Here is a 218,596-nt window from a genome sequence, read left to right as displayed (position 1 = left end):
CGGTTCGGCGTGCTGGTCAAGGGCGGCGCCGCCCTCGAAGAGCTGGGCGCGGTCCGCACCGTCGCGCTCGACAAGACCGGCACCCTGACCCGCAACAGTCCCGCCGTCACCGAAATCGTGCCCGCCGAAGGCATTCCGGCCGACCGGGTGCTCGCCGTGGCCGCGGCGCTCGAAGCCCGCAGTGAACACCCCCTCGCCGCCGCCATTCTCGACGCCGTGCCCGATCCCCGGCCCGCTTGTGACGTGGTCACCGTGCCGGGCGCGGGACTCGAAGGCGTCGTCGACGGAGCACCGGCCCGGCTCGGCAAGCCGACCTGGATCGAGCCCGGCCCGCTGCGGCCGGAAGTGGCGCGGCTGCAGGAAACCGGCACCACCGTCGCGGTCATCGAGCACGCCGGGGCCGTGCTCGGCCTGATCGGCATCCGCGACGAGCTCCGCCCCGAAGCGGCCGACACCGTGCGCGCCCTGCACGAAATGGGCCTGCGCGTGGTCATGCTCACCGGCGACAACACCCGTACGGCGACCGCGCTGGCCGCGCAAGCCGGGCTCGACCCCGCCGACGTGCACGCCGAACTACGCCCCGAGGACAAGGCGCGCCTCGTCACCGAACTACGCGACCGCGGCCGGGTCGCCATGGTCGGCGACGGTGTCAACGACGCCCCCGCGCTGGCCACCGCCGACACCGGCATCGCCATGGGCGCGATGGGCACCGACGTCGCCATCGAAACCGCCGACGTCGCCCTGATGGGCACCGACCTGCGGCACCTGCCCCAGGCACTGGCCCACGCCCGCCGCGCCCGCACCATCATGCTGCAGAACATCGGCCTGTCCGCGGCAATCGTGCTCGCCCTCGTCCCGCTCGCCGCCGCCGGGGCACTCGGCCTGGCCACCGTGGTCTTCATCCACGAACTCGCCGAGGTCTTCGTCATCGCCAACGGCGTCCGCGCCGGACGGCTCCGCTCACTGTCCGGAATGGACCACCCGCACCTCAGGACCGCCCGTAGGTCAGCGGATCGACCGGCCGCCGGGCCCGCGGCAGCCCGCTGACCACCAGCCGGTACGACTCGGTCACCAGTTCCCTGACCAGCTCCCCGCCGACGGCCTTCCCGCCTGCCACGGTGATCCAGTGCCGCTTGTTCATGTGGTAGCCGGGGGTGATGTTCCGGTACTGCGCGCACAGGGCCCTGGCCTCCTCCGGATCGGACTTGAGGATCACCACCGGCCGCCCGGGAACTTCGGTCATCAGCAGGAAGACCTTGCCGCGCACCTTGAACACCTCCCAGTCGGGCCCGAACGGGTGCTCCAGCCCGGCACCCGGCAGTCCTTCGGCGTGGCCGGCCGCGGTCTTCAGCAACGTCTCCCCGTCCATGGCTCTCCACTCCCCGATCGATCCGGCGCGTCAAGTCGATCACACCGGCCGTCGCCGCGGCGAGCCCGACCGGGGAAACTGGGGGCGTGGAACGAGCGACGAGCCCCGGCGTGCTGGATCTCCTGCGCGCGGCGACCGGTGATCCCGCGCGGGTGCGCACCCGGCTCACCGACCGCCTGTCCTACGCCCACGACGCCTCGCACTTCGCGCTGACGCCTCGTGCGGTGGTCGTGGCGGGCAGCGCGGAAGAGGTCGGACGGCTGTTCGCCGCCGCCGGGGCGGCCGGGGTTCCGCTCGCTTTCCGCGGCGGCGGCACCAGCCTGTCCGGGCAGGGCGGCACGGCGGGCGTGCTCCTCGACACCCGCCGCCACTTCCGGGACATCGAGGTGCTCGACGACGGCGCCCGGGTCCGGGTCGGGCCCGGCGCGACGGTGCGGCAGGTGAACACCCGGCTCGCGCGGTTCGGCCGCAAGCTCGGGCCGGACCCGGCCAGCGAGTTCGCCTGCACCATCGGCGGGGTGGTGGCCAACAACTCCAGCGGAATGGCCTGCGGCACCTGGGCCAACAGCTACGCCACCCTCGATTCCCTCCAGCTCGTGCTGCCGTCGGGCACGGTGGTGGACACCGGCGCACCCGACGCCGACGACCGGCTGCGGGCCACCGAACCGGACCTGTACGCCGGTCTTTCCCGGCTGCGAGACCAGGTACGCGGTGAACCGAGCCTGCGCAGGCGCGTCGAGCAGCAGTTCTCGATGAAGAACACGATGGGCTACGGGCTCAACTCCCTGCTCGACCACACCCGGCCCGCGGACATCCTCGCCCACCTGACCGTGGGCAGTGAGGGAACGCTCGCGTTCATCGCCTCCGTGGTCCTGCGCACGGTGCCGCTGCACGGTCACGCCCGCACCGGGCTGCTCGTCTTCGACGACCTCGCCGCGGCGACCGGGGCCCTGCCGTCCCTGGTCGCCACCAGCCCGGCGACCATCGAACTGCTCGACGCGACCTCGCTGCGCGTCGGGCAGCGCGACGCCAAGGCCACCGCGGCCCTGCGTGGCCTGGCGGTCGATCGGCACGCGGCCCTGCTGATCGAATACCAGGCGGGCACGGCAGGCGAAGCCGACGAGCTGGCCGCCGCCGCGGGCGCCACGCTCGGGTCGCTGCCCACCACCGTTCCGGCGGCGCTGTCCGCGGACGCGGCCACCCGCGCCGGGCACTGGCACGTCCGCAAAGGTCTCTACGCCATGGTCGCCGGGGCCCGGCCCGAAGGCACGACCGCGCTGCTCGAGGACATCGTCGTCCCGGTGCCCGAACTCCTGCCCACCTGCGACGCGCTCACCGGGCTGTTCACCAAGCACGGCTACCACGACAGCGTGATCTTCGGCCACGCCAAGGACGGCAACATCCACTTCATGCTCACCGAGCGCCTCGGCGACGGCGCGCCGCTGGACCGGTTCGCCGCGTTCACCGACGACATGGCCGACCTCGTGCTCGGCCGCGGCGGCTCGCTCAAGGCCGAGCACGGCACCGGGCGCATGATGGCACCCTTCGTGCGCCGCCAGTACGGCGACGAACTGTACGAGGTGATGCGCGAGATCAAGCGGCTGTGCGATCCACGCGGGCTGCTCAACCCCGGCGTGCTCATCGACGACGACCCGGCCGCCCACCTCCGCGACCTCAAGACCGCGCCGCCGGTGGACGAGGAGGTCGACCGCTGCGTGGAATGCGGTTTCTGCGAACCGGTCTGCCCGAGCCGTGACCTCACCACCACGCCACGGCAGCGGATCGTGCTGCGGCGCGAACGCGAACGCGCACGCCTGGCCGGTGACACGGCCACCCTCGAAGCACTGGACGCCGAATACGAGTACGACGCGATCCAGACCTGCGCGGTCGACGGGATGTGCCAGACCGCGTGCCCGGTCACGATCAACACCGGTGACCTGATGAAGCGGCTGCGCGCCGAGCACGCCGGCCGGGTCGCGGCGACGGGATGGGCCGCCGCGGCACGGCATTGGGACGTCACGACCCGCGTCGCCGCGACCGCGCTCACCACCGCCGCCGGACTACCCGAACCACTCGTCGAGCGCGCGAACGGCTTGGCCCGCAAGGCAAGCAGCGCCGTCCCGCGGTGGTCGCCCGACCTGCCGCGTGGCGGAAAGCGGCGCGAGGACCTCACCGATCGGCCCGCTGACGCGGTGTTGTTCGCGTCCTGCACCGAAACCATGTTCGGCAGCACCGGCCCCGGCGCCGCACACGCCTTCCGGACGCTGTGCGACCGCGCGGGCGTCAGGCTGGCCACTCCGGACGGCGTGGCCGCCCTGTGCTGCGGCACCCCCTGGAAGTCGAAGGGCATGACCCGCGGCTACCAGGAGATGACGCGGCGCGTGCTGCCCGCGTTGTGGACGGCCACCGACGGCGGGCGGATCCCGGTGGTCGGCGACGCGTCCTCGTGCACCGAAGGACTGCGGACCATGCTCGCCGAAGCACCAGACCGCTTCGCCGCGATCCAGGTGCTCGACGCCGTGGACTTCGTGCGCACCAGCGTCCTGCCGCACCTCACGATCACCGCGCCCGCCACGGCCGTGGCCCTGCACCCGACGTGCTCGGCGACCCGCCTGGGCCTGACCGGCGCGCTCCAGGAACTGGCGGCCGCGGTCGCCACCACCGTCACCGTGCCCGACGAATGGGGATGCTGCGGCTTCGCCGGCGACCGCGGCCTGCTGCACCCCGAACTCACCGCGTCGGCCACCGCACGGCAAGCGGATGAACTCGCCGCCAAAGGCCCCTTCGACGCCTACGTCTCCTGCAACCGCACCTGCGAACTCGGCATGACCCGGGCCACCGGGCACACCTACGAGCACGTCCTCGAACTCGTCGAACGCGCCACCCGGGAACCTCAGGAATAGGTGTAGAAGCCGCGGCCGCTCTTGCGCCCCAGCAAGCCGGCGTCGACCATCCTGGCCAGCAGCGGCGGCGGCGCGTACAGCGGCTCCTTGAACTCCTCGTACAGCGACTCCGCGACGGCCTTCGTGGTGTCGAGACCGATCAGGTCGGCCAGCGCGAGCGGGCCCTGCGGATGCGCGGCGCCGCGCACCAGGCCCTCGTCGATGTCCTCGCGGCTGGCGAACCCCGATTCGAGCATGCGTACCGCGGCGAGGATGAACGGGATCAGCAGCGCGTTGACCACAAACCCGGCCCGGTCCTGGCATCGGATCGCCTGCTTGCCAAGGACTTCCTGGGCGAACGCACGCGCACGGTCCACAGTGGATTCCGCGGTGAGCAGGCTCGGCACCAGCTCGACCAGCGGCAGCACGGGCACCGGGTTGAAGAAGTGGATGCCGAGCACCTGGGCGGGCCTGCTGGTCACCGTGCCCAGCTTCATGATCGGGATGGACGACGTGTTGGAGGCCAGTACCGCGTCCGGTGCGGTGACGATCTTGTCGAGCTGGCCGAACAGCTCGGCCTTGACCTGCTCGTCCTCCACGATCGCCTCGATCACCAAAGTGCGGTCGGCCAGGTCGTCCAGGCTCTCGGTGATCCGGATCCGGTCCAGCACCTCGGCGGCGGAAGCGACCTTCCCCTTCCGCTCGGCACGGGCCAGCGACGCCTCGAGCCGACGGCGGCCCGCTTCAGCGGCGGCCGCGCTCGACTCGACCGCGACCACGTCCAGTCCCGCGCGGGCACACACCTCCGCGATCCCGGCCCCCATCTGCCCGCATCCGACGACCCCGACTCGCTCCACCTCTGCACCCTTCGTTGGAACCAGATACCGTGTTTACGGTACTCAGTACCGGCGAGTAGGAGCGGGCCCTATGACCGGCGCCACAGCCCTAAGCTGAGGGGTAGCCGCAGAAGGAGACCGATGCCCGCGAAACCGGCGAAGGAACGGCTGATCGACGCCGCGTTCGCGTTGTTCGAGGAACGCGGTTACGACGCCACCACGGTCGAGGACATCACCGAGCGCGCCGGGGTCGGGCGCACCACGTTCTTCCGCACCTTCCGGTCCAAAGAGGACGTGATCTTCCCCGACCACGACGTGCTGCTCGGCGCGATCGACGCCCGGCTGCGGGGATCGACGCACCAGACCGCGCTGGTCGCGGTCACCGAAGCGGCCGGGCTGGTGCTGCGCCACTACCTGGCCGAAGGCGAGCAGGCACTGGCGCGTTACCGGCTGACGCGCAGCGTGCCCGCGCTGCGGGACCGGGAGATCGCCGGAACCCAGCAGTACAAGCGGCTTTTCCGCGAGTTCCTGCACAACTGGCTGGGCGGCGGCGAGGACACCGCACTGCGCGCCGAACTGATGGCCGCCGCCGTAGTCACCGCGCACAACCACGTCCTGCGCCGCTGGCTCCGCGGCCTCACCGAACACCCCGACGCCGAATTCGACACCGCGATGGCCGAGGTGCTCGCCCTGTTCACCGCGGAACCACGTGACGCCGAGAATGGCAGCGTCGTCGTTTTCCAGACCACAAAGGACCTCAGCCGCGTCCTGCCCGAGTTGCGCCGCCTACTCGGCGAACCCCGAAGCTGACCCGCGGTTGCGGTCCTGCCAGGCGCGTTCCCACCGCCGGGTCAGGGCCGGGTAGACGACCAGGTGGCGGAACGGTGCGATGGCGGCCTGCCGAAGAGGCCGTTCGGCTTGACGAGCACGGTCATCCGCAGTTCGTGGTCGCCGTCGGGCCGGGGTGCCCAGCCGAGGTGCATCACCGTGTGCACCGTCTTGTTCGCCAGTTCGCGGGCGGCTTCCGTGCCGAGCTCGTACACCGGGGTCAGCGGCAGCTGCTCGCTGTCCGGGCCGCGCGGGGCGTCGCGGAGGTCGGCGGGCAGGCGGTCGCGCAGCGACGCGACCCGCGCACCGACCCCGGCCGACGGCTTGTCCCAGCCGAAGATGGCACCGAGTTTCCAGCGCACCGCGAACAGGAACCGGACCGGCGCGGGCTGGTTCGCGAGCCCGCCACGCTCCCGCATCGCGGCCAGCATCACCGGGAAGTCGCCCGGACCGGCGCCCGGCGTGCGGAACGCCCAGGTGTCCTCGACCTGGAAGTCGCCGGTGAACTCGTGGATGCGCCACGGCAGGCCGGTGTAGGCGGAGGTGCCGAGCCGGGTCATCGCGCGGCCTCCCATTCGGCCATCAGGGCGAGGAGTTCGGGCTGGGCCAGCGCGGTCATGCCGGGTTCGAGTTCGCGGTAGCGCCGGTAGAGGTTGACCACGATCCGCTCGGCGTCGAGCCACTCGGCGTACTCGGCCAGATCGACGACCTCGGCCGCCTCGCGGAAGGTCAGGCCCTTCGCGTGCGCGGCGTCGGCCTGCTCCACGACGTGGGTGAGGTAACCGCGCACCTCGCGAACGCCCTCGGCGTCGGTGACCGGCCCGTGGCCGGGCACGATCGTCGGGACGTCCAGCGCGAGCATGGTGTCGCACGCGGCGATCCAGTTCGCGATCGGCCCGTCCCACACGATCGGCGTGCAGCCGACGAACAGCAGGTCCCCGGCGAACAACACCCCGGCGTCCGGAATGTGCACGACCGAATCCGCGCTGGTGTGCGCGGGCCCCAGGTTCAGCACGCGCACCTCGCGCCCGCCGACGTCGAGGGTGAGTTCCCGGTCGAAGGTGACGTCCGGCAGGCGCAGCCGGATCCCGTCGAAGTCGAACGGGCCGAAGCGCTCACGCAGGAACGGGGTGAGCACCGGCCCGAGGTCGGCCACCCGCACCGCGGCCAGCATGTCCGGCGCGATCTCGGTGTGCATCTGGTGGGCGGTGTCCGCTGCGGCGACCACGCGCACGGTGTCGCCGAGCAGCTGGCTGCCGTGGGTGTGGTCGCCGTTGGCGTGGGTGAGCACCGCGTGGGTCAGCGGATGCCGGTCGGTCACCGGTTTCATCGCCGCCAGCATCTCGCCGGTCAGACGCAGGTCGAAGAGCGTGTCCACGAGCAGTGACGCGCCCGCGCCCGCGACCAGGCCCGCGTTGCTCCAGCCGTAACCCCCGTCGGGCAGCAGCCACGCCCACACGTCCGGGCCGATCTCGTGCAGGCCCTTGGTGTAAGGCACCCTCGGCGACCGCGCCGGGTTCACCCGCTTGCGGCGCGGCACGGCGTCGGGATTGTGCCGCGCGGGGATCGGGTGCGGATCGGGCGTGGCGACGACGGTCTGCCGCGTCTCCCCCAGCCCGTCCACCCGCAGCGACACCACGTCGCCCGGTTGCAGCCAGCCGCGGAACGAAGCCGGGTCGCCGGGTGAGAAGTGCTCGATCAGGCAGCAGGACGGCACCGTGCCGGAGCCGAACACCTCGCCCGGCAGCAGGTCGACCCCGCGCGACGCGTACGAGATCACCTCACCGAAGGTCCAGTCCATCGCATCGGTGCGGCCGCCGCCGACCCGCTCACCGTTGACCGTGGCCTCGACCTCGAGCGCGAGCCTGCCGTCGCGCCGGTACGGCTCCAGTTCGTCGGCGGTCACCAGGTACGGCCCGAGTGTGGTGGCGCTGTCTTTGCCCTTGGCCTGCCCGATGGCCAGCGGCGACTCGCGCAGTTGGAGGTCACGGGCCGACCAGTCGTTGTAGATCGTGTAGCCGACGATCGCCCGCTCCGCCTCGTCCGGCGTCAGGTCGCGGCCCCCGGTGCCGAGCACGGCGGCGATCTCCAGCTCGAAGTCCCACCAGCGGCTGCCCGGCGCCATCGGCACCGGCTCGTGCGGGCCGAGCGCCGTCGACGGGCAGGCGAAGTAGAACGCCGGGATCTCGTACCAGGCGTCGTTCAGCGTGCGGCCGGTGCCCATCACCTCCTGGCAGTTCCGCATGTGGTCGAGAAAGCACAGGCAGTCCCGGATCGCCGGCGGCCGCGGGATCGGCGCGCGCAGCGTCGCTCCGGCCAGTGGCACCACCTCGTCCGGTGACCGCAGCGCCCGCTCGCCCGCCTCACGCAGGCCGTCGGCGCCACGGCCGACGAGTTCGGCCAGCTCGGCGCCGCGTGCCAGCGCGTGAATGCTGCCGTTCTCCACCACGCCCACACGATCGCCCAGCTCAGAGCGGTAGGTGACCCACTTCATGGCTACTCCCTATGTTGGCCAACATAGGGAGTGTTGCATAGCCAGTGAACGGCTGGCCAGCCAGTAGTAGGCTCCGCTCGTGACGACTTCACGGGCGACCAGGCGAGCGGAAACCACCCAGGAGAGCCGCCGGCTGCTGGTCACGGCGGCCGCCGAGCTGTTCACCGAACGCGGTTACCGGCAGACGACCTTCGAGGACATCGCCACCAGGTCCGGGCTGAGCCGGGGCTCGATCCCGTGGCACTTCGGCAACAAGGAAGGCCTGCTGGCCGCGGTGGTCGAACACGTCGTCGCGCAGCTGCGCACCCAGACGGACGCGCGCTCCCTCGACGACGCGCTGCGGGCTCTCGTCACGTTCACCGGCAGTCCGTCGACCCAGCTCTTCGTCACCCTGATCGCCGAAGCCATGGAGCCGGGCTCGCCGCTGCGCAAGTGGTACGCCGACCTGCACGGAGCACTGCGCGACCAGGTGCGCTCGTGGATCGAAGGGGCCGAACTCGCCGACGGCGTGCGCGCGGAGGAACTGAGCGTGCTGCTTCTCGGCGCGGTCATGGGCATCCACCAGCAGTGGCGCATCGCCCCGGATTCCGTTGACCTCGACCGGACTTACCAGACCTTCGGCGTGCTGCTGCGCTCGGCGGGCCTTGACTGACCAACTCGGTAAGTCGTAACTTACGTAAGTGACCACTTACGTAGACGAGGCGTGGACCGCGCTCGGCGATCCGACCCGGCGCCAGCTCCTGCGACGCCTCGCCGAACGACCCCGTTCGGTCACCGAACTGGCCGCCGACCTGCCCATCAGCAGGCCGGCGGTGTCGCAGCACCTGCGGGTGCTCAAGCAGGCGCGCCTGGTGCTGGACCGCCCGGAAGGCACGCGGCGCATCTACGAGGTCGACCCGCGGGGCCTGGCGAAGCTGCGCGAGGAGCTGGACGGGTTCTGGGGCAAGGCACTGGAGAACTTCAAGCAACTGGCAGAAGAGGAGCAGCCATGACCACCACGTCCACCGAGACGTCCGTGCGGCGCGAGATCGAGGTCGGGGTCCCGGCCGAGCGCGCCTTCGCGGTGTTCACCGGGAAGTTCGACCGGATCAAGCCCCGCGAGCACAACCTGCTGGCGGTGCCGATCGCCGAGACGGTGTTCGAAACCCACGTCGGCGGCTCGGTTTACGACCGCGGCGAGGACGGGTCGGTGTGCCGCTGGGCGCGGGTGCTGGTTTTTGAGCCACCGCACCGGTTTGTCATCAGCTGGGACATCGATCCCCAGTGGCGGCTCGAAACCGATCCCGCGCGGTGCAGCGAAGTCGAGGTGCGCTTCATCGCCGAGGGACCGGACCGCACCCGGGTCGAGCTTGAGCACCGGCACCTGGACCGCCACGGCGCGGGCTGGGAACGCGGGCGCGACAGCGTCGGCTCCGAAGGTGGCTGGCCGCTTTACCTGCAGCGCTTCGCCGACGTGGCTTCGAACGCGTAAGCCGGGCCGCGGGCGCCGGGACGGTCCCGGCGCCCGCGGTGCGTCAGGCGGTTCCCAGGCCGTGCTCGGCCGCGATGCGGGCGATGTCGGCCGGGGTGCCGGTCATGATGGTGCGGGCGTGCTCGGTGACGAGTTCGGCGGGCCAGTCCCACCAGGCGGCGCGGCGCAGCGCGTCGATCTCGGCGTCGCCGAAGCGCTGCCGGATCACCTTCGCCGGGTTGCCGCCGACGATCGTGTAGGGCGGCACGTCCGCGGTGACCACCGCGCCGGTGGCGATGACGGCGCCGTCGCCGATGGTCACGCCCGGCATGACGGTGGAGCCGTAGCCGAACCACACGTCGTTGCCGACCACGGTGTCGCCCCGGCTGGGCATCGAGGTGACGACGTCCATCGTGCGCCAGCACATTGTGGTGCTCGAACCCGGTCGCCCCGCCGGGATCGTCGTAGTAGGTGTACTCCCCCACCACGATCGACGGCGAGTCGATCAGCGGCTTGAGGAACACCACCCGCTCATGGACGGGCAGTGGGGGGTGGCCCACCTCTCGCCCGAGTCCGCTGTGGACAGTCCCGAACCGGCGTCAGTGATTCACCGAGGCGTCCTGCTCGTCAAGCCAGGAGGCGAACTCCTGCCAGGATTCGGCGCAGGCGTGGGCCAGTTCCGCGACGATGTTCCGGCAGTGCTGGGGCACCGCGTCGAGCAGCTGCTTCCGTTCCTGCTCGCCGACGGCGTGCAGGCTGAGCAACCGGATCAAGGTGCGGCCGGTTTCCGAGAAGCGCAGCGACGGATCCTGTTTCAGTCGCAGCAGCAGCGACTCCTGCCCCTCACCCTTTTCGGCACACAGCTTCCTGGCCGCGGCGGCCACTTCGGGCTGCGCCCGGCCCGGCCGGTCATCGGACTCGGACAGCGCCTTCCGCCGCTGCCTCGGCGGCACCGGGTGCTCACCGCGGATCAGCCGTTCCCGGACGTCGCGCACGGTCGACAGCGAAATCCCCGCCTCCGTCGCGATCCGGCGCAGCGAAGCGGTGGGCTGCTCGCGCAGCAGCACGCTGGCTCGCAGCCTGCCGTCGGCGCAGTTGACCGGCCGCGCCCGGCCGTCGCGCCCGATGCGCACGCTCAACGCCGGGCCGTCACCACCGGCGCACCGGCGGATCATGCTCACCGTTTTTGCCGCCAGCCCGGTGGTGGTGGCGATCATCCGGTCCGACCACTGCGGGTGCGAGGCGATGATCCGCATGGCCGCGGCCCGCCGGTCGGCCAGCGACAAGGGCAGGCCGTGGGTGATGTTCGCCTTGACGCCGAGCACGAACGCGTCGGCCGCCGTGCCGTCGAAGAACCGCGCCAGGATCGTCTCGTCACCGCGGAGCGAAGCGGCGTGCACCCGGTGCATCCCGTCGATGACGCGCATGGTCGCCCGGTGGACCAGCACCGGCACCTGCATGGCCTCGCTCTCGGCGAGCACCTTGGCGTGTTCCCGGTTCTCCCCGTCCAGCCGCGGTGAATCGGAGGGTCTCAGCACCTCGATGGGCACCACGACCGGCTGGATTTCACAGCACCAGTCCTCCACCGAAGATACGGCCAGCAGATCGTCACGAAACAAATCCTCTCGCGCATTCCCTTGTGAATTGGACTCGATGCAGCGAGTCAACTCCAATACCCCCAGTCCGGCATCCCGCGAAATCGTTGAATCCGAAAGCAAACCTGGAACCAAACAGAACCACCCGGCTGCTGCCGGGCCGAATACCCGGTCAGCACGGCGGCGAGGGCAGGCATCATTCGCTCCCTCCCCAGCCGAGCCCGCTTACCCGAAAGTGTACACTTTTCCATGCAACTTTGGAACAGTGCGTAAGCCGACCTGGCCCTGGCTCGGGCTTGAGCGGTCGTCCGGGCGAAATTTCACGCCCTGGTCGGGCGGAGTTCACCTCAGCGGGTGGCCACCCGGTGTGCTCGGGCGACATGCTCGCCCACCCTCGCACGCCGCCGTCGCCACCACCGGGAATGCCCGCCGAACGCACACACGATCGACAGCCGCGCGTCCCTATCGTATTGTCACTCGCGCCCGATATTCGCCGACGGTAACGGTGCTTCCGCGCCGGGTTGTTCCGGCGTCTTTCCGCCAAACCCGGTAAATCAAGGGTTTTCCGGCCGACGGCCGCGCACCCGCCAGGAAACCGCGACCTCCGGCGCCGGCTCATCCCCGCGCACCAGCGCGCTCGCGGCACCCGCACGAAGGAGGACGCACTGTTGACCTCGGAAAAAATACGGTACGGCACCATCGTTTTGTTGTTCGTGACCCTGGTCGCCGACGGGTTCGACGCCGTCACCATGAGCATGGTGGTGCCCACGCTCAGCCGGGAGTGGCAGCTGCCGGCGGCGGCGTTCACCGCCCCGCTCGTGGCCACCAACATCGGCGTGGTCGTCGGCCTGGTCATCGCCAACTGGTTCTGCCAGCGGCTCCCCCGCCGCACGGTGATCTGCCTGGCGACCGCGGTGTTCACGCTGGGTACCCTGGCCACCGTGCTGGCCGAGGACATCACGGTGCTGACCGTGATCCGGGCGCTGACCGGGCTCGGTTTCGGCGTGGTGTTCCCGGCGGCCACGTCGCTGGCGGCGGACGTGGTACCGCCGCGGCGGCGCGAGACGGCGAGCGTGGTGGTCCCGCTCGGGCTGAGCTTCGGCAGCACGGTGGCCGGGCTCGTCGGCAGCCGGTTGCTGGCCCTGCTGGGCTGGACCTCGGTGTTCTGGCTCGCCGGGCTGTTCGGGCTCGTGCTGATCGCCGTGCTGTGGTGGCGCCTGCCCGAGGTCGCCAGGACCATCCCCGTCCCGGCGGCGGCGTCCGGCCCACGCGAAACCAAGCCATCGTCGGTGCGCGGCCTGTTCTCCCGCGGGCTCGGCGTGACCACCACGACGATGTGGGTGTTCTCGATCCTGGTTTTCGCCACCATGTACACGCTCGAATCCTGGCTGCCGACCTTCATGCTGGACTACGGGTTCACGCCGGAGCAGGCCCCGCTGGGCAGCGCGGTCAAGGGGTTCGGCGGGCTCATCGGCGGTGTGGTGCTGGTGGTGGGCACGATGTTGTTCGGTGCGGGCCGGATGATCGTCGCCTTTCTCGGCCTGGCTGCGGTGTGCCTCGCGGTCGCCGGCGCGCTCCCGGTCGGGACGACCGTCCTGCTGGCCCTCGTCGGCGGCATGGGCGCCGGGCTGATCGGTGGCTGCGTCGCGCAGGTCGGGGTCGCCGCGCAGGTGTACAACGGCGACCGGCGCACCACCGGGATCGGCTGGAACATGGGGATCGGCAGGCTCGGCTCGATCGCGGGTCCCGCCGCCTGCGGCGTGCTGCTCGCCGCCGGGCACGGCCCGCGCACGCTGTTCCTGCTGATGGCGGGCCTGATCGTGGTCGGTCTCGCGATGGCGTCGGTTTTTGTCCGCCGGGCGGGCACCACACCGGATGCCACGAGCACCGGCGCCGCCCCGGCCGGGATCTCCGGCTGAGCTTCCACCGGGCTGGTTGGCAGCCACGCTATGAATGTGGCTTTCATTGCGCCACACGCTGTGAAAGCCACATTCATAGCGCCCGGGGGTACCGGTGTTCAGGATCGCCGGAGCCGGATCGCCCGCACCGGGCAGTCGGCCGCCGCCTCCTCCACGTCCGCCTCGTCCAGCTCGACCGGACGGCCCGGCTGGACACGCGCGATGTAGGTCTTCGGATCGACTTCGAACACCTCGGGCGCGGCCACCACGCAGTTGCCGTACCCGTTGCAGACGTTCCGGTCGATTTCGATCGAGTAGGTCATGCCCGGCGCTCCCCTAGTCACTTCCGGTGGTTTCGAAACGCAGTGGCAGGCGGACCGGGCCGAGGTGGTGCCCGCCGTGCAACGGGCTCCAGGTGAGCTCACCCGCCAGCCGGACCGGCGGCTGCCCGCACAGGGTTTCCAGCAGCACGGTCAATTCGGCGCGGGCCAGGCTCGCGCCGAGGCACTGGTGGATGCCCCAGCCGAAGCCGAGGTGGCCGCGCATGTCGCGGTCCGGGTCGAAGGTGTCCGGCTCCGGGAACCGCGCGGCGTCGCGGTTCGCCGCCGCGTACGACAGGAGCACCGCGCTTCCTTCCGGGATCACCGCGTCGCCGACCCGGACCTCGCGGGTGGTCCGCCGCGCGAAGTTCTGCGCGGGGGTGCGCAGGCGCAGCATCTCCTCCACGTATCTGGGGGCGAGCTCCGGATCCGCGCGCAGCCGGTCCTGCCTCGCCTCGTCCTCCGCGAGCAGGAAGACCATGGTGCTCATCGAGTTCATCGTCGTCTCGTGCCCCGCCACCGCGAAGGCGGACAGCATCCGGCACTGCTCGTCCTCGCTCAGCGCACGCCCGTCGACGCGGGCGCCGAGCAACGAGGTGATGAAGTCCGGTGGCCGGTGCCTGCGGTGTTCGGCGAGTTCGTGCCGCATGAGCTCGAAGATCTCCCGCATCGCGTCCGCGTAGTCGACCTCGGCGACCTTCGCCCACATCTTCTCGGTGAGCACCCGGAATTCGGCGACCGTGTCGTCGGCGAAGCCCACCAGTTCGGCGAGCAACCGCAGCGGCAGGGGCAGGGCCACCGCACCGACGAAGTCCCCGCCGCCCGCGTCGCGGAACTCCCCGACCAGTTCCCCGATCAGCTCCCGCAGCCGCGGCCGCAACGCGCGCACCTTGTCCGGTGTCACCGCCTCGGTCATCAACTCCCGGTAGCTCGTGTGCAGCGGCGGGTCGAAGTTGATCGGGATCGACCCGCGCTCCACGGTGGTGGGCACCCGATGCCCCGACGCCGAGGAGTACGTGCCCGGGTCACGCAGGGCGGTCCGCACGTCGTCGAACCGGCTCAGCAACCAGAAACCGCCGTGGTGCGGTGAATGCGCAACCGGGCAGCGCGTGCGCAGCTCGGCGTAGGTGTCCCAGACACCGGGTTCGGTCAACGCCGGGTCGTAGGGATCGAACGAGCATTCCGCTGGCACAGGACCTCCTTCGTGAACACGGAGCGCACCCGCCGCCAGTGCCTCCCGCAGGACGGCCTTGCGCACCTTTCCGCTGGGATTGCGCGGTAACGCGGGAACGACCGCCACCGCGCGGGGGTGCTTGTATCCGGCGAGCCGGGGCGCACACCATTCGCGGATCTCCGCCAGGCCGGGCGATTCCTCGTCCGCGGCCCCGATGACGGCCAGCGGGACTTCACCCCACTTCGCGTCGGGGACACCGATCACGGCGGCCTCGGTGATCCGGGGATGCGCGGTGAGCACCCGTTCCACCTCGGCGGCGTAGATGTTCTCCCCGCCCGAGATGATCACGTCCTTCTTCCGGTCCACCAGATGGACGAACCCGTCCTCGTCCACCCGCACCAGATCCCCCGAATGGAACCAGCCGCCGCGGAACGCTTCGGCGGTCTCCGCGGGCTTGCGCCAGTACTCCCGCATCACCGTGGGACCGCGGTAGACGATCTCGCCCACCTCACCGGGTGGCACGTCGCGCAGTTCGCCGTCCACCACCCGGACCTCGACGTTGAGCATCGGGGTCCCGACCGAGCCCGGCTTCCGGAACACGTCCGCGCCGCTCAGCACCGTGGTCACCGGACTGCATTCGGTCTGCGCGAGCCCGGTGGTCAGCTCGGCGCCGGGAAAGGCGTCCGCCAGTGCGCGGGCCAGGCCGGGCGGGGACGGCGCGGCACCCCAGATGACCCGGCGCACCGCGGAAAGGTCGTACCCGGCCAGGTCCGGCAGCGCGCAGAGCTGCTGCCACTGGGTCGGCACCAGGAAGCACGACGTGACGTGTTCGCGGGCCATCAGTCCGGCCGTGGCGGCGGGATCGAACCGGCCGGACGGCGCCAGCACCACGGTTCCACCCCGGAGCAGGGTCGGCAGCAGGCCCGCCAGCGCGGCGATGTGGAACAGCGGGGTGGCCGCCAGCCAAACCGCGTCGTCCGCCGGCCTGCCGCCGAGCTGGGCGAGGTAGCTGAAGGTGTGCACCAGCAGGTTGCGATGGGTCAGCACGGCACCCTTGGGCCCCCCGGTGGTACCCGAGGTGTACATGATGAACGCCGGTTCTTGGTCGGGCACAACGTGTTCGGTGCACTCGGTGCCGGCCAGGGCCAGCGCCCGCTCGTACTGCTCCGGCTCGCCGCCGAACACGAGCAGGGGCACGTCCGCCACCGCGGCGGCGAGGGACGCGTGTGCCACCACGATCGTGGCGCCGCTGTCGGCCAGCAGGTAGCCGAGCTCGTCCGGGGTCAGCCGGAAGTTCAACGGCACGCAGATCGCGCCGAGCCGCGCGACGGCGAAGTAGGTCTCGAGCACTTCCAGCGAGTTCGGCGCGAGCACGGCGACCCGGCCGCCGGGCCGGACACCCCGCGCACGCAGGACGCTGGCCAGCCTGGTCACCCGCTCGTCCAGCTCCCGATAGGTCACCCTGCGGGTGCCGTCGACGCACGCGATGCGCTGCCCGGCCGTGCGCGCGTTCCGGGCGAGCTGGTCGCTGATGGTCAACCCGCCGCCGAGCGGGCCCACCGCGCTCATCGCGGCCGGGCGGGGTAACCGCCCACCGGTCGCCCCGCCCGCACCGCGGCCTTGTCGGGCAGGCCCGAAGCGAGCGTCGGCAGGGATTCGACAAATTCGACCGCCTTGGGCGCTCGGACTCGCCCCACCTGTTCGGCCGCGCGGGCCGTCAGCTCGGCACCGGTCACCCCGCTCGCCGGATCGGCCACCACCACGGCGGTCACCGCCTCTCCCCACTTGTCGTCCGGCACCCCGATGACCACCACCTCGCGTACCGCCGGGTGCGTGGCGAGCGCGGCCTCCACCGGTCGCGCGTAGACGTGGTAACCGCCGGACACGATCAGGTCCTTTTTCCGGTCGACCTGGTGGAGGAAGCCGCGTTCGTCCTCACGCACCACGTCACCCGTGGGCAGCCAGCCGTCCAGCCGGTCGCCGTTCCAGTACGACCGCGCGACGTGCGGGCCACGGACCAGGAGTTCGCCGTCGTCCGCCAGCCTCGTCCCGGCCAGGGACACCGGCCGCCCGAGCGAGGACAGGATGGCGTGGTCACCGGTGCGCAGGGCCATGGCGTGCTCGGCCTTGCGCAGCACGGTCACCTGGTTCGGCGCTTCGGCCAGACCGTGGAGGCCGGTGAGCACCGGGCCGAAGACCTCCATCGCCCGCAACAGCCGCGCCCGGCGCATCGGTGCCACCCCGTAGACCACTGTGGACAGTGACCGCAGACCCGCCGCGTTGCCACCGACGTGGTCCAGCAACAGGTTGAGCATGGTGGGCACCACCATCGTGGCGGTGATCCGCTCGGTTTCGACCGTGTGGGCGAACAGTTCCGGGTCGAACCGTTCCAGCAGCACGTTCGTGCCACCACGCAACCAGGTCGGCAGCACGAACACACCACCGGCGTGCGTGATCGGCGCGACGTGCGCGAACCGGTCGCACTCACCGAGCCCGGCGTCGAGGAGGTGCCCCAGCACCGCCCACAGGTAGGTGGCGTGCGTGTGCACCGCTCCCCTGGCGCGGCCCTCGGCGTCGGCGGTGTAGAAGATGCCGTACAGATCGTCCGGCCCGGTCTCGGGCCGTCCCGGCCCCGTCGCCTCCCGATCGGCCAGCCGCGCCAGGTGCTCGGCGTCGAGTGTGTGCTCCGCGGCCACCTGGCCGTCTTGGCCGGAGTCGTGCACCACCGCGCGCGCACCCGAATCCCGGATGCGGAACGCGTGGTCGCGCCGTCCACCGACGGGATCGAGCGGCACCACCGCCAACCCGGCCCAGAGCAGTCCGAAGTAGACATCGAGCAGGCGCGGGCCGTTGGCCATCAGCAGCGCGACCCGGTCACCGCGGCGCAACCCCAGCGACAGCAGCGCGCGCCCGGTCTGCCGGATGCGGGCGAGCTGGGCCCGGTAGGTGAGCCGCCGCTCCCCGCACACCACCGCGATCTGGCCGCCGTAGCGCAGCGCGCACCGTTCGACCAGCTCACCGGTGCTCGACGAGGGGATCATGCCGGCCTGGCTTCGATCAGGCTCAGGCCGACGTGCGCGGGCAGCGCGACCACGGAACCGATGGCCAGCCCGGCCGCTGCGGTCAGCCGGTCGAAGTCCGCCAGGGTGCGTTCCTGCCCGCCGACGAGCACCAGCATCTGCAGGTCCTTGATGTACGGGTTCAGCCCGGCCGGGTCCGGCCCCACCCGCTCGGGCAGCAGCACGTCGATGATCAGCAACCTGCCGTGCTCGCCCAGCGCCGCCCGGCAGCTGCGCAGGATCCGGACGGCGTGCTCGTCGTCCCAGTTGTGCAGCGTGCTTTTGATCAGGTACAGGTCCGAACCCGCTGGTACCGCGGTGAAGAAGTCGCCGGTGGTGATCACGCAGCGGTCACCGAGCCCGGCCGCCCGGACCCGATCGGCGGCTTGGGCCACGCCCTCGGCGGTGTCGAAGACGGTGCCGTGCAGGCCGGGGTTCCGCCGGAGGATCGCGGTGATCAGCGTGCCGTCGCCCCCGCCGATGTCGGTGACCGTGCGGAACGGCCCGAAGTCGTAGTGCTCGGCGATCGTCTCCGCGGTGGTCCGGCTCTCCTCGCTCATCGCCGCGGCGAACCGCGCGGACAGTTCCGGATGGTCCGCCAGGTGGTCGTACAGCGGCTGCCCGAAGTGCTCCTCGAACGCGGCGCGCCCGGTGTACAGGCTGCGCTCCAGGCTGGTCCACGGGCGCAGGGTCTCGGGCGCGGTGTGGAAGCGCGCGAAGTCGTACATCGACTCCGGGTGGTCCTGGCGCAGCAGCGCCCCGGCCTCGGTCAGGGTGAACTTGCCCGGTGCGCTCTCCGCGCACATGCCGAGGCTGGTCAGCGCCCGCAGCAGCCGGTGCAGCCGGTCCGGGGCGAGATCGTAGGACCGCGCGAGCACCTCGGCGTCGGCAACTCCGTCGCCGATGGCGTCGGCGAGGTCCATGCGCGCCATCAGGGCCACCACCTCGGTGGCACGCGAACCGAACAACCGCCGCATCAGCGTGCCCCGTGCCTTGGACAGGTCCGTCATCGCAACTCCTCCGATTCCGCCCGGCTCAGCCGAGTTCCAGGCTGCCGATGGCGTAGACGCGCTCCGCCCGGCCTTCCGGCACGGCCGCGGTGTACATGCGCACCACCCGGAACTCCTCGGTGAGCCCCCGTGCGGCGGCGAACCAGCCCTGTCGTTCGGGCACGAACAACGACACCTCCTCGTCCGGGCCGAGACCGGTCGTGAGCGCGGCGAACAGGGCTTCGCCGTCCTGTTCGGTGTCGGCCACCAGCGGGCCGATGCGCCAGCGCAGCGGGGCGGGGCGCAGCACGCCGTAGCCGGTGAGCACCCCGTCGGTCACCCGCAGGAAGGTGCGGTGTCCCTCGGCGGCCAGCCAGTGCGCCAGGAACGCCGGGCGACCGTCCGGAAAGGACAGTCGGTCGTAGTCGGTGACGGCGTCCAGCCAAGCTGGTTCGTAGGGCACCACGCCGGCCGCGGCGTCACCGGATGGCCGCGGCAGTCCCGTGTAGTGCACGGTGTCGTGCGCGCGGACCAGCCCGGACCGGGTGTAGTTGGTGACCTGGCCGGGCATCGCGTCGGAGGCGAGGATCCGGTCCCCGGCGTGCTTGCGGGCCACCCGGCAGGTCGCCCGCCCGTACCCCTGGGCCCGGAACCCGGGATCGACCAGGTAGTGGCCCCAGACCGCGTACCCGTCGTTGTGGTTGACCAGTGACACGGCCGCGACCGGGCGGTCGCCCAGGTACCCCAGGAAGAAGCCGTGCGGGTCGGTGGCGAGGAAGCAGGCGGCGTCGGAGAACCCGTGGTTCCAGCCTTCCCGGTTCGCCCACTCGGTCACCCGCGCCCATTCGGCCGGTGTGGCCACGCGAACGGTGAAGCCGGGCAGCGCGGTCGGGATCGAGCGCGGGGTTTCCGTGGTGCTCATGGTCTCGTGTGTCTCCTGTGTCATGGGGTGAGGGCCTCCTCGGCCAGCGCGGCACGCACCAGCTCCAGCACGTCCGTGCGGCTGACCTTGGCCGACGGGCTGCGGGGCAGCGCGTCGACCAGCAGGACGTGCCGGGGCAGTTCGTAGGGCAGCAGTTCGGCGCGGCACAGGTCGAGCAGTTCGGCCACGGCGGGCCGCGGCTGCCCCGGTTCGAGTTCCACCGCGGCCACCGGGACCGCGCCCAGCCGCACGTCCGGCAGCCCGGCCACCGCCGCCTCACGCACGGCGGGGTGCCGTTCCAGCGCGCGCCTGACCGCGTCCGGCCGCACCTTGAACCCGCCCCGGTTGATCGCGTCGTCGGCCCGGCCGACCACCCAGAGGAAGCCGTCCTCGTCGATCCGCGCCAGGTCGCTGGTGCGCACCCAGGCCCCCGCGCCGCGCGCGGACTGCGCGGTCCGGACCTCCAGCCTGCCGACCTGGCCGGCCGGCAGCACCGCACCGGCCTCGCCGGTCACCCGCAGCCGCACCCCGGGATAAGCCTGGCCGGAGCTGCCCGCCTTGCGATCCCACCACTTCTCGTGCAGCGCGTAGGTCCAGCCGGCCACCGCGCCGGCGAACTCGGTGGCGCCGTAGGTGGTCAGCACCCGGATGCCGTACCGCCGGTAGAAGCTGTCGGCCAGTTCGGCGGGCAGCACGGTGGAACCGGAGGTGATCAGCTTGAGCGAAGCCAGCCGCTCACGAGGGACGTCGTCGGCCAGGATGTCGCGCAACGCCGCGGGCACGAGGAAGGCGGCCCGCACCCGGTACCGCTCGACGGCTTCGACCCACGGCCACACCGAGAACCTGGTCATCAGCACCATCCGGCGGCCGGTGTGCAGTGCGCTGAGCACGCCCCACAGCCCGCCGATGTGCACCAGCGGTGCGGCGATCACCGAGACCGACGGCAGCAGGAGCGCCTCCGGCTCCGGGGCCTGCCCGGCGGACGCCAGCGCCTGGTCCAGTTGCCGGTAGCTCAGCGCGATGCGCTTGGGCGGGCCGGTGGTTCCGGAGGTGAACAGCTCGAACGCGACGCCGGGACCGCTGCCCGGCCGCACCAGGTCCGGCCCGCCGGACGACCGCACCGCGCCGTCCCGGCCCAGCTCCACCGCCCGCACCTCGGCCGTCGGCAGTCCCGCGGCGGCGAGGTGGTCCGATCCGCCGAGCACCGTCGAAACCCCGGCACCGGCGATGTCCGCGGCGAGCCGATCAGCGGGCTGCAACGGGTTGAGCACGACGGCGCACCGCCCGCCGGCCAGCAACGCGGCCAGCGCCGCCACGTGTTCGGGCCGGTTGTCCAGGATCAGCCCCACCCGGGCGCCGGGGCCGGTCCTGGCGGCCCGCAACGCCTCGTCCGCCGTCTGCGCGCAGGCACGCAGCCGGCCCCACGACCACCACACCCCGTGGTGCTCGATCGCTTCGGCGTCGTCCGGCGCCTCCCGCAGCAGCCGCTCGATCCGGTCCGCGATCCCCATGTCACTCTTCGCCGGGGGCGGCCTCGCCCCAGCCCCAGAGCTTGAGGGTTTCGCGCCGCCCCGGGGTCGCGCCCGGTTTCGAATTGGCCATGGCCCGCCTGGAGCCGAATTCCAGGTACGCCACGAACGCCGACCGGAACGGCGCGTCGTCGGGCAGGCCCACCTCGTCCGCGGTTTCCAGCATCAGCTCCACCCAGCGGGCGCGCTGCTCCGGCTGGATGTCGCGGCCGCGGTGCCGGGCCACCAGGCGCGGGTACCCGCCGAACCGCTCGGTGTAGTCGGCCGGTCCGCCGAACACCTCGCCGAGCATCAGCGCGACGTGTTCCGGGTGGTCGGGTTCCATGTGCGCGAACAGCGGAGCCAGCAGCTCGTCCTTGACCACCTTCTGGTAGAAGACCTCGGTCAGCCGGTGCCAGGCCTCGGCGCCGCCTGCCCATTCGTAGACGGTCGGACCCGTGTCCCCCATCTGAACTCCTTTCTGTGCGGTGTCCGGTCACAGGCCGAGGGAACTGCCGAGGAGTTCCTTCATCACTTCGGTGGTGCCGCCGTAGATCGTCTGCACCCGGCTGTTGGCCCATTCCCTGGCGATCGGGCTTTCGGACAGGTAGCCGTACCCGCCGTGCAGTTGCAGGCACCGGTCAGTCAGCCGGACCTGCAGCTCCGTGGTCCACCACTTGAGCTTGGCGGCGTCGGTGACGGTGAGCCTGCGGGCGTTGAACTCGGCCACGCAGTGGTTGAGGAACACCCTGGCCATGGTCACCTCGGTGTCCAAAGTGGCCAGCAGGAACTTGTTGTGCTGGAAGCTGCCGATGGGCTGGCCGAACGCCTTGCGCTCGCGGGCGTAACCGAGCGTCTCGGCCAGCACCTTCTCGGCCGTGGCCACCGCCACCGCGGAGATGCACAGCCGCTCCCTCGGCAGCCCGCCCATCAGGTACCCCATGCCGGCGTTCTCCCGGCCGAGGAGGTTGGTCACCGGCACCCGGCAGTCGTCGAAGAACAGTTCGCTGGTGTCGCTGGCCGGCCAGCCGACCTTCGCCAGCCGCCTGCCGCGCGAGAAGCCCGGCATGCCCCGCTCCACCACCAGCAGCGTCATCGCCTGCCCGCCGCGCGGCGTGCCGGTCTTGGCCGCCACGATGACCAGATCGGCGTTCTCGCCGTTGGTGATGAAGGTTTTCTGTCCATTGAGGACATAGTGGTCGCCGTCGCGGACGGCACGGGTGCGGATTCCGGCGAGATCGCTGCCCGCCTCCGGCTCGCTCAGCGCGATGGCGGCGATGAGCTTGCCGGCGCAGAGGCCGGGCAACCAGCGCGCCCGCTGCTCCGCGGTGGTGCGGGTGGCCAGGTAGGACGAGATCAGGTCGTTGTGCGCGACGAACCCCGGCGCGGTGATGCCCGCCCGGATGAGTTCTTCGATGAACACCATCGTGTACCGGAAATCGGCCTGCCCGCCGCCGCCGTGCTCGACCGGCGCGTCCAGGCCCAGCAGCCCGGCCTCGCCCGCCTTGGCCCACAACCCGGGCTCGATGATCCCGTCCCGTTCCCACCGCGCGTGGTGCGGCACCGCCTCGCGCTCGAGGAACTTCCCGCACAGCTCACGGAAATCCTCGTGTTCGGCCTCGTAGGGATTGATGTCCATGTCAGGAACCCGTTTCCTCGCCGACGATCGCGATGATGTCCTGCGGCGCCCGCATCGCCGCGAAATGACCACCCGGGAGTTCCACCCGGCGGCTGGTCGCGCTGGTGTGCTCCGCCCACAGCCACATCTGCTCCGGCGAGACGTACGGATCGTCCCTACCCACGACGAGCACCAGCGGGAAGTCCACGCGCAGCAGGAGGTCCTCCCGGAACTGCTGCCGCAGCACCAGGTCCTCCCGCAGCAACCGGACCAGGTAACCGGTCATCCCGCGGGAGGAAAGCAGTTCCGGCGCGGTACCACCGTCGGCCACGACCTTGTCGATCAGCGCGTCGTCGTCGAGTGAAGCCACTTCGTCGACGCGCGGCTGCAGCCGGGGCGGCAGCGCCGCCGAAAGCACCGCGCACACCGGGGGTTCGCCGAGCACGGCCGCCACCTGACCGGCCACGGCCAGCGCCAGCATCGCGCCGAAACTGTGCCCGAACAACGCGTAGCGCGGCGGTTTTCCCGTCTCGCCCGCGCGCGTGAGGTCGGTGGTCACGTGCTCGGCCAGCACCTTCACCAGTGACCGGTAGTCCTCGATCTTGCGTTCCCTCGCTCTCGTGCCGCGGCCGGGCAGGTCCAGGCCAGCCACCTGCCACGACGGCGGCGCCACGCGCTGCCACGGGCGGTAGACCGCCGAAGTCGAGCCGGCGTGCGGAACGCAGTACAGCCGCACCGGCTTCACCCCTCCATCCCGCTGGCGATCTTTTCGGCGAGCATGAGCGTGGTCAGGTTCGTCGGCGCGCTGGGCATGGTGGGGAACACCGAAGCGTCGACCACGCGGAGCCCGTCGATCCCGCGCACCCGGCAGTCCTGGTCCACCACCGCCATCGGATCCGTGTCCGGTCCCATCCGGGCGGAGCCGACCGCGTGCCAACCGGGGCTCATCACGTTCCGCACGGCCCCTCGCAGCAGCCGGTCGTCGGTGACGATCCGGTCGCTCCACAGCTGGACCTGCTCCAGGCTCTCCGCGAAAACCGGCGACCGCAGCACCCGCCAGGCCAGGCGAACCCCGTGGGCGAGCCGCTCGACGTCACCGTCCGCCGAACCGAACCCGAGGTGGATCACCGGTGGCGCGGCCGGATCGGCGCCGCCGGGGTACACGCAGCCACGTGCCCCCGGCCGCAGCAACATCACCGAGATGCCGACCACCATGGGCCAGTCCAGCCGATCGGCGAAGCCGGGAATGGCCGCGTTCGGCACGTTGTTCAGCAACCACACCTGCAGGTCCGCGCCGTCGTCGGCCACCCCGCTGGACACCCTGGCCGCCACCTGGCGCCACGGCACCCCAGTCCGGCACAGGCCGTCGACCGGCTTGGCCCAGATCACCACGGACGGGTGGTCGGCGAGGTTCTGGCCGACGCCAGGCAGGTCGGCCACCGGCTCGGCCCCGGCCGCGGCACACCGGTTCGCCGGGCCGATGCCGGAGCGCTGCAGAATCACCGGCGAACCGATCGCGCCGGCGGACAGCACGACCTCCGGGGCCCGCACGGTGGTGGTGCCGCCGCCCGGTTCGAGCACCTCGACGCCGACCGCGCGCCGGCCTGCCAGCACGACCCGGCTGCACCGCCTCCCGGTCCGCAGCTCGAATCCCGGGTACGTCCTGGCGTCGGCCAGGTAGGTCGCGGCGGTGTCCATGCGCTCACCACCGACGGCGTTGGCCGGTACCGCGCCCACACCGCATTCGGTGCCGTCATTGAGGTCGGGCACCTCGGGCAGCCCCATCCGCGTGCATTCCCGCCAGAACGCCAGCTCCAGCGAGTGCAGTTCGCCGCCCGACGGCCGGCGCACCGGGATCGGCCCGCGGTCGCCGTGTGACGGGCCGCCGGGGAAGTCCAGATCGGTTTCGGCCGTCCGGAAGAACGGCAGCACCCGGTCCCACGACCAGTCCGGGTTGCCCAGCTTGACCCAGTCGTCGAAATCCCGGGGCAACGCCCGCATGGCGACCACGCCGTTCACCGCCGACGAGCCGCCGACCACCTTGCCGAGCCGGTACGGGAAACGCTCCCACAGGGCCCTCCCGCTGCCCCGGCCACCGCCGGTGCGCAGGTTCGCCAGGTAGTCCCAGTTGAAGCCGTCCAGGATCAGCCGGGTGCCGTCGCGCAACGGGTTCGGCTCGCCGGGCGGCCGCTGGTCGGGACCGGCCTCCAGCAGGAGTACCCGGCGGCCGCGGGCCGCGGCCCTGGCCGCCACGACCGAGCCGGCCGAGCCGGCGCCGACCACGATCAGGTCGAAGTCCGGGGCGGTCATCGGCGCTGCCCGGCCAGCGACCGGATGGACTCGGCGAACTCCGCGATCGTCGCGTTGGTGAACAGGCCCTCGATCACCTCCTGCTCGGCGGCGGAGTCGATGGAGAACTCCGCGCGCAGCCGCCGGACGATCGCCACCGCGTGCAGCGAGTCGCCACCGACGTCGAAAAACCCGTCTCCCACCCCGATTTCGCCGTGCCCGAGCTGGTCGGACCAGATGCGCAGCAGCGCGGCCTCGACGGGGTCGCGCGGCGACTGGTGCTCGTCGGACTCGATCACGTCGAGCCACGGCTTCGGCAGGGCCGCGCGATCGATCTTCCCGTTGGCGGTCAGCGGCAGTGCTTCGATAGCCACGAAGTGGTGCGGCACCATGTAGCTGGGCAGGAGTTCGGCCAGCGCCGGGCGCAGCGTCGCGGCGTCGGCCGCGGTGGGGTCGTCGGTGATCAGGTAGGCGGCCAGCTGGCGTTGCCCCGCTGCCGAAACCGGGGCGTCCACCAGCGCCTGCCGCACCCCCGGCTGCTTGCCGAGCGCGGCTTCGATCTCGCCGAGTTCCACCCGGTACCCGTTGATCTTCACCTGGAAGTCGGTGCGGCCGAGGATTTCGATGTCCCCGCCGGGCAGGTACCGGCCGAGATCGCCGGTCCGGTACAGCCGCTCGCCGGTGCCGGGGTGCACGATGAAGCGCTCCGCGGTGCGCTCCGGATCGCCCCAGTACCCGATCGCCACGCCGGTGCCGCCGATGTAGATCTCGCCGGTGACCCACGCCGGGCACGGTTCGAGCCGTTCGTTGTAGACGTGCAGGGTCTGGTTGGCCAGCGGCTTGCCGTAGGGAATGCTGGTCCACTCCGGCCGCACCTCGCCGATCGGGTGGAACACCGACCAGATCGACGCTTCGGTGGCGCCGCCGAGGCTGATCACCGCCATTTCCGGGAAGTACCTCCGGATGTCGCCGGGCAGGCTGGTCGGGATCCAGTCCCCGGAGAGCAGGGCGAGCCGGACGCTGGCGCCGCTGCCGGGCGCCGCGCCGGCCAGCGAGTCGATCCACAGGCGCATCGGCGCGGGCACGCTGTTCCAGATGGTCACGCGGTACCGGTCGATCAGCTCGGTCCAGTAGCCGACGTCCTGGGCCCGGTCGGTGGTCGAGACCACCGCACCGCCGGCGCCGAGCACACCGAAGATGTCGTACACCGACAGGTCGAAGCCAGTCGGGGCGAGGGCGAGCACCCGGTCGGCGCCGGTGACCTCGAAGCGCTGGTTGATGTCCTGCACGGTGTTGGCCGCCGAGCGGTGCGAGATCATCACGCCCTTGGGCTCACCGGTCGAGCCGGAGGTGAAGATCAAGTAGGCCAGGTCGTCAACGTCCTGCCTGCTCTCCAGCGGTTCGGCGGACTGGCCGATGGTGGCGTCGTCGTGCGGGGTCACCACGTTCAGTTCCGGCGGCCAGCTCAGGTCCACGGCCAGGTCGGCCGTGGTGACCACGGTGTCAGCCTGGCAGCGGCCGAGCAGGTTCCACCGCCGCTGCTCGGGCAGGTCCGGGTCGATCGAGACGTAGGCGGCCCCGGCGTGCAGCACTCCGAGGAGCGCCGCGATCAGCTCCGCCCCCGGCCGCATCGACACCGCGACGACCGTGTTGGGTTGCGCCCCGCCGTTTTCCCGCAGCCTGCGGGCGAGCCGGTGCGCCGTGCCGGTCAGTTCCCGGTAGGTGGTCTCGACCCCGTCGGCGAACACGGCGACCGCGTCCGGCGTGCGGCGAGCCGCTTCGGCCACCAGCTCGTGCAGCAGGGCGGGTGGCAGGTCCGCGGCGGTGGCGTTGGCCAGCTGCTGCTCGGCCGCGTCCTTCGCGGGCAGCGGCACCACCGAGCCGGTCTCCTGCCACACCGATTCGTCGTCCACGATCCTGGTCAGCAGGGCGTGGTAGGCGTCGAACATCGCTTCCGGCAGACCGGGCGGGAACAACCCGTCCACCACGTTCCAGTTGACGACCAGCCCGCCGTCCTGCTCCAGGAGCTGGTTCTCCAGCCAGACCTGCGGGGTCTGGCTCCGCCCGTACACCGGTTCGCCGAAGGCGCGCAACGCGTCCGCCGTCGGTTCCGCGCCCACCGTGCTGGAGAACACCACGGGCACACCGGCGGCCCGGCCGTCGCGCTGCCGCCGGGTGAGCTCGCGCAGCACCCGGATTCCGCTGAACGACGAGTGCGGTGCGTCCGCTTCGAGCTGCCGGTGCACGGCGGCCACGCGCTGCTCGAAGGTCGCACCGTCCGATTCGGACACCGCGAACAGGCTGGGTGAGACGAAGTTCCCGAGCACCCGGTCCGCTCGCGGGTGCACCGGCAGCCGGTCGAGCAGGGTGCGCGTGATGGTGAAGTCCTGCCGCTTCGACCAGCCGCGCAGTACCTCGCGGTAGGCGGCCAGCAGGATGGCGTCCGGCGTGCACCCGCGGCGGGCGGCGGCGGAGCACAGCGTGGTCCAGCCGTCCTTGTCCAGCGTCTTCCGCAGGCGCGTGAATTCCGGTACGCCGAGTTGCTCCGGCGCGGTGGCCAGTGGCAGGTCCGGACCGGGTGGCAGTTCGTCGATCCGGGACAGCCAATAGCTTTCCCCGGAGGCCTCGGGATCCGCCAGGCTCACCTGCCTGGCCAGCACCTGGTCGCGGAACGAGGTTTCCAGCGGCGCCGGGGTGAAACCGGCGTCGTCGTAGTAACGCCGCCACTCGTCCAGCATCAGGAAGAGGCCGGGCAGGTCGGCGAAGAGCATGTCCATGCTCAGGTGCAGCCGGATCCGGTCCCCGGCCAGCACCGTGGCGCGGATCTCGAACAGTGGCCAGGCAGCCACCGGCCGCACCTGCGCCTCGAGTTCGGCGCGGACCCGGGCCAGTTCCGCGGACCGCTCGGCTTCCGGCAGGTCACGCAGGTCGAGCACGGCGATCTGGTAGGGCGGCACCTCGTCGAGAATCCGCTGCTCGTCGTCGGCGACCACCGCGCGGAGCATGTCGTGCCGGTCGATCACCTTGCGCAGCGCCCAGGACAGCCGGGGCAGGTCCAGTCCGGAGCTGTCGAATTCGAAGTAGGCGTGGCCGGCCACGCCGCCGAGTTCGAGGCCGCGGCGGCGGCCGATCAGGTAGGCGTGCTGGATGTCGGTGAGCGGGAACGGGTCCTGGCACCGCACCGCGCCGGTCTCCGGAACGGGTTCGAACTCCCCGCGGCTACTGAGCAAATTCATCAGTTCCGTGTACGGGTCCGCCATCTCCGCCTGCCACCTTCCTCCGACTGCGTCACAATTCGCTGAAGAGCAAAACCGGTCGAACGGCTCAGAAATGGCTCGACGGCCGCCGTCGGGGTTGATGACAGCAGCCGGGCTGATGACTGTCAAACAAGTGTCCATTGTGGCCAGAAAGGGAAAAGGCGCGCGCTGGAGATATTCGGGAACCCGGGCCAGGATGACGATATGATCGAAGATTCAGGCTATTCCGGGGCCCCGCGGGTACTCGTCGGCGCCACCGGTTCGATTGCGGTCACCAATCTGCCCGGCTATCTGGCCGAACTGCGCGGCCGGTTGGCGGAACGGCTGACGGTGCTCATGACGCACACCGCGGAGAAGTTCCTGCCGGCCACCACCGTGGCGATGCACGCCGACCAGTTGGTCAGCGGGGATTCACCGGCGGACTGGCCGGCGGCCAAGCCGTCGCGCCTGGTCGCGGAGCACGACATCCTGGTGGTTCTCCCGGCCACCGCGAACGTTCTCGCCGCGGCGGCGGCCGGAGCGGCGCCGAACCGGCTGAGCACCGTGATCCTGGCCGCCACCTTCCCGGTGGTCTACTTCCCGTCAATGGGCGCGGCCATGTGGGAGAAACCGGCCACGCGGCGCAACATCGCCACGATCCGCGCCGATGGTGGCCATGTCCCCGAACCGGTCTGGCACGACACCTACGACGTCGGACTGGGCCGGAACTCCCGCCACCCGACCATGCCGTCCCCCGCGGAAGTGGCCAAGATCGTCGGGGAAATCCTTTCGGCGAGCCGGGAAAACTGACCGGCCAGTACTATTTCCGGGCAGCGCAAAGCGCTCGGCACCGAACGCGGTGCCGAGCGCTTTTCCGTTCCGGATTCCGAGGGGTGCGCGACTGCGGACATTCATCAGTCGCGCACCCGGAACGGAATGCACTCACGTCTCGATCGGCTGTTCCTTGGCCTCCACGGCCTGCGGCTCGTCCGTTTGCGCCGGAGTGCGGTGCAGGCGGGCGTCGGTCAGGGCTGCGGCGAGGGAAACTACCGCGAGCGCGGCACCCACCCAGCCCACCGAGGCCAGGCCGAAGTTCGCCCCGATGGCCAGGCCGCCCAGTAGTGGCGCGAGGAAGATGCCCAGCTGGAACGCCGAGACGTTGGTCGCCCCGGCCAGGGTGGGTGCGCTCGCCGCGATCGTGTACACGCGGCCGATCACCGCCGGATTGACCAGGAATCCGGTCACGCCGAGCAGGAAGGTCAGCACAATGGCCGCCACCAGGTGGTCGGCGAGCAGGGCCAGCGCGACCGAAACCGAGATCATGCCCAAGATGCCCGCGGTCAGCACCCGGAACGGCGACCGGTCCGCCAGCCGCCCGCCGATGGTGAGGCCGACGAAAGCACCGATGCCGAACAGCGACAGCGCGGCCGGGATCCAGGCCACCGGCAGCCCGCTGGTTTCCGACAGCAGCGCGCCGAGATAACCGAACGACACCATGTAGGCCGCCGTGGTGGCGATGGTGGTGGTGTAGGCGACCCACAACCTCGGCTGCTTCATCACCCGCAGTTCGGCCCGCAACTCGGGCGGCGGCCCGTCGAGCGGCCCGCTCTGGCGCAGCGTCAGCCGGACGGCGACCGCGGTCGCGGCGGTGGCCACGGCGACGGCCCAGAACCCGGCACGCCACCCGCCGAGATCACTGATGACCGTGCCCGCCGGCCCGCCGACCACCATCGCCAGGCTGAGCCCGCTGACCACCACCGACAGTGCCCGCGCCGTGCGGTCCGGCGGCACCAGGCTGACCGCGGTGGTCATCGCCACCGCCCAGAAACCGGCGTACGCCAGCCCGCTGATCACCCGGGAAACCAGCACCAGCCAGTAGTCCCTGGCCAGCATGCCGAGCGCGATCGAGGCGACGAACAGCGCCTGGCTGGCCAGCAGCGTGGCACGGCGCGGCCAGCGCAGCGTCAGCACCGCCAGCGGCGGCGCCCCGACCAGCACCCCCACGGCGAACGCGGAAATCAGCACACCCGCCGACGGCAGCGAGACCCGCAGGTCGTCGGCCACCTTCGGCAGCACGCCCGAGATCAGGAACTCCGAGCTGCCCATGGCGAACAGGCTGAGACCGAGCACGTAGACAACGATCGGCAGGTCAGGCTTCTTGCGCGCCCGCTCGGCCTGTCCGGCCCGTGCAGACATCAGTGGTGCTCCCTTCGACTTGATCTCCCGGCCGATCCGAAGTTACACTGTTCCATGAAAATATGGAAGGTAGGTCGATGAGCCGAGCGAAAACCGAGCAGTTGCAGTCCGCCTTGTTCGAGGAGCTGGCCCGCGTGGCCAAGGCACTGGGCAACGGCAAGCGGCTGGCGATCATCGACCTGCTGGTGCAGCGGCCGCGCGGGGTGGTCGAGCTGGCCGAAGCGGCCAAGCTCAACGTCACCACCGCTTCGGCGCACCTGCAGATCCTCAAGCAGGTCGGGCTGGTCACGACCGTGCGCGACGGCACCACCGTGCGCCACCACATCGGCAGCATCGACGTCGCCGCGCTCTACAGCCAGCTGCTCACGGTCGCCGCCGCGCAGTCGGCGGGCGTGGACACCGCAGCACGGCGCGCGCTCGGCACGGATGACATCGAGGAGATCGACCGAGCGGAGTTGCTGCGCCGAGTCGAGGCGGGGCAGGCGATCGTGGTCGACGTGCGCCCCGAAGTGGAGTTCCGCGCGGGACACATCCCCGGCGCGGTCTCCATCCCGATGAGCGAGCTGCCCGATCGGCTCGACGAGCTTTCCGCCGAACGCGAGATCGTGGTCTACTGCCGCGGCGCGTACTGCGCCTTCTCCCACGACGCCGTCCGATTGCTGACCAGCAACGGCTACCGCGCCATGCGGCTCAACGACGGCATTCTCGAGTGGCGCGTGGCGGGCGAGCCGCTGTCCGTGGAGTCGTCACCGGGCTGATTTCCCTTCTCCCCCACCAGGTCCTCACCCCAAGGAGTGCGATGTCCAAGCTGCTGCCGAAACTCGCCCGCGCCGCGGTCACCGGGATCGGCGCCACCGCCGTCATGGACGCCGGTGGTGAGGTCGTCCGCCGCACCACCGGCGTGGAGCCGCTGGACTACCGCCTGCTGGGGCGGTGGATCGGCCACCTGCGGTCGGGAAAGGTGCGGCACGAGAACATCCGCGCCGCCGAACCGGTGCCGCACGAACGCGAACTCGGCTGGGCCGCCCACTACACCATCGGTACCGCCTTCGCCGCCGCGCTGGTCGCGGCCCACCCGACCTGGGTCCGGCGGCCGACCCTGCTGCCCGCCCTGCTGACCGGGGTGGCCACCACCGCGGCGCCGTGGTTCATCATGCAGCCGGCGTTCGGGCTCGGCGTCGCCGCGGCCAAAACCCCGGATCCCGCGCTGGTGCGCTGGCGGAGCCTGCGCACGCACGCGATCTACGGGTTCGGCATCTTCCTGGCCGGGACGGCCGTCGCCAAGCTGGTCCCGGTGCGCGGCCAGGGCTGAGCTTCCCGGCGCGGGTCAGCGGCGGAGACCGGCTGGTTTCCGGGCGGCGCGGTGGCGTACCGCGTCGAACGCGGTCACCGTGGCCAGGCCCGCCACCAGGATCAGGCAGCCGGCCACCGCGGACATCGACAGCTGTTCGCGGAGCACCAGAATGCCGAGTGCCGCGGCCAGCAAAGGTTCCGCGAGGCTCAGCGTCCCGGCGGTCGGTGCGCTCGTGCGGTGGAGGCCGTAGGCGAAGGCGGCGTAGGCGGCGGTGGTGCCCGCCAGTGCGGTCCAGGCGATCAGGCACAGCGAATTCGGTTCGGTGAGGTGGCCGGAGTGCAGCACGAGCAGCGGTGAAAGCGCGATTCCGGCGACGAGCAGGGTGCTGGTCGTCGCGGGCAGGACGGGGACGCCTGCCTGCAGAAAGCGCTTCGCCGCAACGGTGTAGACGCCGTAGCAACTGCCGGAGACCAGTGCCACCCCGACCCCGGTGAGGCTGACGTGCGCCGTGCCCCACGGGTTGAGCAGGACGGCGCAGCCGGCGACCGCGGCGAGCGTGCCGATCACCCAGCCCGCGGTGAACCGTTCGCGGGTCCACCACCGCGCGCAGAGTCCCGTGGTCATCGGCGCCACGCCGAGCGCGATGGCGGTGCCCAGCGCCGCGCCGAGCTGGTCGACCGCGTGCATGAAGGTGATCTGGTAGATCCCGGTGGCCAGCCCCGCCACCAGCACCCAGCCCAGCACACCGCGGCGCAGGACCTGGCGCCACGCCGCGGGCCGCGGGCAGAGCAGGGCCAGCACGAGCCCGCCGGCGAGCAGGCGCGCGACGCCGAGCGCGCCGGGGTCCGCGGCCGGGGCGGCGAGGACCTGGGCGGGGCCGACGGTGCCCCACAGGGCAGCCGCGACGAGGACCGCGAGCGGCCCGGTGGCCGGGTAGCGCGACCCGCCGGCGACGGGCGGTGCGGTGACTGCGGGGGCGGTCTCGCCGGGGGCGAAGCCGAAGGACGATCCGGTCATTCAAGCGTCCTAGGTTGCGTATCTTGTTCGGGTTCTGCGCTGGACTATATGCACAAACTCGACTCTGTTTCAGATATCCGTATTTAATACGGCTACACTGGGCACATGTCTGATCTGGACGAACTTGATACGGCGATCCTGCGGGAGTTGCAGCACGATGCACGACGCACCAATCGCGACGTGGCCGCCGCGGTCGGCGTCGCGCCGACGACCTCGCTGGACCGCATGCGCTCACTGCGCGAACGCGGGGTGATCACCGGCGCGCGCCTCGAACTGGACCTGGCCAAGATCGGGCGCCCGGTGCAGGCACTGGTCGCGGTCCGGGTGCGCCCGCCGACGCGGGCCAACATCGAGGGGTTCCGCGAATGGGCGGCCGGCCTGCCCGAGGTGCTCGGCGTGTTCGTCACCAGCGGCAGCGAGGACTTCCTGCTCCACGTCGCCGTGCCGGACAACGACCACCTCTACGCCTTCGTGATCGACCGGCTGACCGAGAAGCCCGAAGTCGCCGACGTGCGGACCTCGATCGTCTACGAGCACATCCGCTCCACCACGGTGCTGCCCGACCCTGCCGTCCATCGCACTTGAGATTGTAAAGTGGACGGATGAGCCGAAGCTACCGCCAGTACTGCGGCCTCGCCCGCGCGCTCGACGTGGTGGGCGACCGGTGGAACCTGCTCATCGTGCGCCAGCTGCTGATCGCGCCCGCCCGTTACCGCGAACTGCTCGACGGGCTGCCCGGCGTCGCCACCAACCTGCTTTCCGACCGGCTCCGCGACCTCGAAGCCGCGGGCGTGGTCGAACGGCGGCTGGCGGAGGACGGCAACGCCATCGTGTACGCGCTCACCCCGTGGGGCGCCGAGCTGCGGGAGCCGATCGAAGGCCTGGTCCGCTGGTCCACGCCGCTCATGGTGCGCGGTCCGGGTGACGACCGCTTCCGCACCGAATGGCTCGTCGTCGCCTTGCGGGCGCTGCTCACCGGCAAGGCGCGCAAGGCGGCGACGGTGGGCATCGAGGTCGACGGCCAGCTGCTCCAGGTGCGGACCACGCGCTCTGGCATCGAAATCGGCCCGCGGGACGACCGCGAACTCGACGCCGTCGTGCGCGCCGACGCCGCGATCGTGCTCGGGCTGGCAGCGGGTGCGCTCACGCTCGACGACGTCCCGGGCCTCGCCGACATCGAAGGCGACGAACCCGCCGTCCGGGCCCTCTTCGAAAGCCGTCGGCCCTAGGCACCCAGGCGGGCCGCGAGGCCGTCGAGCACGCAGTCCAGGCCGAACGCGAACTCTTCGTCGGGGTCGACTTCCTCGCCTTCGAGCACGCGGCGGGCCAGCATCGGGTGCTCACCCGCGGCGATGATTTCGCTGATGTACGGGCCGACGCTGCGCTGCCACTGCTCCTCGGTCAGCCCGCTGCGCTGCTCGGCCCGCCGCGCGGCCTGCTGACCGGCCACCGCGCCCAGCACGTAGGAACGCACGGCCCCGAGTGCCAGCCCGGCCAGGGTGATGTCGGGCGTGAGCGCGGCGGCGGCGCGCAACGCGGATTCGGATCGCCGCAACGCGTTGGGGCCGAGCGACGGCCTGCCCGCCATCTCACCGGCCAGCCACGGGTGCCGCAGCAAGGTCGCGCGCAGCGCGTGCGCGACCGCGGCGAGATCCACGCGCCAGTCGTGCGTCGGCTCGGGAAGCGGATCCTCGCCCTGCGCGGCGTCGATCATCAGGTCCACCAGCTCGTCGCGGTTGGCGATGTAGCGGTAGAGGCTGGCCGTCCCCGAACCGAGGTCGCCGGCGACCCGGCGCATCGACACCGCGCCAAGGCCTTCCGCGTCGGCGATGGCCAGTGCGGCGGCCACGTACTGCTCCACGCCCGGCGCGCGGCGGCGCGGTTCGGGGCGGGGCCGGGTCCACACCGACGCCGGAGCGGATTCGGTCATGGGCGCTTCCTTTCCTCGTTGACCGGCATCCTACCTTCTGGCTACGGTGTATCCATGACGGAAACAGTGTATCCAGAAGTGCTGGTGGTGGGCGGCGGCACCGTCGGCCTGCTCACCACGGCGCTGCTCACCCACCACGGCGTGCCCGCGGCGCTGGTCGAACGCCGGTCCGGGCCGTCGGTCCACCCGCGTGCCACCGGCATCGCGCCGCGCACCGTCGAAGTGCTCCGCGAACTCGGGCTCGACGACGCCGTCGACGCCGCCGCGGTCGACCTCCGTGGTGCCGCGGGCAAGGCGGTGGCGCGGACGGTCGTCGAGATGGGCGCGGGTGAGGTGAAGGCCGTGCCCATGGCGGAGCCGCCCGCCGGCGAACTGGACACGACGCCGTTCAGGCTGCGCGGTGTCTGCGCGCAGGACCGCGTCGACGCCGTGGTGGCGGCCGACCTGGCCAGGCGCGGCGTGGATCTGCGCTGGTCGACGCGGCTGACCGGCATCACGCAGGACGCGGACGGCGTGGACGTCGAACTGGACGGGCCCGGCGGCCGCTACTCGCTGCGCTGCGCCCACGTGGTCGCCGCGGACGGCACGCACAGCACCGTGCGAACCAAGCTCGGCGTGGGCACCTCCGGGGCGGGCGACCTGGGCAAGTCGATGATCAACATCCTGTTCCGCGCCGACCTCCGGCCCCACCTGCGGGGCAGGTCGTTCGGCATGTGCACGATCACCCATCCGGCGGCACGCGGCCTGCTGGCCACTGTGGACGGTCAGACGGACTGGGTCTTCCACGTCGAATGCGACCTCGACGGGGGCGAGCGCCCGGAGGACTTCACACCGGAGCGCTGCACCGCGGTCGTCCGGGCGGCGGTCGGCGATCCCGGGCTGGACGTCGAAATCCGCAGCGTGCTCCCGTGGCGGCCACGGAGCGTGCTGGCGGACCGCTTCGCCGTCGGCCGCGTGTTCCTCGTCGGCGACGCCGCGCACGCCATCTCACCGATGGGCGCGTTCGGCCTCAACACCGGGGTCGCCGACGCGCACAACCTGGCGTGGAAACTGGCCGCCGTGCACCACGGTGAAGCGGGTCCGGAACTGCTCGACACCTATGCGCAGGAACGCGAACCGGTCGCCGCGGCGACGATGGACCAGGCGATGCGCAGGCGAGCCGACCCGGCCTTGCACTGGGGACGCGGCCCCGAGGCCGACGCGGCGAGGGTGGCGGCTGGCGTGTGGGCGTCGCCGGTCGTGCACCTCGGGCAGCGTTACGACTCGGCCGCCATCGTCGATCCGCAGCCGGAACTGCCGTCCACAATGGACCTGGCGACGGTACTGGACGGTTCGCCCGGTTCGCGGGTGCCCCACGCCTGGGTCGATGGTGTGTCCACACTGGACCTTGTCGCGTCACGCTGGACCCTGCTGGCAGGTCCCGCGGGCGACTCGTGGCTGACCGCCGCGGCGGAGGTCGGCCTGCCCGCACACCGGGTCTCCGCCCCGTGGCTGCCCGACGAAGGCGCTCTGCTCGTGCGACCGGACGCCATCGTCGCCCTGCGCGCCACGAACCCGGTCCCGGACGCGGCGCGCTTCCTCACCGACGTCCTGGACCGGGTTCTGGCGAAGCCGGTCGCCGTGCCCTGACCAGGCGTCAGCCCGCGACGCGCCACAGCGGGATTCGCTGGAACGTCAGGGTTTCGTAGGACCCGGACACGCCGGTTTCGTAGAGCAGGCCGACCGTGAGGGGGTCCGCCTGCACCAGGTCCGAGTAGGCGGCGGGGCCGGTGGTCACGGTGAGTCCCGGGCGCCATTCGCGGCCGCCGTCGAGGCTGATCCGGAGTTGCATCAGCCGCCGCTTGGCGGGGTCGGCCGGGCCGGAGAACACCAGGACTCCCGGCACGGTCGTGCGCAGCACGCTGCCCTGGACCACCGGCCCGCTCAGGCTTTCCTCGACCTGGTAGGGCGCGGTGAGGGTCCGTCCGCCGTCCGCGCTGTACGCGCCCAGCCGGTGTTCCGGCGCGGAACCCTGGTTGCGGCTGGAAAAGTAGAGCCTGCCGTCCTGGAGTTCGGCCACGGTGGTCTCGTTGGGCGCGATCACCCCGTCGGTGCGGCCGTCGACAAAGCCGATGTGCCAGGTGTGCCCGTCGTCGTCGCTGTAGAGGTCGTGGCCGCCGTAGTACTTGTCCTCCGTGCCGACGTCCGGCGAGCCGGCGGGCGGGGAGCTGGAATGGTTGGCGGGCACCACGATCCGGCCCGCGTGCGGACCGTGCCGCAGCACGATAGCGTGCCCGGGACCGGTGGCGTACCAGCGCCAGCCGGGCTGCTTAGTGGCTGCGGTGATATCGGTGGCCTCGGTCCATGTCCGGCCGTTGTCCTTGCTGCGCTGGACAAATACCCGCCGGGTGTCCGCTTCGGACACCTTCCCGGCCATGATCTCGTCTTCGGACACCCGGCCGTTGCGCGTGGTGAGCAGCACCAGCTCGCCGCGGCGGGTCAGCACCGGGACGGGGTTGCCCGCGGTGGCGTTGCCGTTGGCGGACACCACGGCCAGCGGACCCCAGGTGCACCCGCCGTCGGCCGAGGTCCGCGACACCACCTCGATCGCGCCGGAGTCACCCGCCGATTCGCGGCGGCCTTCGGCGAAGGCGAGCAGGGAACCGGTGGCCGTGCGCACGATCGCCGGGATGCGGAAGGTGTGGTAACCCTCCGTGCCCGAAACGAACGGCACCGACGACGTGCACCCGGCGGCGGGCGCCGGGGCGGCCGAAGCCTGGGGCGCGAGCGGCAGGCACAGCGCCGCGGCGGTGAGCAGGGACGCGGCAAGTCTTGAACGCGGTCGCACCGGGTTCCGCCTCCTCGTTGAGGGACTCGGGAGAGATCCGACATGGGACGTCCCATGTCTGATGTCCGGTAACCTAGAGTCCGGCGCGACCGCCGTCAAGAGCACATCGGCGCCGGTCAGCGCGCCGGCGCGTGCGGGTATTCCGGTGCGCGGTGCTGGAAGGCCAGGATGGCGGGGTTCTGGACCGTGCCGTCCCGGATCTCCACCGCCCGCCGGACGGTTTCGCTGTCGTCCCAGGCCACGCGCCCGGACAGGACCGATCGCAGGTGCGGCAGCAGGGCCTGGCTGATCTCCCACGTCGCCGAGTTCCACAGGTAGGACGGGCTGTGGTCGACGGCGTAGTAGGTGAGGCGGTCGCCGACTCCGAAGGCGGGCTCGGTGAACGTCGTCGGCCGCGCCCAGCTGAAGCCCATGCCCTCGTCACAGGAGACGTCCACGATGAGGCTGCCGGGCGCGAACGCGGCGAGATCTTCCTCGATCAGGAAGGTCAGCGGCGCGCCGGTGTCCTGCAGCACGCAGTTGACGACCACGTCGTGCTCGGCGAGGAACCCCGCCAGCGGAACGCGGCCGCGCTCGGTGTGCGCGTGGCTCCGGCGGGGGTCACCGGGGTTGTTCGTGTCGTGGTCGAAATGCACCATCGTCGCGGAGTGGATCGGCGAGGCGACCGCGCTCAGTCCACGAGCCGTGAGGACCTCCACGTCGTGGATCCCGTGGGCGTTGAGCGCGGTCACCGAGCCGCGCGCCGTCGCGCCGAAGCCGATCACCACCGCCCGCAGGCGGCGGCCGTAGTCTCCGGTCGAGCCGATCAGCTGCAGGGCGTGCAGCACCGAGCAGTAACCGGCCAGTTCGTTGTTCTTGTGGAACACGTGCAGGCCGAACGAGCCGTCGCTCCGCCAGTGGTTCATCGCCTCGAAGGCGATCACGGTCAGCCGCCGGTCGATGGCCAGCTGGGTCAGCCCGGCATCCTGCACGCAGTGCGGCCAGCCCCACAGCACCTGGCCGGGCCGCAGTTCGGCGACGTCCTCCCGCAGCGGCTTGGCCAGCAGGACGACGTCGCACTCGGCGATGAGCTGGGCACGCGTCCGCATCCCGGCGACCGAGCCCGCGAGCCGCTCGTCGGGCACGCCGAAGGGTTCGCCGTAGCCGTGCTCGAGGTAGATGTTCTTCCGGAGATCGGCGTCGATCCGGTCGAGGTGGTGCGGGTGGATCGGCAAGCGCCGTTCGTTCTCTTTCCATGAACGCGCGATCACGCCAAGACTGAGCTGGTGCACCAGAGGGCCCCTTTGTTAGAACCCAGTCTAAGCACACCCCGGTCCGAGGGCGCCTCGCGCACCCGGGAATAGATTCGCGGACGGCCTGGTTGTAGCAGGTGGTCGTAGTTTTGTGTGTCACCGCTTTTCTCCTCCAGGGAACGGGCAGTCGCCTCGAGCACCGGCCGGGGCAGCCGCAGCGCGCGGGCCCGTACCAACCCTGTCAAGGAGCGAAAATGACTCAGGGAACTGTCAAGTGGTTCAACGCGGAGAAGGGCTTCGGCTTCATCGCCCGCGAGGACGGACCGGACGTGTTCGTGCACTACTCCGAGATCGAGGGCAGCGGCTTCCGCAGCCTCGAGGAGAACCAGCGCGTCGAGTTCGAGGTCGGCCAGGGCGCCAAGGGCCCGCAGGCCACCCGCGTCCAGGCCGTCTGAGCCTGACACCACCTTTCCGGCCGGGGCCGGCATCCACGGTAAGCACCGTGAGTGCCGGCCCCGGCTTTTTTTCGGCTGGGCGCCCGCCTCGGGTTTACCGGCCGCGCACCGCGGGGTAGCCGAAGGACGAAAGCAAGTTCGCTGTTCGTCAGGATCGGCTCATGACCACATCCAGCGTCTCCCCCGCCCAGTCCAGCGATTTCGCGGAGCTGTCCCGGCAGGTCAAGCACGTCGGGCTGCTCGAGCGCCGCTACGGGTACTACGCGGTTCGCATCACCGCCAACCTCCTGCTGTTCGCGGCGGGCGTGCTCGCGTTCGTGCTGCTCGGCGACTCCTGGTGGCAACTGCTCACCGCGGCGTTCTTCGCCGTGGTGCTCGTCCAGTTCGCGTTCGTCGGCCACGACGCGGGTCATCGCCAGATCTTCTGGTCACGGCGCACCAACGACGTGGTCGGGCGCGCGCACGGCGCCCTGACCGGGATCAGCTACCGCTGGTGGGTCGGCAAGCACAACCGGCACCACGCCAATCCGAACCACGAGGACGACGACCCCGACATCGACATTCCCGCGCTCGCGTTCAGCCAGGACCAGGCCCGCCGCAAGCGCGGGGTGTTCCGCTGGGTGGCCAAGCACCAGGCGGTCCTGTTCTTCCCGTTGCTGCTGACCGAAGCGGTGATGCTGCGCATCGCCAGCGTCCAGGCCGTGCTGCGTCGCGAGGTGGCTTCGGCCCGGTCGGAGGCGGTGCTGCTGGGCGCGCACATCGTCGGCTACCTGACCGCGGTGTTCCTGGTGCTGTCCCCGCTCAAGGCGGTGCTGTTCATCGCCGTGCACCAGGGCCTGATGGGCGTGTACCTCGGCTGCGCCTTCGCCCCCAACCACAAGGGCATGCCGATGCCGGCCCGCGGCGAGAAGCTGGACTTCCTGCGCAAGCAGGTGACCACCTCCCGCAACGTCGCCGGCGGCCGGTGGGTGGACTTCCTGCTCGGCGGCCTGAACCACCAGATCGAGCACCACCTGTTCCCCACCATGCCGCGCCCCAACCTGCGGCGCGCCCGTGCCATCGTGCGCGACTTCTGCGACCGGCACGGCATCGAATACGTCCAATGTGGACTCATCCGGTCCTACGCCTGGGTGCTGCACCACCTGCACGCGGTCGGCGCCCCGCTCCGGCAGCCCGCCGCCGGCGGTTAGCCCCGCTCGGGTGAACGGTATTTACAAAACCTTTCGCCGCCTCCCGTTCGCCGGTAACATGCGCGGCCGCTAATGCCACGGTCGGCCATCTCGCATTCTGGATGCTTTACCGGAGATTTACCCGCACTCCGGTTGGTTGATCATGGAGCTGGCCGTGGTCAGCGGGCAGCGTCGCCGGTCGAACTCGCTTTCCTGGCTTTCACGCAGTGTTAACTGTGGAGACGGGGCCGCATCCATTTCTCCTGTTAACATTGACCAACGGCCAGGAAATCGAGGCATTGTCACACCGAAAGGGGGCGAATGGTGCTGCGGGCGAACAGCTTACGGCTGCTGGTGCTGGCCGGGCTGCTGACCTTGCAGTTTCTGGTCCCCGCGCTCGCGCCGGGCACTCCGCCGGTCGCGCTCGGCGGAGCCGGGACGGTGGGCGGATTCAGCTCGGTGGCGCCCGCCGCCGAGCAGCCCGAGCCGGAGCAGGCGGTGTGCGACTCGCCCGATCCCGTCTCCCCCAACGGTCTTCCGCGCACCCGCGACCGGTACCGCGCCCCCGCCGACCTCGCGCCCCAGCCCGCCGCGCGGCCGCCGTCCACCCGCGCGCCGCTGGCCGAGTGCCCGCACACGGCGGTGCTCGCGGCCGCCCGGCCGCCGCACCTCGGTGCCTCGGCCGCCGATTCGGCCGCGGTGCTCCAGGTTTTCCGCCGCTGAACCGCCGCACCTGATCGCTCACCCCGCCACGTCCGCCAAAGGCGCCGATGTGGGGGCACGCCGCTGTGCCCGAACGAAGTTCCGTATCCAACACCGACGCGCCGTGAACTGGCGCGCCAGGAGGAATTCCCGAAAATGCAGTCGCTGATCGAACACGCCCGTTCCTTCCGGCAGTCGTGCCAGGACCAGGCCGAACAGTTCGCCCGGCTGGCCGATGGGCAGTCGCCGCAGGTTCTGTTCATCACCTGTTCCGATTCCCGGGTCGTCCCGGCCCTGATCACCGGTGCCCGGCCCGGTGAACTGTTCGAACTGCGCACCGCGGGCAACATCGTGCCGCCGTACGCCTCCGGCCACCCCAGCGGCGAGGTGGCCACCATCGAATACGCGGTGGACGTGCTCGGCGTCTCCGACATCGTGGTCTGCGGTCATTCGCACTGCGGTGCCGTCGGCGCACTGGTGCGCGGCGACGACCTGACCGCCGTGCCCGCCGTGCGCGACTGGCTCGCGCACGCCACGCCGCGCCCGGAGGGCGAGGGCGAGGACCCGGCCGTCGCCGCCGCGGTGCAGAACCACGTGCTGACCCAGGTGCTGCGGCTGCGCTCGTACCCGGGCATCGACCGGCGCCTGCGGGCGGAGCAGGTCCGGCTGCACGGCTGGTTCTACGAAGTGCACACCGGTTCCGTGCTGGCCCACGACCCCGACTCCGACACCTTCCAGGCGCTGTGAGGACCACTGTGGACCTTCGAACGAAATTCCCCCATCTGCGACAGGACTTCACCGCGTCACTGGTGGTGTTCCTGGTCGCCGTTCCGCTGTGCGTCGGCGTGGCCGTCGCCTCCGGGGTCCCGGCCGAACTGGGCCTGATCACCGGCATCGTCGGCGGCATCGTCACCGGTCTCATGCGCGGCAGCAGCCTGCAGGTGTCCGGTCCGGCCGCCGGGCTGACCGTGCTGGTCTTCGAGGCGGTCCGCCAGTTCGGCCTGCCCGCGCTCGGGGTGATCGTGCTGGCCGCCGGGCTGCTGCAGCTCGTCATGGGCGCGCTGAAACTGGGCCGCTGGTTCCGGGCCATCTCGGTTTCGGTGGTCGAAGGCATGCTGGCGGGCATCGGGCTGGTGCTGATCGCGGGCCAGCTCTACACGGCCGCCGGGCTGACCGCGCCGGCGTCCGGTCTCGGCAAGCTGGCCGGGCTGCCCGGGGCGGTGGCCGACGTGGCCGGGAACCCGACGGCGCTCGCCTCGATCGCGCTCGGCGCGGGCACCATCGCGGTGCTGGTGCTGTGGAAGCGGATGCCGAAGCGGGTCCAGGCCGTGCCGGGCCCGCTCGCCGCGGTCGGGCTGGCGTCCGTCGTTACGCTGGTGCTCGGCCTGCCGGTGGCCACGGTCGAGGTGCAGGGGCTGCTCGGCGCCATCCAGCCGCCCGGCCTGGACTCCTTCGGCGAGCTGGCGAACCTGAGCCTGCTCGGCACCGTGCTGGCGTTCGCGTTGATCGCCTCGGCCGAAAGCCTGTTCAGCGCGGCCGCCGTGGACCGGCTCCACGATGGACCCCGCACCGAGTACAACAAGGAGCTGGTGGCGCAGGGCGCGGGCAACACCGTCTGCGGGCTGCTGGGCGCGCTGCCGATGACCGCGGTCATCGTGCGCAGCTCCGCCAACGTGGCGGCGGGCGCGAAAACCAAGGCTTCCCGGGTTCTGCACGGGGTGTGGCTGCTGCTGTTCGCCGCGCTGCTGCCCGGCACGCTGGCGCTCATCCCGCTGCCCGCGCTCGCCGGCCTGCTCGTCCACGCGGGCTGGAAGCTGATCCCGCTGCGCTCGATCGTCACCCTGTGGCGCGAGCACCGGGGCGAGGCGCTGATCCTGGTGGTCACCGCGGTGGCGATCGTCGCGGTGAACATGTTCGAAGGCGTGCTGATCGGCCTGGCCCTGTCCGTCGCCAAAACCGCTTGGGAGGCCTCACATCTCAAGCTGGAGGTGGTCGACAAGGGCGCCGGTCCGGTCCAGGTGCACCTGTCGGGCAACGCGACCTTCCTGCGCCTGCCGAAGATCCTCGACGACCTGGAGGCGCTCCCGCGTGACCGCCCGATCGAGCTGGACCTGTCCGGCCTGCACCACCTCGACCACGCCTGCCGGACCGCGCTGGAGAACTGGGCGGACCGGCACAGCGCCGGACCCGAGCCGGTGAAGGTCACCGAGCCGACGGCGCTGACCGGCGCACCCGGCTGACCCGGCGACTTCGGGAACACGATCGAGGGCGATCCAACGCGGATCCGGCGGCCGGGCCAGCACGCTCGAGGTGGCCCGGCCACCGGCCCGCCGGGGAACTCAGCCGCGCGAACGCATCCACTGTGGACAAACTGGCTGACCCGCCTGGCGCACCACACACACCGCTGAGCGGCTAGCCGGGATTCAGCACCTCGTCGTCCGCGTGCGTGCCGAACTCGGCGACGCGCACCTCCGCGATGTGCTCGTACCGGTTGATCCGGTCGGTCCACTCCGCGTCGACGCCGAACGCGACCTGCGCGAAGCCCACCCGCGCGACGGCCTCGGCCAGGCCCGGATCACCGGGGGCCAGCAGCCGCACCGGCTCGTCGAGCGCCACGGTGTGCGGCGGCACGAAGTACTCGTCCGGCACGACGGTGCGCGCGTGGACGAGCGCGCCGACCGCGGCAACCGAGCCGGCGCCCAGCCGTGCGCCCTGCAGGACCGTCGCCGAGGTCGCCACGTAGACGCACCTGGCGACCTCGCAGCCCAGCAGCGTGGCATGCGGACCCACGAAGACGTGGTCGCCCACCAGCACCGGCTGGTCGCCAGCCACGGCGGACCCGCGCAGCACCGCGTTCTCGCAGATCACGGTCGCCTCCCCGACCTCGATCCGGGACCCCTCGGCGTCGAGCACCGCGCCGTACATCACCCGCGCCCTCGGCCCCACGCGGACATCACCGACGAGCGTGGCCGTCGGGGCGACATAGGCGGTGGGATGAACCCGCGGTTCACGCCCGCGGTGCCGGATGCGGATCCCCTGCGTTTCAGCGGTCATGACCGGATTGTCGGCCGATCACCGCGAGCACGCTGGCGGGTTTCCGACATCGCGTTCGCGAGCGCTACGAACCCGCCTGCCCTGGCGCGAGCCCGGCGAGCGCCCGCATCAGCGAACGGGACGGGTCGCCGATCTTCGCCGGATCGACGTCGGTGACCCGCTCGGCGATCCGGGCGCCGATCTCGGCGGTGTCCGCGCCCATTTCCGGACCGGCGAAGGCGGGCAGCTCGGCGAGCACCGACGCGGTGGCGGCTTCGAGCACCAGCGCGGCGTCGCGTTCACCCAGCCCCGCCAGGCACAACGCGGCCGACAACGCCGCGGCCGCCGGATTGGCCCACCCCTTGCCCGCGATGTCGGGTGCCGAGCCGTGCACCGGCTCGTACATGCTCGGCGCGCTGCCGGCCGGGTTGTAGTTGGCGCTGGCGGCCAGCCCGAGTCCACCTTGGACGGTGGCGCCGAGGTCGCTGATGATGTCGCCGAACAGGTTGTCGGTGACCACCACGTCGAACCGGCCCGGGTTCAGCGGCAGGTGCTGGCACATGGCGTCGGCGTGCACGTAGTCGTGCTCCACATCGGGGTAGCGCACCGCGACCTCGTCCACGATGTCCTGCCACAGCTGCCCGGCGTGGACGAGCACGTTCTTCTTGTGGCACAGGGTGAGCCGCTTGCGGCGGGCGGCGGCGAGCCGGAAGGCGAAGTCGACCGCCTCGGTGGTCGCGGGCACGGTGGTGACCGAGTTCTGGATCGCCACCGCACCAGGTGTGCCCGCGTGCGCGAGCCCGCCACCACCGGTGTACAGGCCTTCGGTGTTCTCGCGGATGATCACCAGGTCGCAGTTGTCCGCGTCCACCCCGGTCACCGGGCTGGTCAACCCCGGGTAGAGGCGGACGGGGCGGATGTTCACCGACTGCCGGAACGCCACGCGCAACGCGACGATCAGGCCCCGCTCCAGCACACCGGGCGTGACACGCGGGTCGCCGACCGCGCCGAGCAGGATCGCGTCGTGCTCGCGCAGCCGCGCGGTCGTCTCCTCGTCGACGACGACGCCGGTGCGCAGGTAGGCCTCGGCACCGAGGTCGAAGTCGGTGGTCTCGACGGCGAACCCGTACCGGTCCGCGGCCGCTCGCACCCCGGCCAGCGCGGCGGTGGTGACGTCGGGGCCGATACCGTCGCCGCCGATGACGGCCAGGTGGTGGGTACGCATGCGGGCGTTGCTCCCCTCGTGAAACCTGCTGGTTGGGAGCTCAAGCATGCCGCACGCCGAGCCCGCTGCCGGCGGGCACCCGGGTGTTCAGCGGGCGCAGCGCCCGGCTTTCGTCGAACCACCCGAAGGCGTCGTACCGGTCGCCCACCACGGTCGGCACGTAGTTGCCCCACCGCTCGCGTTCGGGGTGGTAGACCACACCGATCGCGCGGTGCGGCAGCTCGGTGGTGAGCAGGTCCGGCCGGTCCAGCCGCGGGAAGGTGAACAGCGCCTGGGCGGGCGCGCTCCGGTGCAGCACGTCCTCCAGCGAACCCGCGCGGGCCGGGGGCACCGGCAGCTCACGCATCGGCGCGCCCCACGATTCGCCCGCGACAACCGTGCCGCGATGGCTGCCGAAGCCGACCAGAACCACCTGATCGTGGCCGTACCGCTGCCGGGCCAGCTGCCCGAGATTGACCATGCCCGCGTCGGCCATGTCGGTCGCCCGCGCGTCGCCGACATGGGTGTTGTGCGCCCAGACCACGGCTTTCGCGCCCGGGCCGTAGTGCGCGAGCAGGCGGTCCAGCGTGTGGTCCATATGGTGGTCGCGAACGTTCCACGACGCGGCACCACCGCGGAGCATCGCCCGGTAGTAGCGTTCGGCGCCCGCGACGACCTCGGCGTTCTGCCACGCCTGGAACGCTTCACCGCCGTCGGCGGCAGCTCGTTCACGGAGTCGCACGAGCAGGTCGACGACCTCGTTCTCGCAGCCCTCCGGCACCAGCCGGGTGGACCGCGCGTACTCCCCCGGTTCCTCGCCGTACGGCTCGAAGCAGTGGTACGCGGCCAGCGCCGACGGCACCTCCGCCGGATCGTGTTCCCGCAGGTGAACCAGGATTTCGCGGAGGGACTCCCAGAGCGAGTACACGTCCAGCCCGTGGAACCCGGCACGCTCACGCTCGTCCCGCCCGGCGTTGTGGGCGGACAGCCACCGGCAGAAGTCGGTGACCTCCTCGTTCGCCCACATCCACGTCGGCCAGCGCTCGAAGGCCGCCAGCGCCTCGCGTGGCTCCTCGAGACTCCGCACGGCCCGGTCGACCCGCGCGCAGTCCGGCCAGTCGCCCTCGACGGCGACGAAGGAGAACCCCTTCTCCTCGATCAGCCGCCGGGTGAGCAGGGCACGCCACCGGTAGAACTCGTGGGTGCCGTGGCTGGCCTCCCCCAGCATGACCACCCTGGCCTCACCCACGCGGTCCAGCAGCACGTCGAAGTCCCCGGCGTCGGCTAGCGGCGCGGCCAGGGCGGTCACCTCGTCGCGATACATGCCCACGGCGTACCCGCCGCGCCCGTCGTCAATCAGGCAGGCTCAGGCCGTCGGGTCCTTGGCAGCCTGCAACTGCCCGGCCGGCAGCCGGTCGGCTCCCCAGCTGCGCTCGATGAAGCCGGTGATCCGGGCGAGGTCCTCGGCGGGCACCCGGTGCGGTTCGCCGTGTTCGAGCGGGTCGGTGTGGAAGATGTACAGCCGCGAGGCGAACTGGTCGAACGGCAGCGACGCCTCACCGAAGCGCTCGCCGTTGCCCGCGGTGGACACCACGACACCGTCGCCCCAGTCCTGGCCGCTGTCGTTGTTCGGGTTGTAGAAGTAGACCCGCATGACCTCCTGCGGGTCCGGGGCGACCCGCAGGATGGTGATCGCGTGCCAGCCGACGTAGCGGGCCGCGCTGTCGGTGACCGCGACCCCGGCCGGCTGCGGGTGGATCAGCGGCTGCCCGCCGTTGTAGGCCGGGTGGTAGCTGGCGTGGAACTGACGCAGGAACTCCTCCAGGTCGATCAGGTTCCCGGTCTCGACGTCGACGTTGATCCGGAACCCGCGCGCGGCCCACCAGCCGTGGAACTCGGGATTGACCCAGCGGTGCGGGTCGCCAGGACGGCCGACGCAGCGGCGGCCCATCTCGGCGTAGATCCGGTCCAGGTGCGGCACCACCAGCAGCGACACCGGGTCCAGGTCCATCGGCAGCGTGCTGGCCACCCCGGCGCCGCTGTCCTTCGACGAGATCGGCTGGCCCTCGAAGTGCATGATGATCTCGTCGTCGCGGGCCGCCCAGGCGACCATCTGCAGCAGGTAGTCCGGGTCGTTGTAGGCCCACATCGACAGCGCGCGGGCCGACTGGCAGGTCGGGTTGTCGCCCTGGCCGACACCGAGCGGCAGGCCCAGCATCGACAGCACGCCCGCGACCAGCCGCGCCTCCGGTGCGGGCTCGGCGCCGAACACCGTGGTCAGCCGCTCGCGCGCGGTGTCGGACAGCTCCAGCGCCAGCTGCCGCCACAACGCGGGCACCACCGGCGGCTCGTAGAGAATGCCGCGGTCGAGCAGCAGCGCCAGGCCGTAGACGCACTGCGCGGTCTGCGGGGACACGGCCACCTCGATCAGCCGGTGCACCAGGTCGCGGTAGCGCAGCAGGCAGTTCCGGCCGGTGTCGGACAGGCCGAGCGCCTCGCCGAGCAGGTAGTCGCTCTCGTGCAGCAGGAACCGCAGCAGCTCGGCGTGGTACGGCGAGACCAGGCCGGTGTCGTGCATCGCCCTGGCGAACCCGGTGGCCTCGTACTGCAGGCCGCCGGCGTCCATCGCCTCCAGCCGCGAGCGGAAGACCTCGACGCCGGGGTCCTCGCGGCAGGCCTCGGTGGTGCCGAACAGGCTGGTGATCAGGCGATCGACGCCCTGGCCGGACGACGCGCCGAGATCGATGTCCGGATCACCGCGGTAGGCCGCGATCCGGGTGATCAGCGCCTGCACCTGGTCCACCTGGATCGGGCGCTGGCGCAGGATCCGCCAGATCTCGTCGACCAGCTTGTCCAGCACGCTGTCGTAGCCGATCTCCTCGGCGAGGTGCCGGAACAGGTCCCTGATCAGCTGCGCGGTGCGGCCCTGCTGGGTGCGCTCGGCCTCGCTGGGCGGGGTGAACAGCAGTTCCAGGTTCATCGCCAGCACCTGCGACAGGAACGCGCGGGCGTCCTCAGCGGAGATCGACGGGTGCGCGTAGTCACCGCGGGCGACGGCGAGCGTGCGCAGTTCGCTGCACGCCTCCATCACCACGGTGTCGGCGTCCCCGCTGTGCAGGCCGGGCCCGACCAGCGCCGGGATGAGGATCTCCGGGCTGGCCCAGTCGGTGCCGGCGAACAGGCCGGCTTCCTCCAGCTCCCGCGCCCTGGCCTGCACCGCGGCGGCACCACCCGGCTGCAGCAGCACCCGCCGCAGCGCTTCCAGTACGCGCCGCAACTTCAGGTGCTTGCCGAAGTCGCGGGTCTCGGCCATGGCTCTGATGGCGTCGTCGAGTGAGGCCACGCGCTTGTCCAGCGTCGTGACCCCACCCGTGACGTCGGCGGTCGGTTTCAAAGGCTTCCTCGGGTCGGGGGCCCGCGGGCGCGGGCACCTCAGACGTAGAAGTCGAACTCTTCCTGTTGCTTCAGCAGTTCGCGCATCCGGTAGGAATCATCGCCGAAGAAGTACAGCAGGCCCCAGTGGGTACCGAACGCGGTCCGCTTGGTCACCGTTTCTTCCAGTGGCGCCGACAGGTCGTGCGACTCGTAGTAGTCGTGGTCCTCGGTCTCCGGCGGGATGCGCAGCTCGCTGACCACCCTGCGCCGAGGGTAGACCCCGAAGCAGCCGGCTACACCTGAAGCGCCGGTGACTTCTTCCGGGAAGAAGGCGTCGATCTCCTCTTCGGTGGTCTTCGGGTCGAAGGCGAGGGCGAGGCCCTGGTAGGCGTTGAAGCCGTAGGCGCGCTCGAGCAGTTCGAACACCTTGAAGCCCGGCGGGCGGTAGGCGACCTCGCCGAAGTACATCTCACCGTCGCTGGTGACGAAGTACTCCGGGTGCACGAAGCCGAATTCGATGTCGAAGGTCTTGATCAGCTTCTCGATCTGCGCGGTGATCTGCGGGCGGTATCGCTCCAGCTCGGGCGTGGCAGGCACGAACACCGAGTAACCCAGCGTGACGTACTCGGAGATGTTCAGGAACTTGATCTTCCCGTTGTGGATCCAGGCTTCGACGGCGAACTCCCAGCCGTCGAGGTGCGACTCCATCAGGACGGGGAACTCCTCGTCCGGGATGGTGTCGACCTCGTCGGGGGTGCGGATGACGCGGTGCCCGAGGCAGCCTGCCTTGTCGAAGGCCTTGAGGTGGATCGGGTCGTTCGGGTCACCGTCGAGCTTGAGCAGCGTCTGGTTGACGCGCTTGAGGAACCGGATCACGTCGTCGCGGTCGTGGGCCTCCTCGAAGATCCCGACCCGGATGCCGCCGAGCTGCGCGCGGCGCTTCATCAGCGACTTGTCGCGCAGCAGCATGGCCTGGCCGAACAGGCGCGGGTTGTCCAGCAGCACGGAGTTGATCGCGCCCGCCCACTCCACGGTCTCCTCGAACAGCGGGATCGCCACGTCCACGCCCTCTTGCTGCAGGGTCTCGGCGATCTCCATCGACCGGTCGTTGAGCCGCTCGAAATTCCATGGCAGATAAGGGATATCGTGTTCGACGCAATACTTTTCGGCCCAGTCCGGGGCCACGACGACGTACCGGCGGTCGAACCGGTCTAGCGCTTCGACGGCGTTGAGACTCCACCCGAGAAGCGCGACGTATCCCTTGTTCGGATCTTTGGTGGCCGGTGCGGACTGTGGCATGGACCGTTCCTCCGTTCGGCGCAGTCAGCTGCGGAGCAGCCTGGCCGCCCAACCGTACCCGGGATCACCCCGTCGAGTGCGGTGGAGAGTGATCAGGTGACGCTGCGTACACCTACTGACCGGGTTTTCGCTGGTCACCGCGACCGGCCAGGTTTGGCCGCCTGGCGACCTTCCCCGTGCACGCGCAACACAGCAGCGTGATCGCCGAAGCACAGCATCAACGGCCAAGGCAGGCACAGGCGAAGGGGCAAGGCAATGAGCAGGGTGAGCAGGATCACCGGACTCGCCGGTGGCGCGGCGCTCGCGGCGACCGCGGTGTTCGCGCCGGGGGTGGTGGCGCAGGAGGACGACCACGCCACCACCCAGGCGGCGCTGAACCAGTACCAGACCACCGTCGGCGGGCCCGGCGCGGCGGTGTACGCCGGGAACGCCGACGGCGCGTGGACGCTGACCGCGGGCACCGCGCAGTACGGCAAGCAGCGGCCGATCACCTCGGCGGACCACTTCCGGATCGGCAGCCAGACCAAAACCTACGCGGCCGCGCTGGTCCTCCAGCTCGTCGACGAGGGCCGCGTCGGGCTGGACACGCCGATCGGGCAGTACCTGCCCGGCGTGGTGACCGGCAACTACGACGGCAACGCCATCACCGTCCGGCACCTGCTGCAGCACACCAGCGGCCTGGCCAGGAATGGCAACGGCGCCCAGGCCGGACCGGACGGCACGTACCCGCTCGCCGAGTTGGTCCGCGCGACGATGGACGAACCGCCCGTCGGCGCGCCCGGGGAGAAGGTCGTCTACTCCAACTCCGGCTACCAGGTGATCGGCATGCTCATCGAGAAGATCACCGGCCAGTACGTCGGCGACGCGATCACCGAGCGCATCCTCACCCCGCTCGGCCTCCAGGAGACGAAGTTCCCGGCGGCGGGCGACCGCGCGCTGATGGAGCCGTTCGTGCACGGCTACACCGGTGGCCGGATCCCGCCGTTCTACCTGTGGATCGACCGGACCACCGCGCTCGAGCCGTCCGTCTACTCCAGCGCGGGTTCCATGGAGTCCACCTTGGCGGACTCGGCCACCTTCTTCCGCGCGCTGCTCGACGGCCAGGTCGTCTCGGAGGCCGCGCTCGCCGAAATGCGCCGGACCGTGCCCGGCGAACTCGGCGGCATGGGGCTCGGCGTCAACGAGATCCCGTTGTCGTGCGGGGGCACCTTCACGGCCAAGAACGGCGGCACCGAAAACGGGTACGTCTCCACCACCGCGGTCACCGACGACGGCCGCTTCGCCTCGGTGGTCACCAACACCTTCGGCACCGCGACGGCCCAGCAGTCCTTCCAGGTCCTCGACGCCGCTCTCTGCGAGTAGCCCCGGGTCCGGGCCGGCCGCCGGAAGCGGCCGGCCCGGGACGGCCAGGATTTCTTGTCCGCCGTTGTCAGCGCGGTGGCGGTCCGGTGTCAGCGCGGCCGGTGATCGTTGTCCCATGCACAACACAGCGGAAACGAGCAGCAAGGGCCGGGCCTTCCGGCGAGCGGGTGTGGTGGCGGCGCTGGTGGCCGGGCTGGTCGCGCCCGGGGTGGCGGCGGCCGAAAGCACCGAGGCCCAGCGGCCCGAGTTGCAGGCGGTCATGCAGCAGTTCATCGACACGGGCTTCACCGGCGTGCAGCTGCGGGTGAACGACGAGCGCGGCGAGTGGGCGGGCAGCGCCGGAGTGCGGAAGCTGGGCCAGGCCGCGAAACCGCCGACGAACGGGCTGTTCCGCATCGGCAGCGTCACCAAGACCATCACCGCGACCGTGGTGCTGCAACTGGTGGCCGACGGCAAAATCGGGCTGGACGACCCCGCGGCCGGCTACCTGCCGGAGTTCGGGCTGGACCGGCGGATCACCGTGCGAATGCTGCTGCAGCACACCAGCGGCGTGTTCAACCACACCGGCGACTACACCGCCGACGGGACGTACGAGCCGGGCGTGACCTGGTCGGGCCAGGACTGGGTGACCGACCGGTTCCGCTCCTACCGGCCGGAAGAACTGGTCCGCCTCGCGCTGGCCAAGCCGCTGCGGTTCGAGCCGGGCACGGCGTGGCGCTACTCGAACACGAACTACGTGCTGGCCAGGCTGCTGATCGAGCGGGCAACCGGCCATTCGTACGTCGAGGAGACACAGCGGCGAATCCTGCGCCCGCTCGGGTTGCGCGGCACCGTCATGCCGGGCACGTCGCCGGAAATCCCCGGCCCGCACGCCCACGGTTACTACCGGTACGAGGAAAACGGCGAGCCGAGGACGGTCGACGTGACCCGCCAGGACCCGTCGTGGATTTCCGCCGGTGGTGATCTGATCTCCACCACCAAGGACCTCCAGAAGTTCATTTCCGCGCTGCTGGGCGGCAGGCTCGTGCCGGCCCCGCTGCTGGCCGAAATGCGCACACCCGACCCGGCGATGGGCTACGGCCTCGGCCTGTTCGTTCAGGACGGCACCACAGAGTCCCCGTTCCCGCCGCCGAGCTGTGGCGCGCCCGTGGTCCACCACAACGGCAACGTGCAGGGCTACGCGACGGTGATGTACAGCTCGCCCGACGGCAGCCGGACGGTGACCGGCTCACTGACCTATGTGGACGATGCCGCGCAGTCCGTCGGCGGGGCGTTCCAAGCGGGCCTGCAGCGAGTCGTGGACGCGGTGTTCTGCTGACCGACCTGGACGAGGTGTCACGCCACCAGATGCGCGCCGAACCAGTTCGACGCCAGGCGGGACACCTCGTCCAGGGCACCGGGTTCTTCGAACAGGTGCGTCGCGCCCGGCACGATCTCCACCCGCGCGCCGAGCTGGGCGGCCGCCGCCTGGTTGAGGTCGAGCACCGGGAGGTCCAGACCACCGACGATCAACAGCGTCGGTGCCCGCACCTCGGCCAGCGCCCCACCGGCCAGATCCGGCCTGCCGCCCCGCGAGACCACCGCGCGCACGGCATCCAGCCGCGCCGCGGCGACCAGGGCGGCCGCCGCTCCGGTGCTCGCACCGAACAACCCGACCGGCAGGCCGCGCACGGCGTCGCGCTCGCCAACCTGCTCGACGGCGGCGGCCAGCCGCTCGGCCAGCACGGGAATGTCGAACCGCAGCTCACCGGTCCGCCGGTCGGCGCGTTCTTCGCGCTCGGTCAGCAGATCCAGCAGCAAAGTGGCGAACCCGTTGTCCTGCAACACTTCGGCCACGGCACGATTGCGGCGGCTGTGCCGGGAACTGCCCGAGCCGTGCGCGAAGACCACCACTCCACTGGCGCCTTCGGGCACCACCAGGTCCCCGGCCAGCTCCACCCCGGCGGGGCCGACGACCACCGACGCGGTCACGGCCTACTCCAGCGACCCGGTCGACCCGGCATCGACGAGTACGCGCAGGTCGTCGGGCAGCGACTCCCGCACGTTGTGCACCACCCCGCCGACGGTCGCTTCCCGCAGCACCTCAAAAACCACGCGGGAACGATAGGTGGCCTCCGGCTCGCCGGTGCGCGACCGCTGGGCCACCCGGTGGATGAATTCGTCACGGCCGAACGACTCGCCGGTGCCGGCACCGCCCAGGGTGACCGTCCGGCGCAGGTGCTCCGCGATCTCCTGCGGCAGCTGACCGGCGAGGTTCTCCGCGAGGTTTTCCGGGATGCGCTCGCCGAGCGTTTCGAGCGTCGCGCGGGTCGCGGCCTCCGCGTCACCACGGCTGGGCAGCTGGGCCCGGTTCTGGACCTGTCCGATGAACTGGTCGTGCTGCACGCCGGATCACTCCTTTCCCGTTTCGATCCCGCCGCGGGCTGTCGAAGGCGACTACCCGCCACCCGGAGCCGAAAACCCCGACGGTTGCTCAGGCATCCGTCGCGGCGTACCGGGCGGCGACGGTGCGGACGGCCTCGTCGACCACTTGATCGGCGCGTTCGGCGCTCACCTGCCAGTCCGGCACCAGGAGTGCGGGCCAGAAGACGTAGTTGGAGATCATGCCGAGGAACTGCGTGGCGGCGAGGTCGGCGTCCTCGATCCGCACCGTTCCGGCCTCGTGCTCGGCCAGGAGGTAGCTGCGCACGGACTCGTAGTAGGGCATTTTCCCTTGTGAGAACTGCGCATGGGCCAGTTCGGGAAAGCGCGGCAGTTCGGCGATGACGATCCGGAAGAGGTCGGTCATCTGCGGGCGGCTCAGCAACGCGGCGTACCGGCGGCCGATGGTGGTGAGGCCGTCGACGATGTTGCCCGCCGGCGGCGGATCGTCCTCCTCCGCGGTGGACCAGGACTCGGTGACGATGGCGTCGAAGAGGGCGGCCTTGCTCGGGAACTGCTTGAACAACGTGGCCCGGGAAACGCCGGAGCGCTCCCCGATCCGCGCCAGTGACGTCCGGTCGTAGCCCAGTTCGAGGAACAGTTCGGTCGCCGCCGTCACGATCAGCGCGCGCTTTTCCTTGGCGACACGCTGGTGGTACGCCGACAGGCCGTGGCTCATGGGCGGAGCATACGAGGTGAGTGGCTTGACTCACCACTGCGACCAGCCTAGGGTCAACGGCGTGGTGAGTCGATCGACTCACCACTGGCTCACTCCCCGAAGGAACCTCTGATGCCCCGCTTCGACAACCAGACCGTGCTCGTGACCGGCGGGACCGGCGGCCAGGGCTCGAGCCACGTGCGCGCCTTCCACGCGGAGGGGGCGAACGTGGTCATCGGCGGCATCGACGCCGGACGCGGCGCCGCTCTCGCCGACGAACTCGGGACTCGTGCTCGCTTCGCCCACCTCGACGTCAGGGACGAAAGCTCGTGGTCCGCCGCCGTGCTAGCCGCCGAGAACGCCTTCGGCGCGCTGAACGTGCTCGTCAACAACGCGGGCGTGCAGAACCCGCCCGCGACGATCGAAAACACCGATCAGGCCACGTGGTCGCGCATCCTCGACATCAACCTCACCGGGACCTTCCTCGGCATCAAGGCCGCCGCTCCCGCGCTGCGCCGGGCGGCGGGGGGAGCCATCGTCAACATCGCCTCGACCATGGCACTGGGCGGCACGGCGCACTACGGGCCGTACGTCGCCAGCAAGTGGGCCGTGCGAGGACTGACCCGGACGGCAGCGCTCGAACTCGGCCGCGACCGCATCCGCGTGAACACCATCCACCCCGGCGTGATCGCGACGCCCTTCATCCACGAACCAGCAGCCGGCGCCACCGCGGCGATCGCCGACTTCTACTCCCCCGAACCGTTCGCCATCCCGCGGCTCGGCGAACCGATCGACGTCACCCGGCTTCTGCTGTTCCTCACGTCAGCAGACGCGTCGTTCATCACGGGGTCGGAGTACGTCATCGACGGTGGGCTCCTGCTCGGTCCCGCCCTGCAGGCCCAGACCGCCTGATCACAACGCGGTCACGGTCGTGTGTGCCCCGCCGCGCCGCGGGGAACGCGGAGGGCGGAAAACCGGCAAAGGAGAGCAAAATGGGTGTTCCGGCAGGCGTGGCCCAGGGCGCGGTGCTGACCGGGTTCGACGGATCGGACGGCGCCCGCCGCGCGGTGGCGTGGGCCGCCGAAGAAGCCGTGCGGAGTCAGTGCGCGCTGCTGATCGTGCAGTGCTTCGAGTGGACGCCGCCGATCATGGACGGCTGGGCCGGCGTCGGCTACACCACCGATGTCGGCGGCGAACGCCTGCGACAGCAGGCCGAGCAGCAGCTCAACGAGATCGCGGAAAGCACCCGCCACGCGAATCCCGGGCTGGTCGTCGAAACCGCGCAGCTCGACGGCAGTGCCGGGACCGTGCTGCCCCAGACCGCCGAGGAACGGCACGCCGGGCTGATCGTGGTCGGCGCGTCCGGGCACGGCGCGCTGGCGCGGGCACTGCTCGGCTCCACCGCCGCCGAGCTGGTGCGGGCGGCCCGGCATCCGGTGATCGTGGTGCGCGGGGACGAGGTGGACGGTCCCGACGCGCCGGTGGTGGTGGGCGTGGACGGCTCGGCCCTCAGCGACCGCGCCGTCGAATTCGCCTTCGAGTTCGCCGCGCGGCACAACGCGCCACTGGTCGCCGCGCACGCCTGGTCGGACTGGCCGGTGGGGCTGCTGGCCACCGCGCCGATGGCCCCGATCGGGCGGGACCGCGAGGACGACGCGCTGCGGCAGGCCGTGCGGTCCCACGTCGACCAATACGCGACGCGGTTCCCCGATGTGCGCTACGAACTCGAGTTCTCTCGCGACACCCCGGCCCTGCTGCTGACCGACCTGGCCGCGCGGGCGCGGCTGCTGGTGGTCGGCAGCCACGGCCGCGGCCCGATCGCGAGCACCTTCCTCGGCTCGGTCAGCCACGCCGTGCTGTACCACGCCCCCTGCCCGGTCGCCGTGCTGCGCGGCGACTGAGGTCAGCCGGCGGCCGCTTCGGTGAGGGCCCGCCACACCATCTCGGCCGCCCGCCGGCCGTCCGCCCCGGCCCGCACCTGGCGACCGCCGGCGACGGGTTGCTCGGCCGGCGCCTGCCCGATGTGCTCGACCAGCGCGAGCGCCAGCTCCCGCAGCTTGACGTTGAATTCCTGGCTCGCCCGCCGCAGCACCGCCCACGCCTCGTCGGCGTCGCAGCGCCGCAGGGTCATGATCGCGCCCTTGGCCTGTTCGATGACCGCCCGCGACGCCAGCGCGTCCAGCATCAGCTCCGCGTCGTCGGCGTTGCGGTCGGCGACGTGGGCGATGGTGATCGCGCTGGCGACCAGCCGCTCGTGCCTGGCCAGCACGGCGAGCGTGCGCCGGTCGGCGGCGCGGTCCAGGTAGGCCGACAGCACCACCACCCCGCCGCCGTCCCACACCCCGGGCACCGCGCCCACCCCGCGCACCTTCGACACCGCGTCGAAGTGCCGGTCCGGTACCTGCTCGCGCACAGCCTCCAAGGTCAGGTGCGGCCAGCGCGGGTCGCCCCACAGATCCGCCGTGGCTATCGGCTCCTCCCCCGCCGCGACCAGCAGCGAAGGCCCCCACAGATGCCCGGTGGTGATCGGCGGCAGCACCTCGCCCACCCCGGTCGCCGCCAGCACGTGCAGCCGCCCGCCACCCCGCTTCGGCGCCGGGTGCGCGATGCTGATCGCCGTGCCCACCTCACCGGGCACGTCACGGCGCACCCCCGCCAGCACCCCGTCCAGCAGCACCGTCAACGGCGTCTCGGCGCCGTCCCCCGGCTCCATGAAAGCCATCCGTACCCCTCAACCCAGGCGGACCAGGCGACCGCGCGGCCACCCAGCATTCCACAGGAGCCGGTCGCCGCGCTGTGCTCGCGGATCGGCGGCGCCTTCATGTCAGTGGTTTCACATTCATCGGTGTGCTTTTCCTGAGTTCGTCCCTCGATCGGGTGGGCCGCGCGGGGAATTCCGCAAGCATGCGAAAGCACACCGGAACCGTGTTGATCAACCGGGTTTCCTGGTGGAACACCGCGCACCCCCCGCACTTGCGTCAAGGGACACATCGCCGATTTCCGGCACCGCCGCGGTTGCCGGTCAATCGGGTTCGTGTTCGGATGCCAGCCATCGGCCCATCACCAGCCAAAGCGGATACCGAAGGCAAAAAGGGAGTTCGAATTTCATGCGCAGGAAAATCGCCCTGACGGTAGCGGGCGCCGCGATGGTCGCCGGCCTGGCCGGCGCGTGCGGCTCGGAGGATTCGTCCGGCTCTTCCGGCGCGAACGACGCGGCTTCGCCCAGCGGAGCCGCCGCGCCTTCACCAGGCGCCGGTGACGCTCCGGCCCCGGCACCCGGTGAAGGCGACCCGGCACAGGCGCAGGGCGGCCCGGCCCAGCAGGTGACCACGGCGATCGAGCAGGCGCTGCAAAAGGCGCCGGTGACCTTCACCCCGGAGAATGCGGAACTGACCGCCGAAGCCAAGCAGTCGCTGGAACAGATCGCCAAGGCGATGCAGGGAAATGAGGTCAAGATCAAGGTCGCCACCCACGCGGGTTACCCCGATGCGGCGAAAGCGAAGGAACTGTCCGAAAAGCGCGCCGAGGCAATTACTTCGGCTTTCGAAGGATTCGGCGTGAGCAAGGACCGCGTGCAGGCCGAAGCCACCGGAAACGAGAAGGCGCAGGACGAGCAGGCGTTGCAGACGCAGATCAGCGTCGCCGGGTAGTGGCGACGACGGACAACCGCGCGGGTGGCCGATCGGCCACCCGCGCTTCGGCGTCTCCGGCCGTGCGCCGCTGCCACTACTTGGTCGGCCCGAGCGGTTACCCCAACTTCGGCGACGAGCTGATCGCGGCGACCTGGCTGCGCTACCTGGCGGTGGCCGATCCGGAGGCGGACGTCTGGCTCGACACGCACTCCCCCGGCCCGGCGCAGCTGCTGCTCGACGGCCTGCACCCCCGGCTGCGCTGCACGGACACCCTGTGGCGCCTGTGCGCGGAAGCGCCGTCGGCGGATCCGTGGGAGGTGGCCGACTGGGTGCAGTCCGCCGTGCACGACCCCGGCCGGGCGCCGCGCTGGGACGCGGGCATCGAGCTGCTCGGCCGGACCGACGTGGTGCACCTGATCGGCGGCGGTTACCTCAACGCGCTGTGGCCGCGGCACGTCGGGCTGATCGCGGGCGCCGCGGCCGCCGTCCGGCGCTCGGGTGGCCGCGCGGCGATGACCGGCCAGGGCCTGATGCCGTTCCCGCCGGGTGCCGCCGACCTGCTCCGCTCGCTCACCGACCGGTTCGCCGTGGTCGACGTGCGTGACGCGCCCTCGGCCGAACTGCTCGCCGGGGGCACCCGGCCCACCTGCGACGACGTTTTCCTCGACCCGCCGTCCCCGTCCGCCGGGCAGGCCCGCGAGTTCGTGCTGTGCGTGCAGTCCGACATCGGCGAGCTGCCGCCGTCCGCGCTGGCCGCCCAGGTGCTTGGCCTGCTCCGCGCGTGGGACGTCCGGCCCGCGCAACTGGCGGTGGTCGAAGGCATCCCGGGGGTGGACCGCACCATCCCGGCACTGCTGGAGCACGAACTGGACGGCGCCGAGTTCCACCCGTTCCGCGATGTCTGGCGACACGGCCTGCCGCTGGCGCCGGGGCAGACCTGGATCTCCAGCCGGTACCACACGCACCTGGTGGCGGCGGCCGCCGGCGCGACCGGCGTGGCGCTGAGCGTGTCGTCGCAGTACTACACGCCCAAGCACCGCAGCCTGCTCGACCTCGGCTCCGGCTGGACACTCGCCGACGCCGGAACCGGTGACATCCCGGAACGCCCGGGCGGAACGGGCTTCGCTCCGCAGGTCGTGCGGCAGTGCTTCGAAGCGAAGCGGTCGGTCGCGGAAGCGGTGTACGGGACACGGGTGCCCGAGGACCGGGGCGGCCGCCTGCTCCGCCGGTTCCGCCGCTGACCCGAGCGCAGCACGGAATACGCCGCGCGCAGGTCACCTTCCCGCAAAAGGCCAGGTCACCTTCACGCCCGACGGCCTCTGCCACCGCGCCGCCGGCATCCTCACCGGCAACCCGCCCGGGGTCGCCGCCACCACCGACGTGGTCTGAACCCCTCAGGGGTGCAGCGTGGGCCGGTAGACCAGTTCCTGGATGTGCCCGTCGAGCGTCCGGGTCTGGAGGAGTTCGAGGTCGAAATCGGCCGCACCGGCGAAGATCGGGGCCGCACCGGACTGACCGGTGAGCACCGGGAACACCGTGACCTGGACGCGGTCGACCAGGCCGGCGGCCATCAGCGTCCGGTTCAGGAACAGGCTGCCGTGCGAGCGCAGCGGCACGGCGGACTCCTCCTTGAGCCGGGCGACCACCTCGACGGGGTCACCACCGGCGACCGTCGCGTCCGGCCAGTCGAACGGGCCCTCCAGCGTGTTCGACACCACCGTGGCGGGCAGGTTGCGCAGCCGGGTCACCCACGGGTCGCGGGCCTCGTCGAACTCGCTGCCCTCGGCCAGCATCCGCATGTTCGCGCGGAAGGTGGTGGCCCCGAAGACCATGCGCTGCTCCTCGCTGTAGAGCGCCAGCCGGTGCGCCAGCAGCTCGGGCCCCTGCTTGCCCCAGTAGCCACCCCAGTCGCCGGTGGTGGAGCCGTAGCCGTCAAGGGTGGAAAAGACGTCGAAGGTGTAGGTCGCGGTCATCGTGTGCTCCTCGCGTGGGGTTGATTCGGTCCCTTCACCTCCACCACGAACGGGCCCGCCCGTATTCGACATCTCCGCGACTTCGTGCCACTCCCGCGTGTTTCCGCTGGTCACGCCGACCGGTCAGCAATGGCCGGGTGCTGCCCTCGTGGGAAATTCACCATTGCCTCCACCATCGGTGCCCCACTCGCGGAAGGGAGCACGATGGTGAACGACCGCCCACGGCGGCGTGTGGTGCAGTTCGGGGAGACCGGCCCGCCGGCCGAACCCACCAGCGCCGTGGAAGTGGTGGTGGACAGCGACCTCAGGGTGACCGACGTGGTGCTGCGCGCCGACTGGCGCGAGTCGGTGGGCTCCGGCGGGCTGGGCGAGGCCTTGCGCACGGCCGCGAACGACGCGCTGGCCGCCGGGCTCGTCGAGCAACCGGACCACCGCAAACCGGAAACCGTGACGCGGGAACTGTTCGCGTTGGTCGACCGCGACCTGGAACGGTACGAACGACAGGTACTCGACAGCATCCACAGCGCCCTCGCCGTGCCGGGCGAGCAGGGGGTCAACGGCAGGATCGAGGTCCGCATGTCGCCCGGCGAGGTCACCGAGGTGACCGTCGACCGGTGCTGGGCGGACAGCGCCCGGCACACCGAAATCCGCGCCGAAGCCCTCAGCGCTTTCCAGGCGGCGGCACGGCGGCTCGCGTCCGGTGGCCCGGGCACCATCGAGCTCCCGTCTTCACTGGCCCGGCTGCGGGAACTCGCCGGCGACCCGGCGGCGCTGCGCCGGCAGCTCGGCCTTTCCTGAACCACACCGGAAACGACCGGACCGCCGTGTTCCACGGGGACAAGTGGCCGCCCGCCACCACCGACTACGCGACGCTGTCGGGCGCGAGCGTCCGCGACGGCGACCAGAGCGAGTGGGAAGTGGCCTGAGTCACTTCAAGCCGTGCTGGTTGGCCAACTCCCGTTCTCCCGCTGTGGGTTTCTCACTAAGATCGTCCTGCCCGCCCACCTGCATGGAGGATCTCCGACGTGGCCAACCGTTTCGGTGTCCTCCTGCGCGACGCGCGGCGGCGGGCCGAACTGACCCAGGAGCAGCTGGCCGCGCGGTCCGGCGTCGGCGTGCGGACGATCCGGCGGCTGGAGAACGGCGGCGGCAACGATCCCCGCATCGGCACGGTGACGCTGCTCGCCGACGCGCTGGACGTCGGCCCGGACGAGCGGCGCAACCTGCTGGTCGCGGCCGGTGGCACCCCGCCGCCGCCCGAGCCCGCCGAGCCCGCGGAAGCCGCGCCCACCACGAACACCGCCCCCGCCCCGGCCGCGCCACCCGTGCCGGTGCCCAGCCGCCTGCCCGCCGTTCCGCCGGTGGTCTCGGCGGCGGCCGACGACCTGGCCAGGGTGATCACCGCCCAGCTGCGGCGCGAGGAGGAACTGCGCCGCGTGCACGACCCGTTCCCGTTGCCGGTGCGCTGGCGGCAGGCACCCGAGCACCTCGCCGACCACTGGGACAACGTCTGCCGTGTCCCGGCCGGGGTCACCGCCACCCCGCTGGACCTCTCCGGTGAGGTCGGCGACATGGCGGGCGTCTACCGGCGCGTGCCGTCGCGGCGGCTGGTGGTGCTGGGGCGCGCCGGCTCGGGCAAGACCGTGCTGACCCTGCGGTTCGTGCTCGACACGCTGGCCACGCGCACCCCCGGTGACGTGGTGCCGGTGATCTTCAGCATCGGTTCGTGGGATCCGACCACCACGCCGCTGCGCACCTGGCTGGTCGAAATGCTGCAACGCGACCACCCCGGGCTGGCCGCCGCCGCGCCCGGCGGCGCCACGCTCGCGGCCGTGCTGGTCGACACCGGCCGCATCATGCCCGTGCTCGACGGGTTCGACGAGATCGCCGAGGGCCTGCACCGCCCGGCGATGGAGACGCTCAACTCGCTGTCCATGCCGCTGCTGCTGACCAGCCGGTTCGACGAGTACGAGCGCGCGGTGACCATGGTCGACGTGCTCACCTCGGCCGCCGTGGTCGAGCTGACCGACCTCACCCCGGACGACCTCGCCGGGTACCTGCCGCGGACCGCCCGGCGGGTCTCCCCCGGCAGCGCGGCCACGGCGTGGGACCCGGTGCTCGACGCGTTGCGCGACGGCGAAACCGGTCCCGCCGCCCAGCTCGCCGAGGTGCTGAAGACCCCGCTGATGGTGGGGCTCGCGCGCACCGTCTACAGCGACCCGCGCGACCGCGACCCGGCGGACCTGCTCGACGCCGAACGCTTCCCCACCGCGCAGGCACTCGAAGAGCACCTGCTCGACACCTTCGTGCCCACCGTCTACCGCGGGCAGGCCGAGGACGGCACGCGCACCTGGGACGCCGGGCAGGTCCGCCACTGGCTGGGCTGCCTCGCCGACGACCTCGACCGCCGGGGCACCGGCGACCTCGAATGGTGGCGGCTGGGCACGTCGAACCTGCTCCGCCGGTCCCGCGTGCTGCTGGTGATGGCGTTCGCCTGGCTGGCCACCAGCCTGGTGGTCTGGCTGGTGTTCAACCCGATCAACACGCTGGTCTACGACTGGCCGCTGCGACCGTACGTGGTGCTGGTGGACGGGCTGGTCAGCGGCTCGGTGATCGGCATCCCGTGCGCGCTGCTGTACCTGCTGATGGTGATCCGCAAGGGCGGCATTCTCGAGCCGACCCGGGTCCGCGTGCGGTTGTTCGACCGGTCGGCGAGACAACCGGGGATTCGGCGCAAGATCGCCGGCCGGTTCGTCACCGGTACCGCCGTCGGCGTGCTGGCGGGGTGCACCTACGCGTTCGTGGTGACCTTCGTGCACGCGCTTTCCCCCGACCTGTCCATCGCCGACGACGCCGGGCTGCTCCTCCGCACCATCGCGCTCAACGCCGCGCTCTTCGGGCTGGCCTTCGGCCCGGCCTGCGGTGCGCTGCTGGCGCTGGTGGTGGTGCTGGAGGCACCCGCGAACCTGGACACCGCCACCAGCCCCGCCGACCTGCTGGCCGGAAACCGGGTGACCGCGCTGCGGCTGGCCGGGCTGCTCGGCCTGGCGCTCGCGCTCGCGATCGGCTTCGGCGGCTTTGTCATCACCAGCGTGCTGGACGGCTTGTCCGGCCCGGCACTGAGCATCACCTGGACGCCCAGGGCCGGGGTGCTGCTCGGGCTCACCGGGGGGCTCTCCGCCGGTTTCGCGTACCTGATCGGCTTCACCGCCTGGGGCCAGTGGCTGCTCTTCGCCCGGTTCCGCCTGCCGTTGCTCGGCAGGCTGCCGTGGGCGGTCGGCACCTTTCTCGACGACGCCTACCGGCGGGGTGTGCTGCGGCAGTCGGGGGCCGTCTTCCAGTTCCGGCACGCCCGGCTCCAGGAACACCTAGCGAAGACCCACCGCGCCGGTCAGTCCCGACACTGACGCGTTCTCCCTGGTCAGACCCACCGGCCAGGAATGGCCGCCCGATGCCCTTCCGCGCGAGGCCGCCCCGGCCGGAGGGTGAGCACACCGAGTTGGTGTGACTCGAAAGGGGATTCGGGTGGCGAGCGAGACGGCCGGGACAGGCCCGTCCAGCGTGTGGGATGTGTACTTCGGTCAGCCGGCGGCGCCGGCGGGCAGCGTGAACTGGGAGGCGTACAGCCACGAAGAGCTGTACCAGATGTTGTGGCAGGACGCGGACGTCGCCGACGTCAGCACGATCGCCGCGGAGTGGTCCGAGCACCGGACGGCGTTGACCAACCACGCCGAGGTGCTGCGTGAGCAGCGGGCCGCGCTGCTGGCGGGCTGGACGGGCTCGGGTGCCGAGGAGGCCGCGCGGCGGCTGGGCGCGCTCGCCGACCGGGTGGAGAAGCTGGCCGAGCTGGCGCTCGCGGGTGAGCAGGCGGCGGGGCAGGCCGCCGAGGCGCTGTCGCGGGCGCGGGCGATGATGCCGCCACCGCCGGGTGACCCGGCCGCGCCGATGACCGACGCGGTGACCAACTGGGCGGGCGTCACCGGCGCCCCGGCGCCGACCGGCGGAACGCCCGTGTGGGACCCGGCGAAGTTCGCCGGGTTCGGCGTACCGACACCCCCGGCGCCACCGCCACCACCTCCACCGCCAGCACCCTCGTCCGACACGGGCACCGCGTTCGGCGCCGTCGGCGGTGCCGGGTTCAGCTTCTACGTCGGCGCCGGGACCACCGACATGCAGAAGCAGCAGGCGGTCCGCGCGATGCAGAACTACGAATCCAGCCTGACCGACTCGAGCCGGATGATCGGCGAGGCGCAGAGCACGATCCCCGCGGCGGCCTCGATGCCGCCGAGCAGCAGCACCACGCAGGCGTCGGCCGCGGGCGCGACCACGAACGGCACGCCGTCGTGGCAGAGCCTGGTCGGCTCGGGGGACCCGGCGACCACGGCCAGGACCGGCAGCGTGGCCAAGGGCGTGGCGGCCGGTGCGGTGGCCGGGGTGGCCGGCGGCGGGCTGAACTACGCCAACCAGCTGGCCCAGGGCCTGCGCAGCGGCGCGATGGCCATGCAGAGCAGCCAGGCCGCGGCGGCGCGGATGGCGGCCGAGATGGCGGCGCGGTCGGGCGCGATGACCGGCATGGTGCCGCCCGGCGCCGGTGCGGGCCGCGGCTCGTCCGACGAGGAACACGAGAACCAGCTGCCGACCATCGACCACGGGCTGTTCCCGGCCGCCGAGCCGGGCAGCGAAGCGGTCATCGGCCTGCCGCCGGAGGAGTACCGATGAGCGACGGGCGCGGTATCGAACTCGATCTGGACCTGCTCGACGGCCGGATCTCCACGCTGACCGAGCTGGGCGACCTCACCAGCGACCTGGTGGCCACCGCGTGCCGCCTGGCCGAGCGGCTGCCGATGCTCGGCACCGCACCGCCCGCGGTGCACCTGGCGATGCGGTTGCGTGAAGCGGCGGGCAGTTCCGGCCTGGCCGGCGAGATCGAGGCCACCGTGCGGGAAGTGCGGGAGTACCAGGAGATGCTGGCCGAGGCCAAGGGCAAGTACCAGGACCACGACACCAGGTCCGCGGAGGACCTGAAGGCCGGTGCCGAGTCCGAAAGCGGCTCCGGCGGCTCGAACGGTTCCCCTGGCTCGAATGGTTCCGCCGACAAGCTCAGCCCGGCGGGCCGTGCGTCATGACCACCACCGAGACCTCCGTCCTGTTCGGACTCGTCGAGCTGGACCTGCTCCGCACCTACGCGGGCACCCGGTTCCCGTTCCCGCTGCGGGTGCCCTCGTTCGGCCGGATCGAGGGTGAGCGCCGCGAGCTGCTCGCCGCCGCCGGGGCGGCGCTGGCCGAACGCGGTCTCGCCTCGGCGGACGGGCCGTGCGGCCTCGCCGAGGACCTGGTCACCGCATTGCGCGAGCACCGGAAGTCGGTCGACCTGGTGGTGGTCAGCGGGCACGGCGACGCCGCCTCGGTGACCGGGGTGGTGGCCATGCTCACCGGCCACCGGGCGGTGGTGTGCAGCCAGTCGATCGGCGGCACCCCCGGCCCGGTCACCGTCACCGAGGTCCCGGACGACGCGCTGACCGGCGAACTCGCCCACTGGATCCCGAAGGCGGAGGCCGCGTCCGCCTTCCCGGTCACGCTGCCGCCCGGTGTGGTCGGTGACGCCCTGCGGTTGCTGGAAAACACCGCGGGCACGGCCGCACCGAAGAACCAGGTGCGCACCCTGGTCCGCGAACGCGGTGGTGACGAGGCCGCCGTGGACGCACTCGTCACCCTCCTGCCCGCGGTGACCGGCCGCGGGCAGCTCGGCGCCGTGCTGCGGGCGGCATCGGGCGCGGCGGACCGGCCGCTCGAACTGTCCTGGCTGGACAGTCCACAGGGGAGAGTCAGGGTGGACAGCGACGACCGCGGCTGGGTGAGCGTCAACCCGTTGCGGCACAGCGAACTGGTCCGGACACTGCGGGCCGCGGCAGCACAGTGATCACCACGAGAGAGCACAGCAAGGGGAACACCATGGAACCAGCACAATGGCTGGCGGACTACCGGGACCGCCTCGAACGCGCCGCGGAGGGCGCCCGGCAGGCCAGCGACAGCCTGCGGCAGGCCGGGGCGACCGCACGCTCGCCCCGGGGCGAGGTCACCGTCACGGTCAGCGCCGCGGGCGCGCTCGAAGGCGTGCAGCTCACGCCGATGGCCCGCAAGCTCGAAGCCGAAGCGCTCGCCGGGTTGATCGTCAGCACCGCGCGTGAAGCGCAGCGGCAGGCCGCCTCGCAGGTGGCCGAGGTGATGGCGGGATATCTCGGCGACAACGCCGCGCTCACCCAGATCACCCAGCACCTGCCCGCGGAGGTGGTCCGATGACCACGCCACAGTCGTCCGAGGTGGACCCGGAGCAGCTGCGCTCGCACGCGAGCAGGCTGGCCGCGCACGCCGACCAGCTGTCCTCGATCGGTGCCGGGCTGCCCGGCGAGCTGGGGGCCCAGTCGCTGGGCATGTTCGCGCAGTTCATCACCGCCGGGCTGGGCGCCGCGATGACCGAGACGATGGGCGCCTTCAGCCACGCGGCGTCCACATTGGACAAGGTCGGCGACGGCATGCGGGTGGCCGCCGACCGGTACGAGCACGGGGACGAAGGGCACGCCCAGCGCATCGCCGGGCTCGAGGAGGGCGGCCGATGAACGGCACCACGACCGCGGAGGCCCCGGCCTCCGCGCTGGAGATCAACACCGCGCTGGCGGACCTGCGGATCGCCGGGGAATCCGTCGGCAACAAGGAATGGCTGTCCGGCGACCTCGCCGGAGAGCCGCCCGTTTCGCTGAGCATGCTCGGCTCGACGGCCAGCCCGCTGTCCGCGCTGGCCAGCGCCGGTTGCGACTTCCTCACGCCGGTCATCTCGTTCCTCGAGGAACCGCTCGGCCAGCTGCGCGGTGAGCCGGACTCGGTGTCGGGTCCCGCCGGGCAGCACCAGCAGGCCGCGCAGGGCGCCACCACCGTCGCCGACGACTACGGCTCCACCGCGGCGAACGAGACCAGCGAATGGTCCGGTGAGGGCAAGCAGAACTACACCGAGACGGTCACCAAGCTGATCGACGGCATCAAGACCGTCGCCGAAGCGGCCGCCACCAACGCGAAGGCGATCACCGCCGCCGGTGAGGTGGTGGCCCAGGTGGTCGACATCGTCACACGGCTGATCACCGAGGCCGTCGGCAAGATCGTGCCGATCATGACCGAGGCGATCGCGGCGGCGCCCGCGACCTTCGGCGCGAGCATCGCGCAGGCGATCCCGCAGTGCGTGGCGATCGCCGTCGACTACGGCGGGCAGATCGCCGGGAAGCTGGCCGCCCTGCTGTCCAGCGGGGAGAACCTGGTGAAGCTCATCGAAGGCGCGGTCGGGGTGCTCGACGTGGCCAAGGAAGGGCTCAGCGTCATCGGCGACCTGGCAGGCGGCGCCTCCGGTGAGACCGGTGAGTCCTCGTCGGCCAGCGGGGACAAGTCCGAAAAGGACTCGGACGACTCGGGTTCCTCGAAGGAAGACCGCCCCGAAGAAACCGAAGAAACCGAGGAAACCGGGGAATCCGAAGAGACCGTGCGGAATCCGCTCGACGGCGAGTGGACCCGGGTCCGCGAGGAGCAGTCATGACCGGGCGAGGCAGGCGGCGCCTGTCCGCGGTGGTGGGTGCCGCCGTGCTCGCCGTCGCCGCGCTCACCCCGGCCGCGCACGCCCAAGAGCACGCCGCCACCCAGGAAGTGCTCAACCGGTACCAGCAGAAAGCCGGTCCCGGCGCGGCCGTGCACGCCGGGCAGGGCGCCGGGAGCTGGACGCTGTCCGCCGGGTCCGCCAGCGTCAGCGAGCAGCGCGCGATCAAGCCGGGCGACCACTTCCGCATCGGCAGCCAGACCAAGACCTTCACCGCGGCGGTGGTGCTCCAGCTCTTCGACGAAGGCCTCGTCGAACTGGACGCGCCGATCGAGAAGTACCTGCCCGGGGTGGTCACGGGCAACTACGACGGCAACGTGATCACCGTGCGGCAGCTGCTCGACCACACCGCCGGGCTGGTCCGCGACCCCGCGGGCGCGAAGGCCGAGCCGGACGGCCACTTCACCCTGGCCGCGCTGGTGCAGGCGGCGATGGACGACCCGCCGCAGGGCACGCCCGGCGGGCCGCACCTGTACTCCAACGCCGGTTACCTGGTGCTGGGCATGCTGGTCGAGAAGCTGACCGGGCAGTCCATCGGTGACGCGATCACCAGCCGGATCATCACCCCGCTCGGGCTCACCGGCACGTCGTTCCCGGCGCGCGGGCAGCGTGCGCTGGCTTCCCCGTTCGTGCCCGGCTACCAGGGCATCCGGGTGGGTGGCTTCTTCTTCTGGTACAACGCCACCACGCTGGTCGAGCTGTCCTCGTGGAGTTCGGCCGCGGCGATGGAGTCCACCATGGAGGATCTGGTGCGGTTCCAGCGCGCGCTGGCCGCCGGTGAGGTCGTCTCGGCCAAGGCGCTCGCCGAGATGCGCACCACCGTGCCGCTCGCGCCGGATCCGCCGATGGGGTACGGGCTCGGCCTGTTCTCCATGGGCCTCTCGTGTGGTGGCGAGGCCTGGGGCCACAACGGTGTGCTGCCCACGGGGCACGCGTCGATCACTATGGTCACCGACGACGGCCGGTTCGCCTCGGTGATGACCAACACCAACTTCGTCACGGCGGATCCGTCGTCGCTCGACGTGGTGGACACCGCCCTGTGTGAAGGAGAGTCGTGAGCATGCGACGTGGGAAGTCGGCGGTCCTCGGGGCCGCCATCGTGCTGGCCGGGGTGCTCGGCCTCACCGGCGCCGCTCCCGGCGCACAGGCGCAGACCGCGCCGCCGGTGTTCACCGACGGGCACGGGCTGACCGTGGTCAAGCAGCCGTGGTGGGTGGACGAGCACCAGCGCACCTTCAAGTTCGTGGTCAAATCCACCGAGGTGCCCCGGTACTCGGCGATGGCCGGGCAGGTCTCCGGTGAGCACGTGATCATGGTGACGCTGCCGGAGGGCTACGACACCAGCGGCGGCACGCGGTACCCGGTGCAGTACCACCTGCACGGTCACCCCGACTACCCGGACACCCGGCTGAACCAGCAGATGTTCGAGGAGTCCACCGCCGGTGGCGTGCCGCTGATCTCGGTGGCGCCCAACGGTTCCGGCCGCGGCTGGTACACCAACTGGGTCAACCCGCCCGCCGAGCTGGGGCCGCAGAACTGGGAGAACTTCCACCTCGGCCAGGTGGTCCCGTTCGTCGACGCGAACCTGCGCACGATCGCGTCCCGCGAGGGCAGGGCGATCTCCGGGCATTCGATGGGCGGCTTCGGCGCGATGCACTACGCGGAGCGCAGGCCGGAGCTGTTCGCCTACGCCGGTAGCTTCTCCGGCGGGCTCGACCTGCTGAACCAGGCGCAGCGGGCGGCCGTGGTGGCCACCACGCAGCTGCCCGGCAGCGGCACGCCGACGGTGGCGCCGGACGCCATCTTCGGGGTCCCGGTGTGGCCGCTGGACACGGTGTGGAACGCCGAAAGCCCGGCGCAGCACGTGCGGTCGCTGCGTGGCATGGGCGTGGCGCTGTACACCGGCAACGGCGGGAACCTGGCCGAAAACCCGGTGCAGGCCGTGACCGAAAGCGTGGCGCGTGACACCAACCTGGTAACGCGGGACAACCTGGCCGCCGCCGGGATCCCGCACACGTTCGTCGACTACGGCGACGGCAGCACCTGGGCCGAAGGCTGCAACGGCAAGCACGCGCAGCCCGCGTGCCTGAAGGCCGACATGAAGCACTTCACCGGGTTGCTGATGGCGGGCCTGGCCCATCCGTGACCGCCTGGCGGGCCGCGTTTGAAGCGCGGCCCGCCGGGTAGGCGCGTGGGGTAACCGAGGCAGGAGGGAGCAAGGACATGCCCGGTCGCGAAGACCTGCCCAGCACCTTGCGGCGATCCCCGCGCAAGGCCCAGGACACCTGGGTGAAGGCCCACGATTCCGCGCTGCGCACCTACGGCCCCGGCCGTCGCGCGCAGCAGACCGCGTTCTCCGCGCTGAAGCACGGCTTCGAAAAGGTCGGTGACCACTGGGAGCCGAAACAGGGGCGCGGCCCGTCCGACCCGCAGGCGGCGGGCGGCGCCGGGCAGCCCCCCCGGCCGACGCACGGCGGCGTGGACGCCAACGCCAGCAAAACCCATCTCTACGAACGCGCCCGCCAGCTAGGCATTCCCGGGCGGTCACGCATGTCCAAAGAGGACCTGGTGCACGCGCTCGAAAAGAGCAGCCGCCGCGAAACCGCGAAGGCGCGCGGCTGAGGCGGCCTAGCGAAGTCCACGGCCGAGGTGGACTCGGCCGTGGTGCTCGACGCGGTCGCCCAGCAGCGCCGCGACCGCGGCCTGCCCGCGACTCGAGCGATCACAAGCGGTCTCGATCGGTCACGAGCGGGCCAGCTCGGCCAGGTGCGGTGCCAGTTCCCCGGCGGCGAGATCCGGCCGCCCGCCCGGCCGCGCGACGGTGGCTCCCGAAGCGGCCACCGCCAGCGCGGCCGCCTTGTGCGGTCCGGCGCCGCGGGTGAGCGCGAAGGTGAGCGCGGCGACCATGGCGTCACCACCGCCCGTGGTGTCGACGGGCCGTCCGCCGGTCAGCGGCAGCACCACTTCCCCGTCGGGCCAGACGAACGCGTTGCCGTCCTGGCCCGCTTCGAGCACCACCAGCGAAGGGCCTTGGTCGAGCAGTTCACGTCCGGCACGCAGGGCCGCTTCGGCTGAATCCAGCTGGTAACCGGTCAGCAGCTCGCCTTCGCGCTGGTCGACGCGCAGCACGTCGGCCGACGCCAGCAGCGCCCTGGTGTTGTCGGCGGGTGCGCCATCGAGCACCACGCGCCCGTTGGCCATGCGCGCGGCGGCCAGCGCGGCGTCGGAGGGTTGCTGGAGCTGCACGACCACGGAGGAAGCCGCGGTCAGCGTGGGCGCGGCGGCCTGGATGTCGTCCTCGGTCAGCTTCTCGGGCAGGTGTTCCAGGTAGCGCCAGTGGCCGTCTTCGGTGAGCAGTTCGACGATCAGCCCGGTCTCGGCGCCGGGGCGGCGGACGACGCACCTGGTGTCGATGCCGTCGGCCTGCGCACGAGCGAGCACGTCGTCGGCGACGCGGTCGTCACCGACCACCCCGATCAAGCTCACCGCCGCACTCAGCTGCGCCAGCGCGACCGCGATGTTGGCGCCCTTGCCGCCCAGCATCTCCTGCCGCCGGCCGACTTCGGCGGAACCGTGTGGTGGTGGCAGTTCCGGGACGTGCAGCACCAGATCGCGGCCGACCTGCCCGGCTACCACCACTTCGGGAGCACGTTCGTCCACGTTCGCGCGGTTACCCATCGGCGCTTGCCGGAAACGGAGGTTTGCCAGCCGGCACACCGGGTACCGCGTGGTCATGACTTCTTCCGAGCCCGAAGAGCCCGATCGCACCACCGACCGGGAACTGAGCGGCGCCGATGAGCTGTCGCCGGAGGCCCAGCGGGAGCTGGCCAACCGCGAGGCACACCGAACCCGGGAGGAACCACCCGGCTGAAAACGGGAGGAACCACCCGGCCGGAAGACCGGAATGGCGCCGGCGGCCTCGCCCCGGGCGCCGAGCTGCCGTTCCCGCGCAGGGTGGCTCGTCAGGCAGGTGTCGCACGGACCAGCCTGACGAGCCACCCGCCCTTGCGTCACCACTCCGGTGTCACCGCTCTGGTGGTGGCTCCCCGAAGTCCTCGGCGGTGACGTCGTCGAGCTGGCTGCGGAAGTCCGCGACCTCCTGCTCCACCTCCGGCCCGGCCTCGTCCTCATCGACCAGGTCGAGTTCCACCGAAGCCACCCCGAGCACCGACTCGGGCACTTCGAGCGGCGCCCCCGCCCGGACGCCGATGGCCACCGCGTCGCTGGGCCGCGCCGAGACGTGCACCCCGTCGCTCAGCACCAGGTCGGCGAAGAACACGCCCGCCTCCAGCGCGGTCACCTCGACCCGCTGCACCCGGCCGCCGAAGGACTCGATCACCTGCCCGATCAGCTCGATCGTGTCCGGCCGCGGGTGCTCGACGCGCTGGCAGGCCGCGATCAGCGCGGTCGCCTCCGGCGCCCCGATCGACACGGCCAGCCACCGCCGCCTGCCCTCGATCTCCCGCAGCAGCATCACCGGTGCCTCGTCCGGCGGCAGCAGGGCCACCCCGTGCACCTTCACCTGAACCAACGCACTCCACCCGCTTCCTGCCAGACCGGCGGGCCGCTCCACGGCCCCGCTGGGCCCCGGTTACCCGCGTGACCGGGCGGGCAACCATCCGGCTTCGGTCCTAAGTGGACGAAGCTGGCCGGGTTCACGCAGCGTGCGGATCGCCAGCCAGCCCAGTGCGGGCAGCACGATCAGGGGCATGAGGGCCACCTGCAACGTGGTGTGATCGGCGAGCGTGCCGAGCGCGGGGCTGGCGAGGCCGCCGACGCTCACCGTCAGCCCGAGCGTGACCCCGCCCGCCGTGCCGACCCTGCCCGGCAGGTAGTCCTGCGCGAGCGTGATCTGCAGCGAAAACGGGACGTACAACCCCGCGGAAGTCAGCACGGTGAAGACGTAGAACAGCGGCCCCGGCACAAAAACCACGCCCGCGAGCGCGCCGATGGTGCCCAGGCACGACCACCGCACCACGGTGACGCGGTCCCAGCGGTCCGCCAGCCTGCTGCCCAGCAGCGTGCCCACCGCCCCGCCGAGGTAGAGCAGGAACAACGCCACGCTGCCCGCCCTCGCACCGCCGCCGGCCCGCTGCTGCGCGTACAGCGCGATGAACGTGCCCAGCCCGACAAAAACGATCGACCGGCAGACCACGGCCGCGGACAACCGCAGGAACGAGCGCCAGTCGTCGGTCCCGCCGCACGCCGCCGATTCACCGGTCCGCGCCGGGCGGTGCAGTGCGCGCAGCACGGGCAGGCACAGCACGCTGCCCACGAGCGCGGGCACCACCAGCAGCGGTGACCACCGCAGCCCGCCGATGCCCACCACCACGGCGACCAGAAGGGGCGCGACCGCAAAACCGAGGTTCCCGCCGAGCGAGAACCACCCCATCGCGGTGTGCCTGCCGGCGCTGGCGATCCGCGCCACCCTGGCGGCTTCCGGGTGGTACGCGGCCACGCCGATGCCCGACACCGCCACAAAAACCAGCGTCCACGCGTAGGAACCCAGTACCCCGCTGAGCGCCACGCCCAGCCCGCCGAGGAACGTGCTCACCGGCAGCAGCCACGGCATCGCCCACCGGTCGGTCAGCGCCCCGAACAGCGGCTGCGCCACCGAAGACAGCAGCGACGCCGCGAGCACGATGCCCGACGCCGCCGCGTACCCGTACGCGCGCTCGGCGACAAAAAACGGCACCAGCGCGGCCACCGAGCCCTGGTACACGTCCACGCAGGCGTGCCCGGCCGACAGCAGGATGATCGACTTGTTCCGCACCCGGTCATGCTCGCCGCCGGAGCCGGTGTCGCACTTCCGATAAAATGCCATTTTATGACGGAAATCCGCCACCTGCCCGGCGCGCCCACCCGGGTGCAGTCGCTGGCCGCGGGTGCCGGGATCAGCGCGCACCGGCACGACGAGCACCAGATCGTGTACGCGGCCCGCGGCGTGTTGGCGATCACCACCGACCGGGGTTCGTGGGTCGCCCCGGCCACCCGCGCCATCTGGGTGCCCGCCGGGACCGTGCACGCCCACCACGCACACGGCGAACTCGAACTCCACCTGGTCGGCCTGCCCGACAACCCGCTGGGCCTGACCGCGCCGAGCGTGCTGGACGTCGGGCCGCTGCTGCGGGAGCTGATCCTCGCCTACACCCGGCCGCCGCGTGAAGACACGCCGGAACGGCGTCGGCTGCGGGCCGTGCTGCTCGACCAGCTCCGCGCCTCACCCCAGCAGCCGGTGCACCTGCCCAGCCCCACCGATCCCCGGCTGCGCGAGGTGTGCGCGCTGCTGCGTGCCGACCCGGCCGACAACCGGACGCTGGCCACGCTCGGCACGCAGGTCGGCGCGTCGGAGCGCACGCTGACCCGGCTCTTCAAAGCCGATCTCGGCATGACCTTCCCGCAGTGGCGCACCCAGCTGCGGCTCTACCACGCGCTGGTGCTGCTGGCCGAGCACACGCCGGTGACCACCGTGGCGCACGCCTGCGGCTGGTCGTCCACCAGCGCGTTCATCGACGTCTTCCGCCGCGCCTTCGGCCACACGCCGGGCACGCACGGACGGTCTCAAGTGGACTCACGCCGCGCGTAGTGCGCCCGCGCCTTGGCCCGGTTGCCGCAGCGGGCCATCGAGCACCACTGCCGGTTGCGCCGCGGTGACGCGTCGAGAAAGCGCAGCCCGCACCGGTCCGACGCGCAGATCCGGACCAGCTCACCGGCCACCACCACGTCGATCGTGTCGGCGGCCAGCTCGCCGAGCACCGCGGCGACCGGGCCCGCCGCCGAGCGGCGCGCGCACCGCGGGCCGTCGGCGCCGATCCGCAGCTGCGGCACCGGCGCGGTCGTCGCGACGTCGTTGACCAGTCGCACGTCCGCGGGTCGTGTGCCGCCGCGGGTGAGCCTGTCGATGGCCTCGCGCAACCGCACCGCGAGCGCCAGCTGGTCGGCCGTGACACGCGGGCGGCGTTCCACGTGCCCGGCCGCCACCAGCCACTCCCCCAGCGCGGCCGGTGAGGTCAGCAGCTCACGCCCGCCGAGGTGCCGGTCACGGCGGGTGTTGACCAGGTCGAGGCAGGGCCGGCCACCGTCGAAGATCCAGTCCACCGCTTGATTCTAACCGGTTCATATGGTTAGAACGACAGCATGGAGTCGAAGATGGCCACGGTGAACGGGATTCGAGTGCACTACCGGCAGGCCGGGGACGGGCCACCGGTGGTGCTGCTGCACGGCTGGCCGCAGACCTCCTACTGCTGGCACAAGATCTTCGGGGCGCTGGCCGAGCACCACACCGTCATCGCACCCGACCTGCGTGGTTACGGGCTGACGGACAAGCCACGCACCGGCTTCGACAAGCGGACCATGGCCGCCGACATGGCGGAACTGGTGCGGCACCTGGGTTTCGAGCGGGTCAGCGTGGTCGGGCACGACCGCGGCGGCCGGGTGGCGCACCGCTGGGCGCTGGACCGCCCGGACGAGGTGGCCAGGCTCGCCGTGCTGGACATCATCCCGACCAGGGAGATGTGGCGGCGGATCGACGCGCGCACCGCGCGGGGTTACTGGCACTGGCTGTTCCACCTGCAGCCGGACCTGCCGGAACTGCTGGCGGGGCAGAACATCGCCGCCTACCTCGGCTACTTCTTCGAGCGCTGGACCTACCAGCGCCAGGGCCTCGACGCCGCCGGCGAGTACGTCCGAGCGTTCTCCGCGCCCGGCGCGCTGCGGGCCGGGTTCGACGACTACCGCGCGTCCTTCCCGGACGACGACGAGCACGACGAAGCCGACGCCGGACGCAAGCTGACCATGCCCGTGCTGGCGATGTGGGGCGAGGCCGGGCTGCTCGGCACGCTGCCCGCGCTGGAGATCTGGCGCGACTACGCCGAGGACGTGACGGGCGCCGGAATCGCCGAATGCGGGCACTTCCTGGCCGAGGAGCAGCCCGCCGTGGTCGCCGCGCGGTTGCTGGAGTTCCTGCGCTAGCACCCGGGTGGTATTACTATACCGCTCATGCTAGCGTGGCCGGTATAACTATACCGACACCTGACGTGAGGTTTTTGTGATCGAACTGAAGACGCCGGCGGAGATCCAGCGCATGCACGTGGCCGGGCGCTTCGTCGCCGAGGTGCTGTCCGAGGTGGGACGGCTCGCCGACGTGGGCGTCAACCTGCTGGAGCTGGAGCACCACGTGCGCGGCATGATCCGGCAGCGGGGCGCGGAGTCGTGTTACTGGGACTACGCGCCGTCGTTCGGCAAGGGCCCGTTCCGCAACGTCATCTGCCTGTCGGTCAACGACGCCGTGCTGCACGGCCTGCCCCACGACTACACCCTGCGCGACGGGGACGTGCTCACCGCGGACATCGCGGTCAGCATCGACGGCTGGGCGGCCGACTCGGCGCGCACGGTCATCGTCGGCACGGCGGCCGAGGAGGACCTGCGGCTCATCCGCGCCACCGAGGAAGCACTGGAAGCGGCGATCGAGGCGGCGCGCCCCGGCAACCGCCTCGGCGACATCTCGGCGGCGATCGGGGCGGTGGCGCAGGCCTATGGTTATCCGGTCAACACCGAGTTCGGCGGGCACGGCATCGGCCGCACCATGCACGAGGACCTGCACATCCCCAACAAGGGCAAGCCGGGCCGCGGCCTGAAACTGCGGCCGGGCCTGACACTCGCGCTCGAACCGTGGTTCGCGCGCACCACCGACAAGATCGTCTACGACCCCGACGGCTGGACCATCCGCTCGGCCGACGGCTCACGCACGGCCCACTCGGAGCACACCGTCGCCATCACCGAGGACGGCCCCCTGGTGCTCACCCGGCGCGCCCCCGAGCACACCGCCGCGAACGGCGCCGCCGGAACCCTGTCCACAAAGGACGCCTAACTCGCGCTTCCGCTCCGCGGCGTGTCACGAATGTGGCTTTCGAGACGTTTTTCGTCTCGAAAGCCACATTCGTGACATCGGCTGGGCACTGGCGGCGAGGGATCACTCCGGCCGGTTGGTGTCCGGGATTTCGATGCTGATCGGCTTGGCCTCGGACAGGAACAGCAGCGCCGCCTTGCGCAGGAACTCGTCGAACATCCAGTAGGCCTTGGGCGCCAAGGGCAACGGCAGCAGCCCTTCGCGAACCGCGATGAACGGCTCCCACGCCACGTCGAGCAGCGAGTCCCACAGCGGCTCGCGGTCGATGTTCAGCCAGTCCGCGATCTGGTCACCGAGCATGAACCGGGTGAACGCGCCGAGAATGGGCTTGCTGAGAATGCCGCCGTCGACCTCGGCGCCGAGGTTGAGCAGGATGTCGGCGAGGTCGATGCCCTCCGGCGTGGGGGCCAGTACCGGGTCGAGCACCTGCTTGGCCTGCGAGTTGGCTTCCGCCCACGACGCCGGGATGTATTCGTCCTTGATCCCGAGCATGTGCGCGCCCAGCTGCCACGAGTGCAGGAACGCGGTGGACTCCCCGGCCGGGATGGGCACCTTCCACGCGGTCATCTTCTGCATCACCGTGGTCGGCAGGCTGTGCCAGGTGACCATCATGTCGGCCTGGCTGATCGGGATGTCCTCGTCGGCCACGCCCGGCCAGTGCGGCGACTGCGGCAGCAGGTGCCGCACCGCCGCGTGCACCAGGCGGGTCTTCACGCAGGTCACGATCATCTCGCCGTCGGGCGCGTAGGCGTTGCGGGTGCCGATGTCGTAGCCGAGCTTGGCGGTCTTGGAGATGCGGTCCTTCATGTCCGCGCCGCCCTGCGAGTAGTAGACCGCGCGTGCTTCCTTCGGGATGACCGTGCTCATCATGCCGCTGGCCAGGCCGTACAACACGCCCAGGTACAGCCCGCGCTTCTCGTTGAACTCGTAGGCGGTGGCGAGCTTGCCGTGGTCGGCCCACGGGGGCAGCTGCCTGGCCTGCTCCATGAACTCACGCAGGTCCGCGGGCAGCCCGGCGGGCAGCGGCTGGCCGTTCTTGGTCCAGGTCCGCAGCAGCTGGTTGACCGCGGCCACGTCACCCCGGTCGAGCAGGTCCGCCACCAGCGGGTCGGCTTCGGGATCCCACACCCACCGCGGATCGGTGCCCGCGCCGGTGCCGGCCACCGAGCCCTTGGCCGACCACGTCCACGGCACCGCCTGCGCGGGGCTGGCCAGACTGAGCGCCCCGAGTGCGCCCAGCGCTCCGCCCGCCTTCAACACGCTGCGCCTGCTGTGCTTGTCCATGCCGTCGCTCCTCCGCGTCGAGGTCGCACACCATGCTGATACGATGAAACACGTTAAGAATCTGTGTATCATGAGACCACAGTGAGCAGGTCGGCACAAGACCCGGCGGGCAGGGGGCAGGCATGGAACCGGCGTTGTCGGGCTTGCTGTCGAGCGACTCGGAATCGGTGCTGGAGCGGGCATATCTCGACGCCGTCGAGCGCGTAGACGACACGGACGAAACCCGCGCCCGGATTCTCGACGCGGCCTACGCGCAGTTCGCCAGGACGGGCATCCAGCGGTCCACAATGGAGGATGTGGCCCGGCGGGCCGGCGTTTCCCGGATCACCGTCTACCGGCGGTTCGCGGGCAAGGACGTGCTCGTCGAGCACGTGGTGCGCCGCGAGTTCCGGCGCTACTTCGACCGGTTCCTCGCCGACATCGAACGGGCCGAGACCGTGGCCGACCGCGTGGTGCTCGGCTTTGTCAGCTCCCTGCGCGCCATCCGGGGCAATCCGCTGATCGGCGGGCTGATCGACGTCGAACCGGACCTGCTGGTGGCCTCGATGATCAGCGACGGCGGGCGGACGCTCGCCGTGGTGCGGCAGTTCGTGGCCGGTCAGCTGCGCCGCGAGCAGCACGCCGGTACCGTGCCCGCCGACCTGGACGTCGAGCTGGCGGCCGAGCTGATGGTCCGCGTCTCCGCCTCCTTCCTGGTGATCCCGAGCCACGTGGTCGACATCTCCGACGACGCGCAACTGGCCGAGGTGGCGCGGACGTTCCTGGTGCCGCTGCTGGAACCGGTCACATCCCGGCCGCCCCCGCCCTGATCGCGTCGCGGATGCGGGAGTAGGTGCCGCAGCGGCAGATGTTGCGCAGGCCGTCCAGATCGGCGTCGGTGACCTGCCTGCCTTCGGCCGCGACGCGGCGCACCAGCGCCACCGCCGCCATGATCTGCCCCGGCTGGCAGTAGCCGCACTGGGCCACGTCGTGGTCGAGCCACGCCCGCTGCATCGGGTGCAGTTCCTCGCCGACGGTGGCCGGAAGCCCTTCGATGGTGGTCACCTCGTCGTCGGGCCCGAGATCGCCGACCGGGATGGCACACGGGTTGACGGCCTGGCCGTTGACGTGGCTGGTGCAGGCCTTGCACACGTTGATGCCGCACCCGTACTTGGGGCCGGTGATGCCGAGGAGGTCGCGCAGCACCCACAACAGGCGGACGTTGCCATTGACATCGACGGTGACCTGCTCACCATTCACCCGGAAAGTGTGCTGGGGCAATCCAACCTCCTTGACTTGGTGATCTCGCCCAACGCAGGTGCGCCCGGTGAGGTCGCGCCGGTGTTTGGGGTGGTCGCGGCGACGGCCCCCGAGGCCGCGGCCGCGACCGCCCCAAACACCGGCTCAAAGGCGGCCTCACCACGTCTCGGCGGAGCCGAGACCGAAAACACTGTGCTGGGGCATCAGTTTCCTTTGCTCAGTCCGTCCACTGGAGACTCCGGAATTGGGGGCACGGTGGGTTTCGGCTCGAAGGAAAGCGTGCCGTGGTTGATCGGGAAGCTGGTCGGCATGGTGCCGGTGGCGCGGCCGTAGGCGCACGCGACCGCGGCCATCGAGGCGGCGACGCCGAGTTCCCCCGCACCGCCCGGCCGGTCCGAGTTGCTCGGCATGACGATGATCTCCAGCTCGGGCGGGGTGTTCCACTGCCGCGTGTAGAAGTAGTTGTCCCAGCTGGCTTCCAGGAAGTACCCGTCACGCAGGTGCAGGCTCGCGGTCAGCGCCAGCGCGATGCCATCCGATATGCCGCCCATCATCTGCGCCTCGAGCCCGCGCGGGTTCACCACCAGCCCGGCGTCCACGGCGAAGACCACCTTGGTCACCCGCGGCCCGCCCACGCCGTCGCGAATGGGCCGGTTGACCGTCTCCGGACGGCAGTCGATCTCCACCAGCGCGGCGCTGACCGACTTGTACTCCGCGTGGAACGCGATGCCCTGCGCGGTCCCGGCGGGCATCGCCCTCCCCCACCGGCCTGCCTCCGCGACCTTGTCCAGCACCGCCCGGGAACGGGCGTCCCGCAGGAACTCGCGGCGGAAACCACCCGGATCCTTGCCCATGCGCGCCGCCAGCCGGTCCACGATCAGCTCGCGGGCACACGTGACGTCCGGCGAATAGACGTTGCGCATGCTGCCGGTGTTGAACCCCTTGTCCGTCTCGGCCAGCAACCGCGTGCTGATCCCGAAGTCGTACGACATCACCTGGCTGAGCTGGAAGAACGTCTCGGAGAACCCGATGTCGCCCACCGGCAGCCGCGCGGCGGTGGCGGTGATGATCTCGCCGAGTCCGTGCCCCAGATCGGTGGCGACGCTGGTGTGCCGCTGGTGGTAGCTCAGCACCGTGTCACCCAGGTACGAGGCACGCACCCGGGAAATGGCCATCGGATGGGTGCGGCCCTGCCGCGAATCGTCGGCGCGGTGCCACATCAGCTTGACCGGCTTGCCGACCTTCCGCGACACCTCCGCCGCTTCGAGCGCGGCGTCGAAGAACAGCTTGCGCCCGAAGGAACCACCGCCCTCCACGACGTGCACGGTGACCGCGGACAGCGGCAGGCCGAGCTTCGCCGCGATGGTCTGCTGGGCCACGATCGGCGACTTCAGCGACGCCCAGATCTCCGCGCGCCCGGCCCGCACGTCGGCGACGGCGCAGTTGGGTTCCAGCGCGCTGTTGCCGCGGAAATGGAAGGTGAACCGGGCTTCCACCGTCGGCGCCGGGGTCGGCAGGCCGATCGGCAGCTCCGCGCGCTCCAGTTCCCGGAGCACCGACTCGTCGGATTTCCCTTCCGCCGTACCGGGTTTCCACGACACACGCAGCGCACGCACGCCGTCGATGCACTGCCCGAAGGTCTCGGCGCGCACCGCCACCCCGGTGGAGATCACCACCACGTCGGTGATCCCGGGCATGGCACGCACTTCGGCGAGGTTCGCCACCGACCCCACCTGGCCGTTGATGGTCGGCGGCCGGCACACCATGGCCGGTTTCGCGCCCGGCACGTCGAGGTCCATCGCGAACTTCTTGCGCCCGGTCACCGCGGCCAGCGCGTCGATCCGGTTGTGCGGCTTGCCGATCACCGTGAAGCTCTCGCGCGCCGCCAGCTCCACCGGCACCTGCTGGGTCCGGCTGCTCGCCGCTTTCCCCGACAGGGCACCGATCTCCACTCGCCTGCCGGATGGATGGGTGATCACTCCGCCGGTCATCGACAGCTCACCCACCGCCGAGCCGAATTCCCGCGCGGCCGCGACCAGCAGCCGCTGCCGTGCCAGCGCGGCGGCGACCCGGATCGGCGTGTAGGTCGCGATCGTGGTGTTCGACCCGCCGGTCAGCTGGTTGAACACCAGTTCCGGCCGCGCGTCGGCGAGCGAAACTCGCACCCGGTCCACCGGCACGGCCAGTTCCTCGGCGATCAGCATCGCCGTGGAGGTGGTGATGCCCTGCCCCACCTCCGCGCGCGGCAAGGCGAACGACACCGTGCCGTCCGGTTCGACCTCGACCGAGACCAGCGCCGCGGTCGGCAGTGCCGCCAGGGTCATCATGTCGTTGAGGTCGACCACGTCGGTGATCTCGGGCGACGGCAGCTGCGCGCCGGCCGGCCGTGCCACGCCGATTTCCGCGGCGGTCACCAGGGCCGGCGCGGCCAGCACGTAACCGAGGAACCGCCGCCGCCCGAGCCACCCGGCCGTCCCGCTGGTCTCCACCACCGCCTCAGCCGGGCCGGTTGCCGGTCGGGATGACGATCTTCGTTTCCTGTCCCTTGGTGAGGTAGAAGAGAATGTACTGCCGCAGCGCCTCGTCGACGGTCCACGCGATCTCGGGCACCAGCGGCAGCGGCACCAGCCCCTCGCGGAACTTCACCAGCACCGGCCACACGGTCCGGATCGTCTGCTCCCAGAACGGTTCACGCGGGATCTCGTCCCAGTCGGCCACCTGCTCGCCGACCAGGAACCGGGCCAGCGCGTTGCACAGCGGCCTGCTGATGCTGGCCGGGCTGGTCTGCTCGGCGAGCTGGCCCAGCAGGATGTCGGTCAGCTCGACGCCTTCGCGGGTGGGGCCCATGTTCGGCGGCAGCACCTGGTCGGACTGCGCGTTGGCGGCGGCCCAGTCGGCCGGGATGTACTCGTCGGAAATGCCCAGCATGTGCGCGGTGACCTGCCAGACGTGCAGGTAGGCGGCCTTGTCCGCGGCGCTCATCGGGATCTTCCACTCGATCAGCTTGCGCATCGCGTAGGTCGGCAGCGTGTGCCAGGTGACCAGCATGTCCTCCTGGCTGATCGGGATGTCCCCCGACCAGTGCGGTGACTGCGGCAGCAGGTGCCGCACGGCCGCGTGCACCAGCCGCGTCTTCACCGCGTTGACCATGCAGGTGCCGTCGGGCCGGTAGGCGTTCAGTGCGCCCACGGCGAAGCCGAGAATGCTCGTCTTCGCGACGCGGTCCTCCATGTCCGCGCCACCGGCCGAGTAGTAGACCGAGCGGGCTTCCTTGGGAATGGCGGTGCTGAGCATGCCGCCGCCGACCCCGTTGAGCAGGTTGAGGTACAGCCCGCGCGACTTGTTGAACTCGGCGGCCGTTTCCAGCTTCCCGCGGTCGGCCCACGACGGCAGCTGCCGCGCCTTTTCGATGAACGCCCGCAGGTCGGCGGGCAACCCGCCGGGCAACGGCTGGTCGTTGCGGTTCCAGTTCCACAGCAGGTTGTTGACCAGTTCCACCTCACCGCGTTCGAACAACGCGGCGACCACCGGATCGGCCTCCTCGTCCCACACCCACCGCGGATCCGCGCCCGCTCCGGCACCCGCCACCGATCCGCTGGGGGCCCACGTCCAGGCCCCCGCGGCCCGGGCGGGAACGGCCATGCCGAGCACCCCGAGCGCACCGAGGGCCCCACCCGACACCAGCATCCTGCGCCTGTTCAGCTCCGCCATCGCCTGACTCCTCCTTGAGCCCCCGACATCGGTGATATCCTGATACTTACCACGTAGCTGTGTATCATCACAAGGGCGTGGCCCGGGACCGATCCCCGCGATGACCGCTACCTTCCCGGCGTGGCCAAGGAAAACGTGAGCGACCTGATCGAACACCTCGAGTACTGGCGCACCGGCGAAGACGGCGGCGAAAGCCTGCGCGACGAGGCGATCGCCGCGCTGAAGGCACGCGGGCCGAAGGTGGTCCCCGTGCTCGTCAAGCGGCTCGAAGGCCTGCTCGGCACCCCGCCGGGCCACCGCCACGAACTCAAGGGCGGCCTCGTCGAGGCGCTGCACCGGCTCGGAGACCGGCGGGCCGGTCCGGTGCTCACCGCGTCCCTCGCCGACGACGCCTGCGCCTGGGGCGCTGCGCTGGCGCTCAAGGACATCCACCACCAGGGCGCGGTGCCCGCGCTGCTGGACGCGCTTGCGCGAGCCGTGCCGAACGGCTCGATGGTCGGCGACTACCTCGACACGCTGCGGAGCTACCAGGTTTCCCCGGCGAAGGTGGAAAACCGGTTCCACGCCGAGGTTTCCCCGCAGGGCCGGGCGAACCTGATGGAGGTGCTCGCCGGGCTGGCGGCCGACGGCGCCGTCGACGCTTCGACCTTCGCCCGGGCGGCCGGTGATCCGACACGGGAAGTGCGCTGGGCGGTGGCCGACGGGCTGCTGGCTTCGTGGCGCGGGCCCGATCCGGACGCCGAAGAGGCGTTGCTCCTGCTCGCGCTGGACGAGGAGGAATCGGTCAGCTGGCGGGCCGTGCGGGCGCTGGAAAAGATCAGGAACGGCCCCGATACCGGAGACGGGATCCTCCCCCACTACCTGCTGACCCCGTCCATCTACGCCTCCGCGATCAGGCAGGCCGCCACCAGGCAGGAAAGTGAACGCGCCCCGGCGCTCGTCGCCGGGCTCGAGCGCGTCGCCCGGACGCAACCCGTTGCCACCCAAGGCATCCGGGAGGTGATCACCCGCGTTCCGGAACCGCCCGTGGTCGAGTTGTACGTCGCGCTGGAGCTGCTTCCGCCCCTGAAAGCCAGGCTCACGCGGGACGATCCGATGGGGTTGCTGCGGCCGCTGCACACGTTGTCGTCACACGCCGACGCCGGTGTCGCCCGCCGCGCGAAAGCCGCCCTGCGCAGCGGCAACCTGCTGTTCAGCCAGATGGTGCGGGAGGACGGCGCGCTCGCCGAGGAGGCCACCGGGATCTTCGAGGCGGTCGCGGGCGCGAACGACCGGGCCCGGTTCGAGCGGTATGCGGAGTCCCGGCCGCAGCCGCCCCGCCCGAAACGGCGGCTGCTGTTCTGGCGGCGCTGACCGGCGAAGGTACTAGAAGGCGCGGTCGGCGACGTGCCGCCGCCGTTCCAGGCCCATCGTCCACGCCACGCCGAAGGCGACCAGCGCCAGCAGCGTGCCGTCCACCAGGCCCTTGAACTCGCCCATCACCACCGCGGTCGCGGCCCCGACCACCGCGAGCACCACGCCGGGTGCCCGCCGCCGCGCGGCCAGCGGCAGCAACTGCGCGGTGGCCGCCAGCACCGCCTGCCAGCTGCCGGTGCCCAGCCCGCTGGCCCAGCACAGCAGCGCGACCAGCGCGATCATGCCGAGGTCCAGGCGGGCGCGCAGCTGGGTGAGCATGCGCGGAACAGTAGAGTGATCACCATGGTTCGTGTCGCCGTGGTCGACGACCACGCGCTGGTCCGGGAAGGACTGGCGATGGTGCTGCGCAGTGCGCCGGGGGCGCGGAACTGCTCGACCTGCTCGGCACCACCGGCGAACCGGCCGACGTGGTCCCGCGCGGGACTGTCCAATCGCGACATCGCGGACCGGCTCGGGTTGGCCGAGCGCACGGTCAAGGTGCACGTCGGCAACGTGCTGGCCAAGCTCGGCGTGACCAGCCGGACGCAGGCCGTGTTGCGCGCGGGCGAGTTGCCCGGCACCGAACCGGGCGAAACGCACCCCGCGCGGCCCGGCGGCGTGGCAGGTTGGCGGTCATGACCCCTGACGACGTCCGGAACACGGTTTTCTCGAAGCCCTCGTTCGGCAGGCGCGGCTACGACGAGGACGCGGTCGACGCCTTCCTCGACCGCATCGAGCAGACCCTGCGCGGTGCCGACCACCTCACCCCCGCGGACGTGCGGAACGTCGCGTTCGCCAAGGCGTCCCGCGGGCGGCGCGGTTACGTCGAGGACGAAGTGGACGCTTTCCTCGACCTGGCCGAGCAGGCGCTCGCCCACCGCGAAACCCCGCCGGGACCGCAGCTCGCCCCGCCGCTGGACCAGCCGCGCAAGCGCTGGTGGCAGGGCGGCTGACCCCGGATTCGCCTGATCGGACAAGGAGTTCCCGACGTGGCCAGTAAGTTCACCGAGCTAGCCGTCGACTGCGCGGACCCCCGAGCGCTCGCCCGGTTCTGGTGCGCGGTCCTCGACTACGAGGTGCAGGAAGAGCAGGACGAGTTCATCACCATCGGCTCGCCCGCGGTGCCCGAGGGCCGGAAGCGCCCCGGCCCGGTGCCGCCGACGCTGACCTTCGCGCGCGTGCCGGAGGGCAAGACCGTCAAGAACCGGCTGCACATCGACGTCAACGCCACCGACCGCGAGCAGCACGAAGAGGTCCAGCGGCTGCTCGACCTGGGCGCGCGCTACGCCGACGTCGGCCAAGGCGACGAAAGCTGGGTTGTCCTCACCGACCCGGAGGGATAGCTTCACATGTGACACTGTTTAAATGGATTCAACACCACCCCGACTGAACGACCATAACTCCAGCTCAGCGCCTTGCAGGGCCGCCGCTGCCCCGTCCGGGGAGGGCCGCCGTGGGTAAGCTGGTTGGGATCTACCTCCGGATCAGCGACGACCGTGAAGGTCGCGAGCTGGGCGTCGAGCGCCAGGAACAGGACTGCCGGAAGCTCGCGGCGAGCGAGGGCGACACGGTGGTCGACATCTACAAGGACAACGACATCGGGGCGTCGACCCGATCGAAGAAGCCACGTCCTGACTACAAGCGGCTGCTGGCCGACGCCAAGCGTGGCCGCATTCAGAAGATCACCTCCTACACCTCGAACCGGCTGACTCGTCGCCCGCGCGAGCATGAAGGTCAGATCGAACTCGCCGAGACCTACGGGACTGAGTTCCGGTACGTCGCGTCGCCAAGCTTCGACCTGAACACCGCCGCTGGCCGCCGGATCGCTCGCATCCTGGCTGCCAACGACGCAGGCGAAGCCGAGGACATCAGCGAACGCGTGTGCCGGGAGAAGCTACAGGCCCTCGAACGCGGCGAGTGGATCGGCGGCGCGCGTCCCTTCGGTTACCAGGGGACGATCCGGGACGCCTACGGCAACGTGATCAACCGCGAAGAGGTCGGCATCAAGGTCATCGAGCACGAGGCGGCGATGATCAAGGATGCCGTGCAGCGGGTGATCTCCGGCGAGAGCCTGTACGCGATCTGCCAGCGGTGGACCGCGTCGGGCGTGCCGACACCGCGCGGATCGGCACGCTGGTACCCGGCCACGCTCAAGCGCATCCTGACCCGACCGCGCAATGCGGGGTTGATGGAGCACCGCGGCGTCGTGCTGGAGAACGTGAAGGCCATCTGGCCGTCGATCATCACCGACGACGAGTACCTGGCCGTCCGCTCGATCCTGCTCGACAACGAGCACCGGACAAGCTACCGGGGTAGCCGGTCGCTCAAGTGGCTGGGCACGAACCTCTACCGCTGCGACGTGTGCTCCGACCTCATGCGCTCGGCCGGGATCTCCTCGTCGGGTTCCGGCGGCGAGAAGCACGCGGCGTACCGCTGCAAGCATGGTCTCCACCTTGCCGTTCGGGCCGCTCCCATCGACTCCATCGTGAACACCTATGTCTGCGCGCGGCTCATCAAGCACGGAGCGAACCTGATCGAGGTGCCCGACGGAGACGCCGTGGACCTCCGAACTCAGGCGACCTCGCTCCGAACGCGCATCAGGGAGCTGGAGGACATGTTGGGCGACGGCGAGCTATCGCGTGCGGCCTTCCTGCGACAGCGGAACAAGATCATCCTCAAGCTGGACGAGGTCAACACCGACCTCGCTTCCCGGGCGTCCAGCTCGGTGCTCAGCGGAGTCGCGGACGCACCGAACCCGGCCGAAGTCTTCATGAACCCGGAGCTGACCCCCATCGAGCGCAGGCGGGCGATCGTGGACGCGCTGTGCACGGTGACGATCTTGAAGGGGAAGAAGGGACGCAAGCCCCGCCATCTGGAGGGCGACTACCGCGACCGCATCCACATCGAGAAGAAGGACGCAGCATGAGCTGGTCCGCCAGTACAGGTGGTGGCACCGAGCGCTCAGATACATCGTTCACCCCAAAGGTGACGATGGACTCGCCGCCGGAACTTGAATGATCAACTACAAGTCGAAGTGGCGAGGACGGCACCGATCAGGGGGCGTTCCGGTTTCAGGCGATGGGGAGAGGCACGAGCATGACCCTGGAGGAGAAGGTGAAGGCGTCCGCCGAGGAGCTGCGGACCTCGGGGCATCCCGAGGACGCGGAGCGCCTGGAGCGGGACATCGAGTACGTGAGCAAGGTGTGGGCGGACAGCCCCGCTGACGTCTTCCTCGCGGATGACCTCGGCGACCTGCTGGAGTGCCTGCAACGGATGCTGGCGATCCTCGGTCGTCACGTCACTGTCTGAGCAGCAGGGAGCCCCCGGCGCGATGCGTGCGCCGGGGGCTCCCTGTCCTGCATCCTGGCATGGGGCTAACCGGGAGCGTCGGGGGGCTGGCCGCTCCAGAAAGCCCGGTTAAGGCAACAGCCAGGAGAACTCCCCCTCCGGATCGTCCAGCCATACGACCTGTTCGCCGTCCGGCTTCACCGTGAGGTAGAAGCGGTCCCAGGTCGGACGGCCAGCCTCCTCCCACTGCCTGTAGCCGTCGGAGATCACGTCCCACAAGCTTGTCGGACCGGACTGGACCACCAGCCGCTCACCGTTGGCATCGGCCTTGATGTCGACGCGAGCCCACGAGCCGTCCCCGCTGGAGAAGGTGGCCTTCGACGGCTGGTGATCGCTGTCAAGCTGCATGCCATAGGTGGTGCCCTCCGGGAACTGGAGCGCCGCGAGGAACCAGACAACCGTGTTCTCCCACGCCATCGGCTCATAGTGGGTCGTCGAGTGTTCTTCGTTCCCGGAGGTGGCCGGCTGGCTCGGCCGCTGCTGCGCCCGGTCCGGGTGCCTCATCGCCATGAACGCCGCGTACCTGCCATCGAAGCGGCCGGACAGGGTGTCGCCGTTCTTGCGCAACAACACCAGATTCCCGGCCGAGACCGCGACCTTGATGTCCGCCAGGATGCGCCCGCCATCGTTCAGCTGAGCGACCCAGGCTGCCGGAATCCGCGGTACGGCCACGGTGGCGAGGATGCGGTCGTACGGAGCCCAGTCCGGCAACCCGTCAACGCCGTCGGCCTTCCGCAGCGTCGGGTGATAGCCGAGACTCGCGAGCCGTTCCTGCGCTGTGTCGATGTAGTCGATGTCGACGCTGAACAGGTTGTTCCCGTTGCCCAAGTACTCGGTGATCAAGGCGGCGTTGTAGCCGGTGCCGGTACCGATTTCGAGTACGCGGTGGAACCGCCCGATCTCCAGCAACTCCAGCATCCGCACCATCAGGCCCGGCATGCTCGACGACGAAACGGCATGACCCCGCTCGTCCACGTCGGTGATCAAGGACTTGTTCGAGTAGACGGCATCCAGACCCTCGCCAGCAGAGGTGCTGACCCGACGCCATCCTCCCTCCTGGTCCGGCTGAAAGTACTCGGGCACCAGGACATGCCTCGGAACGCTCGTGAGCGCCTTGCGCCAGCGCTCGTCAGTCAGTTTCCCGGCGGCGGCCAGCTCGTCGGCGAGCGCGATGGCGCGTGGCTCCCAGTCGGTCATGCGGTTCCTCCTGCTAGGAGATCGGCGAGCTGGTCGGTCAACGGAGCGTCAGTATGGTTTTCCAACCAGCCGTACTGGCCAGATGGGTTGATCTCCAGGAACGTCCACTCGTTCGTGGGACCGACCACGAAGTCGATCGCGCCGTACAGGAGGCCGAGGTGCTTCATCAACTGCCGCACGCCGACCTCGACGGATTCCGGTAGGTCGGTGAGCTGGTACCGCAGGCTCCGGTAGTCGGATCGGTAGTCCACGTACGCCTTCGCGCTGTGGGCGTGAATCTCGATGGCGTTGAGTTGGTCGCCAATCGCGACTACGCGGACCTCCTTCGCCTTCGACGCCCACCGCTGGAACTGGTGCATAGTCCGTTCCAGGCCGCGCATGTCCTCGAAGTCGGATGGATCGAGCAGCCTGGTGCGGGCGTACCGGCGGGTACCTTCTTCCACGAGCGAGACGCCGCCGAGCATCTTGGTAACGGTGCGTCCCCGGCGGCCGAATTCGCGGGCGGCGTCCGCCTCGTTCGTGAGGAGGGTGTCCGGCACGGTCAGCCCTGCCCGGTGGGCAGCGACGAGCTGGACCGGCTTGTACGCCGCGTCAGCTACCCGGGCGGGGTGGTTCACCCACAGGACCGGGAGCGTCGTCAGGATGCCGCCGAGGCCGTACTTGGCCTCGATGTTCGCGTGCATCCGCTCCGTGGGCGTCATCTCCGGGAAGTCGAATGCCTTCGGCTCGCGGTACCAGACGGCGGTGATGGTGTCGAGGTCGATCGTCCGGTGCGGTGTGCGCAAGGTGCCGCACCAGCGGCCCGAGGCCAGCTCAGCGGTGACGCTGAGCTGGCCCGGGAACCAGGACGTATCGACCCGATGGACGATCGCCTCGCGCTTCTCAAGCGCCGAGACCATGAGATCAGCGGACGGGTCGTGTTCCCCGGTCAGAATGAGGACGGACATCAGACCTGGTGCGGGTTGTCTGGCGTGAAGTCGTAGGTCCAGTCCTCGCTCGGCCCCTCGTCGCCGTCGTTGTTCGACACCGAGTTCGCTGTGGCGGCGAAGGGGCTCATCGGCCGCCCCTCGGCGTCGACCGACACCTGCCTGACGGGGTCGTAGGTTCCCCGGGGGGTCTCCACGCCGGCCACCCGTCCCTCCTCCATCCAGCGAAGGCCCCACGGACGCACGCCGGGTTCGGAACGGATGTCCGTGGCAGTGCGCTCGTGGAGCTGACCGAGGGGGAACTGGGCGCTGTGGGTCGCCAACGGGTCGTCGGCGAAACCGGGCTCCAGTACTGCGGTCATCGTGTACCTCCCTTATCCACGCCTGAACAGGTGCTCAGGCACTATCGCGACCGACGCGACTACTTCGCGCCGTCTCATTGGGGAAACCTCGTCTGCTTGCTCAAACGAGTTGAACCAGGGGCTGTCCGGGTCGCTCCGGAACGGCCGCCGAGGCGGTACCTGCTGCGGAATCCTCTTCGGCAGCGGAGGCAGCACCTCGTCAAACTCGGGTTCGACCTCTCGTGGCCACTTCGGAAAGCAGGTCGGGCAGTACGCCGTGCCGGGCCGCTTCGTCGGGAACGGCACGCAGGCCACGCCGCATTCGGAGAGTCCGAACGAACGCCCTTGGGCGGACAGGCGGCTCTCGTTGCCCTTCACCACCTTGTGCAAGAGATTGCTGCTCCAGAGACCGGGCCAAGCGGTCTCCGAAGCCATGAACTCGTCGTTCATGGTTCGGCCGTCTCGAATAAGGCATTGATCACGTCTTCGGGTGATCCTTGGCGGGACCACCGCGGACCGTGCTCGCCGGAGTCGTAGTCAGCGATCAGCCACCGAGCCGCCTTCGCCTCGTCATCGCTGACCACGCTGATGACCTCGACGATTCCTGCCGGACGATCCCACCGTTCGTACACCGCCATCGTCGAGAGCGGCATGGGAACTTGCTCGAACCCGTGGGCAACGGCTCGGCGCAGCGCCTCGCTATGGGGGTTTTCGTCGTTCTTCGAGGGCTGAACCATGTGAACCGTCCTGATGAGGTGGTGTGCGGCGGACCTGACGGAGGTCGGGGTCCACGTCAGGCCCGCCGCGTTCTCGGGGTAGGGGGCGGCGGGGCGGAGCCAGGCGTCCGGGCCGCGCCGCCTTGCTCGACGTCCCGCCGCCCGCCTGCGGAAGCCCGGTCCCTCTCTGGGGGTGAGGAAGCGGGCCAGGTCTTAGAAGCGCGTGCGCTGCGCGGCTCCGGCCGAGGTTCGCTGGCGGGCCTCGACGGCGTCGGCGTGCTCGCGGAGGTTCGTCGCGAGTTCGCGTGCACTGTCCGGGTCGAGCTGGGCAGCCTCGGCCGCCGGGGCGAGCAGTACGACGACGCCCTCACCGACGTAGGTGCTGACGTGCCTCGGACGCCGTGCCGCATCGCGACATTTGACCTCTCGCCTGGTCAGAGCGGGTGTAACTGCTGTCGTAGGTGCGGACATAACTGCCTCTCGCATGCGGTAGTGTGACTGATTCCAGCTAGATGGTTCCGATCTTGTAGATATGCAGTCTGATACCGCTCGGCTTGATTATCAAGCCTTGAGCACCCGTCCATTCGAGTGGCGTCGGGCGATACCCTCTGTGGCGAGAGGAGGTATCGACCGATCCAGAAACGCCACGAACTCAGCTCACGGAGAGGTCCTGTAGATGCCCGCTACCGTCCGCACTGCCAAGAAGCTGCTGCTCGGGCGCGAGATCGCGCACATGATCGAGACGGCAGGAGCTTCACAGGCGGAGGCCGCGAAGCTCATCGAAACCAGCCAGCCGCGCATGGCCAGCTTGATCAGCGGGGGCAGCAACATTGCGCCCGGCGACCTCGTGCTGCTCGCGACGAAGCTCGGATTCACCGACGAGGGCTATCAGGAGGCTCTACGCGAGCTGCGACGTGACAACCACAAGCGCGGCTTCTGGACGACCGGACACAACCGGGCGTACTCCGAAGACATCCGCCTCCGCGTCGATCTCGACAAGCACGCCGACCAGCTGCGTGGCGTAGAGGTCGAGGTTGCGCCGGGACTTCTCCAGTGCGAGTCGTACGTCCGCGCACTGCATGCCGACATGCCTGAAATCAACGGCGTCACGCTCGACGACCGGATCGCGGCACGACTCGCTCGCCAGGACATCCTTGCCAAGGACGAGCCGCCGCTCCTCCAGTTCGTCCTTTCGGAGTCGTGCGTGAGGCGGGTGTGGGGCGACGCTGGCGTGATGCTCGAACAGGTGGAGCACATGATCGAGTTGTCCAACCGCCCGAACGTCCACATCCAGGTGATGCCTTTCGACCAGCCCGCTGGCCGAAGGTCGCCGATCGCATCTCCGTTCACGCTGATTCGCGTGCCGTCCCCAGGAGCGGCCGGCCCACTCGAACTCGCCTACGTCGAGGGCGAAGCCGAGATCAGGTATCTCGACGACCGCAAGGCGCTGCGGGCGTACGAGACCGCGTGGGCGCGACTGAGCAATGCCGCCCTGAAGTTCGACGAGACCCGCGACTTCCTTCGAGGCGTCGCGGACGACTACCGCGCCGCCGCCTGAGCTTTCCAGAGACACCCCACCAGGAGAGATCGCTGATGAGCACCGCCACCCCGTCACCCTTCCGCGAAGACGACTTCCGCAAGGCGTCCGCCAGCCAGCCGGACAAGGACTGCGTGCGCGTGGCCCGCCGCGGAGCGCGGGTCGAGCTGCGCAACGACACGGTGCCGTTCGGTTCCGCCGACGATCTCCGGCTCGTGTTCGACGCGGCCGATTGGGACGCCTTCCTGGAGACCTACCGCGCGACAGGTTCGGCCGCCGGTACCTGCCTGGAGGTCGTTCGCCGCCATGACGGTCTGCACGTGTTCCGTGCGGCCGTCGCGAGCGACGTCGAGCTGGTCTTCACTGAGTCTGAGGCCGACAAGTTCTGGCTCGGCGTAAGGCATTACGAGTTCGACGCGGCAGCATTCGCCGCGTAGCGCCTGACGCAACAAAGGCCCCGTCGCTCGGTGAGCGACGGGGCCTTTGTCGTCTGTTGCGTTCGGTACCGGTGGAAACTTTCCGTCGCGAACCGGTTGCTTACTCTCCGCACGGTGTGTTAAATCGGTTTCAACAGGGTGATCACGCGCACACGAGAGGGATGGTCTGCATGACCGAGGCGTCCGGGATTCCCCCGGAGGTTCGCGAGTACCTGGAGTCCGCGCCGGAAGCGTTTCTTCGCTGCCGACTGTTCCACCACAACTGGGACCTGACTCACCAGCTCGGGACGTACTTCATTCAGAACGAGGGCCACCCGGACGAGGTTTGGCGGCAGGAGCTGGAATGCGCCCGCTGCCATCTGCCCGGCGTGGACCTCTGCGAGCCGTACACGATGAGCCGCATCGGCGCACGTCGCATCCTGTACCCCGAGGTCGAGGGCTACTTGTCGCCGGTACCGGTTGCACGCGAGCACATCCGGCTGTTCCTTGCCGAGCGGCACATGGGCAAGCGGAAGCTCCGCAAACGCCCGGGAGTTCGGCACAACCGCAGCACAGCACACGCTGTTGCCGCCTGAGCAGAGGAGGATGCTGCGTGGCGAAGAAAGTCCTCCTGGTCGACGACTTCGATCACGAGACGCCAGCCAGCGAGACCGTCCTGTTCGCGATCGACGGTGACGCCTTCGCGGCGGACCTCAGCGACGAGCACGCCGAGGAGTTGCGGGAGGCGATTGCACCGTTTCGTGATGTAGCAACGAAAATCGGCAAGTTCAAGCCGGAGCGCCGCGTGCCGACCGCAAGGAAGAACGGCTCAGCACCCTCGGCGAAATCTGTGCCCGCGCCCGCCGACGCGGTACCGATGTCCAACGGGAAGCCTTGGTACAAGTCCGATCGCAGCGGAACTCGCGAGGTCGAGCGTGCCAAGAAGCAGTACCGCGACCTGGCGAAGCAGTGGGGCCGCGAGAACGGCTTCGACATCGGTAGCCGCGGGATCGTGGCCGAAGAGGTCTACACGGAGTACGAGGCATACCGCCGCGAGAAGGGGTTGCCGGTCGGCCCGGCCGCCGTGGGGTTGGCGTGACCGTCTTCGGCTACCTGCGTGTGAACCCCCAGGCGATCGCGGGTACTGCCGACATGCTGAGCTGGTGGATGCGCTTCCTCGGCTGCTCGGAGGTCGTGGCGGACATCTGGCAGGGACCGCACCGGCCGCCGGGTCTGGACCGCTTGTTGGATCGTGTCCGACCTGGTGATGAGGTCCGCGTCGCGAAGCCGGAAGCGTTCGGCCCGTCTCCATCCCACGTCCGTGAGGCAGCCAAGCTGTTCCAGCGACGCGGTGTCCTGGTCGTCGTGATGAAGGAAGCCATGCCGAACTTCGAGACGTGCCCGGAGCCGACCGAGGTCTACGCGAGTCAGAAGGCTTGCTGAACAAGAAAAAAGCCCCCGCCTGTCCACTCGGGACAGACGGGGGCTCTTGTTCCCCTGCGGGTGATCGCCGCACTGGAACTGTAGCAACGGCGGTCAGGTCAGCGGCGGCTCAGGCGGTCCGGAGGTCGTCGGGAACAGTGGTGCGCCAGCGTTGTCGCGCGGATCTGATACCGGAGTGACCCGAGGTTCCGCTCGTCCGAGAACGTGGAGCTGTGCCACGAAGGACGTCACCAGTGTGATCAGCGTGGCCAGCGCAGCAACGATGTTGTCGAGCAACGTCGCCTGTTCAGCGTTCAGCAGTCCGAACGAGACCGCTGCGGCGATCAGGGTACCGAGCACCGTCTTCCATGCCCCGCCACGGATTGCGTCGAGGATCGGTCGCGGTCGAGTCCTGTAGTCGTCCACGGGCATCACCGGAACCCGAGCTTCGTCCAGGTCTGCGGCCCCACGATGCCGTCGCTCGCGATCCCGGAGCGGCGCTGGAACTCCTTCACCACGGCCGTGGTCTTCGGGCCGAAGGCCCCGTCCACGACGAGCTTCGAGTAGGCCGGGTACGCGCGGTTGAGGAACGCCTGGAGGTCCTTCACGGCCTGTCCGGTCGAACCCTGGCGCAGGGTCGAGCGGCCGGTCGACGGCGGTGGGGTGCTACCGCCTCCACCGACGATCCCCCAGGTACCTCGGTCGTCGTAGCGGCTGCGGGAGAACGAGACGTGTACGTGGCTGGTGTGGGGATTGCTGCCGGTGTACGCGTGCCAGCCGGAGAAGTCGGCGTTGGTGATCCGGCGGTTCAGGATGACGTACCCGCCGTCGGTCAGCCGACGGTCGCCGTTCCGGCCGCGCTGGCGCAGGTGCTCGGCCAGCCATGCCGCGTCGATGCCGTCCACGTCGATGTCGATCGCACGGACCACGCCGACTCCGGCCGCGTCCTTGACCCACGGGTTGTGATCACTGGACCGGCTCGCGTGGGCCGCGTCGCCGATCGTGCCGTCGCTCGTCTTGTCCCGCTTCGGCCAGCGGGTGTTCACTTCCGTACGCAGATCTGCGAGTGCGCTGGCGAGACGCCACGCCAATCAGGCGTCACCGTCCTTGTCTGCTGCTCGGCCGGAGTCCTCCGGCGCGTTGGCTTCCTGGCCGACGAACTCGGTGATGTCCTCGTGGGACTCCTCGCCAGCGGTGGCGGCCGGCGGTTCGTCGGTGGGCGAACCCGGTTCGATCATCGATTCCTCCTTCACTTGCACAGGTCTCGTGGCGGCGGCGGGTACGGATGCTGCTGGCGCTCGGCGTCGGCACGTTCGCGTGAGTCGAGGTAGTCGCCGATGGCGGCGCGGACCTTGTCGGGCGGGACCGGAGGGCTGGCGAGGTATCCGCTGATCGCCTTCATCAGCTCGTCGAGCGCCGTTTGCGCGTCGGCCGTCGCCGAGGCGCGAGCATCGAGTGCGTCAGCGAACCCGTTGCTGTAGGCGGCCTGGCACTCGGTGATCCGGCGTGTCGTCGAGTTCGTGACGATGCCCTGCGCCACGGTGATGATGCCGAGCAGCACGACGACGACGCCGAGCACGAACTGTCCTGTCGGGACGCGCCAACGAGGCCGCGGTGATGTCTGGTCGTCGGGCACGGGCTCCTCCGAGGTGATGGCGGTCGCGACCCGATGAACGTCCCGGGCGGCGCGGCCGACGAGGAACCCGCCGAGGAACCCGAGCACTGCCCAACCGGCCGACTCGAAGACGTAGTTCCACAGCTCACTCATCGGGGCTGTCCTGCTCGTCGGGGGTTTCTTCCTTCTCGTCTCCGGCGATCATGTCGGCGAGCCTGCGGCGAGCTTCCTTGAACTTCGCCGTGTTCCGGTGTCCCAGGGCGTACACCGCGCCCACGACGATCGCGAAGATGGCGTTGATGGTCGGGTCGTGCCGGTCGGGGTAGATGAAGCCGACGACGACGTTTCCGGTCCAGGCAACCGAGATCAGGATGGTCAGCGCCGTCACCAGCGGGCGTGGCAGCACCTCAACACCCCTTCTCGTTCACTGGGCGCTCACGTACTGCACGGAGATCTCGGTGGGCACGCCGAACAGCGACCCCTTCACTGTGGCGGCGGCGTTGCACCAGTTCGACCAGTAGAGCTTGTCGCCGGAGTTCAGGTAGATCCGTGACCGCAGCGCGTCGAGCACCGCACCGTCCGATCCCGCCTGGACGATCGGCGCGGCGTCCGTGGCGATGGAGTTGCCGACGTTCGAGCCGCTGGTGGAGACCTTCGCGGCGGCAACCGCGTTCGCTCCGGTCACCGCGCTGTGGAAGTGGACGCGGTAGTAACCGGCCCGCGCGATCTGGATATAGGCAGGCACCCCGGCCGCGCCGGTGACGAACTGGGCGAGCGGGTCGTGCGTCGCGCTCCAGCCGAGCTGTGCGAAGGTGTCGGCCCCGGCCGCGAGGTTCGCATCTCCGGTCAGCCGCACCACGCAGGCCGGGAGATTCGGCTTCGCGCGCGCCAGCTCGTCGAGGCGGTTGGCCAGCGCGCGGATCTGGTCCGCGAGCGTGCCCGAGCCCGGGGGCTGCGGCATCAGAGCGCCGCCGGAGTGGGTTGCAGCTCAAGGGACACCGATGCTTCGTCCTTGCTGTTGAACGCCAGGATGCGTCGCCGGTACTGGCCGTCGGGAATCCACGGGTGACCGCTGACCCCGAAGGTCGGAGCGTCGCCGAGCCCCCAGTTGCCGAGGGCGGGCGAGACCTCGAAGCCGCTGCCGGTCGCGCCGTCGATACGGATCGAGCACTTCCACGTCTCGGTGGGAGCGTTGAACTGCGCGAGGTCCGCGTCCGCGTAGCCCTTGAGCGTGCTGGCCTCGGTGACCGACGTGTGGTCGCCGTCCACGTAGTCGGTCGGCGGGAAGCCGAGGCCGACGAGGGACCCGTTCTCCGCGTAGCCGGTGAGCAGGCCCCGCTCGGTGCCCGAGCCCTTGACCCAGACGCGGGTGCACGGTGACGCGCTGCCGTTCACGTCCACGTCGATCGCCGACAGCGCGCCGCCGTAATCCCAGACGGCCGCGGACTGCTGGTCGCCGAGCAGCGGTGTGCCGATGAGCATCTGCCAGCGCAGCTTGTTCTCCCCCGGAACGAGGTACGGCCAGAAGTCGATCTCGGGACCGCCGATCACCTTCGACAGGTCGTCGAGCCGATCCCAGACCATCGCCAGGTCGTAGCCGTAGTAGGTCCGGGTGTTCGTGCCGGTTTCCGGGGCGGGAAGGTCGATCGGGAGCCCGTATCCGGTCTGCGCCAGGTTGGACGCCACGATCTCGCGGGCGATGCCCCGGAGGCTCCGGTTGGAGATCGTGAGGTCCTCGGACGGGTTGACGATCGACGTGTACGGGACCGAGTTCCGTAAGACCCGCCGGTCGAACAGGCCGGCTATCCCGGTGCCGGAGACCGAGAGCGTCCGTGAGTTCTCGTCGAACGAGTGCGTGAACGTCGGCCCGGCCTGGGCGACGATCGAGCCGCACATGACGATCCAGGTGAACCGGCCCGCGTCGGTGAGGGAGTGGAAGTCCAGGCTCGCGTTCGCGGCGTCGTCGGGGATGACGTTGACGGTCCACTGCCCCCGGTCGGTGAGCTTGCGGGAGAACGACGGGAGATCCCGGGGCGTGACGTCGGCGAGCAGCAGGCCGGTCGTCGTCTCCGCGACCATGACCCGCCACTCGGTGCTCATCAGACCGGCGGCGGCTGCACGGTCGACGGCATGACCAGCACTGAGAGCACGTTGGCTCCCGCGTCGTTCCCTCGGTACCCGAAGCCGGAGTACTGCGACGCGCTGTCCCGCATGCCGCAGCTCAGGACGATGCTCTGCGCACCGGTCATCGGCCCGTAGTGCATCGGGGCCACGTTGGGTACTTGCAGTTTGTCCACATTGGCCCCGTAGGTGTCGAATCGGGTCCAGTTGATGTCGGTGCCGGTGAGCGAGCCGACGTTCATCCGGAGATCCGCCGCCGACTGGGCGGACAATGTGATCGCGGCGCGACCGGTCGGGTACACGAAGTAGGGCACGCCCGGATCGGCGATGTTCACCCGGCAGATCTCCCGGGCGACGCCGAAACCGGAGACGAAGCTGAACTCGCCGGGAGGCGCGGCGGCGTAGTACCTGATGCAGTTGAAAACGCCGCGCCAGCCGCTGTTCGACGCGTCGGAGCCCGCGCCGTACCACGCCTGGTGCTGGAAACCCGGGGCCTGCACCCACCTTTGCTCGCCCGGGTACGCGCCGATCTCCTTGAACGCCGTGGAGGTCGGCTTCGCGTCCTCTCCGTAGAGCGCGCGGAGACCGCCGCGCGCGACGAGTCCGGGACCGCGCATGTCCTTGATGTCGGCCGTGGCAAGCGCGGTCACGCCCTTGGCCACGGTGACGGCGGCCAGCGGCGTCCAACCGGACGTCGGGGTCGGGGTCGGCACCGACGGCGTGCCCGTGGCCGGGTCGCCCTGCCACACCTCGACGACGAACTTCCGGACGCCCGAGGCCGACGCGATGGCCGGGTTGAGGTCGTCGTAGACCCTGGCGATCACCAAGTCGATCCGGTTCGTCGTCGAGCTGGCCGCCGCGAGGTTCAGCGTCTTAACCGAGTCCAAGGCGCACATGTACGCGCCCATCGACGGGGTGTTGATCACCGCGTTGCCCATCTCGACCGTGACCGCGAGGCCCGAGCTGGCGGGCTTGACCCGCATCGCCATGTGCGAGCTGCCGCCGACACCACCGGTGTCACCGCTGGCCATGACCCCACTGCGGTAGTCGATGAAGCTCAAGTTCGGACGCGGCATCAACACGGAATCGAGCGCCAGGCGCGCATCAGTGAGCCCGATACGCGACTGGACGGCCCAGGGGTCGACGGCCGAGGCTGCCGAGGCTCCGAGGGAGACCACCGGCTACGCCTCCGGTTCCGGGTCGGGCTGCGGCGGCGGATCTTCCGGCCAGGTGGTCAGGATCGGCCGCAGGCCCGACGCGCGAAGAACCTCGTCGGTGATCGCGGTGTTGCCCTTGTACAGCCAATCGCCGAGCCGCAGCCAGTAGTACCCGAACCACCGGATCGTCGTGCCATCGTCGGCCATCCGCACGTTCGTGCTCGACTGCCCGCCGAACGCGTAATTGATCCTGTCCTGGAACCACTTCGCCTGGCTCACGTCGGTGTACCGCACGCAGTCGGTTGCCTCGACCGCCTGGTAGTAGACCGGCGGATCAGGCTCGTCGCTGTACACACCCATGAGTGATCCCCTTTCGTGGGATGGAATGGAGGTCAGAACCACGCGGAGCGGAAGACCGCGGTGACGTACCCGGCGTCCGTCGCCGCGCCGCTGTGCGTGAGGCCGACCGACAGCACGCCGGGACCGCCGGTTCGGCTGGCCGGCGGGATCGCGAAGCCGTTGAACTGCGCGGGGTTGAGTAACTGGCGGCGCACCGCCGTACCGCCGAGCAGCACGCTGGGGGCGTTGGGATCGATCACGACGAATTCCCCGGCCCCGAGCGTGCCGTTGTAGCGCATCGTCGCGGTCTCAGCGGTGAGGATCGGGTTCGTCAGCGGACCGTAGAGGGTGTAGACCGGTGTCGTCGGCGCGGACCCGCGATTGGTCAGCCGCATGAAGCCCGAGGCGTTCGACGTGCCGAAGCTCAGCCCGTCGTCGTCGGCACCGATCCCGAAGTAGAGCCCTTGGTTGGCGTCGGGCTGCACCACCTGACTGAAATCCAGGCCGTCGCCCGAATCGCGCGGCAGGCTCGCGGTCATCGTCTGCCGTTCGACCGAGTACTTCGCCGGGTCCGGCGCGACGACCTGGAGGCTGAACTCGAAGCCGGGCTCGCTGACGACTTTCAGTGGCGTGCACAGGATCTCGTCGTCCAGGAACACGTCACAGGTGAGCGCGCCCAGCTCCGAGAAGCAGGTCAGGGCGGCTGGTGCACGTGGGTCCGACAGCAGGCCGAGGACGTTCGCCTCGGCCTGCCGCAGGACGGCGTAGTCGTCCGCGTACGCCCGGCCAGTCAAGCTGATCGTGCGCTGCTTCTTCCAACCGGGCGAGCGGTACGCGCCGTGGCGCGCGAGCCTGGACGAGAACTCCGCGTTCGTCCCCGGCGTTCCCCAGAACCCCTTCTCCTGCGTGAGAATCCACTGCACACCCGCCGAGTCGCGCACGTCGCCGTCGGGGTGCATCGTCAGCCAGTCGAGCGTCCATACGTGGGCACCTTGAGGCATCGCCACCTCCTACAGCCGGGCTCCGAGGGCGAGGTGGCGATCCACCGAGTGCGCGATGTGCTCCGGGTCGGCGTCAGTGCGGGCGTACACCGTGATGTGAGGCTGGTCCGGCCGGTCCACGGCGCGGCTGATGGCGTCGAACTGCTCGGCCGTGAACACGGCCTCCGGCTTGCCGGTGCCGTTGTACACAGTGGACATTCCCGGCGGGAGCCATCCGCCCTCGTCGTACCAGCCGTGCTGCTGCCAGAACCGCTGTGCCCCGACGGGGTCGACGTACCGTGAGCGGATGTAGTTCAAGCCCCACTCCGCCTGCCCGGCCGGAGTCGCTTCCAACGGACCGTGTACCGAGGTCATCTTCTGGAACAGGCCGCGCGCGCTGCTGCGCGGGTTGGCCGCTGCCGGGTTCCAGCCGGACTCCCGACCGATGACCCAGTTCAGCGCGTCCCACTGCGGGCCGGTGCCCCAGCCGAAGCGAGCGGCGACCGCACGGACCGCCGCGACGACTTCCGGTGACCCGGCCGACGCCGAGGTGGTGGCATAGAGGGCCGCGATCTTGTCCATCGCGAACTGCTTCACCCGGTCTGCGGCCTGCGTGGCGATGCCTGAGCCCTGCGCGGCCATGAGGTTGCCGGGGAAAGTCCGGCCGATGTCGCCGATGAGCCGGTAGGTGTTGGCGAACGCCTCGTTGACGAGCTGGCCGACGTCGACGCCACCGCCCCCGCCGGGCACGAACCGCCCGCCGACGACTGGCAGGGAGAACTGCGCCGTGAACTGCGGGCTGTCGGCTCCGGCAGCCGGCGGACCGTAGCTGGTTTGGTTCTTCGGTCCACCGGACTCGACGTTGACCCCACCGAGGGTGCCAGCCATGTGTCCAGGGTTGCCCTGCTTGACGCCGATGGCGAAGGCCGAGGACAGTCCGCGCACGAAGCCGTCGACCGGTCCAGCGGCGAAGGATGCCGTCGTGAACCGGCGCTTGTGCGGGGACTCGCCGCGCAGCACGTTCGTGATGGCGCTCATGAAGCCCGAGCAGTCGAACCCGTCGGGGCCGACCCCGGCCCACTTGTATGTGCGGCCGTGGAACTGGCGGGCGAACTGCTGCGCTCGGAGCACGGCGGCGTTGACCTGCGACCCCGTGTCGGCGACCAGGCCGCCGTCGGCGTAGCCGCGGACTCGCTGCGCCAACCGGAGATCCGGCCCGAACATGCCCTCCAGGCCGGGGAAGTCGTCACGCAATGCGGCCAGGTGAGCGGCCCGGATGTTGTCGAGGCCCCAGCGGTCAACGACGTCGACCGGAAGGACGTACTCCCCGGGCGTCAGCATCGCGGGCACGGTGTCGCCGGTCCCCGCGCCGGGAACCGAGCCGCCGAGCGCGAACGCCAGGGGCACTGGCCCGATCGCCTTATTCAGCGCGAAATCCGCGTTCAGCCGGTTCCAGGCTGCCACGAGCCCGGCGTTGAAGGGCCACTGCAAGATCCAGCGCACAGGGTTGGCGGCGTGGCCCTGCATCTCCAGGAAACGATCGTGCACCCACCCGGCGGTGAAGGAGACCGCTCCGCGTACCGCGTTCAGTCCACTTTGGAGAGACCCGAACGCGTTGCCCTGATTGTTGACCGAAGCCCACACGGACGCCGCGATGGCCGCCCAGGAGGCGTTGAGCTGACCGTGCAGCGTGTTGTTCCGGGCAGCGATCGCGTTACCGGCCGAGGCGACCGTGGCCGCGACAGCTGTCCAGGCCGCCGCTTGGTCGTCGCGCAGCTTGTTCGTGCTGACGGTGAGCCCGGCGTTCGCCTGCACCAGCAGAGTCCCGATGTGCAGCTCGACGGCGGCGAGCGCCGGAGCGAGCACGGTGTCCAGCGTGGCCGCGAGCGCTGCGGCTGCGGCGTCGGTGGCTTCCATTGCCGCCTGGTCGGCGGTCAACGACGTCGCCGACGGCGTGATGGTCGCGCTCGGGTCGGGTGCCGCGCCGACGATCCCGCCGTCGGCGAAGCGCGCGACGATGCCACCTCGGGCGAACGCCCGGCCCTGCATGGCCTTCGCGTTGGCCGCGAGGATGTTCCGGGCACCGATCGCGCGCACCAGCTCGGGGACGAGAACGGCTTCGCCGGGCGAGAGCACGGCAGGCACGACGTCGCGCCCGGGTGCGTAACCGGGGACCACGCCCCCGCCGGCCAACCGCAGCTCCGGCAGCGGCTCGACTCCGGGCAGCAGGTCGGCGGCCGTGTTGTAGACCTGGCGGAGGCCGTTGTTCCACACCACGTCGATGACGACCTGGATGGGCTTCTTCACGAACTCCACGACGGAGTCGAAGACGCCCTTGACGATGTCCTTCATGGACGTGAAGGCGTCGCCGATCTTGTCGACCGCGCCCTTGAAGAAGTCGAACACCGGGCGGATCACGTTGTCCCAGGCCCATTGCAGCGCTCCGGTCAGCGCGTTCCATGCAGGCTTCACCGCGGAATTCCAGAGCCAGCCGAAGAAGTCGCCGACCGCTCGAACGGCGATGCCGAGGCCGTCGAGGGCAGGCCGGAGCACGTTCGCCCACGCCCACGAGACACCAGCGACCAGGCCGTCCCAGGCCGGGCGGACGGCGACGTTCCACAGCCACACGAAGAAGTCGCCGATCTGGCCGATGACCCAGACGAAACCGTCGAAGGTCGGCTTGAGCAGGTTGGTCCAGGCCCACGAGATCCCGGCGACCAGGCCGTCCCAGGCGGGCTTGATCGCGTTGTTCCACAGCCAGACAAAGCCGTTCCCGACCTGTGTCAGGACCCAGACCCAGGCGTCGAGGTAGGGCTTGATGATCGTGTTCCAGGCCCAGGCGACGATCTGGCCGATGAACGTGAAGACCGGCTGCACGGCGTTGGTCCACAGCCACATCACGGCTGCCGCGAGCGCGCGGAACAGGAGGATCGCCGGTCCGATGAGGACGGTGAAGAGGATCGCGGCGACGTGCTGGACCACGACGCTGATGAAATTGAAGACCGGCGAGAAGACGTTCTGCCACAACCAGTTCGCGGCGGCACCGACCGCCTGCACGGCCGAGACGATCGCGTTGAAGGCCGGGACGATCGCGTTCTGCCAGAGCCACACGGCCGCCGAGCCGACCGCCTGCGCGGCCGTTACGATGCCGTCGAACGCGGGCTTGAGCGCGTTGTTCCAGGCCCACAGCGCAGCGGTCTGGATCGCCTCCCAGACCGTCAGCACGACGTTGCGGAAGCCCTCGAAGTTGTTCCAGGCGTAGATGATCCCGGCGACCAGGCCCGCGACCAGGGCGATGATCAAGCCGATCGGTGAGGCGGTGAAGGCGAGGCTCAGCAACGTCCAGGCGATCCGGACGGCGAGGATGGCCCCGCGCACCAGCTCGACGGCCTTGGTCACCGCGCTGACCGCAGCGGCCACCGCGTACCAGGCGAGGAAGGCCGCTGCGATGCCGACGATGACCGGCATCAGCGGACGCAGCCAACCGCTGACCACGACGAGCGCCGGGCCGACGACCTCCCGCAGCAGCTGTCCGGTGGCGCGGAGCGCAGCCAGCAGGGCTCCGCCGACGATGACCGCGACCGGCTGGACCGCTGTCCACAGGTTGCGCAGCGCGGGAACGACAGAGCCGGTGATGAACGCGCCGAGGTCGCGGAAGGCCGCTCCGGCGACCGCTCCCACGGGGCGGGCCGCTTCCTGGAACCGCGCGATGAGCGCGGGCAGCGCGCCCAGGCCGTCGGACAGGACGGCGAGGCCGCTCTTGATCGCGGGCAGCGCTGGCGTGACGAGCTGGCCGAGCGCCTTGTTGAGGTTGTCGGTGAAGTTCGACCAGATGCCGTTGAGGGTCGTGGCCTGGTTGGCCATCATCCCGGCGAACGCCTGAGTCTCCCCGGCCGCGCCGCGCGTGCCCTGCTCGATGCCGGACATCAGCTTCGGGATCGCGTCGGCGCTGCTGACGAGCCCCTTGGAGATCATGTCCTGCATCGCGGCCGTCGTGACCCCGAACTGGTTGGCCAGGATGCGCAGGGCAGGGATACCGGCCTCGGTGAGCTGCAAGATCTCGTCGCCCTGGACCTTGCCCTTGGCCGACATCTGGCCGACGGCGAGCACGACTTGGTTGATCTGCTCGGCAGAACCGCCCATCCCCGCTACGGCGTCGCCGATCGCGGTCAGGGTCGGCAGCACGTCCTTGGCCGCAAACCCGAAGGCCATCAACCGCTGCGCTCCGGTCGTGACGCTCGGCAGGTCGAACGGCGTCTTCGCCGCGAAGTCCTGGAGCTGCGCGACGAATGCCTGCGCCTTCTGCGCGCTGCCGAGCATGGTCGTGAACGCCATCTCGGCCTGCTCCTGGCTGGCCGCGAACTTCACGCCCATCGCAACCGCGGCGACGCCAGCTCCGGTGAACACGGTCCCGGCCGTGAGGCCGTAGCCCGCGAGGATCGTGCTCGCGCCCCGGACGGGTGCGAGCAGGCCGCGGTTGATCGCCGAGCCGGTCCGGCTCAGCGCGGACTCGCTGAGCGTGGCCATCGAGCCGAAGCCCGCACCCACGCGTCCGGTCGCGTCCGTGATCGTCCGGAGATGTCCGCCGACCGAGCCAGCCGCGCCGGAGAACGCCGACGCGGCGACCTGCCCGGACTGGAAGCCGTCTCGCACGCGGCCGAGGACGGGGCTCACCTTGGCGAGCTGGTCGAGCACGGGAGCGGTGCCGCGCGCCAGCCGGGACATGGAGTCCGAGCCGGAGCGGCTCACCTCCTCGAACCTCCCGCGCAGGCGGGTCAGGGTGGCGGAAAGCCCGGTGTCTGCTCCCTCGCCGAGGTTCCGGCCGACACGTTGACCGGCCGGGCCGCCGACGTTGGCGAGCTGGGAGTTGATCTGCGACGCAGCCGAGCTGCCGAACCCGCGCAGCGTTGGCAGCAGCTGGACATAGGCGGCACCGGCCGAGTACGCCAAGCAGGGTCACCCCCTGCCGAGCATCAGACGAACGCGGTCACGGTGGCGCTGGTGGCTGTCGGCGATCTCCAGGCGATCCCGGGCCAGACGGGGCCGAGGCATCGGCGTGGCCTTCTGGCTCTTGCCCGTGCGCTGCGCCTCCAGCGATGACCGGATGGTCAGCAGGATGTCGGCGACATCGGTCAGCGCGGCACGCTCGGGGGTCCAGGAGTGCGCGTCCACCGTGCGCGGCCGGGCCGGTCGTTTCTTCCCGTCGGCCAGCTCGGCGTCGCGCTGGCGACGGGCCAGCTCGTCGTCGTCGTGTATCGCGACCTTGTAATGGCTGTGGTCGGGCAGCCGCTCGACGAGCCGGAGGAGCTGCGTCCAGGGCCGCTCGGCGCGGAAGAACGCCAGCAGGTCGAGTCCGAGTTCGTGTTGAAGGTCGTACTCGATCGCCTCGCCGTACTCCTCGATCAGCGCGACGAGGCGCGTGTACCCCCCGGCGGTGCCGCCGACAGGCCGAAGTGGTCGACCATGTCGCCGACCAGGCCGTTGAGCACGCTGGCGGGCTGGTGCCGTACGAGGTCGAAGACCTGATCGAAGTAGTCTCCGGTCAGCAGTTCCAGCGTGCGGCGGGAGCTGCGCGACTCTTCGATCTCCAGCACGGTGTCCCCGTCGGGTGCCGGGATGCTGAGTTCCTGGTCGTCGTCGAGTTCCAGGACGAAGGGGTCGGCCTTCGCCTCGCGGACGTAGCGGTTGAACTTGTACTTCTTGCTCAGGGGGTGGTCTCTCCTACAACGGTCAGGCGTCGGTGGTGTCGGCGTGCTCGGGGGTGGCCGGCTGCGGTGTGCGCCGGGCGCGCGGGGTGGCGGGCTTGGGCTGTTCGGTCTCGTCGCGGACGACGGCATAGCCGTGGCCGAGCGTCAGGTTCTTCACCTCGTGCTCGTTCTCCGTGCGGTACTCGCGGCCGTCGGGCGCGCGCAGGGTCGTCATCGTGGATCTCCTGTCGGGAATCGGCCGGGGCGGTCGGATTCGGGGTGCGAAGGGGGTGGCGCGACGCCACGGCCACCCCAACCGTGAGCGCCGCGCCACGTTTGTGCGCTCAGCCGCCCGCCGGAGGAGTCGTGGCGAAGCCCATCTCCTCCAGAAGCGCCTTCCAGCCGGGGCCGCCGAAGAAGAAGCGCATCGCGGTGCCCGCCTCTTCGTCGTACTTGGCGGTGAGCGTGACCTCGTACCCCACGGGGTCGTCGCCGTCGGACCACTTCTGGTCGCCCGTGTCGGTGACGGACGCCTTCGGCGCGAGCTTGGCGACGTAGATCGTGTCCGGGCCGACGCCGTCGACGAACAGGCCGAAGGCGCGGAAGTAGCGCGTCGCCGGACGGGCGGGACGGTCGAAGTGCACTTCGCCGCTCGTCGCGTCCGGGGTCACGCCCGCAAGGTTCACGCCCTCGTACAGCTCCAGCGTGCGGCGCTTGGTCTCCTGAGCCGTGAACTTGAGGCCGTCGGTCTGCGACGTGATGTCGGTGCGGGTCGGCTCGACCGCGCCCCAGGAGTTCACGTCGGAGGTGTCGACGGATCGGCTCCAGGTCGCGCCGTCGCCCTTGTCGACCCAGCCGATGTCGTCGTAGCCGGGCGGCAGCGCGAGCAGGTTGGCGGCGTCGCCGGACGTGAGCGCGGTGGGCAGGTCCGCGGTGTCGTCAGCGATGAAGATGCTGCCTTCGAGCGCCTTGCGGATCAGATCGCTCTGCTTCTTCTTCAAAGCCTCGTAGGTGGTCGTTGTCGGTGCGGTCAGCTTGTACTCAGCCTCCCTGTGCGGTCGAGCGGATAACATGCTCGTCGTCTTCGACGAGAGGGATTGACGTGAACGTGGCTTGGTGGGCGTTGGGAGTTTCGGCGCTGTCCCTTGCGGTATCCGCTGGTTCCCTACTCTGGAACGTCCACTCGTTCAGGCGAACCGGACCGCAGGTGAAGATCAGGATTTCCAGCGGCACCTTCGTTGCTCCGGTGGAGGAGTTGACCGGCGCGTTCCCCCCGATGTTCTCCAACGTCACGAACAGGATGTCCGAGGCCGATACCCGCACAACAAAGCGCATTCTGCTATTTGTCGAACTTCGGAACACTGGACGATCGCCGATCGAGGTCAACACAGCTTCAATCGAGGTAGGCCCGCAGGGTTCGTCAATACCTTTTCTCGATAAGGAGAACGCGTTTCCCTTGAAGCTGGAGCCTGCTTCGACTCGCCACTTCAAGATCACCGCCTTCGAGGCCCTGAACATTCTCACGCGCGGCAAGATTGACGGTGCTGGGTGGTTTACGGCCGTCGCGCACCTTGGCGACGGTTCAACAGTCCGCGCGGAAAAGCTATCGGTGCAGGCAACTCTCGACGCTGTGGCGTCTTTCGACGAAAAGCTCCGTAAGGATTCATGACCTGCCTCGACGCCAGGACAAGCGGTAATAGCCCAGGACGCGCCGGACGTCCTCGGTCGTCGCGTACGGCACCTGCGTGGGCGGGTTGTCCGTGCGCGCGGAGTCGATGAGCACGCCGGCCACCCGTGTCCGGATGCTGCCGAGGATCAGCTGTCGGCACTGCTCGGCGAGCTGCCAGGCGTCCGCGCGATCGCTGCCGTAGCAGGCGATCTCCATGCGCGGGTGGTCGGTGATCCGGTCGTCGGAGCCACCGACGCGTTGCACGCGGATCAGCGGCGGCGTGAGGTCGGCCGGGGTGGCGGTGACGGTCGGCGCGACCGGTTCGAGCAGGGCCAGGACCACCGTTTCCGCGTCGGGAAACGGCGGCAGGACCATGCCCACCTCAGCCCGCCTCCACGATGTCGAGCGTCCGGCCGAGCACGTGGTGAGGATGGGTCTGGTGGTCGTTGCCCCACTCCACGGCTGCCGAGTGCGGCGCGGTCGCCACGATCAGCCCGACCGGTCGATCGTGGCGGCGACCTCCGAGGCCGCCGTCTTCCGCGCGAATTCCGGCGGCGTACTCGCCGGTCTGACGCGGCGCGATCCGCTGCGCGAATTCGGCCCCGCCGCGCGCCCGGTCCATGATCAGGTCGTGTACCTCGGGGCCTCGCAGCAACGCGGCCAACCCCTTGTGGTCGGGCACGAACTCGACGTCGGCCATCAGCCAGTCACCCTTTCCAGGTTGATCACGCACACTCCGGAATCCGGGACGAATGGGCTCCGGTAGCGCTGCGGCGCACCAGCGACCTGCCACCGTGTGCCGTCGGGCAGCGTCACGCGGTCGACCGCTTCGAAGTCAGCGGTGAGTCCGGCGTAGACGGTCATCCGTGCGGTGACCTGGTCTGCCCGATCGGTGATCTCCGACGAGCCGCCCGGTGCCAGCACGCAGTCGTCCACGGTGTGCTCGGTCGCAGGCAGCGGGTCGCCGTAGCGGTTGGTGCCTGCGGGCCGGGACACCGACAACCGTTGGCCGAATAACCCTTCCGGTGTCACACGGAGTCCACAGTGGACGTAGCAGTTGTCTCGATGGTGAACGCCCTGTTGCGGCCGACCGCTCGGCGGAGCCTCATCCGGGCGTCCCGGCCGAGGGTGCCGCCGGGACCGCCGCTGGCGTAGGTGGCCGAGTACGGGCCGATGGTCGTCGACGCCGCTCCGCCGGGAGCGGGAACGGCGGCCTTGCCCAGCTCCAGCGCCACGGCCGCGACGCCCGGGGGCACCGGGTCCGGCAGTTCGCCGATCTCACCCGTGATCTCCGCCAGCACCCAGGTGTGGATGACGGCGGCGGTCTCGTCGGAGACCGGGCGGCCGGACAGCGCGGCGAGCGTCGCGGCCGTGAACAGCTCGACCACCGGCTACTCCGGCCGCGCCCGTCGGGGCTTTGCGCCGGTACCGGCGGCCGACTCGTCGGTGTCGGACTTGCCCGCCTCGCGGACGCCGAGTTCGGGCGGGAGCTTGCGCAGCTCGGCAGCGGTCTTACCGTCCACCTCGGCTTCGCCGTCGACGAACCGCACGCCGAGGTCGCGCACGACCAGCCCGGGGTTCTGCTCGCTGACGAACTTCACGACCCGCCCCCTTTCTTGTTGTGGCTGCCCTTCTTCGGGCCGGGCTTCTGACCGCGCCCGGAGATCCGCTTGTCCTTCGGAGTGCCCTTGCTCGGCTGGCCTCCCATGCGGATCACGCCCCTTCCGAGGTGGTGGAGAGCCCGGTGATCTTGCCGTGGTTGCGTTCGTTGCCGTAGCGCAGGCCGACCTCGCCGTAGATCTGGTACTTGTCGCTGGAGCCGGTCTTCGCCAGCGGTTCCGTGAACAGGAAGCCGCGGCCGGGGATGCGCAGGAAGACCGGGGCCAGCTCGTCCAGGCTCGCGACCACCACCGTGTCGGTGGGCATGTACCGGTTCAACATGATGTTGAGCCGCCCGAAATCCGTCTCGATCGTCTGGAGCTGGACGCCGCCGACGTTGCGGGTCTGCTCGCGGTAGCCCTTGTCGGTGATGAACGCCTTGGTGAGCATGCGCTTCTGGTGCGCGCCGCAGACCAGCGTCGCCGTCTCCGAGACCGAGATGCCACCGTTCTCCCACGTCTCCTGGAGGAGATCGACCACGACGTCCTCGGTGAGGGCGGTCGGGGTGGCGTGGGTGATCACGTTGGTCTGGATCGCCTGGAGCAGGCCGCGCGTCTTGCGGGGCGCGGTGTTGTCCGTCGGCTGCGCGAACGTGCCGCTGATGAAGCTGACCTCGATGTCGCGGGCGATCTGCTCAAGGTGCCGCTGGGTCTGCCACGCCAGCTCGTCGCCGACGGGGTTGGTGCCGGTGACACCTGCCGACGTCGGCACGGCCGACCCGGTGCCCGCGAACTGTCCGTTCGCCGCTTCGCGGGTGTAGCTGATGGACAGGGCCTCCTGGTGGATCTCCACCACGTTGAAGGCGTTCTGCCGCTTGCGGGCCTCGGGTGCCGGAGCGTCAGCGCCTTCGAGGCGCTGCCGGTTGGCGTCCGGGTCCCGCAGGTCGTAGGACTGCCAGGTGAAGATCGTGCTGTCCGTCGACTGGCCGCCGGTCAGGCCGCCGATCGAGGACAGCAGTGGGGTGTCGGTCGGCGTGACGCCGAACAGTTCCCCGACGAAATTCGGGCTGTTGAACGTATCGAGCATTCCAGCGATACCGGGAATTCAGTGATCACTCCTGAGCGGTTTGCGACGCTCGGCACCGGCTCAGCACCTCATCGACCGCTCTTGCGGTCGAGCAACTGCTGGGTCTTCAACCGCAGCGCTTCCCGATGGTCGCCCTTGCCCTCGGCTTCGCGGATCTGGTCCGCGACCGAGACGCCGCCCCGGTGGCCTTGCCCTGGATCGGGGTTCGGTCCCCGACGGCCGCCTTCGGCCGCTGCGAGGTGCGGGCGTTCCTTGAGCACCGCGGCCACGTCCTCGGAGATCGCCTTGGTGTCGATCTCGCCGTCGTCGGTGACGTAACGGTCCTTCTCATCCAGGTAGCGCGGGGCGTCGGCGGGGGTGGCCCAGCCGTGGGCGGCGGCGCGGATCTCCGCGTTGATCGCGGCGGTGATCGCCGCCTTGGCGCGAGCTTCGGCCGCCTCGGCGCGTGCGGCGGACTTCTCGGCCTCGCTGCGGTTGGCTTCCTCGGCCTCGTCCCACTTCTTCGCCTTGTCGCGGTTCTCGCGAGCGCGGGACTCCCACTTGCGGGACTGGGTAACCGCCTGCTCGTAGAGCTTGCGGAAGTCCTTCTCCTCGTCCTGCTCGGGTTTCTGCCCGTGCGAGGAGGTGGCCGGCTGCTGCTCGGGCTCGGTCTGTTGCGTGCTGGTGTCGGTGTTCCCGCTTTCCGCGGGCGCGTCGGTGGTGTCGGACATGGCTGTGGTGTTCCTCCCGTGCGGGATCGCCGGGCGTCGGCGTGCGCCTGCCCGGTGTTGTGGGGTGGTGAGCGCCGTGCGGCGCGAGAGTCACAGCAGGTAGCCGTAGCGGCGGAGTGCTGCGGTCAGCTCCTCGCGGGTGCCTCCGGAGAAGTCGTTGATGACCTGTCCGGCGGTGGGGCGGGACGCCTGGGACATCCGGTAGCGGCGGCCGGGCTGCTTGCGCAGCTCGCCCACCCGCGTTCCGGCCAGGCCCCGGGAGCTGGTGCCCTGTGTGGTGGTCCAACGCCCGGCAACGGGCAGGGCACCGCGCCGGGCGTTGACGACCTGTGAGAGATCGGCACCGGCTCGGATCGCGGCAGCGTTGCCCGCGCCGAAGCGCACGTTCTGCTCGTGTTCGCTCATCGCGTCGAAGAGGGCACGGGGATGGTTGTCCATATTGGACTCCCGCCATTGCTGGCGGGTTACCGGCATCATCGTGCAATCGCATCGAGGGTGACGCCGGAAGCCTTGCGAGTAACGGTAGAGCCGACCGGCCAGGATGATGCAGCGGTCGCAGGCGGGCAGTTTCACGACGCGCTCATACCCGGCCGCGCGTGTGTCGGCGATGAGCCGGACGTGCGTCGCGGTGCGTCCGGCGTCGGTGATCTCCGTGGCCGTGTAGGTCAGGGCGCGGCGTAGTCCGGCGAGCATCGCGTCCGTGGTGGACATGCCCGCTCCGATCTCGGTCAGCAGCCGCACGATCAGGAGGTCTGCCAGGGACGAGAGCGGTAGCCCCGCCGAAGTGAATCCGGCGAAGGCGCTGGCCGAGATCGACGGCGGAACCGCGTCGGGTGGCTCGTCGGCCAGGACAGCGTTCACGTACGGCGTCGCCAACGCGGCGGCTTCGACCTGTCCTGCGGCGATCGCGGCGAGCATGACCGGCCCGACCAACGCGGTGAAGCTCGCGCGGAGACCGCCGGGGTCCAGGCCCCGCCAGGCCCGCTGGACCTGGTCGACCTGTCGACGGACGACGACCTGGGTGGCGTCGAGGTGTTCGAGCCCGGCCCGGGGCGCGAGCGCGACCGTCACCGGTTACGCCCGTCCCGCGCCGACGGGCTCCGGAGCGCGGACGCTCGCCGGCGGATCGTCGGTGGACGGCTTCATGCCGAACTCGGTCGCCGGGTCGTAGAGCGTGCGAGTGACGTCCTCGCGGTCCTCACGCTCCATGTCGGCGATCTGAGTCGGGCTGTATCCGAGGGTCCGGCGAGCCATCCTGCGCGGCACCAGCTTGTCGGCCTGGTAGAGCTTGACCACCGCGTCGGACTTCTGCGCGAACGTCGGCGTCGCGCAGTCCGCCCAGGAAGTCTCCATCCAGCGCGCGTCGTCCGGCACCGAGCCGTCGCGCACCAGCATGACCAGGCGCATGATCCGCTCCCACGCGGTCTCGAAGCCCTTGATCCGCCGCTCGGCACGCTTCACGTGCCGGGCCTCGGCCGCGCGGATGCCGTCGGCGGAGGCCGGGTTATCGCTGGAGTAGCCGAGGTTGTGCAGGCTGAGCCCGGAGACGGTGGACACCATCGTCGCCAAGGCGCGGAGCGTGTTGTGGAAGTTCGTCAGGTCGGCCTCGTTGAACTGGCCGACCTCCACCCCGTCGTCCTTCTTCGTCTTCGACGTCGACCAGATCTTGCCCGCGATGGTCTGCCAGACGGAGACCTTCTTCCCGTCCTTGTCGGTGAAGTCGTCCTCGTCGAAGCCGAGCGCCCAGCGCCGGGGCATCGCGTGGAACTCGCCGCTGATCATCATGTCGGTGGCGACCTTGCAGGCCGCGTCCGACAGCGGGATCACGTCGGCCAGCTCGCTCGTGCCCAGCGGAGCCCACAGCTGCGGCCGGTTCACGATCGGGACCACCAGGACCTCGCCGAGCAGGTGGTCATCGCGGGACACCTCGACGTAGCCACCGGCCTCCGGCGCGGCCACGAAGGTCACGGTGTAGTCCGGCCGGTACAAGGTCACGTACCAGCGCAGCGCGCCGTCCGGCGCGACGTCGTGCCAACGCTTGATCGCCGCGATCACCCGGCGCGTGGCCGGGTCCAGCTCGACGTGGACCTCAAGCGGCGACTCGATTGTCACCAGCGGGTACTTCGCGTCCGCGCGCCGCGGATTCGTGCCGACGATCGCGTACGCCCGCTTCATGACCATCGCGGTCACGTGCGCCTGCTGGTATCCCGCGTCCAGGTCGTTGTACTGCGCGACGTGGTCCAATTCGCGGTCGACGTCCGGCTTTCCGCCGAGGCGGAAACCGTTGAGGTCGATCCGTTCCTCCAGCGCGTCGACGACCAGACGCGGCCAGTTGATTACCACCTGCCGAACCCGCTCATCGAGCGTGGCTTCCAGCTCGGGGTGCATGTACGAGAGCTTCTGGCGTCCCTCGTAGTAGTCGAGCAACCTGCGCAGCTCGGGCAGCTCGTAGTTGTGCGCGAGCGTCAGCCGGTTGATCCACTGCATGTCGATCGCGGAGGGCACGTCGCCAGTCGCCACAGGCACCCCCTTGCTCGCAAGGTATCTTTAAGGTACCTTAGAGGTATCTAGACCGGCGGCTGATGAGGAGTCGACATGACAACGAACTGGGTGACTTTCACCGCTACAGTCCCAGATTGGAGCATTCCCGCGATGGCGAAGCATGCAGCGAACTACGCATCACAAGCTACCGCCAAGGAAGCTGGTGACCCGACCGCCCCAGAAGCCGTCGCGAACGCCTACAACAGCGGTGTCAACGAGCACTGGCGCGCGTTCCTCAAGGCGCTGGCCCATGAATCCCTTGTGGCGCAAGGTGATTGGGTGGACTGGAAGCACCTCTGCGACATGATCAGCATCGACCGCCGGAAGGGAGCAGGCATGCTCGGCGCTGCGCAGAAACGCCTTGGCGGGCAGGTGCCGTTCGAGCGCGACCAGGTCGGCGACACCTACCGCTTCAAGATGACACCCGAGGTCGCGAACACGGTGCTCGCGCTCGCGAAGAAGGGCACCGACGAGTCCCTGGACGAAGCCGGTGAGCCGCCGATCACCGAATGACCATCCGGCCCGACCGGGCATGCTTCTGCGCCAGCTCGCGCCAGCGCGTGATCGCCATCGCAGCCGTCGGCACGGCGTCGATGCGCTTGCCGACGGCCTGGCGGTCGGGCTTGTCCGGTCGGAGCTGGTCGGCGTCCCCGGCCGGGTGGCGGACCGCCACGGCGTCGAAGCACCACTCGGCGACCGGGTTGGCGTGGTGCGTCCAGTTCCGGGACTTGGTGAGCGCCATCAGCTCGGTCATGCCGAACGTGAGCCCCCGGTAGGTCTGCGGGATCGGCGCGAGGTCGATCCGGGTCTTCTTCTGGATCTCCTGCCGGACCGGCTCGCCGGACCACTCGTCGTATCCGGCCGCCATGACCTTGAAGGTCCGGCAGTCCTCGGCGATGTCGGCGTAGATCACGTCGTAGTCGATGACGTCGCCGGGCGTGACGGTGATCCAGCCGCCGTCAGCCCATTGGGAGACCCGGCCGTTCGTCCGGCCGTCGAGGAACCGCACCGCGGCCTCGGGCAGCCAGAACCGCCAGAGCATCGACGGAACGCCGTCCAGGCCGTCTGGGATGAGCAGCGACCACGCGGTCATGTCGAGCTTGGCCGCGAGGTCGAGTCCGCCGTAGGCCCGGCGTCCGGCCAGCTCGGCGCGCAGCCAGTCCGGTGCCGGGGCAACGGTGCCCGCGCACTGCCGGTACAAGTGCATCGGCATCCACCTGTGCGCCTGCTGCACCCATTGGTTGAGCCGGTACTGCCGGAACGAATTCTCTTTGGACGGATCGTTCCTGGCCTCGGCCGCTTCCTGGCGTAGCGACCGGATCGAGAGGAAGTCGCCGAGCGCGGGATTCGCCAGCGCCCAGTTCTTCTCGTCCCACGGGTCGGCGTCTTCGGGAACGTTGCGGACGTACGCGAACCGGTGCCGGGCGCGGTCCGGGTCATCCTGGATGCGAACGCACTCGTCGTGCTCGGAGCGGGCGAAGCTGGCCGGGTCGTCACCGGCCGTGGTGGCGGCGATCATCATGGGCTGCGCGCGGGTGCCCATACCGGTCCGCATCGCGTCCCACAGCCGGGCGTCCCGCTGGGTCAGCACCTCGTCGAAGACCACGCCGTGCGGGTTGTGACCGAGGTTCCCGGCTGCGTCGGCCGCGACCACTTCGTAGTAGCTGCCGGTGCGTTCGTCGATGATCCGCTTGATGTGGTCCTTCACGACCAGGCGGGCGGACAAGACCGGCGACAGCTTCACCATGCGCGCCGCGACATCGAACACTTTCGCGGCCTGGCCCCGGTCCATCGCGCAGCCGTAGATCTCCGCGCCCTCCACGCCGTCACCGACGAGGAGGTAGAGCGCGATGAACGCCAGCAGCTCGCTCTTGCCGTTCTTGCGCGCCAGCTCGATCCAGCCGATCTGGTACCGGCGAACGTAGGACTCCCATTCGGGATCCCACGTGACCTCGCCGAACAGCGGCTCGATGATGTCCTTGCGCTGCCACGACGCGAGTTCGAACGGCCGGCGAGCCCACTTGTCCTTCGTGTGGACACACAGCTCGGAGCAGAACGCGACCGCATGCGCGGCACGCGGTCGGCAGAAGTGATCGCCGCGTTTGCGGCAGGTCCGCCCGTCGAGGGTGAACCCGCACTCCGGCAGCCGAGGCTTACGAGAGGAGGCGCTCGGCGCTCGGCCCCTTGGCGGCACCCGGAGCGTCAACCTTCAACTGCGTGCGGTCGGACGGGGTGAGTCCGAACCTCGCGCCGTACTGCGCGAACGTCGTCTCGGCCTCACGCTGAACGACCAGCGCGGGGTTCTTCACGAAGCCGTTCGGCCCCTGCACCAGCAGCGCGGAGCCGTTGACGAGCTTGGTCGCCTGCCGGTAGCGCGCGAGGGCTTCGCAGACGATGACGAAGGCGTCGATGTCCCAGCTCGTCAGGACGCCGACGGTGATGAGGCCCGGCGCGAGCCGGTCCCAGACCGCGCGGGCGTCGTCGGAGAGTTCGGCGGGCGGCTGGACCTCGCCCTCGGGCGGGATCGGCTCGGCGTGGTTGATCCGGTCAGGGCGGTCGCCGTGCAGCACCTTGAGCGCTGTCGGCTTCGGCTTCGCACCGCGTGCTCCCACGTTCGACCTCCTTCACGGGTGATGGGCACGACGAAGCCCCCGACCGAGGGGGAAGGGGGTCGGGGGCTTCGTCGTGGTTCGAGGGGATCAGGTACCGGAGCTGCGGCCACCGGCAGCACCCGGCGACCGGATGCCGAGCCGACGCGCGGCACCCCGGATCATCGCCCCGCTGACGCGGGTGAGCGTCCGACGCATGGTGTCTCCTCCTCTCCCTTACTCGTCGTCCATTGGCACGCCGAGCAGGCGGGCCACGGCGTAGCCGTCCATGTACTTGTCGCCGACGTGCAGCAGCTTCGCGTTCCGGAGGAACTTCTCCTTGTCCTCGCGGGACTTGAAGCAGATCGCCAACCAGTACTCGGAGTCGGTTGCCAGGCGGAATCGTTCGGCCTCGCGCTTCGCGCGGTCCCGGAACCCTTGCTGTAGGGCTGTCAGCTCCCTACGGGAGTCCTCCGGTACGTCTCCGGTGTACTCGACATCGGCCAGCGGGTCCGGCTCCGGCTCCGCGTTGAGCTGGGCCAACAGGTCGTCGTTCGACCCGCCCATCGGGGCGGCCGAACCGGCGAGCTGGGCCATCACGTCGTCGTTAGAGTCCGGCACGGAACAGCTCCAAGTCCGCCAGCGGGAACCACTCCAAGATGCGCTCGTAGTCCCGGGGGAAGCGCTCCTTGATCGGGGCCAGGAAGCGGAGATCCAGGCCGTCGAAGGTTCGGTTGAACAGTTCGTAGTCGACCGGCAGCGGACATCGGTGGTCGGCGAGCGCGGCGCGGACGTGCCGGATACGCCAGTCCCACACCGGGCTCACCTTCATCACGTGCTCCCGAACGGGGCCGTGTCCCTTCAACGCCGTGCGGCGGTTTGGGGAATCCGCGGCACGGATGCCGTCGGCGGTGAAGGTGACCTCCGGGTCGAGGTCGTAGTACTCGCTGCACAGCACCCGTGAGATGTCGACGTAGTCCGGCTCGGGAAGCTGAGCGGCTTCGATGATCAGCCGCCGTTCGGGGACCTGGAACGTGAGGTTGTTCAGCCACCGGAAGAGGCTCGGGTGCGGAAGCTGCGGGATCGTCGTTCCGAAGAACTTCTCGTAGTCCACCAGCGACTCGTCCACGAACTCAAGACCCGGCACGAGGTACAGGTGAAACGGCCGGACCTCCACGTCCGCATCCCGGAGGGCGAGCCAAGCGGCGAGCGAGTCCTTCCCCCGGCTGAACGCCAGCAGGACCGGAATGCCCTTGCGGGCCAGCTCCTCCCGGATCTCGGCCGACGGCGTGACCCCGTCGATAAGCACCGGGGCGGTCTGATCGGCATTCGGGTTGATCACCACCGGCTACCACCTCCCGGCCGACGTGCCGGAGCGGTGTCGGAAATTTGTCGGGACACGGACGGGCCTGGCTGACGATCGGCCTTGCCGGGGGTGGGGAGGGGTGCCCCCCTGGGTCCAGGTCCCGCGGCGAGCGCGGGCTGCGGCCGAGTCCGTTCCGGCGCGGGCGGGAACTGCCGGCACTTTCCGGACCGGCGGTCGGTCGGCGGCCTCGTCGGCGCGGCCCGGTTCACCGGGTCCCTCCTCCACGGGTGACGGGGTCCCGGGCGGTGTATCGGTTGTGGCACGGCTGGCAGAGTCCCCGGCCATGCTCCGGCCGGTCCGGGTCGAGCCCTTGCCGGACGAGTGCCCGACGAGTGACCGGCCAGTGATCGGCCACTGTGGACGGTTGCACACACGGGCGGCCCGGATGCCCGGTGCACCCGGCATCAGTGCATCGGCACACGGGGTCACGGTCGAGCACTGCGGCCCGGAATGCCCGGTGCCCTGCTGTGCGGTACCCCTGCTGTGCAGGGTCGAGCCTGCGGCGGGCTGCTGCCTGCTGTGCATGCTCAGCACAGCGGCCCCCACCTGGGGCAGGCTCACCACAACCGGGCACGGTGCACGGTGCGGGGGCACGGTACGGCATGCCTTGCCCCCTGCCTGCCCTACAGGGCAACGGAAATACACCAGGGGCAGGGACACCAGGGGGACCGAAATACACACCTGCACGGGGCTCTCAGCGGCCGGAAATACACCAGCGGCAGGGAAACCCGGGATAGGGCAGTGCCCCCCTACCTGTTCGGCAGAGGGGCACTGAGCGGCACGGTGGGTCACTTGGCGGCCACGATGTCGAGCGACTTGGAAAAGGCCAGGTGCTTGAGCTTGTTGTACTGACCGAGGAAAGCACGGTCAGCCCTGGCCAGTTCGGCGGCATCGGTGCCGACACCGGGGACCGGAATTTCCCAGTCCAGGTACTCAGTGATCGAGTTGTACCCGGCCCACACGGTTCCCCGGATGTTCTCCTGAGTGTCGGCATTCTTGAACAGACCATTGAGCGAGTCCCAGTGGTCATGCTCGGGCTTTTTCCAGTCATCCATCGGCTTCGAGAACTTTTCGGGCCACACGGCCTTGATCAGGTCACCGAAGGTGTCGGCCGACATCTCGGTGTTGATCATGCTTTCAGCTTCGGCCTTGAAGACCTCTGTCCACTCGAAATTGATCTTGAGGGCTTCACGGGCTTCGGCGATCCGGCCCTGTAGCCCCTTGCTGTGCCGGAAGGTGTACTCACTGCGGAAGTTCCGGAGTGCAGCCCTTTCGGTGTTGGCACAGACCACCCGGACCGGGGTGGTGACCACCTTGAGCTTCCCCTGTCCGGAGTAGTTGTTGAAACCGGCCATGAACAGGCCGATCTCATCGACACCACCGATGGTCACGGCCTGCGGAAGCTGCATGGTGAGGAAGATGTCCCGACCATTGCGGAGCGAACCTCCGGTGTCGAACACAGCACCGGAAGTGTCCACAATGGTCTGCATGAACTCGGCGAACTCTTCCGGCTGAATGATCGGGTACTCACCGGACACGATGCCGAGATTCTGAAGCTCCCCGGTGACCGGAGTGGTCCGGTAGGTGCTCACCCATCCATCCACGGGGAGAAGCTGGGCGGTGTCCTCTTCGGACACCATCAGATCATCGGAACCACGGTCCGGCTCCTGCGGAACGGGGCACTTCTGGGTGTGCTTGGCACCGATCTTTCGGTTGCACTCCTGGCACTTCTCACCCGGCACCACGGCGGTGAGACCGAGCGACTTCCGAATGTTCCAGTTGGACAACTGGGCCAGGTCCAGCACTTCCTGTGCGGTCATGGGACCGGGGGCCACGGTGCCGAGCCGGTGCCAGCCCGGCTCACGGGCGGCAGCGAAAGCGGTGCTGCCATCGGCGAACAGTTCAAGCTCATGTGCCACTTGGATCTCCCTGGTGTGTTGTGGCTGCCTTGCTGACTCCACAAGCATGCACACCAGAGTTGCCGATTGGCAAATCATTGTGATTCAAGACACAGTTAATTGACGATTGGCAATCACTGTTCCCATGCTGGGGAGGTCAGCAAGGCACCACACCAGCAAGGGAGACAGGCAGTGAAGCTCCGGAGAGGCCGGAACATCCGGCCAAACCACGAACCTCCCCGGCCACCCCGGGCGGAACCCCGGACGGTCGAACAGCTCTCACCGGAAGAGGCGGAACGGGTAGGGAAAGCGGCCTACTACGGCGGCACCGACTGCCACGACGGAAGGGGCGGCGTGATCGCTTGGGCCAAGCTCACCGACGCCCGCCGGGAGTACTACATCGGCATCGCCGCCTGCGTGCTCACCGAGGACTCCTACATCCGCCAGGAGGAAATCGTTCTGAGGTCCGCGCGGTGAATGCGATTCTCGCGACCCTGGCAGCCCTGTCGCTCGGCGGCGGGCTGCTGGGGTGGATCTGGACTCGGAACTGGCGCGTCGGCGCGACCGGTCTCGTGATCATGTTCGTGATCTCGATGATCGGTGGCCAGCTCGCGGCGCACGGCGGGTGACCGGGATGGACCGAAACAACCCCGTGCGGATCGATGGGACGGTCGTCTTCGCTGACGGCCGTACCCATCTGGTCCGGATCTTCCCCGGTGGCTTTCACCAGTACGCCGCCACTGCCGAGCAGTGGCGCGACGCGGAGGCCGCCCTCAAAGCACTCGCTACGGCGTTCGCTGCCGTGGTCAACGAAAAGGATGATGCTCGATGAGCGGCAAGCTCAGGTTTGGTTACAACAAAGGACTTCCGTCCGGGGTCACCACCGCGTGGGGCTGCCGGGCGATCGTCGGCGACGGTTTCGGGATCGACGTTCCGCCGGACCGCGAGTCCGGCTTCGGCGACCACCACACCCTGACCGGGTACCTGCGGGACCACTGCGGTGACGCGTGGATGGCCAAGGCGACCGCCATGTTCGAGGAGGGCGAGATCTTCGTGGGCAGCGACCGCGAGATCACGCTGTTCGACGACGACCGCGCCGCCATCAAAGCGAACCCCCGGCGAAGCTACGGCTACCTCTACGTGTGCGCATACTTCAAGCCGCGGGCGGCCGAGCGCATCGACGACGGCGAGGGTTTCGCCTCGCTGCGTGAGCTGCTGGATCTGGGTGGCCACGACGATGAGTAAGCCGAAGGCGAAGTCCATCATCTGCGCAATGTGCAGCCGAGCGCTGGACACGCTCACCGACGAGTCCGGCGTTGGGTACGTCCATCCGGCCCACGTCAATGCCGACCACGATCCGGCACCGGTCGAAGCACCGGATGGCTGGCGTGGGCAATGCGACTTCTGCCTCGCCGACAACCCGGTCGCGGTGTTGCCCGCCAACGACTTCCGGGTTCCGCATGCGTCCACTCACCACAGTCGAGGTGACTGGGCGGCGTGCGGGATGTGCGCGATCCTGATCGAGACCGGTCGTTGGGAGAGGCTGGTCAAGCGCGCGGTACGGAAGACGGCGGACGTTCACCGGGTCCCGGTGAACGTGACGATGGTGGTCATCACCACCGGGTTGTACGAGGCGCTCCGCAAGAACATCTGTGGACCGCTGCGTCGGCTGGACGAGAAGGCGGGCACCGATGGATAAGACGCTCGCGATCATCTCGGTAAACCAGGGCGACATCGTCCAGCTCGGGTTCACCAGCAACTACTTCCACGTGACCGATGTCCGGGAGCCGACGCATCCGGCGGCTCCCGGCATGGTCTGGCACGGCAGCTACTTCCGCTGGGCCGAGGGTTGCTGGGGTGAGCCGACGCTCATCCACATGCACGAGGGCAAGCCGATGCCCTTCGTGCTCGACCAGGCGACCCGCGAGATGTTCGGCTGGGGTGATCTGCCGTGAAGCACTCGCCGACACACAACGGCTGCCAGGTGTTCCACTTCGCCGCCTGGCGGTGGTGCATCAAACGCGCGCACGAGCTGCTGGAGGTGCACGAGTCGGTGGCGACCTTCCACGAGCACGTGCTGATCACCGGCATGGAGCAGTTCCTACCGCTCAAGCCCGCGCCGGAGGGCCGGTTGAAGCTGATCGAGGTCCGGGTGGACATCGAGTACGCGATGACGAAGACCGATCTCAGCAAGCCGATCATCCTCGCGCCGCTGAGCAGTCCGTCCGGCGAAGACTTCGGCTGGATGGTCATCGACGGATGGCACCGGATCTACCGGGCGCTCTCCGAAGGGCGGGAGACCTTGCCCGCGTACCTGCTGAATCCGGCCGCCGAAGAGGCCATCCGCATCCCGCTCTGATCGAGGAGGCGAACACACCGTGACAAGCGATAGCCCCGGTCGCGAGGCGGCCGGGGCTATCGTGTCTTCCTGCAAAGAGTCAGCAAGGCAGGGAGACACCCGGATGGTACGTGACCCGCTGATCCCTCGGCTGGTCTCGGTGACCGAGGCGGCCGAGATCGTGGGCTGCTCGCGCCAGAACATCAACAATCTGATCAACAGCGGCAAGCTGCCCGCTGGGAACGCAGGTACCACCCTGGTGCTGGCCGAGGACACTGTGCGCCGCTACGCGGCAGGCGAGCGGTTCAGCTTCCCGACGGTCCTCGTGATCGATGGCCTCGATGAGGCGACAGACGGTTGGGTGGAGCAGTTCCGGAAGGCGGTCCCGCCCGACTACGAGATGCCGGAGCGGTTCGCCCCGTCGGACCTTGGAGTCGCAGCCGGCGAGCCGTACCGAGTGGAACTGCTCGACAACCAGGGCAGGACCCTCGCGGTGAAGACCGTGGACGCCGAGGCGGTGAACTGATGACCGAGAACGAGAAGTACCTCGCCCTGTGCCTCGTGGACCAGATCGACGCCAGCGCCAAGGCGATCAGGGACCTCGGAGGCGACGACCTCGCGGAACAAGTCCGCGCGTTCGCCAAGGACGTCCGGCACACGGTCGCCACGGGAGGCAGCCTGTTCAACGACGAGGTGGTCAGCTGATGGGGTTCATCCACGAGATGCCGCCGGAAGCGGGTGCCTGGCAGGTCGAGACTCGGCGCGAGAGCTTCTACCTGCATCGAGGCGAGACCGGCGATCTGAGCACGTTCCCGACAACCGGCTTCTCCTGCCCCGAGGAGTCGCTACCTGGTCTCGTCGCTGCGTTGAAGCTGGTCATGTCCACGAAGGCGTACCAGGAGGACGCTCGTCGTCCAGTCGGCCCGTGCGCGATCACGCTCGAATCGGGTCGCGCGAACGTGCACCTGCCGGTGATCACTTACGGGGCTCAACTGGAGATCCGATACGGCGAGGTTCCGATCCTGCTCGGGCGGCTGGAGAGCCTGTTGAACGGGACCTACGGGGAGGTAGTCCGGGGGCTGTAGCCACACTGCCGGACGGTGATGACATCGATCTTGCACGCAGGTCAGGGCGTTGGCAAGTTCATGCGACGTGGCGTGGCTTACTCACGTGCGCCAGCGCGAGGTCGCGGACGTCTCCGAACCGGAAGACCGGTCGGCCCCGGCCGTCGGTGCCGTGCGGCACGATCCTGCCCCGGCTCACCCAGGAGTCCCAGGTTCCGCGCGGGATGGTCTTGTCCAGCAGGAGCCGAGCCCAGCCGAGCGCCACGGTCGCGGTGACGCGGAGGTCGGCGGCGTAGCTGATCATCCAATTCCGGCGCTCGTCGACGTCGTGTTCGGTACCGCAACTGCCGCACTGCACCCGGCGCTGACCGGGGCGGGCGTAGAGGTGATCGGGACACCTCCCGCCTTCGACCTGCGCATCGCATGGTCCGGCGTAGATCCGGTCCGGCGGGCGGTCGACGACCCGGCGGACCCGAGCGACGACGTGAGTGATCTCGTCGTGCAGCTCGTCGGCCGCCGGGTGCAGTGCGAGCAGTCCGGGCAGGCCGACCATCCAAGCGACCGCGCCCGCGGTTGACCCGGCAGGCGGGAGCAGGTGCGGATTGCACTCGTGCACCTCGCGTGCCCAGGTCGAGACGGTGTTCGCCAACACCCAGCCGACTTCGCTGGCCGCTTCGTGAAACGGCATCGGCCGCTCGGCGGCATGGCCGCCGACGCCGGTCCCGAGCGTCATCGTGTGCTGCCGGGAGAGCGTGATGCCCAGCTCGGCGAGGAGGCCGTGCCCGCCGCTGCCGTCGCTGATCAGTTCCCTCAGCGCGGCGGTCAGCTCGGCGAGGCAGCCGGGGCACAGCATGTCGGTCGTCGGCCTGCCGCACCCGGTGACGCAGCTCCGCTCACTCATGGCGGTTCCCGCCTTCGGCGGCGGACCAGACGGCGGCGGTGATCAGCCCGGCGACGCCGATCAGCAGCCACTTCCAGTCGGACGTCCAGACGCTCACCACCACGGCCGCGACCAGCAGTGTGAAGCCGACGGCACCGGCGCGCGGGAGGCTGTTCGGTGCGCTCACACCATCACCGCCCACAGGACGGCGATGGCTACGAGGCAGAGCAGGCAGAGCGCGATGAACGCGGCTTCCGGCCAGGATGGCTGCGGCGGGCGGTGCATCACTCGGCCTCCCCGTAGCCTGCCGCGTGCAGCAGGGGCAGCAGGTCGGCCAGCTCCAGGCGCACGGGCACGGCGAGCCGAGCGTTCGGAACCTGGACCGCGTCGGGATCGCGGGCGAACTCGATGAGCGCGGCGAGGTCTCCGGCGGGCAGCCACGCCCACCAGGTGCCCGGGTCGCTCTTGCCGTCGCGGCGCTGAACCACGATGCCGAAGTCGGCCCCGGCGGAGACGGCCTGGTCGTTCGTCTCGCGGATGATGTTCGCGATGTCGAGCGTGGAGAGGTTGCCGCGTGCCTTGACCTGCCAGACCAGCCGGTCGGTGCCTCGGATGTCGCCGAGGTCGGCGCTCGCCCGGTCGGCGCTGCGCCAGCCGTTGTCGGCCTTGCGCTCGGCAGCCGGCCAGCCGTGGACACGGAGGTATCGGCCGACGTCGCGCTCGGCGCGGATGCCCTTGTCCCGGTTGGCTCGGCCGATCTCGGCCCGGGTGCGGGTCGTGGTGGCCCTGGCTACTGCTGATCACTCCTGGCTGTCGTGGTGCTGGTCTTGAGTGCGGCGCGGACGAGTTCCATGCCGCGTGCGGCGCGTTCCGCGGCCTCGGGGTCGTGGTGGCAGAGCCGGGTTCCGACGTAGCCGTTGGCGTCGCACAGGTCGCAGTTGGCAATGGCGCGTTCGCGGTCGGCCGCGCGGGCTCGCTGTTGCTCGGTGCGGCGGGCTGCGCCGCGTGAGCTGGCTTGCTGGTCCCATCGCTGGGCTGCTTCGCGGGCTCGGGCGCAGACGCCGCAGGGCGGCGGGTCGGGGTCGTGTTCGTGGTCGATGCACCGGTCGGGTGGGCGCTGGTCGGTGTCGGGCGGTGCCTCGCGCGCGCTCCCGCGTGCGCGCGCACCCCCTTCCCTTCCTTTCCTTTCCCTTCCTTTCCCCGTGGTAGGGCTACCGGAGTCCTGCTGTAGCGAAGGTGGAGCCTCGCTACCTGCAGTTTGTGGAGAACCTGGGGATTTCTCCGGTGAAAGCCCGGTAGCCCTACTGTCGGGGGACGGGACAGGTAGCGGAGTGCCTTCCGACGCGGGCGGGATCTTCGACGGCGTGGGCTTCTGGATGCTCTGGTGATCGCTCCAGTTGACGATCTCCAGGTACCGCCGACCGCCCACGCGGTAGCGCACAATGCGCTCGTGGGCGGCCAGCGTCTCCAGGTCTTCCTCGATGTCGGCCAAGGACACGTCGTCCAGCGGCCAGATGTCACCCTTGATCAGCCGGGCGTTGTCCTTGGTGCGGCCTGCGTCGTCGCAATGCGTCCACAGGCCGATCCATGTCAGGCGCGCGCGAAATGGCAGCGTCGACACGTCCTCGGACCGGAAGAAGCTCGGCTTGATCGTGCGGATACGGGGCACTGAGAGCCTTTCCCCGTCGGTGGTTGGTCAGTGTTCGAGGTGGTGCAGCACGGGCGCAGACCCGAGCAGCACGGGTGCTTCGAGCGCGCCCGCGAGCATCTGCCGGACGTCGGCGAACGCTTGGCGTTCGACGAGATCCGGTCGGTCGAGCCGGTATCCGATGCCGAGCTGGCCTTCGCGGATGCGCCAGCGCAGCCGGGCGGTGACCTCGGTCGCGGGGAGGCCGACGAACGGGGCGACCGCGATCGTGAATTCCGCGGGAACCTCCAGCCGGCCACTCGCCCCGGCCTTGGCCTTGGTCTCCTCGCTCCACGAGAGCTGCACGTCGCCGGAGTCAAGCCGGGAGCCTCGGGAGAACGAGGCGTTCCGCCGGGTCTGGAAGGTCAGCGCGATTTCGAGCATCGTCGCGGTGTCCGGGTTGACGATCGTGTGCGCCCGGTCCTCCAGGTGCTCGGCGAAGTCCTCCTGCGACATCAGCGAGTTGTCCCGCCGAATCCACGCCTTCCAGTCCTCGTCCCGCTTGAGCTTGAGGACGGCTTCGTGGTCACGCCATCCGGCGGTGTAGCCGTTGGAGTGGTCGTTGAAGGTGGCGGTCACCTGCGAGTGGTCCTGGTCGGCCCACACCGTGGTCGAGGCCGTGTGCAGCCGGTTGACGTACGCGGCGAAGTCGCTCGGCTCGGTGAGCAGCGCGGTGCCTCGCGGCCTGCGGGGCTGGTCCAGCATGCGTTCGAGGTCGGTGGTGTCGATCCGCTCGTCGTTGCGCAGCGTCCGCACGACCACGGACTTCTCCGGTGTCAGGTCGAACGGCTGCGGCGGCGTGGCCTCGTCGGCACGGCGCTGGAGGTCTGCGACCACGGCGGCGGTCTGATCGGTGGTGTCGTCGGGCACGGGTGCTCCTACTCCGAGAACAGCGCGGTCTGGCGCGGGTCGTTGCGGACGAGTTCGCCAGCGTCGGTGGCGAAGAAGATCGACTCGGAGCGGTCGTGCTCCGGCAGGCTGCACTTGATCTGATCGGCGACCATGACGGCCCCGGGCGTGCGCTCCTGCGGTCGGATCGTGAGGGTGTACGTGATCTTCCCGGCCTTGCGGGTCTCCTCCACGGACAGCACGAGGTCGCGCAGCGCCTCGGACAGCTCCTGGTGGGTCTTCCCGCGCCGGTGCTCCATCAAGAAGGCCGCGAAGTCGCGCGGCTCGGCGCGCTCCGTCGTGGCCTCGGTGGCAGCTTCGGTCATGCTGGTTCCTCCTTGGCAGCAGCGGTTTCCTCGCGGATGAGCTGCCGGATGTTCTGGGCGAGGCTGATTCCTGCGCTGATGCAAAGCAAGATGGTCGTGATCAGCCGGATGGTGTCGGTGGCTCGTCTCATGGGGTGGCGGGCTCCTCGGGCGGGATCTCGTCGGCGGACGGCTGCGGTTCGCTGGTGTCCTCGGCGGGCTCGGCGTCGATCACCTCCCCGTCGAAATCGGAGGCGACGTCGTCCAGGGCCTCGGCGTCGAGATCGGTGCGGACCGTGCCCTCGGCCGCGATCGCGCGGTTCATGACCGTGGCCATCGGCAGCCACTTCGCGAGCTGGCGAACGGCTGTCTTGCGGGCCATCGCCTCCCAGTCGGTGACCCACGGCCCCTTCTTGCCCGCGCGGGAGCGACCTCGGATCGATTCGACGCTGCCGACGTCGAGCACCTCGAACTCGGCCCCGCCGTCAACGAGGGTGGCGGCGGCGTAGACATCAGTGATGCCACCGCGGTCTCCTCGCGCGGGCCGGTGCACCAGGTCGGGATGCAGCCCGTACGAGTACTCGAACTCGTCGGCCTCGTGGACGACCCGAGCGGAGATGTTGCGGAGCTGGCCGCTGTTCCACGCGAGCTTGATCAAGCCCCGGTAGCCGGGGATGAACGTCACCTGGTCCCCGTACGGAACCAAGTACGCCTCGCCCAGCGGGCCGGGTTCGAGCCCGAGCTGCGCGGAGGTCATGAGCGCGCCGAGGAGCGATTCGGGGCGACACCGCATCAGGTCGTTGTTCTGCTTGATCACGGTCAACGCGACCCGCGTGAACCGCTCGGGATTCAACGCGGTGCCGTGCAAAGCGCGGGCGATCTCCGGCTTCTGCCGTTCGATGAGCGTCCGCAAGTCGCCGCCGGACGACGCCGAGCTGGACTTCCGCTGCGCGAGCGCGGCCTTGGTGTTCGAGTTGCTTACTGCTGATCCCTCCTGGCTGTGGTGATGGCGTAGGTCAGGCGTCGGCCCGCTGGCCGCTCGGTGACGTAGAGCGCGTACAGGTCCGGGCGCTCGACGGCGAACGCCTCGTGGTCGACGGACCGCGAAGGCTTCGCCGGAGCCCGATGAGTCGCGACCTTCTCCCCGTCGAGCCGGGCTTCCTCGGCCTGGCCCATCTCCGCGCGCAACCGGTTGTCGATGCCGGTGCGCTCGGACTCCAGCGCTTTGATCTGTTCGCTCAGCTCGTGGCGGCGCGCAAGATGCTTGTGCCACAACGGGTCCAGCTCGACTGTCTCGCCTGACACCGCAGGCCAGCGCGCCAGCGCTCGGCGGGTGATCTCGGAGGCGTCAGCCGGGGGCGGTTCGTCCCGCTGTACGTGACCCCAGAACTCGGTCGCGGCGTCCACGAGGTCGGCGATCAGCTCGTCGTCGCGGTCGATGATCCGTTCGAGGTAGGTGTTCGTGTCGAGCAGCGCGACGACGAAGGTCCGGGGTGCGCCGAGCAGGTGCATGTACCACTGGACCTGGCAGACGTAGTGGACCGGAACGTCGTCCTCGGCCCATTCGGCGACGGCCCGATGTCCGCCGGTCTTCGCCTCGACGATCCCGGCCAGCTCGCCGGAGTACTCCCACGCCAGCCCGTCGACGTTGCCGAGCATCCACGTGTGGTCGCGGTTGCCGTAGACGCCCTCGCCCCCGGTCAGCACGTACTCGGGGTGCCGGTTGTCCCATTCGCGCAGCAGCACCGGTTCGAGCACGTGGCCCCAGTACATGCGCTCGGTGGCGACTTCGTCGAACTCGGCTTCGACCCGCCGGGTCTTCTCCAACCAGAGCTGGAACGGCGTCTTCCACGGGTTCAGCCCGGCAGCGGCGGCAACGTCGGAGCCGCCAAGGCCGAAGGTGCGCGCGAACTCCCAGTCGTCCTGGCTCGCCCCGGCTGGAAGCACGACCGGGGCGTCCAGCTTCCCGGCCGTCACGACGTCCTCCGCAAACCGCGGGAGGTAGCCGCGGCAACGTCGCTGATGCGGAGCGGAACCGTCGCGACCCACCAGTGCTCAGGCCGGGCATTCTCGTGGAGAACGTCGAGCATGACCGGCGGGACCTTGTGCCACAGCGCCCAAGCTGACCAGCGAACGATGTCGTCCGTCGGCTGGACCGACACCCGCACAGCCGTGCGGTCGCAGGTGAGCCAGTTGGACGTGAGGCCCAGCCCCCAGCGGTCGGGCTGCGGCAGGTCCGTCAGCCAGACCAGCCAGTGTCCGAGCAGCGGGTGTCGGTTCGGGCGCAGCTCAAGGCTTCGCTGGATCGAGCGCGCCCGGTGTTCGCAGGTGAAGTGGTAGAACGCGCGGGGCAATCACTGATCACCGACTTGAACGGTCAGCGGATGGGCGCGGAACCACTCGTGCGCGTCGTACATGGCGACGGAGTGCGCGGTCGTCTTCCGCTTGTTCGCGGTCGTGATCGCCTCGCGGAGCGACTGCGGAAGCCGTAGCCAGCACGTCCGGCAGGCGTAGAACTCGGGCTTGACCTGCCGCCCACAACCTCCGGGGCAGTCATGGTTCCTTCGTCGGGTCGCCGTCAGTCCTGCTCACCGCCGTCGCGGTCGTCGTCGGAGGCGGGTGCGTCAGCCGGCGAGCCGCCGGTGGTGTCGAAGGAGGGAAGCTGGTCGGCCAGCTCGTCCATCGTCTCGTTGAACACCGGAGTGTCGGGATCGCGCTTCTGCCACTGAACAGTCAGCGGGAGAACGACTTCGTCAGTCACCGGGTTCGGCAGCTCGGTCGTCTCGGCGTTGTCCTGGGCGGTCTCGGTCACAGTCTTCTCCGTCTCGGTCTCGTCGTTCACAGGACAACCCCGGCGATCGTGAAGCCGAGGGCGAAACCCAGGCACGCCATAGCGGCGACGACACCGACGATGGCCCGCGGCAGCGCTCGGGCGGTCATCGCCGACCGGCGGAGCGCGGTTCGCCAGCGGTCGAGCGTGCTCAGCCGGGCGTGGCGGCCGGTTGGGGCGGGAGCAAGCAGGCGGGCGGCCATCACGCGACCTGCCCATTCCAGTGCCGTGCGGGCGCGTCGCGTCGGGGTACGGGCATGACCAGGTTGGTGATCTCGCCGTACAGGTACACCACATCCCGTCGGGTGCACTCGTCCGCTTCGTGAAGCACGTGCCTGCCTTCCTGGTCGTCGTGCTGCTGCGTGATGGGGGTGGTCATCCGTAGCTCCGATCCGGTCAGAGAGATCGGGAGCTGGCCGACGAGATGTCGGGGGCTACCCGTCGGCCAGCTCCCGCCTGGTCCGCTATGCGCCACGGGCCAGGCGCTTGGTGGGGTCCGGCCGCAGCAGGACCGCCAGCTGGTCCCGCTGCGCGGGAGTCAAAGGGCCGTGGTCATCGGCGATGTCAGCGACGTACTCGGCGAGGTTGCGACTGATGCCGAGCCGTTCGAGGTCGCCATCGGAGAGCACCGGCTGGGCTGGCTTTCCGGTCATGCCGCACCCGACGCGCCGTCGTCCTCTTCGTCTTCGTCGGTGGCGTCGCCGCGCGCGAGGTAGGGGCCGATCAGCTCCGGGCTCGCGGCCGGGTCGTCGACCACGAAGAAGGTGCCGTGCGGCACGCCGAGAACGTCTTCCAGCTTTGCCGCCTGCTGGAGCGGAATCACCGGCGATGCCCCGTTCAACACCTGGCTCAGCCGAACCGGCGAGATGCCCGCACGGAACGCCACGTCCGCATGCCGACCGGTCGCTTCGACAAGCTCCCGAAGTGCGCTAGCGTCTGACGCTCGCACGTATGTAGCCACGACGAACTCCTGTTGGGTTAGCAAGCATGGGTGATCCGCGCGGCGGCCCAAGATCCGCCGACCGCGTCATTGGCCCTGGTCAAGGGCCGTAAAGACCGTGTCTGATCTCCACGTTAAATTGGTTTCAACACGGCCGCAACGGTTACAGTCAGTTAAACGTGCTTTAATTCCTGCGACGTGGGCCACGTCGGGGCCTAGGGGCGGTGTGGTGAATCTCTGCGAACTGATCAACATGATCAAAGATCGCGACGGCCTTACCTGGCGCGAACTCGCGGATCGTGCGCGGCAGAAGGGTGCCCCGGTACCGACTGGCCTGTTCCACCTGGGCAACCCGGACCGGCCGATGCAGGACTTCCCCCGCACGAAGACGATCATGGGCGTCGCCGCCGCGTTGGAGGTCGAGCCCGACGTGGTAGCGGCAGCCGCCCTGGAGTCGCTCAACCTGCAACAACGCAACGTAGTCGACGTTCACGTCAAGAATGCCCGCATCCATACGGGTGGTACGAACCCGGAAGTAGGGGGCCAACCGGGTGAACGCTGGGTGATCATCACCCCAGATGACGAAACCCCGCAGGATGTGCTCAACGCGTTCGAAAACGCGACAAATCTCCGCGTTGTCCTGCCGAAAGATGCGTCATTACCTGCGGAAACTGCTTAGTTGCCGAGATACCCCCGACCGTTAACACCCGTAAGTACCAAGGTGGTAGGACGATCGGGCGATTGTTACCGTCCGGTCAGGGGATGCCACAGGGGCTGCGGCGAAGCCTTCGACCGCTGGCCTCCGATGGGGCGGGAGGGGTGTGGGCCTGTGACGGACGAGTACACGTTGACGCGCGTCGACCTCGGTGGACTGAGATCCATAGCGATCAGGTTCGACGCCGACGGCACCTGCGAAGTCTTGGCCGATCACTCCGTCCCTGACTGGGAGGTTGACGCCTACGTCCGCGCCGCACTCATCCACGAGCAGACCAGCCGACGACAGGCTGAGCCGGACGACCCCGCCGCCAGCGCCTAGCAGGGCACGGAGCGGCCTGCTCGGCTCATGGCGAGCAGCAGGCTAGGATCTCTTCAACGGCACTTAACCCTTGTCCCACAACGGTTTTAGAGCCCCGGGAGGGGCCTTGGAGAAAAGATGTCACATGTGGGGTATTGCGGAGGGCAACGAGTTCTGCGTGCTCGCGGGCCGCTACCCCTGAGCACGCCCGGTGGTCCAGCCCTGCCCGCGCGCCACGTGTCAGCCGAGCGGCGTCATGTCGGCTACCAGCGCGTCGAGCGCCAGCCGGTCACCTTCCTTGACCGCCGCCAGGCAGGCTGCCCGTCGGTCCACGCCGGTCAGCCCCTGCCAAGCGCGTGCTCGCGGGCCGCTACCCCTCTGAGCACGGCTCACGCCGCTTCGGCGGCGCGGTGCCTGCTCTGGTGGCAGGAAGTGCAGACGACCGTCCGGCCGACCACGCTGCCGTCGTCGCCGACGATGCTGGCCACGCGCAGGGTGGAGAACCCGCATTCCTTGCAGGGCAGTCCTTCGCTGTGCTCGCTGAACTCGATTCGGTTGGCCATCAGCTCGTTCCTTCCGGTTCCATGCCGCCGCTGTCGCCACGCCGCTCGTCCGGTTCCGGGTCGCCGGGGCGCGGTTCCTGGTCGCGGTAGGTCGGTTCGGTGTGCTCACCGCCGATGTCGGCGTCCTGCTCCATGCTTTCGGCGGTCACCGGATCGATTTCGGGGGTGTTCTTCATCACCGTCGGCTACCCGCCGGGAACGGCCGGAAACGTGCGTCAGCGGATGCCGCGAGTGCGGTACCCGGCCGCCAGCGCCGCGATGCTGACGAACGACACCGCGAGCAGGTAGTAACCCGGCGCGAGCTGCGAACCGGTGCTCGCGATGAGCGCCGTGGCGATCGTCGGGGTGAAGCCGCCGAAGATGCCGACGGCGGTGTTGTAGCTGAACGACAGCCCGGTCGCGCGCGCCCTCACCGGGAAAGCGTCCGCCATCACCGACGGCAGCGCGCCGAAGTACACCGCCTTGAGCAGCCCCAGGATGGTCATGACCGCGGTGAGCGTGAGGAACGAAGGCGCCGCGGTGACCCACGCGAACAACGGCACCACGCCGACCCCGATCAGCACCGCCGCCGGCACCATCAGCACGAGCCTGCCGAACCGGTCGGCCAGCAGCCCGACCACCGGCGTGCCGAAGGTCAGGATCACGCCGGTGACGAAGAGCGCCACGAACGACAGTGAGTCGTCGAGGCCGAGTTCCTCGACGCCGAAGGTGGGCAGGTACTGGAGGATGAAGTTCAGCGCGGTGGACACCACCAGCGAGCCGCCCGCGATGAGCAGTCCGCCCCAGTGGTGCCGGAACACCGACAGGATCGGCGACGGCACCGGCTCCTCGTCACGCAGCGCGGGCGATTCGTCGACATAACGGCGGATGTAGTACCCGACCGGCCCGATCAGCAGGCCGAACACGAACGGCACCCGCCAGCCCCACGCGGTCATCGCCTCGTCGGAGAGCACCGCGGTCAGCACGGCCGCGAACCCGGCCGCCATCAGCGTCGAGAGCCCCTGGCTGGCGAACTGGAAACTGCCGAGAAAGCCCTTGCGGCCCTCGTTCTGCTCGACCAGGAACGAGGTCGCCGCGCCGAACTCACCACCGGCCGCGAAGCCCTGCAGCAGGCGCGCCACCACGACCGCCAGCGGGGCGAGAATGCCGAGCGTGTCGTACCCCGGCAGCACGGCGAGCAGCAAGGTGCCCGCCACCATCAGCCAGATGGTCAGCATCAGCGCCTTCTTGCGCCCGTGCCGGTCGGCGTAGGCGCCGATCACCAGCCCGCCGAGCGGCCGGATCAGGTAGGTCACGCCGAACACGGCGTACGCCTGCACCAGCTGGACGCCGGGATCGCCTTCGGGGAAGAAGGTCCGGCCGATGTAGCTCGCCATCAGCGCGTACACCGCGAGGTCGAACCATTCGAGCGCGTTCCCGATGGTGGCGGCGGCGATGGCGCGCCGCGTGGAGGTGGGTGCGGTGGTGGTCATCGCGGTGCCCTTCCGACGGCGTGGAAGAGGGCGGTCGCCAGCACCAGGCCCTCGCGCGCGATCGGCGCGAGCAGGTGCTCGTCGGGCGCGTGCTGGAGGCAGCCGGGATAGGAGTGCGGCACCCACAACGCGGGAATGCCCAGTATTTCGGTGAACACGAAGTTCGGCAGCGAGCCGCCGATGTTGGGCAGCACGGCGACCGGCCCGCCGGTGACCTCCTCGAGCACGCCGGCCGCCCAGCGCGGCCACGGTGCGTCGATTTCCGTGCGGCTGGCGGGAAAGTCGCCGGTGATGCGGACCTCGACCATCGGGTAACCGTGGGCGGCGAGGTGCTCAGTCAGCACACGCCGCGCGTCGCTGACGTCGGTGCCGGAGACGTACCGCAGCTGCAGCGCGGCACGGGCGCGGCCGGGGATCGCGTTGACCGGGTGGTCGATGTCGGCAGCGCCGATGGCGAGCACTTCGAGCGTGTTCCAGCCGTAGAGCCGTTCGGCCGCGGTGAGGTCCTGGGCGCCCCAGCCCGCGTCGGGTGCCGGGTCGCCGGGGCTGTTCGCCACGGTGATCCCGGCCAGCGCCGCGCGCACCGCGTCCGGGATTTCCGGCGGCAGCAGGCCGGGGATCTGGATGCGCCCGTGCCCGTCGACGAGGGTGCCGATCGCCCCGGCCAGCGTGGTGGCGGGATTGCGCAGCACACCGCCCCAGTTGCCGGAGTGGTACGAATCGGGCCGCAGATCGGCGTCGAGTTCGAAGTTCAGGCCGCCTCGCGAGCCGAGGAACAGCGTCGGCGTGGCGGCGTCCAGGCGCGGGCCGTCGGAGGCGATGAGCACGTCGGCCCGCAGCAGTTCGCGGTGCGCCGCGGCGAACTCGGCGATCCCCGGCGAACCGATCTCCTCGCCGGTCTCGAACAGGAACTTCAGGTTGAACCCCAGCGAGCCGGTTTCGGTCAGCAGCAGGCGCAACGCGGTGAGGTTGACCAGGTGCTGCCCCTTGTTGTCGGCGGTACCGCGGCCGTACCAGCGCTCGCCGTCCACGGTCAGCGTCCACGGGTCGCGGCCGTCGCTCCACTGTCCACTGTGGCCATCGACCACGTCGGCGTGGCCGTAGCACAGCACGGTCGGCAGGTCCGGCGACTCGGCACGCGTGCCGAGCAGGAACGGGCCGCCCGCCGGATCCGGGTTGGGGTGCTCGGTCACCGTGCAGCCGAGGTCGGTGAGCAGCGGCGTGAGCACGTGGTCGAGGTATGCCCTGAGCGCAACGTTGCCGCGTTCGGTGGTGCTCTCCGTCGGATAGCCGACGAGCTCGGCGAGGTGCGCGCGGAACGCGCCGGAGTCCACGTGGTTTTCGGCTGCACGGCGCAGGTTCTGCGGGATCACTGGCAACTCCGGTGGTCGGTGGCACCGAGCAGGCTAAGCCGGTTCCGGCGTCACCACCATTGCCGATTTTGTCATCGAGCGTTCTACTATCGGCAAACCGGACGAAAGGCGGGTTCGATGCAGCTGCTGCCGGTGGGCCTGACGTACTTCGCCGAGGTCGCCCGCGCGGGCTCGGTCACCGAGGCCGCCAGGGCGCTGACCGTGGCGCCGTCCGCGATCAGCAGGCAGATCGCGAAGCTGGAGGCCGACCTCGGTGTGCCGCTGTTCGCGAGGCATCCGCGTGGCATGACGCTGACCGACGCGGGCGCGCGGCTGCTCGCCCACGCGCGCCGCACCGAGGCCGAGTCCGCCGCGCTCGTCGGCGAACTGCGCCAGGGCGACGGCTCCGAGGCTCGCCGCGTGGTGGTGGCGTGCTCGGAGGGTTTCGGCAGGCGGATCGTGCCGCGCGCGATGGCCGCCTTCCGCCGCGAGCACCCCGGCGTCACCTTCCAGCTCGACATCGTGCCCAGGGAGGAGGCGACCCGCCGGGTGGTGGACGGCATCGCCGACGTCGCGGTCACCTACACGATGGGCCCGCAGCACGACGTCCGCGTGGAGTGCGCGGTCGTCACCGAGGTGGTCGCGGTTGTCCCTGGTGGACACGAGCTGGCCGGGCGGGAGCGGATCGGGCTGGCGGAGCTGTGCGCGCACCCGCTGGCGCTGGCGTCGTCGCGGACCAGCCAGCGCGAACTGTTCGACCTGGGCGCGCGCATGGAAGGGCTCGAAGTGGCGCCGGTGCTCGTCTGCGACGGGCTGGCGCCGCTGTACGAGTTCGTCCGCGGCGGCGGTGGCATCGCGCTCGTCGGTGATCTGGGCGACCTGGACCGCGGCACCACCGGCGACGGCGTGGCCTACGTGCGGCTCGACCACCCCGTGTTCCGGCAGCGCGAGGCGCAGGTGCAGACCATGCTGGGCAGGCGCCTGCCGTCCTCGGCCATGCAGTTCACCGGCCTGCTGGTTTCCCTGCTCCGGGAAGCGGCCCGCTAGCCCCGGCCAATGCGTGCTCGACGGTCTGCTCGAGCTGTTCGGCCAGCACGGGGCAGTCCCGCACCGGATCGTCACGCGGGCAGGTGAGCAGGTGCTCGAGCACGCGCTGCGCGGCCTGGAGGCGCTCGACCTGCTCCCGCATCACGCCGATGGCGTCCTCGATGACGGTCCTGGGCCCGGCCTGGTCCGCGGACAGCGCGGTGGCCGTGTCCGCCAGGCTCATCAGGCCGTCGTGGTGGAGGAGCTGGACCAGGGCGAGCCGTCGCAGCTCGCCGCGTCCGTAGGTGCGGACCGTGCCGCGCCTGCCCGCCGGGGCCAGCAGGCCGATCTCGTCGTAGTAACGCAACGCGGACACCGCGAGGCCGAAATGCCGCGCCACTTCGCTGATCGTGTAGTGCACCCCACCAGGATCACAGCTTGCACTCAAGCTGGCTTGAGCGGGCACCGTGACGGCATGAGCGAAGAGAAGCCCTACGAGGTGGTGGTGGCCGGCGCCGGGCCGGTGGGCCTGTCGGCCGCGTTGTTCCTGGCCGAGCGCGGGGTGCGGGTGCTGGTGGTGGACAAGCGGGACCCGCTGACCGGCCCGCCGCGGGCCGGGGCCAGCGTCCGCACGCTCGAACTGTTCCGCTCGATCGGGCTCGGCGCGCGGGTGGACGAGCTGGCGTGGAACGGCCCGGCGCCGCTGCGGTCGGTGGTCAAGGACAGCGCGGCCGGGGCGGTCCGGCATCGCGCGGGACCACCGGCGCGGTACGCGGAACGGCTGGAGACGTGCAGCCCGATCGACATCCGGCGGACGCTGACGCAGTACGAGGTGCAGTTGCTGGCGCTGGACCGGCTGCGGCAGCTCGATGCGGACGTCCGGTTCGGTGCCGAGGTGGTGGACGTCTCCAGCGACGCGGACGCCGTGCGCGCCCGAGTGGTCGAGTCCGGCCGCACCCGGGAAGTGACGGGCCACTACCTGGTCGGAGCGGACGGCGCCCGGAGCCGGGTGCGGGCCGCGTGCGGTATCGACGTGCCCGACCGGCGGGTCGCCGCCCGGCTCAACACCGCGTTCTTCCGCGCGGACCTCGGCCGTCTGCTGCCGGAGTCGGCGACGCACGCCTGCTTCGTCCGCAACGAGCACGTCCACTGCACCCTGTTCGCCAAGAGCGCGGCGGGTGACCACTGGTCGTCGCACCTGATGGACCAGCCGGGTGAGCTGACCCCGGAGCAGACCCTGCACCTGCTGCGCGCGGCGATCGGTGACGACACCGTGCCGATCGAGCTGATCTCGTGCAACGCCTGGGAAGCGGCCATCGGCATCGCCTCGGCGTTCCGCCACGGGCGGGTCTTCCTGGCGGGCGACGCCGCGCACGTGCAGAGTTCGGCCGGTGGGCTCGGCATGAACACCGGCATCCAGGACGGGCACAACCTCGCGTGGAAGCTCGCGGCCGTCCTCAATGGACACGCGGACGAGGCGCTGCTGGACAGTTACGAGCCCGAACGCCGTGCTGCCGCCGAGGCGTCGCTGGCGCTGTCCTTCCGCTTGCACCGCGGTTACCAGGACGGGCAGGACACCAACGAGTTGTACGCCCGGCTCGCCGCCGATTACCTGCGCGGCATGATGTTCCACCACTACGAGTCGGGTGCCGTGGTTACCGACGACGCGGGCGCGCCGGATGTGCTCGACGACCGCGCGGTGCCCGGCCGCCGTCTGCCGCACCGGTGGCTGGACGGCGGCACGCGGTCCACGCTCGATCTGGTGGGTTCCGGCTGGGCTCTGCTGACCGGTGAGGGTTGGCAGGCGACCCCGATCGATGGTGTGCGCGTGGTCGCGGTGCCCGGGGCGGTGTTCCCCGACCTGGCCGACGGCGCCCTCCTGGTGCGGCCCGACGGGTTCGTCGCCTGGCGCGCGGCCGGGCTGCCCGTCGACCCGGCCGCCACCGTGCGCGGAGTGCTGCGGACCCTGCACTGGCGGCCTGCGCGCGGCGGCGCTGTACGAACGGGAGGGCTACCGGCACCGGGGTAGCCCCTTCCACCTACCGGACGACCCACCCTCCACCCGATGCGGCGAGACCCGGCGTAGGGGCCCTGTCGCCACAGACCCGTGCAATGAATGTGGCTTTCATAGCGTCTGGCGCAATGAAAGCCACATTCATTGACGGGGCCAGGGCGCGGGTCAGGCCGCCGGTGCCGCCGATCAGACGCTGACAGAAGGTGTCAGTGACCCCGGCCTAGCGTGCCGATCATGAACACTGAAAACACCCGCGCGACGGTGGCGGAATTCCTCCGCCGCCTGTCCGACGGGGACCCGGACCGGATAGCCGAACTGTTCGCCGATCACGTGGACTGGGCGCTCGACTGGCCCACCGATGGCCATCCAGCCGTGCCGTGGATCCGCGCCCGGTCCACCCGCGCCGAGGTCGCCGACCACTTCCGCGCGCTCAACGAATTCCACGTGCCGGACCGGCGCGGCGCCGTGGTGCCGGAAGTGCTCGCCGACGGCCGGGATGCCGTGGTGCTCGGCGAAATCCGGCAAACCGTGCGAGCCACCGGGCGCCCCTACACCGCCCGGTGCGCACTGCGACTGACCGTCGAAAATGGACTGATCACCCGGTACCACGTCTACGAGGACAGCCTCAGCGTCGCGCGGGCCTTCAGCCAGTGACGGCGCGGGGATGCACCCGGCCGTTGGTGTGCAGGTACCGGGCGGCGCCGCCGGCGAAGTCGTAGATCGCGACCGTCTGCGGGTCCTCCAGTGGACTGGCCGGCGGCAGCACAAAATGCGTGTCGCTGACCGGGAGCAACTCGTAGGTGAGGTGGTCGGGCCTGCCGAGGAAGCTCGCCTGCACCGGGTCGAGCGCCAGGGTCAGGTACAGCTTTCCCGCCTCGGCGGTGACCTCGTAGCGCGTGCCGGGGCGCTCGTAGATCCCGGTGTACCGCAACGGATCCAGGCGCAGCGCGGGGTCCGGCGCGGGCAGCGCGGGCGGGGTGACCTGGCCCAGCTCGGTCAGGATCTCGTGGTATACCGCGCGATAGAAACCGTCACGGGGGCCGCCGTTGGCCAGCAGCACGACGGCGGTCCCCGAGTCCGGTAGCAACCGCAGCCGGGCGTGCTGGCCGATCGTGCTGCCGTCGGTGGCGTAGACGGTTTCCCCGTGCCAGTCGCACACCATCAGCCCGAGTGCCCATTGTGGACCGAACAGGTACGGGTCGGGCACGGGCACCCGCGACCGCATCAGCTCTCGCAGGCCGTCCGCCGGGACGATGCGCCGCCCGTTCTCGGCCACCCCGTCGTTGAGCAGGACGTGTGCCATGGCCAGCACTTCACGCGTGGTCGAGGTGATGCCGCCACCGGGCCCGTACTCGCGTGGCAGGTGGTCCATCGGCGTGACGATCGGGCCTTCCGCCAGTGACCGCAGGAGGTGCCCGGTCGCGGCGGTGGCGGGGTCGGCCTGCTCGGGCCGGCTGTTCGTGTGCACCAGTCCCATGGGCTCGAAAAGCCGGGTGCGCATCACCTCGTCTCATGGTTTCCCGTCGGCGACCTCCATGATCCGGGCGAGGATCGCGTAACCGAGCGCCGCGCTGTAGCCGTGGGTGTGCCCGAGCGGGAAGACCTGCGGCGCCTCGGTGATGTTGGCGACCATGCGCTCGTACACGTCGTCGCCCTCGCCGGGATCACCGTAGGCTTCTTCGATTCCGTTGGTGTGGTTGAGCAACTGGCGCGGCGTGACCTCGGCGGTGGTCACCGGGTCGGCCACGCGGAAGCCGGGCAGGTAGGTCCGCACCGGCTCGTCCAGCGCGACGCGGCCCTCGTCGGCCAGTTGCCGGAAGGCCAGCGCGGTCCAGGTTTTGGTCATCGAGCCGAGCTGGTACACCGTGCCGATCGTCGCCGGTTCGCGGGTTTCCACATTCTTCACGCCGACCGCGAATTCGGCGATTTCCCCGTGGTGCGACACGCCGATCGCGGCGCCTGGGATCCCGTACTCGGCGAGGAGCCCGGTGACGCGGTCGCGGACGCGGCCCAGGTCGATGGTCATCGCGGCAGGCCGACCGCGTTGGCGGCGTCGGCTTCGAAGTACTCGGTGGTGGCGTGCGCACCGGCGTGTGCCTCGAAGAACTCCCGTACACTGTGGACTGAGTCGTGGGTGAGCACGTTCACCGCCTTGCCGCCGTCCTTGCTGGCGACGGCCAGCTTCCATTTCGCACCCTTGGGCAGTTGCGCGTATGCCTTCTTCAGCGCCTGCCAGAACGCGCCGTCATCGGTGACCGTGGACACGGCCAGTACGTGGGTCATCGGGTTCCCTTCCTTTCCGGACGGCGAAAAGCTACGTTGCGTTTCGACTGTCGGCAACGAAAAACCCTTGTGGATGCCGAAAAAATTGCAACCGCGGTGCCGCTGAACGCAACGGGCGTTGCACTGTACTGTGGGTGAACGCACAGCGAGGAGGTGCCGGTGCCGGGCGGCAGGCTGACCTACGAAGAACGACGGCGGATCGCGGCGTGGCTCGCCGATGGGCTCGGTTACGCCGAAATAGGACGGCGGCTCGACCGTCCTACTTCGACCATCAGCCGGGAAGTCGCCAGGAACAGCGCGGCGGGTGACTACCGGGCCGCGCAGGCACAGCAGAACGCCGGCCACCGCGCCCGCAGGCGCCGCCCGGCTCCGCCCCGCGGTTCCTCCGGCGACGAGCAACCGGCGGTGCGCGAGTTCCAGGAGCGGTTCGCGGCCCTGCTCGCCGCGACCGGCCTGCCCCGGATGACCGCGCGGGTGTTCGCTTGCCTGATCACCGCGGGCCCGGCGGGCTGGGCGGCGGCCGACCTGGTGCGGCAGCTGGAAGTCAGCCCGGCGTCGGTGTCGAAGGCGATCGGCGCGCTCGAAGGCATGGAGATCGTCACGCGGCGGCACGAACCCGGCACGCGTCGCGAGCGGTACCTCATCACCGATGATGCCTGGCTGCGGGCGTGGCGGTCCGACACCGGCACGCACCGCGAAATCGCCGACGCCGCCCGCCAAGGCGCGGCGATCGTCGGCCCGAGAACCGCGGCCGGCGCGCGGCTGGCCACCATGGGTGAGTTCTTCGCGCAGCTCAGCGCCCAGATGGACACCCGCGAGGCCGGGGAGGACGCGCTGACCGTGATGGCCGCCCTAGCGCACGCCGGCCGCCCGCTCACCCGGACCGCGCTGGCCACCGCCCTCGGCTGGCCGGGCAGACGCGTGGCTACCGCACTGACCACGCTCCGGCGGCAGCCCGCCATCGCCGACCCGCTCACCCTGAACACCGCGGCGCCGGGCAAGTACACCCTCATCGCGCGAGAGGACCGGCTCACCGCGACCCAGCGGGCAGCCTTAGCCCGCTGAGCAGCGCCAGCAACCAACCTCGGCAACCAGCCCCAGCAACCCGCTCCAGCGACCAGGCCGGTGACATCCGCCCGTCTCCTGTCACGCGGAAGCGACACGAATGTGGCTTTCGGAGCGAAATCCGCCCCCAAAGCCACATTCGTGTCCAGAGCGCCGCCACCCGGGGTCAGACGTTGAAGGAGAAATCTCCGACGCCCCGCGAAGCCAGCTCCGCGGCAATCGCCGTGGCTGCCTGTCCGCGCAGGTCGTAGGCCAGTTTCTCCTGCGCGCTCGTCGCGCGGTCCGAAGCCGGTGAAGCCAGGAAGTCCATCTCACCGCGGTTGCGCGCGGGCGTTCGCGCCGTGCACAGGACGTTGCCGGTGCCCAGCTCCACAAGAAGCGCCTCGACGGTGACCGAGCCCGGGGTGAAGAACGCCGACGAGCCGGGCGCCAGTGTCCCGGGCCGCAGGTCGGCGAACTGCAGCACCACAACGGTCCCGGCGTTGAGGAACCGCCGGAGCTGCTCGGCCTCCGCGTCGTCGACGCGGTCGGAATCCTCGTCCCGTTCGCGGTAACCCGGCAACGGCATGCTCACCAGGTCCGCCAGCGTGGACCTGCCGAAATCATAAAAACCGGGCGCACGCAACGGATCCGCCAGCCGGTCACGCATCACCACGTCGATGGGGTTCCGGTAGGACTCCGTGGCGCTATAGGAAACCCGCGGCCCGGGACGACAGGAGGTACCCATGGCCCGTCCCGGCGGCGGCAGGGTCTGGTCCAGCCGCGCGAACTCCTGCCGCAGGGTCTCCAGCCGGGCCGACTCGCTCAGCACGACGTCGCGCACGGTGTCGCGGGTGAGCTGCCGCACGGCACCGACCAGCACCAGCAAGCCCAGCACGCCCGCCAGCACAAACGCGATGATCCGGCGTGCCACGGGGTGCCTCCTTCGACGAACCGACCAGCTCATTCTCGGGCACGTCACCCGGCACACACCGCATGCGGCCGGAAGCGGCCAAGGCTCAGGCCTGCCGGGTGTGCAGCTGCTTGGTCAGCAGGTGGGCTTCCTCCAGCAGGAGCGCCCCGAGTTCCGGGCGGCGGTCGTCGCGGAAGCGGGATTCGACGCCGGTGAGGGTCAGCGCCCACGCGGGTGCGCCCGCCTGGTCGAACACCGCGGCGGCCATGCCCCAGCTGCCTTCGACCACCAGCCCGGGATTGACCGCGTAACCGAGTTCACGGGTGCTGGCGATCCGCTCGCGCACCGCGTCCGCCTCGTGCCGCGGGCCCCACTGCGCGGTGAGGTCGGTCCGCGCCAGGTACTCGTCGATCTCGCGGTCCGGCAGCATCGCCAGCACGACCTGACCGGCGGAAACCACACCCAGCGGGAACCGCGCGCCTTCGAAGAGCACAAACGAGCGAATCGGGAACGCGCCGTCCTCGCGCAGCAGGCACACCGTCTCGTCGCCGCGGCGTGCGGAGAAGAAGGCGCTCTCGCCGGTCGCGGTGGCAAGCCGGTGCACGCTGGCGCGGGCGTGCCTGGTCACGTCGTAGCGGTTCGCGGCGACCCCGCCGAGCAGGTACAGCTCCGGCCCGAGGAACCACTGGCCGGTGCGGTGGTCGCGATCCACGTACCCCTCGTCCGCCAGCGCCACCAGCAGCCGGTGCGTGGTCGGGCGGGCCAGCCCGCTCGCGCGCGCCACCGCCGAGGTGGACGCGCCGGTCTGCTGCGCGGCGGACAGCGCGCGGAGCACGGCGGCGATCCGGCCGATCACATGCGGCGGCGGAGCGGTCATGCACCGATCTTACGTTCACTCAGTGAACGCCCGCGATCGCGGTGCTCGCTGGGCGAGAGCTTCACCGGCCGGGTATTGACGGCCCGCAACCCCGGGACGTTGACTCGCGCACGTTCGCTGAACAGACGGAAGAGTGGGCCATGGACAAAGCAGTCACCGCCGAGCACGCGCTGACCGGTCTCCCCGACGGCGCCTCCATCGCCGTCGGCGGCTTCGGTCTCTGCGGCATCCCGCAAACCCTGATCGAGACCGTGCACCGGACCGGCGCCACCGGCCTGCGGGTGGTGTCGAACAACTGCGGGGTGGACGACTGGGGCCTCGGCATCCTGCTCAACGACCGCCGGATCAGCCGTGTCACCGGCTCCTACGTCGGCGAGAACAAGGAGTTCGCCCGCCAGTACCTCAGCGGGGAGCTGGAGCTGGAACTCTGTCCACAAGGGACGCTCGCGGAACGGCTGCGGGCCGGTGGCTGCGGCATTCCGGCGTTCTTCACGCCCGCCGGTGTCGGCACGCAGATCGCCGACGGCGGCCTGCCCTGGCGCTACGCCCCGGACGGTTCGGTCGCGGTTTCCTCCCCCGCCAAGGAAACCCGTGAATTCGGCGGCGTCGAGCACGTGCTGGAAGAGGCCATCGTGACCGACTACGCGCTGGTCGCCGCGGCGAAGGGCGACCGGCACGGCAACCTCGTGTTCGAGAAGTCCGCGCAGAACTTCAACCCGCTGTGCGCCATGGCGGGCCGGATCACCGTGGCCGAGGTGCGGGAACTGGTGGAGCCGGGTGAACTCGACCCCGCCGAAGTGCACCTGCCCGGGGTTTTTGTGCAGCACGTCGTACACGCGCCGGACGTCGAAAAACGCATCGAGAAGAGGACCGTGACGGAGGTCGGCCGATGAGCCTCACCCGCACCCAGATGGCTGCCCGCGCGGCCGCGGAACTGCGCGACGGCGAGTACGTCAACCTCGGCATCGGCCTGCCCACGCTGATCCCGGGCTTCCTGCCCGAAGACGTGCATGTGGTGCTGCACAGCGAAAACGGCATTCTCGGCACCGGCCCGTACCCGGCGCCGGACGCGGTCGACCCGGACCTGATCAACGCGGGCAAGGAAACGGTGACCGTGCGCCCCGGCGCGTCGTTCTTCGATTCCGCGTTGTCCTTCGGCGTCATCCGCGGCGGTCACCTGGACGTGGCCGTGCTGGGCGCGATGCAGGTGTCCGCGCGCGGCGACCTGTCGAACTGGGCGGTGCCGGGGAAACTGGTCAAGGGCATGGGCGGCGCGATGGACCTGGTCCACGGCGCGCGGCGGGTGATCGTGCTGATGGAACACACCACAAAGGACGGTTTACCGAAGATCCTGCGGGAGAACACCCTGCCCTACACCGGGCGGGGCGTGGTGAACCGCATCATCACCGACCTCGCCGTCATCGACGTCACCCCGGACGGGCTGGCACTGGTCGAAACCGCACCGGGTGTCAGCGAAGCCGAGGTCCAGGCCGCCACGGACGCCCCGCTTCGCGTCCCGACCGGATAGCCCCCGGCTCGCCCGGCCCCCGCGGATGTCACGAATGTGGCTTTCGGGACGTTTTTCGTCCCGAAAGCCACATTCGTGACACCGGGGCGAACACGTTCGGAAACCCTCTACTCTGGGCCAGGTGCCGACTGGAGTGAGATCGCGTCGCCGGGTCGTGCTGGTGGCCTACGAGGACGCGCAGATCCTGGACGCGGCCTGCCCGGCGGGTGCCCTGGAAATAGCCAACTCCCACGGCGCCGACCCGCTCTACACCGTCGAGCTGGTCACCGCGAGGAGCAACACGATCCGCACTTCGTCCGGCCTCCAGCTCGGCGGTGCCCGGCGGATCGCCGAGGTGACCGGGCGGATCGACACCCTGCTCGTCATCGGCGGCGCCGGGGCCGAGACCGCCGCCCACGACGAGGCGCTGCTGGGCCAGCTCCGCCGCCTGGCCGGGCGGAGCCGCCGGTACGGCTCGGTGTGCACCGGCGCCTTCGTGCTGGCCGCGGCCGGGCTGCTCGACCACCGGCGCGTCACCACGCACTGGCGGTACAGCGACCTGCTCGCCACCAGTTTCCCCGCCGTCGAGGTGGATCCGGAGCCGCTCTACATCCGGGACGGCGACGTGTACACCTCGGCCGGGGTGACCAGCGCGCTCGACCTGACCCTCGCGCTCATCGAGGACGACCACGGCCCGGCCCTCGCCCGCGCGGTCGCCAGGGAACTGGTGACCTACCTGCACCGGCCCGCCGACCAGGCGCAGATCAGCGTGTTCGTCGGCGCGCCGCCCAGCAACCGGGTGGTGGACGACCTGCTGCGCCACGTCGCGGCGAACCTCGGCGCCGACCTCAGCCCGCGGGTGCTGGCCGCGCGGGCCGGGATCACCACGCGGCACCTGTCGCGGCTGTTCGTCACGCACCTGGGCACCACCCCCGCCAAGGCCGTGCGCGCCACCCGCACCGAGGCGGCCGCGCACCTGGCGGCGACCACCGATCTTCCGCTGGCCGCGATCGCCCGCCGCTGCGGGTTCGGCTCCGCCGCCACCCTCCGGCACGCCTTTCTCGACCAGTACGGCGTCACCGGGGACATGCTTCGGAAACGCACGGACATCCCACCCCGGCGACGGCAGCCCGATGCCCAGACTGCCGGAGCATGACCACCTCACAGACCACCCGCCGGACCGTGCTGGCCGCCGGAGCCGGCGCCGGGCTCGCGCTGGGCCTGGCCACCCCCGCGAGCGCCACCCCCGCGAGCGCCGCCCCCGCGACCGCCGCCCTCTCGACCGCCGTCCCGGACCAGCGCGGTGACGGTCCCCGCATCGGCATCGCGCTCTACGACGGGTTCAGCCTGCTCGACCCGACCGGCCCGGCCGAACTGCTGTCCCGCGTCCCCGGCGCGACGGTGACCATGATCGCCGAACGCCGCGGCCCGGTGCGCACGGACACGCAGCAGGCCGCGGTGGTCGCCGACCGCTCGTTCGCCGAGGTGCACCGGCTCGACGTCCTGCTGGTGCCGGGCGCGGGCAACCGCGGCACGATCGCCGCCATGCGGAACCCGGTGCTGCTCGACTGGATCCGGCGCATCGACCGCACCACCACCTGGACCACCGCGGTCTGCACCGGCACCCTGGTGCTCGGCGCGGCCGGGCTGCTGCGCGAGAAGGCCACCACCTACTGGGCCTCCGCCGACTACCTGGAGCAGACCTTCGGCGTGCGTTACGAAGCCGAGCGCTACGTGCAGGTCGGCAAGGTGATCACCGCGGCGGGGGTGTCCGCGGGCATCGACATGGCGCTGTACCTGGCGTCCCTGCTCACCGACGAGCGCACCGCGCGGGGCATCCAGCTGGCCGTCGAGTACGCGCCCGAACCGCCCTACGACTCGGGTGACGCGGCGACCGCCAGCCCGGAGCTCAAGCAGCTCGCGCTGGACCTGCTGGCGCGGTCGCAGCGCTGACCGGCGTTTGAACGGCGGACAGCCGGGTATCGCGGGGGCATGACCCACGTAGTCGTCACCGGCGCCACCGGAAATCTCGGGGTGGCCGTGATCAAGGCGCTGGAGCAGGAGCCGGACGTGAAGGCGGTGACCGGGCTGGCGCGCCGCCGTCCGGATTGGCACCCGGCCAAAACCGAGTTCGCCGAGATCGACCTGGCGGCTGACGAGCCGGACTTCACCGGTGCCGACGTGGTGGTGCACCTGGCGTGGCAGTTCCAGCCGACGCGGCATCCCGAGCAGACCTGGGCGGCGAACGTGCTCGGCTCCATCCGCGTGTTCGAAGCCGCCGCGCGGGCCGGGGCGGCCCTGATCTACAGCTCGTCGGTGGGCACGTACGCCCCGGGACCGGTGGACGACCGCGTGGACGAAAGCTGGCCGACGCACGGCTGGCCTGGTGCCGCCTACCCGCGCGAAAAGGCTTACCTGGAGCGGTATCTGGACGCTTTCGAGCCGCAGCACCCGGATCTGCGGGTGGTGCGGCTGCGCCCGGCCTTTGTGTTCCAGCGGCCCGCCGCGCCCGAACAGCGGCGCATCTTCGCGGGCGCGCTCGTGCCGGGCAACCTGGTGCGGCCGGAGCTGCTGCCGTTCGTGCCGGACGTGCCCGGCCTGCGGGTCCAGGTGGTGCACGCCGACGACGTGGCCGACGCGGTACGCCGTGCCGTGCTGCGGCCCGTCCGGGGCGCGTTCAACCTGGCCGCCGAACCCCCGCTCGACGGCCGGGGCCTGGCGTCCACTTTGGGCAAGCCGCTCGTCCGCGTGCCCCGGCAGGTGGTGCGCCTCGCGCTCGCGGGCGCGTGGCACGCCCGCGCGGTGCCGGTCGATCCCGGCCTGTTCGACGCGGTGGCCAGGCTGCCGCTGATGGACACCGGGCGCGCCAGGGACCAGCTCGGCTGGAGCCCGGCGGTGGACGCCTGGGACACGGCGGGTGAGCTGCTCGCCGGCCTGCACGGCAAGGGCGGGTACCCGACTCCGCCCCTGCACGACGACTGAGTCCTCCGAGAACCACCGGCTCAGGCGTTGGCGTCCACCTTCTCCAGGCCCCGGCGGTGCAGGCGGTAGGCCAGCCCGACCGAAACCAGTGCCGCGGCCGCGAAGCACAGGAAAATCGGGCTTTCCAGCAGCGACACCGGCGAAATCGCGATGGTCTGCCGCAGGGACAGCTCCAGCATCGGGCCGAGGATGAAGCCCATCACGAACGGCGCCACCGGCAGCCCGCGCTTGGCCATCGCCCAGCCCGCGACCCCGGCGACCAGGCAGACCACGATGTCGAACACGCTGTTCCGCGCGGTGTAGGCACCGACCCCGCAGCACACCAGGATGATCGGCCCCAGCACGCCGTAGGGCACGTTCGCGATCTTCGCCCACAGCCCGGCCAGCGGCAGGTTGAGCACCAGCAGGATCACGTTGGCCACGAAGAAGCTGGCGATCACCGCGGCGGTGATGTCGCTGTCGGAGGTGAACATGGCCGGGCCGGGCACCACCCCGTAGACCATCAGCGCGGCCATGATCAGCGCCATCGTCGGCCCGGTCGGGATGCCGAGGCTGAACAGCGGCACGAACCCGCTCATCGCGGTGGCGTTGTTCGCCGCCTCGGGACCGCCGATGCCTTCGACCGCGCCCTGGCCGAACCGCGAGCCGCCCTTGCGCTCGGCACGCCGCTTTTCGCTGGCGTAACTGAGAAAAGTGGTGGTCGACGGCAGCATGCCGGGGATCAGCCCGAGCAGGAAGCCGGTCACCGTGCCGCGCCCGGCCGCCCCCGCACTGCGGCGGAACTCGTCGCGTGTGGGCAGGAAACCGCCGACCTTCGCGGCCTGCGCGGTCGGCGTGCCGCGTTCGAGCGTGCGCAGCACCTCGGCGACGCCGAACAGGCCGATCATCACCGGCACGATGTCGAGGCCCTGCATCAGTTCCAGCGACCCGAAGGTCATCCGCTGCTGGCTGCTGGTCAGGTCGAGCCCGACCGACGCGAGCAGCATCCCGGCCACCGCCATCCCGATGCCGCGCACCACCGAACCCGAGGACAGGCCCGCGATCGCGGTGAGGCTGAACAACACCAGCCCCAGCATTTCCGGCGGTCCGAACTCCAGCGCGAACCCGGCGAGATGGGGCCCGATCAGCCACACCCCGAGCGTGCCGGCAATCCCGGCCACAAAGGACGCACCGGCGGCAATCGCGAGCGCGGTACCCGCGCGGCCGCGCTGGGTCATCGGGTAGCCCTCGAGCGCGGCGGGCAGCGAGGACACCTCACCCGGGATCTTGAGCAGGATCGCGCTGGTGGAGCCGCCGTACATGGCGCCGTAGTAGATCGCGGCGAGCACCACGATCGCCGCGGCCGGGCCCAGGTAGGCGGTGAGCGGGAACAGGATCGCGATCGCCGACACCGGGCCGAGGCCGGGCAGCACCCCGACCATGGTCCCGGCGAGGCAGCCGAGAAAGGCCAGCAGCAGCACGTGCGGCTGGAAGACCTCGGCGAAACCGGCGAGCAGTTCGGACAGACCCATCGGGCAGCCTCCTCAGAACCTGAAGATCCCGGCGGGAAGGACCACTCCCGACAGTTCGAACAGGACGGTGAACACGGCGTTGATCACCAGTGTGTACACAGTGGACTTCAGCCAGCCGTAGCGGGAGATCACCCGCAGGAAGGCAAAAACCACCACCACCCCGGCGACGACGTACCCCAGCGTGCCGAGCAGCGCGGCGTAGACGGCCACCAGCAGCAGGCAGACGGCCATGTCGCGGCGCGGGGTCGCGGGACGCGGGGTGCCGCCGCCGGGGCTTTCCTCCGCAACGACCCGCGAAGGGCGTTCGGCAACGGCGCTGGTCACTGCGAGCACGGCGCCGAGCACCAGGACGTACCAGCCTGCCGGATCGGCCTGCGCGGCCGGGTCCACGGTGAGCAGCAGCCGCAGACCCTCCTCTATGGACAGTCCGGCGAGCAGCAGTAGCACCAGCATCGGCGCGTAGGCGCCCGGTGCGCGAGTGGCCGTGGCCATGGGACCTCCTGAAAACGTGGGAGGAAAAGGAAGTTCAGCCCGCGACGCCGATCTGCTGTGACAACGCGGCGAAGCGGTTCTTCTCGCGGTCGATGTCCGCGCGCAGTTCGGCACCGGTGAGCACGGCCGGGGAGAGGCCCACCGCGTCGAGCTTGCCGGCGAACGCCTTGTCCTGCGCGATGGCGGCGACGGCGTCCCCGAGTTTCGCGGTGAGGTCGGCGGGCAGGCCCGGCGGTGCGGAAACGCCGACCCAGTACTGCATGTCCAGCCCGGGGTGCCCGAGTTCGGCGGCGGTGGGCACACCCTTGAGCTTGCTCACCGGCTTGTCCCCGGTCAGCGCGATCGACCGCAGCTTCCCGGTTTTGCTGAGGCTGAACGCCGAACTCGCACCGCCCGCGCCGAAGTCGATGTCCCCGGCGGCGACCGCGCGCATCACCTCGCCGGAGCTGCGGAACGGCACCCGCTGCACCCGCGCGGCGTCGATGCCGTTCTCCGCCAGGAACTGCAGTGTCGCGTAGTCGCTGGTGCTGCTGCCGCCGATCCAGCCGACGGTGAAGCGGTCCGGGTCCTGCTTGGCCGCCGCGACCACCTCGTCGTAGGTCCGGTAGGGCGAGTCACCGCCGACGACGTAGACGTGCGGTCCGGCGGCGAACTTCGCAACGAAGGTGCGGTCGGCCCAGTCGTAGGGCACGTACGGCAGCAGGCCCTGGATGGAGCTGGACCCGGCGCCGTCGGCGAGCAGCGTGTACCCGTCGGCCTCGGCCGAGCGCACCGAGCTGACCCCGATGATCTGGTCCGCGCCGGGCTTGTTGATCACGTTGACCGGCACGCCCAGCCGGTCGGACAGCGCTTCGGCCCCGGCGCGGGCGGCGATGTCGGTCGAGCCGCCCGCGGCGAAGGGCACCACGTAGTCGATCGACCGGCCCGGGAAGGTCTGCGCGGTTTCCGCCGCCGCGGCGCACGAGGTGAGCAGGGCGGCGGCGCACACCGCCACCACCGCCCGCGGGAAGGCTCGCATCGCCCTCACCCCGCTTGCCCGCGCACACGTGCGGTGGCCTCGGCGTCGAGCACGCCGTCATCGGTCAGCACCACGCCGTAGTCCGACCGCGCGCTTTCCGCACTGACCCGGCCCTGGGCGACATCACGGGCGACCAGTTCGGCGGGCCGTGCGAGCGGATCGCCGTAGCCACCCGAGCCAGGGCTTTCGATGCGCACGACGTCGCCGCGTTCCAAGGCAATCCCAGAAACGCGGCCGCCGGGCAGCGTGGTCTCGCCATCGGTGCCGGGCCGCAGGATGAACTTGCCGGTGGTGCCGTTATTGCCACCGGCGAGCCCGAGCGGCGGGAAGGTCTGCCGATCGGCGTGCGCGGAGAAGTCGGCCTGCCCGGACAGGACCCGGATGTCGCGCCGGACGCCGAGCCCGCCGCGGTGCTCGCCCGCGCCACCGGAGTCGGTGATCAGCTCGTAGGTGTCCACGCGCAGCGGGTACTCCAGCTCCAGCGCCTCGATCGGCAGGTTCGACGAGTTGGTGACGTGCACCTGCACGGCGTCGAGCCCGTCGCGGTCCGAGCGCGCCCCGGCACCACCCGCGATCACCTCGGGATAGACGAAGAACTCCTCGTCGGGACCGGCGAAGGTGACGTAGGTGATGGAGCTGTGCGAACCGGCCGGGACACGCCCTGGCACCGCCTTGGCGAGCGCGGCGAGCAGCACGTCGGCCACCCGCTGGCAGGCGTCCGTCCTGGCCGCGACCGCCGCGGGCGGGCGCGGGTTGACGATGCTGCCGAGCGGGGCCTCGATGCGCACGGCGTCGAAGAACCCGCCGTTGGCCGGGATGTCCGGGTCGAGCGCCGCCTTGAGTGCGTAGTAGACGGTCGCTTCCAGCGCCGAGCGCACCACGTTGATGGCCACCTCGGCCTGCCGCCCGGTCCCGGCGAAGTCGATCGAGATCTGCTCGCCCGACACGGTGATCGCGGTCTGGATGCGGATCGGCTCCTGGCCGGGGTGGTCGCTGTCGAGCCAGTCGGCGGCGGTGTAGGTGCCGTCCGGGATCGCGGCGACGGCCACCTCCAGCCGCCGCCGGGCGTAGGCGAGCAGCTGCGCGCACGCCGCGTCGATGACGTCACTGCCGTACTTCCCGTGCAGTTCGGCGAACCGGCGGCCGCCGGTGTGCACGGCGGCGAGCTGGGCCAGCAGATCACCCCGGCGTTCCTCGGGCAGCCGGGAGTTGAGCGTGACAAAAGCCAGCACCTCTTCGTTGACCGCGCCGTCGATCATGAAGCGCACCATCGGGATGCGCAGGCCCTCCTGGAAGATGCTGGTGGAGTCGCCCGAGTTGCTGCCGGGCACGTGCCCGCCGACGTCGGAGTGGTGGGCGATGTCGGCGCTGAACCCGACCAGCCCGCCGTCGTGGAACACCGGCGCCACCATGGTGATGTCGGGCAGGTGGGTGCCGCCGCCGGTGTACGGATCGTTGGTGATGTAGACGTCGCCGGGCCGCAGCTGGGCACCCCGCTGGTCGAGCAGCGCCTGCACCAGGCCCTGCATCGAGCCCATGTGGATGGGGATGTGCTCGGCCTGCGCGACCAGCCTGCCCCGCGCGTCGAACAACGCGGTGGAGCAGTCCACCCGCTCCTTGATGTTCGTCGAGTAGCTCGCGCGCCGCAGCACCGCGCCCATCTCCTCGGCCACCGACAGCATGGCGTTGCCGATCACCTGCACGCTCACCTGGTCCACCACGGTCATGCCACCACCTCGATCAGCAGGTTGCCCAGTTCGTCCACTGTGGACGACCACCCCGGCGGGACCACGGTGGTCGAGTCGAGCTGTTCGACGATCGCCGGTCCGGTGAAGGTGTTGCCGGACCGGAGTTTCGCCCGGTCGAGCACCGGCGTGGGCACCGCGCCGCGGTCGCCGCCGAAGTCGACGTCGCGGGTGCCGAGCAGCGCATCCGGTTCGAGCCCTGGCGACCCGGCCGCGACCCTCGGCAGGTCCGGCTTGGCCACCTCGCCGTGGGCGATGGCACGGAGGTTGACCAGTTGCACGGGCGATTCCGGGTGCGCGAAGCCGTACGCTTTCTCGTGCTGGGCGTGGAAATCGGCGATCACCGACGCGAGCGAGGCTTCGTCGAGCCGCTGCGGCAACGGGATGCGCAGTTCGAAGTTCTGCCGCGGGTAACGCGCGTCGGCGAGAATGGTGACCTCGTGCCGTTCCGCGATGCGGGCTTCCTCGGCCAGCCACGCCTGTCCCTCGGCGACCAGCGCGGCGACGGCGGCGTTGAGCGCGGGCAGCGTCTCCGGCTCGGCCCGGCGCAGGAACGAGCTGGTGAACTCGCTGCGCACATCGCTGACCAGCAACCCCAGCGCGCAGAGGGTGCCGGGGTTCGGCGGGATCAGCAGCCGGGTCATGCCGACCTCGGCGGCCACCTCGGCCGCGTGCAGCGGCCCGGCCCCGCCGTAGGCCATCAGCACGTACTCGCGCGGGTCCTCCCCCGCCTCCACCGAAACCTGGCGCACCGCCCGCGCCATGTGGGAGTTCGCCAGCCTGCCGATGCCGCGCGCGGCCTCGACCACGCTCGTGCCGAGTCCGTTCGCGACGGTGGCGACGGCGCGTTCGGCGGCGGCGCTGTCGATGGGCATCGCCCCGCCCAGCGCGCTTTCCGGGTTCTGCCTGCCCCGCACCACGTTCGCGTCGGTGGTGGTCGGTTCCGTGCCACCGTGGCCGTAGGCGGCCGGACCGGGCCGGGCACCCGCGCTCTCCGGCCCGACGCGCAGCCCGCCCGCGCCGTCGACCGAAGCGATGCTGCCGCCACCGGCGCCGATGGTGTGCACATCGACCGACGGCACGCGGATCGGGTAACCGCCGAGCCCGCGCTCGTTGGCCGAAGCGGGCCGCCCGCCCCGGATCAGGCACACGTCGGTGGAGGTGCCACCCATGTCGAAGGTGATCAGGTCGCCGATCCCGGCGAGCCCGGCCAGGTAGCTGGCGCCGACCACACCCGCGCTGGGACCGGACAGCAGCGTGGTCACCGGGCGTTCGGCCACCGCGTCGGTGGAGGCGAGCCCGCCGTTGGACTGGATCACGCGCGGACCGACCGGCAGGCCCGCTTCCGCGACGCGCTCGCCGAGGCGGCGGATGTAGCGGGACACCACCGGCCCGATGAACGAGTTGATCACCGCGGTGGAAAACCGCTCGTACTCGCGGAATTCCGGCGCGACCCGGCTGGAGCGCGAGGTGAACAGCTCCGGCAGCCGCCGTGCCAGCGCCTCTTCCACGCGGATCTCGTGGGTCGCATCGCGGTAGCTGTGCAGGAAGCAGATGGCCACGGATTCGGCGCCCGACGCCGCCAGTTCGCCCGCCACGCGGTCGATTTCGGCGTCGGTCAGCTCGGTGACCACCGCACCGGACGCGGCAAGCCGTTCGGTGACACCAAAAGTCAGTTCACGCGGGACGAGCACGCGTGGTTTGTCGGCGAACAGGTCGTAGAGGTGCGGCCGCCGCTGACGCGCGATCTCCAGCACGTCCGGCACGCCGCCGGTCACCAGCAGCGCGGTGGTGGCGCCCTTCAGTTCCAGCAGCGCGTTGGTGGCGACGGTGGTGCCGTGACCGAGGTAGGTGACGTCGCCGGGCGCCCTGCCCGCGTCGGCGAGCACGTGCCGGATGCCGTCGGCGACCGCGATCGACTGGTCGTGGCCGGTGGAGGGCAGCTTGAAGATGTGGAACCGGCCGGTGCCGGTGTCCAGCGCGGTCACGTCGGTGAAGGTGCCGCCGACGTCGACTCCGATGCGGATCATGCGGTCTCCTGGAAGGTCCTGGCCAGCTGGAGCCGGGCGGGAAGGGGATCGCCGCCGCCGAGCAGGGCGTCGACGGCGAGTGCGGAGAACACGGGCGAGAGCTTGAACCCGTGCCCCGAGAAGCCGCTCATCGACACGACCCGCTCGAAACCGGGCGGGGCGCCGATGAGCCCGTGGTTGTCCGGGGTGTAGCCCTCGACGAACGCCGCCGCGCCCGCCGCGGCGGGTTCGAGCCCGGTGAACAGGCCCCCGACGGCCGCCTCGACCCGCCGGGTGTATGCGGGCGGCACGGCTTTGTCGAATGTGGACAGATCGGGCACGGTTTCCTTCGGCACGTGCAGGTTCACCTTGACCAGGCCGTCCCCGTCCGGCGGGAAGAAGGACAGCCCGGCCTCCGGGCCGCTGCGCCGGATGCCGACCGGGAAGCGGTCGGGGGCGAACGCGGCGGGATCGGTGGCGCGGAACCAGTGCAGCACCACCCGGCGCACCTCGTAGCGCCCGCGCACGCCCGGCAGCAGTTCGGCGGTCCACGGTCCCCCGCAGACCAGTACGCGGCCCGCCGTGAGCACCCCGTCGGAGGTGTGCACGCGGACGTGCCCGCCCGCTTCGTCGAGTCCGGTGCAGCGCACGCCGGTCCGCACTTCGGCGCCGAGGTCGCGGGCGAGCCCGGCGGCGGCGCGGATGGCGGCGGACGGGAACAGCAGGCCGCCCTGCGGGTCGAGCACGCCGACGTCGTTCTCGCGCAGCACGTGCTGCGGGTAGCGCGCGGCGAGCTGGTCGTGGTCGAGCCGTTCGTGCGGGATGCCGAACTCCTCGGCGCTGCGCAGCACCTCGGCAACGTCGGGATGGTCGGGTGAGCCGATGCTGAGCGCGCCGGTCGGCAGCAGGATCCGCGCGCCGGTCGCCTCGGCCAGTTCGCGCCAGTACCCGGCCGCGCGCCGCAGCAGCGGGACGTACCAGGCGCCTTCCTTGTAGGCGACGCGGAAGATCCGGGTCCGCCCGCCGGCGGCGCCGTGCTCGTGCCCGAGTTCGGTGTGCTGCTCGATGCCGATGGCCCTGATCCCGGCCGCGGCGAGGCGCCAGAGCGCCATGCTGCCCATCGTGCCGACGCCGATCACCACCACGTCGGCATCGAGGCCTGGACCCCGGTCGGACATGTTTACCTCCACACGGTGTACGGGCTCGGCGATGCGGGCTAATGTAGGCAACACGACGAGAAAAGGTCAATGCTGTAATGAAAACTACAAGTAACGACTCGGACCCGCCGCTCCACGAACGCGTGGCGGCGCTGGCCGATGCCATGTCCACTAGCGAGCGGATGGTCGCCGAGTTCATGGCCGACCACCCCGAGGTGGTGGTGTCCTGTTCGGCCAGTGAGCTGGGCGCCCGCACCGGCACCAGCGACGCGACCGTGGTCCGGGCCGCGAAAGCCTTGGGGTACCGGGGTTTCCGCGAGCTGAAGCGGAGCATGCTCGGCGTGCTGACCCGGCAGCGCGACCTGGCGGCCACCATGGACGACCGCCTGGCGCGGGTGTCCACAGCGGACAACCAGGTGGCGCGCGTGCTGGACGACACCATCGGCCTGCTCGGCCAGCTGCGCCGCGGGCTCGACACCGAGTCGTGGCAGCGGGCGGTCGACGCGCTGATCGCCGCGCCCGCCGTGCTGACCTACGGCATCGGCCCGGCCGCCGGCCTCGCCGACTACCTGTGCCTCTCGCTCACCCGCATCGGCGTGCGCGCGCGGGGCGCGGGCACCACCGGCTTCCGGCTCGCCGACGAGCTGCTCACCCTGCGCGAGGACGAGGTGGTGGTGGTCTTCGCGCCGATCCGGCAGTTCCGGGAGATCTCGGTGCTGGTCGAGCACGCCGGCGCGGTGGGCGCCAAGGTCGTGGTGATCACCGAGAGCCTCGGCATGTCGCTCGCGCCGAAGGTGCACGCGGTGCTGTCCACCCCGCAGTCGACGACCACCGCCGCGAGCGAGGTGACCGCCGGGCTCGTGCTGGCGCACGCGCTGACCCTGAGCGTCGCGGCCGCCACGCACGACACCGCCGTCGACGCGCTGCGACTGGTCAACCAGCTACGCGCGAACGTCGTCGGCGCCGAACTCGACGTCACCCCGCTGCCCACCGACTGACCCGCCGCCTGGGGGCGCCGACGCTCGGCACGCTCCTGGCCCGCGTCCCCGGTGTCACGAATGTGGCTTTCGGGACGCAGAACGTCTCGAAAGCCACATTCGTGACACCGGCAGGGCCCGCCCCGCCGCCACGCCGCGTCAAAATTTGACTGGTTCCAGAGAAGCGTTCTACGGTTCGTGTGTATGTCCGACTTCGAGGCGCAGTTGCGGGCGGCCTCGTTGCGGGTGACCCGGCCTCGGCTGGCGGTGCTCACCGCGCTGCGCGACCATCCGCATGTGGACACCGAAACGGTGATCGCGCTGGTGCGGGCCCACCATCCCACGGTGTCCCACCAGGCGGTCTACGACGTGCTGCGCGCGCTCACCGACGCCGGCCTGGTGCGGCGCATCCAGCCCGCCGGCGCCAACGCGCGCTACGAATCCCGCGTCGGCGACAACCACCACCACGTGGTGTGCCGCTCCTGCGGCGCGATCGCCGACGTCGACTGCACCACCGGCCACGCCCCCTGCCTCACCGCATCGGATGACCACGGGTACGTCATCGACGAGGCCGAGGTCGTCTTCTGGGGCACCTGCCCCGACTGCGCGGCCGCACCAAGTTCCCCGAACACCGCCACTTCGGAAGGAAAGACATGAGCTCCACCGAGGACACCCCCGCCAGCGCCCAGGGCGTGGACCAGAAAGCCGCGGCCGGCTGCCCGGTCGCGCACGACTCCGTGACCTCGCACGGCAGTGAGAGCGAGAACCCGGCGATCGACTCGCCCACCCCGAAGACGGGCGGCCGCCCGCGCACGAACCGCGACTGGTGGCCCAACCAGCTCGACCTGTCGGTGCTGCACGCGCACTCCTCGAAGGGAAATCCGCTCGGCCCGGATTTCAGCTACGCCAAGGAGTTCGCCAAGCTCGACGTCGACGCGCTCAAGCGGGACATCACCGAGGTGCTCACCACGTCGCAGGACTGGTGGCCGGCCGACTTCGGCCACTACGGCGGCCTGATGATCCGGATGAGCTGGCACGCCGCCGGCACCTACCGCATCCACGACGGCCGCGGTGGCGCCGGGGACGGCGGCCAGCGCTTCGCCCCGCTGAACAGCTGGCCGGACAACGCCAACCTGGACAAGGCGCGCCGCCTGCTGTGGCCGGTCAAGGAGAAGTACGGCCAGAAGATCTCGTGGGCCGACCTGCTCGTGCTCGCCGGGAACGTGGCGCTGGAGTCGATGGGCTTCAAGACCTTCGGCTTCGGCTTCGGCCGTGAGGACGTCTGGGAGCCCGAGGAGATCTTCTGGGGCCCGGAGGACGACTGGCTGGGCGACGAGCGCTACGTCAGCGACGCCGAGATGGTGCCCGACGTCGGCGCCACCGAGATGGGCCTGATCTACGTCAATCCCGAGGGCCCCCGCGGCAACGCGGACCCGGCCGCGGCGGCGCACTTCATCCGGGAGACCTTCGGCCGGATGGCGATGAACGACGAGGAGACCGTCGCGCTGATCGCCGGTGGCCACACCTTCGGCAAGACCCACGGCGCGGCCGTCGCCGACGACCACGTCGGCCCGGAGCCCGAGGCCGCCCCGCTGGAGGCGCAGGGCCTCGGCTGGCTGAACACGCACGGCACCGGCAAGGGCGCGGACACCATCACCAGTGGCCTCGAGGTCACCTGGACCGACGTGCCGACGCAGTGGAGCAACCGCTTCTTCGAGATCCTCTTCGGCTACGAGTGGGAGCTCACCACCAGCCCCGGTGGCGCCAAGCAGTACGTGGCCAAGGACGCCGAGCCGATCATCCCGGACGCGCACGACCCGGCGAAGAAGCACAAGCCGACCATGCTCACCACGGACCTGGCGCTGCGGGTCGACCCCACCTACGAGAAGATCTCGCGCCGCTTCCTGGAGAACCCGGACGAGTTCGCGCTGGCCTTCGCCAAGGCCTGGTACAAGCTGCTGCACCGCGACATGGGCCCGGTCAGCCGCTTCCTCGGCCCGTGGGTGCCCGAGCCGCAGCTGTGGCAGGACCCGGTGCCCGAGGTCGACCACGAGCTGGTCGGCGACGCCGACATCGCCGCGCTCAAGGCGAAGGTGCTCGACTCCGGGCTGACCACCGCCCAGCTGGTCACCACGGCCTGGGCTTCAGCCGCCAGCTTCCGGTCCACCGACAAGCGCGGTGGCGCCAACGGCGCGCGCATCCGCCTCGAGCCGCAGCGCAACTGGGAGGTCAACCAGCCGGAGCAGCTCGCGACGGTGCTGGACACCCTCGAAGGCATCCAGCGGGAGTTCAACAACGCGGGCGGCGCGAAGATCTCGCTCGCCGACCTGATCGTGCTGGCCGGTTCGGCCGCGGTCGAGAAGGCGGCGCGGGACGGCGGGGTCGAGGTCACCGTGCCGTTCCACCCCGGCCGCACCGACGCCAGCCAGGAGCAGACCGACGTCGAGTCGTTCGCCGTGCTGGAGCCGCGTGCCGACGGGTTCCGCAACTACCTGCGGGCCGGTGAGAAGCTGCAGCCGGAGACGCTGCTGGTGGACCGGGCGTACCTGCTCAACCTGACCGCGCCCGAGATGACCGTGCTCGTCGGCGGCCTGCGTGCGCTCGGCGCCAACGCCGGCGGCGCTCAGCACGGTGTGCTCACCGACCGGCCCGGCGTGCTCACCAACGACTTCTTCCGGAACCTGCTCTCGCCGGGCACCCGGTGGAAGGGCTCGGAGGAGGAGCACGTCTACGAGATCCGCGACGCGGCGACCGACGAGCTGAAGTGGACCGCCACCGCGGTCGACCTCGTGTTCGGGTCCAACTCGCAGCTGCGCGCCCTCTCCGAGGTCTACGCCAGCCAGGACGCCCGCGAGAAGTTCGTGACGGACTTCGTCGCGGCGTGGACCAAGGTGATGGAGCTCGACCGGTTCGACCTCGACCGGGGCTGAGCACCCGGGAGAGCAGCACGAGCCCGGCCGGTCGCGGTGACGTGACCGGCCGGGCTCAGCGCCCGGCGATCCGGTCGAGGTCCTGGTCCAGGGCCTGCCACACGGCCGGTTTCGCCGAGCGCAGCCAGAACGCCACGGCGACCGCGGCCGCCACCGCGATCGGCAGCAGCCACGGCAGCAGCGCGACCACCGGGCTTTCGCTGCCCGCGAGCTGCGGGAAGTTGCCGAACGCCAGCGCGGTGACCGTCCACAGGCCGAGCCCGCCTGCCGCGGGCAGCACGAAGGTGGTGAGCAGGCGCGGGTCGCGGGCGCGCCGGAAGTGCACCACGATCGCGGTCGCCGCAAGCGCTTGCAGCACCACGATGCCGAGCGTGCCGATGCCGGTGAAGGCGGCGACGAGATTCGCGATCGGGTCCAGTCCGGCGATCGCGTAGGCCATCGCGACGAGCGTGGCGAAGGCGAGCTGGGCCGTCGACGCGGCCACCGGCGCGCCGTTGCGGCGGCGGGTGCGGGCCAGCGCACGCGGGAGCACGCCGGTCCGCCCGAGCGCGTACAGGTACCGCGTCGCGGAGTTGTGCAGCGCGAGCAGCGCCGCGAACAGGCTGACGACCAGCAGCAGCCGCATCACGTCGGTCAGGCCGGTGCCGAGGTAGTCGGCGGAGATGGTGAACACGAGGTCACCGGCGGCGAGGTGCTCCCGCGCGGCGTCACCCGCCTGCCGCACGCCGAGCGCGGACACGATCGCCCAGGTGGTGACCGCGGCGAAGATCCCGATGAACACGATCGCCACGTAGGTGGCTCGCGGAATTGTGCGCTTCGGGTCGCGGGCCTCCTCGCCGAACAGGCCGGTGGCCTCGAAGCCGACAAAAGCGTTGGCGGCGAACAACAAGCCGAGCCCGGCGGAGCCCGACAGGAAGATCTCGGGCCGGAACGCCTCGAGCGAGTAGCCGGTGGTGACCAGGATGGCGACGTCGAGCACCAGGAGGATGGACACCTCCAGCACGAGCGCGACGCCGAGCACCTTCGCGGAAACGTCGATCCCGCCGCGCGTCAGCAACCACACGCCAGCCACGGAGATGAGGCTCCAGACCCACCAGGGCAAACTGAGGCCGAACACGTCGGCGACCACCATGGACGTGAAAAACCCGCTCGTCCCAACGGCTCCGGCGACAAAGCAGTTGTACCCGACCATCGCCACGAAGGCCGCGACGATGCCCGCGGTCCGCCCGAGCCCGCGCACGACGTAGGCGTAGAACCCGCCCGCGTTCACCAGTTTCCTGGCCAGCTGGGCGTATCCGGCGGCGAAGAGCAGGAAAACCGCGGTGGCGAGCAGGAACATCACCGGCGTGCCACCCCCGGCACCGACGGCGATGCCGATGCCGCCGATCACGATGATGCCGGTCAACGGCGCGACGGCGGCCAGGACGAGGAACACCACCCCGGCGACGCCGAGGTTCCCGTGGAGCCGGTCATCCGGGTTATCGCTTGTGGACATCCGCCGACGCTAGGGACCGCCGGGCCCGCTTCCCTAGGACCACAGCGCACGGCAGTTGCCTACGCGGGCCGATGCGGATCGACGGTGGTGTGGGGCAGATCGACCAGGCTGAGCACGTGGTGGGCCGGGCTGCCGACCGGCGCGTACAACCGCAGCGCGGTGCCGTTGCGGTGGTCGCGCGTGGTGGCCCGGTGCAGCACGGCGATGGCCGCGCTGGCGAAGTGCGTGACCGCGGTGAGGTCGACGGTGAGCGGGTGCGAGTACCCCATGGTCAGCGCCTCCAGCTCCCGCGCGAACTGGTCGCTGCTGGTGACGTCCAGCGGCCCGTGCACGGCGATCCGGCTGGACGGCGCGTGCGGCTGCTCCACGATCAGGGTCATCTCCGCGGGACCGCCCGCGGTCGCGCGCCCGCCCGCCACGTCGCCGGCGCTGACCAGCCGGGCGGGCCGGACCAGCCGGTGGTGGATGGTGGCGGTGGTGCCGCCCGCCCCGCGGTCGAAGTCGAGCCGGTCGACGAACTGGCTGGTCATGGCGAGCCCGAGGCCCTGCTCCCGCCGCACCTCGACGCTGGCAGGCCACGACCGTTCGTGCCAGGAACCGTCGTCGGCGACCTCGATGTGGACCACCCCGGTGTCATCGAGCGTCCCGGTGACGCTGACCGTGCCGCCGAGCGAATCCGGGTGGCTGTGCTCGACGGCGTTCGTGACCAGCTCGTTCACCGCGTGCAGCAAGGCGAACTGGTCGTCCTCGCCGACCGCCAGCTCCTCCAGCCACCGCGTCAGCTCACCGCGCGCGACGCGGACCACGGACACGTCGGCGGGCAGGTGCAACCGCAGCGGCCCGGCCGGGGCCACGCGCTGCGCGCCGAGCAGGGCGATGTCGTCGGCGGTGCCGGTGGCGCGCACCAGCCGGTCGAGGGTGCGGGTGCAGGCGCGCTCCACCGCGCTCGTGCCGGGCTCCGCATCGGCGACCGCCTCGGTCGTCACCCTGGCGAACTCCGCGGTGGCTTCGCCCGGGTCACGGCCAGGCCGCTCGATGATCCCGTCGCTGTAGAGCAGCACCACCTCGTCACCGCCGAGCCGGTCGGCGGTGGTGGTGTAGGTGGCGTGGGTGCCCAGCGGCCCGGACGCCGGGACCGGCAGGTACCGCGCCCGTCCCCCGCCCGTCACCAGCGGCGGCGGGTGCCCGGCCGAACCGCACACGAGCGCGCCGTCGCCAGGGGTGAGGACCACGATGCACACGGTCGCCGCGTGCGCGGCGGGCAGCCGGGTGGCCAGGCGGTCGGCCGCGGCCAGCGCGGGCAGCACCTCGCCGGTTTCGTCGAGCCGGTCCTGCACCACCGCGCGCAGCTGGGCCATCGTCGCCGAGGCGGGCACCCCGCGCCCGACCACGTCCCCGACGACCAGCGCGACCCGGCCGCCGGGCAACGGGACCGCGTCGAACCAGTCACCACCCGCGGTCTCGTCGGCCTCCGCGAGCAGGCAACCGGCCGCCAGCCGCAGTCCGGGCAGCACGGGCAGGCCGGTGGGCAGCAACTGGCGTTGCAGACTCGGGCACATCACACGTCATTCCTGAGCTGTCGGCAACGCCCTGGGATACCCGATCGTGACACAGATAGACCTCCGGGGCACAACACCCGCGCGACGTGCGGATTCCGCCCGCTAGGGTGCGCACGGTGATCACTCTTCGGCTGGTCCCGGAGTCGTCCCACCGCTTCCCCAGCGGCGCCTGGCTCGCCGCGGTCGGGCTGGCGTTGTTCACCTGCTCGCTGATCCCGGCGATGGAAGGCCACGGAACGCAGTTCGGCGGCCTGCCGGACCGCCCCTACGACGCGCTGGCCCTGGTGGCGATCGCGCTGCAGTGCGTGCCGCTCGCGCTGTGCCGCCGGTGGCCGATGGCCTGCCTGGCGCTGGTCGCGATCGGCTTCACCGTCGACCAGCTCCGCGGTTACCACTCGTTCGCCGGTACCGGGCTGCCGGTCGCGGTGCTGTACGCGGGGTCGCGGGTGGAACGGCACCGGCGCGCCACGATGGCCGGGTTCACCGCGGCGTACCTGGCGCTGGCGGTCGCGTCCCGGCTGCTCGGCGGGACCGAGTCGATCGCCGGGTTCGTGATGTTCTACCTGGCGCTGGCACTGGCGTGGGGGCTCGGCGCGGCCCTGCGCTCGTCGCGGGCCGCCGAAGCCGACCGGCGCCGCCGCATCGCCGAGGAAACCCGCGTCGCCGAACGCACGCGCATCGCCCGCGAACTGCACGACGTGGTCACCCACCACGTGACCGCGATGGTGGTGCAGACCGAGGCCGCGCGGTACCTGACCGGCCAGCCGCGGCAGCTCGACGAAAGCCTGAGCGCGGTCAGCGACACCGGCAGGCGGGCGCTGACCGACCTGCGGCACCTGCTGGACCTGCTCAATCCCGAGCCGGACACCGGCGCCGCCATTCCCGCGCTGGTCGAGCAGACCCGCCGCGCCGGGCAGCCGGTGGAGTTCACCGAGGAGGGCACGCCGGCCGGTCCCACCGGCAGCGCCGGTCCGGTGGCCTACCGCGTGGTGCAGGAAGCGCTGACCAACGCGCTCAAGTACGCCCACGGCAGCCGCACTTCGGTCGAGGTGCGGCACGGCGAACGCGAGATCACCGTCCAGGTGAGCACGGACGGTTCCGGGGAGCCGATCGCCGCGCCCGGCGGGAGCGGACGCGGTCTCGACGGCCTCCGGGAACGGGTCGGCGTGCTGGGTGGTGAATTCAGCGCGGGCCGCCGGAGCAGCGGCGGGTTCTACGTGCGGGCACGCATTCCCGCCGGGAGCCCGTCGTGACCGCGCCGATCCGGGTGCTGGTCTGCGACGACCAGGCGCTGATCCGCACCGGGCTGGTGACGATCATCGGTGCGCAGCCGGATCTGGAGGTGGCCGGCGAATGCGGTGACGGCCGGGCCGCCGTCGAGCTGGCCCGGCGGCTGCGGCCCGACGTGGTGGTGATGGACGTGCGCATGCCGGTGCTCGACGGCATCGAGGCGACCAGGCAGCTGGCGGGCGCCGGCGTGCCGGATCCGGTCAAGGTGCTCGTGGTGACCACGTTCAACCTCGACGAGTACGTCTACCGGGCGCTGCGCGCGGGCGCCAGCGGCTTCCTGCTCAAGGAGGCGCCCCCGGCGCAGTTGCTCGACGGCATCCGGACCGTGGCGGGTGGCGCGGCGCTGCTGGCGCCCGAGGTGACGCGGCAGCTCGTGGGCGCCTACGCCACCCGGATCCGCCCCGCCGAAACCGGTTCGCACGACGCGCTGACGCCCCGCGAACTGGAGGTGCTCCGGCTGATCGCGGACGGCCTGTCGAACGCCGAGATCGCCGGAGCACTGGTGATCAGCCAGGAAACGGTGAAGACCTTCGTCTCCCGCATCCTGACCAAGCTGGGCCTGCGCGACCGCGTCCAGGCGGTGGTCTACGCCTACCGCCACGGACTGGTCACCTGAGCTACATGTTCTCCGCGATCTGGTCGGCGACGCGCTGGATCGCCCGCACGGCCACGTCCGGCTCGTCGACGTAGATGTAGTGCTCGCTGTTCGCCGCGGTGGTCAACTTGCTGTCGCTGGACAACGCGAGCCACTTGCGCTGGCCGTCGGCCCACTTCTGCTCCAGCGCGGGCCCGTACTCGGGCACGGCGGCGGCGAGGTACTGCTTGCCGTGCGTGATCACCTCGACCGGGATGTCCCCGGCGGAGGCGACCATGCCGTCCGGCATCGCCAGCTGCTCCGGGCTCTGTCCACTGAGGACGGCCAGGGTCTGGTCACGCAGCTGGGGTCCCATGCCGGTGGCCGACGGCGGGATCACGTCGGTGAGGTCGGCGCCCTGGCTCGGCGACGTCGCGTCCATCAGGACAAGCCCCTCGACCTTGTCCTGGTGGGCGGGGGCGTACCGGCCGGCGATCAGCCCGCCCAGCGAGTGCCCGGCCAGCACCACCGGCCCGCCCCCGGCGACCTGGTCGATCACCCCGGTCAGGATCTTCCCGGTGTCCTCCATGGTCTGCGGCCCGCCCGGCTGGTCGCTGGCGCCCGCGCCGAGGCGGTCGTAGGAGCAGACCCGGTCCTTCTCCGCCAGCCTGCCCTGGAGCCCGGCCAGCTTGTCCAGGCCGTCCCCGCCGCCGTGCAACAGGATGATCGTCGGCCGGTGCTCCGACGCGCCCGAGCACGACACGTTCACCGACTTGCCGTCGACCTGGATCTTCGCGGTGCCGGTGAGCAGGCCGTCGCCGCTCGCCTCGTCACAGCCTGCCAGCGCCACGGCTGCGGCGGCGCAGCACAGCGCGAGCGCACCGGCCGCCCGGACGTTGCGGATCATGGAAATCCTCCTGTTTGGACAGTCGAACGGCGCGTCGGCGCCGCGGTCGCCAGGAAGGCTACGGAGCCGCGGGCCGCCGATCGTCACCTTGGCGAGCGCACTCGCGCGTAGCTCGCACGGGGGACAACGGCCTTGACCATCGTCGTCGCCGCGGTCGCGGCCGCGACGGCACTCGCGCCACCGGCGCTCGCGGACCGATCACTTCGACCGGAGTGGGGCGAGTGCCCCGCCGAGGTCGCCGCGCCCGGCCTGGACTGCACCACGCTGAGCGTTCCGCTCGACCACCGCGACCCGGACGGGCGGCGGATCGACGTCGCGCTTTCCCGCCTGGCGAGCAAGAACCCGGAAAAGCGCTGGGGTGTGCTGCTGACCAACCAGGGCGGGCCCGGCGGCACCGGGGTGGACTTCCCGGCTGGGCTGGTCGCGCTCGGGCTGCCGCAGAGCGTGCTGGACAGCTACGACATCATCGGTTTCGACCCGCGCGGGGTCGGCCGCAGCACGCCGGTGACGTGCAACCTGACGCCGGAACAGGAGAGCCTGGGCAACATCCCGCCCTATGCGCGCGACGCGGCCGACGTGGTGAAGCACGCCCGCCACTCGAAGCGGGTCGCCGAACAGTGCGCCGAATCCGACACGGCCTTCATGCTCCCGTACACCTCGACCGCGGCCACCGCCCGTGACCTGGACCGGATCCGCGAGGCGCTCGGCGAGGAGAAGCTGTCGTTCCTCAGTTACTCCTACGGCACCCATCTCGGCGCGGTCTACACCACTTTGTTCCCCGACCGCGGCGACCGGATCGTGCTCGACAGCAGCCTGGTCCCGGCTGGTCTGGACCGCGAGGGCGGGCGGTTGTTCGGCCACGGCATGGAACTGCGCTTCCCGGACTTCGCCGCGTATGCCGCCGCCCACCCGGAACACGGCCTCGGCAGCACCCCGGTTCCGGCTGATGACCTTCGGCGCCCTGTACCGCGACAGCCGGATGCCCTACCTCGCCGAAACCTGGCACGCGCTCGACACGAACCAGCCGCTGCCGCCCGTGGAAACCGCCCAGCAGGACCTGGACAACATGCTGTCCAGCCATCTCCACGTGATCTGCAACGACTCCCGCTGGCCGAAGCCGGTCGGCACCTACCTGCGTGACGTCGCGGCCGACCGCGAGCGCTACCCGCTGTTCGGCGCGGCCGCGGCCAACATCCGCCCGTGTGCCTTCTGGCGGTCCGAACCGGCCGAGCCGCCGGTGCGGGTTGGCGACCAGGGCCCGTCGAACGTGCTCGTGGTGCAGAACACCCGCGACCCGGCCACGCCGCTGGCCGGTGCGCGGAAGATGCACGAGGCGCTCGGTGACCGGTCGCGGCTGATCACCGCCGACCAGGGCGGCCACGGCACCTACCTGATCGGCGCGAACCAGTGCGCGAACAACGCCGTCACCGCGTTCCTGACCACCGGCGACCGGCCCCCGGCCGATCTAGCCTGCCCGGCGGTTTGAAGGTTCGGCCGAGCTGACCTGGGGTTGCCGCAGCTGAGTTCCTACCGGATGTTCAACGATACGGTGCAATGGTATGGCTGCCGGCACCATCGAACTCAGCATGGCCGAACTGCGCGAGGTCGCGGGTTACGCCGCGGCCTGCGCGCACCCCGCGCTCGCGATCTTCGAGCGCGCCCGGCCGGACGACCCGCGTCCGCGAGCCGCCATCGACGCGGCGCGGGTGTTCGCCGAGGGCGCCCGGCGCACCAAGGCGATCCGCGACAGTGCCTGGGCGGCGCAGCGGGCGTACCAGGAAACACGCGACGCGGGGCAGGCCGCGGCGAGCGAGGCCGCGCGGGCGGCGGTCGCCGCGGCCAGCGCGGCCTTCCTGCACCCGCTGGCCAAAGCGACGCAGGTGCTGCACATCCTCGGGCCCGCCGCCCACGCGGCACTGGCCATCGAACTCGACACCGGCGATCCGCAGTCTGGTCTGGACCACCTGGAGACAGCTCGCGGACTGGCCGGACCGGTGGTGGTGAGCGTGCTGACCCGCTATCCCCACGCGCCCAGCGGCCGTGGCCGAGCAGGCGAACTCACCCGGCTGCTGGACGCCTCACTCAGACCGCGCTGAACGCGCCCGGACGTGTGCCCGCTCCCCCTGGGGTCCAAAAAGGACAAGCAGTTCGACGGCGCGCCCGTCCGCGGTGCCGAGGAAGTGCGGCAGCGCGGTGTCGAACTCGGCCGCTTCCCCCGCCGCCAGCACCAGGTCGCGGTCGCCGACCACCAGCCGCAGCCTGCCGTCGAGCACGTAGAGCCATTCGTACCCGCCGTGGGTCTGCGGCGTCGGCTCGCCCGGTTCCGCACGTGCCGGGATGAGCATCTTGAACGCCTGCAGCCCGCCAGCCCGCCGGGTCAGCGGCACGAAGGTCATGCCGTGCCGGTGGATCGGCTTCAGATGGATCCGCGGGTCCCCGGTGCGCGGCGCGCCGACCAGGTCGTCCAGCGGCACGCCGTACGACCGCGCCAGCGGCAGCAGCAGTTCCAGGTTGGGCCGCCTGCTGCCGCTTTCCAGCCTGGACAGCGTGCTTTCCGAGATCCCGGTGGCCGCGGACAGCTCGGCCTGCGTGAACCCCCGCTGCTTGCGCAGGGCCCGCAGCCTCGGCCCGACCGCGTCCAGTGCCGCCTCGATCTCCTCCGCCATGCCGCCCATCTTGCCGAACCGGCAAGTTTCCGTGCAATCCGGTGCGGTGCCGGGCGAAGCTGGCCCGGTCACCGCACCTCCGGCCGAACGGACCTCGAATGACCACTTCGGACAGATCACCGGCGCGTTTCTGGGACGAGCACTACCGAAACCGCCCGCCCGCCGGGCGGGTGAACCCGCGGCTGGCCGAAATCGCCGAAACGGCGGTCGACATCGCCGCCACCGCCGTCTGGGGGCCGGTCGCGACCGTCACCGACCACGTGCTGGTCCTGCACCGGGCGACCCGATGAGCGCTCGGCGGCGTGACCTCGGCCCGCCGCGGACCGGGCCCGGGGAGAAGGACGTGCTCGTCGGCTTCCTCGACTACCTGCGCGAGTCGGTGGCCGCCAAGGCCGAAGGCGTGCCGGAGCCCCAGGTCCGCACGCGCGGGGTGCCGTCCGGGACCAACCTGCTCGGCCTGGTCAAGCACCTCACCCACGTCGAGCGGCACTGGCTGCTCGGCCTCCGCGTCACCGACTGGCCGTCCACCTTCCACCCGGAACCGGACGAGACCGCCGCGGAAATCCTGGCCGCGTACCGGGAAACCACCGCGCGTGCCAACGAGGTCGTCGCCGGTCGCACGGCGGCGTCCGTGCGCTGGACGCTGACCCACCTGATCGAGGAAACCGCCAGGCACGCCGGGCACGCCGACATCCTGCGCGAGCTGATCGACGGCTCACGCGGCCGCTGACCCACCGAAAGGCAGAAATCCATGTCCCGCAACCCAGTGCGTGCGCTCGCGGCGATCACTGCGGCGGTGCTGCTCACCGCGTGTGGTCCGACGACCGAGCCAGTGGAAAGCCCACCCGCCGCCGATCACGAGGCCGCGACCCGCGGCGACGCCGAGTTCAGCAGCCGCTTCCGGCACGAGTTCGCCGACGTGGACGGCGTGCGCATGCACTACGTCACCGGCGGCAGCGGTCCCCCGCTGGTGCTGCTGCACGGCTGGCCGCAGACCTGGTACGGCTGGCGCGGCATCCTGCCCGCGCTGGCCGACCACTTCACCGTGTACGCGCTGGACCTGCCGGGACTCGGCGACAGCACGGGCCCGCCGCCCAGCTACGACAAGGCCACCCTCGCGCGCTACACCCGCGCGTTGATCGGCGACCGCCTGGGGCTGCGCGACGTGCGCATCGCCGGGCACGACCTCGGCGCCGCGGTCGGCTTCCAGTACGCCGCCCAGTTCCCCGGTGAGGTCGCCAAGCTCGCCTACCTGGACCTGCCGCTGCCCGGCCCCGCGCTCGACGGCGCCGGGTACCACAAGCTGAGCTGGCACATCGCCTTCCACTCGCAGCCGCGGGTCCCGGAAGCCGTGGTCGGCGACGACGTCCGCGAGTACCTGTCGCTGTTCTACCCGCAGGTGGCCTTCGGTGGCACGGCTTTCGGCGGCCCCGGTGCACCACCACCGTTCGACGACGCCGAAGTCAGCGAGTACGCCCGCACCTACACCCGGCCCGAGGTGCTCCGCGGTGGTTTCGAGCTGTACCGGACGCTGGACCAGGACGCCGCCGCGAACACCGGCACCGCCCCGATCAGCACGCCGACCCTGCTGCTGACAGCGCAGGGCCTGCTCGAATCCACCCGCGCCACGGTGGCGCCGCGGCTGAGCGCGATCACGCGTGCGGTGGAGGTCCCCGGTGCCGGGCACTGGCTCGCGGAGGAAAACCCGGGGTTCGTCGCGGCGGAGCTGATCGGCTATCTCGGTTCCTGAGGTGGACCGCTCGGATACGCTCGGTGGAGTCCGAACACGCCGAGGTACAGGAGCGACCGTGGGTCTCGCGGTGCGATGGAAGCGCACGCCGGCAAAGCTCGTCGTCACCGTGGAGGGGGAGATCGACACCAGCACCGTGCGGAGACTCAAGGACTCCGTGGCCGCCGCGAGAGACAGCGAGGAACAGCTGGACCTGGTCGTCGACCTGCGGCGGGTCACCTTCCTCAACTCGGCGGGCCTGGCCGCGCTGGTCGAGGTCGCCAGCCAGTGCCACCGGGCCGGGCAGCAGCTGCGCCTGGTCTGCACCACCCACGCCGTGCTCAACCCGATCCGCCTCACCGGCCTCGACCAGGTCTTCACCATCGTCGACACCCCCTGAGCCGCGATGTAGCCCGGTGAGACACAGGGGGCTACACTGGCCCCATGAAGGTGATCACCCAGCGCGAGTTCCGCAACAACTCCGCCGCCGTGATGGACGCCGTCGAATCCGGGGAGACCTATCAGGTCACTCGCAACGGCGTCCGGGTGGCCGAGTTGCGGCCGATCCCGTACCGGCGTCACCTGACCGCCGAAGAACTGGTCGAACGCCATCGGAAGCTGCCGAGCGTCGATGCCGCACAGCTGCGCGCCGAGGCCGACGAGTTCTTCGGCGACGACGACCGCGTCGGCACCGATGATCCGTGGCGCCGGAAGCGTGGCTGACCGGCACGAGAGCGGCGTGCTGGACACCTGCACCTACCTCGACCTGGGGCAGCTCGACCCCGCGTCGCTGCCGAAGGTCCCCGAGCTCACCGCGGTCACCATGGCGGAACTCCACCAGGGTGTCGCGATGGCCAAGGACGGCGTCACCCGCGCGGCCCGCACCGAAAAACTCGGCGCCGCCATCGCCGAGTTCGCCCCGTTGCCGTTCGACGGCCACGCGGCCGCCAGGTACGGCACGCTGGTCGCCTTGGTGATCGCGATCAACCGCGATCCCCGCCCCCGGCGCATGGACCTGATGATCGCCGCCATCGCGTCTTCGCGGGAACTGCCGCTCTACACGCGCAACCCGAGTGATTTCAAGGGTTTGAAAAACCTGCTCGACGTCATTCCCGTGTGATCTCGGCCGGGCGCAGCAGCGGTAGCACGATGTCGTCGGCCACGTGGGCGGCGAAGGCGGCGTCCACCGGCTCGCCGAGCAGCAGGGTGCGGAAGAAGACCAGCGCCGGCCCCAGGTACCAGATGGTGTCGAGCGCGGCGTTGCCGTCGATTTCGCCGCGGGCGCGCGCCGCCTCGAACACGTGCATCATCGTGGCCCGGCGGGTGGCGATGAAGTCGGTGCGCATCGCCTCGGCCAGGTCGGGGCTGCGCCGCAGTTCGCCGACCAGGCCGGTCACCACGTCGCCGAGCCGGTCCAGTTCGGCCATCAGCCCGCCGAGCACGGCCAGCAGGTCCTCCCGCAGCGACCCGGTTTCCGGCGGCGGGCTGTGCTGCTGGACCGCGCGGGTGAACGCGGCCACCACCAGCGCCGCCTTGCTCGGCCAGCGCCGGTAGACCGTCGCCTTGCTGGCCCGCGCGCGGGCCGCCACCGCGTCGATGGTCAGCCGGTCGTAACCGGTTTCCCGTAGGACGTCGATGGTGGCGGTGAGCAGCTCGTCCAGCCGAGCCTGCCCGCCTCGCAGCCGGGCCGTGGTCATGGCGGAATCCTACGTGACAGAAACGGTACCGTACCGTACCGTTCGTATTGAACGGTTGTTGAATTCAGCGAAAGGCGAGGTGTGCACCATGTCGGCCTTCTCCCTGCGCGACGTCGACTTCGACGCGGCCTATCAGGGCAAGCCCATTTTCGAAGGCAGTGCGGTCTCGTTCGGCCTGGCCCCGTGGGACATCGGGGCACCGCAGCCGGCGGTGGTCGAGCTGGAGCGGGACGGCGCGTTCCGCGGTGAAGTGCTGGACGTGGGCTGCGGCCTCGGTGAGAACGCGGCCTTCCTCGCCGCGCAGGGCCACCGGGTCACCGGCGTCGACGGCTCGCAAACCGGTCTCGCGGAGGCAGCACGGCGAGCCGCGGAGCGTGGCGTCGAAGTCACCTTCGTGCGGTCTGACGCGACCGCGCTCACCGAACTCGGCGACCGGCGGTTCGACACCGTGCTGGACAGCGCGCTGTACCACTGCCTCGACGACGAGCAGCGGCAGCGCTACGCCGCCGCACTGCACCGGGTGACCAGCCCGGACGCCCGGCTGCACCTGCTGTGCTTCGCCGACATCGACGAGGGCCTGCGGTTCCCGATGAGCGTCAGCAAGGAAAACCTGCACACGAACCTCGGAACCCATTGGGAGATCGAGGAAATCCGGCAGGCCTCGTACACCACCGCGATCACCGTGGAGGTGTTCGCACAGCTCGGCGAACAGGCCTTGGCGGAACTCGGGTTCGGCCTCGACGCGGACCGGGTCCGGCGTGACGAGCAGGGCCGGGTCATCGGCCCCGTCTGGCAGCTGCGCGCGAGGCGGCGCCCGGCAGAATAGGGCCACCGGACGGAGGTGGCCATGTCGGTGAAGGGCACGGTGGCGCTGATCGCGGCCATCATCGTGGTGATCACCGCGTTCGCCGAACCCGCCCGCTGACCCGCCATGCGCCGCATGACCCGCCGCAGCACGCCCTGCATCAGCCAGTCCGCGCCCCGGCGCGCGGAAAACGTGCCGTGCCAATGGATGAACGTGCCGCCGCTGTCGGTCGGCATCAGCTCGACGACCGCGCGGTAGTCGTGGATGGCGCTGTTCGGTGACCAGTTCGTCGACCGCCGACCAGCTCGGCCAGGTGCGTGCGTCGGCGAGCAGGCGCCAGACCACGGCGGGTGGTGCCGCCGAAAGCGCGGTCAGGTCGTAATTGCCCATGACGGCAAGCTTTTCGCGGACAACTCGCGGCGGCCATGCGCGAGACGTGGAAAGCGCGCCAGGACTGGCGAATCCGCATCGCGCGGCGATCTGCTCGACGCTGAGCGCACTGCCGGACAGCAGCCGCTGAGCCAGCTCGATCCGCAGCCGGGTGAGGTACCGGTGGGGTGCTTCCCCGGTCGCTGCCCGGAAAACGCGGATGAAGTGGTACACGCTCAGGTGTGCTTCGGCGGCGATCTCCGCCAGGGTCAGCGGTTCGGCGAGCCGCTCCCGCATCACGGCGATGCCCGCGCGGACCGCCGCAGGCTCGGGACCCACCTGCGGTTCATGCCGTCCGTGCCGTTCTCGCGTGAGCAGGTGCGTGGCGAGGAAGGCGGCGGCGGATTCCGCGTAGAGGTCGCCCGCCCCGACGGCCGGGGCAGCGCGCGCACGAGCTGTTCGACCACCGGATCACCGGCGGACAACGCGGCCGACAGCGCCTCGAAGTCCGGCGCGCCAAGGTGGGCGGCGGTCCGCTCGACGGTGGCCGACGGGATGTGCACCTGGATCGTGCGCATCGCCGACGTGCTGCGGTAATCCCGCACCTCGGACCGTCCGGGCACCATGAGTTCCAGGTGGCCCGGGCCCCAGCGGCGATCGTCCGGCTCGCCGCCCGCCCGCGTGCGCATGCCCCGGCTTCGGGGGCGTGGTCGAAGCTCTGCACGAGCAGCGAGCGCCAGCCCGCGTCGCTCCAGCCGCAGTAGGTGCGCCGCACGAATAACGGTTGCCGGGCCGATTTTGTTTACGGTACCGTTTCGTATAGAAAAGGAGGTGCCATGACAGTCCTCATCGCCGGCGCGGGCCCGACCGGCCTGGCCCTGGCCTGCACCCTGCGCCTGCACGGCGTGGCGGTCCGCGTGCTCGACCGCGCCCCCGGCCCGTCGGAGACCTCGCGGGCCAACTTCCTGCACGCGCGTGGCTCCGAGGTGCTGGCCAGGATCGGCGCGCTGGGCACGCTGCCGCGGGAGTCGATCCCGGCCATGCGGATCACCACCTACGCGGGCGCGCGGCCGGTCATGCGCATCCGGTTCGGTGATCCCGGCCTGAAAACGGCGGCCCCGCCGATGGTCGTCTCCCAGGCCCGCGTCGAGGCCGTGCTGCGCGAGCGGCTGGCCGAACTCGGCGTGGAACCGGAATGGGGCGCGGAGGTCGCCGGAGCCGAGCAGGACAGCGACGGTGTCCGCGTCCGGCTGGGCGACGGCCGGGAACTGGACGCGGGCTGGCTCGTCGGCTGCGACGGCTCGGGCAGCGCGGTCCGCAAGCTGGCGGGCATCGGCTTTCCCGGCACGCGGCTCAGCGAACGCTTCCTGCTCGCCGACCTGGAAATCGACTGGGACCTCGATCGCGAGGGCACCAGCGGCTGGGTGCACCCGGACGGGCTGTTCGCCGCGATGCCGATGCCCGGTGGTTCGTGGCGCCTGTTCTCGTACGACCCGGAGGGCGGCACCGAACGGCCGGAGCCCGAGGTGATCGTCGACCGGCTCCGGCAGCACCTCGCGCGGCGCACCGGGCGGACGGCGAGCTTCGGCAGGTGCGGCTGGGCGTCGGTGTTCAGCGTCCACCGGCGGCTGGCCGACACCTACCGCCAGGGCCGGATCTTCCTCGCCGGGGACGCCGCGCACGTGCACGCGCCCTTCGGTGGTCAGGGCATGCTGACCGGCCTGGGCGACGCGGAGAACCTGGGCTGGAAACTCGGGCTCGTGCTCGGTGGCCATGCCGGGCCCGGACTGCTCGACACCTACGAAGCCGAACGGCGGCCGCTCGCCGAAGACGTGCTTCGCGGCACCGCGCTGGCGACACGCGTGAACATCGCCGGCAGCGCGCTCGGCCGGTTCCTGCGGGACAAGGTGCTGATCAATCTGGGCAATCTTCCCTGGGTGCAACGGAAAGCGACCTACACCGCCTCGCAGCTGTGGGTCAGCTACCGGAAGGGCCCGCTCGGCGGGCGGCGCCCTATCGGGGACCGGATCGCCGACCTGGACTGCGTGCGCGAGGATGCCACGCGGACAACCCTGCACGCCGAACTCGGCGGGCGCTGGGCGCTGCTGCTGCCCGCGTCCGGCGCCGAGCGGCTGGCGGGTGAAGCGCGGGAATGGCTGGGAGATCGGGTGGTTGTGCTGCGGCGTGACGAGGAACGGGCGGTGCCGGTGCTGGTGCGGCCGGACGGGCATGTGGCGTGGCGCGGGGAAACGGGCCTCGGCGGCAGGCTGTCCGCGCTGCTGCGGTCGCCGGACCGGGTGGCCGGATGACCCGCGGCAGGCCACGCGACCCGGAAACCGACGCCGCGATCCTGCGCGCGGCCGCCGCGGTTTTTGTCGAACGCGGGGTGGAGGGCGCCAGCATCGAGCAGATCGCCAAACGGGCGGGCGTCGGGAAGGTGACGGTGTACCGGCGCTGGGCGGCGAAGGAGGAACTGATCGCGCAGGCGGTCGAATTCCTGCTGGCCGACCAGGTCAGCAAGCCACCGGCCGAGGTGGTCGCCCGGAGTTCGCCGTACGAGCTGGTGGAAAACGCGCTCGAAAGCGTCGCGGAAACCGCGGCCAGCCCGGAGTTCCGGGCGCTGGCCGCGCGAGTGCTCGGCTCGGCGGTCAGCCACCCGGAACTGATGGCGGTCTACTGGGAGCACTACGTCCGGCCGCGGCGGGAACTCACCCACGCCCTGCTGCGGCGGGCGCAGGAAGAAGGCACCGTGGCCGCGGACGCCGACCTGGACGTGCTGACCGACATGATCGCCGGTGCGGTCACCTACCGCGCGCTGCAACCGGATCCGCCCGGCACCGACGGCATGCGCACCTACCTGCGCACCCTCTTCCGCCAAGCGGGCCTGCTCCCCTGAGCACCTACAACGCGGCCAGCGCGCAGGCCGCGAGCGCGATCCTGCGCTTGACTTCGACCGCGCGCAGGCCCACATAACAGGCGCCGAGACCGGTCGCGGTGCCCGTGCTTCCGGCATAACACGCGGTCACCTCCGGAAAACCGATTTCGATGCCGTACGCCTCCAGGTAGTCCGTGCACTCGGCGACCCCGCGAGTGCCCGCTTCCTGCTCCGCCGGCGGCGGTGGTTCGGTGGCCTGAGCCGGTGCCGCCACCAACAACGCCGTGGACATCGCCAGTGCGCCGGCGAGAATCTTCCGCTTCATCGTCACTCCCCCAGTTGTGCAGTGAATCCCTTTGCTCCCGCAGCTTCCGGCACGGAACCGCGCACCGGCACCACCTTTTCCCGGTCGGGAAAAGGTGTGCACCCTCTTCCGCCAAGCGGATCTACTCCCCTGAGCACCCGCCGGCGCATGTCACGAATGTGGCTTTCGAGACGCGAAACGTCTCGAAAGCCACATTCGTGACATCGGTGCCCGCGAATACCCGCCGGGTTGGTTCGCCACGGCCCCGCGTCCGGCGCTGCCTTAGCATCGGGGCGTGATCGCCACGCCGACTCGTCCGGGACCGGCCGCGCCGCCGTCGGATCGGGAAGGGGCGTTGCTGGGCAGGCCGATGCCCGCTGACCGGTGGCGCGGCTGGGTGGTCACCCTGGTGCTCGCGGCACTCGGCGGCGTGGTCCGGTTCCAGCACCTCGGCGTGCCCACCGACCACGGCACGCCGGTTTTCGACGAGAAGTACTACGCCGTGCAGGCGTGGCAGATGCTGCGCAACGGCGGCTACGAAGACAACTACGCCTACGAGTACATCGTGCACCCGCCGCTGGCGAAGCAGCTGATCGCGGTGGGCGAATGGCTGTTCGGCTACACCGCGTGGGGCTGGCGGTTCAGCGCGGCGCTGGCGGGCACGCTGATCATCGTGCTGACCGTGCGGATCGCCCGGCGGCTCACCCGCTCCACGCTGCTCGGCGGCATCGCGGGCATCCTGGTCGTCTGCGACGGCGTGCTCCACGTGCAGTCGCGGATCGGCATGCTCGACATCTTCATCGCGTTTTTTGTGCTCGCCGCCTTCGCCTGCCTGCTCGCCGACCGCGACCAAGTCCGCGCGCGGCTCGCGCTCGCGGTGCGTGAGGGCTGGATCGGCGAATCCCCGTTCGGGCCACGGCTGGGGTTCCGGTGGTGGCGCTTCGCGGCCGGGCTGATGATCGGGCTGGCGTTCGCGGTCAAGTGGTCCGGGCTGTACCACATGGCGGCGTTCGGACTGCTGTGCGTGGGTTTCGACGTGGCCGCGCGCCGGGCGGCCGGTGTCGCCCGGCCCTGGGTCGGCACCCTCGTGCGTGACGTCGCGCCCGGGCTGTGGGCGTTCGTCGGCATCGGTTTCCTGACCTACCTGGGCAGTTGGTGGGCGTGGTTCGCGAGCGAGACCGCCACCGACCGTCACTACGTCGAAATCGACGGCATCGACCCGGGCTTCTTCGCCTGGGTGCCGCCCGCGCTGCGCTCGCTGGGCGGCTACTCGATGAACGTGCTGCGCTTCCACGAAACCCTGCTGACCCCGGCGAACGACCCGCACCCGTGGGAGTCGAAACCGTGGACGTGGCCGATGGGCCTTCGCCCGATGCTGTACTCCTACGAATCGGCCCCGAACGGAGTATGCGGTGAGCCCGACTGCGTGCAGGCCACCATGCTGCTCGGCACCCCGGCGATGTGGTGGCTGGCCCTGCCGGTGCTCGCCTTCGGGCTGTGGCGCTGGCTTTTCCTCGCGGACTGGCGGCACGCCGCGGTGCTCATCGGCTACCTGGCCGGGCTGCTGCCGTGGTTCCTCAACCTCGACCGCCAGATGTACTACTTCTACGCCACGCCGATGGCACCGTTCCTGGTGCTCGGCCTGACCCTGGTGCTCGGCCACATCCTCGGCAGCGCGCAGCGCGGGTTCGAGCGGCGGGGCACCGGGCTGCTCGTGGTGTCGTTGTACGCCGGGCTGGTGGTGGCCAACTTCGCCTGGCTGTGGCCGATCCTGAACGGCGACCCGATCACCCACGAGCACTGGCAGTCCGAACTCTGGCTGCCGTCCTGGCGCTGACCGGTCACAGTTCGAGCGGTGGCATGGGCGCGCCGCCCGGCTGCCAGGTGCGCAGAAACCCTTCCTGCGCGGCGATGTCGACCAGTTCGACGCGCGCGCCGATGCTGTCGAGGCGGTGGTAGGTGAAGGAACGGCCGTACGGGCAGGCGTCGAATTCCAGCGGCGCGCCGCGCTTGGCCAGCCGCTGCTTGCCGGTGCCGACATCGCTGGCCCAGTAGCCGAGGTGGTCGAACCGTGAGCCGTCCGTCGCGTCCCACGGGCTGCCCGGATCGCCCTGGATCACCTCGAAGAACGGCGGTCCCTCGACGGAGAAGACGATCCGGTACGACCAGTCCCCCAGCGTTCCCTCGCGGACCGGGCTCCACCGCACGCCCACGGCACGGGTGAGGTCAGTGGTCGCGCGGTCGAGGTCCTGGACGGCGAAGCACAGGTGGTAGAAGTTGCTCACCGACCCGGTTCTACCAGCGGCGTGCCTCTCCCGGCGGCCTGCCGTACCGGCGCCGGTAGGCCGCGGCGAACCGGCTGGCGCTGGAAAATCCCCACCGCGCCGCCACTTCGCTCACCGTCGCCGCCGGATCGGCCACCAGGTCGGCGTGCGCCCGTTGAAGGCGGATGCCCAGCAGGTACTCGCGCGGGCTGCGGCCGAGCGTGCGCTGGAATCCCTCCTGCAGCCGCCGGACGCTGGTGCCCGCGACGGCCGCCATCTCACCCACCGTCCACGCGCGGGCCGGGTCGTCGTGCAGCTGGTCCACCACCCGGGCGATGGCCCGCGGGCGTGGTGGCGAACCGTGACCGGCCTCCGGGCAGCCCGCCAGCAGGAAGCTCGCCGCCACCGCGCCCGCCAGCTGGTCGCGGACCGGCGGCTGGTCACCGAACAACCCGGGGTCGTGCAGGTGGGCGACCAGGCTCGCGACCAGCTGCCGCCACGCGCGGCCGCGTCCCCCGGTCAGGTCCAGCTGATCGGGCAGGTCACCACGCAGGGACACCCGGTCGTCGCCGAGCACCCGTTCGGCCTCGCGGTCGAGCCACGCGCTGTCGAACTTCACGCCGAGCACGGTGCAGGTGGCGTCCCAGTGGCTGATCAGCGACGGCGTGTCCGCGCGGAACACCGTGCTCTGGCCGGGGACCGACGTCACCACCCCGTGTCTGCCGCGGCTCTCCAGGTGACCGGTCAGCGGCAGGTTCACCTCGTAGGCGCCGGGATAGTCGCAGGCGATCCGCACGTCGGCGCCCCAGCCGACGTGACCGATCAGCACCGGCCCGAGGTCGAGCGTGCGCAGGGTCAGCCGGGGCTCGCGGCCACCACCGAGCAGCCGCAGCTCGTGCGGGAAGTACGCCTCGGCCACCTCCCGGGATGCCTCGTCCCAGTCCCGGGGTGCGGCACCACGCCGTGCGCGCATGGCGGTGAGCGTACCTGAGGCACAGGTCACGAACCGGGCGCGCGAACCGTGCCGTCCCCGCGCGAAGCGTGTCGCCGAAGCGCAGGTCAGCGCCTTACCGTCCCCTCCCATCCCGGACAACGACGTGGGAGGAGACACCCGATGACGACCACCGAACGGCCCGAGCTGGCCTGGCTGGCCGACGTCACGATGACCGAGCTGGAGCGCAATCCGTACGCGGTCTACGAACGGCTGCGGGCCGAGGCACCGCTGGCCTACGTGCCGGTGCTCGGCGCGTACGTCGCCTCCACCGCCGACGTCTGCCGCGAGGTGGCGACCAGCCCGGACTTCGAAGGCGTGATCACCCCGGCGGGCGGCCGGACCTTCGGGCACCCGGCGATCATCGGGGTCAACGGCGAGATCCACGCCGACCTGCGGTCGATGGTCGAGCCCGCGCTGCAGCCGGTCGAGGTGGACCGCTGGATCGACGACCTGGTCCGCCCGATCGCCCGCCGCTACCTCGGCCGGTTCGAGAACGACGGCGCGGCCGAGCTGGTGGCGCAGTACTGCGAGCCGGTCAGCGTGCGGTCCCTCGGTGACCTCCTCGGCCTGCACGACGTCGAATCGGACAAGCTGCGCGAGTGGTTCGCGAAGCTGAACCGCTCGTTCACCAACGCCGCGATGGACGAGAACGGCGAGTTCGCCAATCCGGCGGGCTTCGCCGAGGGTGACCAGGCGAAGGCCGAGATCCGCGCGATCGTCGACCCGCTGATCGACCGCTGGATCACCGAACCCGACGACAGCGCGATCTCCCACTGGCTGCACGACGGCATGCCGCCGGGGCAAACCCGCGACCGCGAGTACATCTACCCCACCATCTACGTCTACCTGCTCGGCGCGATGCAGGAACCGGGCCACGGCATGGCGTCCACGCTGGTCGGCCTGTTCAGCCGGCCGGAGCAGCTGGAACAGGTGGTGGACGATCCGGCGCTGATCCCGCGGGCCATCTCGGAGGGCATGCGCTGGACCTCACCGATCTGGTCAGCGACCGCGCGCATCTCGACCAAGCCGGTCACCGTCGCCGGGGTCGACCTGCCCGAGGGCACGCCGGTGATGCTGTCCTACGGCTCGGCCAATCACGACACCGGGCAGTACGACGCGCCGACCACCTACGACCTGCACCGGCCGCCGCTGCCGCACCTGGCCTTCGGCGCTGGCAGCCACGCCTGCGCGGGCATCTACTTCGCCAACCACGTCATGCGGATCGCGCTGGAGGAGCTGTTCGAGGCGATCCCGAACCTGGAACGCGACACCGGCGAGGGCGTCGAGTTCTGGGGCTGGGGTTTCCGCGGGCCGACCAGCCTGCACGTCACCTGGGAGGTGTGAGCGATGGCCTTCGCGGTGCGCGTGAGCGGCCGCCGGGTCGAGTGCGCGGAGGACCAGAGCCTGCTCGACGCCTGCCTGCGTGCCGGGTTGTGGCTGCCGAACTCGTGCAACCAGGGCACCTGCGGCACGTGCAAGCTCCGGGTGGTCTCCGGCTCGGTCGACCACGGCGCTTCCCCGCTCGACACCCTCACCGAGGACGAACGGGCGGCGGGCCTGGTGCTGGCCTGCCAGGCGCGTCCCACCGGCGACACCGAGCTGAGCGGCACCGGGACCACCACCGGACGGGCCGCGCACCCGCTGCGCGACCTGGCCGCGACCGTCGTCGAGATCGAGGACATCGCCAGGGACACCCGGCGGGTGCTGCTCGGGCTCGCCGAGCCGCTGGCCTTCGAGCCGGGGCAGTACGTCGAACTGGCCGTGCCCGGTTCGGGGGTGCGGCGCCAGTACTCGCTGGCCAACACCGCCGACGAGGACAAGGTGCTGGAACTGCACGTCCGGCGGGTGCCCGGCGGGGTCGCCACCGACGGATGGCTCTTCGGCTCGCTGGCCGTCGGTGACCGCGTCGAGGCGTCCGGTCCGCTCGGCGACTTCCACCTGCCCCCGGCGGACGAGGACGACGGCGGGCCGATGGTGCTCATCGGCGGCGGCACCGGGCTCGCCCCGCTGGCGGGCATCGCGCGCACCGCGCTGGCCCGGCACCCCGGCCGGGAAGTGCTGCTGTACCACGGAGTTCGTGGCACGGCCGACCTCTACGACCAGGCCCGGTTCGCCGAAATCGCCGGTGGGTACCCGAATTTCCGGTTCGTGCCGGTGCTTTCGGACGAGCCCGACCCGGCTTACCGGAGCGGCTTCCCCACCGACGCGTTCACCGAGGACGTGCCCAGCGGGCGGGGCTGGTCGGGTTGGCTGTGCGGGCCGCCGGCGATGGTGGCCGCGGGGGTCAGGGCGTTCAAGCGCCGCCGGATGTCCCCGCGCCACATCCACCGCGAGCAGTTCACCCCGTCCTGAGATTCACTTGCGCCAGCACAGGTAGTGGGTCACGCCGCCCCTCGGGCTGGGCACCACGTCCATGTGGAAGCGGTCGCGCAGCTCGTCGGGCGACTCCCACAGCCGCGAGCCGGAGCCGAGCTCCACCGGCGAGACGGCCACGTGCAGGGTGTCGACGAGGTCGGCGTCGAGGAACTCGCGGATGGTGCTGGCCCCGCCGCCGAGGCGCACGTCCTTGCCGTCCGCGGCTTCCTTGGCCTGCTTGAGCACGGTCGCCGGATCGCCGTCGACGAAGTGGAAGGTGGTGTCGGACAGGCTGAACGACGGGCGCACGTGGTGGGTCAGCACAAAAACCGGGGTGTGGAACGGCGGCTCGTCGCCCCACCAGCCCTGCCACTCGTAGTCGGTCCACGGTCCGCGCTGCGGCCCGAACTTGTTGCGCCCCATGATCTCGGCGCCGATGTTGTGCGCGAAGTCGCGGGTGAGGTAGTCGTCGAGGCCGCGGCTGCCGCCGGGGTCGGTGCGGTTGGGCCAGCTCGCGGTGGCGCCCGCCCAGGCGAACATGGTGCCGGGATCGGCGTGGCCGAACGGGCGCTCGAGGCTCTGGTTGTCCCCGGCCCCGTAGCCGTCGCTCGAGATGTTGAAGTTCTGCACCTTCAGCAGCTGGGTCATCGGTTCTCCTTCAGGTCGGATGCACGGTAGACCAGCTGGGCCGGAAGAACTCATCGCCGGGCCGATGAGAGCTGGCTCACACCACCGGAGACATTGACGAAAGTCGGGGTCCAGCAGGCACTTCGGCCAGTACTGGACCGCCCCGAGGCCGCCGAAGATGACGTCATGATCCGAAAGTTGCTGGCCACCTCGCTGGCCGCGTTGATGTTCGCGGGCGCCTTCGCCGCGACCGGAACCGCCTCGGCCGCCGGCGAACTGGTGCTGCCCGCGCCCACCGGACCCGCCGCCGTCGGCCGGTCCACCCTGCACCTGACCGACCACTCCCGCCGGGATCCGTGGGTGCCGGAGCGGCCCAGGGAGCTGATGGTGTCGCTGTACTACCCGGCCCAGCCGGGCACCGGCTCCCCCGCGCGTTATCTCTCCACTGAGGAAGCCCGCCTGCTGCTGGAAATGCAGCACCGCGAGGATCTCGTTTCCCCGCGAAAGCTCAGCGAGACCCGGACCAACGCCCGTGACCACGCGCGCCCGGTCCCCGGCCGCCACCCCTTGCTCGTGCTGTCGCCCGGTTTCACCCTGCCGCGCGCCACGCTGACCGTGCTGACCGAGGACCTGGCCAGCCGCGGTTACCTGGTCGCGCTGGTGGACCACGCCTACGAGTCCAGCGGGGCCGCGTTCCCCGGCGGGCGCATGCTGACCTGCGTCGCCTGCGCCGAGGTCGAGCGGACCGGCGACGCCGGATACCGCCGGGTCGCGCAGACCCGCGCGCGGGACGTGTCCTTTGTGCTCGATCGGCTGGGCACGTTCGGGCGGCTGGTCGACCGCGGCCGGATCGGCATCGCCGGGCACTCCATCGGCGGCAACACCGCCGCCGTCGCGATGGCGGGCGACCCACGATTCCGCGCCGGGGTCAATCTCGACGGCGAGTACTTCGAGCCGGTCACCGGGCTGTCCGGCAGGCCGTTCCTGATGATGGGCACCGAAACCCTGCACCGGCCGGACGGCGGCGACCGCACCTGGCCGCGGGACTGGCCGCGTTTCGACGGCTGGAAGCGCTGGCTGACGGTGGCCGGTTCGGGGCACTTCAGCTTCATCGACCTGCCGGTGCTCGCCGCGCAGCTCGGCGTGACCGACCCGGCCGCCCCGCTGCCCGGCACGCGGTCGGGTGAGATCACCAGGGCGTACACCGGTGCCTTCTTCGACCAGCACCTGCGGAGCCTGCCGCGGCCGCTGCTCGACGGGCCGTCGGCGGAGCAGCCGGAGGTCGGCTTCCATTCGCCTCAGCCGACGGGGTAGGCGAACCGGCCCCACGCGACGAACACGATCAGCACGAGGTAGACCAGGTTCGCGACCATGTGCCCGAACTCCCGGCGCCGGATCATCACCGTCGCCGCCCCGGCCATGATGATCGCGAGCCCGACGGCCGCCACCGGAACCAGGACGGGCGCGACGCCGGTCACCGCGGGCAGGACCAGCCCCGCCCCGCCGAGGACCTCGAAGAACCCGAGGGCCTTGACGAAGGCGGGGCTGAAGTCGTTGACCCAGCCCGCCCCGCGCAACCCGGCGAGCTTGCCGTGGGGGACGACCAGCTTGCCGATGCCCGAAAGGACAAAAACGGCGGCCAGCACACCGGCGACGATCCACAGGCTGAGGTTCATGTTCTGCTCCCTGGCGGTGGCCCCGGTCCTTCCGGGGCCGTCACCACCACGACGGGAGGCCGCGCGGAAAGGTAACGGCGGTCAGCCTTCGGGGTAGAACACGAACAGCGTGCAGCCGGTGGCCGACGCTGGCACGTGCCACGAACCGGCCGGGGCGTGCAGGAAGGTGCCCGCCGGGTAGTCGCGGGCGCCGTCGTTGAAGGTGCCTTCGACCACGTAGACCTCCTCCGGTCCCGGTTCGTGGACGTCCCGGCGCGGCCACGAGCTGCCGGGGTCCATCTCCAGCACGTTGGCGTGCGCACCCGCCGGACTTGTCCACAGTGGACGCAGCCGGATGCCGGGGAACAGCTCGCGGACGGGGGCTTCGGCGACGGAAACGGAGGTGTAGCCCTCCTGGTCGAGGATTTCGGGATGCATGACCCCACCGTGCCGATTCCACCGCGGGCCGGACAGTGTCGGCAAAGACATCATGGGGTACTTTCCTGCCATGCATCGTGTGGTGGCCGTGGTCCGGCCGGTGCAGTCGACCTTCGAGCTCGGCTGCGCCGCCGAGGTCTTCGGCACGGACCGCGCCGGGGTGCCGCGGTACTACGAGTTCGAGGTGTGCGCGGAAACGCCCGGTCCGGTGCCGACCACCGCCGGGTACGCGATGTCGGTGTCGCGGGGACTGTCCGCGCTGGCGTCGGCGGACACGGTGATCATCCCGGGCTGGGCGCCGGTGGAGGCCCCGCTGCCGGACCGCCTGCGCCGCGCGCTGCTGCGGGCGCACGCCCGTGGCGCGCGGCTGGTCACCATCTGCTCGGGGGTGTTCGCGCTGGCCCGAACCGGCCTGCTCGACGGCCGCTCGGCCACCACACACTGGGCACGCGCCGAGCAGTTGCGGCGCGAATTCCCGCGTGTGCGCGTGGAACCGGACCGGCTGTACGTGGACCACGGCGACGTCGCCACCAGCGCCGGCGCGGGCGCGGGCATCGACCTGTGCCTGCACCTGGTCCGGCGGGACCACGGGGCCGCGCACGCCGCGCTCGTGGCCAGGCACATGGTGATGCCGCCGCACCGCGACGGCGGTCAGGTGCAGTACGCCCCGCCCGCCCCGCCGGAGGACACTTTGGACGGACTGCTCGACTGGGCCGCCGCCCGCCTCGGCGAACCGCTGTCGGTGGCCGAGCTGGCCGCGCAGCTCAACGTCTCCCCGCGGACGCTGGCCCGGCGCTTCGCCGAGCAGCTCGGCACCAGCCCGGGCGCGTGGCTGCTGTCCCGCCGCGTGGCCGAGGCCCGCACCCTGCTCGAGGAGACGAACCTGCCGGTGGAGACCATCGCGGCCAGAGTGGGCCTCACGTCGGCGGTCAACCTGCGGCGCCGTTTCCACGCACTGGTCGGCACCACGCCGGGTGCCTACCGGCGCGCGTTCCGCCTCACCTGAGCTGGTCCACGCTCGGCAGGGGCCATTCGTAGCGCTCCTTCGCGATGCGCAGGTGCACCCAGGCGTCCGCGCTCACCACGTCCTCCCGGTCGCCGATCTGTTCCAGGGTCTCGTCGAGTTCGCGGGCGGCGCGGGCCGCGACGGTGGCGACCACGTCGTACCGGCCGATGGTGCGCGCGAGGAATTCGACGTCGTCCCTGGCCGCGAGCGCCGCGGTCACGCCGTCCCCGGCACCGCGCACGTTGAGCCCGATCCCGCACACCAGCCCGGCGTCCGGGCGCGCGCGGCTGAGCACCGGCGCGATGCGGATGACCTCGTGCTCCACCAGGTAGCCGACCCGCGTGCGGGTGGCCGACGGCGACAGGCCGACGTGCTGGGCGGTCCGCGCGAAGCTCTCCCGGCCGTCGGCCTGGAGCCGCCGCATGATGGCGAGGTCGCGGTCGTCGACCCGCAGCCCCGGTGGCAGCGGGCGGCCGGGCATGAACAGGCCCTTGAGCACGTCGACGTAGACCAGCGTGTTGACCAGCTCGACGTCCGGCAGGCCGCGGATGTCGGCCACCGTGCGGTACAGCTCCGCGGGGTCCGGCAGCCGCAGCTCGGCGACCACCTGGTACTCGCCGCTCACCGCCGAGACGAAGGCCGCCGCGGGCAGGGCCGCGATCGCCGCCGCGGTGGCCCGCGACCGGCCCGAGGTGCGGATCGCCAGGTGCGCGTAGGCGGTCAGGCCGAGGAATTCGGGGTGGACCGCGGCGATCACGGTGAGCGAGCCGTCGGCCTTCAGCTGCGCGAGCCGGGCGGAGACGGCGGATCGTGAAGCACCGACGCGCTGGGCGAGGTCGGCCACGCTCATCCGCCCGTCGGCCCGCAGCGCGGCGACCAGCGCGTCGTCGAAGTCCATTTTCCCTCCAGATTTTTCCGCAACCCCGGGAAGTCATATCACGTTCGTGGCGCCGCTTGTGCCGCTTGATTGCACTCATTTGCTTGATCAACCCGGCAGATCAACTGCATGTACGACTTCCTGGCGCGTGATCTGGTTGCTCCGCGCCCTGCCCGTGGTTACCTTCACCGCCACGCCGTCACCAGCCGAAACCCCCGGGAGTCCGCGCGATGCGCATGCTGCACCACCTCGAACGTTCCGCCCTCGACGCGACCGCGACGATCCTGCTCCCCGACGAGCTGGTCACCGTGGACGACACAACCGGGGGCGCCACGGCGGTGCTGGTGTTCGGCACGGAGATCGCCGCGGTCGGTTCGCCGGCCGGCTGCCGCGACGCCGCGGCCGCGCTCGGCCACCCCGCCCCGGAGGAGCGGCGCCTGCCCGGCACGCTGCTGCCCGGGTTCGTCGACCCGCACGCGCACCCGCTGATGTACGGCCAGATGATGACCTGGGTGGACTGCGGCCCCGGCCGGGCGTCGAGCATTCCCGAGATCGTCGCGCTGCTGCGCGCGGCCGCGGAACGCACGCCGGACGGCAGGCCGGTGCGCGGCTACGGCTACGAACACCGCAACCTCGCCGAGAAACGCCATCCCCGCAAGGAAGAACTCGACGCCGTCGCGACCGACCGCGAGGTCTACCTGATGAACGCCAGCGGGCACGGCGGGGTGGTCAACAGCTACACGCTCGCGCGCAACGGCGTCACCCGCGACACCCCGGACCCCGACGGCGGGGTGTTCTTCCGCGACGAGCACGGCGAACTCACCGGCGAACTGTCGGACGCGGCGTGCAACATCCTCACCGGCGTATCCGGCGTCAAGGTCGGGCACCACGGCCCGAACTTCCACCTCGCCGACGAGCCCGAGGAGCACCTGCGGCAGCTGGCCGTGGCGCAGGAGAAGTTCCTCGCCGCCGGGGTGACCGCGATCGGCGACGCGCAGGTGACGCGCCGCGAGTTCGACATGTACCTGCGGCTGGCTGAAGCCGGGCAGCTGACCACGCGCGTGCACCTGTACCTGCTGTCGCACCTGCTCGACCAGGCGCTGGAAATGGGGCTGCACGGCGCTTTCGGGAACGCGCACCTGTCCTTCGCCGGGATCAAGTTCTACGCCGACGGCACGCTCGGCGGCTGGACGGCCTACTTCCCGGACGGTTACGTCGGCGACCCGTGCCGCACCGGGCAGCTCTACCACGACCCGGCCGACTACCGCGCGCTCATCGGCAAGGCGCACGCCGCCGGGCTGCAGACCGCGACCCACGCCCAGTCCCCCGACGCGATCGGCATGGTGCTCGACGCCATCGAGGCCGCACAACGGGAAAACCCGCGCGCCGACGCCCGTCACCGCATCGAGCACTGCGGCCTGCCGACGCCGGAGCAGATCACCAGGATGGCCGCGCTCGGTGTGCACCCGGTCAACCAGCCGCAGCACTACTACAACTGGGGCGAGGGCGTGACCGACGCGATCGGCACCCCGGGCGAGCGCTTCAACCCGCTCGGCGAGTTCCAGGCGGCGGGCGTGCCGGTCACGCTGAGTTCGGACGCCCCGGTCGCCGAACCGAATCCGCTCGAAGCCATCCAGACCGCGGTGACCAGGGTGACCCAGCGTGGTCACCGCCTCGGCGGCGACCACCTGCTGATCGACGTTCGCTCGGCGGTCGCCGCGCACACCATCGCCGGTGCCCGTGTGCTCGGCCGTGAACGCGAACTCGGCTCCATCACCCCCGGCAAGCGCGCCGACTTCGTGTTGCTCGCCGCGAACCCGCTCACCACCGAACCCGGTCGCATCGCGGACATCCCCGTGCTGCGGACCTGGGTCGGCGGCGAGGTCCACCACACCACCCAGGAGCACGTCCGATGACGCACGATCTCCGCGCCCCGTCGCTGCGGCGCGCCCGCAAGGCCGGGCTCGCCGCCTTCGTCGGCACCACCATCGAGTGGTACGACTTCTACATCTACGCCACGGCCGCGAGCCTGGTCTTCGGCACGGTGTTCTTTCCCGAGACCGGCGACCGGCTGACCGGGGTGGCCGCCGCGTTCGCCACCTACGCGGTCGGCTTCTTCGCCCGTCCGCTCGGCGGCATCGTGTTCGGCCACGTCGGCGACCGGGTGGGCCGCAAGGCCGCGCTGGTGGTGACGCTGACCATGATGGGCGCGGCCACTTTCCTGGTGGGCTGCCTGCCGGGGTACGACCAGATCGGCGCGTGGGCGCCGGTGTTGCTGGTGCTGCTGCGGTTCGTCCAGGGGCTCGCGGTGGGCGGCGAATGGGGCGGGGCGGTGCTGATGGCCGTCGAGCACGCGCCGCCGGAGAAGAAGACCTTCTACGGCAGCTTCGCGCAGGCCGGGAACCCGGCGGGCGCGCTGCTGGCCACCGGTTTGTTCAGCCTGCTCAGCCTGGGCGGCACGGAGTTCCTCAACGGCTGGGGCTGGCGGATCCCGTTCTTCGCCTCGGCGCTGCTCATCGTGGTCGGCCTGATCGTGCGGTCCACTGTGGAGGAATCGCCGGTGTTCGAGGAGGTCGCCGGTGACCAGCCCGTCGGCGTGCCGATCCGGTACGCTCTGCGCACCAACTGGAAGCCGATCCTGCTCGGCATCTGCGTGCTGCCGGTCGCGCTCGGCGGGTACTACCTGGTCACCACGTTCGCCACCGCCTACGCCACCGATCCCTCCGTCGGGGTCTCCGAATCGCTCGTGCTCAACGCGCTCAGCATCGCCGCCTTCGTCGAGCTGGTGCTCACCTTCGGCACGGCCTGGCTCGGCGACCGCTTCGGCCGGGTGCGGGTGGTCGTGCTCGGGCTCGCCGGGGTCGCGGTGCTGGCCGCGCCGCAGTTCCTGGTGTTCGCCACGAAGGACTCGCTGCTCATCATCGTCGCCTTCGTCGCGATGCGGCTGGCGATGACCGCCACCTACGCGCCGATCGCCGCCGTGCTGTCGCAGATGTTCCGCCCGCAGGCGCGCTACACCAGCATCTCGCTGTCCTACCAGCTGGCGGGCGCGATCTTCGGCGGGCTCTCCCCGCTGGTGTCGACCCTGCTGTTCCAGGCGACCGGCAGCATCTGGCCGGTCATCGGGCTGCTGGTCGGGATGTGCGCGCTCAGCGCGGTTTGTGTGCTGGCGGCGCCGCAGCACACCGACGAAGTCACTTCCTGAGGCCCAGCCCCCTTTCCGCGAGGGTTTCGGCGAGGACGCGCACGGCCCTCGGCCCGACACCGTGCAGCGCGAGCAGCTCGGCCTCGGTCCGGGTGGCGACCTGGTCGAGCGTGCCGAGCCCGGCGTTGTGCAGGGCGCGGGTGGCGGGCTTGCCGATGGCGGCGGGCAGGTCGCTGCCCGGCTGGGCGGGCGATTCGATGGTGGCGGCCAGCTTCGCCGCCAGCTGCCGGGGCGCCCGGTGCCGCCAGGCGGCCATCACCAGCGCCCACAGGTGCTGGCCGCCGACGTCGGCCAGCGGCGCCTGAACCCCGATCGGCCGCCCGGCGTGCCGCAACCACCCGGCCGACGGGTAGGCGGCCACCGCCTCGGCCGCGGCCGCCTCGGGCAGCCGCAACCGCACCACGCCGTCCTGGGTGAGCGACACGAACTCCTTGCCGCGGACGGTGTAGCGCAGCGTTCCACCCGCGGTGACCTCCTCCACCTCCTGGAAGGCCAACGCCGTCTTGCGCAACTGACCCCGAGTCGTCATGCGGCGATGCTAAACACCCCCACCGACACTTCCCGCGCCACGACACCTCCCCGCGCGCTGCCGACGAGACCATCGCGCGGACGTCGCAAATTCGACGGCGACCCGAGACCTCTGCGCAATTTCCGGGGGCGACGGCCACTCGACACCTGACAGCTTTCCCGGTACCGGTCGCGGTTGCCCAAGATCGCCTGAATTGCGGGCCGATGGGGTAAATGGCCATCCCTGGGGCCTGACCGCGCTCTATCGAGACGCCGAACAGCGCCTGGTCATGACGGCCAGGAGAACGCGACCGTGCAGATCCTCAATTTCAAATCGGCTTTGCGGAAACAACCGCCCGGTCCGCCCGACATCACCTCATTGCTAGAACTTCGCACAGCGGTCGAGCAGCGGGTGCCCACGTCACTGGAAATTGAGGTCAACACGTCATCGAGGTCGCTTGGGAGTCCAGCAGAGTTTTCGCGACTGGCCTGCCCTCGCTGGTCGATGCACTCGCGCTGCGGTCGGCAGTGCCCGGCGATCTGCCGGACCGTTGACGCCAGGATCGTGAGCACCACCCCGGACGCTGAGCCGCAGGCTCACACAGCCATCCGGACGTATCCGTACCCCCACCCGGCCCATCCCACCGCAGCTCAAGCCCTCACCGCGGGCTGCCAATAATATTTGCCCCGTCTTTCGCAAATTTCCGGCACTCTTTCGTTGACCTAGCGCAAAAGGCCTGGCTAGCTTGGGACAACGCGGCGTCGCGCAGCGGAGCGCGGACCGTGTCCCCACCGAGGAGGAACGCCCATGCGGCTGTTCGTCGCCCTGCTCGCCTTGGTCCTGACCATCGGGGTCGCCACCCCCGCCACCGCACAGTCCGGCATCCCGCCGCAAGAACCGGGCGTCACGATGCGGGTGTTCGACGTGCAGGTGCCCCTCGAGGAGTACTGCACGCTCAAGCCCAGCCAGACGCCCAACATCGACAAGCTGATGCCGGTCATCGACTGGACCACCACCGCGGACTTCGGCATCGCCGACCGGTTCGTCACCGAGGTCACCGGCTACCTCAACGTCGGCGCCCCCGGCCGCTACGACTTCCGCCTCACCAGCGACGACGGCGCCCGGCTGTTCCTCGGCGAAACCAAGGTCATCGACCACGGCGGCCGCCACGGCGCGACCCCGAAGGACGGCTCGATCGACCTGACCGCCGGCGCCCACGCGCTGCGCATCGACCACTTCGACGCGGACTTCGACCAGCGGCTCAAGCTGGAGTGGAAGCCGCCGGGCGCGACCGCGTTCACGCTCGTGCCGACCTCGGCGCTGAGCACCGACGAAGGCGTCACCCGCGTCACCTCCCCCGGCCGCAAGGAGTGCGAGGGCGTCACCGAATCACCGGGCGACGGCCTTCCATTGACCTCCGTGCACCCCGGCTACGCGCTGACGAACCTGCGTCCCGAGGGCTTCGAACCGCAGGTCACCGGCATGGACTGGCTGCCGGACAACCGGCTGGCGATCTCCACCTGGGGCGGCGCGCGGGAATCCGTGCGCGGTGAGGTGTACCTGCTCGACGGCGTCACCGGCGCGACCGATCCGTCGAAGGTCAAGCCCAAGAAGATCGCCGAGGGCCTCCAGGAGCCGATGGGCATCAAGTACGTCGACGGCACGCTGTACGTGTCGGAGAAGAAGGGCCTGACCGCGCTCGTCGACACCAACGGTGACGAGGTCACCGACGAGTACCGCACGATCGCGACCTGGCCGTTCGGCGGCAACTACCACGAGTTCGCCTTCGGCCTGCTCTACCAGAACGGCTACTTCTACGTCTCCACCGGCATCGCCATGGTGCCCGGCGGCGCGAGCCTCGACCCGCAGCCCGCGGCGAACCGCGGATCCACCCTCAAGATCGACAAGGCCACCGGCAAAGTGTCCTATGTGGCCGGTGGGCTGCGCACGCCCAACGGACTCGGCTGGGGCCCGGAAGGCGACATCTTCGTCACCGACAACCAGGGCGCGTACCTGCCGACCTCGAAGCTGGTGCGCATCAAGCAGGGCCGTTTCTTCAACCACCACACCAATCCCGACGGTCCGTTCGACGACCAGCCCGTCACGCAGCCGGTGCTTTGGCTGCCGCACGGGGAAATCTCGAACTCGCCGAGCAATCCGCTGGTGCTGCCGGACGGGCCGTTCGCCGGCCAGATGGTCTTCGGTGACGTCACCTACGGCGGGCTGCAGCGCGCCCACCTGGAGAAGGTCGGCGACGACTACCAGGGCGCGGTGTTCCGCATGACGCAGGGCCTCGAATCCGGCGTGAGCCGCATCAGCCTCGGTCCGGACGGCGCCATCTACACCGGCGGCATCGGGTCCGAGGGCAACTGGGGCCAGGCCGGGAAGCTCAAGTACGGCCTGCAGAAGCTGTCGCTGAGCAACGCCGACGCCTTCGACATGCTCGCCATGCGCGCGATCGACGGCGGGTTCGAGATCGAGTACACGCAGCCGCTGTCCGAAGCAACCGCGCAGGATCTGGCCGCGAAGTACAACGTTTCGCAGTGGCGGTACGTGGCGACGCCGCAGTACGGCGGTCCCAAGGTGGACGAGGAAACGCTGCGCGTCGGCTCGGCGGCGCTGTCGGCGGACCGCAAGAAGGTGACGCTGAAGATCGACGGCCTGAAGCCGGGCCGCGTGGTGCACGTGCACTCCCCGCGCCCGTTCGCCGCCGAATCCGGCCAGGAGCTGTGGAGCACCGAAGCCTGGTACACGCTCAACACGCTGCCCAACGGGGCGACCGCGCCGCCGGAGTACGAGGCGGAATCGGCGCAGCTGGCCGGTGGCACCGGGTTCAACACCAACCACAGCGGTTACTCGGGTGCCGGTTTTGTCGACCGCAACTGGGAACCGGGCACCAGCACCACCTTCGCGGTCAACGCGGCCAGGGGCGGCCGTCACGACCTCGCGCTGCGGTACGCCAACGGGCTGAACCCGAGCCCGAACCCGGTGACCAAGTCAATGAGCCTGTATGTCAACGGGCGCAAGGAAAAGCAGGTCTGGCTCGCCAGCACCGGGGCCTGGAACCAGTGGGCGACGCACGTGGAGTCGGTGGTGCTGCGCACCGGCGCGAACAAGATCTCCTTCGTCTACGAACCCACCGACAGCGGGCACGTCAACCTCGACAAGCTCACCGTGACCCCGACCCAGCGCATCACCCTGTTCGACGGGTCCTCTTTGGACGCTTGGGAGGCGACCGCGGGCGGTCCGGCGAAGTGGCCGGTGGCGAACGGCTCGATGGAGTCCTTCGGCGGCGACATCCGCACCAGGGAGAAGTTCGGCGACTTCCGCATGCACGCCGAGTGGTACCAGCCGCAGTACCCGCCCGGGCAGACCGGGCAGGCACGCGGCAACAGCGGGGTGTACATCCAGGAGCGCTACGAAATCCAGGTGCTGGACTCGTTCGGCATCGAGCCGCCGAAGACCAACGACGCCGGCGCGATCTACCTGAAGAAGGCACCGGACGTGAACGCCGCGACCGCGCCGGGCACCTGGCAGACCTACGACATCATCTTCCGCGCCGCCCGCTACGACAGCAGCGGCAAGAAGGTGGCCGACGCCAGGGTGAGCCTGTGGTGGAACGGGAAACTGGTGCACGACGACGTGGCGATCGACGGTCCCACCGGGGCGGGCAGGCCGGAGGACCCGTCGGCGGGCCACATCCGCCTGCAGGACCACGGTGATCCCGGCGAGAACCCGAGGTTCCGCAACGTGTGGATCGAGCGGATGTGAGCTAGCCCGTGAGGTGGCGCCGGAACCATTCGGTCAGCCCGGCGTCCACCTCACGGGTTCGCGGCCGTTGCGGTGCCGGTTCGAGGCCGGGTTCGTCGGCCAGCGGGTGCGCCAGGTCCGGAATGGACAGAAGCTCGGCTCCCGTCACGTCGGCGAGTTCCAGTGCGTCGGCACGCAGACCCGGGTGGTCCTGTTCCCCGCTGACCACCAGCAACGGTGCCTTGATCGCGTCCGCCTTCTTGGCGAAGTCCAAGCTTTCGACGGCTTTCTCGGACTCGGCGTCGTACGAGTAGCCGGGGAACAGGTCCACCACGGACCGCATCCGGATGGCGGCGTTCACCAGTGCCCCGGCGAAGATCGGGGTGTCGGTCTCGGTGAGGACCCGCAGCGCGACCGCGCCGCCCAGCGACGCGCCGAGCACGCCGATCGGGCCGTCGCCGACCGGGAACTGCTCCCGGATCGAGGCGAGCGCGGCCGGGAACTCCTCGAACGCCTGGCGTGCGAACGGGTACAGAAAGGACATCAGCGGGTCTTCGCGCATCAACGCCACCACGGCGTCCGGGCGGCCGTCGACCATGCGGGCTCCGCACATCGGCATGCCGAGGTGCACGCGCCACGCGGGCACCCCGTGCATCGGCAACGCGGCGGCGAAGGCGGTGTCCGTGCGTGGTGCGTCGAGCATGTGCCAGGTGAGGATGAGCGGCGCGGGGCCGCCGTCGTCCGGCGGCAGGGCGGTGAAGGGCACGCCGGCGGCGGTGCCCGTGATGGGTTCGTGCATGCGACCACGGTATGGGGGCGGCCGGGCGCGCGGAATCGGTTACGCCACCGGCGGAATCACAGGCTGAACGACACCACCATGTACAGCCCGATCCCCAGCGCGAGCACGGCCACGATCACCGCGATCACCGCCACCGCCAGCCCGCGCCGGCGGCCCATGCAGCCGACAATGCCAAGCCCGAGCCCGGCAAGCGCGAACGGCAGGCCGACGTACTGGCGCACCCCGTCCAGATTCACCGGGAGAAACGGCATGACCAGCCCGACGACGGCCAGGACGAGCGCGGCCACCGCGATCCCCACCCCCTTGGGCGGCTCTTGCACCGCCCCACCCGGCCACGGCTGCTGCCCGTAAGGCTGTTGACCATACGGCTGCTGCTGCCCATACACCTGCTGCCCGTACGGCTGCTGCCCGGCGTACGGCTGCTGCGCGTAGGGCTGCTGCTCGGCGCTCATCTGCTGAGCGCCCACCTGCTGCTCCGCGTACGGCTGCTGCCCCACGCTCGCCTGCTGCCCGGCACCCGTCTCCTGCCCGCCACTCACCTGCTGCCCAGCATCCGCATCCTGCCCAGCGCTCGCCTGCTGCCCGGCACCCGTCTTCTGTCCGGCAGCCGCCTGCTGCGCGGCGTCCGGCTCCTGCTGCGCGTGCGGTTGTTGCCCGGCGTGCGGCTGCTGTGGCGCGTTCGGGTCGTAGGTCATGCCACTCCTCACCGGCGGGCTGCGTGTGCCCCGCATGTTAGCGCCCCACCGCGCGCCTTTCCGGCCTCTCACCACGATCCGGGCGGCCAGTTGCCCCAAGGCATCACTTCGGCGACGGGCGAACCTAGTTCGCCAGCACGATCTTCCCTCCGGCCCGGCGGCTTTCGCTCAGCTCGTGCGCGGCGGCGGCCTCGGCCAGCGGGAACTCCGCGGCGACCGGCACCCGCAGGCGTCCCTCGTCGGCGAGGGCGGCGGCGATGGCGAGCCCGTGCAGAGCCAGCGGGTCAGCGCCGGGCATTCCGGACGCCGCGTGGGACAGGTGGACACCGTGAGCCGCGGCACTGAGATCGGCGATCGTCACCACGCGCGCCGGGTCGCCCGCGATGGCGACCAGCTCGGGCAGGGCCCCGCCCGCGCAGTCGAGCACAGCGTCCACTTCGGACGGAACGCGGTCGGCCAGCCCCGCCCCGTAGGTCGTCGGTTCCGCGCCGAGTGCGCGGATCAGATCGTGGTTGTGCTCGCTCGCGGTACCGATGACCGTGGCGCCGCGGGCGACCGCGAGCTGCACGGCGACCGTGCCCACGCCACCGGCCGCGCCCTGCACCAGGACGGTGTGCCCGTCGCCGACGCCGAGCCGGTCGAAGGCGCGGGTGGCCGTCTCGACACTGCCCGCGGCGCCGCCCGCTTCGGCCCAGCTCCACGCGGCCGGTTTGAGTGCCCACGCGGCGAGCACGGCGTAGTCGGAGTTGGCTCCGCGCGCGGCCGTCGCGGTCGCGCCGAACACCTCGTCGCCGACGCGTACGCCGGTGACGCCCTCGCCGATCTCGTCGACCACACCCGCGGCGTCGAAGCCGGTCCGGTACGGCAACGTGACCACGTCGCGAAGTTCGCCGGAGCGGATCCGGACGTCGCCGGCCGAGAGGCCGGAGGCACGCACGGCGATCCGGATCTCGCCTGGTCCGGCGTGCGGGTCGGGCACCTCGGCCACGCGGAGGACGCTGGGCGGGCCGTATTCGGTGATCTGGATGGCTCTCATGGCGCGGACGTTAACGGAGCACCCCGTCCGGTTGGCTAAAGTGAGAGCGGTGACCGCACAAGTGGGAACGAAGCTCCGCTCGGACGCCAGGGACAACCGCGCGCGAATCCTCGCCGTGGCGCGGCTGGCGTTCGCCGCGGAAGGCATCGAGGTGCCGATCCGGGAGATCGCGCGGCGGGCGGGTCTCGGCGTGGCGACGGTGTACCGGCACTTCCAGACCAAGGACGAGTTGCTGGCGGCGGCCTTCGCCGAGCAGATGGTGTTGTGCTCGGCCGTGGTGGCGGAGGGCCTGGCGGCGGAGGATCCGTGGCAGGGGTTTTCGCTGGTGGTCAGCAAGCTGATGGAGGTGCACGCCCTCGATCGGGGTTTCGCGCGGGCGTTCATGTCGCAACTGCCGCAGGCGCTGGATTTCGCCGCCGAACGGGACCGCACCCTGCGGCAGTTGCTGGAACTGGTCGACCGCGCGAAGCGGGCCGGTGCCTTGCGGGAGGATTTTGTGTTGGAGGACATCAGCCTGGCCTTGATGGCGAACGAAGGCATCCGAGCTGAGGCGCCTGAACTGCGTGTTGCCGCTTCACGCCGGTTCGCCGCCCTGATGCTCCAGTCTTTCCAAGCCAACCCGACCGCGGCTCCCCTTCCACCCGCCGTCCGGCTTCCCCTCACCAGCCCCTAGCACCGCTAACCGCCCCCCACCACATACCCCTAGCGCCGCTAGCCAATATGGACCCCGGATCGGTAGCAGCGCTAGCCCGTTCCCCGCCCAGCGCTGGCGGACCGAGAGACGCGGAGCGCCACTTGCGGGCAGCAGGAAGGCAACCGAGTGCTGGCGGAGCTGAGTCGGCGTGGGCCAGCGCGATATGAGAGTGGCCTGCGCGATGAGAAGTGTCTCGTGGGCGTGCACAAGCGGGGGCTAGCAGTGCTAGGTGATTAGCGCCAAGGATTGCTAGCGGCGCTAGGCAGGTGGACGGTGGTGGGCTAGCGGCGCTAGGCAGTTGGGTGCGGTGGGCTAGCGATGCTAGGTAGTCGGGTGCGGTGGGCTAGCGATGCTAGGCAGTCGGGTGCGGTGGGCTAGCGATGCTAGGCAGTCGGGTGCGGTGGGCTAGCGATGCTAGGAAGATAGGTGCGGGGAGGGCTAGCGGTGCTAGGAATAATGGGCGCGGAAAGGGCTAGCGGCGCTGGCTAGGTGCGCGGGCCAGCGGGGTTCGGCATACAAAAGGGCGGTGCCGGCGAGCCCCCTCGGCTCGCCGGCACCGCCGCGTCTCGGTATTGCTGTGCTGCCACTTCCCCGGGCTTCCTGGCGCCCGGGGCGAGCCGCCCCTCAGCGGGTGTATTCGCGGTTGTACAACTTCTTCGCCCACACATAGCTGCCCAGCGCGATGACCACGCACCACCCGAGCGCGATCAGCACGTTGTTCCCCACCGGGGTGCCCATCAGCAGGCCCCGCAGTGACTCGATGATCGGGGTGAACGGCTGGTACTCCGCAAACCAGCGGATGGCGCCCGGCATCGAGTCCGTCGGGACGAAACCGCTGCCCAGGAACGGCAGCAGCACCAGCGGCATGCCCACATTGCTCGCCCCCTCCACGCTGCCGCTCGCCAGGCCCAGCGCAACCGAAAGCCAAACCAGCGCGAACGCCAGCGCCACCACCACACCACCGGCGGCAAGCCAGTCACCGAAACCCGCGGCCGGGTCGAAGCCGATCAGCAGCGCGACCCCCAGCACCACGGCCACCGCGATCAGCGTCTGGATCACGCTGCCCAGCACATGCCCGGTCAGCACCGAAACCCGCGCGATCGACATGGTCCGGAACCGCGCGATGATGCCCTCGGTCATGTCCATCGCCACCGAGATCGCCGTGCCCTGCACCGCGCTGCACACCGCTATCAGGATGATCGCGGGCACCACGTAGTTCACGTACTCGGCCCGCCCGCCGGACGCACCGCCCAGCCCGGCCCCCAGCGTGCCCCCGAAAACGTAGACGAACAACAACAGGAAAACGATCGGCATCCCGATCAGCAGCACCGTCATCGACGGGTACCGCACCATGTGCCGGAGGTTGCGCCCCAGCATGGTCGCCGAGTCGGTCAGCGCGCGGGAGCGGGTGCTCACCGGCCGCGGAGAGACGTGGGTCATCGCGTGGCCACCTTTTCGTTCACGGGGTTGTTTCCAGTCAGGGCAAGGAAAACGTCGTCGAGGTCGGGCGTGTGCAGGCCCAGCTGGTCGACCTCGATCCGGTCGGCGTCGAGCCGGTCGATCAGGGCCTTCAGCGAGTGGAGGCTGCCGTCGCTGGGCACGCGCAGCGTCAGCGACTCCCGGTCGGGCGTGCCGTGCACCACCGACCGCGTCGCCGCGTCGAGCCAACGGGCGTCGGTGAAGCGCAGTTCCACATGTCCGCCGGGAATGCGGCGCTTCAGCTCGTCCGCGGTCCCCTCGGCGACCAGCCGTCCGTGGTCGAGCACGGCGATCCGGTCGGCCAGTTCGTCGGCCTCTTCCAGGTACTGCGTGGTCAGGAAAATCGTGACACCGTCGGCCACCAGCTCCCGGACGATCTGCCACAGCCCGCGACGACTGCGCGGGTCCAGCCCGGTCGTCGGCTCGTCGAGGAAGATCACCCGCGGGCTGCCGACCAGGGTCATCGCCAGGTCGAGCCGCCGCCGCATGCCGCCGGAATAGGTGGACACCGGTTTCTTGCCCGCCTCGGTCAGCTCGAAGCGCTCCAGCAACTCGGCCGCGAGCCGCTTGCGCTCACCACGCCCGATCAGGTTCAGCTTCGCCATCAGCAAAAGGTTTTCCTCGCCGGTGAGCAGGTTGTCCACCGCCGAGAACTGCCCGGTGACGCCGATCGAGGCACGCACCGCCTCCGGGTCGCCCGTCAGGTCGTGCCCGGCGACCGTGGCCACCCCGTCGTCGGCATTGATCAATGTGGACAGGATCTTGACCGTGGTGGTCTTGCCGGCACCGTTCGCGCCGAGCAACGCGAAAACGCTGCCGCGCGGCACATTCAGGTCGACGCTGTCGAGCACGGTCTTGTCCCCGAACGACTTGCGCAGCCCGGTCGCCGTGATGGCGGGCGTGGCCGTCCTCGTGGTCATGTCTGGTTTCCTTTCGGCAGAACGGGTTTGGGGGTCAGGCGCTGCGGACGGTGATGTCGCCGAACGCGGTGTGCGCGCGGACACCGACGCCGCCACCCGGCGAGTTCGCGACCGCGTTGCGCACGCGGCCGAAGCGGGTCTTCAGCTCGAACCGGGCGGCGGCGCTTTCCGCGACACCGACCTCGATGTCGCCGCACGACGACTCCGCGTCCACCCCGGCGGCGGCCCGGTCCACCGAGATGTCGCCGTTGGCGGCACGGAGCCGCAGCTCGCCACCGGCCACGCCGATCTTGGTGGAACCGTTGCTGGTCTTGACAAAACCGGTGCCGCCGACCGCGCCGATGGCCACCCGGCCGGAGCTGGTCCTGACTTCGGCGTCACCCTCGACCCGGCCGACTTCGACGTGGCCTGCCGCGGTTTCCACCCGCAGCCGTCCCGTGGTCTCGAGCCGGACGTGCCCGGCGGCGGTCTTGAACCGGCAGTCGCCGAGCGAGCCGGTGCCGTCGAAGTCGCCCATCGCCGCGTCGCCACGCACGCGGGAGCCGGCGGGCAGCTCGATTGTCACGGCGACCGCCCTGCTTTTCTTGGAGACATCGAACGGGTGGCGCTTCGGGCCGATGACCCGCAGCTCGCCGTTCGCGTAGTCGACGCGGGTCTGCGCCGCGGCGTCGACGTCGGAGGCGTCGGCCTGGTTGGCCGGGCGCACCTCGACCACCGTGTCGGTGCGGTCGCTCGCGACGAGGCGGACCTCGCCGACGGAGACCTCGATGGTCGCGGTGATCGGGGCGGGCGTGTCGAAAATGGGCATGACTGTCCTCTTCTCTGGGATGTGTCCCCGCCGCGCGGGGACGGATGCCTACTTGCCGTGCCGCTGGCTGGGCAGCGCGACCGAAGCGGCCTCGACCAGCCAGGCGTTGACCGAGCGGCGTTCCTCGCCCGCCGCGGTCTCGATCGCCGCCTTGAGCTGCTCGGGCACGCGCAGATTGATGCGTGCCACCGCCTCCCCGCCGAAGCTTTCGGGCGACGGCGGCGGCTGCGCCGGCGGCGGCGTCACGACGAACGTCGCTTCACGACCACGCAGGCGCAGGTCCACCGAACCGGGGGCCAGGTCGCGGGTGATCTCCCCCATCGCCCCGGCCAGCGCGTCCAGCAGCGTGAGCCGGATCGCCGGCTCCAGCGACCCGATCAGCCGCTCGAGCAGGTCCCCGGTTTCGGTCGTGTCCAACGCCGTCGCGAGCTCACGGCGGAGATCGTCCACATACGGCGTCAGCTCCATGGCATCACTATGGCACATGCATGGCACCACACGCAAGCCACCCTGGCGCATTGGTTTGTCATCCGCGCGCCGAGGACACAAATGTGGCTTTCGGGGCAGGTCAGCCGCCCCGAAAGCCACATTCGTGTTCAGTATGCAAGCCCAGTTCAGGGCCCTGACTGGCGCCTCGTGGCGCCACGGTGGCTCAGTGAGCCGCCAGCAGGGAGAAGCCCGCCGAGCCGTGCCCGGCATCGATGGCGTCCTGCACGGCGGCACGCCCAGCGCGGAGCACACCGTCGTCCAGGCCGTTCGCCCGGACGGTGCCGAGGACGTCGTCCAGGATCGCCGCCGCCGAATCGAGGGTCGAGGCGTCGCCGGGGAACCGGCCCTCCGCCAGGTGCGCGGCCACCACGTCGATCAGCCCCGGCACCAGGCCGGCCATCTCCTTCGCGTACCCGGCGAACTCGGCCGGGCCGATGCCCTCCGCCGCCCCGAGCCGGAACGCGTGCACCACGCCGAACATCGAGGTCCAGAACAGGTCCAGCAGCGAAACGTTGAACCCCGCCGCCCGGCCCGGGTCCTCGCCGAGATAGACGCCGTTCTCCCCGAGCGCGGCCAGCGTGTCCCGATGCGCCTCGTACAGCGAGCGCGGCCCGCTGTACAGCAACGCCGCGTCCGGCCCGCCGACGATGCCGTTCAGGATGACGCCGTCGAGATAGGCGATCCCGCGCTCGTCCGCCCACGCGGCCATCTCCCTGGCCTGCGCCGGCGAGCCGCCGGTGAGGTTGACCAGGGTGCGGCCCTTCAACGCGGCGGGGTCGAGAACCGCGTGCACGGCTTCGTAGTTCAGCACGCACACGAACACCACGGGGCTGGCTTCGATCGCCTCCGCGGCGGTGCCCGCCACCGTGGCGTCGAGGTCGTTTCCCTTGCCAGGCGTGCGATTCCACACCGTGGTGGGGTGGCCGGCGGCGGCGAGAGCGGTGGCCAGCGCGCGGCCCATCGGGCCGAGTCCGAGAACGGTCACAGGGGTCATGCGGCGTAAGCTAAACCTTGACACCAACGTCAGAGTCAAGCCAGGAGCCGGGATGCGGATCGGGGAGCTGTCGCGGCGAACGGGCGTCAGCGAGCGCGCGCTGCGCTACTACGAGAAGCAGGGCCTGCTGCGCCCGGAACGACGGCCGAGCGGCTATCGCGACTACCGCGACGCGGATGTCGCGGCGGTGCGGCGCATCCGGATCCTGCTGGCCGCCGGGCTGAGCACCACGCAGATCGGCGAGGCGCTGCCGTGCTTCATCGATGACGACGACCGCTTGCTGCCCAGCTGTCCCGAGCTGGTCGACGCGCTGGTCGAGCACCGTGACCGGATCGGCGAGGCCATCGACGAGCTGGAAGCCACCCGCGCCAACCTGAACACGATCATCGCCGCCGAACGGTCCTCAGTGGACTGACCCGGCCTGCCGGAACACCACGGCGGCACCGAGTGCGGCACTGGCCGGGACGAACACGTCCCCCGACGACGTCCGCCGAAGCGGAATCCCCTCATCCCGCACCAGTTTCTCGGTCACGTCCAGCTCGCGGACGGCCACCGTGCACGCGACCAGAGCGGGCAGCGCGGACGCCTGCTCACCCGGGAAAAGCGTGTCGGCGGAAGGCACCAAGGTCAGTGTCACGCCGTCGTCGAGGTCGAAGACCCGAGCCGCACCGTCGATGCGAGCCGATCGGCCGAGATAAAGCTCGTACCGCGCCTGGGCAGCGTCCAAATCGGACGCACACAACGTCGCGTCGACCAAGCCCAGGGCACCGTTGGGATGCTCCTCCGATCGCGACGCCTGAATGCGCGGCTCCAGCTCCGCGGCGACGCCGATCCGTCCCTCCGGTCCGTCGATTTCCAGGTACCGCACGGTTTCCACGTCGTCACCCACGGGCCGCCGGACGGTGTTCACCCCGCCGTGCCGCACTCCGCCCGCGCTCAGCCGGGCGGCCGTGGTGTCGAGATCGGCCGACGAGAACATCAGGATGTGCAGGCCCTCGAAGCGGCCCAGGCAGTCCGCCAGGTTCGCGCTGGTGGCGTTGACCCGCTCCAGCAGCGATGGCAGCACCTCGGGCGGCGCCTCCAACGGAACCAGCCGCGCCCCCGGCGGCACCACGCCCGCATCCACGACCGTGGCCAGTTCGAGGAAGTCACGCGGGAAGTCGGCGTGCGTGTTGGCCGCACCGAACGGCTCCGGCGCGGCCCCTTCACGCGGTGCCATCGCGGGATAAGCGGGCGCGTGCACCACAAAACCGAGCCGCCGGTACAGCTCGAGCGCGGCGCTCATGTCCCGGACGACGTGCCCGACGTGGTGCAACCGGAGGCGTTCCATGCCGCCACCCTAGAAGTAGTTAGACCACTTGGTCAAACTACCTCGGCCTGGCGTACCGTCACCCCGATGAGCGCGGACCACCTCGACGGCAGGCGCCTCCGCTACCAGCACCGGCGCCCCGAACTGCTCGAAGCCGTGACCGCCTACGTGCTCGCGAACGGGCTCGCCGGGCTGGCGATGCGCCCGCTCGCGGCGGCGGTGGGCGTCAGCCACGGCACACTGCTGCACCACTTCGGCTCGAAGGAAAACCTGGTCACCGAAGTGATCGACGTGCTGCGCCGCCGCCTGTCGGACGCGGCGGGCCTGACCGGCGCCCCGCCCGGCCTGGCCGATCTGCCCACCTGGTGGCAGCGCTCGACCACGCCCGATCGCCTGCCGGTCTACCGCCTGCTGTTCGAGGTTCTCGCGCAGGCCGCGCGGGAACCGGAGCACTACGAACGGTTTCTCCAGCAGGTTGTGCACGATTCGCTGGCGCTGGTGGAAAACCTGGTGGTCGCCGAGGGCTGTCCCCGCGAGCAGGCGCCCGAGATCGCGTCGATGATCGTGGCGCAGGCACGCGGGCTGCAGCTCGAACTGCTCGCCACCGGCGAGCGCGCACGTACCGACCGCGCCTTCACCCGGTTCCTCGGCCTGGTGGACGGCCTGGCCCGTTCGTGGCGCTGAGCCACGAACGGGCCACCGATCAGTCCGACAGCTCGGCGAACACCCCGGGCGCGTATGAGCCCCCGGCGTTGCGCACGATCACGCCGAGCCGGTTGGCCGCGTTGATCTGCGCGACCAGCGAAACCAGCGCGGCGACCTCGTTGTCGTCGAAGTGCTCGCGCACCGCAGCCCAGGTCTCGTCGGACACGCCGTGGTGCGCGTCGGCGAGCCGCGTGCCCTCCTCGGCCAGCGCGAACGCCGCCCGCTCGGCCTCGGTGAACACGCTGGACTCGCGCCAGGCGGCGACCAGGTTGATGCGCACCGCCGTTTCGCCGGCGGCCTCGGCTTCCTTGGTGTGCACGTCGACGCACCAGCCGCAACCGTTGATCTGGCTGACACGCAGCGCGACCAGTTCCTGCGTGCTCTTCGGCAGCGCCCGCGCGAGCACCAGGCTGGCGTTGAAGAAACGCTTCGCGAACTTGCCGCCGACTTCGTTGTCCATCAGGTCGAACCGGGATTCCATGCTCTTGTCCTCACTCGCGTTTGGGGTGCTGGCGCACCGGAACGCCCACCAGATGCCGCGACCCCGTCCCGTTGTGACAGCGGGTGACCCGCGCCACACCTGTCACAGGGCGGCCGCGCCCGGTGTCTGGTGGGCAGGAGCCCACACGCGAACAGGAGCCGCGCATGTCCGCCACCGAGACCTTTCTCGCCCACCGCAACCTGCTCTTCACCGTGGCCTACGAAATGCTCGGCTCGGCCGCGGACGCCGAGGACGTGCTGCAGGAAACCTGGCTGCGGTGGGCGGAGGTCGACCTCACCGAGGTGCGGAACGAGCGCGCGTACCTGGTGCGGATCACCACCCGCCAGGCACTGGGCCGGTTGCGCACGCTCGGCCGTCGCAAGGAGTCCTACGTCGGCCCGTGGCTGCCCGAGCCGCTGCTCACCGCGCCCGACGTGGCCGAGGACGTCGAACTGGCCGACAGCGTGTCGATGGCGATGCTGCTGGTGCTCGAAACGCTCGCGCCCACCGAGCGGGCAGTTTTTGTGCTGCGCGAGGTGTTCGACCTGCCCTACGGCGAAATCGCCGAAGCCGTCGGCAAAAGCGCGGCCGCGGTCCGGCAGATCGCCCACCGGGCACGGGCACACGTCGCCGCGCGACGGCCGCACGTGACCATCTCCCCCGCCGAAGGCCGTGACGCGCTCGCGGCCTTCAAGAGCGCGGTGGAAACCGGTGACCTGCAACACCTGTTCGATGTGCTCGCGCCGAATGTGGTGCTGCTGACCGACGGCGGTGGCATCGCGCAGGCCGCGCTGGCGCCCATCACCGGGGTCGCGGAGGTGACCGCGGTGCTCGGCCGCCTCGCCGGTTCCGCGTCCCTGCGACCGGCGCAGGTCAACGGCCACCCGGCGCTGACCGTCCACATCGGCGGTGAACTCGACGCGGTGCTCGCGGTCCACCTCGAAAACGGCTTCGTCACCGGGCTCTACGCCGTGCGCAACCCGGAGAAACTGTCCTATATGGACCGCGAGACCGCCCTGCGGCGTTAGCGGGCGAAGGATTCCTCGATCAGCCGCCGGTGCCGGTGCACCAGCCGGTGGACCAGCACCACCACGCCGAGCTGGGCCAGGCCGGACACCGTGAAGACGGCGGGCACGCCGATCATCCCGGCCAGCACACCACCGAGCAGCGCGCCGAGCGGGATACCGCCCCACAGCACCACGCGGTGGGCGCCGAGCACCCGGCCGAGCAGCCCGGCCGGGATCATCGCCTGCCGCAACGACATCGACAGCACGTTCCACATGGTCACCCCCACCGCGACGCCGGAAAACCACACCACGGCCGCCCAAACCTGGGTCACCGTGCCGAGCAGCACCGACATCACCGGCGCGATCGCCACGGCCAGCGTGCTCGCCCGGGGCCTGCCAAGACGGGCGGTCAGCGGGCCCACCAGCGCGGACCCGGCCAGCCCGCCGACGCCCATGGCCGCGAACAACAGGCCGTACAGCGAAGGGCTGAGCGCCAGCGTGTCCAGGGCGTAGAGCACGGTCAGCGAGGTGCCCATCGACATCAGCGCCGCGATCAGTCCACTGTAGATGGTCAGGCTCCGCAGCACCGGGTGCCGCCACAGCCAGCTCACCCCCTCCCGGATGTCAGCGCGCAGCGTGGCCGGTTCGGTGCGGTCGGCGCGGAAGCGCCCGGGAACGGCGAGCACGAGCACCGCGGCGACGGCGAACCCGATCGCCGGGCCGAGGAACGGGGCGGCGCGGAACCAGCCGAACAACGCCGCGCCCAGCGGCGGGCCGACGAAGTCCTTGCCGACGGTCTCCTCGACGGTCAGCCAGCTGTTGGCCTTCTCCAGCCCGCGGCGGCCGACCACCTGCGGCAGGATGGCGCGGTCCGCCGAGTCGTAGACCACCTGGCAGATCCCGAGCGCGAACGCGGCCGCGTACAGCACCGCGACACCGCCCGTGCCGGTGGCGATCAGCACCACCAGCCCGCCGAGCAGCACCGCCCGGACGACGTTGACCACGGACATCGCCCGGCGCCGGTCCACCCGGTCGGCCAGCGCCCCGCCGGGCAGGCCGAACAGCAGCCACGGCAGGAAGGCGAACGCGGTCAGCCCGGAGATGAGCACTGGGCTGGTGGTCAGCGAAGCGGCGAGCAGGGGCAGCGAAACCTTCACCACGCCGTCGGCACAGGTGGCCGTGGCCGACGCGGCGAACAACTTCCAGAACGAGCGATCCAGCGCAGGGGCGTGCAAGAAGTATCCACCTTCGGAAACGAAGCGTCGTTTCCGCTCAGGCGGCGAACCCCCTGGGAGCGCGGAAACGCAGGACGAGGTTCAGGTCCACGGGTACCGCCTCCCTTCCGGCTCGGGCACCGCAGGCTAGCACCGGCGCGACTGTCCCACCATCGAGTAAACGCGGCCCGTTCCCGCCGTCGTCCGGCAAACTCCCCGGCGTCAGGTCGGGACGTGGAAAGCGAGCCGGACATGCGGGAACTGGCGTTGCTCGCGGTGGTGGCGGTGCTGCTCATCGTGGTGGTGTCGTACGCGGCACCGAAGCTGAAGGTCGCCGCGCCAGTGCTGCTGGTGCTGGTCGGCATGGCGTGCAGCAGGCTGCCGGGCGCGCCGGAGCTGTTCGTCGAACCGGACCTGATCCTGGTGGTGGTGCTGCCACCGATCCTCTACGCGGCCGCGGTGAACATGCCGGTGGTGGACTTCCGCCGCGACCTGCGCCCGATCGGCGCGCTGTCGGTGGTGCTGGTGGTGGTGTCCGCGTTCGGCACCGGGCTGCTGATCTGGTGGCTGATCCCCGAGCTCGGCTTCGCCACCGCGGTCGCGCTCGGCGCGGTGATCAGCCCGCCGGACGCGGTCGCGGCCACCTCGATCGGCAAGCGCCTCGGCCTGCCGCCGCGGCTCGTCACCATTCTCGAAGGCGAGGGGCTGGTCAACGACGCGACCGCGCTGGTGCTGCTGCGCACCGCCGTCGCCGCGATCGCGGGCACGGTCTCGTTCTGGGGGGCGCTCGGCGACTTCGCCTACGCGGTGGTCGTCGGCATCGCGGTCGGCGCGGTCATCGGCGTGGTGTCGGTGTGGGCGCGTTCGCGGATCCGGAACCAGCCGGTGCTCACCACCGCGATTTCCTTCGTGGTCCCGTTCCTGGCGTTCATCCCGGCCGAGGAAGCCCACGCGTCCGGGGTGATCGCGGTGGTGGCGGCCGGGTTGATCACCGGGCACCAGAGCGCGAAGCGGTTCACCGCGCACGACCGGATCTCCGAGCGCACCAACTGGCGGACCATCCAGCTGCTGCTGGAGAACGGCGTTTTCCTGCTCATGGGCTTCGAGATCACCGCCGTGGTCGCGGACGTGCGCAACTCCGGGGAAGGCGTGTGGAGCGCCGTCGGCATCGGGCTGCTGGCCACGCTCACGCTGATCGTGCTGCGCGCGGTCTTTGTCGTCCCGCTCATCGCGGCCCTGCGCCGGCAGCAGCGCGGCGCGGGTGAACGCACCGACCGGATCGAGGCGGCGCTGGACGGGCTGACCGCGCGCGGTCCGCGGCCGGGCACGCGGAAGCGGTACAGCGCGGTGACCCGCGTCCTCCGGCGACGCCACGCCGACGCCGCCTACTTCGCCAGCGAAGGGCTCGGGTGGCGCGGTGGCGGGGTGCTCGCGTGGTCCGGGATGCGCGGCGTGGTCACCGTCGCCGCCGCGCAGTCGCTGCCCACCGACGTGCCGCACCGGGCCGAACTGGTGCTGATCGCGTTCACCGTCGCGATCGTCACCCTGGTCGTGCAGGGCGGCACGCTGCCCGCGCTGATCAAGCTGCTCGGGATCCAGGGCACCGACGCCGAGCACGAACGCCGTGAGCTCGCCCGGCTGGCCACCGAGATCCACACCGCCGCGCAGGCGCTGGTCGAGAACCCGGCGCTGCGCCGGGAGAACGGCAAGCCGTTCGACGAGGCGATCCTCGGCAAGTCCCGCCGGCGGACCGTCGCCACCGCCGAGATGATCGACAAGCTGCTCACCGAGCGCGACGACCCGGACAGCCCGCTCCAGCAACGCCGGGAGTTGCAGCGCCTGCTCATCGACGCGATGCAGAACGCCCTGCTCGACGCACGGGCCGGCGGCACCTACAGCTCGCACACCCTGGAGCGCGCCCAGCACCTCATCGACACCGAGGCGGCGCGCTTCACCGCGTGAACCTCCGGGCAATCCGCCGTTGACTAAACCGTCATCGTGCTGAAATATTTAATCGCTGCCTCGCAAGAACAAGACAAGATCATGAAATTTGCCGGGATGCCTCCCGGTGGACGGGGCGGCCCAGGCTCTGCTCACCCCACCGAACAGAGGTCCCCATGCACCGGAAGCGCCTGGCAGGCGGCCTCGCCGCCGCCTGCCTGCTCACCGTCCTGCCCGCCACCGCGCGCGCCGCGGACACCGATCTCGCCGCCGGGAAACCGGTCGAAGCGACGTCCTCGGTGTTCTCGTTCGTCGCGCCCAACGCCACCGACGGCAACATCGGCACCTACTGGGAGTCCGCCGGTTTTCCCGCCTCGCTGACCACGAAGCTCGGTGCCGACGCCGAGCTTTCGTCGATCGTGGTCAAGCTCAACCCGGACCCGGTCTGGGGGCCGCGCACGCAGGCCATCGAGGTGCTCGGCCGCGCCCAGTCGGGCACCGGGTTCACCACGCTCCGGCCCCGCGCCGACTACGCGTTCAGCCCGTCGTCCGGCCAGAACTCGGTGACCATCCCGGTCAGCGGCCGGGCCGCCGACGTGCGGCTCGCCTTCTTCGGCAACACCGGCGCGCCCGGCGGGCAGATCGGCGAGCTGCAGGTGTTCGGCACCCCGGCGCCGAACCCGGACCTGGTGGTGTCCGCGCTGACCTGGAGCCCGGCCAGTCCGTCCGAAACGGACGCGGTCACCCTGTCCGCGACCGTGCGCAACACCGGTACGGCGGCGTCGGCGGCGACCACGGTCAACTTCAGCCTCGGCGGCGCGGTCGCGGGCAGCGCGCCGGTGGGCGCGCTCGAGCCCGGCGCCTCGGCCACCGTCACGCTGGACGCGGGCAGGCGCCCGATGGGCAGCTACCCGGCCGCGGCGGTGGTCGATCCGGCCAACACCGTCCCCGAGCGCAACGACGGCAACAACACCTTCAGCGCCGCGTCACCGCTGGTCGTCACGCAGGCGCCCGGACCGGACCTGCAGGTGCTCGGTGTCACCGCGAACCCGTCGAACCCGGCCGAGGGCGCCCCGGTCCGGTTCACCACGGCGGTCCGCAACCGCGGCACCACCGCGGTGGAGGCTGGCACGGTCACCCGCATCGCCGTCGGCGGGACCACTTTGGACACCAGCAGCCCGCGGATACCGGCTGGTGGCACGGTGAACGTGACCACCAGCGGCACGTGGACGGCGACCGCTGGCGGCGCCACGGTCACGGCGACCGCCGACGCGACCGGGCTGGTCACCGAAACCGACGAGGCCAACAACGGTTTCGCGCAGCCGATCGTGGTCGGCCGCGGTGCCGCCGTGCCCTACGTCGAGTACGAGGCGGAAGCGGGAACCTACCAGGGCACGCTGCTCGAAGCGGATCCACTGAGGACATTCGGGCACACCAACTTCGCCACCGAGTCCTCCGGCCGCAAGTCGGTCCGGCTGAACACCCAGGGGCAGTTCGTCGAGTTCACCTCGGTCAGCTCGACCAACTCGATCGTGGTGCGCAATTCCATTCCGGACGCACCCGGCGGTGGCGGCATCGACGCCACCATCAGCCTCTACGCCGACGGCAACTTCGTGCAGAAGCTGAACCTTTCGTCGAAGCACAGCTGGCTCTACGGCAACACCGACGGCCCCGAGGCGCTGACCAACACCCCGCAGGCCGACGCGCGCCGGCTGTTCGACGAGGCACACGCGCTGCTGCCGTCGACCTATCCGGCGGGCACGAAGTTCCGGCTGCAGCGTGATTCCGGGGACACCGCGGCGTTCTACATCATCGACCTGATCGATCTGGAGCAGGTGGCGCCGCCGAGCGCGAAACCGGCCGGGTGCACCTCGATCACCGAGTACGGCGCGGTGCCCAACGACGGGAACGACGACACCGCGGCCATCCAGGCGGCGGTGACCGCCGACCAGAACGGCGCGATCGGCTGCGTGTGGATCCCGGCCGGGCAGTGGCGGCAGGAGAAGAAGATCCTCACCGACGACCCGCTCGACCGCGGGCAGTACAACCAGGTCGGCATCAGCAACGTGACCATTCGCGGCGCCGGGATGTGGCACTCGCAGCTGTACACGCTGACCGAGCCGCACAAGGCCGTCGGCAGCATCAACCACCCGCACGAAGGCAACTTCGGCTTCGACATAGACGGCAACACGCAGATTTCCGACATCGCCATCTTCGGTTCCGGACGGATCCGCGGCGGGCCGGAGAACGCCGAGGGCGGGGTGGGGCTCAACGGCCGCTTCGGGCAGGGCACCCGGATCACCAACGTGTGGATCGAGCACGCCAACGTCGGGGTCTGGGTGGGGCGCGACTACGACAACATCCCGGAGCTGTGGGGCCCGGCCGACGGCCTGGAGTTCAGCGGCATGCGCATCCGGAACACCTACGCCGACGGCATCAACTTCACCAACGGCACGCGGAACTCACGCGTGTTCAACTCCTCGTTCCGCACCACCGGTGACGACGCGCTCGCGGTGTGGGCCAACAAGTTCGTGAAGAATCCCGCGGTGGACATCGCGCACGACAACCACTTCGTCAACAACACCATCCAGCTCCCCTGGCGTGCCAACGGAATCGCCATCTACGGGGGTTACGGCAACAAGGCGGAGAGCAACCTGATCTCCGACACCGCCAACTACCCTGGCATCATGCTGGCCACCGACCACGATCCGCTGCCGTTCTCCGGGCAGACCGTGCTCGCGAACAACGCGCTCCACCGCTGCGGCGGCGTGTTCTGGGGCGAGGCGCAGCAGTTCGGCGCGATCACGCTGTTCGCGCAGGGGCCCGACATCCCGGGGGTGTCCATTCGCGACACCGAGATCCACGACTCCACCTACGACGGCATCCAGTTCAAGGCGGGCGGCGGTGCCGTGCCCGGCGCGACGATCACCAACGTCCGGATCGACAAGTCGAACAACGGCGCGGGCCTGCTCGTGCACGGCGGCGCCCGCGGCAGCGCGACGCTGTCCGGCGTGACGATCACGAACTCCGCCAAGGGCGACATCGTGAAGGAACCCGGTTCGACCTTCGTGCTCAACCAGTAGGCGTGGTCAGTGCAGCGGGTCCGCGTCCGCGCGGGCCCGCTTGGCCGCGCGGAGATCCGCGACCACTTCGGTGACCATGCGGATCGACGCGGCATCGAGCACGTTCCCGAACTCGATGACGCCGACCCGACCTTCGAGCCGGGCCTTCAGTTCCGGCAGCTCGCTCGGGATCACCACGAGGTCCACGCCGTCGAGGTCGTCGTCCGCCAGGCCGTGCAGCACCTTGATGTTCGCCAGTCCCGACTGCGTCAGCGAATCCCGGATGGCGGTGGCCTGGTCCTCTGTGGAGTACCAGATCCCGACCGTCCGGTCCGGCGGCACGGCGGCGATCTCCACCAGGGTCCGCACGTGCGGCGCGGCCACGATGGCCACCACCTCCGCGCCACGCCACCGCGCGCGGACCTCGGCCAGGTGGAAGAAGGTGGTCAGCACCAGGTCCGCCCGCTCCCGCACCGGGTCGAACTCGCCGAGCACCAGCGGTTTCACCGGCAGCCCGAGGTGCCCGGCCAGCTCACCGGCGAAGTACTTCGCGCGGTCGGCGTTGCACTCGACGAACGACACCTTGAGCCTGTCCTCCTCGGCACGCGCGGCCAGGCTCGCCACCATCGCCTGGATCTCCGCCGCGGGCACACCGAGTTCGACGCACGCCCTGGTCGCCTCCGCCAGGATCGCGCGCGCCCGCTCGCGCTCCGGGACGTGACCGGCGCCGGTCACCACCGTGCCGCCACGCCCGCGCGTCTCGACGAGGCCGCGTTCGCCGAGGTCGGCGTAGGCGCGGGCGACCGTGTTGCGGTTGATGTGGAGGTTGTCGGCCAGCAGCCGCGCGCTGGGCAGCGTCCGGCCCGGCGCCAGCTCCCCGCTCTCGATCATGAACGACAGCTGGCTGACCAGCTGCCGGTAGATGGGCACATCCGACTGGCGGCTCACCTGCAGGTTCTGCTCCACCAGCACCTCTCCGAACGGATTGACCCAAGGCATTATGGCCTAGTCTAATAGGCCAAACCAAGCAGGCGGGAGCGGAGATGGACGACCAGCGGTTCTGGCAGCACGCGGCCGAGCACCTCGTCCGGTACGGCGGTGCGTTCACGCCGCGCGTGATCGAGCGCGCCGCCGGGTCGTACGTCTACGACAGCGACGGCCGGGCGATCCTGGACTTCACCTCGGGCCAGATGAGCGCGCTGCTCGGCCACTCGCACCCGGACGTGGTCCGCGCGGTCAGCGATTCCGCGGCCACGCTCGGCCACCTCTACTCCGGCATGCTGAGCCGCCCGGTGGTCGAACTGGCGCGGCGGCTGGCCGCGTCGCTGCCGGAGCCGCTGAGCCGGATGCTGTTGCTCAGCACGGGCGCGGAGTCCAACGAGGCCGCCATCAAGCTGGCCAAGCTGTACACCGGGAACTACGAGATCGTCGCCTTCGACCGGTCGTGGCACGGCATGACCTCCGGTGCCGCGGGCGCCACGTTCTCCGCGGGCCGCCGCGGTTACGGGCCGCCGGTACCGGGCAACCTGACCCTGCCGACGCCGGACGCCTACCGCTCGCCGTTCCGGCACGCCGACGGCTCGTACGACTGGGAAACCGAGCTGGACTACGGATTCCGGCTCGTCGACCAGCAGTCCGCCGGGAGCCTGGCGGCGTGCATCGCCGAGCCGATCCTGTCCTCCGGCGGCATCATCGAACTGCCGGAGGGTTACCTCGCGCGGCTCAAGGAGCATTGCGCGGCAAGGGGAATGCTGCTGATCCTCGACGAGGCGCAGACCGGACTGGGCCGCACCGGGACGATGTACGCGTTCGAGCGCGACGGTGTGGTGCCGGATCTGCTCACGTTGTCGAAGACGCTCGGCGCCGGGCTGCCGGTGGCCGCGGTGCTGACCTCACCGGAGATCGAGCAGACCTGCCACGACCGCGGTTTCCTGTTCTTCACCACGCACGTGTCCGATCCGTTCGCGGCATCGGTGGCGCTGACCGTGCTGGACGTGCTGGAGCGGGATTCGCTGGTGGAACGCGCGCAGGTGCTGGGCAAGGAACTCGGCGCGCGGCTGCTCGACCTGCGGGACCGCTACGAGGTGGTCGGTGACGTGCGGGGCCGCGGGCTGCTGCAGGGCGTCGAGCTGGTGGCGGACAAGGAGAGCAAGGCGCCCGCCGACTCGCTGGGCCGCGCGGTGACCGCGGCCTGCCTCGAGCGGGGGCTGCACATGAACATCGTGCAGTTGCCGGGCATGGGCGGGATCTTCCGCATCGCGCCGCCGCTGACGATAGAGGCGGCCGACCTCCACGCGGGGGTCGACATTCTCGAGGCGGCGCTGCGGTCAGTCGGGTAGCAGCGCGTCGAGTTCGTCGTCGAACAGCAGGCCCGGGTCGAAGCCCATCCCGCTGAAGTGGCCCGCGAGTTCCAGTGAGAGCACGCCGTGGACGCGGGTCCAGAAGGCGAGCGCCTGGCGGACGGCGGGGGTGGTCGCCTCGTGGTCGCCCGCCCAGTCGCGGTGGGTTTCCAGGTGCTTCACAAAGCGCGTGGCCACCCGCTTCGGCGGGCGCGTGGCGTGCGCGTCGAGCAGTACGGACATGATCTCGTTCGAGATCGCGGTGGTCTCCGCCGGCGCGTGGTAGCCGGGCACGGGGGTGCCGTAGATGAGGAAGTACCGGTGCGGGTCGCGCAGGGCCCACTCGCGGACCGCGTGGGCGAGCCCGCGCACGTCGGCACCGGCGTCATAGGCGGTATGGAGCTTCTCGGCGAGGCTGCGGTAGGCGTCGCGGATGAGTTCGGTGATCAACTCGTCGCGGCTGGCGAAGTAGCGGTAGAGCGCGGGCCCGCTCATGCCGAGGCTCTTGGCGATCGCGTTGAGGGACAACGCGGTCACCCCCGCGGTGGCGATCTGCTGCCAGGCGTGGTCCTTGATCTCCGCGCGCACCTGAGCCCGGTAGCGCTCCCGCGAAGTCATCCGGGTGCTGTCCATGGTTAGAGGCTATCACTTTCGCTATTGACACTCACGTTGACTGGGTTATAGCTTCTAACTAACGCGATAGGGCCTAGCAACCGAGGAGAACACGATGCCGAGCACCACGAGGCCCCGCCGCCACCGCCAGACCGGGGCGCGGGCCGCGCTGATCGCACTACCGCTGGCCTGTGCCGGAGCGCTCGGCTTCAGCGCCCCAGCACAGGCGACCGAGACGCGCGCTGGCACTGGCGCCTTCGCCTCTCAGCGATCTCAGGAGGCGGCGCTGACTTGTCGTGGTCAGGGCGTGGATCCCGCCGCCAAGATCCGGTACCGGGCCGAGCGGCTGATCAACGCGCCACTGAGCAAAATCTTCAGATTGCAGACGGACGTGGAGAGCTGGCCGTCGTGGCAGGAGCCGGTGCTCAGCGCCGATCGGCTCGATCACGGCCCGCTGCGTAGTGGTTCGCGGTTCCGGTGGACCACCCCGGCCCCGGCCACGCCGACCACCCCGGAGACCACGCTGGTCATCACCTCCACCGTCCACCAGGTGCAGCCGGGCCGGTGCCTGCGCTGGAGCGGCCCCGCGATCGGCGACGGGCTGCGCATCGACAACGGGGTGCACGTGTGGAACTTCCGCCAGGTCCGCGGCGGCGTGCTGGTGAGCACCGAGGAAACCTGGACCGGCGCCCAGGTCGAGGCCGACGTGCCCACCGCCACCCACTTCCTCGGGAGCGGCCTCGAACTCTGGCTGGACGACCTCAAGGCCACCGCCGAAGGCCACCCCTGCTGACCCCTTTTTCCCTTATGCCTCAAGGAGAATCGCCATGACCGCCACCACCCCCGACCAGCGCGGCGCCACCGGTTCACGAACCGTGGTCATCGCAGCCTGGGCCGCCGCGGTGCTCGTCGCCGGGCAGTTCGCGCTGATCGCCGTTGTCCCGGTCGCCATCGTGCTGATCGGCACCCTGGCCAGCACCCGAATGCGACCGTTCCGCTGGTGGGCGAGCGCGCTCGCCGCCGCGTACGCGCTGCCGCTGGCACTGTGGGCGATCGGCCCGGAGCGCGCGCCCAGCCTGTCGAAGGACATGCACCCGGCACTCGCCGCCCTGGTGGTCACCACGGCCGTCACCGCCGCCATCGCCCACCACCTCCTACGACGGCGCAACCGGATCTAACCTCGGCGGACCGCGCCTTCACAGAACACGAATGTGGCTTTCGGGGCACTTTTCGCCCCGAAAGCCACATTCGTGTTCTGCACCGGGAAAGGAGAGCAGCTCCACCATTTCCTGATCCGCCGCTATGAATGTGGCTTTCATTGCGCCACACGCTATGAAAGCCACATTCATAGCGTGTAGCGCCCCCTCACCCAACCCCAAGGACCCCACCAGCAAACCGGCAGCCGGGCGCTAAACCCAACCCGCAGCTCACCCACCCCTCCCCCATCCCCGGTCCACAGCCCAAACACGGCGAAGGACCCTTTGTCAAGGTACTCTTCCCAGCCTTGACAAAGGGTCCTTCGCCGTCGTCACACTGAAAAACCGGGGTGGCCCACCACGTCCACGCGAAAGCGCGCCGCATCCCCAAACGACCTAACCGGTTGACAGGTACCTTGCGCAACAAGGTACCTTGCCACCGTGACCAAAGACGCCCAGTTGCTCGCCCAGCTCCGGCGCGGGGTGATCGAGCATTGTGTGCTGGCCCTGCTGGCACGCGGCCCCCGCTACGGGTTCGACCTGGTCCGGGCGCTCGCCGCGGCCGAGGGGCTCGGCACGACCGAGGGCACGATCTACCCACTGCTGTCCCGCCTGCGCAAGGAAGGCCTGCTGGAAACCACCTGGCAACCATCCGACCAGGGCCCACCCCGGCGGTACTACGAGCTGACGGACCAGGGCCGCACCGCACTGGAAGTGTTCCACCGGCATTGGCGCGACTTCAGCGCCGCGGTGGACGAGGTTCTCGAGGGAGACAAATGACCACCGTGACCCACGAAGCCGCCGCGGCGTGGCTGGAGCGGTTCGACCGCGCCGCGGCCGCGCTGCCGCAACCCCGGCGGGGCGAGCTGCGGCAGGAGCTCGTCGAGCACCTGGAGGCGCTGATCGCCGAGGACCCGTCCGACGACGAACTCGCCGCGGCGGTGGACCGGCTGGGCGATCCGGCGGAAATCGTTGCCGCCGAAGGGCTTCCGCCGGTTTCGCCGGCGCGGGCCCGTGCCGCGCTGGGCTTGCTGCTCCTGCCGCTGACCGGCGTGCTCTACCTCGCCCCGGCACTGCCTCCCGGCCCGCCCAGCATGGCGCTGATCGTGCTCGCCTCGAGCACCGTGCTGGGGCTGGTCCTGCGCGCGGAAGCCTCCGCGAGCACCCGCGCGCTGGGCGTGCTCGGCGCGCTCGCCCCGCCGCTGGCCGGGCTGGGCGGCATCCTCGACAAGGTGTTCCAGGCCGGGCACCTCAGCACGCAGGCACCCGGCAGCCCGACCCAGTACGCACTGGTGACCGACTCGTGGGTCTCCGTGCTCGGCCAGCTCGCCATGCTGCTGCTCGGCCTCGGCCTGCCGGTGCTCGCCGGGATCCGGTTGCGCCGCCGGGAAGTTCCGGCCGACACCCGGCTGACGCTCGGCGGGCTCGTCCTGCTGCTCACCCCGGCCGTCGGGCTGGCGACCGCCTTGCTGCTGTCCGGTTCCCGGCTCGGCACCTCGGTCGGCACGATGCTCGAAGTACCGCTGGTGATCGTCGCGCTGGCCTGCGCGGCGGTCCTGCTCGCGGCCGGTGCACTGCTGCTCTTCCCGCCCGGATTCCCCTTGCTCACCAAGGTTCTGGTCGCGCTCGCGGTGCTGTCCGCGCCGATCGGCGTAGCGCTGCTCGCCGAGCACGAAGTCCGGCCCGCGGGGTTGGTCTGGGAAACGGGCGCCGCACCCCCGGCCTCCGTGCCGGAACCCGAGCCGGACAACCGGACCGTCCACCTTGGACTCGGCCTGCTCTTCACCGTCGCGCTGCCACTCGCCGCCGCGCAGCGGACCGGGGCACTCAGGCGCTGACATCCGGCACCTGGCAGCAAAAAGGACAAACGACCCGCGGAGCGCTGCGGCCGATCCACCCGGCTGCCACAATCGCCGCAGCGTTCCCCGGGAGGTTGTGATGACCACGTCCGAAGAACAAGGACAACTCCGGCCCGGCCTGCGACAGCGCCACGTGCGCATGATCGCGCTCGGCGGCATCATCGGCGCCAGCCTGTTCATCGGCAGCGGCGCGGTCATCCACACCGTCGGCCCCGCCGCCGTGCTGTCCTACGCGCTCGGCGGGCTGCTCGTGGTGCTCGTCATGCGGATGCTCGGTGAGATGGCCACCGCCTCCCCCGCGCTCGGCTCGTTCATGGAGTACGCCCGCGACGCGCTCGGCGGCTGGGCCGGGTTCACCATCGGCTGGCTGTACTGGTACTTCTGGGTGGGCGTGGTCGCCTTCGAAGCGGTCGCCGGGGCGAAGATCCTCCAACTCTGGCTGCCCGCCGTGCCGCAGTGGGTGTTCTCGCTGCTGCTGATGCTCCTGCTCACCGGCACCAACCTGGCGTCGGCGCGCTCCTTCGGCGAGACCGAGTTCTGGCTGGCCTCGGTCAAGGTCGCCACCATCATCGTCTTCCTGGTCGTCGGCACGCTCTTCGTGCTCGGGTTCTGGCCGGGCGCGCAGTTCTCCGCGGGCAACATCGCGCTCGACGGGTTCGTCCCGAATGGACCGTTCTCGGTGGTCCACGGTGTCGTGGTGGTCATCTTTTCCTATTTCGGCGCGGAAATCGTCACCATCGCCGCGGCCGAGTCGCGGGAACCGGCGACCGCGGTCCGCAAGGCGACCTCGACGATCGTCTGGCGGGTCATCGTCTTCTACGTCGGTTCCGTGGCACTGCTGGTGATGATCACGCCGTGGCGGGAGGTGCCCAGCGAGACCAGCCCGTTCGCCGCCGCCTTCGACCGGTTCGGGGTGCCCGCCGCGGCCACCATCGTCTCCGCGGTGGTGCTCACCGCCGCGCTTTCGGTACTGAATTCGGGGCTGTACACGGCTTCCCGCATGCTCTTCGCGTTGCGCCGCCACGGCTGGGCACCGCGGTGGATCGCCGACACCAACCGGCGCGGGGTGCCGTGGAAGGCGATCCTGCTGTCCACTTCGGTCGGTTACGTCGCGGTGGTGATGAGCTACGTCTCCCCCGACGCCATCTTCTACTTCATCATCAACTCCGCTGGCGCGGTCGCCCTGTTCGTCTACGCCATCATCTGCGGCTCGCAGCTGCGCATGCGGCGCCAGCTGGAAGCCGAAGCCCCGGACCGGCTGAAGCTGCGGATGTGGGGCTACCCCTGGCTGAGCTGGCTCACCCTGATCGCGACGCTGGCCGTCGCGGCGTCCATGCTCTTCGTCGACAACTCCACCCGCGCGCAGCTGTTCCTGAGCCTGGTCAGCCTCGCGGTGATCCTCGGGGTCTACGCCCTCATCCGGCGAACGCGCGCCAGGCAGGGAGAATGAGTGCGTGGAACCGGCCAGGGTACTGCTCGTCGAGGACGCGGACGCGATCCGCGCCGCCGTC

General features: G+C 70.5%; 242 protein-coding genes and 3 pseudogenes (2 of these 245 cut by a window edge). 112 read left to right on the top strand and 133 right to left on the bottom strand.

Features of this window, described 5'->3' with window-relative positions; translation table 11 throughout:
- Window positions 1-1,047 carry the 3' portion of a heavy metal translocating P-type ATPase gene (locus A4R43_RS01730; RefSeq protein ID WP_113690654.1) on the top strand. 924 nt of this gene lie to the left of the window's left edge, so 1,047 of the gene's 1,971 nt are visible here — the last part of the coding sequence; its start codon lies beyond the left edge, outside the window; it ends in the stop codon at window positions 1,045-1,047.
- Here the strand turns inward: A4R43_RS01730 and A4R43_RS01725 are convergent.
- Window positions 989-1,369: an MmcQ/YjbR family DNA-binding protein gene (locus A4R43_RS01725; protein WP_113690653.1), complete on the bottom strand. Its 381-nt coding sequence runs from the start codon at window positions 1,367-1,369 to the stop codon at window positions 989-991. The genes A4R43_RS01730 and A4R43_RS01725 overlap by 59 nt on opposite strands.
- Before the next feature lie 86 nt (window positions 1,370-1,455).
- On the opposite strand from A4R43_RS01725, the gene A4R43_RS01720 reads away from it, so the two are divergent.
- On the top strand, window positions 1,456-4,272 hold the full coding sequence (locus A4R43_RS01720) for an FAD-binding and (Fe-S)-binding domain-containing protein (RefSeq protein ID WP_113690652.1): 2,817 nt from the start codon (window positions 1,456-1,458) through the stop codon (window positions 4,270-4,272).
- On the opposite strand, the gene A4R43_RS01715 is transcribed toward A4R43_RS01720, so the two are convergent.
- Window positions 4,263-5,075, bottom strand: coding sequence for a 3-hydroxybutyryl-CoA dehydrogenase (locus A4R43_RS01715; protein WP_236809405.1), 813 nt, complete (start codon window positions 5,073-5,075; stop codon window positions 4,263-4,265). The genes A4R43_RS01720 and A4R43_RS01715 overlap by 10 nt on opposite strands.
- A gap of 153 nt (window positions 5,076-5,228) precedes the next feature.
- Here A4R43_RS01715 and A4R43_RS01710 point away from each other — a divergent pair, with 153 nt between their 5' ends.
- A complete protein-coding gene (locus A4R43_RS01710) occupies window positions 5,229-5,897 on the top strand; it encodes a TetR/AcrR family transcriptional regulator (RefSeq protein ID WP_113690650.1) in 669 nt (222 codons plus the stop codon).
- A gap of 41 nt (window positions 5,898-5,938) precedes the next feature.
- Here the strand turns inward: A4R43_RS01710 and A4R43_RS01705 are convergent, their stop codons facing one another.
- Together A4R43_RS01705 and A4R43_RS43700 are read right to left on the bottom strand one after the other, a co-directional pair.
- Window positions 5,939-6,475, bottom strand: a complete 537-nt coding sequence (locus tag A4R43_RS01705) for a DUF2867 domain-containing protein (protein WP_236808709.1) — start codon at window positions 6,473-6,475, stop codon at window positions 5,939-5,941.
- Window positions 6,472-8,409, bottom strand: coding sequence for a fumarylacetoacetate hydrolase family protein (locus tag A4R43_RS43700; protein WP_113690649.1), 1,938 nt, complete (start codon window positions 8,407-8,409; stop codon window positions 6,472-6,474). The genes A4R43_RS01705 and A4R43_RS43700 overlap by 4 nt, the downstream gene beginning before the upstream one ends.
- A gap of 79 nt (window positions 8,410-8,488) precedes the next feature.
- On the opposite strand from A4R43_RS43700, the gene A4R43_RS01695 reads away from it, so the two are divergent.
- Genes A4R43_RS01695 through A4R43_RS01685 form a run of 3 tightly spaced genes read left to right on the top strand, consistent with a single transcriptional unit; the run spans window position 8,489 to window position 9,880 of the window.
- Window positions 8,489-9,061 carry a TetR/AcrR family transcriptional regulator gene (locus A4R43_RS01695; RefSeq protein WP_113690648.1) on the top strand — a complete coding sequence of 191 codons (573 nt, stop codon included), beginning with the start codon at window positions 8,489-8,491 and terminating at the stop codon, window positions 9,059-9,061.
- 28 nt (window positions 9,062-9,089) lie between these two features.
- Window positions 9,090-9,401: an ArsR/SmtB family transcription factor gene (locus A4R43_RS01690; protein WP_113690647.1), complete on the top strand. Its 312-nt coding sequence runs from the start codon at window positions 9,090-9,092 to the stop codon at window positions 9,399-9,401.
- Entirely contained in the window at window positions 9,398-9,880 is a 483-nt protein-coding gene (locus A4R43_RS01685) for an SRPBCC family protein (protein ID WP_113690646.1), read from the top strand. Before A4R43_RS01690 ends, A4R43_RS01685 begins: the two co-directional genes overlap by 4 nt.
- Before the next feature lie 43 nt (window positions 9,881-9,923).
- On the opposite strand, the pseudogene A4R43_RS01680 reads toward A4R43_RS01685, so the two are convergent.
- Both A4R43_RS01680 and A4R43_RS01675 read right to left on the bottom strand, forming a co-directional pair.
- Window positions 9,924-10,419 (bottom strand): annotated as a pseudogene (locus tag A4R43_RS01680) (CatB-related O-acetyltransferase).
- Window positions 10,420-10,458: 39 nt separating this feature from the next.
- Window positions 10,459-11,397, bottom strand: a complete 939-nt coding sequence (locus tag A4R43_RS01675) for a ParB/RepB/Spo0J family partition protein (RefSeq protein WP_236808708.1) — start codon at window positions 11,395-11,397, stop codon at window positions 10,459-10,461.
- Window positions 11,398-12,167: 770 nt separating this feature from the next.
- On the opposite strand from A4R43_RS01675, the gene A4R43_RS01670 reads away from it, so the two are divergent.
- Window positions 12,168-13,373, top strand: a complete 1,206-nt coding sequence (locus A4R43_RS01670) for an MFS transporter (protein WP_257791797.1) — start codon at window positions 12,168-12,170, stop codon at window positions 13,371-13,373.
- Window positions 13,374-13,471: 98 nt separating this feature from the next.
- Here A4R43_RS01670 and A4R43_RS01665 read toward each other — a convergent pair whose 3' ends face one another.
- From A4R43_RS01665 to A4R43_RS01615, 11 genes are read right to left on the bottom strand one after another with little or no spacing between them, the layout of a single operon-like run.
- Window positions 13,472-13,675 (bottom strand): ferredoxin, encoded by a 204-nt coding sequence (locus tag A4R43_RS01665; protein WP_113690644.1) that lies wholly within the window; start codon window positions 13,673-13,675, stop codon window positions 13,472-13,474.
- A 13-nt stretch (window positions 13,676-13,688) separates the two neighbouring features.
- Window positions 13,689-16,415, bottom strand: coding sequence for a cytochrome P450 (locus tag A4R43_RS01660; RefSeq protein ID WP_113690643.1), 2,727 nt, complete (start codon window positions 16,413-16,415; stop codon window positions 13,689-13,691).
- Window positions 16,412-17,887 carry an AMP-binding protein gene (locus tag A4R43_RS01655; protein WP_205215203.1) on the bottom strand — a complete coding sequence of 492 codons (1,476 nt, stop codon included), beginning with the start codon at window positions 17,885-17,887 and terminating at the stop codon, window positions 16,412-16,414. The genes A4R43_RS01660 and A4R43_RS01655 overlap by 4 nt, the downstream gene beginning before the upstream one ends.
- Window positions 17,884-18,915: a methyltransferase gene (locus A4R43_RS01650; protein WP_113690642.1), complete on the bottom strand. Its 1,032-nt coding sequence runs from the start codon at window positions 18,913-18,915 to the stop codon at window positions 17,884-17,886. The genes A4R43_RS01655 and A4R43_RS01650 overlap by 4 nt, the downstream gene beginning before the upstream one ends.
- Window positions 18,916-18,940: 25 nt before the next feature.
- On the bottom strand, window positions 18,941-19,840 hold the full coding sequence (locus A4R43_RS01645; protein WP_236808706.1) for a GNAT family N-acetyltransferase: 900 nt from the start codon (window positions 19,838-19,840) through the stop codon (window positions 18,941-18,943).
- Window positions 19,837-21,327, bottom strand: a complete 1,491-nt coding sequence (locus A4R43_RS01640; protein ID WP_113690640.1) for a class I adenylate-forming enzyme family protein — start codon at window positions 21,325-21,327, stop codon at window positions 19,837-19,839. The genes A4R43_RS01645 and A4R43_RS01640 overlap by 4 nt, the downstream gene beginning before the upstream one ends.
- 1 nt (window position 21,328) lies before the next feature.
- Window positions 21,329-21,793: a group II truncated hemoglobin gene (locus A4R43_RS01635; protein ID WP_113690639.1), complete on the bottom strand. Its 465-nt coding sequence runs from the start codon at window positions 21,791-21,793 to the stop codon at window positions 21,329-21,331.
- Between the two features lie 27 nt (window positions 21,794-21,820).
- A complete protein-coding gene (locus tag A4R43_RS01630) occupies window positions 21,821-22,963 on the bottom strand; it encodes an acyl-CoA dehydrogenase family protein (RefSeq protein ID WP_113690638.1) in 1,143 nt (380 codons plus the stop codon).
- A 1-nt stretch (window position 22,964) separates the two neighbouring features.
- The gene (locus A4R43_RS01625; protein WP_113690637.1) at window positions 22,965-23,687 is read right to left on the bottom strand and encodes a thioesterase II family protein; all 723 of its coding nucleotides are present in this window, start codon (window positions 23,685-23,687) and stop codon (window positions 22,965-22,967) included.
- Window positions 23,684-25,252 (bottom strand): GMC family oxidoreductase, encoded by a 1,569-nt coding sequence (locus tag A4R43_RS01620; protein WP_113690636.1) that lies wholly within the window; start codon window positions 25,250-25,252, stop codon window positions 23,684-23,686. The genes A4R43_RS01625 and A4R43_RS01620 overlap by 4 nt, the downstream gene beginning before the upstream one ends.
- Window positions 25,249-28,467, bottom strand: a complete 3,219-nt coding sequence (locus A4R43_RS01615; protein ID WP_236808705.1) for a non-ribosomal peptide synthetase — start codon at window positions 28,465-28,467, stop codon at window positions 25,249-25,251. Before A4R43_RS01615 ends, A4R43_RS01620 begins: the two co-directional genes overlap by 4 nt.
- A 225-nt stretch (window positions 28,468-28,692) precedes the next feature.
- Between A4R43_RS01615 and A4R43_RS01610 the strand changes: the two genes are divergently transcribed.
- Window positions 28,693-29,277 carry a flavoprotein gene (locus tag A4R43_RS01610; protein ID WP_113690634.1) on the top strand — a complete coding sequence of 195 codons (585 nt, stop codon included), beginning with the start codon at window positions 28,693-28,695 and terminating at the stop codon, window positions 29,275-29,277.
- Between the two features lie 132 nt (window positions 29,278-29,409).
- Here A4R43_RS01610 and A4R43_RS01605 read toward each other — a convergent pair whose 3' ends face one another.
- On the bottom strand, window positions 29,410-30,663 hold the full coding sequence (locus A4R43_RS01605; protein ID WP_113690633.1) for a Cmx/CmrA family chloramphenicol efflux MFS transporter: 1,254 nt from the start codon (window positions 30,661-30,663) through the stop codon (window positions 29,410-29,412).
- Window positions 30,664-30,740: 77 nt separating this feature from the next.
- Here A4R43_RS01605 and A4R43_RS01600 point away from each other — a divergent pair, with 77 nt between their 5' ends.
- Window positions 30,741-31,421 carry an ArsR/SmtB family transcription factor gene (locus A4R43_RS01600; protein WP_205215202.1) on the top strand — a complete coding sequence of 227 codons (681 nt, stop codon included), beginning with the start codon at window positions 30,741-30,743 and terminating at the stop codon, window positions 31,419-31,421.
- 41 nt (window positions 31,422-31,462) lie between these two features.
- Window positions 31,463-31,975: a DUF2938 family protein gene (locus A4R43_RS01595; protein WP_113690631.1), complete on the top strand. Its 513-nt coding sequence runs from the start codon at window positions 31,463-31,465 to the stop codon at window positions 31,973-31,975.
- Between the two features lie 15 nt (window positions 31,976-31,990).
- On the opposite strand, the gene A4R43_RS01590 is transcribed toward A4R43_RS01595, so the two are convergent.
- Window positions 31,991-32,974, bottom strand: coding sequence for a DMT family transporter (locus tag A4R43_RS01590; RefSeq protein ID WP_113690630.1), 984 nt, complete (start codon window positions 32,972-32,974; stop codon window positions 31,991-31,993).
- A 105-nt stretch (window positions 32,975-33,079) separates the two neighbouring features.
- Between A4R43_RS01590 and A4R43_RS01585 the strand changes: the two genes are divergently transcribed.
- Both A4R43_RS01585 and A4R43_RS01580 read left to right on the top strand, forming a co-directional pair.
- Window positions 33,080-33,559 carry an Lrp/AsnC family transcriptional regulator gene (locus A4R43_RS01585; protein ID WP_113690629.1) on the top strand — a complete coding sequence of 160 codons (480 nt, stop codon included), beginning with the start codon at window positions 33,080-33,082 and terminating at the stop codon, window positions 33,557-33,559.
- Between the two features lie 17 nt (window positions 33,560-33,576).
- Window positions 33,577-34,203 (top strand): winged helix-turn-helix transcriptional regulator, encoded by a 627-nt coding sequence (locus tag A4R43_RS01580; protein ID WP_113690628.1) that lies wholly within the window; start codon window positions 33,577-33,579, stop codon window positions 34,201-34,203.
- Here A4R43_RS01580 and A4R43_RS01575 read toward each other — a convergent pair.
- On the bottom strand, window positions 34,200-34,904 hold the full coding sequence (locus A4R43_RS01575) for a TetR/AcrR family transcriptional regulator C-terminal domain-containing protein (RefSeq protein ID WP_236808704.1): 705 nt from the start codon (window positions 34,902-34,904) through the stop codon (window positions 34,200-34,202). The genes A4R43_RS01580 and A4R43_RS01575 overlap by 4 nt on opposite strands.
- Window positions 34,905-34,958: 54 nt before the next feature.
- On the opposite strand from A4R43_RS01575, the gene A4R43_RS01570 reads away from it, so the two are divergent.
- Window positions 34,959-36,533, top strand: a complete 1,575-nt coding sequence (locus A4R43_RS01570) for an FAD-dependent monooxygenase (RefSeq protein WP_113690627.1) — start codon at window positions 34,959-34,961, stop codon at window positions 36,531-36,533.
- A 7-nt stretch (window positions 36,534-36,540) separates the two neighbouring features.
- Here the strand turns inward: A4R43_RS01570 and A4R43_RS01565 are convergent, their stop codons facing one another.
- Window positions 36,541-37,731: a sialidase family protein gene (locus A4R43_RS01565; protein WP_113690626.1), complete on the bottom strand. Its 1,191-nt coding sequence runs from the start codon at window positions 37,729-37,731 to the stop codon at window positions 36,541-36,543.
- Between the two features lie 116 nt (window positions 37,732-37,847).
- Entirely contained in the window at window positions 37,848-38,945 is a 1,098-nt protein-coding gene (locus tag A4R43_RS01560) for a N(5)-(carboxyethyl)ornithine synthase (RefSeq protein WP_236808703.1), read from the bottom strand.
- Between the two features lie 272 nt (window positions 38,946-39,217).
- Between A4R43_RS01560 and A4R43_RS01555 the strand changes: the two genes are divergently transcribed.
- From A4R43_RS01555 to A4R43_RS01535, 5 genes are all read left to right on the top strand, one after another.
- Complete coding sequence (locus A4R43_RS01555; protein WP_113690624.1) at window positions 39,218-39,418, top strand: cold-shock protein; 201 nt, start codon at window positions 39,218-39,220, stop codon at window positions 39,416-39,418.
- Window positions 39,419-39,579: 161 nt separating this feature from the next.
- Entirely contained in the window at window positions 39,580-40,608 is a 1,029-nt protein-coding gene (locus A4R43_RS01550; RefSeq protein ID WP_113690623.1) for a fatty acid desaturase family protein, read from the top strand.
- A 300-nt stretch (window positions 40,609-40,908) separates the two neighbouring features.
- Window positions 40,909-41,310: a hypothetical protein gene (locus A4R43_RS01545; RefSeq protein WP_113690622.1), complete on the top strand. Its 402-nt coding sequence runs from the start codon at window positions 40,909-40,911 to the stop codon at window positions 41,308-41,310.
- A gap of 135 nt (window positions 41,311-41,445) precedes the next feature.
- Window positions 41,446-42,036, top strand: a complete 591-nt coding sequence (locus A4R43_RS01540; protein ID WP_113690621.1) for a carbonic anhydrase — start codon at window positions 41,446-41,448, stop codon at window positions 42,034-42,036.
- Between the two features lie 8 nt (window positions 42,037-42,044).
- Window positions 42,045-43,529 carry a SulP family inorganic anion transporter gene (locus A4R43_RS01535; protein WP_236808702.1) on the top strand — a complete coding sequence of 495 codons (1,485 nt, stop codon included), beginning with the start codon at window positions 42,045-42,047 and terminating at the stop codon, window positions 43,527-43,529.
- 172 nt (window positions 43,530-43,701) lie between these two features.
- Here A4R43_RS01535 and A4R43_RS01530 read toward each other — a convergent pair whose 3' ends face one another.
- From A4R43_RS01530 to A4R43_RS01510, 5 genes are all read right to left on the bottom strand, one after another.
- Window positions 43,702-44,343, bottom strand: a complete 642-nt coding sequence (locus tag A4R43_RS01530) for a gamma carbonic anhydrase family protein (protein ID WP_113690619.1) — start codon at window positions 44,341-44,343, stop codon at window positions 43,702-43,704.
- A gap of 64 nt (window positions 44,344-44,407) precedes the next feature.
- Window positions 44,408-45,547 carry a 3-isopropylmalate dehydrogenase gene (locus A4R43_RS01525; protein WP_113690618.1) on the bottom strand — a complete coding sequence of 380 codons (1,140 nt, stop codon included), beginning with the start codon at window positions 45,545-45,547 and terminating at the stop codon, window positions 44,408-44,410.
- Between the two features lie 40 nt (window positions 45,548-45,587).
- Window positions 45,588-46,850 carry an erythromycin esterase family protein gene (locus A4R43_RS01520; protein WP_113690617.1) on the bottom strand — a complete coding sequence of 421 codons (1,263 nt, stop codon included), beginning with the start codon at window positions 46,848-46,850 and terminating at the stop codon, window positions 45,588-45,590.
- 42 nt (window positions 46,851-46,892) lie between these two features.
- Window positions 46,893-48,920: a hypothetical protein gene (locus A4R43_RS01515; RefSeq protein WP_113690616.1), complete on the bottom strand. Its 2,028-nt coding sequence runs from the start codon at window positions 48,918-48,920 to the stop codon at window positions 46,893-46,895.
- A gap of 38 nt (window positions 48,921-48,958) precedes the next feature.
- Window positions 48,959-50,200 (bottom strand): ATP-grasp domain-containing protein, encoded by a 1,242-nt coding sequence (locus A4R43_RS01510; protein ID WP_113690615.1) that lies wholly within the window; start codon window positions 50,198-50,200, stop codon window positions 48,959-48,961.
- Between the two features lie 255 nt (window positions 50,201-50,455).
- Between A4R43_RS01510 and A4R43_RS01505 the strand changes: the two genes are divergently transcribed.
- The gene (locus A4R43_RS01505; RefSeq protein ID WP_113690614.1) at window positions 50,456-51,562 is read left to right on the top strand and encodes a serine hydrolase domain-containing protein; all 1,107 of its coding nucleotides are present in this window, start codon (window positions 50,456-50,458) and stop codon (window positions 51,560-51,562) included.
- Window positions 51,563-51,677: 115 nt separating this feature from the next.
- Window positions 51,678-52,880: a serine hydrolase domain-containing protein gene (locus tag A4R43_RS01500; RefSeq protein ID WP_205215201.1), complete on the top strand. Its 1,203-nt coding sequence runs from the start codon at window positions 51,678-51,680 to the stop codon at window positions 52,878-52,880.
- Window positions 52,881-52,897: 17 nt separating this feature from the next.
- Here the strand turns inward: A4R43_RS01500 and A4R43_RS01495 are convergent, their stop codons facing one another.
- The 3 genes from A4R43_RS01495 to A4R43_RS01485 form a co-directional block, all read right to left on the bottom strand.
- Window positions 52,898-53,533: a dienelactone hydrolase family protein gene (locus A4R43_RS01495; RefSeq protein WP_113690613.1), complete on the bottom strand. Its 636-nt coding sequence runs from the start codon at window positions 53,531-53,533 to the stop codon at window positions 52,898-52,900.
- A 3-nt stretch (window positions 53,534-53,536) separates the two neighbouring features.
- Complete coding sequence (locus A4R43_RS01490; RefSeq protein WP_113690612.1) at window positions 53,537-53,947, bottom strand: DUF2267 domain-containing protein; 411 nt, start codon at window positions 53,945-53,947, stop codon at window positions 53,537-53,539.
- A gap of 88 nt (window positions 53,948-54,035) precedes the next feature.
- Window positions 54,036-54,662, bottom strand: coding sequence for a TetR/AcrR family transcriptional regulator (locus A4R43_RS01485; RefSeq protein WP_113690611.1), 627 nt, complete (start codon window positions 54,660-54,662; stop codon window positions 54,036-54,038).
- Between the two features lie 111 nt (window positions 54,663-54,773).
- Here A4R43_RS01485 and A4R43_RS01480 point away from each other — a divergent pair, with 111 nt between their 5' ends.
- A complete protein-coding gene (locus A4R43_RS01480; protein ID WP_113690610.1) occupies window positions 54,774-55,553 on the top strand; it encodes an SDR family oxidoreductase in 780 nt (259 codons plus the stop codon).
- 80 nt (window positions 55,554-55,633) lie between these two features.
- Entirely contained in the window at window positions 55,634-56,542 is a 909-nt protein-coding gene (locus A4R43_RS01475) for a universal stress protein (protein WP_113690609.1), read from the top strand.
- 2 nt (window positions 56,543-56,544) lie between these two features.
- Here A4R43_RS01475 and A4R43_RS01470 read toward each other — a convergent pair whose 3' ends face one another.
- A complete protein-coding gene (locus A4R43_RS01470) occupies window positions 56,545-57,363 on the bottom strand; it encodes an ANTAR domain-containing protein (protein ID WP_205215200.1) in 819 nt (272 codons plus the stop codon).
- A gap of 226 nt (window positions 57,364-57,589) precedes the next feature.
- On the opposite strand from A4R43_RS01470, the gene A4R43_RS01465 reads away from it, so the two are divergent.
- Both A4R43_RS01465 and A4R43_RS01460 read left to right on the top strand, forming a co-directional pair.
- On the top strand, window positions 57,590-58,291 hold the full coding sequence (locus A4R43_RS01465; RefSeq protein WP_236808700.1) for an OmpA family protein: 702 nt from the start codon (window positions 57,590-57,592) through the stop codon (window positions 58,289-58,291).
- Complete coding sequence (locus tag A4R43_RS01460) at window positions 58,291-59,514, top strand: polysaccharide pyruvyl transferase family protein (protein WP_236808699.1); 1,224 nt, start codon at window positions 58,291-58,293, stop codon at window positions 59,512-59,514. Before A4R43_RS01465 ends, A4R43_RS01460 begins: the two co-directional genes overlap by 1 nt.
- A 153-nt stretch (window positions 59,515-59,667) precedes the next feature.
- Here the strand turns inward: A4R43_RS01460 and A4R43_RS01455 are convergent, their stop codons facing one another.
- Entirely contained in the window at window positions 59,668-60,246 is a 579-nt protein-coding gene (locus tag A4R43_RS01455) for a dihydrofolate reductase family protein (protein WP_113690607.1), read from the bottom strand.
- Window positions 60,247-60,450: 204 nt separating this feature from the next.
- On the opposite strand from A4R43_RS01455, the gene A4R43_RS01450 reads away from it, so the two are divergent.
- From A4R43_RS01450 to A4R43_RS01400, 11 genes are all read left to right on the top strand, one after another.
- Entirely contained in the window at window positions 60,451-61,044 is a 594-nt protein-coding gene (locus A4R43_RS01450; RefSeq protein ID WP_113690606.1) for a hypothetical protein, read from the top strand.
- Between the two features lie 227 nt (window positions 61,045-61,271).
- The gene (locus A4R43_RS01445) at window positions 61,272-63,653 is read left to right on the top strand and encodes a helix-turn-helix domain-containing protein (protein WP_113690605.1); all 2,382 of its coding nucleotides are present in this window, start codon (window positions 61,272-61,274) and stop codon (window positions 63,651-63,653) included.
- Between the two features lie 118 nt (window positions 63,654-63,771).
- Entirely contained in the window at window positions 63,772-64,965 is a 1,194-nt protein-coding gene (locus A4R43_RS01440; protein ID WP_113690604.1) for a hypothetical protein, read from the top strand.
- Window positions 64,962-65,372: a hypothetical protein gene (locus tag A4R43_RS01435; RefSeq protein WP_113690603.1), complete on the top strand. Its 411-nt coding sequence runs from the start codon at window positions 64,962-64,964 to the stop codon at window positions 65,370-65,372. Before A4R43_RS01440 ends, A4R43_RS01435 begins: the two co-directional genes overlap by 4 nt.
- Window positions 65,369-66,166 (top strand): ESX secretion-associated protein EspG, encoded by a 798-nt coding sequence (locus tag A4R43_RS01430; protein ID WP_113690602.1) that lies wholly within the window; start codon window positions 65,369-65,371, stop codon window positions 66,164-66,166. Before A4R43_RS01435 ends, A4R43_RS01430 begins: the two co-directional genes overlap by 4 nt.
- Before the next feature lie 32 nt (window positions 66,167-66,198).
- The gene (locus A4R43_RS01425; RefSeq protein WP_113697277.1) at window positions 66,199-66,546 is read left to right on the top strand and encodes a YbaB/EbfC family nucleoid-associated protein; all 348 of its coding nucleotides are present in this window, start codon (window positions 66,199-66,201) and stop codon (window positions 66,544-66,546) included.
- Complete coding sequence (locus A4R43_RS01420) at window positions 66,543-66,863, top strand: type VII secretion target (RefSeq protein WP_113690601.1); 321 nt, start codon at window positions 66,543-66,545, stop codon at window positions 66,861-66,863. The genes A4R43_RS01425 and A4R43_RS01420 overlap by 4 nt, the downstream gene beginning before the upstream one ends.
- Window positions 66,860-67,825, top strand: coding sequence for a hypothetical protein (locus tag A4R43_RS01415; protein ID WP_113690600.1), 966 nt, complete (start codon window positions 66,860-66,862; stop codon window positions 67,823-67,825). Before A4R43_RS01420 ends, A4R43_RS01415 begins: the two co-directional genes overlap by 4 nt.
- Window positions 67,822-68,940, top strand: coding sequence for a serine hydrolase domain-containing protein (locus A4R43_RS01410; RefSeq protein WP_113690599.1), 1,119 nt, complete (start codon window positions 67,822-67,824; stop codon window positions 68,938-68,940). Before A4R43_RS01415 ends, A4R43_RS01410 begins: the two co-directional genes overlap by 4 nt.
- A gap of 2 nt (window positions 68,941-68,942) precedes the next feature.
- Window positions 68,943-70,028, top strand: a complete 1,086-nt coding sequence (locus A4R43_RS01405) for an alpha/beta hydrolase (protein WP_113690598.1) — start codon at window positions 68,943-68,945, stop codon at window positions 70,026-70,028.
- Window positions 70,029-70,105: 77 nt separating this feature from the next.
- Window positions 70,106-70,504, top strand: a complete 399-nt coding sequence (locus tag A4R43_RS01400) for a ChaB family protein (protein ID WP_113690597.1) — start codon at window positions 70,106-70,108, stop codon at window positions 70,502-70,504.
- A gap of 120 nt (window positions 70,505-70,624) precedes the next feature.
- Here A4R43_RS01400 and A4R43_RS01395 read toward each other — a convergent pair whose 3' ends face one another.
- On the bottom strand, window positions 70,625-71,542 hold the full coding sequence (locus A4R43_RS01395) for a PfkB family carbohydrate kinase (RefSeq protein WP_236808698.1): 918 nt from the start codon (window positions 71,540-71,542) through the stop codon (window positions 70,625-70,627).
- Window positions 71,543-71,615: 73 nt separating this feature from the next.
- Here A4R43_RS01395 and A4R43_RS42510 point away from each other — a divergent pair, with 73 nt between their 5' ends.
- Complete coding sequence (locus A4R43_RS42510; RefSeq protein WP_162788264.1) at window positions 71,616-71,753, top strand: hypothetical protein; 138 nt, start codon at window positions 71,616-71,618, stop codon at window positions 71,751-71,753.
- 153 nt (window positions 71,754-71,906) lie between these two features.
- Here A4R43_RS42510 and A4R43_RS01390 read toward each other — a convergent pair whose 3' ends face one another.
- Together A4R43_RS01390 and A4R43_RS01385 are read right to left on the bottom strand one after the other, a co-directional pair.
- A complete protein-coding gene (locus A4R43_RS01390; protein WP_335645175.1) occupies window positions 71,907-72,404 on the bottom strand; it encodes a bifunctional nuclease family protein in 498 nt (165 codons plus the stop codon).
- Window positions 72,405-72,473: 69 nt separating this feature from the next.
- Entirely contained in the window at window positions 72,474-73,706 is a 1,233-nt protein-coding gene (locus A4R43_RS01385) for an MFS transporter (RefSeq protein ID WP_113690595.1), read from the bottom strand.
- Window positions 73,707-73,709: 3 nt separating this feature from the next.
- On the opposite strand from A4R43_RS01385, the gene A4R43_RS01380 reads away from it, so the two are divergent.
- Window positions 73,710-74,468 (top strand): AraC family transcriptional regulator, encoded by a 759-nt coding sequence (locus tag A4R43_RS01380; protein WP_113690594.1) that lies wholly within the window; start codon window positions 73,710-73,712, stop codon window positions 74,466-74,468.
- Here the strand turns inward: A4R43_RS01380 and A4R43_RS01375 are convergent.
- The gene (locus tag A4R43_RS01375) at window positions 74,444-74,980 is read right to left on the bottom strand and encodes a CGNR zinc finger domain-containing protein (RefSeq protein WP_113690593.1); all 537 of its coding nucleotides are present in this window, start codon (window positions 74,978-74,980) and stop codon (window positions 74,444-74,446) included. The two genes, A4R43_RS01380 and A4R43_RS01375, sit on opposite strands and share 25 nt — an antisense overlap.
- A gap of 39 nt (window positions 74,981-75,019) precedes the next feature.
- On the opposite strand from A4R43_RS01375, the gene A4R43_RS01370 reads away from it, so the two are divergent.
- The gene (locus tag A4R43_RS01370; protein WP_113690592.1) at window positions 75,020-75,853 is read left to right on the top strand and encodes an alpha/beta fold hydrolase; all 834 of its coding nucleotides are present in this window, start codon (window positions 75,020-75,022) and stop codon (window positions 75,851-75,853) included.
- A 76-nt stretch (window positions 75,854-75,929) separates the two neighbouring features.
- Window positions 75,930-76,751, top strand: coding sequence for a type I methionyl aminopeptidase (map, locus tag A4R43_RS01365; protein ID WP_113690591.1), 822 nt, complete (start codon window positions 75,930-75,932; stop codon window positions 76,749-76,751).
- 102 nt (window positions 76,752-76,853) lie between these two features.
- Here the strand turns inward: map and A4R43_RS01360 are convergent, their stop codons facing one another.
- Complete coding sequence (locus A4R43_RS01360; RefSeq protein WP_113690590.1) at window positions 76,854-78,074, bottom strand: oxygenase MpaB family protein; 1,221 nt, start codon at window positions 78,072-78,074, stop codon at window positions 76,854-76,856.
- Window positions 78,075-78,196: 122 nt separating this feature from the next.
- Here A4R43_RS01360 and A4R43_RS01355 point away from each other — a divergent pair, with 122 nt between their 5' ends.
- A complete protein-coding gene (locus A4R43_RS01355) occupies window positions 78,197-78,883 on the top strand; it encodes a TetR/AcrR family transcriptional regulator (protein ID WP_113690589.1) in 687 nt (228 codons plus the stop codon).
- On the opposite strand, the gene A4R43_RS01350 is transcribed toward A4R43_RS01355, so the two are convergent.
- The 3 genes from A4R43_RS01350 to A4R43_RS01340 all read right to left on the bottom strand — a co-directional run bounded on the left by A4R43_RS01350 (window position 78,858) and on the right by A4R43_RS01340 (window position 83,024).
- Complete coding sequence (locus tag A4R43_RS01350) at window positions 78,858-79,334, bottom strand: (2Fe-2S)-binding protein (RefSeq protein WP_113690588.1); 477 nt, start codon at window positions 79,332-79,334, stop codon at window positions 78,858-78,860. The genes A4R43_RS01355 and A4R43_RS01350 overlap by 26 nt on opposite strands.
- Window positions 79,335-79,516: 182 nt before the next feature.
- On the bottom strand, window positions 79,517-81,805 hold the full coding sequence (locus A4R43_RS01345) for a molybdopterin cofactor-binding domain-containing protein (RefSeq protein ID WP_113690587.1): 2,289 nt from the start codon (window positions 81,803-81,805) through the stop codon (window positions 79,517-79,519).
- A gap of 4 nt (window positions 81,806-81,809) precedes the next feature.
- A complete protein-coding gene (locus A4R43_RS01340) occupies window positions 81,810-83,024 on the bottom strand; it encodes an oxygenase MpaB family protein (protein WP_113690586.1) in 1,215 nt (404 codons plus the stop codon).
- 120 nt (window positions 83,025-83,144) lie between these two features.
- Here A4R43_RS01340 and A4R43_RS01335 point away from each other — a divergent pair, with 120 nt between their 5' ends.
- Window positions 83,145-84,377, top strand: coding sequence for a PBS lyase (locus tag A4R43_RS01335; protein ID WP_162788263.1), 1,233 nt, complete (start codon window positions 83,145-83,147; stop codon window positions 84,375-84,377).
- Between the two features lie 12 nt (window positions 84,378-84,389).
- Here A4R43_RS01335 and A4R43_RS01330 read toward each other — a convergent pair whose 3' ends face one another.
- Window positions 84,390-84,698 carry a hypothetical protein gene (locus A4R43_RS01330; protein WP_113690584.1) on the bottom strand — a complete coding sequence of 103 codons (309 nt, stop codon included), beginning with the start codon at window positions 84,696-84,698 and terminating at the stop codon, window positions 84,390-84,392.
- Window positions 84,699-84,722: 24 nt separating this feature from the next.
- Between A4R43_RS01330 and A4R43_RS44700 the strand changes: the two genes are divergently transcribed.
- From A4R43_RS44700 to A4R43_RS01305, 5 genes are all read left to right on the top strand, one after another.
- Window positions 84,723-85,058: a response regulator transcription factor gene (locus tag A4R43_RS44700; protein WP_418190797.1), complete on the top strand. Its 336-nt coding sequence runs from the start codon at window positions 84,723-84,725 to the stop codon at window positions 85,056-85,058.
- Entirely contained in the window at window positions 85,055-85,372 is a 318-nt protein-coding gene (locus A4R43_RS44535) for a DivIVA domain-containing protein (RefSeq protein ID WP_113690583.1), read from the top strand. Before A4R43_RS44700 ends, A4R43_RS44535 begins: the two co-directional genes overlap by 4 nt.
- Window positions 85,373-85,408: 36 nt before the next feature.
- Window positions 85,409-85,762: a VOC family protein gene (locus tag A4R43_RS01315; protein ID WP_113690582.1), complete on the top strand. Its 354-nt coding sequence runs from the start codon at window positions 85,409-85,411 to the stop codon at window positions 85,760-85,762.
- Window positions 85,763-85,872: 110 nt separating this feature from the next.
- Window positions 85,873-87,345: a recombinase family protein gene (locus A4R43_RS01310; RefSeq protein WP_093935667.1), complete on the top strand. Its 1,473-nt coding sequence runs from the start codon at window positions 85,873-85,875 to the stop codon at window positions 87,343-87,345.
- A gap of 170 nt (window positions 87,346-87,515) precedes the next feature.
- A complete protein-coding gene (locus A4R43_RS01305; RefSeq protein ID WP_113690581.1) occupies window positions 87,516-87,728 on the top strand; it encodes a hypothetical protein in 213 nt (70 codons plus the stop codon).
- 108 nt (window positions 87,729-87,836) lie between these two features.
- Here the strand turns inward: A4R43_RS01305 and A4R43_RS01300 are convergent, their stop codons facing one another.
- The 5 genes from A4R43_RS01300 to A4R43_RS01285 are packed head-to-tail and all read right to left on the bottom strand — an operon-like array spanning window position 87,837 to window position 90,968.
- Window positions 87,837-88,964, bottom strand: a complete 1,128-nt coding sequence (locus A4R43_RS01300) for a methyltransferase domain-containing protein (RefSeq protein ID WP_113690580.1) — start codon at window positions 88,962-88,964, stop codon at window positions 87,837-87,839.
- Window positions 88,961-89,911 carry an ATP-grasp ribosomal peptide maturase gene (gene tgmB, locus A4R43_RS01295; protein ID WP_093935664.1) on the bottom strand — a complete coding sequence of 317 codons (951 nt, stop codon included), beginning with the start codon at window positions 89,909-89,911 and terminating at the stop codon, window positions 88,961-88,963. Before tgmB ends, A4R43_RS01300 begins: the two co-directional genes overlap by 4 nt.
- Window positions 89,911-90,252, bottom strand: coding sequence for a putative ATP-grasp-modified RiPP (tgmA, locus tag A4R43_RS01290; protein WP_093935663.1), 342 nt, complete (start codon window positions 90,250-90,252; stop codon window positions 89,911-89,913). Before tgmA ends, tgmB begins: the two co-directional genes overlap by 1 nt.
- 12 nt (window positions 90,253-90,264) lie before the next feature.
- Window positions 90,265-90,681: a hypothetical protein gene (locus A4R43_RS42505; protein ID WP_093935662.1), complete on the bottom strand. Its 417-nt coding sequence runs from the start codon at window positions 90,679-90,681 to the stop codon at window positions 90,265-90,267.
- Complete coding sequence (locus A4R43_RS01285) at window positions 90,678-90,968, bottom strand: hypothetical protein (protein ID WP_113690579.1); 291 nt, start codon at window positions 90,966-90,968, stop codon at window positions 90,678-90,680. The genes A4R43_RS42505 and A4R43_RS01285 overlap by 4 nt, the downstream gene beginning before the upstream one ends.
- Before the next feature lie 655 nt (window positions 90,969-91,623).
- On the opposite strand from A4R43_RS01285, the gene A4R43_RS01280 reads away from it, so the two are divergent.
- The 5 genes from A4R43_RS01280 (at window position 91,624) to A4R43_RS01265 (ending at window position 94,343) form a co-directional block, all read left to right on the top strand.
- Window positions 91,624-92,505, top strand: coding sequence for a Scr1 family TA system antitoxin-like transcriptional regulator (locus A4R43_RS01280; RefSeq protein ID WP_093935660.1), 882 nt, complete (start codon window positions 91,624-91,626; stop codon window positions 92,503-92,505).
- Window positions 92,506-92,540: 35 nt separating this feature from the next.
- Window positions 92,541-92,921: a DUF397 domain-containing protein gene (locus A4R43_RS01275; protein ID WP_093935659.1), complete on the top strand. Its 381-nt coding sequence runs from the start codon at window positions 92,541-92,543 to the stop codon at window positions 92,919-92,921.
- 170 nt (window positions 92,922-93,091) lie between these two features.
- Window positions 93,092-93,496, top strand: a complete 405-nt coding sequence (locus A4R43_RS42500; RefSeq protein ID WP_162788262.1) for a hypothetical protein — start codon at window positions 93,092-93,094, stop codon at window positions 93,494-93,496.
- A gap of 17 nt (window positions 93,497-93,513) precedes the next feature.
- A complete protein-coding gene (locus A4R43_RS01270) occupies window positions 93,514-93,999 on the top strand; it encodes an Lsr2 dimerization domain-containing protein (RefSeq protein WP_162788261.1) in 486 nt (161 codons plus the stop codon).
- Window positions 93,996-94,343: a recombinase family protein gene (locus tag A4R43_RS01265; protein WP_093935657.1), complete on the top strand. Its 348-nt coding sequence runs from the start codon at window positions 93,996-93,998 to the stop codon at window positions 94,341-94,343. Before A4R43_RS01270 ends, A4R43_RS01265 begins: the two co-directional genes overlap by 4 nt.
- 93 nt (window positions 94,344-94,436) lie before the next feature.
- On the opposite strand, the gene A4R43_RS01260 is transcribed toward A4R43_RS01265, so the two are convergent.
- The 15 genes from A4R43_RS01260 to A4R43_RS01195 all read right to left on the bottom strand — a co-directional run bounded on the left by A4R43_RS01260 (window position 94,437) and on the right by A4R43_RS01195 (window position 107,222).
- Entirely contained in the window at window positions 94,437-94,748 is a 312-nt protein-coding gene (locus tag A4R43_RS01260; protein WP_143267148.1) for a hypothetical protein, read from the bottom strand.
- Between the two features lie 5 nt (window positions 94,749-94,753).
- Complete coding sequence (locus A4R43_RS01255; protein ID WP_205215199.1) at window positions 94,754-95,368, bottom strand: peptidoglycan-binding domain-containing protein; 615 nt, start codon at window positions 95,366-95,368, stop codon at window positions 94,754-94,756.
- Between the two features lie 45 nt (window positions 95,369-95,413).
- Window positions 95,414-95,560 carry a hypothetical protein gene (locus A4R43_RS42495; protein WP_162788260.1) on the bottom strand — a complete coding sequence of 49 codons (147 nt, stop codon included), beginning with the start codon at window positions 95,558-95,560 and terminating at the stop codon, window positions 95,414-95,416.
- 11 nt (window positions 95,561-95,571) lie between these two features.
- Window positions 95,572-96,090 (bottom strand): hypothetical protein, encoded by a 519-nt coding sequence (locus A4R43_RS01250; protein ID WP_093935654.1) that lies wholly within the window; start codon window positions 96,088-96,090, stop codon window positions 95,572-95,574.
- Window positions 96,083-96,343: a hypothetical protein gene (locus A4R43_RS01245; protein WP_093935653.1), complete on the bottom strand. Its 261-nt coding sequence runs from the start codon at window positions 96,341-96,343 to the stop codon at window positions 96,083-96,085. The genes A4R43_RS01250 and A4R43_RS01245 overlap by 8 nt, the downstream gene beginning before the upstream one ends.
- Before the next feature lie 18 nt (window positions 96,344-96,361).
- Entirely contained in the window at window positions 96,362-96,898 is a 537-nt protein-coding gene (locus tag A4R43_RS01240; RefSeq protein ID WP_093935652.1) for a hypothetical protein, read from the bottom strand.
- Complete coding sequence (locus A4R43_RS01235; RefSeq protein ID WP_093935651.1) at window positions 96,898-98,037, bottom strand: hypothetical protein; 1,140 nt, start codon at window positions 98,035-98,037, stop codon at window positions 96,898-96,900. Before A4R43_RS01235 ends, A4R43_RS01240 begins: the two co-directional genes overlap by 1 nt.
- Window positions 98,037-99,134: a hypothetical protein gene (locus A4R43_RS01230; protein WP_162788259.1), complete on the bottom strand. Its 1,098-nt coding sequence runs from the start codon at window positions 99,132-99,134 to the stop codon at window positions 98,037-98,039. The genes A4R43_RS01235 and A4R43_RS01230 overlap by 1 nt, the downstream gene beginning before the upstream one ends.
- A gap of 105 nt (window positions 99,135-99,239) precedes the next feature.
- Entirely contained in the window at window positions 99,240-99,575 is a 336-nt protein-coding gene (locus A4R43_RS01225; RefSeq protein ID WP_113690577.1) for a hypothetical protein, read from the bottom strand.
- A gap of 32 nt (window positions 99,576-99,607) precedes the next feature.
- Window positions 99,608-100,513, bottom strand: coding sequence for a phage tail family protein (locus A4R43_RS01220; RefSeq protein WP_162788258.1), 906 nt, complete (start codon window positions 100,511-100,513; stop codon window positions 99,608-99,610).
- A 51-nt stretch (window positions 100,514-100,564) separates the two neighbouring features.
- Entirely contained in the window at window positions 100,565-105,484 is a 4,920-nt protein-coding gene (locus tag A4R43_RS01215) for an aggregation-promoting factor C-terminal-like domain-containing protein (protein WP_113690576.1), read from the bottom strand.
- Window positions 105,485-105,490: 6 nt separating this feature from the next.
- On the bottom strand, window positions 105,491-105,706 hold the full coding sequence (locus A4R43_RS01210; RefSeq protein WP_093935646.1) for a hypothetical protein: 216 nt from the start codon (window positions 105,704-105,706) through the stop codon (window positions 105,491-105,493).
- Between the two features lie 230 nt (window positions 105,707-105,936).
- Window positions 105,937-106,128, bottom strand: coding sequence for a hypothetical protein (locus tag A4R43_RS01205; protein ID WP_113690575.1), 192 nt, complete (start codon window positions 106,126-106,128; stop codon window positions 105,937-105,939).
- A 136-nt stretch (window positions 106,129-106,264) separates the two neighbouring features.
- Entirely contained in the window at window positions 106,265-106,456 is a 192-nt protein-coding gene (locus tag A4R43_RS01200; protein ID WP_093935644.1) for a hypothetical protein, read from the bottom strand.
- Between the two features lie 109 nt (window positions 106,457-106,565).
- Window positions 106,566-107,222, bottom strand: coding sequence for a phage tail tube protein (locus A4R43_RS01195; RefSeq protein ID WP_093935643.1), 657 nt, complete (start codon window positions 107,220-107,222; stop codon window positions 106,566-106,568).
- A gap of 206 nt (window positions 107,223-107,428) precedes the next feature.
- On the opposite strand from A4R43_RS01195, the gene A4R43_RS01190 reads away from it, so the two are divergent.
- Window positions 107,429-107,890, top strand: a complete 462-nt coding sequence (locus tag A4R43_RS01190) for a hypothetical protein (protein WP_113690574.1) — start codon at window positions 107,429-107,431, stop codon at window positions 107,888-107,890.
- On the opposite strand, the gene A4R43_RS01185 is transcribed toward A4R43_RS01190, so the two are convergent.
- The 9 genes from A4R43_RS01185 to A4R43_RS01145 form a co-directional block, all read right to left on the bottom strand.
- Entirely contained in the window at window positions 107,885-108,271 is a 387-nt protein-coding gene (locus A4R43_RS01185; protein ID WP_093935640.1) for a phage tail termination protein, read from the bottom strand. The genes A4R43_RS01190 and A4R43_RS01185 overlap by 6 nt on opposite strands.
- A gap of 1 nt (window position 108,272) precedes the next feature.
- Window positions 108,273-108,590, bottom strand: coding sequence for a hypothetical protein (locus A4R43_RS01180; protein WP_093935639.1), 318 nt, complete (start codon window positions 108,588-108,590; stop codon window positions 108,273-108,275).
- Complete coding sequence (locus tag A4R43_RS01175; protein WP_162788257.1) at window positions 108,590-108,922, bottom strand: hypothetical protein; 333 nt, start codon at window positions 108,920-108,922, stop codon at window positions 108,590-108,592. Before A4R43_RS01175 ends, A4R43_RS01180 begins: the two co-directional genes overlap by 1 nt.
- On the bottom strand, window positions 108,919-109,278 hold the full coding sequence (locus A4R43_RS01170; protein ID WP_113690573.1) for a hypothetical protein: 360 nt from the start codon (window positions 109,276-109,278) through the stop codon (window positions 108,919-108,921). Before A4R43_RS01170 ends, A4R43_RS01175 begins: the two co-directional genes overlap by 4 nt.
- Window positions 109,279-109,281: 3 nt before the next feature.
- Window positions 109,282-109,491: a hypothetical protein gene (locus A4R43_RS01165; protein ID WP_093935636.1), complete on the bottom strand. Its 210-nt coding sequence runs from the start codon at window positions 109,489-109,491 to the stop codon at window positions 109,282-109,284.
- A gap of 112 nt (window positions 109,492-109,603) precedes the next feature.
- Complete coding sequence (locus A4R43_RS01160; RefSeq protein WP_236808697.1) at window positions 109,604-110,575, bottom strand: SU10 major capsid protein; 972 nt, start codon at window positions 110,573-110,575, stop codon at window positions 109,604-109,606.
- A 68-nt stretch (window positions 110,576-110,643) separates the two neighbouring features.
- Window positions 110,644-111,285, bottom strand: a complete 642-nt coding sequence (locus tag A4R43_RS01155; RefSeq protein WP_093935634.1) for a hypothetical protein — start codon at window positions 111,283-111,285, stop codon at window positions 110,644-110,646.
- Window positions 111,286-111,375: 90 nt separating this feature from the next.
- The gene (locus A4R43_RS01150; protein WP_093935633.1) at window positions 111,376-112,356 is read right to left on the bottom strand and encodes a VG15 protein; all 981 of its coding nucleotides are present in this window, start codon (window positions 112,354-112,356) and stop codon (window positions 111,376-111,378) included.
- Between the two features lie 3 nt (window positions 112,357-112,359).
- Entirely contained in the window at window positions 112,360-113,805 is a 1,446-nt protein-coding gene (locus tag A4R43_RS01145) for a phage portal protein (RefSeq protein WP_093935632.1), read from the bottom strand.
- 75 nt (window positions 113,806-113,880) lie between these two features.
- Between A4R43_RS01145 and A4R43_RS42490 the strand changes: the two genes are divergently transcribed.
- Window positions 113,881-114,339, top strand: a complete 459-nt coding sequence (locus A4R43_RS42490) for a hypothetical protein (RefSeq protein WP_143267144.1) — start codon at window positions 113,881-113,883, stop codon at window positions 114,337-114,339.
- Here A4R43_RS42490 and A4R43_RS01135 read toward each other — a convergent pair.
- The 5 genes from A4R43_RS01135 to A4R43_RS01110 all read right to left on the bottom strand — a co-directional run bounded on the left by A4R43_RS01135 (window position 114,329) and on the right by A4R43_RS01110 (window position 119,699).
- The gene (locus A4R43_RS01135; RefSeq protein WP_113690571.1) at window positions 114,329-116,020 is read right to left on the bottom strand and encodes a terminase large subunit; all 1,692 of its coding nucleotides are present in this window, start codon (window positions 116,018-116,020) and stop codon (window positions 114,329-114,331) included. The genes A4R43_RS42490 and A4R43_RS01135 overlap by 11 nt on opposite strands.
- On the bottom strand, window positions 115,980-116,438 hold the full coding sequence (locus A4R43_RS01130) for a phage terminase small subunit P27 family (RefSeq protein WP_093935629.1): 459 nt from the start codon (window positions 116,436-116,438) through the stop codon (window positions 115,980-115,982). Before A4R43_RS01130 ends, A4R43_RS01135 begins: the two co-directional genes overlap by 41 nt.
- A 213-nt stretch (window positions 116,439-116,651) precedes the next feature.
- Window positions 116,652-117,035, bottom strand: coding sequence for a hypothetical protein (locus tag A4R43_RS01125; protein ID WP_236808696.1), 384 nt, complete (start codon window positions 117,033-117,035; stop codon window positions 116,652-116,654).
- Entirely contained in the window at window positions 117,022-117,756 is a 735-nt protein-coding gene (locus A4R43_RS01120; RefSeq protein WP_205215198.1) for an adenine nucleotide alpha hydrolase family protein, read from the bottom strand. The genes A4R43_RS01125 and A4R43_RS01120 overlap by 14 nt, the downstream gene beginning before the upstream one ends.
- Before the next feature lie 812 nt (window positions 117,757-118,568).
- Complete coding sequence (locus tag A4R43_RS01110) at window positions 118,569-119,699, bottom strand: DUF932 domain-containing protein (RefSeq protein WP_162788256.1); 1,131 nt, start codon at window positions 119,697-119,699, stop codon at window positions 118,569-118,571.
- Window positions 119,700-120,032: 333 nt separating this feature from the next.
- Here A4R43_RS01110 and A4R43_RS44420 point away from each other — a divergent pair, with 333 nt between their 5' ends.
- From A4R43_RS44420 to A4R43_RS01070, 10 genes are all read left to right on the top strand, one after another.
- Complete coding sequence (locus tag A4R43_RS44420) at window positions 120,033-120,155, top strand: hypothetical protein (RefSeq protein WP_257791788.1); 123 nt, start codon at window positions 120,033-120,035, stop codon at window positions 120,153-120,155.
- Window positions 120,152-120,307: a hypothetical protein gene (locus A4R43_RS42485; RefSeq protein ID WP_162788255.1), complete on the top strand. Its 156-nt coding sequence runs from the start codon at window positions 120,152-120,154 to the stop codon at window positions 120,305-120,307. Before A4R43_RS44420 ends, A4R43_RS42485 begins: the two co-directional genes overlap by 4 nt.
- A 5-nt stretch (window positions 120,308-120,312) precedes the next feature.
- Window positions 120,313-120,510: a hypothetical protein gene (locus tag A4R43_RS01105; protein WP_162788254.1), complete on the top strand. Its 198-nt coding sequence runs from the start codon at window positions 120,313-120,315 to the stop codon at window positions 120,508-120,510.
- Window positions 120,507-120,923, top strand: a complete 417-nt coding sequence (locus tag A4R43_RS01100) for a hypothetical protein (RefSeq protein WP_093935622.1) — start codon at window positions 120,507-120,509, stop codon at window positions 120,921-120,923. The genes A4R43_RS01105 and A4R43_RS01100 overlap by 4 nt, the downstream gene beginning before the upstream one ends.
- Window positions 120,904-121,377: a hypothetical protein gene (locus A4R43_RS01095; protein WP_162788253.1), complete on the top strand. Its 474-nt coding sequence runs from the start codon at window positions 120,904-120,906 to the stop codon at window positions 121,375-121,377. The genes A4R43_RS01100 and A4R43_RS01095 overlap by 20 nt, the downstream gene beginning before the upstream one ends.
- On the top strand, window positions 121,370-121,633 hold the full coding sequence (locus tag A4R43_RS01090) for a hypothetical protein (protein WP_093935620.1): 264 nt from the start codon (window positions 121,370-121,372) through the stop codon (window positions 121,631-121,633). The genes A4R43_RS01095 and A4R43_RS01090 overlap by 8 nt, the downstream gene beginning before the upstream one ends.
- Window positions 121,630-122,037, top strand: coding sequence for a hypothetical protein (locus A4R43_RS01085; RefSeq protein ID WP_113690567.1), 408 nt, complete (start codon window positions 121,630-121,632; stop codon window positions 122,035-122,037). The genes A4R43_RS01090 and A4R43_RS01085 overlap by 4 nt, the downstream gene beginning before the upstream one ends.
- A gap of 139 nt (window positions 122,038-122,176) precedes the next feature.
- Complete coding sequence (locus tag A4R43_RS01080; RefSeq protein ID WP_162788252.1) at window positions 122,177-122,542, top strand: helix-turn-helix domain-containing protein; 366 nt, start codon at window positions 122,177-122,179, stop codon at window positions 122,540-122,542.
- Window positions 122,542-122,721: a hypothetical protein gene (locus A4R43_RS01075; RefSeq protein ID WP_113690565.1), complete on the top strand. Its 180-nt coding sequence runs from the start codon at window positions 122,542-122,544 to the stop codon at window positions 122,719-122,721. The genes A4R43_RS01080 and A4R43_RS01075 overlap by 1 nt, the downstream gene beginning before the upstream one ends.
- On the top strand, window positions 122,721-123,101 hold the full coding sequence (locus A4R43_RS01070; RefSeq protein ID WP_113690564.1) for a hypothetical protein: 381 nt from the start codon (window positions 122,721-122,723) through the stop codon (window positions 123,099-123,101). Before A4R43_RS01075 ends, A4R43_RS01070 begins: the two co-directional genes overlap by 1 nt.
- A gap of 58 nt (window positions 123,102-123,159) precedes the next feature.
- On the opposite strand, the gene A4R43_RS01065 is transcribed toward A4R43_RS01070, so the two are convergent.
- The 15 genes from A4R43_RS01065 to A4R43_RS01010 all read right to left on the bottom strand — a co-directional run bounded on the left by A4R43_RS01065 (window position 123,160) and on the right by A4R43_RS01010 (window position 130,556).
- On the bottom strand, window positions 123,160-123,981 hold the full coding sequence (locus A4R43_RS01065) for a hypothetical protein (RefSeq protein ID WP_162788251.1): 822 nt from the start codon (window positions 123,979-123,981) through the stop codon (window positions 123,160-123,162).
- Window positions 123,974-124,147, bottom strand: a complete 174-nt coding sequence (locus tag A4R43_RS42480) for a hypothetical protein (RefSeq protein ID WP_162788250.1) — start codon at window positions 124,145-124,147, stop codon at window positions 123,974-123,976. Before A4R43_RS42480 ends, A4R43_RS01065 begins: the two co-directional genes overlap by 8 nt.
- Before the next feature lie 97 nt (window positions 124,148-124,244).
- A complete protein-coding gene (locus tag A4R43_RS01060) occupies window positions 124,245-124,448 on the bottom strand; it encodes a hypothetical protein (RefSeq protein WP_093935614.1) in 204 nt (67 codons plus the stop codon).
- 302 nt (window positions 124,449-124,750) lie between these two features.
- Complete coding sequence (locus tag A4R43_RS42475; protein ID WP_162788249.1) at window positions 124,751-125,629, bottom strand: hypothetical protein; 879 nt, start codon at window positions 125,627-125,629, stop codon at window positions 124,751-124,753.
- A 27-nt stretch (window positions 125,630-125,656) separates the two neighbouring features.
- On the bottom strand, window positions 125,657-126,517 hold the full coding sequence (locus A4R43_RS01050) for a DUF2303 family protein (RefSeq protein ID WP_113690561.1): 861 nt from the start codon (window positions 126,515-126,517) through the stop codon (window positions 125,657-125,659).
- An 8-nt stretch (window positions 126,518-126,525) separates the two neighbouring features.
- Window positions 126,526-126,861, bottom strand: a complete 336-nt coding sequence (locus tag A4R43_RS01045) for a hypothetical protein (protein WP_113690560.1) — start codon at window positions 126,859-126,861, stop codon at window positions 126,526-126,528.
- The gene (locus A4R43_RS44415; RefSeq protein WP_257791787.1) at window positions 126,858-126,992 is read right to left on the bottom strand and encodes a hypothetical protein; all 135 of its coding nucleotides are present in this window, start codon (window positions 126,990-126,992) and stop codon (window positions 126,858-126,860) included. Before A4R43_RS44415 ends, A4R43_RS01045 begins: the two co-directional genes overlap by 4 nt.
- Window positions 126,989-127,753 (bottom strand): recombinase RecT, encoded by a 765-nt coding sequence (locus A4R43_RS01040; protein WP_205215583.1) that lies wholly within the window; start codon window positions 127,751-127,753, stop codon window positions 126,989-126,991. Before A4R43_RS01040 ends, A4R43_RS44415 begins: the two co-directional genes overlap by 4 nt.
- Before the next feature lie 65 nt (window positions 127,754-127,818).
- Window positions 127,819-128,817 (bottom strand): YqaJ viral recombinase family nuclease, encoded by a 999-nt coding sequence (locus A4R43_RS01035; RefSeq protein ID WP_162788248.1) that lies wholly within the window; start codon window positions 128,815-128,817, stop codon window positions 127,819-127,821.
- Window positions 128,814-129,194, bottom strand: a complete 381-nt coding sequence (locus A4R43_RS42470) for a hypothetical protein (protein WP_162788247.1) — start codon at window positions 129,192-129,194, stop codon at window positions 128,814-128,816. Before A4R43_RS42470 ends, A4R43_RS01035 begins: the two co-directional genes overlap by 4 nt.
- A 224-nt stretch (window positions 129,195-129,418) precedes the next feature.
- Window positions 129,419-129,682: a hypothetical protein gene (locus A4R43_RS01025; protein WP_093935607.1), complete on the bottom strand. Its 264-nt coding sequence runs from the start codon at window positions 129,680-129,682 to the stop codon at window positions 129,419-129,421.
- Window positions 129,679-129,873: a hypothetical protein gene (locus A4R43_RS01020; protein WP_143267137.1), complete on the bottom strand. Its 195-nt coding sequence runs from the start codon at window positions 129,871-129,873 to the stop codon at window positions 129,679-129,681. Before A4R43_RS01020 ends, A4R43_RS01025 begins: the two co-directional genes overlap by 4 nt.
- Entirely contained in the window at window positions 129,873-130,049 is a 177-nt protein-coding gene (locus tag A4R43_RS42465) for a hypothetical protein (RefSeq protein ID WP_162788246.1), read from the bottom strand. Before A4R43_RS42465 ends, A4R43_RS01020 begins: the two co-directional genes overlap by 1 nt.
- An 85-nt stretch (window positions 130,050-130,134) precedes the next feature.
- Window positions 130,135-130,323, bottom strand: a complete 189-nt coding sequence (locus A4R43_RS01015; RefSeq protein ID WP_113690556.1) for a hypothetical protein — start codon at window positions 130,321-130,323, stop codon at window positions 130,135-130,137.
- Entirely contained in the window at window positions 130,320-130,556 is a 237-nt protein-coding gene (locus tag A4R43_RS01010; protein ID WP_113690555.1) for a helix-turn-helix domain-containing protein, read from the bottom strand. Before A4R43_RS01010 ends, A4R43_RS01015 begins: the two co-directional genes overlap by 4 nt.
- A gap of 283 nt (window positions 130,557-130,839) precedes the next feature.
- Here A4R43_RS01010 and A4R43_RS42460 point away from each other — a divergent pair, with 283 nt between their 5' ends.
- Complete coding sequence (locus tag A4R43_RS42460) at window positions 130,840-131,289, top strand: hypothetical protein (RefSeq protein ID WP_143267135.1); 450 nt, start codon at window positions 130,840-130,842, stop codon at window positions 131,287-131,289.
- 150 nt (window positions 131,290-131,439) lie between these two features.
- Entirely contained in the window at window positions 131,440-131,646 is a 207-nt protein-coding gene (locus A4R43_RS01005; protein WP_113690554.1) for a hypothetical protein, read from the top strand.
- Between the two features lie 368 nt (window positions 131,647-132,014).
- Here the strand turns inward: A4R43_RS01005 and A4R43_RS43110 are convergent, their stop codons facing one another.
- The 4 genes from A4R43_RS43110 to A4R43_RS00995 are packed head-to-tail and all read right to left on the bottom strand — an operon-like array spanning window position 132,015 to window position 135,033.
- Entirely contained in the window at window positions 132,015-132,188 is a 174-nt protein-coding gene (locus A4R43_RS43110; RefSeq protein WP_205215197.1) for a hypothetical protein, read from the bottom strand.
- Window positions 132,188-132,364, bottom strand: a complete 177-nt coding sequence (locus A4R43_RS43105; RefSeq protein ID WP_205215196.1) for a hypothetical protein — start codon at window positions 132,362-132,364, stop codon at window positions 132,188-132,190. The genes A4R43_RS43110 and A4R43_RS43105 overlap by 1 nt, the downstream gene beginning before the upstream one ends.
- A 39-nt stretch (window positions 132,365-132,403) precedes the next feature.
- Entirely contained in the window at window positions 132,404-133,660 is a 1,257-nt protein-coding gene (locus A4R43_RS01000; protein ID WP_113690553.1) for an MFS transporter, read from the bottom strand.
- Window positions 133,657-135,033, bottom strand: coding sequence for a M20 family metallopeptidase (locus A4R43_RS00995; RefSeq protein WP_113690552.1), 1,377 nt, complete (start codon window positions 135,031-135,033; stop codon window positions 133,657-133,659). Before A4R43_RS00995 ends, A4R43_RS01000 begins: the two co-directional genes overlap by 4 nt.
- 117 nt (window positions 135,034-135,150) lie before the next feature.
- Between A4R43_RS00995 and A4R43_RS00990 the strand changes: the two genes are divergently transcribed.
- Window positions 135,151-136,059, top strand: coding sequence for a LysR family transcriptional regulator (locus A4R43_RS00990; RefSeq protein ID WP_113690551.1), 909 nt, complete (start codon window positions 135,151-135,153; stop codon window positions 136,057-136,059).
- Here the strand turns inward: A4R43_RS00990 and A4R43_RS00985 are convergent.
- On the bottom strand, window positions 136,016-136,459 hold the full coding sequence (locus A4R43_RS00985) for a MerR family transcriptional regulator (RefSeq protein WP_113690550.1): 444 nt from the start codon (window positions 136,457-136,459) through the stop codon (window positions 136,016-136,018). The genes A4R43_RS00990 and A4R43_RS00985 overlap by 44 nt on opposite strands.
- Before the next feature lie 54 nt (window positions 136,460-136,513).
- Between A4R43_RS00985 and A4R43_RS00980 the strand changes: the two genes are divergently transcribed.
- Window positions 136,514-138,067 carry an FAD-dependent oxidoreductase gene (locus A4R43_RS00980; RefSeq protein ID WP_113690549.1) on the top strand — a complete coding sequence of 518 codons (1,554 nt, stop codon included), beginning with the start codon at window positions 136,514-136,516 and terminating at the stop codon, window positions 138,065-138,067.
- A 219-nt stretch (window positions 138,068-138,286) separates the two neighbouring features.
- Window positions 138,287-138,706, top strand: coding sequence for a nuclear transport factor 2 family protein (locus A4R43_RS00975; protein WP_113697275.1), 420 nt, complete (start codon window positions 138,287-138,289; stop codon window positions 138,704-138,706).
- Here the strand turns inward: A4R43_RS00975 and A4R43_RS00970 are convergent.
- Together A4R43_RS00970 and A4R43_RS00965 are read right to left on the bottom strand one after the other, a co-directional pair.
- Window positions 138,696-140,078, bottom strand: a pseudogene (locus A4R43_RS00970) (serine hydrolase domain-containing protein). The gene A4R43_RS00975 and the pseudogene A4R43_RS00970 overlap by 11 nt on opposite strands.
- The gene (locus A4R43_RS00965) at window positions 140,075-140,335 is read right to left on the bottom strand and encodes a hypothetical protein (protein ID WP_113690548.1); all 261 of its coding nucleotides are present in this window, start codon (window positions 140,333-140,335) and stop codon (window positions 140,075-140,077) included. The pseudogene A4R43_RS00970 and the gene A4R43_RS00965 overlap by 4 nt, the downstream one beginning before the upstream one ends.
- Window positions 140,336-140,494: 159 nt before the next feature.
- Between A4R43_RS00965 and A4R43_RS00960 the strand changes: the two genes are divergently transcribed.
- Entirely contained in the window at window positions 140,495-141,400 is a 906-nt protein-coding gene (locus A4R43_RS00960; RefSeq protein WP_113690547.1) for a helix-turn-helix domain-containing protein, read from the top strand.
- Window positions 141,401-141,566: 166 nt separating this feature from the next.
- Here the strand turns inward: A4R43_RS00960 and A4R43_RS00955 are convergent, their stop codons facing one another.
- The gene (locus tag A4R43_RS00955; protein ID WP_113690546.1) at window positions 141,567-142,313 is read right to left on the bottom strand and encodes a hypothetical protein; all 747 of its coding nucleotides are present in this window, start codon (window positions 142,311-142,313) and stop codon (window positions 141,567-141,569) included.
- Window positions 142,314-142,398: 85 nt separating this feature from the next.
- Complete coding sequence (locus tag A4R43_RS00950; protein ID WP_113690545.1) at window positions 142,399-143,169, bottom strand: IclR family transcriptional regulator; 771 nt, start codon at window positions 143,167-143,169, stop codon at window positions 142,399-142,401.
- A gap of 140 nt (window positions 143,170-143,309) precedes the next feature.
- Between A4R43_RS00950 and A4R43_RS00945 the strand changes: the two genes are divergently transcribed.
- The 5 genes from A4R43_RS00945 (at window position 143,310) to A4R43_RS00925 (ending at window position 147,658) form a co-directional block, all read left to right on the top strand.
- Complete coding sequence (locus A4R43_RS00945; protein WP_113690544.1) at window positions 143,310-144,062, top strand: CoA transferase subunit A; 753 nt, start codon at window positions 143,310-143,312, stop codon at window positions 144,060-144,062.
- On the top strand, window positions 144,059-144,697 hold the full coding sequence (locus A4R43_RS00940; protein ID WP_113690543.1) for a CoA transferase subunit B: 639 nt from the start codon (window positions 144,059-144,061) through the stop codon (window positions 144,695-144,697). Before A4R43_RS00945 ends, A4R43_RS00940 begins: the two co-directional genes overlap by 4 nt.
- A 121-nt stretch (window positions 144,698-144,818) precedes the next feature.
- The gene (locus A4R43_RS00935; RefSeq protein ID WP_236808695.1) at window positions 144,819-145,832 is read left to right on the top strand and encodes a GlxA family transcriptional regulator; all 1,014 of its coding nucleotides are present in this window, start codon (window positions 144,819-144,821) and stop codon (window positions 145,830-145,832) included.
- Window positions 145,829-146,629: a DJ-1/PfpI family protein gene (locus tag A4R43_RS00930; RefSeq protein ID WP_113690541.1), complete on the top strand. Its 801-nt coding sequence runs from the start codon at window positions 145,829-145,831 to the stop codon at window positions 146,627-146,629. The genes A4R43_RS00935 and A4R43_RS00930 overlap by 4 nt, the downstream gene beginning before the upstream one ends.
- Before the next feature lie 39 nt (window positions 146,630-146,668).
- Entirely contained in the window at window positions 146,669-147,658 is a 990-nt protein-coding gene (locus A4R43_RS00925) for an NAD-dependent epimerase/dehydratase family protein (protein ID WP_113690540.1), read from the top strand.
- 20 nt (window positions 147,659-147,678) lie between these two features.
- Here the strand turns inward: A4R43_RS00925 and A4R43_RS00920 are convergent, their stop codons facing one another.
- The 6 genes from A4R43_RS00920 to solA are packed head-to-tail and all read right to left on the bottom strand — an operon-like array spanning window position 147,679 to window position 155,611.
- Window positions 147,679-149,169 carry a tripartite tricarboxylate transporter permease gene (locus A4R43_RS00920; RefSeq protein WP_113690539.1) on the bottom strand — a complete coding sequence of 497 codons (1,491 nt, stop codon included), beginning with the start codon at window positions 149,167-149,169 and terminating at the stop codon, window positions 147,679-147,681.
- A 12-nt stretch (window positions 149,170-149,181) separates the two neighbouring features.
- Window positions 149,182-149,661 carry a tripartite tricarboxylate transporter TctB family protein gene (locus A4R43_RS00915; protein ID WP_113690538.1) on the bottom strand — a complete coding sequence of 160 codons (480 nt, stop codon included), beginning with the start codon at window positions 149,659-149,661 and terminating at the stop codon, window positions 149,182-149,184.
- A 34-nt stretch (window positions 149,662-149,695) separates the two neighbouring features.
- Complete coding sequence (locus A4R43_RS00910) at window positions 149,696-150,679, bottom strand: tripartite tricarboxylate transporter substrate binding protein (RefSeq protein WP_113690537.1); 984 nt, start codon at window positions 150,677-150,679, stop codon at window positions 149,696-149,698.
- Between the two features lie 5 nt (window positions 150,680-150,684).
- Window positions 150,685-152,406, bottom strand: a complete 1,722-nt coding sequence (locus A4R43_RS00905) for a hydantoinase B/oxoprolinase family protein (RefSeq protein WP_113690536.1) — start codon at window positions 152,404-152,406, stop codon at window positions 150,685-150,687.
- Window positions 152,403-154,454: a hydantoinase/oxoprolinase family protein gene (locus A4R43_RS00900; protein WP_113690535.1), complete on the bottom strand. Its 2,052-nt coding sequence runs from the start codon at window positions 154,452-154,454 to the stop codon at window positions 152,403-152,405. The genes A4R43_RS00905 and A4R43_RS00900 overlap by 4 nt, the downstream gene beginning before the upstream one ends.
- Window positions 154,451-155,611: an N-methyl-L-tryptophan oxidase gene (gene solA, locus A4R43_RS00895; protein ID WP_113690534.1), complete on the bottom strand. Its 1,161-nt coding sequence runs from the start codon at window positions 155,609-155,611 to the stop codon at window positions 154,451-154,453. Before solA ends, A4R43_RS00900 begins: the two co-directional genes overlap by 4 nt.
- Window positions 155,612-155,688: 77 nt before the next feature.
- On the opposite strand from solA, the gene A4R43_RS00890 reads away from it, so the two are divergent.
- The 3 genes from A4R43_RS00890 to katG all read left to right on the top strand — a co-directional run bounded on the left by A4R43_RS00890 (window position 155,689) and on the right by katG (window position 159,497).
- On the top strand, window positions 155,689-156,588 hold the full coding sequence (locus A4R43_RS00890) for a MurR/RpiR family transcriptional regulator (RefSeq protein ID WP_113690533.1): 900 nt from the start codon (window positions 155,689-155,691) through the stop codon (window positions 156,586-156,588).
- Window positions 156,589-156,771: 183 nt separating this feature from the next.
- Window positions 156,772-157,224, top strand: coding sequence for a Fur family transcriptional regulator (locus A4R43_RS00885; RefSeq protein WP_113690532.1), 453 nt, complete (start codon window positions 156,772-156,774; stop codon window positions 157,222-157,224).
- Window positions 157,221-159,497, top strand: a complete 2,277-nt coding sequence (gene katG / locus A4R43_RS00880; protein WP_113690531.1) for a catalase/peroxidase HPI — start codon at window positions 157,221-157,223, stop codon at window positions 159,495-159,497. Before A4R43_RS00885 ends, katG begins: the two co-directional genes overlap by 4 nt.
- 55 nt (window positions 159,498-159,552) lie before the next feature.
- On the opposite strand, the gene A4R43_RS00875 is transcribed toward katG, so the two are convergent.
- The gene (locus A4R43_RS00875) at window positions 159,553-160,992 is read right to left on the bottom strand and encodes an APC family permease (protein ID WP_113690530.1); all 1,440 of its coding nucleotides are present in this window, start codon (window positions 160,990-160,992) and stop codon (window positions 159,553-159,555) included.
- 59 nt (window positions 160,993-161,051) lie between these two features.
- Complete coding sequence (locus A4R43_RS00870) at window positions 161,052-162,551, bottom strand: SpoIIE family protein phosphatase (protein WP_113690529.1); 1,500 nt, start codon at window positions 162,549-162,551, stop codon at window positions 161,052-161,054.
- 116 nt (window positions 162,552-162,667) lie between these two features.
- Here A4R43_RS00870 and A4R43_RS00865 point away from each other — a divergent pair, with 116 nt between their 5' ends.
- Window positions 162,668-163,804, top strand: a complete 1,137-nt coding sequence (locus A4R43_RS00865) for a sensor histidine kinase (protein ID WP_236808693.1) — start codon at window positions 162,668-162,670, stop codon at window positions 163,802-163,804.
- Window positions 163,801-164,457 (top strand): response regulator, encoded by a 657-nt coding sequence (locus tag A4R43_RS00860; RefSeq protein ID WP_113690528.1) that lies wholly within the window; start codon window positions 163,801-163,803, stop codon window positions 164,455-164,457. Before A4R43_RS00865 ends, A4R43_RS00860 begins: the two co-directional genes overlap by 4 nt.
- Before the next feature lies 1 nt (window position 164,458).
- Here A4R43_RS00860 and A4R43_RS00855 read toward each other — a convergent pair whose 3' ends face one another.
- Window positions 164,459-165,322: an alpha/beta fold hydrolase gene (locus A4R43_RS00855; protein WP_113690527.1), complete on the bottom strand. Its 864-nt coding sequence runs from the start codon at window positions 165,320-165,322 to the stop codon at window positions 164,459-164,461.
- 132 nt (window positions 165,323-165,454) lie between these two features.
- Here A4R43_RS00855 and A4R43_RS00850 point away from each other — a divergent pair, with 132 nt between their 5' ends.
- From A4R43_RS00850 to A4R43_RS00845, 3 genes are all read left to right on the top strand, one after another.
- The gene (locus A4R43_RS00850) at window positions 165,455-166,462 is read left to right on the top strand and encodes an alpha/beta fold hydrolase (protein WP_418190796.1); all 1,008 of its coding nucleotides are present in this window, start codon (window positions 165,455-165,457) and stop codon (window positions 166,460-166,462) included.
- Window positions 166,410-166,808, top strand: coding sequence for an alpha/beta hydrolase (locus A4R43_RS44695; protein WP_418190795.1), 399 nt, complete (start codon window positions 166,410-166,412; stop codon window positions 166,806-166,808). Before A4R43_RS00850 ends, A4R43_RS44695 begins: the two co-directional genes overlap by 53 nt.
- Window positions 166,809-166,881: 73 nt before the next feature.
- Window positions 166,882-167,418, top strand: a complete 537-nt coding sequence (locus tag A4R43_RS00845) for a putative immunity protein (protein ID WP_113690526.1) — start codon at window positions 166,882-166,884, stop codon at window positions 167,416-167,418.
- On the opposite strand, the gene A4R43_RS00840 is transcribed toward A4R43_RS00845, so the two are convergent.
- Window positions 167,401-167,988 carry a helix-turn-helix domain-containing protein gene (locus tag A4R43_RS00840; protein ID WP_113697273.1) on the bottom strand — a complete coding sequence of 196 codons (588 nt, stop codon included), beginning with the start codon at window positions 167,986-167,988 and terminating at the stop codon, window positions 167,401-167,403. The genes A4R43_RS00845 and A4R43_RS00840 overlap by 18 nt on opposite strands.
- 98 nt (window positions 167,989-168,086) lie before the next feature.
- Between A4R43_RS00840 and A4R43_RS00835 the strand changes: the two genes are divergently transcribed.
- The 6 genes from A4R43_RS00835 to A4R43_RS00810 are packed head-to-tail and all read left to right on the top strand — an operon-like array spanning window position 168,087 to window position 170,837.
- Window positions 168,087-168,278 carry a hypothetical protein gene (locus A4R43_RS00835; protein ID WP_113690525.1) on the top strand — a complete coding sequence of 64 codons (192 nt, stop codon included), beginning with the start codon at window positions 168,087-168,089 and terminating at the stop codon, window positions 168,276-168,278.
- Complete coding sequence (locus tag A4R43_RS00830) at window positions 168,275-168,718, top strand: DinB family protein (RefSeq protein WP_113690524.1); 444 nt, start codon at window positions 168,275-168,277, stop codon at window positions 168,716-168,718. Before A4R43_RS00835 ends, A4R43_RS00830 begins: the two co-directional genes overlap by 4 nt.
- Window positions 168,719-168,739: 21 nt before the next feature.
- Window positions 168,740-169,738, top strand: a complete 999-nt coding sequence (locus A4R43_RS00825; RefSeq protein WP_113690523.1) for an alpha/beta fold hydrolase — start codon at window positions 168,740-168,742, stop codon at window positions 169,736-169,738.
- Window positions 169,739-169,796: 58 nt separating this feature from the next.
- Window positions 169,797-170,117 (top strand): STAS domain-containing protein, encoded by a 321-nt coding sequence (locus tag A4R43_RS00820; RefSeq protein ID WP_113690522.1) that lies wholly within the window; start codon window positions 169,797-169,799, stop codon window positions 170,115-170,117.
- Window positions 170,118-170,161: 44 nt separating this feature from the next.
- Window positions 170,162-170,440, top strand: a complete 279-nt coding sequence (locus tag A4R43_RS00815) for a type II toxin-antitoxin system Phd/YefM family antitoxin (RefSeq protein ID WP_113690521.1) — start codon at window positions 170,162-170,164, stop codon at window positions 170,438-170,440.
- Entirely contained in the window at window positions 170,433-170,837 is a 405-nt protein-coding gene (locus A4R43_RS00810) for a type II toxin-antitoxin system VapC family toxin (protein WP_236808691.1), read from the top strand. Before A4R43_RS00815 ends, A4R43_RS00810 begins: the two co-directional genes overlap by 8 nt.
- Here A4R43_RS00810 and A4R43_RS00805 read toward each other — a convergent pair.
- Complete coding sequence (locus A4R43_RS00805) at window positions 170,824-171,414, bottom strand: TetR/AcrR family transcriptional regulator (RefSeq protein ID WP_113690520.1); 591 nt, start codon at window positions 171,412-171,414, stop codon at window positions 170,824-170,826. The two genes, A4R43_RS00810 and A4R43_RS00805, sit on opposite strands and share 14 nt — an antisense overlap.
- 88 nt (window positions 171,415-171,502) lie before the next feature.
- Here A4R43_RS00805 and A4R43_RS00800 point away from each other — a divergent pair, with 88 nt between their 5' ends.
- On the top strand, window positions 171,503-172,240 hold the full coding sequence (locus tag A4R43_RS00800; RefSeq protein WP_113690519.1) for a class I SAM-dependent methyltransferase: 738 nt from the start codon (window positions 171,503-171,505) through the stop codon (window positions 172,238-172,240).
- 477 nt (window positions 172,241-172,717) lie between these two features.
- On the opposite strand, the pseudogene A4R43_RS44575 reads toward A4R43_RS00800, so the two are convergent.
- Window positions 172,718-172,885, bottom strand: a pseudogene (locus A4R43_RS44575) (AraC family transcriptional regulator); the annotation flags it as partial.
- The gene (locus A4R43_RS44570) at window positions 172,885-173,277 is read right to left on the bottom strand and encodes a hypothetical protein (protein ID WP_335645142.1); all 393 of its coding nucleotides are present in this window, start codon (window positions 173,275-173,277) and stop codon (window positions 172,885-172,887) included. The gene A4R43_RS44570 and the pseudogene A4R43_RS44575, both read right to left, overlap by 1 nt.
- Before the next feature lie 147 nt (window positions 173,278-173,424).
- Here A4R43_RS44570 and A4R43_RS00785 point away from each other — a divergent pair, with 147 nt between their 5' ends.
- Together A4R43_RS00785 and A4R43_RS00780 are read left to right on the top strand one after the other, a co-directional pair.
- Complete coding sequence (locus A4R43_RS00785) at window positions 173,425-174,897, top strand: FAD-dependent monooxygenase (protein ID WP_113690518.1); 1,473 nt, start codon at window positions 173,425-173,427, stop codon at window positions 174,895-174,897.
- A complete protein-coding gene (locus A4R43_RS00780) occupies window positions 174,894-175,484 on the top strand; it encodes a TetR/AcrR family transcriptional regulator (RefSeq protein ID WP_113690517.1) in 591 nt (196 codons plus the stop codon). Before A4R43_RS00785 ends, A4R43_RS00780 begins: the two co-directional genes overlap by 4 nt.
- Before the next feature lie 4 nt (window positions 175,485-175,488).
- Here the strand turns inward: A4R43_RS00780 and A4R43_RS00775 are convergent, their stop codons facing one another.
- On the bottom strand, window positions 175,489-175,788 hold the full coding sequence (locus A4R43_RS00775; protein WP_113690516.1) for a hypothetical protein: 300 nt from the start codon (window positions 175,786-175,788) through the stop codon (window positions 175,489-175,491).
- Between the two features lie 274 nt (window positions 175,789-176,062).
- Between A4R43_RS00775 and A4R43_RS00770 the strand changes: the two genes are divergently transcribed.
- A complete protein-coding gene (locus A4R43_RS00770; RefSeq protein ID WP_236808689.1) occupies window positions 176,063-177,604 on the top strand; it encodes a dolichyl-phosphate-mannose--protein mannosyltransferase in 1,542 nt (513 codons plus the stop codon).
- 4 nt (window positions 177,605-177,608) lie between these two features.
- Here A4R43_RS00770 and A4R43_RS00765 read toward each other — a convergent pair whose 3' ends face one another.
- Both A4R43_RS00765 and A4R43_RS00760 read right to left on the bottom strand, forming a co-directional pair.
- Entirely contained in the window at window positions 177,609-178,052 is a 444-nt protein-coding gene (locus tag A4R43_RS00765; RefSeq protein WP_113690514.1) for a VOC family protein, read from the bottom strand.
- A 10-nt stretch (window positions 178,053-178,062) separates the two neighbouring features.
- Window positions 178,063-179,004 (bottom strand): AraC family transcriptional regulator, encoded by a 942-nt coding sequence (locus A4R43_RS00760; RefSeq protein WP_113690513.1) that lies wholly within the window; start codon window positions 179,002-179,004, stop codon window positions 178,063-178,065.
- A gap of 141 nt (window positions 179,005-179,145) precedes the next feature.
- Here A4R43_RS00760 and A4R43_RS00755 point away from each other — a divergent pair, with 141 nt between their 5' ends.
- Together A4R43_RS00755 and A4R43_RS00750 are read left to right on the top strand one after the other, a co-directional pair.
- Window positions 179,146-180,369 carry a cytochrome P450 gene (locus tag A4R43_RS00755; protein ID WP_113690512.1) on the top strand — a complete coding sequence of 408 codons (1,224 nt, stop codon included), beginning with the start codon at window positions 179,146-179,148 and terminating at the stop codon, window positions 180,367-180,369.
- A gap of 3 nt (window positions 180,370-180,372) precedes the next feature.
- The gene (locus A4R43_RS00750) at window positions 180,373-181,377 is read left to right on the top strand and encodes a 2Fe-2S iron-sulfur cluster-binding protein (RefSeq protein ID WP_113690511.1); all 1,005 of its coding nucleotides are present in this window, start codon (window positions 180,373-180,375) and stop codon (window positions 181,375-181,377) included.
- A 3-nt stretch (window positions 181,378-181,380) separates the two neighbouring features.
- Here the strand turns inward: A4R43_RS00750 and A4R43_RS00745 are convergent, their stop codons facing one another.
- On the bottom strand, window positions 181,381-182,028 hold the full coding sequence (locus A4R43_RS00745; RefSeq protein WP_113690510.1) for a dihydrofolate reductase family protein: 648 nt from the start codon (window positions 182,026-182,028) through the stop codon (window positions 181,381-181,383).
- Window positions 182,029-182,193: 165 nt separating this feature from the next.
- Between A4R43_RS00745 and A4R43_RS00740 the strand changes: the two genes are divergently transcribed.
- Window positions 182,194-183,321 carry an alpha/beta hydrolase family protein gene (locus A4R43_RS00740; RefSeq protein WP_113690509.1) on the top strand — a complete coding sequence of 376 codons (1,128 nt, stop codon included), beginning with the start codon at window positions 182,194-182,196 and terminating at the stop codon, window positions 183,319-183,321.
- Here A4R43_RS00740 and A4R43_RS00735 read toward each other — a convergent pair.
- Both A4R43_RS00735 and A4R43_RS00730 read right to left on the bottom strand, forming a co-directional pair.
- Complete coding sequence (locus A4R43_RS00735) at window positions 183,306-183,683, bottom strand: DoxX family protein (RefSeq protein ID WP_113690508.1); 378 nt, start codon at window positions 183,681-183,683, stop codon at window positions 183,306-183,308. The genes A4R43_RS00740 and A4R43_RS00735 overlap by 16 nt on opposite strands.
- 81 nt (window positions 183,684-183,764) lie before the next feature.
- A complete protein-coding gene (locus tag A4R43_RS00730) occupies window positions 183,765-184,100 on the bottom strand; it encodes a cupin domain-containing protein (protein WP_113690507.1) in 336 nt (111 codons plus the stop codon).
- 70 nt (window positions 184,101-184,170) lie between these two features.
- Here A4R43_RS00730 and A4R43_RS00725 point away from each other — a divergent pair, with 70 nt between their 5' ends.
- A complete protein-coding gene (locus tag A4R43_RS00725) occupies window positions 184,171-185,106 on the top strand; it encodes a GlxA family transcriptional regulator (RefSeq protein ID WP_113690506.1) in 936 nt (311 codons plus the stop codon).
- Here A4R43_RS00725 and A4R43_RS00720 read toward each other — a convergent pair.
- Window positions 185,099-186,004 carry an Lrp/AsnC family transcriptional regulator gene (locus tag A4R43_RS00720; RefSeq protein ID WP_113690505.1) on the bottom strand — a complete coding sequence of 302 codons (906 nt, stop codon included), beginning with the start codon at window positions 186,002-186,004 and terminating at the stop codon, window positions 185,099-185,101. The two genes, A4R43_RS00725 and A4R43_RS00720, sit on opposite strands and share 8 nt — an antisense overlap.
- A gap of 209 nt (window positions 186,005-186,213) precedes the next feature.
- On the opposite strand from A4R43_RS00720, the gene A4R43_RS00715 reads away from it, so the two are divergent.
- Together A4R43_RS00715 and A4R43_RS00710 are read left to right on the top strand one after the other, a co-directional pair.
- A complete protein-coding gene (locus A4R43_RS00715; protein WP_113690504.1) occupies window positions 186,214-187,899 on the top strand; it encodes an amidohydrolase in 1,686 nt (561 codons plus the stop codon).
- Complete coding sequence (locus tag A4R43_RS00710; protein ID WP_113690503.1) at window positions 187,896-189,188, top strand: MFS transporter; 1,293 nt, start codon at window positions 187,896-187,898, stop codon at window positions 189,186-189,188. The genes A4R43_RS00715 and A4R43_RS00710 overlap by 4 nt, the downstream gene beginning before the upstream one ends.
- Here A4R43_RS00710 and A4R43_RS00705 read toward each other — a convergent pair.
- Window positions 189,178-189,717, bottom strand: coding sequence for a helix-hairpin-helix domain-containing protein (locus tag A4R43_RS00705; RefSeq protein WP_113690502.1), 540 nt, complete (start codon window positions 189,715-189,717; stop codon window positions 189,178-189,180). The two genes, A4R43_RS00710 and A4R43_RS00705, sit on opposite strands and share 11 nt — an antisense overlap.
- Window positions 189,718-190,503: 786 nt before the next feature.
- Here A4R43_RS00705 and A4R43_RS00700 point away from each other — a divergent pair.
- Window positions 190,504-193,467 carry a 3-keto-alpha-glucoside-1,2-lyase-like domain-containing protein gene (locus A4R43_RS00700; protein WP_113690501.1) on the top strand — a complete coding sequence of 988 codons (2,964 nt, stop codon included), beginning with the start codon at window positions 190,504-190,506 and terminating at the stop codon, window positions 193,465-193,467.
- A gap of 1 nt (window position 193,468) precedes the next feature.
- Here the strand turns inward: A4R43_RS00700 and A4R43_RS00695 are convergent, their stop codons facing one another.
- From A4R43_RS00695 to A4R43_RS00685, 3 genes are all read right to left on the bottom strand, one after another.
- Window positions 193,469-194,245 (bottom strand): alpha/beta hydrolase family protein, encoded by a 777-nt coding sequence (locus A4R43_RS00695; protein WP_113690500.1) that lies wholly within the window; start codon window positions 194,243-194,245, stop codon window positions 193,469-193,471.
- Between the two features lie 56 nt (window positions 194,246-194,301).
- A complete protein-coding gene (locus tag A4R43_RS00690) occupies window positions 194,302-194,940 on the bottom strand; it encodes a hypothetical protein (RefSeq protein WP_113690499.1) in 639 nt (212 codons plus the stop codon).
- A gap of 124 nt (window positions 194,941-195,064) precedes the next feature.
- Window positions 195,065-195,976: an NADP-dependent oxidoreductase gene (locus A4R43_RS00685; RefSeq protein WP_113690498.1), complete on the bottom strand. Its 912-nt coding sequence runs from the start codon at window positions 195,974-195,976 to the stop codon at window positions 195,065-195,067.
- A gap of 49 nt (window positions 195,977-196,025) precedes the next feature.
- On the opposite strand from A4R43_RS00685, the gene A4R43_RS00680 reads away from it, so the two are divergent.
- Complete coding sequence (locus A4R43_RS00680; protein WP_236808688.1) at window positions 196,026-196,649, top strand: TetR/AcrR family transcriptional regulator; 624 nt, start codon at window positions 196,026-196,028, stop codon at window positions 196,647-196,649.
- A 645-nt stretch (window positions 196,650-197,294) separates the two neighbouring features.
- On the opposite strand, the gene A4R43_RS00675 is transcribed toward A4R43_RS00680, so the two are convergent.
- The 5 genes from A4R43_RS00675 to A4R43_RS00655 form a co-directional block, all read right to left on the bottom strand.
- Complete coding sequence (locus tag A4R43_RS00675; RefSeq protein ID WP_113690497.1) at window positions 197,295-198,110, bottom strand: ABC transporter permease; 816 nt, start codon at window positions 198,108-198,110, stop codon at window positions 197,295-197,297.
- Window positions 198,107-199,069, bottom strand: coding sequence for an ATP-binding cassette domain-containing protein (locus A4R43_RS00670; RefSeq protein ID WP_113690496.1), 963 nt, complete (start codon window positions 199,067-199,069; stop codon window positions 198,107-198,109). Before A4R43_RS00670 ends, A4R43_RS00675 begins: the two co-directional genes overlap by 4 nt.
- Before the next feature lie 34 nt (window positions 199,070-199,103).
- Window positions 199,104-199,877 (bottom strand): DUF4097 family beta strand repeat-containing protein, encoded by a 774-nt coding sequence (locus tag A4R43_RS00665; RefSeq protein WP_113690495.1) that lies wholly within the window; start codon window positions 199,875-199,877, stop codon window positions 199,104-199,106.
- A 48-nt stretch (window positions 199,878-199,925) separates the two neighbouring features.
- A complete protein-coding gene (locus A4R43_RS00660; RefSeq protein ID WP_113690494.1) occupies window positions 199,926-200,345 on the bottom strand; it encodes a toxin-antitoxin system HicB family antitoxin in 420 nt (139 codons plus the stop codon).
- 184 nt (window positions 200,346-200,529) lie between these two features.
- Window positions 200,530-201,360 carry an NAD(P)-dependent oxidoreductase gene (locus tag A4R43_RS00655; protein WP_113690493.1) on the bottom strand — a complete coding sequence of 277 codons (831 nt, stop codon included), beginning with the start codon at window positions 201,358-201,360 and terminating at the stop codon, window positions 200,530-200,532.
- A gap of 52 nt (window positions 201,361-201,412) precedes the next feature.
- Here A4R43_RS00655 and A4R43_RS00650 point away from each other — a divergent pair, with 52 nt between their 5' ends.
- Window positions 201,413-201,775: a MerR family transcriptional regulator gene (locus tag A4R43_RS00650; RefSeq protein ID WP_113690492.1), complete on the top strand. Its 363-nt coding sequence runs from the start codon at window positions 201,413-201,415 to the stop codon at window positions 201,773-201,775.
- Here the strand turns inward: A4R43_RS00650 and A4R43_RS00645 are convergent.
- A complete protein-coding gene (locus A4R43_RS00645) occupies window positions 201,764-202,690 on the bottom strand; it encodes a VOC family protein (protein ID WP_113690491.1) in 927 nt (308 codons plus the stop codon). The genes A4R43_RS00650 and A4R43_RS00645 overlap by 12 nt on opposite strands.
- A gap of 66 nt (window positions 202,691-202,756) precedes the next feature.
- Here A4R43_RS00645 and A4R43_RS00640 point away from each other — a divergent pair, with 66 nt between their 5' ends.
- Complete coding sequence (locus A4R43_RS00640) at window positions 202,757-203,353, top strand: TetR/AcrR family transcriptional regulator (RefSeq protein ID WP_113690490.1); 597 nt, start codon at window positions 202,757-202,759, stop codon at window positions 203,351-203,353.
- Between the two features lie 19 nt (window positions 203,354-203,372).
- Here A4R43_RS00640 and A4R43_RS00635 read toward each other — a convergent pair whose 3' ends face one another.
- Window positions 203,373-203,855, bottom strand: a complete 483-nt coding sequence (locus A4R43_RS00635; RefSeq protein ID WP_113690489.1) for a carboxymuconolactone decarboxylase family protein — start codon at window positions 203,853-203,855, stop codon at window positions 203,373-203,375.
- Window positions 203,856-204,019: 164 nt separating this feature from the next.
- Here A4R43_RS00635 and A4R43_RS00630 point away from each other — a divergent pair, with 164 nt between their 5' ends.
- Window positions 204,020-204,883, top strand: a complete 864-nt coding sequence (locus A4R43_RS00630; protein ID WP_113690488.1) for an RNA polymerase sigma-70 factor — start codon at window positions 204,020-204,022, stop codon at window positions 204,881-204,883.
- Here the strand turns inward: A4R43_RS00630 and A4R43_RS00625 are convergent.
- Window positions 204,880-206,097: an MFS transporter gene (locus A4R43_RS00625; RefSeq protein ID WP_205215195.1), complete on the bottom strand. Its 1,218-nt coding sequence runs from the start codon at window positions 206,095-206,097 to the stop codon at window positions 204,880-204,882. The two genes, A4R43_RS00630 and A4R43_RS00625, sit on opposite strands and share 4 nt — an antisense overlap.
- 213 nt (window positions 206,098-206,310) lie before the next feature.
- Here A4R43_RS00625 and A4R43_RS00620 point away from each other — a divergent pair, with 213 nt between their 5' ends.
- Together A4R43_RS00620 and A4R43_RS00615 are read left to right on the top strand one after the other, a co-directional pair.
- Entirely contained in the window at window positions 206,311-208,038 is a 1,728-nt protein-coding gene (locus A4R43_RS00620; RefSeq protein WP_236808687.1) for a cation:proton antiporter, read from the top strand.
- Window positions 208,039-208,193: 155 nt separating this feature from the next.
- Window positions 208,194-211,100, top strand: coding sequence for a CARDB domain-containing protein (locus tag A4R43_RS00615; protein ID WP_113690486.1), 2,907 nt, complete (start codon window positions 208,194-208,196; stop codon window positions 211,098-211,100).
- A 6-nt stretch (window positions 211,101-211,106) separates the two neighbouring features.
- On the opposite strand, the gene A4R43_RS00610 is transcribed toward A4R43_RS00615, so the two are convergent.
- Window positions 211,107-212,078: a GntR family transcriptional regulator gene (locus A4R43_RS00610; RefSeq protein ID WP_113690485.1), complete on the bottom strand. Its 972-nt coding sequence runs from the start codon at window positions 212,076-212,078 to the stop codon at window positions 211,107-211,109.
- 44 nt (window positions 212,079-212,122) lie between these two features.
- Here A4R43_RS00610 and A4R43_RS00605 point away from each other — a divergent pair, with 44 nt between their 5' ends.
- On the top strand, window positions 212,123-213,418 hold the full coding sequence (locus tag A4R43_RS00605; protein WP_113690484.1) for an aspartate aminotransferase family protein: 1,296 nt from the start codon (window positions 212,123-212,125) through the stop codon (window positions 213,416-213,418).
- On the opposite strand, the gene A4R43_RS00600 is transcribed toward A4R43_RS00605, so the two are convergent.
- Window positions 213,407-214,051: a TetR/AcrR family transcriptional regulator gene (locus A4R43_RS00600; RefSeq protein ID WP_113690483.1), complete on the bottom strand. Its 645-nt coding sequence runs from the start codon at window positions 214,049-214,051 to the stop codon at window positions 213,407-213,409. The genes A4R43_RS00605 and A4R43_RS00600 overlap by 12 nt on opposite strands.
- A 94-nt stretch (window positions 214,052-214,145) precedes the next feature.
- Here A4R43_RS00600 and A4R43_RS00595 point away from each other — a divergent pair, with 94 nt between their 5' ends.
- From A4R43_RS00595 to A4R43_RS00570, 6 genes are all read left to right on the top strand, one after another.
- A complete protein-coding gene (locus A4R43_RS00595; RefSeq protein WP_113690482.1) occupies window positions 214,146-214,823 on the top strand; it encodes an SRPBCC family protein in 678 nt (225 codons plus the stop codon).
- A 34-nt stretch (window positions 214,824-214,857) separates the two neighbouring features.
- Window positions 214,858-215,208: a hypothetical protein gene (locus A4R43_RS00590; RefSeq protein ID WP_113690481.1), complete on the top strand. Its 351-nt coding sequence runs from the start codon at window positions 214,858-214,860 to the stop codon at window positions 215,206-215,208.
- Between the two features lie 459 nt (window positions 215,209-215,667).
- On the top strand, window positions 215,668-216,006 hold the full coding sequence (locus A4R43_RS00585) for a PadR family transcriptional regulator (RefSeq protein ID WP_205215194.1): 339 nt from the start codon (window positions 215,668-215,670) through the stop codon (window positions 216,004-216,006).
- Complete coding sequence (locus tag A4R43_RS00580) at window positions 216,003-217,064, top strand: HAAS signaling domain-containing protein (protein ID WP_113690480.1); 1,062 nt, start codon at window positions 216,003-216,005, stop codon at window positions 217,062-217,064. Before A4R43_RS00585 ends, A4R43_RS00580 begins: the two co-directional genes overlap by 4 nt.
- Before the next feature lie 100 nt (window positions 217,065-217,164).
- Window positions 217,165-218,535: an amino acid permease gene (locus A4R43_RS00575; RefSeq protein WP_113690479.1), complete on the top strand. Its 1,371-nt coding sequence runs from the start codon at window positions 217,165-217,167 to the stop codon at window positions 218,533-218,535.
- 4 nt (window positions 218,536-218,539) lie between these two features.
- Window positions 218,540-218,596: the start of a response regulator transcription factor gene (locus A4R43_RS00570; protein ID WP_113690478.1), read on the top strand. 624 nt of this gene lie beyond the right edge of the window; the window shows 57 of its 681 coding nt (coding positions 1-57); its start codon is at window positions 218,540-218,542; its stop codon lies off the right edge, out of view.

It is taken from the genome of Amycolatopsis albispora (assembly GCF_003312875.1).
Lineage (GTDB): Bacteria > Actinomycetota > Actinomycetes > Mycobacteriales > Pseudonocardiaceae > Amycolatopsis > Amycolatopsis albispora.
Note: the sequence above shows the minus strand (reverse complement) of the source record. Positions and strands in the feature narration are given on the sequence as shown.

Excerpts from the sequence above, each read along its gene's own strand:
- A4R43_RS01725 (WP_113690653.1), bottom strand. The coding sequence starts at position 1,369 with ATGGACGGGGAGACGTTGCTGAAGACCGCGGCCGGCCACGCCGAAGGA.
- A4R43_RS01715 (WP_236809405.1), bottom strand. The coding sequence starts at position 5,075 with ATGGGGGCCGGGATCGCGGAGGTGTGTGCCCGCGCGGGACTGGACGTG.
- A4R43_RS01710 (WP_113690650.1), top strand. The coding sequence starts at position 5,229 with ATGCCCGCGAAACCGGCGAAGGAACGGCTGATCGACGCCGCGTTCGCG.
- A4R43_RS01705 (WP_236808709.1), bottom strand. The coding sequence starts at position 6,475 with ATGACCCGGCTCGGCACCTCCGCCTACACCGGCCTGCCGTGGCGCATC.
- A4R43_RS43700 (WP_113690649.1), bottom strand. The coding sequence starts at position 8,409 with ATGAAGTGGGTCACCTACCGCTCTGAGCTGGGCGATCGTGTGGGCGTG.
- A4R43_RS01685 (WP_113690646.1), top strand. The coding sequence starts at position 9,398 with ATGACCACCACGTCCACCGAGACGTCCGTGCGGCGCGAGATCGAGGTC.
- A4R43_RS01665 (WP_113690644.1), bottom strand. The coding sequence starts at position 13,675 with ATGACCTACTCGATCGAAATCGACCGGAACGTCTGCAACGGGTACGGC.
- A4R43_RS01660 (WP_113690643.1), bottom strand. The coding sequence starts at position 16,415 with ATGAGCGCGGTGGGCCCGCTCGGCGGCGGGTTGACCATCAGCGACCAG.
- A4R43_RS01655 (WP_205215203.1), bottom strand. The coding sequence starts at position 17,887 with ATGATCCCCTCGTCGAGCACCGGTGAGCTGGTCGAACGGTGCGCGCTG.
- A4R43_RS01650 (WP_113690642.1), bottom strand. The coding sequence starts at position 18,915 with ATGACGGACCTGTCCAAGGCACGGGGCACGCTGATGCGGCGGTTGTTC.
- A4R43_RS01645 (WP_236808706.1), bottom strand. The coding sequence starts at position 19,840 with ATGACACAGGAGACACACGAGACCATGAGCACCACGGAAACCCCGCGC.
- A4R43_RS01640 (WP_113690640.1), bottom strand. The coding sequence starts at position 21,327 with ATGGGGATCGCGGACCGGATCGAGCGGCTGCTGCGGGAGGCGCCGGAC.
- A4R43_RS01635 (WP_113690639.1), bottom strand. The coding sequence starts at position 21,793 with ATGGGGGACACGGGTCCGACCGTCTACGAATGGGCAGGCGGCGCCGAG.
- A4R43_RS01630 (WP_113690638.1), bottom strand. The coding sequence starts at position 22,963 with ATGGACATCAATCCCTACGAGGCCGAACACGAGGATTTCCGTGAGCTG.
- A4R43_RS01620 (WP_113690636.1), bottom strand. The coding sequence starts at position 25,252 with ATGACCGCCCCGGACTTCGACCTGATCGTGGTCGGCGCCGGCTCGGCC.
- A4R43_RS01615 (WP_236808705.1), bottom strand. The coding sequence starts at position 28,467 with ATGAATTTGCTCAGTAGCCGCGGGGAGTTCGAACCCGTTCCGGAGACC.
- A4R43_RS01610 (WP_113690634.1), top strand. The coding sequence starts at position 28,693 with ATGATCGAAGATTCAGGCTATTCCGGGGCCCCGCGGGTACTCGTCGGC.
- A4R43_RS01605 (WP_113690633.1), bottom strand. The coding sequence starts at position 30,663 with ATGTCTGCACGGGCCGGACAGGCCGAGCGGGCGCGCAAGAAGCCTGAC.
- A4R43_RS01600 (WP_205215202.1), top strand. The coding sequence starts at position 30,741 with ATGAGCCGAGCGAAAACCGAGCAGTTGCAGTCCGCCTTGTTCGAGGAG.
- A4R43_RS01595 (WP_113690631.1), top strand. The coding sequence starts at position 31,463 with ATGTCCAAGCTGCTGCCGAAACTCGCCCGCGCCGCGGTCACCGGGATC.
- A4R43_RS01590 (WP_113690630.1), bottom strand. The coding sequence starts at position 32,974 with ATGACCGGATCGTCCTTCGGCTTCGCCCCCGGCGAGACCGCCCCCGCA.
- A4R43_RS01585 (WP_113690629.1), top strand. The coding sequence starts at position 33,080 with ATGTCTGATCTGGACGAACTTGATACGGCGATCCTGCGGGAGTTGCAG.
- A4R43_RS01580 (WP_113690628.1), top strand. The coding sequence starts at position 33,577 with ATGAGCCGAAGCTACCGCCAGTACTGCGGCCTCGCCCGCGCGCTCGAC.
- A4R43_RS01575 (WP_236808704.1), bottom strand. The coding sequence starts at position 34,904 with ATGACCGAATCCGCTCCGGCGTCGGTGTGGACCCGGCCCCGCCCCGAA.
- A4R43_RS01570 (WP_113690627.1), top strand. The coding sequence starts at position 34,959 with ATGACGGAAACAGTGTATCCAGAAGTGCTGGTGGTGGGCGGCGGCACC.
- A4R43_RS01555 (WP_113690624.1), top strand. The coding sequence starts at position 39,218 with ATGACTCAGGGAACTGTCAAGTGGTTCAACGCGGAGAAGGGCTTCGGC.
- A4R43_RS01550 (WP_113690623.1), top strand. The coding sequence starts at position 39,580 with ATGACCACATCCAGCGTCTCCCCCGCCCAGTCCAGCGATTTCGCGGAG.
- A4R43_RS01545 (WP_113690622.1), top strand. The coding sequence starts at position 40,909 with ATGGTGCTGCGGGCGAACAGCTTACGGCTGCTGGTGCTGGCCGGGCTG.
- A4R43_RS01540 (WP_113690621.1), top strand. The coding sequence starts at position 41,446 with ATGCAGTCGCTGATCGAACACGCCCGTTCCTTCCGGCAGTCGTGCCAG.
- A4R43_RS01530 (WP_113690619.1), bottom strand. The coding sequence starts at position 44,343 with ATGACCGCTGAAACGCAGGGGATCCGCATCCGGCACCGCGGGCGTGAA.
- A4R43_RS01525 (WP_113690618.1), bottom strand. The coding sequence starts at position 45,547 with ATGCGTACCCACCACCTGGCCGTCATCGGCGGCGACGGTATCGGCCCC.
- A4R43_RS01520 (WP_113690617.1), bottom strand. The coding sequence starts at position 46,850 with ATGTATCGCGACGAGGTGACCGCCCTGGCCGCGCCGCTAGCCGACGCC.
- A4R43_RS01510 (WP_113690615.1), bottom strand. The coding sequence starts at position 50,200 with ATGCCACAGTCCGCACCGGCCACCAAAGATCCGAACAAGGGATACGTC.
- A4R43_RS01505 (WP_113690614.1), top strand. The coding sequence starts at position 50,456 with ATGAGCAGGGTGAGCAGGATCACCGGACTCGCCGGTGGCGCGGCGCTC.
- A4R43_RS01500 (WP_205215201.1), top strand. The coding sequence starts at position 51,678 with ATGCACAACACAGCGGAAACGAGCAGCAAGGGCCGGGCCTTCCGGCGA.
- A4R43_RS01485 (WP_113690611.1), bottom strand. The coding sequence starts at position 54,662 with ATGAGCCACGGCCTGTCGGCGTACCACCAGCGTGTCGCCAAGGAAAAG.
- A4R43_RS01480 (WP_113690610.1), top strand. The coding sequence starts at position 54,774 with ATGCCCCGCTTCGACAACCAGACCGTGCTCGTGACCGGCGGGACCGGC.
- A4R43_RS01475 (WP_113690609.1), top strand. The coding sequence starts at position 55,634 with ATGGGTGTTCCGGCAGGCGTGGCCCAGGGCGCGGTGCTGACCGGGTTC.
- A4R43_RS01470 (WP_205215200.1), bottom strand. The coding sequence starts at position 57,363 with ATGGCTTTCATGGAGCCGGGGGACGGCGCCGAGACGCCGTTGACGGTG.
- A4R43_RS01455 (WP_113690607.1), bottom strand. The coding sequence starts at position 60,246 with ATGACCGCGACCTACACCTTCGACGTCTTTTCCACCCTTGACGGCTAC.
- A4R43_RS01450 (WP_113690606.1), top strand. The coding sequence starts at position 60,451 with ATGGTGAACGACCGCCCACGGCGGCGTGTGGTGCAGTTCGGGGAGACC.
- A4R43_RS01435 (WP_113690603.1), top strand. The coding sequence starts at position 64,962 with ATGAGCGACGGGCGCGGTATCGAACTCGATCTGGACCTGCTCGACGGC.
- A4R43_RS01430 (WP_113690602.1), top strand. The coding sequence starts at position 65,369 with ATGACCACCACCGAGACCTCCGTCCTGTTCGGACTCGTCGAGCTGGAC.
- A4R43_RS01425 (WP_113697277.1), top strand. The coding sequence starts at position 66,199 with ATGGAACCAGCACAATGGCTGGCGGACTACCGGGACCGCCTCGAACGC.
- A4R43_RS01420 (WP_113690601.1), top strand. The coding sequence starts at position 66,543 with ATGACCACGCCACAGTCGTCCGAGGTGGACCCGGAGCAGCTGCGCTCG.
- A4R43_RS01415 (WP_113690600.1), top strand. The coding sequence starts at position 66,860 with ATGAACGGCACCACGACCGCGGAGGCCCCGGCCTCCGCGCTGGAGATC.
- A4R43_RS01410 (WP_113690599.1), top strand. The coding sequence starts at position 67,822 with ATGACCGGGCGAGGCAGGCGGCGCCTGTCCGCGGTGGTGGGTGCCGCC.
- A4R43_RS01405 (WP_113690598.1), top strand. The coding sequence starts at position 68,943 with ATGCGACGTGGGAAGTCGGCGGTCCTCGGGGCCGCCATCGTGCTGGCC.
- A4R43_RS01400 (WP_113690597.1), top strand. The coding sequence starts at position 70,106 with ATGCCCGGTCGCGAAGACCTGCCCAGCACCTTGCGGCGATCCCCGCGC.
- A4R43_RS42510 (WP_162788264.1), top strand. The coding sequence starts at position 71,616 with ATGACTTCTTCCGAGCCCGAAGAGCCCGATCGCACCACCGACCGGGAA.
- A4R43_RS01385 (WP_113690595.1), bottom strand. The coding sequence starts at position 73,706 with ATGGCATTTTATCGGAAGTGCGACACCGGCTCCGGCGGCGAGCATGAC.
- A4R43_RS01380 (WP_113690594.1), top strand. The coding sequence starts at position 73,710 with ATGACGGAAATCCGCCACCTGCCCGGCGCGCCCACCCGGGTGCAGTCG.
- A4R43_RS01370 (WP_113690592.1), top strand. The coding sequence starts at position 75,020 with ATGGAGTCGAAGATGGCCACGGTGAACGGGATTCGAGTGCACTACCGG.
- A4R43_RS01360 (WP_113690590.1), bottom strand. The coding sequence starts at position 78,074 with ATGGACAAGCACAGCAGGCGCAGCGTGTTGAAGGCGGGCGGAGCGCTG.
- A4R43_RS01355 (WP_113690589.1), top strand. The coding sequence starts at position 78,197 with ATGGAACCGGCGTTGTCGGGCTTGCTGTCGAGCGACTCGGAATCGGTG.
- A4R43_RS01340 (WP_113690586.1), bottom strand. The coding sequence starts at position 83,024 with ATGGCGGAGCTGAACAGGCGCAGGATGCTGGTGTCGGGTGGGGCCCTC.
- A4R43_RS01330 (WP_113690584.1), bottom strand. The coding sequence starts at position 84,698 with ATGCTCACCCAGCTGCGCGCCCGCCTGGACCTCGGCATGATCGCGCTG.
- A4R43_RS44700 (WP_418190797.1), top strand. The coding sequence starts at position 84,723 with ATGGTTCGTGTCGCCGTGGTCGACGACCACGCGCTGGTCCGGGAAGGA.
- A4R43_RS44535 (WP_113690583.1), top strand. The coding sequence starts at position 85,055 with ATGACCCCTGACGACGTCCGGAACACGGTTTTCTCGAAGCCCTCGTTC.
- A4R43_RS01305 (WP_113690581.1), top strand. The coding sequence starts at position 87,516 with ATGACCCTGGAGGAGAAGGTGAAGGCGTCCGCCGAGGAGCTGCGGACC.
- A4R43_RS01300 (WP_113690580.1), bottom strand. The coding sequence starts at position 88,964 with ATGACCGACTGGGAGCCACGCGCCATCGCGCTCGCCGACGAGCTGGCC.
- tgmB (WP_093935664.1), bottom strand. The coding sequence starts at position 89,911 with ATGTCCGTCCTCATTCTGACCGGGGAACACGACCCGTCCGCTGATCTC.
- tgmA (WP_093935663.1), bottom strand. The coding sequence starts at position 90,252 with ATGACCGCAGTACTGGAGCCCGGTTTCGCCGACGACCCGTTGGCGACC.
- A4R43_RS42505 (WP_093935662.1), bottom strand. The coding sequence starts at position 90,681 with ATGAACGACGAGTTCATGGCTTCGGAGACCGCTTGGCCCGGTCTCTGG.
- A4R43_RS01285 (WP_113690579.1), bottom strand. The coding sequence starts at position 90,968 with ATGGTTCAGCCCTCGAAGAACGACGAAAACCCCCATAGCGAGGCGCTG.
- A4R43_RS01280 (WP_093935660.1), top strand. The coding sequence starts at position 91,624 with ATGCCCGCTACCGTCCGCACTGCCAAGAAGCTGCTGCTCGGGCGCGAG.
- A4R43_RS01275 (WP_093935659.1), top strand. The coding sequence starts at position 92,541 with ATGAGCACCGCCACCCCGTCACCCTTCCGCGAAGACGACTTCCGCAAG.
- A4R43_RS42500 (WP_162788262.1), top strand. The coding sequence starts at position 93,092 with ATGACCGAGGCGTCCGGGATTCCCCCGGAGGTTCGCGAGTACCTGGAG.
- A4R43_RS42495 (WP_162788260.1), bottom strand. The coding sequence starts at position 95,560 with ATGATCGAACCGGGTTCGCCCACCGACGAACCGCCGGCCGCCACCGCT.
- A4R43_RS01250 (WP_093935654.1), bottom strand. The coding sequence starts at position 96,090 with ATGAGTGAGCTGTGGAACTACGTCTTCGAGTCGGCCGGTTGGGCAGTG.
- A4R43_RS01240 (WP_093935652.1), bottom strand. The coding sequence starts at position 96,898 with ATGCCGCAGCCCCCGGGCTCGGGCACGCTCGCGGACCAGATCCGCGCG.
- A4R43_RS01235 (WP_093935651.1), bottom strand. The coding sequence starts at position 98,037 with ATGAGCACCGAGTGGCGGGTCATGGTCGCGGAGACGACGACCGGCCTG.
- A4R43_RS01230 (WP_162788259.1), bottom strand. The coding sequence starts at position 99,134 with ATGCCGCGTCCGAACTTGAGCTTCATCGACTACCGCAGTGGGGTCATG.
- A4R43_RS01225 (WP_113690577.1), bottom strand. The coding sequence starts at position 99,575 with ATGGGTGTGTACAGCGACGAGCCTGATCCGCCGGTCTACTACCAGGCG.
- A4R43_RS01220 (WP_162788258.1), bottom strand. The coding sequence starts at position 100,513 with ATGCACCCCGACGGCGACGTGCGCGACTCGGCGGGTGTGCAGTGGATT.
- A4R43_RS01200 (WP_093935644.1), bottom strand. The coding sequence starts at position 106,456 with ATGACGACCCTGCGCGCGCCCGACGGCCGCGAGTACCGCACGGAGAAC.
- A4R43_RS01180 (WP_093935639.1), bottom strand. The coding sequence starts at position 108,590 with ATGGCCGACGTCGAGTTCGTGCCCGACCACAAGGGGTTGGCCGCGTTG.
- A4R43_RS01160 (WP_236808697.1), bottom strand. The coding sequence starts at position 110,575 with ATGCTCGATACGTTCAACAGCCCGAATTTCGTCGGGGAACTGTTCGGC.
- A4R43_RS01155 (WP_093935634.1), bottom strand. The coding sequence starts at position 111,285 with ATGTCCGACACCACCGACGCGCCCGCGGAAAGCGGGAACACCGACACC.
- A4R43_RS42490 (WP_143267144.1), top strand. The coding sequence starts at position 113,881 with ATGACAACGAACTGGGTGACTTTCACCGCTACAGTCCCAGATTGGAGC.
- A4R43_RS01105 (WP_162788254.1), top strand. The coding sequence starts at position 120,313 with ATGGACCGAAACAACCCCGTGCGGATCGATGGGACGGTCGTCTTCGCT.
- A4R43_RS01100 (WP_093935622.1), top strand. The coding sequence starts at position 120,507 with ATGAGCGGCAAGCTCAGGTTTGGTTACAACAAAGGACTTCCGTCCGGG.
- A4R43_RS01090 (WP_093935620.1), top strand. The coding sequence starts at position 121,370 with ATGGATAAGACGCTCGCGATCATCTCGGTAAACCAGGGCGACATCGTC.
- A4R43_RS01075 (WP_113690565.1), top strand. The coding sequence starts at position 122,542 with ATGACCGAGAACGAGAAGTACCTCGCCCTGTGCCTCGTGGACCAGATC.
- A4R43_RS01070 (WP_113690564.1), top strand. The coding sequence starts at position 122,721 with ATGGGGTTCATCCACGAGATGCCGCCGGAAGCGGGTGCCTGGCAGGTC.
- A4R43_RS01065 (WP_162788251.1), bottom strand. The coding sequence starts at position 123,981 with ATGAGTGAGCGGAGCTGCGTCACCGGGTGCGGCAGGCCGACGACCGAC.
- A4R43_RS01045 (WP_113690560.1), bottom strand. The coding sequence starts at position 126,861 with ATGACCGAAGCTGCCACCGAGGCCACGACGGAGCGCGCCGAGCCGCGC.
- A4R43_RS44415 (WP_257791787.1), bottom strand. The coding sequence starts at position 126,992 with ATGAGACGAGCCACCGACACCATCCGGCTGATCACGACCATCTTGCTT.
- A4R43_RS01020 (WP_143267137.1), bottom strand. The coding sequence starts at position 129,873 with ATGGCCGCCCGCCTGCTTGCTCCCGCCCCAACCGGCCGCCACGCCCGG.
- A4R43_RS42465 (WP_162788246.1), bottom strand. The coding sequence starts at position 130,049 with ATGACCACCCCCATCACGCAGCAGCACGACGACCAGGAAGGCAGGCAC.
- A4R43_RS01015 (WP_113690556.1), bottom strand. The coding sequence starts at position 130,323 with ATGACCGGAAAGCCAGCCCAGCCGGTGCTCTCCGATGGCGACCTCGAA.
- A4R43_RS43110 (WP_205215197.1), bottom strand. The coding sequence starts at position 132,188 with ATGGCCAACCGAATCGAGTTCAGCGAGCACAGCGAAGGACTGCCCTGC.
- A4R43_RS43105 (WP_205215196.1), bottom strand. The coding sequence starts at position 132,364 with ATGAAGAACACCCCCGAAATCGATCCGGTGACCGCCGAAAGCATGGAG.
- A4R43_RS01000 (WP_113690553.1), bottom strand. The coding sequence starts at position 133,660 with ATGACCACCACCGCACCCACCTCCACGCGGCGCGCCATCGCCGCCGCC.
- A4R43_RS00990 (WP_113690551.1), top strand. The coding sequence starts at position 135,151 with ATGCAGCTGCTGCCGGTGGGCCTGACGTACTTCGCCGAGGTCGCCCGC.
- A4R43_RS00980 (WP_113690549.1), top strand. The coding sequence starts at position 136,514 with ATGAGCGAAGAGAAGCCCTACGAGGTGGTGGTGGCCGGCGCCGGGCCG.
- A4R43_RS00975 (WP_113697275.1), top strand. The coding sequence starts at position 138,287 with ATGAACACTGAAAACACCCGCGCGACGGTGGCGGAATTCCTCCGCCGC.
- A4R43_RS00965 (WP_113690548.1), bottom strand. The coding sequence starts at position 140,335 with ATGACCCACGTACTGGCCGTGTCCACGGTCACCGATGACGGCGCGTTC.
- A4R43_RS00950 (WP_113690545.1), bottom strand. The coding sequence starts at position 143,169 with ATGACCGCTCCGCCGCCGCATGTGATCGGCCGGATCGCCGCCGTGCTC.
- A4R43_RS00945 (WP_113690544.1), top strand. The coding sequence starts at position 143,310 with ATGGACAAAGCAGTCACCGCCGAGCACGCGCTGACCGGTCTCCCCGAC.
- A4R43_RS00940 (WP_113690543.1), top strand. The coding sequence starts at position 144,059 with ATGAGCCTCACCCGCACCCAGATGGCTGCCCGCGCGGCCGCGGAACTG.
- A4R43_RS00930 (WP_113690541.1), top strand. The coding sequence starts at position 145,829 with ATGACCACCTCACAGACCACCCGCCGGACCGTGCTGGCCGCCGGAGCC.
- A4R43_RS00925 (WP_113690540.1), top strand. The coding sequence starts at position 146,669 with ATGACCCACGTAGTCGTCACCGGCGCCACCGGAAATCTCGGGGTGGCC.
- A4R43_RS00920 (WP_113690539.1), bottom strand. The coding sequence starts at position 149,169 with ATGGGTCTGTCCGAACTGCTCGCCGGTTTCGCCGAGGTCTTCCAGCCG.
- A4R43_RS00915 (WP_113690538.1), bottom strand. The coding sequence starts at position 149,661 with ATGGCCACGGCCACTCGCGCACCGGGCGCCTACGCGCCGATGCTGGTG.
- A4R43_RS00910 (WP_113690537.1), bottom strand. The coding sequence starts at position 150,679 with ATGCGAGCCTTCCCGCGGGCGGTGGTGGCGGTGTGCGCCGCCGCCCTG.
- A4R43_RS00905 (WP_113690536.1), bottom strand. The coding sequence starts at position 152,406 with ATGACCGTGGTGGACCAGGTGAGCGTGCAGGTGATCGGCAACGCCATG.
- A4R43_RS00900 (WP_113690535.1), bottom strand. The coding sequence starts at position 154,454 with ATGATCCGCATCGGAGTCGACGTCGGCGGCACCTTCACCGACGTGACC.
- solA (WP_113690534.1), bottom strand. The coding sequence starts at position 155,611 with ATGTCCGACCGGGGTCCAGGCCTCGATGCCGACGTGGTGGTGATCGGC.
- A4R43_RS00890 (WP_113690533.1), top strand. The coding sequence starts at position 155,689 with ATGAAAACTACAAGTAACGACTCGGACCCGCCGCTCCACGAACGCGTG.
- A4R43_RS00885 (WP_113690532.1), top strand. The coding sequence starts at position 156,772 with ATGTCCGACTTCGAGGCGCAGTTGCGGGCGGCCTCGTTGCGGGTGACC.
- katG (WP_113690531.1), top strand. The coding sequence starts at position 157,221 with ATGAGCTCCACCGAGGACACCCCCGCCAGCGCCCAGGGCGTGGACCAG.
- A4R43_RS00875 (WP_113690530.1), bottom strand. The coding sequence starts at position 160,992 with ATGTCCACAAGCGATAACCCGGATGACCGGCTCCACGGGAACCTCGGC.
- A4R43_RS00870 (WP_113690529.1), bottom strand. The coding sequence starts at position 162,551 with ATGTGCCCGAGTCTGCAACGCCAGTTGCTGCCCACCGGCCTGCCCGTG.
- A4R43_RS00855 (WP_113690527.1), bottom strand. The coding sequence starts at position 165,322 with ATGATCCGCAACGTCCGGGCGGCCGGTGCGCTCGCGCTGTGCTGCGCC.
- A4R43_RS00845 (WP_113690526.1), top strand. The coding sequence starts at position 166,882 with ATGGCTGCCGGCACCATCGAACTCAGCATGGCCGAACTGCGCGAGGTC.
- A4R43_RS00840 (WP_113697273.1), bottom strand. The coding sequence starts at position 167,988 with ATGGCGGAGGAGATCGAGGCGGCACTGGACGCGGTCGGGCCGAGGCTG.
- A4R43_RS00835 (WP_113690525.1), top strand. The coding sequence starts at position 168,087 with ATGACCACTTCGGACAGATCACCGGCGCGTTTCTGGGACGAGCACTAC.
- A4R43_RS00830 (WP_113690524.1), top strand. The coding sequence starts at position 168,275 with ATGAGCGCTCGGCGGCGTGACCTCGGCCCGCCGCGGACCGGGCCCGGG.
- A4R43_RS00825 (WP_113690523.1), top strand. The coding sequence starts at position 168,740 with ATGTCCCGCAACCCAGTGCGTGCGCTCGCGGCGATCACTGCGGCGGTG.
- A4R43_RS00815 (WP_113690521.1), top strand. The coding sequence starts at position 170,162 with ATGAAGGTGATCACCCAGCGCGAGTTCCGCAACAACTCCGCCGCCGTG.
- A4R43_RS00805 (WP_113690520.1), bottom strand. The coding sequence starts at position 171,414 with ATGACCACGGCCCGGCTGCGAGGCGGGCAGGCTCGGCTGGACGAGCTG.
- A4R43_RS00800 (WP_113690519.1), top strand. The coding sequence starts at position 171,503 with ATGTCGGCCTTCTCCCTGCGCGACGTCGACTTCGACGCGGCCTATCAG.
- A4R43_RS44570 (WP_335645142.1), bottom strand. The coding sequence starts at position 173,277 with ATGCGCACGCGGGCGGGCGGCGAGCCGGACGATCGCCGCTGGGGCCCG.
- A4R43_RS00785 (WP_113690518.1), top strand. The coding sequence starts at position 173,425 with ATGACAGTCCTCATCGCCGGCGCGGGCCCGACCGGCCTGGCCCTGGCC.
- A4R43_RS00780 (WP_113690517.1), top strand. The coding sequence starts at position 174,894 with ATGACCCGCGGCAGGCCACGCGACCCGGAAACCGACGCCGCGATCCTG.
- A4R43_RS00775 (WP_113690516.1), bottom strand. The coding sequence starts at position 175,788 with ATGAAGCGGAAGATTCTCGCCGGCGCACTGGCGATGTCCACGGCGTTG.
- A4R43_RS00760 (WP_113690513.1), bottom strand. The coding sequence starts at position 179,004 with ATGCGCGCACGGCGTGGTGCCGCACCCCGGGACTGGGACGAGGCATCC.
- A4R43_RS00755 (WP_113690512.1), top strand. The coding sequence starts at position 179,146 with ATGACGACCACCGAACGGCCCGAGCTGGCCTGGCTGGCCGACGTCACG.
- A4R43_RS00750 (WP_113690511.1), top strand. The coding sequence starts at position 180,373 with ATGGCCTTCGCGGTGCGCGTGAGCGGCCGCCGGGTCGAGTGCGCGGAG.
- A4R43_RS00745 (WP_113690510.1), bottom strand. The coding sequence starts at position 182,028 with ATGACCCAGCTGCTGAAGGTGCAGAACTTCAACATCTCGAGCGACGGC.
- A4R43_RS00740 (WP_113690509.1), top strand. The coding sequence starts at position 182,194 with ATGATCCGAAAGTTGCTGGCCACCTCGCTGGCCGCGTTGATGTTCGCG.
- A4R43_RS00735 (WP_113690508.1), bottom strand. The coding sequence starts at position 183,683 with ATGAACCTCAGCCTGTGGATCGTCGCCGGTGTGCTGGCCGCCGTTTTT.
- A4R43_RS00730 (WP_113690507.1), bottom strand. The coding sequence starts at position 184,100 with ATGCATCCCGAAATCCTCGACCAGGAGGGCTACACCTCCGTTTCCGTC.
- A4R43_RS00725 (WP_113690506.1), top strand. The coding sequence starts at position 184,171 with ATGCATCGTGTGGTGGCCGTGGTCCGGCCGGTGCAGTCGACCTTCGAG.
- A4R43_RS00720 (WP_113690505.1), bottom strand. The coding sequence starts at position 186,004 with ATGGACTTCGACGACGCGCTGGTCGCCGCGCTGCGGGCCGACGGGCGG.
- A4R43_RS00715 (WP_113690504.1), top strand. The coding sequence starts at position 186,214 with ATGCGCATGCTGCACCACCTCGAACGTTCCGCCCTCGACGCGACCGCG.
- A4R43_RS00710 (WP_113690503.1), top strand. The coding sequence starts at position 187,896 with ATGACGCACGATCTCCGCGCCCCGTCGCTGCGGCGCGCCCGCAAGGCC.
- A4R43_RS00705 (WP_113690502.1), bottom strand. The coding sequence starts at position 189,717 with ATGACGACTCGGGGTCAGTTGCGCAAGACGGCGTTGGCCTTCCAGGAG.
- A4R43_RS00700 (WP_113690501.1), top strand. The coding sequence starts at position 190,504 with ATGCGGCTGTTCGTCGCCCTGCTCGCCTTGGTCCTGACCATCGGGGTC.
- A4R43_RS00695 (WP_113690500.1), bottom strand. The coding sequence starts at position 194,245 with ATGCACGAACCCATCACGGGCACCGCCGCCGGCGTGCCCTTCACCGCC.
- A4R43_RS00690 (WP_113690499.1), bottom strand. The coding sequence starts at position 194,940 with ATGACCTACGACCCGAACGCGCCACAGCAGCCGCACGCCGGGCAACAA.
- A4R43_RS00685 (WP_113690498.1), bottom strand. The coding sequence starts at position 195,976 with ATGAGAGCCATCCAGATCACCGAATACGGCCCGCCCAGCGTCCTCCGC.
- A4R43_RS00675 (WP_113690497.1), bottom strand. The coding sequence starts at position 198,110 with ATGACCCACGTCTCTCCGCGGCCGGTGAGCACCCGCTCCCGCGCGCTG.
- A4R43_RS00670 (WP_113690496.1), bottom strand. The coding sequence starts at position 199,069 with ATGACCACGAGGACGGCCACGCCCGCCATCACGGCGACCGGGCTGCGC.
- A4R43_RS00665 (WP_113690495.1), bottom strand. The coding sequence starts at position 199,877 with ATGCCCATTTTCGACACGCCCGCCCCGATCACCGCGACCATCGAGGTC.
- A4R43_RS00660 (WP_113690494.1), bottom strand. The coding sequence starts at position 200,345 with ATGGAGCTGACGCCGTATGTGGACGATCTCCGCCGTGAGCTCGCGACG.
- A4R43_RS00655 (WP_113690493.1), bottom strand. The coding sequence starts at position 201,360 with ATGACCCCTGTGACCGTTCTCGGACTCGGCCCGATGGGCCGCGCGCTG.
- A4R43_RS00650 (WP_113690492.1), top strand. The coding sequence starts at position 201,413 with ATGCGGATCGGGGAGCTGTCGCGGCGAACGGGCGTCAGCGAGCGCGCG.
- A4R43_RS00645 (WP_113690491.1), bottom strand. The coding sequence starts at position 202,690 with ATGGAACGCCTCCGGTTGCACCACGTCGGGCACGTCGTCCGGGACATG.
- A4R43_RS00640 (WP_113690490.1), top strand. The coding sequence starts at position 202,757 with ATGAGCGCGGACCACCTCGACGGCAGGCGCCTCCGCTACCAGCACCGG.
- A4R43_RS00635 (WP_113690489.1), bottom strand. The coding sequence starts at position 203,855 with ATGGAATCCCGGTTCGACCTGATGGACAACGAAGTCGGCGGCAAGTTC.
- A4R43_RS00630 (WP_113690488.1), top strand. The coding sequence starts at position 204,020 with ATGTCCGCCACCGAGACCTTTCTCGCCCACCGCAACCTGCTCTTCACC.
- A4R43_RS00615 (WP_113690486.1), top strand. The coding sequence starts at position 208,194 with ATGCACCGGAAGCGCCTGGCAGGCGGCCTCGCCGCCGCCTGCCTGCTC.
- A4R43_RS00610 (WP_113690485.1), bottom strand. The coding sequence starts at position 212,078 with ATGCCTTGGGTCAATCCGTTCGGAGAGGTGCTGGTGGAGCAGAACCTG.
- A4R43_RS00605 (WP_113690484.1), top strand. The coding sequence starts at position 212,123 with ATGGACGACCAGCGGTTCTGGCAGCACGCGGCCGAGCACCTCGTCCGG.
- A4R43_RS00600 (WP_113690483.1), bottom strand. The coding sequence starts at position 214,051 with ATGGACAGCACCCGGATGACTTCGCGGGAGCGCTACCGGGCTCAGGTG.
- A4R43_RS00595 (WP_113690482.1), top strand. The coding sequence starts at position 214,146 with ATGCCGAGCACCACGAGGCCCCGCCGCCACCGCCAGACCGGGGCGCGG.
- A4R43_RS00590 (WP_113690481.1), top strand. The coding sequence starts at position 214,858 with ATGACCGCCACCACCCCCGACCAGCGCGGCGCCACCGGTTCACGAACC.
- A4R43_RS00580 (WP_113690480.1), top strand. The coding sequence starts at position 216,003 with ATGACCACCGTGACCCACGAAGCCGCCGCGGCGTGGCTGGAGCGGTTC.
- A4R43_RS00575 (WP_113690479.1), top strand. The coding sequence starts at position 217,165 with ATGACCACGTCCGAAGAACAAGGACAACTCCGGCCCGGCCTGCGACAG.